General features: G+C 61.1%; 256 protein-coding genes, 7 tRNA genes and 3 pseudogenes (2 of these 266 cut by a window edge). 152 read left to right on the top strand and 114 right to left on the bottom strand.

Features of this window, described 5'->3' with window-relative positions; translation table 11 throughout:
* Window positions 1-1302 carry the 5' portion of a nucleobase:cation symporter-2 family protein gene (locus tag OZ911_RS19070; protein WP_023047266.1) on the bottom strand. 78 nt of this gene lie to the left of the window's left edge, so the window shows 1302 of its 1380 coding nt (coding positions 1-1302); it begins with the start codon at window positions 1300-1302; its stop codon lies off the left edge, out of view.
* 321 nt (window positions 1303-1623) lie between these two features.
* A complete protein-coding gene (locus OZ911_RS19065) occupies window positions 1624-2295 on the bottom strand; it encodes a Bax inhibitor-1/YccA family protein (RefSeq protein WP_003251184.1) in 672 nt (223 codons plus the stop codon).
* A gap of 134 nt (window positions 2296-2429) precedes the next feature.
* Here OZ911_RS19065 and OZ911_RS19060 point away from each other — a divergent pair.
* Window positions 2430-2517 (top strand) — tRNA-Ser (locus OZ911_RS19060).
* Between the two features lie 90 nt (window positions 2518-2607).
* Window positions 2608-2856, top strand: a complete 249-nt coding sequence (gene trbK / locus OZ911_RS19055) for an entry exclusion lipoprotein TrbK (RefSeq protein WP_023047267.1) — start codon at window positions 2608-2610, stop codon at window positions 2854-2856.
* A gap of 115 nt (window positions 2857-2971) precedes the next feature.
* Here trbK and OZ911_RS19050 read toward each other — a convergent pair whose 3' ends face one another.
* Both OZ911_RS19050 and OZ911_RS19045 read right to left on the bottom strand, forming a co-directional pair.
* On the bottom strand, window positions 2972-3241 hold the full coding sequence (locus OZ911_RS19050) for a DUF3077 domain-containing protein (RefSeq protein ID WP_016488006.1): 270 nt from the start codon (window positions 3239-3241) through the stop codon (window positions 2972-2974).
* Between the two features lie 21 nt (window positions 3242-3262).
* Entirely contained in the window at window positions 3263-3505 is a 243-nt protein-coding gene (locus OZ911_RS19045) for a hypothetical protein (RefSeq protein WP_023047268.1), read from the bottom strand.
* A gap of 405 nt (window positions 3506-3910) precedes the next feature.
* On the opposite strand from OZ911_RS19045, the gene arfB reads away from it, so the two are divergent.
* Window positions 3911-4324 (top strand): alternative ribosome rescue aminoacyl-tRNA hydrolase ArfB, encoded by a 414-nt coding sequence (arfB, locus tag OZ911_RS19040; protein WP_023047269.1) that lies wholly within the window; start codon window positions 3911-3913, stop codon window positions 4322-4324.
* Between the two features lie 188 nt (window positions 4325-4512).
* Here the strand turns inward: arfB and OZ911_RS19035 are convergent, their stop codons facing one another.
* From OZ911_RS19035 to OZ911_RS19025, 3 genes are all read right to left on the bottom strand, one after another.
* Window positions 4513-5154 carry a 3-oxoacid CoA-transferase subunit B gene (locus OZ911_RS19035; RefSeq protein ID WP_003251131.1) on the bottom strand — a complete coding sequence of 214 codons (642 nt, stop codon included), beginning with the start codon at window positions 5152-5154 and terminating at the stop codon, window positions 4513-4515.
* 8 nt (window positions 5155-5162) lie between these two features.
* The gene (locus tag OZ911_RS19030; protein ID WP_016488002.1) at window positions 5163-5858 is read right to left on the bottom strand and encodes a 3-oxoacid CoA-transferase subunit A; all 696 of its coding nucleotides are present in this window, start codon (window positions 5856-5858) and stop codon (window positions 5163-5165) included.
* 201 nt (window positions 5859-6059) lie between these two features.
* The gene (locus OZ911_RS19025; protein ID WP_023047270.1) at window positions 6060-6332 is read right to left on the bottom strand and encodes a hypothetical protein; all 273 of its coding nucleotides are present in this window, start codon (window positions 6330-6332) and stop codon (window positions 6060-6062) included.
* Between OZ911_RS19025 and OZ911_RS19020 the strand changes: the two genes are divergently transcribed.
* Both OZ911_RS19020 and OZ911_RS19015 read left to right on the top strand, forming a co-directional pair.
* Window positions 6226-8412, top strand: a complete 2187-nt coding sequence (locus OZ911_RS19020; protein WP_371855223.1) for a methyl-accepting chemotaxis protein — start codon at window positions 6226-6228, stop codon at window positions 8410-8412. The genes OZ911_RS19025 and OZ911_RS19020 overlap by 107 nt on opposite strands.
* Window positions 8413-8541: 129 nt before the next feature.
* Window positions 8542-9420, top strand: coding sequence for a LysR substrate-binding domain-containing protein (locus OZ911_RS19015; RefSeq protein ID WP_268968454.1), 879 nt, complete (start codon window positions 8542-8544; stop codon window positions 9418-9420).
* A 222-nt stretch (window positions 9421-9642) separates the two neighbouring features.
* Here the strand turns inward: OZ911_RS19015 and OZ911_RS19010 are convergent, their stop codons facing one another.
* Complete coding sequence (locus tag OZ911_RS19010) at window positions 9643-10860, bottom strand: amidohydrolase family protein (protein WP_023047272.1); 1218 nt, start codon at window positions 10858-10860, stop codon at window positions 9643-9645.
* 281 nt (window positions 10861-11141) lie between these two features.
* Here OZ911_RS19010 and OZ911_RS19005 point away from each other — a divergent pair, with 281 nt between their 5' ends.
* A complete protein-coding gene (locus OZ911_RS19005; protein ID WP_070086362.1) occupies window positions 11142-12296 on the top strand; it encodes an MFS transporter in 1155 nt (384 codons plus the stop codon).
* Window positions 12297-12332: 36 nt separating this feature from the next.
* Here the strand turns inward: OZ911_RS19005 and OZ911_RS19000 are convergent, their stop codons facing one another.
* From OZ911_RS19000 to OZ911_RS18990, 3 genes are all read right to left on the bottom strand, one after another.
* Window positions 12333-13226 carry an SMP-30/gluconolactonase/LRE family protein gene (locus OZ911_RS19000; protein WP_023047275.1) on the bottom strand — a complete coding sequence of 298 codons (894 nt, stop codon included), beginning with the start codon at window positions 13224-13226 and terminating at the stop codon, window positions 12333-12335.
* 26 nt (window positions 13227-13252) lie between these two features.
* Window positions 13253-14071, bottom strand: coding sequence for an NAD-dependent epimerase/dehydratase family protein (locus tag OZ911_RS18995; protein WP_023047276.1), 819 nt, complete (start codon window positions 14069-14071; stop codon window positions 13253-13255).
* Between the two features lie 74 nt (window positions 14072-14145).
* Complete coding sequence (locus OZ911_RS18990) at window positions 14146-14871, bottom strand: oligogalacturonate-specific porin KdgM family protein (protein ID WP_023047277.1); 726 nt, start codon at window positions 14869-14871, stop codon at window positions 14146-14148.
* 340 nt (window positions 14872-15211) lie between these two features.
* On the opposite strand from OZ911_RS18990, the gene OZ911_RS18985 reads away from it, so the two are divergent.
* From OZ911_RS18985 to OZ911_RS18945, 9 genes and pseudogenes are all read left to right on the top strand, one after another.
* Window positions 15212-16366, top strand: coding sequence for a mandelate racemase family protein (locus tag OZ911_RS18985; RefSeq protein ID WP_023047278.1), 1155 nt, complete (start codon window positions 15212-15214; stop codon window positions 16364-16366).
* A gap of 69 nt (window positions 16367-16435) precedes the next feature.
* Entirely contained in the window at window positions 16436-18046 is a 1611-nt protein-coding gene (locus tag OZ911_RS18980) for an ABC transporter substrate-binding protein (RefSeq protein ID WP_019472022.1), read from the top strand.
* Between the two features lie 66 nt (window positions 18047-18112).
* Window positions 18113-19150 (top strand): ABC transporter permease, encoded by a 1038-nt coding sequence (locus tag OZ911_RS18975; protein WP_023047279.1) that lies wholly within the window; start codon window positions 18113-18115, stop codon window positions 19148-19150.
* Window positions 19151-19205: 55 nt separating this feature from the next.
* A pseudogene (locus OZ911_RS18970) lies at window positions 19206-20815 on the top strand (ABC transporter substrate-binding protein).
* A 62-nt stretch (window positions 20816-20877) separates the two neighbouring features.
* Window positions 20878-21795, top strand: a complete 918-nt coding sequence (locus OZ911_RS18965; RefSeq protein ID WP_023047280.1) for an ABC transporter permease — start codon at window positions 20878-20880, stop codon at window positions 21793-21795.
* A gap of 11 nt (window positions 21796-21806) precedes the next feature.
* The gene (locus OZ911_RS18960) at window positions 21807-22646 is read left to right on the top strand and encodes an ABC transporter ATP-binding protein (RefSeq protein WP_031311759.1); all 840 of its coding nucleotides are present in this window, start codon (window positions 21807-21809) and stop codon (window positions 22644-22646) included.
* Window positions 22647-22656: 10 nt separating this feature from the next.
* On the top strand, window positions 22657-23433 hold the full coding sequence (locus tag OZ911_RS18955) for an ABC transporter ATP-binding protein (protein ID WP_028613317.1): 777 nt from the start codon (window positions 22657-22659) through the stop codon (window positions 23431-23433).
* Window positions 23434-23502: 69 nt separating this feature from the next.
* Window positions 23503-23871, top strand: a complete 369-nt coding sequence (locus OZ911_RS18950; protein WP_070086361.1) for a 5-carboxymethyl-2-hydroxymuconate Delta-isomerase — start codon at window positions 23503-23505, stop codon at window positions 23869-23871.
* Between the two features lie 63 nt (window positions 23872-23934).
* Window positions 23935-25749: a glycosyl hydrolase family 28 protein gene (locus OZ911_RS18945; protein WP_268968453.1), complete on the top strand. Its 1815-nt coding sequence runs from the start codon at window positions 23935-23937 to the stop codon at window positions 25747-25749.
* A 2-nt stretch (window positions 25750-25751) separates the two neighbouring features.
* Here OZ911_RS18945 and OZ911_RS18940 read toward each other — a convergent pair whose 3' ends face one another.
* Window positions 25752-26498, bottom strand: a complete 747-nt coding sequence (locus OZ911_RS18940; protein WP_016487986.1) for a FadR/GntR family transcriptional regulator — start codon at window positions 26496-26498, stop codon at window positions 25752-25754.
* Between the two features lie 96 nt (window positions 26499-26594).
* On the opposite strand from OZ911_RS18940, the gene OZ911_RS18935 reads away from it, so the two are divergent.
* Together OZ911_RS18935 and OZ911_RS18930 are read left to right on the top strand one after the other, a co-directional pair.
* A complete protein-coding gene (locus OZ911_RS18935) occupies window positions 26595-27314 on the top strand; it encodes a FadR/GntR family transcriptional regulator (RefSeq protein ID WP_060517146.1) in 720 nt (239 codons plus the stop codon).
* A 171-nt stretch (window positions 27315-27485) separates the two neighbouring features.
* Entirely contained in the window at window positions 27486-28124 is a 639-nt protein-coding gene (locus OZ911_RS18930) for a TetR/AcrR family transcriptional regulator (protein ID WP_016487984.1), read from the top strand.
* Window positions 28125-28127: 3 nt separating this feature from the next.
* Here the strand turns inward: OZ911_RS18930 and OZ911_RS18925 are convergent, their stop codons facing one another.
* From OZ911_RS18925 to OZ911_RS18910, 4 genes are all read right to left on the bottom strand, one after another.
* Window positions 28128-31685 (bottom strand): molybdopterin cofactor-binding domain-containing protein, encoded by a 3558-nt coding sequence (locus OZ911_RS18925; protein WP_268968452.1) that lies wholly within the window; start codon window positions 31683-31685, stop codon window positions 28128-28130.
* Complete coding sequence (locus OZ911_RS18920; RefSeq protein WP_023048615.1) at window positions 31682-32155, bottom strand: (2Fe-2S)-binding protein; 474 nt, start codon at window positions 32153-32155, stop codon at window positions 31682-31684. Before OZ911_RS18920 ends, OZ911_RS18925 begins: the two co-directional genes overlap by 4 nt.
* Before the next feature lie 243 nt (window positions 32156-32398).
* Window positions 32399-32875 carry a MarR family winged helix-turn-helix transcriptional regulator gene (locus OZ911_RS18915; protein ID WP_016487981.1) on the bottom strand — a complete coding sequence of 159 codons (477 nt, stop codon included), beginning with the start codon at window positions 32873-32875 and terminating at the stop codon, window positions 32399-32401.
* Between the two features lie 69 nt (window positions 32876-32944).
* Window positions 32945-33997, bottom strand: coding sequence for a 2,5-dihydroxypyridine 5,6-dioxygenase (locus OZ911_RS18910; RefSeq protein WP_016487980.1), 1053 nt, complete (start codon window positions 33995-33997; stop codon window positions 32945-32947).
* A 321-nt stretch (window positions 33998-34318) separates the two neighbouring features.
* Here OZ911_RS18910 and nicC point away from each other — a divergent pair, with 321 nt between their 5' ends.
* The 6 genes from nicC to OZ911_RS18880 all read left to right on the top strand — a co-directional run bounded on the left by nicC (window position 34319) and on the right by OZ911_RS18880 (window position 40645).
* Complete coding sequence (gene nicC / locus OZ911_RS18905) at window positions 34319-35467, top strand: 6-hydroxynicotinate 3-monooxygenase (RefSeq protein ID WP_016487979.1); 1149 nt, start codon at window positions 34319-34321, stop codon at window positions 35465-35467.
* On the top strand, window positions 35464-36270 hold the full coding sequence (gene nicD / locus OZ911_RS18900) for an N-formylmaleamate deformylase (RefSeq protein ID WP_070086359.1): 807 nt from the start codon (window positions 35464-35466) through the stop codon (window positions 36268-36270). Before nicC ends, nicD begins: the two co-directional genes overlap by 4 nt.
* A gap of 13 nt (window positions 36271-36283) precedes the next feature.
* Window positions 36284-37036 (top strand): maleate cis-trans isomerase family protein, encoded by a 753-nt coding sequence (locus OZ911_RS18895; RefSeq protein ID WP_016487977.1) that lies wholly within the window; start codon window positions 36284-36286, stop codon window positions 37034-37036.
* A gap of 14 nt (window positions 37037-37050) precedes the next feature.
* Window positions 37051-37692 (top strand): N-carbamoylsarcosine amidohydrolase, encoded by a 642-nt coding sequence (locus OZ911_RS18890; protein WP_016487976.1) that lies wholly within the window; start codon window positions 37051-37053, stop codon window positions 37690-37692.
* Between the two features lie 207 nt (window positions 37693-37899).
* On the top strand, window positions 37900-39213 hold the full coding sequence (locus tag OZ911_RS18885) for an MFS transporter (RefSeq protein WP_016487975.1): 1314 nt from the start codon (window positions 37900-37902) through the stop codon (window positions 39211-39213).
* Window positions 39214-39352: 139 nt separating this feature from the next.
* Window positions 39353-40645 (top strand): OprD family porin, encoded by a 1293-nt coding sequence (locus tag OZ911_RS18880; RefSeq protein WP_016487974.1) that lies wholly within the window; start codon window positions 39353-39355, stop codon window positions 40643-40645.
* A gap of 97 nt (window positions 40646-40742) precedes the next feature.
* On the opposite strand, the gene OZ911_RS18875 is transcribed toward OZ911_RS18880, so the two are convergent.
* A complete protein-coding gene (locus tag OZ911_RS18875; RefSeq protein ID WP_016487973.1) occupies window positions 40743-40928 on the bottom strand; it encodes a hypothetical protein in 186 nt (61 codons plus the stop codon).
* Window positions 40929-41705: 777 nt separating this feature from the next.
* On the opposite strand from OZ911_RS18875, the gene OZ911_RS18870 reads away from it, so the two are divergent.
* Entirely contained in the window at window positions 41706-41900 is a 195-nt protein-coding gene (locus OZ911_RS18870) for a hypothetical protein (protein WP_016487972.1), read from the top strand.
* Window positions 41901-42031: 131 nt separating this feature from the next.
* On the opposite strand, the gene OZ911_RS18865 is transcribed toward OZ911_RS18870, so the two are convergent.
* Complete coding sequence (locus tag OZ911_RS18865) at window positions 42032-42937, bottom strand: LysR family transcriptional regulator (RefSeq protein ID WP_268968451.1); 906 nt, start codon at window positions 42935-42937, stop codon at window positions 42032-42034.
* Window positions 42938-43035: 98 nt separating this feature from the next.
* On the opposite strand from OZ911_RS18865, the gene OZ911_RS18860 reads away from it, so the two are divergent.
* Entirely contained in the window at window positions 43036-43797 is a 762-nt protein-coding gene (locus OZ911_RS18860; RefSeq protein ID WP_060517156.1) for a sulfite exporter TauE/SafE family protein, read from the top strand.
* Here the strand turns inward: OZ911_RS18860 and OZ911_RS18855 are convergent.
* The 4 genes from OZ911_RS18855 to OZ911_RS18840 form a co-directional block, all read right to left on the bottom strand.
* Complete coding sequence (locus tag OZ911_RS18855) at window positions 43771-45222, bottom strand: GGDEF domain-containing protein (RefSeq protein WP_016487969.1); 1452 nt, start codon at window positions 45220-45222, stop codon at window positions 43771-43773. The two genes, OZ911_RS18860 and OZ911_RS18855, sit on opposite strands and share 27 nt — an antisense overlap.
* A 137-nt stretch (window positions 45223-45359) precedes the next feature.
* Window positions 45360-47189 carry an SLC13 family permease gene (locus OZ911_RS18850; protein WP_016487968.1) on the bottom strand — a complete coding sequence of 610 codons (1830 nt, stop codon included), beginning with the start codon at window positions 47187-47189 and terminating at the stop codon, window positions 45360-45362.
* A gap of 125 nt (window positions 47190-47314) precedes the next feature.
* A complete protein-coding gene (locus OZ911_RS18845; RefSeq protein WP_060517179.1) occupies window positions 47315-47707 on the bottom strand; it encodes a glycine zipper domain-containing protein in 393 nt (130 codons plus the stop codon).
* Between the two features lie 73 nt (window positions 47708-47780).
* Window positions 47781-47966, bottom strand: a complete 186-nt coding sequence (locus OZ911_RS18840; protein WP_016487966.1) for a hypothetical protein — start codon at window positions 47964-47966, stop codon at window positions 47781-47783.
* Between the two features lie 224 nt (window positions 47967-48190).
* Here OZ911_RS18840 and OZ911_RS18835 point away from each other — a divergent pair, with 224 nt between their 5' ends.
* On the top strand, window positions 48191-49351 hold the full coding sequence (locus tag OZ911_RS18835) for a GGDEF domain-containing protein (RefSeq protein ID WP_070086357.1): 1161 nt from the start codon (window positions 48191-48193) through the stop codon (window positions 49349-49351).
* 1 nt (window position 49352) lies between these two features.
* Here OZ911_RS18835 and OZ911_RS18830 read toward each other — a convergent pair whose 3' ends face one another.
* Entirely contained in the window at window positions 49353-49643 is a 291-nt protein-coding gene (locus tag OZ911_RS18830; RefSeq protein ID WP_016487964.1) for an RcnB family protein, read from the bottom strand.
* A gap of 116 nt (window positions 49644-49759) precedes the next feature.
* Here OZ911_RS18830 and OZ911_RS18825 point away from each other — a divergent pair, with 116 nt between their 5' ends.
* Entirely contained in the window at window positions 49760-50110 is a 351-nt protein-coding gene (locus OZ911_RS18825; protein ID WP_016487963.1) for a hypothetical protein, read from the top strand.
* A gap of 167 nt (window positions 50111-50277) precedes the next feature.
* Entirely contained in the window at window positions 50278-51099 is an 822-nt protein-coding gene (locus OZ911_RS18820; RefSeq protein WP_070086356.1) for a class I SAM-dependent methyltransferase, read from the top strand.
* Here OZ911_RS18820 and OZ911_RS18815 read toward each other — a convergent pair whose 3' ends face one another.
* From OZ911_RS18815 to OZ911_RS18800, 4 genes are all read right to left on the bottom strand, one after another.
* Window positions 51100-51867 carry an SDR family oxidoreductase gene (locus tag OZ911_RS18815; RefSeq protein WP_016487961.1) on the bottom strand — a complete coding sequence of 256 codons (768 nt, stop codon included), beginning with the start codon at window positions 51865-51867 and terminating at the stop codon, window positions 51100-51102.
* Window positions 51868-51903: 36 nt separating this feature from the next.
* On the bottom strand, window positions 51904-52971 hold the full coding sequence (locus OZ911_RS18810; RefSeq protein WP_023047940.1) for a phosphotransferase family protein: 1068 nt from the start codon (window positions 52969-52971) through the stop codon (window positions 51904-51906).
* A 217-nt stretch (window positions 52972-53188) separates the two neighbouring features.
* The gene (locus tag OZ911_RS18805; protein ID WP_016487959.1) at window positions 53189-53506 is read right to left on the bottom strand and encodes an SCP2 sterol-binding domain-containing protein; all 318 of its coding nucleotides are present in this window, start codon (window positions 53504-53506) and stop codon (window positions 53189-53191) included.
* 56 nt (window positions 53507-53562) lie between these two features.
* Window positions 53563-54273: a histidine phosphatase family protein gene (locus OZ911_RS18800; protein WP_070086355.1), complete on the bottom strand. Its 711-nt coding sequence runs from the start codon at window positions 54271-54273 to the stop codon at window positions 53563-53565.
* A 199-nt stretch (window positions 54274-54472) separates the two neighbouring features.
* On the opposite strand from OZ911_RS18800, the gene sohB reads away from it, so the two are divergent.
* The 5 genes from sohB to OZ911_RS18775 all read left to right on the top strand — a co-directional run bounded on the left by sohB (window position 54473) and on the right by OZ911_RS18775 (window position 57301).
* Window positions 54473-55492, top strand: a complete 1020-nt coding sequence (gene sohB, locus OZ911_RS18795) for a protease SohB (protein WP_016487957.1) — start codon at window positions 54473-54475, stop codon at window positions 55490-55492.
* Between the two features lie 154 nt (window positions 55493-55646).
* Window positions 55647-55720: transfer RNA gene (locus OZ911_RS18790), tRNA-Cys, on the top strand.
* Window positions 55721-56244: 524 nt separating this feature from the next.
* On the top strand, window positions 56245-56553 hold the full coding sequence (locus tag OZ911_RS18785; protein ID WP_023047941.1) for a hypothetical protein: 309 nt from the start codon (window positions 56245-56247) through the stop codon (window positions 56551-56553).
* 92 nt (window positions 56554-56645) lie between these two features.
* The gene (locus tag OZ911_RS18780) at window positions 56646-56975 is read left to right on the top strand and encodes a hypothetical protein (protein WP_082421997.1); all 330 of its coding nucleotides are present in this window, start codon (window positions 56646-56648) and stop codon (window positions 56973-56975) included.
* Between the two features lie 86 nt (window positions 56976-57061).
* On the top strand, window positions 57062-57301 hold the full coding sequence (locus OZ911_RS18775) for a hypothetical protein (RefSeq protein ID WP_016487953.1): 240 nt from the start codon (window positions 57062-57064) through the stop codon (window positions 57299-57301).
* Window positions 57302-57439: 138 nt separating this feature from the next.
* On the opposite strand, the gene OZ911_RS18770 is transcribed toward OZ911_RS18775, so the two are convergent.
* The 3 genes from OZ911_RS18770 to OZ911_RS18760 all read right to left on the bottom strand — a co-directional run bounded on the left by OZ911_RS18770 (window position 57440) and on the right by OZ911_RS18760 (window position 59035).
* Window positions 57440-57802 (bottom strand): YceK/YidQ family lipoprotein, encoded by a 363-nt coding sequence (locus OZ911_RS18770; RefSeq protein ID WP_016487952.1) that lies wholly within the window; start codon window positions 57800-57802, stop codon window positions 57440-57442.
* A 164-nt stretch (window positions 57803-57966) separates the two neighbouring features.
* Window positions 57967-58287 carry a hypothetical protein gene (locus OZ911_RS18765; protein ID WP_016487951.1) on the bottom strand — a complete coding sequence of 107 codons (321 nt, stop codon included), beginning with the start codon at window positions 58285-58287 and terminating at the stop codon, window positions 57967-57969.
* Window positions 58288-58315: 28 nt separating this feature from the next.
* Entirely contained in the window at window positions 58316-59035 is a 720-nt protein-coding gene (locus OZ911_RS18760) for an SOS response-associated peptidase (RefSeq protein WP_031311988.1), read from the bottom strand.
* A gap of 102 nt (window positions 59036-59137) precedes the next feature.
* Here OZ911_RS18760 and OZ911_RS18755 point away from each other — a divergent pair, with 102 nt between their 5' ends.
* Together OZ911_RS18755 and OZ911_RS18750 are read left to right on the top strand one after the other, a co-directional pair.
* Window positions 59138-59566 carry a LexA family protein gene (locus tag OZ911_RS18755; protein WP_016487949.1) on the top strand — a complete coding sequence of 143 codons (429 nt, stop codon included), beginning with the start codon at window positions 59138-59140 and terminating at the stop codon, window positions 59564-59566.
* Window positions 59556-60830, top strand: a complete 1275-nt coding sequence (locus OZ911_RS18750; protein ID WP_023047945.1) for a Y-family DNA polymerase — start codon at window positions 59556-59558, stop codon at window positions 60828-60830. Before OZ911_RS18755 ends, OZ911_RS18750 begins: the two co-directional genes overlap by 11 nt.
* 106 nt (window positions 60831-60936) lie before the next feature.
* Here OZ911_RS18750 and OZ911_RS18745 read toward each other — a convergent pair whose 3' ends face one another.
* The 3 genes from OZ911_RS18745 to adhP form a co-directional block, all read right to left on the bottom strand.
* Complete coding sequence (locus tag OZ911_RS18745; RefSeq protein ID WP_134792777.1) at window positions 60937-61191, bottom strand: hypothetical protein; 255 nt, start codon at window positions 61189-61191, stop codon at window positions 60937-60939.
* A 531-nt stretch (window positions 61192-61722) separates the two neighbouring features.
* Window positions 61723-61929 carry a DUF6434 domain-containing protein gene (locus OZ911_RS18740; protein ID WP_016487945.1) on the bottom strand — a complete coding sequence of 69 codons (207 nt, stop codon included), beginning with the start codon at window positions 61927-61929 and terminating at the stop codon, window positions 61723-61725.
* Window positions 61930-62006: 77 nt separating this feature from the next.
* Window positions 62007-63017 (bottom strand): alcohol dehydrogenase AdhP, encoded by a 1011-nt coding sequence (gene adhP, locus OZ911_RS18735; RefSeq protein ID WP_016487944.1) that lies wholly within the window; start codon window positions 63015-63017, stop codon window positions 62007-62009.
* A gap of 422 nt (window positions 63018-63439) precedes the next feature.
* Here adhP and OZ911_RS18730 point away from each other — a divergent pair, with 422 nt between their 5' ends.
* Entirely contained in the window at window positions 63440-63637 is a 198-nt protein-coding gene (locus tag OZ911_RS18730; protein ID WP_016487943.1) for a hypothetical protein, read from the top strand.
* A 1-nt stretch (window position 63638) separates the two neighbouring features.
* Here OZ911_RS18730 and OZ911_RS18725 read toward each other — a convergent pair whose 3' ends face one another.
* Both OZ911_RS18725 and OZ911_RS18720 read right to left on the bottom strand, forming a co-directional pair.
* Entirely contained in the window at window positions 63639-64052 is a 414-nt protein-coding gene (locus OZ911_RS18725) for a DoxX family protein (RefSeq protein ID WP_016487942.1), read from the bottom strand.
* A 104-nt stretch (window positions 64053-64156) separates the two neighbouring features.
* Window positions 64157-64241, bottom strand: a tRNA-Leu gene (locus OZ911_RS18720).
* 197 nt (window positions 64242-64438) lie between these two features.
* On the opposite strand from OZ911_RS18720, the gene OZ911_RS18715 reads away from it, so the two are divergent.
* The 4 genes from OZ911_RS18715 (at window position 64439) to OZ911_RS18700 (ending at window position 67762) form a co-directional block, all read left to right on the top strand.
* On the top strand, window positions 64439-64714 hold the full coding sequence (locus tag OZ911_RS18715) for a hypothetical protein (RefSeq protein ID WP_016487941.1): 276 nt from the start codon (window positions 64439-64441) through the stop codon (window positions 64712-64714).
* Between the two features lie 70 nt (window positions 64715-64784).
* A complete protein-coding gene (locus OZ911_RS18710; protein ID WP_070086354.1) occupies window positions 64785-65945 on the top strand; it encodes a two-component system sensor histidine kinase NtrB in 1161 nt (386 codons plus the stop codon).
* 5 nt (window positions 65946-65950) lie between these two features.
* Window positions 65951-67396 (top strand): ATPase domain-containing protein, encoded by a 1446-nt coding sequence (locus OZ911_RS18705; RefSeq protein ID WP_016487939.1) that lies wholly within the window; start codon window positions 65951-65953, stop codon window positions 67394-67396.
* A gap of 12 nt (window positions 67397-67408) precedes the next feature.
* Window positions 67409-67762 (top strand): response regulator, encoded by a 354-nt coding sequence (locus OZ911_RS18700; protein ID WP_016487938.1) that lies wholly within the window; start codon window positions 67409-67411, stop codon window positions 67760-67762.
* A 36-nt stretch (window positions 67763-67798) separates the two neighbouring features.
* Here the strand turns inward: OZ911_RS18700 and csrA are convergent, their stop codons facing one another.
* The 8 genes from csrA to OZ911_RS18660 form a co-directional block, all read right to left on the bottom strand.
* Complete coding sequence (gene csrA, locus OZ911_RS18695) at window positions 67799-67996, bottom strand: carbon storage regulator CsrA (protein ID WP_012051904.1); 198 nt, start codon at window positions 67994-67996, stop codon at window positions 67799-67801.
* Between the two features lie 253 nt (window positions 67997-68249).
* Window positions 68250-69272, bottom strand: a complete 1023-nt coding sequence (locus OZ911_RS18690; RefSeq protein ID WP_016487937.1) for a DNA topoisomerase IB — start codon at window positions 69270-69272, stop codon at window positions 68250-68252.
* Window positions 69273-69329: 57 nt separating this feature from the next.
* A complete protein-coding gene (gene modC, locus OZ911_RS18685) occupies window positions 69330-70421 on the bottom strand; it encodes a molybdenum ABC transporter ATP-binding protein (RefSeq protein WP_016487936.1) in 1092 nt (363 codons plus the stop codon).
* A gap of 1 nt (window position 70422) precedes the next feature.
* Entirely contained in the window at window positions 70423-71103 is a 681-nt protein-coding gene (gene modB / locus OZ911_RS18680; RefSeq protein ID WP_016487935.1) for a molybdate ABC transporter permease subunit, read from the bottom strand.
* Window positions 71103-71861 carry a molybdate ABC transporter substrate-binding protein gene (gene modA / locus OZ911_RS18675; protein WP_016487934.1) on the bottom strand — a complete coding sequence of 253 codons (759 nt, stop codon included), beginning with the start codon at window positions 71859-71861 and terminating at the stop codon, window positions 71103-71105. Before modA ends, modB begins: the two co-directional genes overlap by 1 nt.
* Before the next feature lie 187 nt (window positions 71862-72048).
* Window positions 72049-73125: an NAD(P)H-dependent flavin oxidoreductase gene (locus OZ911_RS18670; RefSeq protein WP_016487933.1), complete on the bottom strand. Its 1077-nt coding sequence runs from the start codon at window positions 73123-73125 to the stop codon at window positions 72049-72051.
* 23 nt (window positions 73126-73148) lie between these two features.
* Window positions 73149-73319, bottom strand: coding sequence for a hypothetical protein (locus tag OZ911_RS18665; RefSeq protein WP_016487932.1), 171 nt, complete (start codon window positions 73317-73319; stop codon window positions 73149-73151).
* 7 nt (window positions 73320-73326) lie between these two features.
* Window positions 73327-73629: a DUF1883 domain-containing protein gene (locus OZ911_RS18660; protein WP_016487931.1), complete on the bottom strand. Its 303-nt coding sequence runs from the start codon at window positions 73627-73629 to the stop codon at window positions 73327-73329.
* Between the two features lie 160 nt (window positions 73630-73789).
* Here OZ911_RS18660 and OZ911_RS18655 point away from each other — a divergent pair, with 160 nt between their 5' ends.
* The 8 genes from OZ911_RS18655 (at window position 73790) to OZ911_RS18620 (ending at window position 81250) form a co-directional block, all read left to right on the top strand.
* A complete protein-coding gene (locus OZ911_RS18655; protein ID WP_016487930.1) occupies window positions 73790-74149 on the top strand; it encodes a hypothetical protein in 360 nt (119 codons plus the stop codon).
* A gap of 77 nt (window positions 74150-74226) precedes the next feature.
* Complete coding sequence (locus OZ911_RS18650; protein WP_023047946.1) at window positions 74227-74877, top strand: c-type cytochrome; 651 nt, start codon at window positions 74227-74229, stop codon at window positions 74875-74877.
* Entirely contained in the window at window positions 74874-75791 is a 918-nt protein-coding gene (locus OZ911_RS18645) for a c-type cytochrome (protein ID WP_016487928.1), read from the top strand. The genes OZ911_RS18650 and OZ911_RS18645 overlap by 4 nt, the downstream gene beginning before the upstream one ends.
* A 299-nt stretch (window positions 75792-76090) precedes the next feature.
* Window positions 76091-76930 carry a UTP--glucose-1-phosphate uridylyltransferase GalU gene (gene galU, locus OZ911_RS18640; RefSeq protein WP_016487927.1) on the top strand — a complete coding sequence of 280 codons (840 nt, stop codon included), beginning with the start codon at window positions 76091-76093 and terminating at the stop codon, window positions 76928-76930.
* Window positions 76931-77029: 99 nt separating this feature from the next.
* Window positions 77030-78385 (top strand): glutathione-disulfide reductase, encoded by a 1356-nt coding sequence (gene gorA, locus OZ911_RS18635; protein ID WP_016487925.1) that lies wholly within the window; start codon window positions 77030-77032, stop codon window positions 78383-78385.
* Between the two features lie 268 nt (window positions 78386-78653).
* On the top strand, window positions 78654-79217 hold the full coding sequence (ahpC, locus tag OZ911_RS18630) for an alkyl hydroperoxide reductase subunit C (protein ID WP_004375926.1): 564 nt from the start codon (window positions 78654-78656) through the stop codon (window positions 79215-79217).
* A 126-nt stretch (window positions 79218-79343) separates the two neighbouring features.
* Window positions 79344-80906 carry an alkyl hydroperoxide reductase subunit F gene (ahpF, locus tag OZ911_RS18625; protein ID WP_060517207.1) on the top strand — a complete coding sequence of 521 codons (1563 nt, stop codon included), beginning with the start codon at window positions 79344-79346 and terminating at the stop codon, window positions 80904-80906.
* A gap of 155 nt (window positions 80907-81061) precedes the next feature.
* A complete protein-coding gene (locus tag OZ911_RS18620; RefSeq protein ID WP_016487923.1) occupies window positions 81062-81250 on the top strand; it encodes a hypothetical protein in 189 nt (62 codons plus the stop codon).
* A 4-nt stretch (window positions 81251-81254) separates the two neighbouring features.
* On the opposite strand, the gene OZ911_RS18615 is transcribed toward OZ911_RS18620, so the two are convergent.
* The 3 genes from OZ911_RS18615 to nhaR all read right to left on the bottom strand — a co-directional run bounded on the left by OZ911_RS18615 (window position 81255) and on the right by nhaR (window position 84276).
* On the bottom strand, window positions 81255-81902 hold the full coding sequence (locus OZ911_RS18615; protein WP_016487922.1) for a YceH family protein: 648 nt from the start codon (window positions 81900-81902) through the stop codon (window positions 81255-81257).
* Window positions 81903-82031: 129 nt separating this feature from the next.
* Window positions 82032-83243, bottom strand: a complete 1212-nt coding sequence (gene sstT / locus OZ911_RS18610; RefSeq protein ID WP_031312121.1) for a serine/threonine transporter SstT — start codon at window positions 83241-83243, stop codon at window positions 82032-82034.
* A 139-nt stretch (window positions 83244-83382) separates the two neighbouring features.
* Window positions 83383-84276, bottom strand: a complete 894-nt coding sequence (nhaR, locus tag OZ911_RS18605; protein WP_060517211.1) for a transcriptional activator NhaR — start codon at window positions 84274-84276, stop codon at window positions 83383-83385.
* A 131-nt stretch (window positions 84277-84407) separates the two neighbouring features.
* Between nhaR and OZ911_RS18600 the strand changes: the two genes are divergently transcribed.
* Both OZ911_RS18600 and OZ911_RS18595 read left to right on the top strand, forming a co-directional pair.
* A complete protein-coding gene (locus tag OZ911_RS18600) occupies window positions 84408-84647 on the top strand; it encodes a hypothetical protein (RefSeq protein WP_024717747.1) in 240 nt (79 codons plus the stop codon).
* 29 nt (window positions 84648-84676) lie between these two features.
* A complete protein-coding gene (locus tag OZ911_RS18595) occupies window positions 84677-85429 on the top strand; it encodes a TerC family protein (RefSeq protein WP_016487918.1) in 753 nt (250 codons plus the stop codon).
* Window positions 85430-85477: 48 nt separating this feature from the next.
* Here the strand turns inward: OZ911_RS18595 and OZ911_RS18590 are convergent, their stop codons facing one another.
* Entirely contained in the window at window positions 85478-85654 is a 177-nt protein-coding gene (locus OZ911_RS18590; RefSeq protein ID WP_016487917.1) for a hypothetical protein, read from the bottom strand.
* Window positions 85655-85876: 222 nt separating this feature from the next.
* Here OZ911_RS18590 and OZ911_RS18585 point away from each other — a divergent pair, with 222 nt between their 5' ends.
* Window positions 85877-86554: a peptidase C39 family protein gene (locus tag OZ911_RS18585; RefSeq protein ID WP_060517213.1), complete on the top strand. Its 678-nt coding sequence runs from the start codon at window positions 85877-85879 to the stop codon at window positions 86552-86554.
* 94 nt (window positions 86555-86648) lie between these two features.
* Here the strand turns inward: OZ911_RS18585 and OZ911_RS18580 are convergent, their stop codons facing one another.
* Window positions 86649-87932, bottom strand: coding sequence for an NAD(P)/FAD-dependent oxidoreductase (locus OZ911_RS18580; protein WP_003250557.1), 1284 nt, complete (start codon window positions 87930-87932; stop codon window positions 86649-86651).
* Between the two features lie 202 nt (window positions 87933-88134).
* Here OZ911_RS18580 and OZ911_RS18575 point away from each other — a divergent pair.
* Window positions 88135-88211: transfer RNA gene (locus OZ911_RS18575), tRNA-Val, on the top strand.
* A 106-nt stretch (window positions 88212-88317) separates the two neighbouring features.
* On the opposite strand, the gene OZ911_RS18570 is transcribed toward OZ911_RS18575, so the two are convergent.
* The gene (locus tag OZ911_RS18570; RefSeq protein ID WP_023048477.1) at window positions 88318-88704 is read right to left on the bottom strand and encodes a hypothetical protein; all 387 of its coding nucleotides are present in this window, start codon (window positions 88702-88704) and stop codon (window positions 88318-88320) included.
* A gap of 81 nt (window positions 88705-88785) precedes the next feature.
* Here OZ911_RS18570 and OZ911_RS29140 point away from each other — a divergent pair.
* The 5 genes and pseudogenes from OZ911_RS29140 to OZ911_RS29040 form a co-directional block, all read left to right on the top strand.
* A pseudogene (locus OZ911_RS29140) lies at window positions 88786-88899 on the top strand (hypothetical protein); the annotation flags it as partial.
* Window positions 88896-89042 carry a DUF2514 family protein gene (locus tag OZ911_RS18565; RefSeq protein ID WP_511057132.1) on the top strand — a complete coding sequence of 49 codons (147 nt, stop codon included), beginning with the start codon at window positions 88896-88898 and terminating at the stop codon, window positions 89040-89042. The pseudogene OZ911_RS29140 and the gene OZ911_RS18565, both read left to right, overlap by 4 nt.
* 139 nt (window positions 89043-89181) lie before the next feature.
* Window positions 89182-90615: a sialidase family protein gene (locus tag OZ911_RS18560; protein WP_080641068.1), complete on the top strand. Its 1434-nt coding sequence runs from the start codon at window positions 89182-89184 to the stop codon at window positions 90613-90615.
* 222 nt (window positions 90616-90837) lie between these two features.
* Entirely contained in the window at window positions 90838-91056 is a 219-nt protein-coding gene (locus OZ911_RS18555) for a hypothetical protein (RefSeq protein WP_031312117.1), read from the top strand.
* A gap of 421 nt (window positions 91057-91477) precedes the next feature.
* Window positions 91478-91722: pseudogene (locus OZ911_RS29040) on the top strand (pyocin activator PrtN family protein).
* 20 nt (window positions 91723-91742) lie between these two features.
* On the opposite strand, the gene OZ911_RS18550 reads toward OZ911_RS29040, so the two are convergent.
* Entirely contained in the window at window positions 91743-91946 is a 204-nt protein-coding gene (locus OZ911_RS18550) for an AlpA family phage regulatory protein (protein ID WP_320999748.1), read from the bottom strand.
* A 692-nt stretch (window positions 91947-92638) separates the two neighbouring features.
* Between OZ911_RS18550 and OZ911_RS18545 the strand changes: the two genes are divergently transcribed.
* A tRNA-Val gene (locus OZ911_RS18545) sits at window positions 92639-92715 on the top strand.
* Window positions 92716-92764: 49 nt separating this feature from the next.
* Here OZ911_RS18545 and OZ911_RS18540 read toward each other — a convergent pair.
* Genes OZ911_RS18540 through OZ911_RS18525 form a run of 4 tightly spaced genes read right to left on the bottom strand, consistent with a single transcriptional unit; the run spans window position 92765 to window position 96440 of the window.
* Window positions 92765-94045: a TRAP transporter large permease gene (locus OZ911_RS18540; protein WP_268968450.1), complete on the bottom strand. Its 1281-nt coding sequence runs from the start codon at window positions 94043-94045 to the stop codon at window positions 92765-92767.
* On the bottom strand, window positions 94039-94644 hold the full coding sequence (locus OZ911_RS18535) for a TRAP transporter small permease subunit (RefSeq protein ID WP_023048476.1): 606 nt from the start codon (window positions 94642-94644) through the stop codon (window positions 94039-94041). Before OZ911_RS18535 ends, OZ911_RS18540 begins: the two co-directional genes overlap by 7 nt.
* 25 nt (window positions 94645-94669) lie before the next feature.
* Window positions 94670-95719, bottom strand: a complete 1050-nt coding sequence (locus tag OZ911_RS18530; protein WP_016487909.1) for a TRAP transporter substrate-binding protein — start codon at window positions 95717-95719, stop codon at window positions 94670-94672.
* A 49-nt stretch (window positions 95720-95768) separates the two neighbouring features.
* Window positions 95769-96440: an RraA family protein gene (locus tag OZ911_RS18525; RefSeq protein WP_016487908.1), complete on the bottom strand. Its 672-nt coding sequence runs from the start codon at window positions 96438-96440 to the stop codon at window positions 95769-95771.
* A gap of 112 nt (window positions 96441-96552) precedes the next feature.
* On the opposite strand from OZ911_RS18525, the gene OZ911_RS18520 reads away from it, so the two are divergent.
* On the top strand, window positions 96553-97452 hold the full coding sequence (locus OZ911_RS18520; protein WP_016487907.1) for a LysR family transcriptional regulator: 900 nt from the start codon (window positions 96553-96555) through the stop codon (window positions 97450-97452).
* Between the two features lie 82 nt (window positions 97453-97534).
* On the opposite strand, the gene OZ911_RS18515 is transcribed toward OZ911_RS18520, so the two are convergent.
* The 5 genes from OZ911_RS18515 to OZ911_RS18495 are packed head-to-tail and all read right to left on the bottom strand — an operon-like array spanning window position 97535 to window position 102032.
* Complete coding sequence (locus tag OZ911_RS18515) at window positions 97535-98335, bottom strand: HpcH/HpaI aldolase family protein (protein ID WP_023048475.1); 801 nt, start codon at window positions 98333-98335, stop codon at window positions 97535-97537.
* 18 nt (window positions 98336-98353) lie between these two features.
* Window positions 98354-99157 (bottom strand): carbon-nitrogen hydrolase family protein, encoded by an 804-nt coding sequence (locus OZ911_RS18510; RefSeq protein WP_016487905.1) that lies wholly within the window; start codon window positions 99155-99157, stop codon window positions 98354-98356.
* 51 nt (window positions 99158-99208) lie between these two features.
* The gene (locus OZ911_RS18505) at window positions 99209-100204 is read right to left on the bottom strand and encodes a TRAP transporter substrate-binding protein (protein ID WP_016487904.1); all 996 of its coding nucleotides are present in this window, start codon (window positions 100202-100204) and stop codon (window positions 99209-99211) included.
* A gap of 29 nt (window positions 100205-100233) precedes the next feature.
* Entirely contained in the window at window positions 100234-101517 is a 1284-nt protein-coding gene (locus OZ911_RS18500) for a TRAP transporter large permease subunit (RefSeq protein WP_016487903.1), read from the bottom strand.
* Window positions 101517-102032 (bottom strand): TRAP transporter small permease, encoded by a 516-nt coding sequence (locus tag OZ911_RS18495; protein WP_023048474.1) that lies wholly within the window; start codon window positions 102030-102032, stop codon window positions 101517-101519. Before OZ911_RS18495 ends, OZ911_RS18500 begins: the two co-directional genes overlap by 1 nt.
* Window positions 102033-102362: 330 nt before the next feature.
* On the opposite strand from OZ911_RS18495, the gene OZ911_RS18490 reads away from it, so the two are divergent.
* Both OZ911_RS18490 and OZ911_RS18485 read left to right on the top strand, forming a co-directional pair.
* The gene (locus OZ911_RS18490; RefSeq protein WP_016487901.1) at window positions 102363-102932 is read left to right on the top strand and encodes an SPOR domain-containing protein; all 570 of its coding nucleotides are present in this window, start codon (window positions 102363-102365) and stop codon (window positions 102930-102932) included.
* Window positions 102933-103123: 191 nt separating this feature from the next.
* On the top strand, window positions 103124-103549 hold the full coding sequence (locus OZ911_RS18485) for a GTP diphosphokinase (RefSeq protein ID WP_016487900.1): 426 nt from the start codon (window positions 103124-103126) through the stop codon (window positions 103547-103549).
* Between the two features lie 3 nt (window positions 103550-103552).
* Here OZ911_RS18485 and OZ911_RS18480 read toward each other — a convergent pair whose 3' ends face one another.
* On the bottom strand, window positions 103553-104245 hold the full coding sequence (locus OZ911_RS18480; protein ID WP_016487899.1) for an endonuclease: 693 nt from the start codon (window positions 104243-104245) through the stop codon (window positions 103553-103555).
* Between the two features lie 6 nt (window positions 104246-104251).
* Window positions 104252-104494, bottom strand: coding sequence for a DUF1654 domain-containing protein (locus OZ911_RS18475; RefSeq protein WP_016487898.1), 243 nt, complete (start codon window positions 104492-104494; stop codon window positions 104252-104254).
* A 202-nt stretch (window positions 104495-104696) separates the two neighbouring features.
* On the opposite strand from OZ911_RS18475, the gene OZ911_RS18470 reads away from it, so the two are divergent.
* A complete protein-coding gene (locus OZ911_RS18470; RefSeq protein ID WP_023048702.1) occupies window positions 104697-106742 on the top strand; it encodes a TonB-dependent receptor family protein in 2046 nt (681 codons plus the stop codon).
* 150 nt (window positions 106743-106892) lie between these two features.
* Here OZ911_RS18470 and OZ911_RS18465 read toward each other — a convergent pair whose 3' ends face one another.
* Entirely contained in the window at window positions 106893-107981 is a 1089-nt protein-coding gene (locus OZ911_RS18465; protein ID WP_031312266.1) for an asparaginase, read from the bottom strand.
* Window positions 107982-108379: 398 nt separating this feature from the next.
* On the opposite strand from OZ911_RS18465, the gene OZ911_RS18460 reads away from it, so the two are divergent.
* The 7 genes from OZ911_RS18460 to OZ911_RS18430 all read left to right on the top strand — a co-directional run bounded on the left by OZ911_RS18460 (window position 108380) and on the right by OZ911_RS18430 (window position 115434).
* Window positions 108380-109339, top strand: coding sequence for a sugar ABC transporter substrate-binding protein (locus OZ911_RS18460; RefSeq protein WP_031312265.1), 960 nt, complete (start codon window positions 108380-108382; stop codon window positions 109337-109339).
* Between the two features lie 20 nt (window positions 109340-109359).
* On the top strand, window positions 109360-110913 hold the full coding sequence (locus OZ911_RS18455) for a sugar ABC transporter ATP-binding protein (protein ID WP_070086353.1): 1554 nt from the start codon (window positions 109360-109362) through the stop codon (window positions 110911-110913).
* Complete coding sequence (locus OZ911_RS18450) at window positions 110910-111905, top strand: ABC transporter permease (RefSeq protein ID WP_023049114.1); 996 nt, start codon at window positions 110910-110912, stop codon at window positions 111903-111905. Before OZ911_RS18455 ends, OZ911_RS18450 begins: the two co-directional genes overlap by 4 nt.
* Window positions 111906-111909: 4 nt before the next feature.
* Window positions 111910-112932 carry a LacI family DNA-binding transcriptional regulator gene (locus OZ911_RS18445; protein WP_016487892.1) on the top strand — a complete coding sequence of 341 codons (1023 nt, stop codon included), beginning with the start codon at window positions 111910-111912 and terminating at the stop codon, window positions 112930-112932.
* A 15-nt stretch (window positions 112933-112947) separates the two neighbouring features.
* The gene (gene rbsK, locus OZ911_RS18440; protein WP_070086352.1) at window positions 112948-113856 is read left to right on the top strand and encodes a ribokinase; all 909 of its coding nucleotides are present in this window, start codon (window positions 112948-112950) and stop codon (window positions 113854-113856) included.
* Window positions 113853-114251, top strand: a complete 399-nt coding sequence (gene rbsD / locus OZ911_RS18435; RefSeq protein ID WP_016487890.1) for a D-ribose pyranase — start codon at window positions 113853-113855, stop codon at window positions 114249-114251. Before rbsK ends, rbsD begins: the two co-directional genes overlap by 4 nt.
* Window positions 114252-114432: 181 nt before the next feature.
* A complete protein-coding gene (locus OZ911_RS18430) occupies window positions 114433-115434 on the top strand; it encodes a nucleoside hydrolase (RefSeq protein ID WP_023049113.1) in 1002 nt (333 codons plus the stop codon).
* Here the strand turns inward: OZ911_RS18430 and OZ911_RS18425 are convergent.
* Complete coding sequence (locus OZ911_RS18425; protein WP_016487888.1) at window positions 115406-115618, bottom strand: hypothetical protein; 213 nt, start codon at window positions 115616-115618, stop codon at window positions 115406-115408. The genes OZ911_RS18430 and OZ911_RS18425 overlap by 29 nt on opposite strands.
* A gap of 274 nt (window positions 115619-115892) precedes the next feature.
* On the opposite strand from OZ911_RS18425, the gene OZ911_RS18420 reads away from it, so the two are divergent.
* Window positions 115893-116213 (top strand): I78 family peptidase inhibitor, encoded by a 321-nt coding sequence (locus OZ911_RS18420; RefSeq protein WP_016487887.1) that lies wholly within the window; start codon window positions 115893-115895, stop codon window positions 116211-116213.
* A 188-nt stretch (window positions 116214-116401) separates the two neighbouring features.
* Here the strand turns inward: OZ911_RS18420 and OZ911_RS18415 are convergent, their stop codons facing one another.
* Together OZ911_RS18415 and OZ911_RS18410 are read right to left on the bottom strand one after the other, a co-directional pair.
* Window positions 116402-116614 carry a cold-shock protein gene (locus OZ911_RS18415; protein WP_012273095.1) on the bottom strand — a complete coding sequence of 71 codons (213 nt, stop codon included), beginning with the start codon at window positions 116612-116614 and terminating at the stop codon, window positions 116402-116404.
* Between the two features lie 163 nt (window positions 116615-116777).
* The gene (locus OZ911_RS18410; protein ID WP_023049112.1) at window positions 116778-117083 is read right to left on the bottom strand and encodes a hypothetical protein; all 306 of its coding nucleotides are present in this window, start codon (window positions 117081-117083) and stop codon (window positions 116778-116780) included.
* 337 nt (window positions 117084-117420) lie between these two features.
* Between OZ911_RS18410 and thrS the strand changes: the two genes are divergently transcribed.
* The 9 genes from thrS to OZ911_RS18365 all read left to right on the top strand — a co-directional run bounded on the left by thrS (window position 117421) and on the right by OZ911_RS18365 (window position 124915).
* Window positions 117421-119343: a threonine--tRNA ligase gene (gene thrS, locus OZ911_RS18405; protein WP_016487885.1), complete on the top strand. Its 1923-nt coding sequence runs from the start codon at window positions 117421-117423 to the stop codon at window positions 119341-119343.
* Window positions 119343-119894, top strand: a complete 552-nt coding sequence (infC, locus tag OZ911_RS18400) for a translation initiation factor IF-3 (protein WP_016487884.1) — start codon at window positions 119343-119345, stop codon at window positions 119892-119894. Before thrS ends, infC begins: the two co-directional genes overlap by 1 nt.
* A gap of 60 nt (window positions 119895-119954) precedes the next feature.
* Complete coding sequence (gene rpmI, locus OZ911_RS18395) at window positions 119955-120149, top strand: 50S ribosomal protein L35 (RefSeq protein WP_003250667.1); 195 nt, start codon at window positions 119955-119957, stop codon at window positions 120147-120149.
* A 27-nt stretch (window positions 120150-120176) separates the two neighbouring features.
* Window positions 120177-120533: a 50S ribosomal protein L20 gene (gene rplT / locus OZ911_RS18390; protein WP_009394046.1), complete on the top strand. Its 357-nt coding sequence runs from the start codon at window positions 120177-120179 to the stop codon at window positions 120531-120533.
* A gap of 109 nt (window positions 120534-120642) precedes the next feature.
* Window positions 120643-121659 (top strand): phenylalanine--tRNA ligase subunit alpha, encoded by a 1017-nt coding sequence (pheS, locus tag OZ911_RS18385; protein ID WP_016487883.1) that lies wholly within the window; start codon window positions 120643-120645, stop codon window positions 121657-121659.
* Between the two features lie 31 nt (window positions 121660-121690).
* Complete coding sequence (gene pheT, locus OZ911_RS18380) at window positions 121691-124084, top strand: phenylalanine--tRNA ligase subunit beta (protein ID WP_016487882.1); 2394 nt, start codon at window positions 121691-121693, stop codon at window positions 124082-124084.
* Between the two features lie 4 nt (window positions 124085-124088).
* Complete coding sequence (gene ihfA, locus OZ911_RS18375; protein WP_003250679.1) at window positions 124089-124391, top strand: integration host factor subunit alpha; 303 nt, start codon at window positions 124089-124091, stop codon at window positions 124389-124391.
* Entirely contained in the window at window positions 124372-124728 is a 357-nt protein-coding gene (locus tag OZ911_RS18370; RefSeq protein WP_003250681.1) for a MerR family transcriptional regulator, read from the top strand. Before ihfA ends, OZ911_RS18370 begins: the two co-directional genes overlap by 20 nt.
* 110 nt (window positions 124729-124838) lie before the next feature.
* Window positions 124839-124915 (top strand) — tRNA-Pro (locus OZ911_RS18365).
* A gap of 69 nt (window positions 124916-124984) precedes the next feature.
* Here the strand turns inward: OZ911_RS18365 and OZ911_RS18360 are convergent.
* The 7 genes from OZ911_RS18360 to OZ911_RS18330 are packed head-to-tail and all read right to left on the bottom strand — an operon-like array spanning window position 124985 to window position 128437.
* A complete protein-coding gene (locus OZ911_RS18360) occupies window positions 124985-126112 on the bottom strand; it encodes a tyrosine-type recombinase/integrase (RefSeq protein ID WP_237143262.1) in 1128 nt (375 codons plus the stop codon).
* Complete coding sequence (locus OZ911_RS18355) at window positions 126034-126435, bottom strand: hypothetical protein (protein WP_268968449.1); 402 nt, start codon at window positions 126433-126435, stop codon at window positions 126034-126036. Before OZ911_RS18355 ends, OZ911_RS18360 begins: the two co-directional genes overlap by 79 nt.
* 17 nt (window positions 126436-126452) lie before the next feature.
* The gene (locus tag OZ911_RS18350) at window positions 126453-126659 is read right to left on the bottom strand and encodes a hypothetical protein (protein ID WP_268968700.1); all 207 of its coding nucleotides are present in this window, start codon (window positions 126657-126659) and stop codon (window positions 126453-126455) included.
* 8 nt (window positions 126660-126667) lie between these two features.
* Window positions 126668-127045, bottom strand: coding sequence for an XkdD/Y8K6 family phage-associated protein (locus OZ911_RS18345; RefSeq protein ID WP_268968448.1), 378 nt, complete (start codon window positions 127043-127045; stop codon window positions 126668-126670).
* Window positions 127046-127101: 56 nt separating this feature from the next.
* Complete coding sequence (locus tag OZ911_RS18340; RefSeq protein WP_060507224.1) at window positions 127102-127584, bottom strand: class I SAM-dependent methyltransferase; 483 nt, start codon at window positions 127582-127584, stop codon at window positions 127102-127104.
* The gene (locus tag OZ911_RS18335; RefSeq protein ID WP_268968447.1) at window positions 127581-127946 is read right to left on the bottom strand and encodes a phage protein NinX family protein; all 366 of its coding nucleotides are present in this window, start codon (window positions 127944-127946) and stop codon (window positions 127581-127583) included. The genes OZ911_RS18340 and OZ911_RS18335 overlap by 4 nt, the downstream gene beginning before the upstream one ends.
* Complete coding sequence (locus OZ911_RS18330) at window positions 127943-128437, bottom strand: hypothetical protein (RefSeq protein ID WP_268968446.1); 495 nt, start codon at window positions 128435-128437, stop codon at window positions 127943-127945. Before OZ911_RS18330 ends, OZ911_RS18335 begins: the two co-directional genes overlap by 4 nt.
* 176 nt (window positions 128438-128613) lie before the next feature.
* On the opposite strand from OZ911_RS18330, the gene OZ911_RS18325 reads away from it, so the two are divergent.
* On the top strand, window positions 128614-128916 hold the full coding sequence (locus tag OZ911_RS18325) for a hypothetical protein (RefSeq protein ID WP_268968445.1): 303 nt from the start codon (window positions 128614-128616) through the stop codon (window positions 128914-128916).
* 55 nt (window positions 128917-128971) lie between these two features.
* On the opposite strand, the gene OZ911_RS18320 is transcribed toward OZ911_RS18325, so the two are convergent.
* Both OZ911_RS18320 and OZ911_RS18315 read right to left on the bottom strand, forming a co-directional pair.
* Complete coding sequence (locus OZ911_RS18320) at window positions 128972-129649, bottom strand: hypothetical protein (protein ID WP_268968444.1); 678 nt, start codon at window positions 129647-129649, stop codon at window positions 128972-128974.
* A gap of 84 nt (window positions 129650-129733) precedes the next feature.
* Window positions 129734-130027, bottom strand: coding sequence for a hypothetical protein (locus tag OZ911_RS18315; RefSeq protein ID WP_268968443.1), 294 nt, complete (start codon window positions 130025-130027; stop codon window positions 129734-129736).
* A 108-nt stretch (window positions 130028-130135) separates the two neighbouring features.
* Here OZ911_RS18315 and OZ911_RS18310 point away from each other — a divergent pair, with 108 nt between their 5' ends.
* Entirely contained in the window at window positions 130136-130357 is a 222-nt protein-coding gene (locus OZ911_RS18310) for a hypothetical protein (protein ID WP_020193307.1), read from the top strand.
* Window positions 130358-130380: 23 nt separating this feature from the next.
* Here the strand turns inward: OZ911_RS18310 and OZ911_RS18305 are convergent, their stop codons facing one another.
* The 15 genes from OZ911_RS18305 to OZ911_RS18235 form a co-directional block, all read right to left on the bottom strand.
* Window positions 130381-131142 carry a hypothetical protein gene (locus OZ911_RS18305; protein ID WP_061203112.1) on the bottom strand — a complete coding sequence of 254 codons (762 nt, stop codon included), beginning with the start codon at window positions 131140-131142 and terminating at the stop codon, window positions 130381-130383.
* Window positions 131143-131492: 350 nt separating this feature from the next.
* Window positions 131493-131801, bottom strand: coding sequence for a hypothetical protein (locus tag OZ911_RS18300; RefSeq protein WP_268968442.1), 309 nt, complete (start codon window positions 131799-131801; stop codon window positions 131493-131495).
* On the bottom strand, window positions 131776-132123 hold the full coding sequence (locus tag OZ911_RS18295; protein ID WP_268968441.1) for a DUF7740 domain-containing protein: 348 nt from the start codon (window positions 132121-132123) through the stop codon (window positions 131776-131778). The genes OZ911_RS18300 and OZ911_RS18295 overlap by 26 nt, the downstream gene beginning before the upstream one ends.
* Before the next feature lie 41 nt (window positions 132124-132164).
* Complete coding sequence (locus tag OZ911_RS18290) at window positions 132165-132359, bottom strand: hypothetical protein (RefSeq protein ID WP_191087565.1); 195 nt, start codon at window positions 132357-132359, stop codon at window positions 132165-132167.
* On the bottom strand, window positions 132356-132862 hold the full coding sequence (locus tag OZ911_RS18285) for a COG3415 family protein (RefSeq protein WP_268968440.1): 507 nt from the start codon (window positions 132860-132862) through the stop codon (window positions 132356-132358). The genes OZ911_RS18290 and OZ911_RS18285 overlap by 4 nt, the downstream gene beginning before the upstream one ends.
* The gene (locus OZ911_RS18280; protein ID WP_156858466.1) at window positions 132859-133488 is read right to left on the bottom strand and encodes a lambda exonuclease family protein; all 630 of its coding nucleotides are present in this window, start codon (window positions 133486-133488) and stop codon (window positions 132859-132861) included. Before OZ911_RS18280 ends, OZ911_RS18285 begins: the two co-directional genes overlap by 4 nt.
* Window positions 133475-134419 (bottom strand): recombinase RecT, encoded by a 945-nt coding sequence (locus OZ911_RS18275; RefSeq protein WP_156858467.1) that lies wholly within the window; start codon window positions 134417-134419, stop codon window positions 133475-133477. Before OZ911_RS18275 ends, OZ911_RS18280 begins: the two co-directional genes overlap by 14 nt.
* A gap of 7 nt (window positions 134420-134426) precedes the next feature.
* Window positions 134427-135548, bottom strand: coding sequence for a coiled-coil domain-containing protein (locus tag OZ911_RS18270; protein WP_268968439.1), 1122 nt, complete (start codon window positions 135546-135548; stop codon window positions 134427-134429).
* A gap of 283 nt (window positions 135549-135831) precedes the next feature.
* Window positions 135832-136011, bottom strand: a complete 180-nt coding sequence (locus OZ911_RS18265; protein WP_268968437.1) for a hypothetical protein — start codon at window positions 136009-136011, stop codon at window positions 135832-135834.
* Window positions 136008-136229 (bottom strand): hypothetical protein, encoded by a 222-nt coding sequence (locus tag OZ911_RS18260; protein ID WP_060516554.1) that lies wholly within the window; start codon window positions 136227-136229, stop codon window positions 136008-136010. The genes OZ911_RS18265 and OZ911_RS18260 overlap by 4 nt, the downstream gene beginning before the upstream one ends.
* Window positions 136226-136429, bottom strand: coding sequence for a hypothetical protein (locus tag OZ911_RS18255; RefSeq protein WP_060516552.1), 204 nt, complete (start codon window positions 136427-136429; stop codon window positions 136226-136228). Before OZ911_RS18255 ends, OZ911_RS18260 begins: the two co-directional genes overlap by 4 nt.
* Window positions 136426-136842 (bottom strand): hypothetical protein, encoded by a 417-nt coding sequence (locus tag OZ911_RS18250; protein ID WP_268968436.1) that lies wholly within the window; start codon window positions 136840-136842, stop codon window positions 136426-136428. The genes OZ911_RS18255 and OZ911_RS18250 overlap by 4 nt, the downstream gene beginning before the upstream one ends.
* 393 nt (window positions 136843-137235) lie before the next feature.
* Window positions 137236-137448 (bottom strand): hypothetical protein, encoded by a 213-nt coding sequence (locus OZ911_RS18245; RefSeq protein WP_196172370.1) that lies wholly within the window; start codon window positions 137446-137448, stop codon window positions 137236-137238.
* 66 nt (window positions 137449-137514) lie between these two features.
* Entirely contained in the window at window positions 137515-137700 is a 186-nt protein-coding gene (locus tag OZ911_RS18240) for a hypothetical protein (protein WP_268968435.1), read from the bottom strand.
* Window positions 137701-137709: 9 nt separating this feature from the next.
* A complete protein-coding gene (locus tag OZ911_RS18235; protein WP_268968434.1) occupies window positions 137710-137832 on the bottom strand; it encodes a hypothetical protein in 123 nt (40 codons plus the stop codon).
* Window positions 137833-138278: 446 nt separating this feature from the next.
* Between OZ911_RS18235 and OZ911_RS18230 the strand changes: the two genes are divergently transcribed.
* Complete coding sequence (locus tag OZ911_RS18230) at window positions 138279-138887, top strand: hypothetical protein (RefSeq protein ID WP_064590645.1); 609 nt, start codon at window positions 138279-138281, stop codon at window positions 138885-138887.
* 51 nt (window positions 138888-138938) lie between these two features.
* On the opposite strand, the gene OZ911_RS18225 is transcribed toward OZ911_RS18230, so the two are convergent.
* From OZ911_RS18225 to OZ911_RS18210, 5 genes are all read right to left on the bottom strand, one after another.
* Window positions 138939-139430 (bottom strand): hypothetical protein, encoded by a 492-nt coding sequence (locus OZ911_RS18225; protein WP_268968433.1) that lies wholly within the window; start codon window positions 139428-139430, stop codon window positions 138939-138941.
* Window positions 139431-139613: 183 nt separating this feature from the next.
* Window positions 139614-139850, bottom strand: a complete 237-nt coding sequence (locus tag OZ911_RS28895) for a type II toxin-antitoxin system HicA family toxin (protein WP_061302602.1) — start codon at window positions 139848-139850, stop codon at window positions 139614-139616.
* A gap of 9 nt (window positions 139851-139859) precedes the next feature.
* A complete protein-coding gene (locus tag OZ911_RS18220; RefSeq protein WP_061302600.1) occupies window positions 139860-140186 on the bottom strand; it encodes a type II toxin-antitoxin system HicB family antitoxin in 327 nt (108 codons plus the stop codon).
* 227 nt (window positions 140187-140413) lie between these two features.
* On the bottom strand, window positions 140414-140653 hold the full coding sequence (locus OZ911_RS18215) for a hypothetical protein (protein WP_268968432.1): 240 nt from the start codon (window positions 140651-140653) through the stop codon (window positions 140414-140416).
* 8 nt (window positions 140654-140661) lie between these two features.
* Window positions 140662-141330, bottom strand: a complete 669-nt coding sequence (locus tag OZ911_RS18210; RefSeq protein ID WP_059395558.1) for a LexA family protein — start codon at window positions 141328-141330, stop codon at window positions 140662-140664.
* Between the two features lie 108 nt (window positions 141331-141438).
* Here OZ911_RS18210 and OZ911_RS18205 point away from each other — a divergent pair, with 108 nt between their 5' ends.
* The 54 genes from OZ911_RS18205 to OZ911_RS17940 all read left to right on the top strand — a co-directional run bounded on the left by OZ911_RS18205 (window position 141439) and on the right by OZ911_RS17940 (window position 178196).
* On the top strand, window positions 141439-141615 hold the full coding sequence (locus OZ911_RS18205) for a Cro/CI family transcriptional regulator (RefSeq protein WP_019751331.1): 177 nt from the start codon (window positions 141439-141441) through the stop codon (window positions 141613-141615).
* Between the two features lie 30 nt (window positions 141616-141645).
* Complete coding sequence (locus OZ911_RS18200) at window positions 141646-141858, top strand: hypothetical protein (RefSeq protein ID WP_023379896.1); 213 nt, start codon at window positions 141646-141648, stop codon at window positions 141856-141858.
* Between the two features lie 18 nt (window positions 141859-141876).
* Window positions 141877-142089 carry a hypothetical protein gene (locus OZ911_RS18195; protein ID WP_054830709.1) on the top strand — a complete coding sequence of 71 codons (213 nt, stop codon included), beginning with the start codon at window positions 141877-141879 and terminating at the stop codon, window positions 142087-142089.
* A gap of 18 nt (window positions 142090-142107) precedes the next feature.
* Window positions 142108-142383 carry a hypothetical protein gene (locus tag OZ911_RS18190; RefSeq protein WP_268968431.1) on the top strand — a complete coding sequence of 92 codons (276 nt, stop codon included), beginning with the start codon at window positions 142108-142110 and terminating at the stop codon, window positions 142381-142383.
* A gap of 184 nt (window positions 142384-142567) precedes the next feature.
* Complete coding sequence (locus tag OZ911_RS18185) at window positions 142568-143425, top strand: BRO-N domain-containing protein (protein WP_268968430.1); 858 nt, start codon at window positions 142568-142570, stop codon at window positions 143423-143425.
* 226 nt (window positions 143426-143651) lie between these two features.
* Window positions 143652-144143, top strand: a complete 492-nt coding sequence (locus OZ911_RS18180; RefSeq protein WP_095114729.1) for an HNH endonuclease — start codon at window positions 143652-143654, stop codon at window positions 144141-144143.
* Window positions 144140-144895 (top strand): LvrA C-terminal domain-related protein, encoded by a 756-nt coding sequence (locus OZ911_RS18175; protein WP_268968429.1) that lies wholly within the window; start codon window positions 144140-144142, stop codon window positions 144893-144895. Before OZ911_RS18180 ends, OZ911_RS18175 begins: the two co-directional genes overlap by 4 nt.
* Window positions 144892-145653: a replication protein P gene (locus OZ911_RS18170; RefSeq protein WP_268968428.1), complete on the top strand. Its 762-nt coding sequence runs from the start codon at window positions 144892-144894 to the stop codon at window positions 145651-145653. The genes OZ911_RS18175 and OZ911_RS18170 overlap by 4 nt, the downstream gene beginning before the upstream one ends.
* Complete coding sequence (locus OZ911_RS18165; RefSeq protein ID WP_268968427.1) at window positions 145653-145862, top strand: hypothetical protein; 210 nt, start codon at window positions 145653-145655, stop codon at window positions 145860-145862. The genes OZ911_RS18170 and OZ911_RS18165 overlap by 1 nt, the downstream gene beginning before the upstream one ends.
* Entirely contained in the window at window positions 145862-146170 is a 309-nt protein-coding gene (locus OZ911_RS18160) for a phiTE_015 family protein (protein WP_268968426.1), read from the top strand. Before OZ911_RS18165 ends, OZ911_RS18160 begins: the two co-directional genes overlap by 1 nt.
* Window positions 146167-146400 (top strand): hypothetical protein, encoded by a 234-nt coding sequence (locus OZ911_RS18155; RefSeq protein ID WP_268968425.1) that lies wholly within the window; start codon window positions 146167-146169, stop codon window positions 146398-146400. The genes OZ911_RS18160 and OZ911_RS18155 overlap by 4 nt, the downstream gene beginning before the upstream one ends.
* On the top strand, window positions 146397-146867 hold the full coding sequence (locus OZ911_RS18150; RefSeq protein WP_268968424.1) for a hypothetical protein: 471 nt from the start codon (window positions 146397-146399) through the stop codon (window positions 146865-146867). The genes OZ911_RS18155 and OZ911_RS18150 overlap by 4 nt, the downstream gene beginning before the upstream one ends.
* Window positions 146864-147118, top strand: coding sequence for a hypothetical protein (locus OZ911_RS18145; protein WP_024718063.1), 255 nt, complete (start codon window positions 146864-146866; stop codon window positions 147116-147118). The genes OZ911_RS18150 and OZ911_RS18145 overlap by 4 nt, the downstream gene beginning before the upstream one ends.
* Complete coding sequence (locus OZ911_RS18140; protein WP_024718064.1) at window positions 147109-147411, top strand: nuclease domain-containing protein; 303 nt, start codon at window positions 147109-147111, stop codon at window positions 147409-147411. The genes OZ911_RS18145 and OZ911_RS18140 overlap by 10 nt, the downstream gene beginning before the upstream one ends.
* Window positions 147408-147776 carry a RusA family crossover junction endodeoxyribonuclease gene (locus OZ911_RS18135; protein ID WP_050592045.1) on the top strand — a complete coding sequence of 123 codons (369 nt, stop codon included), beginning with the start codon at window positions 147408-147410 and terminating at the stop codon, window positions 147774-147776. Before OZ911_RS18140 ends, OZ911_RS18135 begins: the two co-directional genes overlap by 4 nt.
* Window positions 147773-147919, top strand: a complete 147-nt coding sequence (locus OZ911_RS18130; RefSeq protein WP_197884300.1) for a hypothetical protein — start codon at window positions 147773-147775, stop codon at window positions 147917-147919. The genes OZ911_RS18135 and OZ911_RS18130 overlap by 4 nt, the downstream gene beginning before the upstream one ends.
* Window positions 147916-148605 (top strand): hypothetical protein, encoded by a 690-nt coding sequence (locus OZ911_RS18125; protein ID WP_268968423.1) that lies wholly within the window; start codon window positions 147916-147918, stop codon window positions 148603-148605. Before OZ911_RS18130 ends, OZ911_RS18125 begins: the two co-directional genes overlap by 4 nt.
* 469 nt (window positions 148606-149074) lie before the next feature.
* Window positions 149075-149144 (top strand) — tRNA-OTHER (locus OZ911_RS18120).
* Window positions 149145-149225: 81 nt separating this feature from the next.
* Window positions 149226-149549: a hypothetical protein gene (locus OZ911_RS18115; RefSeq protein WP_054882101.1), complete on the top strand. Its 324-nt coding sequence runs from the start codon at window positions 149226-149228 to the stop codon at window positions 149547-149549.
* A 1-nt stretch (window position 149550) separates the two neighbouring features.
* Window positions 149551-149814: a hypothetical protein gene (locus OZ911_RS18110; protein ID WP_186703250.1), complete on the top strand. Its 264-nt coding sequence runs from the start codon at window positions 149551-149553 to the stop codon at window positions 149812-149814.
* A gap of 49 nt (window positions 149815-149863) precedes the next feature.
* Complete coding sequence (locus tag OZ911_RS18105) at window positions 149864-150076, top strand: hypothetical protein (RefSeq protein ID WP_060498312.1); 213 nt, start codon at window positions 149864-149866, stop codon at window positions 150074-150076.
* Entirely contained in the window at window positions 150073-150681 is a 609-nt protein-coding gene (locus tag OZ911_RS18100) for a putative metallopeptidase (RefSeq protein ID WP_197884302.1), read from the top strand. Before OZ911_RS18105 ends, OZ911_RS18100 begins: the two co-directional genes overlap by 4 nt.
* A 31-nt stretch (window positions 150682-150712) precedes the next feature.
* Complete coding sequence (locus tag OZ911_RS18095) at window positions 150713-151174, top strand: DUF2280 domain-containing protein (RefSeq protein WP_197884303.1); 462 nt, start codon at window positions 150713-150715, stop codon at window positions 151172-151174.
* On the top strand, window positions 151161-152447 hold the full coding sequence (locus OZ911_RS18090; protein WP_197884304.1) for a terminase large subunit domain-containing protein: 1287 nt from the start codon (window positions 151161-151163) through the stop codon (window positions 152445-152447). The genes OZ911_RS18095 and OZ911_RS18090 overlap by 14 nt, the downstream gene beginning before the upstream one ends.
* Window positions 152447-153763 (top strand): DUF1073 domain-containing protein, encoded by a 1317-nt coding sequence (locus tag OZ911_RS18085; RefSeq protein WP_268968422.1) that lies wholly within the window; start codon window positions 152447-152449, stop codon window positions 153761-153763. The genes OZ911_RS18090 and OZ911_RS18085 overlap by 1 nt, the downstream gene beginning before the upstream one ends.
* Before the next feature lie 8 nt (window positions 153764-153771).
* Window positions 153772-154869 carry a DUF2213 domain-containing protein gene (locus OZ911_RS18080; RefSeq protein WP_268968421.1) on the top strand — a complete coding sequence of 366 codons (1098 nt, stop codon included), beginning with the start codon at window positions 153772-153774 and terminating at the stop codon, window positions 154867-154869.
* Window positions 154869-155321 (top strand): structural cement protein Gp24, encoded by a 453-nt coding sequence (locus OZ911_RS18075; RefSeq protein WP_172285802.1) that lies wholly within the window; start codon window positions 154869-154871, stop codon window positions 155319-155321. The genes OZ911_RS18080 and OZ911_RS18075 overlap by 1 nt, the downstream gene beginning before the upstream one ends.
* Before the next feature lie 9 nt (window positions 155322-155330).
* On the top strand, window positions 155331-156260 hold the full coding sequence (locus OZ911_RS18070; protein WP_268968419.1) for a DUF2184 domain-containing protein: 930 nt from the start codon (window positions 155331-155333) through the stop codon (window positions 156258-156260).
* Between the two features lie 9 nt (window positions 156261-156269).
* Window positions 156270-156656, top strand: coding sequence for a hypothetical protein (locus OZ911_RS18065; RefSeq protein ID WP_268968418.1), 387 nt, complete (start codon window positions 156270-156272; stop codon window positions 156654-156656).
* Window positions 156657-156698: 42 nt separating this feature from the next.
* Window positions 156699-157217, top strand: a complete 519-nt coding sequence (locus tag OZ911_RS18060; protein WP_268968417.1) for a DnaT-like ssDNA-binding protein — start codon at window positions 156699-156701, stop codon at window positions 157215-157217.
* 44 nt (window positions 157218-157261) lie between these two features.
* A complete protein-coding gene (locus OZ911_RS18055; protein ID WP_268968416.1) occupies window positions 157262-158245 on the top strand; it encodes a phage minor head protein in 984 nt (327 codons plus the stop codon).
* Complete coding sequence (locus OZ911_RS18050; RefSeq protein WP_268968415.1) at window positions 158202-158588, top strand: hypothetical protein; 387 nt, start codon at window positions 158202-158204, stop codon at window positions 158586-158588. The genes OZ911_RS18055 and OZ911_RS18050 overlap by 44 nt, the downstream gene beginning before the upstream one ends.
* Window positions 158588-158986, top strand: coding sequence for an HK97 gp10 family phage protein (locus OZ911_RS18045; RefSeq protein WP_268968414.1), 399 nt, complete (start codon window positions 158588-158590; stop codon window positions 158984-158986). The genes OZ911_RS18050 and OZ911_RS18045 overlap by 1 nt, the downstream gene beginning before the upstream one ends.
* Window positions 158983-159390, top strand: a complete 408-nt coding sequence (locus OZ911_RS18040) for a phage tail terminator-like protein (RefSeq protein WP_268968413.1) — start codon at window positions 158983-158985, stop codon at window positions 159388-159390. The genes OZ911_RS18045 and OZ911_RS18040 overlap by 4 nt, the downstream gene beginning before the upstream one ends.
* Window positions 159391-159516: 126 nt before the next feature.
* Window positions 159517-160020, top strand: coding sequence for a KilA-N domain-containing protein (locus OZ911_RS18035; protein ID WP_232555087.1), 504 nt, complete (start codon window positions 159517-159519; stop codon window positions 160018-160020).
* Between the two features lie 66 nt (window positions 160021-160086).
* Window positions 160087-161256 (top strand): phage tail tube protein, encoded by a 1170-nt coding sequence (locus OZ911_RS18030; protein WP_268968412.1) that lies wholly within the window; start codon window positions 160087-160089, stop codon window positions 161254-161256.
* 57 nt (window positions 161257-161313) lie between these two features.
* Window positions 161314-161799 (top strand): phage-derived protein YdaY family protein, encoded by a 486-nt coding sequence (locus OZ911_RS18025; protein ID WP_017147745.1) that lies wholly within the window; start codon window positions 161314-161316, stop codon window positions 161797-161799.
* A 107-nt stretch (window positions 161800-161906) separates the two neighbouring features.
* Window positions 161907-162146 (top strand): hypothetical protein, encoded by a 240-nt coding sequence (locus OZ911_RS18020; RefSeq protein ID WP_095114781.1) that lies wholly within the window; start codon window positions 161907-161909, stop codon window positions 162144-162146.
* 79 nt (window positions 162147-162225) lie between these two features.
* Window positions 162226-162645 (top strand): superinfection immunity protein, encoded by a 420-nt coding sequence (locus OZ911_RS18015; RefSeq protein ID WP_218192380.1) that lies wholly within the window; start codon window positions 162226-162228, stop codon window positions 162643-162645.
* 55 nt (window positions 162646-162700) lie between these two features.
* Window positions 162701-165631, top strand: a complete 2931-nt coding sequence (locus OZ911_RS18010) for a phage tail length tape measure family protein (RefSeq protein WP_268968411.1) — start codon at window positions 162701-162703, stop codon at window positions 165629-165631.
* A gap of 67 nt (window positions 165632-165698) precedes the next feature.
* Window positions 165699-166145: a GvpU-like protein gene (locus tag OZ911_RS18005; RefSeq protein ID WP_019751375.1), complete on the top strand. Its 447-nt coding sequence runs from the start codon at window positions 165699-165701 to the stop codon at window positions 166143-166145.
* An 86-nt stretch (window positions 166146-166231) separates the two neighbouring features.
* The gene (locus OZ911_RS18000; RefSeq protein ID WP_019751376.1) at window positions 166232-166378 is read left to right on the top strand and encodes a hypothetical protein; all 147 of its coding nucleotides are present in this window, start codon (window positions 166232-166234) and stop codon (window positions 166376-166378) included.
* Between the two features lie 26 nt (window positions 166379-166404).
* Window positions 166405-166857, top strand: a complete 453-nt coding sequence (locus OZ911_RS17995; protein WP_095114787.1) for a transposase — start codon at window positions 166405-166407, stop codon at window positions 166855-166857.
* Entirely contained in the window at window positions 166854-167333 is a 480-nt protein-coding gene (locus OZ911_RS17990) for a DUF1833 family protein (protein WP_197884321.1), read from the top strand. Before OZ911_RS17995 ends, OZ911_RS17990 begins: the two co-directional genes overlap by 4 nt.
* Before the next feature lie 2 nt (window positions 167334-167335).
* Window positions 167336-167740 carry a hypothetical protein gene (locus OZ911_RS17985; RefSeq protein WP_268968410.1) on the top strand — a complete coding sequence of 135 codons (405 nt, stop codon included), beginning with the start codon at window positions 167336-167338 and terminating at the stop codon, window positions 167738-167740.
* Window positions 167709-170762, top strand: coding sequence for a host specificity factor TipJ family phage tail protein (locus tag OZ911_RS17980; RefSeq protein ID WP_268968409.1), 3054 nt, complete (start codon window positions 167709-167711; stop codon window positions 170760-170762). Before OZ911_RS17985 ends, OZ911_RS17980 begins: the two co-directional genes overlap by 32 nt.
* Before the next feature lie 56 nt (window positions 170763-170818).
* Window positions 170819-173077 (top strand): hypothetical protein, encoded by a 2259-nt coding sequence (locus OZ911_RS17975; RefSeq protein ID WP_268968408.1) that lies wholly within the window; start codon window positions 170819-170821, stop codon window positions 173075-173077.
* A gap of 2 nt (window positions 173078-173079) precedes the next feature.
* A complete protein-coding gene (locus tag OZ911_RS17970) occupies window positions 173080-173850 on the top strand; it encodes a hypothetical protein (protein WP_191087609.1) in 771 nt (256 codons plus the stop codon).
* A gap of 59 nt (window positions 173851-173909) precedes the next feature.
* Window positions 173910-174347 (top strand): structural protein P5, encoded by a 438-nt coding sequence (locus OZ911_RS17965; RefSeq protein WP_191087610.1) that lies wholly within the window; start codon window positions 173910-173912, stop codon window positions 174345-174347.
* On the top strand, window positions 174344-174874 hold the full coding sequence (locus OZ911_RS17960; RefSeq protein ID WP_268968407.1) for a DUF2514 family protein: 531 nt from the start codon (window positions 174344-174346) through the stop codon (window positions 174872-174874). The genes OZ911_RS17965 and OZ911_RS17960 overlap by 4 nt, the downstream gene beginning before the upstream one ends.
* A gap of 13 nt (window positions 174875-174887) precedes the next feature.
* Entirely contained in the window at window positions 174888-175112 is a 225-nt protein-coding gene (locus OZ911_RS17955; protein WP_268968406.1) for a hypothetical protein, read from the top strand.
* 75 nt (window positions 175113-175187) lie between these two features.
* A complete protein-coding gene (locus OZ911_RS17950) occupies window positions 175188-175547 on the top strand; it encodes a LexA family protein (protein WP_268968405.1) in 360 nt (119 codons plus the stop codon).
* 672 nt (window positions 175548-176219) lie between these two features.
* Window positions 176220-177362, top strand: coding sequence for a protein NO VEIN domain-containing protein (locus tag OZ911_RS17945; protein ID WP_023048732.1), 1143 nt, complete (start codon window positions 176220-176222; stop codon window positions 177360-177362).
* A gap of 78 nt (window positions 177363-177440) precedes the next feature.
* Window positions 177441-178196 (top strand): YuaM family protein, encoded by a 756-nt coding sequence (locus OZ911_RS17940; protein ID WP_134792814.1) that lies wholly within the window; start codon window positions 177441-177443, stop codon window positions 178194-178196.
* Window positions 178197-178280: 84 nt separating this feature from the next.
* Here the strand turns inward: OZ911_RS17940 and OZ911_RS17935 are convergent, their stop codons facing one another.
* Entirely contained in the window at window positions 178281-178550 is a 270-nt protein-coding gene (locus OZ911_RS17935) for a DUF3077 domain-containing protein (RefSeq protein ID WP_023048730.1), read from the bottom strand.
* A gap of 108 nt (window positions 178551-178658) precedes the next feature.
* Between OZ911_RS17935 and tnpA the strand changes: the two genes are divergently transcribed.
* The 3 genes from tnpA (at window position 178659) to tnpC (ending at window position 180920) form a co-directional block, all read left to right on the top strand.
* Window positions 178659-178991: an IS66-like element accessory protein TnpA gene (tnpA, locus tag OZ911_RS17930; protein WP_009684096.1), complete on the top strand. Its 333-nt coding sequence runs from the start codon at window positions 178659-178661 to the stop codon at window positions 178989-178991.
* Window positions 178988-179323, top strand: a complete 336-nt coding sequence (tnpB, locus tag OZ911_RS17925; RefSeq protein ID WP_009684097.1) for an IS66 family insertion sequence element accessory protein TnpB — start codon at window positions 178988-178990, stop codon at window positions 179321-179323. Before tnpA ends, tnpB begins: the two co-directional genes overlap by 4 nt.
* A 61-nt stretch (window positions 179324-179384) precedes the next feature.
* Window positions 179385-180920: an IS66 family transposase gene (tnpC, locus tag OZ911_RS17920; protein WP_009684098.1), complete on the top strand. Its 1536-nt coding sequence runs from the start codon at window positions 179385-179387 to the stop codon at window positions 180918-180920.
* Window positions 180921-180953: 33 nt separating this feature from the next.
* Here tnpC and OZ911_RS17915 read toward each other — a convergent pair whose 3' ends face one another.
* The 5 genes from OZ911_RS17915 to OZ911_RS17895 all read right to left on the bottom strand — a co-directional run bounded on the left by OZ911_RS17915 (window position 180954) and on the right by OZ911_RS17895 (window position 185419).
* A complete protein-coding gene (locus OZ911_RS17915) occupies window positions 180954-181487 on the bottom strand; it encodes an NUDIX hydrolase (RefSeq protein ID WP_024947944.1) in 534 nt (177 codons plus the stop codon).
* Window positions 181488-181578: 91 nt separating this feature from the next.
* On the bottom strand, window positions 181579-182430 hold the full coding sequence (locus OZ911_RS17910; RefSeq protein WP_024947943.1) for a universal stress protein: 852 nt from the start codon (window positions 182428-182430) through the stop codon (window positions 181579-181581).
* Between the two features lie 11 nt (window positions 182431-182441).
* Window positions 182442-183929 (bottom strand): SulP family inorganic anion transporter, encoded by a 1488-nt coding sequence (locus OZ911_RS17905; RefSeq protein WP_053870531.1) that lies wholly within the window; start codon window positions 183927-183929, stop codon window positions 182442-182444.
* Between the two features lie 586 nt (window positions 183930-184515).
* Window positions 184516-184758 carry a hypothetical protein gene (locus OZ911_RS17900; protein WP_023048729.1) on the bottom strand — a complete coding sequence of 81 codons (243 nt, stop codon included), beginning with the start codon at window positions 184756-184758 and terminating at the stop codon, window positions 184516-184518.
* A 481-nt stretch (window positions 184759-185239) separates the two neighbouring features.
* The gene (locus OZ911_RS17895; protein WP_016487733.1) at window positions 185240-185419 is read right to left on the bottom strand and encodes a hypothetical protein; all 180 of its coding nucleotides are present in this window, start codon (window positions 185417-185419) and stop codon (window positions 185240-185242) included.
* Window positions 185420-185633: 214 nt separating this feature from the next.
* On the opposite strand from OZ911_RS17895, the gene OZ911_RS17890 reads away from it, so the two are divergent.
* A complete protein-coding gene (locus OZ911_RS17890) occupies window positions 185634-186350 on the top strand; it encodes a hypothetical protein (RefSeq protein WP_023048728.1) in 717 nt (238 codons plus the stop codon).
* Between the two features lie 151 nt (window positions 186351-186501).
* On the opposite strand, the gene OZ911_RS17885 is transcribed toward OZ911_RS17890, so the two are convergent.
* Entirely contained in the window at window positions 186502-187665 is a 1164-nt protein-coding gene (locus OZ911_RS17885) for an AAA family ATPase (RefSeq protein ID WP_268968401.1), read from the bottom strand.
* Between the two features lie 206 nt (window positions 187666-187871).
* Here OZ911_RS17885 and OZ911_RS17880 point away from each other — a divergent pair, with 206 nt between their 5' ends.
* From OZ911_RS17880 to OZ911_RS17870, 3 genes are read left to right on the top strand one after another with little or no spacing between them, the layout of a single operon-like run.
* Entirely contained in the window at window positions 187872-188285 is a 414-nt protein-coding gene (locus OZ911_RS17880; protein WP_083283733.1) for a thiol-disulfide oxidoreductase DCC family protein, read from the top strand.
* Window positions 188270-188830, top strand: a complete 561-nt coding sequence (gene folE, locus OZ911_RS17875; protein WP_016487730.1) for a GTP cyclohydrolase I FolE — start codon at window positions 188270-188272, stop codon at window positions 188828-188830. Before OZ911_RS17880 ends, folE begins: the two co-directional genes overlap by 16 nt.
* A gap of 35 nt (window positions 188831-188865) precedes the next feature.
* Complete coding sequence (locus OZ911_RS17870; protein ID WP_023048726.1) at window positions 188866-189324, top strand: DUF3429 domain-containing protein; 459 nt, start codon at window positions 188866-188868, stop codon at window positions 189322-189324.
* Between the two features lie 23 nt (window positions 189325-189347).
* On the opposite strand, the gene OZ911_RS17865 is transcribed toward OZ911_RS17870, so the two are convergent.
* Genes OZ911_RS17865 through galB form a run of 3 tightly spaced genes read right to left on the bottom strand, consistent with a single transcriptional unit; the run spans window position 189348 to window position 191925 of the window.
* Window positions 189348-190433, bottom strand: a complete 1086-nt coding sequence (locus OZ911_RS17865) for a 4-oxalomesaconate tautomerase (RefSeq protein ID WP_023048725.1) — start codon at window positions 190431-190433, stop codon at window positions 189348-189350.
* A 2-nt stretch (window positions 190434-190435) separates the two neighbouring features.
* The gene (locus OZ911_RS17860; protein WP_016487727.1) at window positions 190436-191152 is read right to left on the bottom strand and encodes a 4-carboxy-4-hydroxy-2-oxoadipate aldolase/oxaloacetate decarboxylase; all 717 of its coding nucleotides are present in this window, start codon (window positions 191150-191152) and stop codon (window positions 190436-190438) included.
* Window positions 191149-191925: a 4-oxalmesaconate hydratase gene (gene galB / locus OZ911_RS17855; RefSeq protein WP_134792813.1), complete on the bottom strand. Its 777-nt coding sequence runs from the start codon at window positions 191923-191925 to the stop codon at window positions 191149-191151. Before galB ends, OZ911_RS17860 begins: the two co-directional genes overlap by 4 nt.
* A gap of 118 nt (window positions 191926-192043) precedes the next feature.
* On the opposite strand from galB, the gene OZ911_RS17850 reads away from it, so the two are divergent.
* Window positions 192044-193237: a LysR family transcriptional regulator gene (locus tag OZ911_RS17850; protein ID WP_070086774.1), complete on the top strand. Its 1194-nt coding sequence runs from the start codon at window positions 192044-192046 to the stop codon at window positions 193235-193237.
* A 43-nt stretch (window positions 193238-193280) separates the two neighbouring features.
* Here OZ911_RS17850 and OZ911_RS17845 read toward each other — a convergent pair whose 3' ends face one another.
* Complete coding sequence (locus OZ911_RS17845) at window positions 193281-194543, bottom strand: gallate dioxygenase (protein WP_016487724.1); 1263 nt, start codon at window positions 194541-194543, stop codon at window positions 193281-193283.
* A 21-nt stretch (window positions 194544-194564) separates the two neighbouring features.
* The gene (locus OZ911_RS17840; protein ID WP_070086773.1) at window positions 194565-195914 is read right to left on the bottom strand and encodes an MFS transporter; all 1350 of its coding nucleotides are present in this window, start codon (window positions 195912-195914) and stop codon (window positions 194565-194567) included.
* Window positions 195915-196257: 343 nt separating this feature from the next.
* Between OZ911_RS17840 and OZ911_RS17835 the strand changes: the two genes are divergently transcribed.
* Complete coding sequence (locus tag OZ911_RS17835; protein WP_016487722.1) at window positions 196258-196458, top strand: DUF1737 domain-containing protein; 201 nt, start codon at window positions 196258-196260, stop codon at window positions 196456-196458.
* Here OZ911_RS17835 and OZ911_RS17830 read toward each other — a convergent pair.
* Window positions 196455-197837: an aminotransferase-like domain-containing protein gene (locus OZ911_RS17830; RefSeq protein ID WP_016487721.1), complete on the bottom strand. Its 1383-nt coding sequence runs from the start codon at window positions 197835-197837 to the stop codon at window positions 196455-196457. The genes OZ911_RS17835 and OZ911_RS17830 overlap by 4 nt on opposite strands.
* Window positions 197838-197958: 121 nt before the next feature.
* On the opposite strand from OZ911_RS17830, the gene OZ911_RS17825 reads away from it, so the two are divergent.
* Window positions 197959-198828 carry a DMT family transporter gene (locus OZ911_RS17825; protein ID WP_016487720.1) on the top strand — a complete coding sequence of 290 codons (870 nt, stop codon included), beginning with the start codon at window positions 197959-197961 and terminating at the stop codon, window positions 198826-198828.
* 267 nt (window positions 198829-199095) lie between these two features.
* A complete protein-coding gene (glsB, locus tag OZ911_RS17820) occupies window positions 199096-200004 on the top strand; it encodes a glutaminase B (protein ID WP_016487718.1) in 909 nt (302 codons plus the stop codon).
* Here glsB and OZ911_RS17815 read toward each other — a convergent pair whose 3' ends face one another.
* Window positions 200005-200928: a LysR substrate-binding domain-containing protein gene (locus OZ911_RS17815; RefSeq protein ID WP_023049307.1), complete on the bottom strand. Its 924-nt coding sequence runs from the start codon at window positions 200926-200928 to the stop codon at window positions 200005-200007.
* Between the two features lie 138 nt (window positions 200929-201066).
* Between OZ911_RS17815 and OZ911_RS17810 the strand changes: the two genes are divergently transcribed.
* Entirely contained in the window at window positions 201067-201891 is an 825-nt protein-coding gene (locus OZ911_RS17810; RefSeq protein ID WP_023049308.1) for a phytanoyl-CoA dioxygenase family protein, read from the top strand.
* A gap of 80 nt (window positions 201892-201971) precedes the next feature.
* Window positions 201972-203363: an L-histidine transporter HutT gene (gene hutT / locus OZ911_RS17805; protein WP_023049309.1), complete on the top strand. Its 1392-nt coding sequence runs from the start codon at window positions 201972-201974 to the stop codon at window positions 203361-203363.
* Between the two features lie 202 nt (window positions 203364-203565).
* Here hutT and OZ911_RS17800 read toward each other — a convergent pair whose 3' ends face one another.
* Together OZ911_RS17800 and OZ911_RS17795 are read right to left on the bottom strand one after the other, a co-directional pair.
* Complete coding sequence (locus tag OZ911_RS17800; RefSeq protein WP_023049310.1) at window positions 203566-204030, bottom strand: DUF6708 domain-containing protein; 465 nt, start codon at window positions 204028-204030, stop codon at window positions 203566-203568.
* 347 nt (window positions 204031-204377) lie between these two features.
* The gene (locus OZ911_RS17795) at window positions 204378-207590 is read right to left on the bottom strand and encodes a T6SS effector BTH_I2691 family protein (RefSeq protein ID WP_070086772.1); all 3213 of its coding nucleotides are present in this window, start codon (window positions 207588-207590) and stop codon (window positions 204378-204380) included.
* Between the two features lie 335 nt (window positions 207591-207925).
* Here OZ911_RS17795 and OZ911_RS17790 point away from each other — a divergent pair, with 335 nt between their 5' ends.
* The 3 genes from OZ911_RS17790 (at window position 207926) to OZ911_RS17780 (ending at window position 209855) form a co-directional block, all read left to right on the top strand.
* Window positions 207926-208999: an aldo/keto reductase gene (locus OZ911_RS17790; protein WP_023048180.1), complete on the top strand. Its 1074-nt coding sequence runs from the start codon at window positions 207926-207928 to the stop codon at window positions 208997-208999.
* 117 nt (window positions 209000-209116) lie between these two features.
* Window positions 209117-209341, top strand: coding sequence for a hypothetical protein (locus tag OZ911_RS17785; protein ID WP_016487712.1), 225 nt, complete (start codon window positions 209117-209119; stop codon window positions 209339-209341).
* A gap of 151 nt (window positions 209342-209492) precedes the next feature.
* Complete coding sequence (locus OZ911_RS17780) at window positions 209493-209855, top strand: hypothetical protein (RefSeq protein ID WP_023048181.1); 363 nt, start codon at window positions 209493-209495, stop codon at window positions 209853-209855.
* 220 nt (window positions 209856-210075) lie between these two features.
* On the opposite strand, the gene OZ911_RS17775 is transcribed toward OZ911_RS17780, so the two are convergent.
* From OZ911_RS17775 to OZ911_RS17760, 4 genes are all read right to left on the bottom strand, one after another.
* Window positions 210076-210840: a hypothetical protein gene (locus OZ911_RS17775; protein WP_016487710.1), complete on the bottom strand. Its 765-nt coding sequence runs from the start codon at window positions 210838-210840 to the stop codon at window positions 210076-210078.
* Window positions 210841-210904: 64 nt separating this feature from the next.
* Window positions 210905-212182 (bottom strand): bifunctional O-acetylhomoserine aminocarboxypropyltransferase/cysteine synthase, encoded by a 1278-nt coding sequence (locus OZ911_RS17770; RefSeq protein ID WP_023048182.1) that lies wholly within the window; start codon window positions 212180-212182, stop codon window positions 210905-210907.
* Window positions 212183-212617: 435 nt separating this feature from the next.
* The gene (locus OZ911_RS17765) at window positions 212618-213388 is read right to left on the bottom strand and encodes an SDR family NAD(P)-dependent oxidoreductase (RefSeq protein ID WP_024717913.1); all 771 of its coding nucleotides are present in this window, start codon (window positions 213386-213388) and stop codon (window positions 212618-212620) included.
* 119 nt (window positions 213389-213507) lie between these two features.
* Window positions 213508-213949: the end of a TonB-dependent receptor plug domain-containing protein gene (locus tag OZ911_RS17760; RefSeq protein ID WP_375341489.1), read on the bottom strand. The gene runs 2003 nt beyond the window's last position; 442 of the gene's 2445 nt are visible here — the last part of the coding sequence; the start codon falls outside the window, past its right edge — the gene reads right to left on this strand; the stop codon is at window positions 213508-213510.

The following is a 213949-nucleotide window of genomic DNA, read 5'->3' as shown; positions in this document are numbered from 1 at the left end:
CAGCACATTGCGAATCGCCGCCGGCATATGCGCCAGGAACTCCGGCACCTGCGCCACGCCCAGGCCCAGCGCCAACGACACGGCAATGATCAGCAGTGCACGACGGTCCAGCCGGGTGCTGGCCAGAATGTTGATACCCGAAGCCGCAACCGCCCCGAACATCACCATGGCCGCACCACCCAGCACCGGCTCCGGCACCGCCTGGATCACCCCGGCAACGCTTGGGAACAGCCCCAGCAGCACCAGCATCACGGCAATCCACATGCCGATGTGGCGGCTGGCAATACCGGTCAGCTGAATCACCCCGTTGTTCTGGGCAAAGATCGAGCTGGGGAAGGTGTTGAACACACCGGCCAGCAGCGAGTTGGCACCGTTGACCAGCACGCCACCTTTGATCCGCTGCATCCACACCGGCCCTTCGACCGGCTGGCGCGACACCTTGCTGGTGGCGGTAACGTCACCGATGGCTTCCAGCGAAGTCACCAGGTAAATCACCAGCATCGGAATGAACAGCGCCCACGAGAAGCCCAGGCCAAAGTGCAGCGGGGTCGGCACCTGGAACAGCGCGGCTTCATGCATGCCGGTGAAGTCCAGGCGGCCCATGTAGCCGGCCAGCGCGTAACCGACCGCCAGGGCGATGACGATGGCGCAACTGCGCATCCACACTACGGGTACGCGGTTGAGGATCACGATGATCGCCAGCACCACGCCCGACAGCAGCAGGTTATCGCCATTGGCAAAGGTGCCGTTGGCCATGGCGCCAAAGCCACCGCCCATGCTGATCAGGCCGACCTTGATCAAGGTCAGGCCGATCATCAGCACCACGATACCGGTCACCAGCGGGGTGATCAGGCGTTTGACGAACGGCAGGATGCGCGACACGCCCATTTCCACGAACGAGCCCGCAATCACCACGCCGAAGATGGCTGCCATCACACCTTCTACCGGCGTGCCTTGCTTGACCATCAGCGCGCCGCCCGCAATCAGTGGGCCAACGAAGTTGAAGCTGGTGCCCTGCACGATCAGCAGCCCGGCGCCGAACGGGCCAAAGCGCTTGCACTGGACGAAGGTGGCGATACCCGAGATAACCAGCGACATGGAAACGATCAGGTTGGTATCACGCGCAGAAACGCCCAGCGCCTGGCAGATCAGCAGGCCAGGGGTGACGATCGGCACGATGATCGCCAGCAGGTGCTGCAGGGCAGCCAGCAGGCCGATCAGCAGCCGTGGCTTGTCCTCCAGGCCAAGCACCAGTTCATTGGCAGGCGCCGCTGCGCCTGGGCTGTGTTCGTGTGAGCTCATTGCTGAAAGCCGCCCCGAAAGAAAAAAGGAGCGCATTCTACGGGGTGATAAGCGATTGCGGTAGAGAAAAGCACGATGTCTGCATGATCGGCGAGCATTTGCCTGATTATCTGACTTTTTAGTCAGCAATTGCGGTTGGCAGGGTTTTGAGGGGCAGGTGTCCTCCCTGAGTTATAGGGAGGGGCAGAAATCGAGCGCCGCCCGCGCGGCGCTCGATTTATCAGGCGCTGAACCTCTATCGACGTACACCCCGGACCCCAGTCCCCTTTCGAAAACCCACAAAAAAGCCCGCCGAAGCGGGCTTTCTCACACAGCAATCAATCAGTCATCACGACCCATGATGCCAAACAGCTGCAGCAGGCTGACAAACAGGTTGTAGATCGACACATACAGGCTGATGGTCGCCATGATGTAGTTACGCTCGCCGCCATGAATGATCGCGCTGGTCTGGAACAGGATGCAGACCGACGAGAACAGCACGAAGCCAGCGCTGATCGCCAGTTGCAGGCCGCTGATCTGGAAGAAGAAGCTGGCAACGACAGCACCCAGCAACACGAAGAAGCCTGCGGTGATGAAACCGCTGAGGAAGCTCATGTCCTTGCGGGTGATCAGCACATAGGCCGACAGACCACCAAACACCAGCGCAGTCATGGCAAACGCAGAGCTCACCACTTCAGCGCCACCGGCCATGCCCAGGTAACGGTTCAGGATAGGGCCGAGGATGAAGCCCATGAAACCGGTGAGGGCGAAGGTAGACACCAGGCCCCAGGCCGAATCACGCAGCTTGTTGGTCAGGAAGAACAGCCCGTAGAAGCCGATCAGCACCACGAACACGTTCGGGTAGCCGACGCGCATTTGCTGGGCAACGAATGCCATGACACCGCTGAAGGCGAGGGTAAGCGCCAGCAGGCTGTACGTGTTGCGCAGGACCTTGCTGATCTCCTGCTGCTCGACCTGCTGGCCGTGGTGGACGGCGTAATCCTGTTCGCGCATGGCGACACTCCTTGGTAAAACCTGTGGTTTCAGACGTTCAGATGCTAGGAGTCTAACAGAGCTCCTGCAACCCGCGACACAGAGAGTTTGACAGCGTGTTTCATTACGGTATTATGGCGGCCGCAAAACGAGCTGGAAGCGTGGCCGAGTGGTTTAAGGCAACGGTCTTGAAAACCGTCGATGGGCAACTATCCTAGAGTTCGAATCTCTACGCTTCCGCCATATTCAAAGCCCTGATTATTCAGGGCTTTTTGCGTTTTTGGGGCCTGTAAAACGGGCTTCTGGAGCGGGTCCATTCAAAGGAGTGAGTGAATGCCCAGTGTGCCTTTTGCACGTCTGGTTGCAGCGCTTGGCGTTGCCGTGAGCCTTACAGCCATTGCCGAAGACAGGGTGCCTGAACCCAACGAAGCGAATTGCTCGGGTGAAACCTATGAGCAAATCCTGGCGAGCCTCTCCAGGGAGTGGGACCGCAATGAGTTCATCGCCAACTGCAAGAGCTTCCACGCTGCCAAAAAGATGACCAAGTGGAAGTTCGAAAAGAGCCCACCTGACAGCTTCTGAGCCCAGCCAAAGCCCCGGCAGAGATGCTGGGGCTTTTTGGACTGGGTTGGAGCAGTAGGTGCTTAACGAGCCAACGTGAGAGGCTTTTTGTACCCCGCCTGGCTGGCCAGGCAAGTCAGCGCATCATGCCCAGCTCGGCATCATCCATCAGTGCCTTGGCCAGCGCACTCAGATAATGAGCAGCCCAGATCATCATCGGTTTCTCATCCATCAACCCGATAATCGTCAGCTCCCGCACGTACCCCATCAGCTCCGAGGATTGCTCCCGAGCGCTTTTGCAGGGAATCCCGGCTTCGATGCGAAACAGTGGGTGTGTCTGGTTTTCACCCTGGTAGAACGTGGTCTTGCCTACTGTGGTTTGTTCGGTCGATTCGTCAGTAGTCATGTGTCCATCTCCCGGATCGGCTCAGTGCTGCATTCGCAGCTCGTTCGGCACCTGTACCTGAATCAATGCGGACTCAAGTAACGAGCGCAGGGACTCAAGTTCATGGGTCGTCGCCAGCATCAGTACCGCTGCAGGTGACTTGGGCTGCATCAGCATCGCTTGTTGCGAAATGGCTAGCGCGCAGACGGCATATTCCGCAGCTTGGATGAGGGTGTCTTCGAGGGAGTGGAGGGGGTGGGGTGGGTCGGGGACCATCTTTAACATTCCTATATCTCCAGATAGGCTGCGCCGATCCCGCTGTCAAACAGGTTAGGTGGCAGCTGTGCGTGGGTTGACAGACCGGCGGATATAGGAAGTTCCGGCGCACGCAAGCGTGCCCCACGCGCAGCCGCCATTGAGGGCGCCGCAGAACCTATATACCGTTACGGCCTGTCAAAGCCGTGTCGCTGATGAGCGGCGACCGGCCCAGACTAGAGCCCCAACAGGGCACCCGCAACGGAAAATAGGCGGCAACAGTATCTTTGGGAAATGCCCTACAAGAAAGCGAAAAATTCTGATTTTTCGACACAGATAGACATCATCTTGGGTGGGGATAGCAAGGAATCGTGCATTGTTCTATGGGAGCGCTGCCAAGGCTGTGATAATGGCGGCAATGACAAGGGCCATACCATGCTGACCATCTCCAATAACGTGCATCTGCCGGATGCCGAAATCGAACTGACCTATATCCGCGCGCAAGGCGCGGGTGGGCAGAATGTCAACAAGGTGTCCAGCGCCGTGCACCTGCGCTTCGACATCCCGGCCTCTTCATTGCCCGAGTTCTACAAGGAGCGGCTGCTGGCGCTGCGTGACAGTCGCATCACCGGCGACGGTGTGTTGATCCTCAAGGCCCAGCAATACCGCACCCAGGAGCAGAACCGTGCTGACGCACTGGCGCGTCTTGCCGAGTTGATCATCGCTGCCGGCAAGACCGAAAAGAAACGCCGCCCCACCAAACCGACCCTCGGCTCGAAGACCCGCCGGCTTGAAGGGAAAGCCAGGCGGAGCACTGTCAAGGCGGGTCGGGGCAAGGTGGATTTCTAGGGCGGTGTCGGACCGTCGCTGGCAAGTCTGGGCTCTGGCGATGCCTGCGTGGCTAGTCCGGCTGCAAAGCGGCCCCCGGATTTTGGCGTTACATCAACTGGTGCTGGGGCTGCTTTGCAGCCCCTTCGCGGCACAAGGCCGCTCCTACAAAGGTCCGCGTAAGCCAACAGATCGTGTAAGCCGCAAGATCACTTGATCAGCGGCACACCGCTCAGCTTCTGCAGCTCGTCAAAGTCGATATCCGCACAAATCTCGACCACTTTCAGCCCTTCAGGCGTTACTTCCAGTACGGCCAGGTCGGTGTAGATGCGGCTGACGCACGCAATGCCGGTCAGCGGGTAGGTGCACTCGGGCACCAGCTTGCTTTCGCCGGTCTTGGTCAGGTGGTCCATCATCACGAACACCTGGCGGGCGCCGGTGGCCAGGTCCATCGCGCCGCCTACGGCCGGGATCGAGCCTTCGGCGCCGGTGTGCCAGTTGGCCAGGTCGCCCTTGACCGACACCTGGAAGGCGCCCAGTACGGCGATGTCCAGGTGGCCGCCACGCATCATCGAGAACGAGTCGGCATGGTGGAAGAAGGCGCCACCGGTCAGCAGAGTCACGTGCTGCTTGCCGGCGTTGATCAGGTCATCGTCTTCCTCGCCCGGCGCAGGGCTTGGGCCCATGCCCAGCAGGCCGTTCTCGCTGTGCAGGAAGACTTCCTTGTCGCCCAGGTAGTTCGCCACCAGGGTGGGGGCGCCGATGCCCAGGTTTACGTACGCGCCTTCCTGGATGTCTGCGGCCACGCGCTGGGCCATCTCGGTGCGGGAGAGCTTTTTGGTGATGGTCATGGCAGGCCTCAGACAGCGTTGGCAATCGAAGAAGCGGCAGCACCGGAAACGGCAACCACGCGCTGGACGAAGATACCCGGGGTGATGATGTGTTCCGGGTCCAGTTCACCGAGTTCGACAACCTGGTCGACCTGGGCGATGGCGGTCTTGGCAGCCATGGCCATGATCGGGCCGAAGTTACGGGCGGCCTTGCGGTAGGTCAGGTTGCCCCAACGGTCACCCTTGTGCGCCTTGATCAGCGCAAAGTCGGCGTGCAGCGGCATTTCCAGCACGTACATGCGGCCGTCGATTTCACGGGTTTCCTTGCCTTCGGCCAGCAGGGTGCCGTAGCCGGTCGGCGAGAAAAACGCACCAATGCCCGAACCTGCTGCGCGGATGCGCTCGGCCAGGTTACCTTGTGGTACGACTTCCAGTTCGATCTTGCCGGCCCGGTACAGTTCGTCGAACACGTAGGAGTCGGACTGGCGCGGGAACGAGCAGACCACCTTGCGCACGCTGCCCGCCATGAGCAGGGCGGCCAGGCCGATCTCGCCGTTACCGGCGTTGTTGCTGATAATGGTCAGGTCGCGGGCACCGGTTGCGATCAGGCCATCGATCAGCTCGGACGGCATGCCGGCTGTGCCGAAGCCACCGACCATGATGGTCGAACCGTCGGTGATCCCTTCCACCGCGCTGGCGATGGACTCGTACGTTTTGTTGATCAAGGCGAGCTCCTGGTTGTTCCTGGAGTAGGGTTGTCGGGCTGGCCGGCGCGTTGAAGCGATCAGGCCTGTCAGCGCTTGAAATGGGTTGCTGACTTTCGCTATAGCGTGCCGCAAGATAGGGCAACAGTAGAGGGGGTTTAGCGGAATTTGTGCGATTATCGAACTGTTGTGCGATGTGCGAGCAGTTCTGGTGGCTATTTGTCACATTTCGGACAAGGGCCCGATTTCATCGGGTTTGCGCCTCGTTGGTGCATGCAGGGCCTGGCATAACCTTTCTTGCACAAGTGCTGTGCATTCAATGACTTGAATTCCCCATTTATCACCGCTCCCGCCGTTGGCGTGCGATTTGCTATCAGATTGCCATCCGATGTCGCGTATGGTGAAGATAATGTCGCTTTCCAGTGGTTCGATGGCGTTGTCATCGAGTGAGAAGGGCTGGTTGCCCTGGTTCGGTAAAACCGGAAAGCTCAGCATGGGCTGGGCATGTCGCCTGAACCGGGCGAGCTATCCGCAGATCGAACAAACCTTCGAAGCCATTGCCCAGACCCGCATGCGTTTGTTGCATGACTGGGCGAACGAGCACTGGGAGCATTTGGCTGAACTTGCAGAACAACTCGCGCAAGGGTTCGCTCAACCCGATAGCACGCTGCTGCGGGACAAACTGGCGCAGGCCGAAGACTTTTCCGAGTTGTTTGTCGTCGATGCTGCGGGCAGCATCATCACCTCGACCTGGCCACAACGTGGTACGCCACGTATCGAGCAGACTGCAGCGCTGGCCCAAGGGCTGAAGGCGCCCTTTCTGCATGGCCCTTACAGCGACCCGCTGACCCTGCGCATCGGCCCGTCGTCGTCACGCTTCCACGACGAAGTGACGCTGATGTTCTACCAGCCGGTGAAGGCTGGCGGTAAAGTCCTTGGCTGCCTGTGCGGTCGGGTACCCAACGATGTTCTGGGTGACCTGATCCAGCGCGAGGCCGGGCATATTTTCGCCGAGTCGGGCGACAACTACCTGTTCATGGCGCAGTCGCGCTTCGACCCGGCGATCCAGCCCGGCACGGCCCTGTCGCGCTCGCGCTTCGAGGACGGCACCTTCACCCACGGCGAAAACCTCAAAAGTGGAGTGCACACGCCTTGGTCCACCGTACAGGTCCAGCGCCATACCGAACTGGAACTGCGCTTCACCGACCCCTCCACGCGCGAACTGCACCCTGGGGTAAGGGAAACCATCAGGCGTGGTGCCAACCTGTTCGTGACCTACCCGGGTTACTCGGATTACCGCCACGTACCAGTGGTCGGCAAGGGCGTAACGTTCCAGTTGCCGGGCTCGCCTGACCGCTGGGGCATGATGTGCGAAGCCGACCTGGAGGAGGTCTACCGCCGCCGCTCGCTGAGTCATGGGTTGATGAAACCCTATGTGGCGACCATGGCCGGGTTGTTCGGCTGCAACTACCTGGTGCAGCACTATGCCGGCCTGGCGCAAGGGCTGAACGATGTTGTTCTGGGCTTGAGCATGCTCGGCGCCACGCTATTGTTCGGCGTATTTGGGCCCAAGCGCCTGGCTGCCAGGCTTAATGGCATGAGCGGCGTGCTGCGTACCATCGCCGAGGGTGAAGGCAACCTGCGTCAGCGCCTGGACACCAGCACCCTGGGCAATGACGAGAGCGGCGATATGGCGCGCTGGATCAACAGTTTCATCGACCGCCTGGACGCGGTGGTGGGCCAGGTGGTCAAGGCCAGCCGCACGGTCGGCAGTACCAACCAGATGATGCTCGGGCGCAGCCAGGCGGCCAGCGTGAGCTCCGCCGATGTGGCTGATGCGGTGCATCAGATGATGATCATCATGGAGGAGCAGCTTGGCGAACTGCAGCAGGCGTCGGTCAGCGCCGAACAGATGAAGCAGGCCATGGACGAGGTGGTCAGCCGTGCCCGCGAGCAGTTTCTGGCGGTGCAGGCAGGCACCCAGTCCATTCGCGATGTGGTGGCGCGCTCGTCATCCAGCGTGCAGCGGCTTGACAGCCGCATGGTCGAGATCGACAACATCACCGGGCTGATCAGCGACATCACCAACCAGACCAACCTGCTGGCGCTCAATGCCGCCATCGAGGCGGCGCGCGCCGGCGAGCATGGTCGTGGTTTTGCGGTGGTGGCCGACGAGGTGCGCAGCCTGGCCGCGCGAACCGCGCGCGCGGCCGAAGACATTCGCCACATGGTCGAGAGCCTACAGGGCGAAACCCGCCAGGCCGTCAGTTTCATGGAGCAGGGCGTACAGGACGTGGACAACAGCCTGCGCCTTGCCGAAGACGCTTCGTCCGAGAACGTCCAACTGCACCAGGCCGTGGAAAGCATGTTCGCCATCATCCAGCAGCTCAACCGGCGAAGCGTGGAATATGGCAAGACCATCGAGCAGGTCAACCAGTCCTCCAGCGAGATGCAGCAGACCGCGGTGGTGCTGCAGAGCAGCGCGCAGAAGGTGCGGGTGGATGCTGGCAAGCTGCAGAAGCTGGTAGGGCAGTTCGAGGTCAGCGGTGAGGGTAAGGGGGCCGCTGCAGCTTGAGCACAAGATCGGGTGCGCGAAACGGTTCGTGCATGCGTACAAGGCATGCCGTGCCCTCGGGCAATGCATCATGCACTCCAGCTTCAGGCATCATGTACCCAGCCCCATCCAGAAAGCTGAACCCGTCAAATGCCAGACTCCATCAAACCCAACCGCGCCATCTATGACCTGGACATGCTCCGCACCGTGGTCATGGTGGCCGACTGCGGCAGTTTCACCACCGCTGCCGCGCGCCTGCACTCCACCCAGTCCACGGTCACCCAGAAGGTGCGCCGGCTGGAGGAAATGGTCGGCCAGCAGCTGCTCGACCGCAGCAACCGCGAGGTGCACCCGACCGATGCGGGGGAAACCCTGCTGGGGTATGCGCGGCACTTGCTGGCGGTGAGCAGCCAGTTGACCGAAGCCATGTCGGGCGGGGTGACGGTGACCGTGCGCATCGGCCTGCCGGACGATTTTGTCGCGGGCAAGACGATGCAGGCGCTGGCGGCGTTCAACCGCCGCAACCCGACGGTAAAACTGGAAATTACCGGAGGGCTTAGCCGGGACTTGATGAGCACCTATGACCGTGGCGAGCTGGACCTGGTGCTGATCAAGCAGCGGCGCCACAGCCGTGAGGCCAATGCGTGCCAGCCGGAGCGCATCGAATGGATCGACAGTGCGCAGTACCCGTGTTTTGCCCAGGACCCGATTCCGCTGGTGACCTTTCCGCCACGCGGGTTGTACCGGGATGACATGATCGGTGCCGTCGAGGCAATGGGGCGCAGTTGGCGGATCGCTTTTACCAGTTCGAGCCTGGCGGGGATTCAGGAGGCGGTGGCTAACGGGTTAGGGGTTAGCCTCTTGCCGTCGCGGGTAGTGACGGGTGGGCATCGAGTGCTCGGGGCGGAGCAGGGGTTCAAGCCTATCAAGGTGTTCGAGGCGGCGATTTTTCATCGGCCTACGGCGGACCCTATGGTCATGGCGCTGGCTGAAATTCTGATCGGGATCTTGCGGGCTGAGGCGGAGTAAGAATGCGCCTTCGCTCAGAGTGCAAAGTCTGAAACCGAGTCGCGTACTTTGTGGGAGCAACTGTCTTGCTCAAATCTGAAAGCTTTCGCGATCACTGTGGGAGCGGGCATGCCCGCGAACACGGGCGAAGCCCGTGCCATCCACCGCGCCGCCTGCTTCGCGGGCTTGCCCGCTCCCACAAGGGGGCGCGCAGGGCTTAAAATCTGTGCTCTGCCAGGGGTTTTAACGGTGGATTTCCGTGGCGAACTGCGCAGCCTTCAACTGCAACTGTGCAGGCCTGCCCCAGAACGCGCCGTGGCGCACGATCACCCGTTCATGAATGGCCGCTGCCACCGCCGCAGCAGCATTCGGTGCCCTGAACAGAACGAAGCTGGCCTCGTTACCAACCTTCAACCCATAGTCCTGCTTGCCCATCACCCCGGCACTGGCTTCGGTCGCCATTTCCAGCGCAACCCGCAGCTCCTCATCGGTATTGAAGCCCGAGCGGTAGCTGACCAGCATGGCCCTTTGCAGCATGTCGCCATTGCCGTAGGGCCACCAGGCGTCCTGGATGTTGTCGTTGCCGGTAAATACCCGCACGCCGCCGTCACGCAGGCGCAGTACGGGTGGAAACGCATGTTCGCCGGGGGCGTTGGTCATGATGGAGATGCCTGCGCCGGCCAGCACTTCGGCCGTGCGGTCGACAACAGCATCGGATACGTCGCCCAGGCCATAGGCGTGGCTGACCGCCACCAGGCCTTGCATGCCCAGTGCCTGGGTGCGCGCAGCGATGCGTTGGAGCTGAGCGATGCAGATGTCGCCGGGTTCGTGCAGGTGGATATCAACCTTCACGCCATGGCGCTCGGCGATACCGAACACGATGTCCAGTTGGGCGTCGGCGTCGCCATCCAGTGTGGTGGGGTCGATGCCGCCGACCACCTGCACGCCTTCGCGGATGGCCGCTTCCATCACTTCAGCCGTACCGGGGCAGGTCACCACACCGGCCTGAGGGAAGGCCACCAGCTCGATGTCGAGCAGGTCTTTCCACTTGTCCCGGGCTTGGAGCATGGCGTGCAGGTTGGTCAGGCCGGTGGTGGCGTCTACGTCCACGTGGCAGCGCATCGCCAGGGTGCCGAACGAGGCAGCTTGGCACATCAGCGCATCGGCGCGCTCGACGATGGGTGGGGCACTGGCCAGTTCGCGTTTTTCCACGGCCAGGCGCTCGCGCAGGCTGGCCACGGGTTGGTGCGGTCGCCAGCGGTCGCCGACAAAGCTCTTGTCCAGGTGAATGTGGCCATCGACAAAGCCTGGCAGCACCAGCAGGCCTTCGAGGTCGATGGTTTCACGGGCTGGGGTGCTGGCGCGTTGCGGGCCGATGTGGGTGATGCGGCCGTTGGTTACCGCAATGTGCAGGGGCTTGCCATCGGCATCGATAGCGTTGATGAACTCACGGTCGTTCATGATCGGGCCTTTTTTACGGAGGCTTGGGTGACGTACCACGGTAGGGGGGATGCGGGCCTGTCTCCAATTAATTATCAGGATCGGGTGCAGTGCATTTCTGGATGCAGGCAGGGGATGCTGACCTGTATTAAAAAGCCCACTGACGTGGATGCCGATAATTAACTTTCAAAGCCCGCAATGTCGGCCCACGATTGCCACCGAGACCCGCCTCGCCGCCAGCTACGGCGCCTTTCGGGCAGGTCGCCACACACAATAAAAACAAATGCCGTGTCGGGGTCCCCATGACGCAAGATGCCAAGCTGCTGCGTGCCGCGCTGATTTTCATCGCCTGTACTTCCTTCATCGTCTGTGGCGTACAACCCATCTTCATGGGTTTGGTCACAGAGCAGCTGAGCCTGTCACTCGATCAGCAGGGCTGGGTGGTGTCGGTCGAGATGATCGGCATGACCCTGGGCACCTTGCTTTGCCCGGTGCTGATGAAGCGCCATGGCGGGCGCAGCCTGTGCCTGTTCGTTGGCGCGCTGTGCGTGGCATTGAGCATCGCGACCGCCTTTGCCACCACCAACACCGTGCTGCTGATCGTGCGCCTGGCGGCCGGCACCTGTGCGGGGCTGGTGTATGCCTATGCGGTGTCCACGCTGGGCCGCTTGCCCAACCAGGACCGTTCGTTCGGGTTGATGCTGTTGCTGCAAACGCCCGAGTACTCGTTGTTTTCCGCAGGGTTGCCGCTGCTGGCCGCGCAGAGTGGCACGGTGACCGCCTTGTGCGCGTTCGGCCTGTGGTACTTGCTCATCTGCGGCGCCAGCCTGGTGCTACCGCGTCGCCCGGCGGCGTTGCTGGCCAGTGGCGAAGCCTCACCTGCCCAGAGTGGTTCGGCGCGCACGGGGCGCACTGCGCTGGTGGGCATGCTGTTCATGCAGATCGCCATCTACTGCGTATGGGGCTTCATCGACCAGTTGGCGCGAGACCAGGGCATCAGCGGCGTCGATATCGGCTGGGCATTCGGCCTGTCGGCCCTGGGTGGTTTGCCCGGGGCGGGGCTGCCTAGCCTGCTGGGGGCGCGGGTCAATCGCCAGTTGATGATCGCCGTAGGGCTGGTGGCGGTGTTCATTTCCATCGCCATGCTTACGGGGCATACCCGCACGCCAATGCAGCTGTTCGTTGCGTTGTTGCTGATCAACTTTGGTTGGGTGCTGTCGTTGTCGTACTACATGGCGCTGATTACCACCAACGACCCGACTGGCAAGCTCACACCGCTGGTCAGCATCACGTTGATGGGGGCGGCAGCGGTGACGCCGGCGCTGATCGCCATGCTGGTGGAGGGCTCCAACCAGCAGCTGATTTTCCTGTTGGGTACCGGGGCGTTGGTGATTGCCTTTGCAGTCACTTGCCTTGGGGCAGGTCGCAGGGGGATGCCCAGCAAGGCTGCTTATTGAGCATACCCCTGGTGGCAGCCAATACCGGCCCAGGCTTCAGCCCCCGGCAATCGGCTCCGGCAAGCCCTTTACGCCGGGGTTGAGCGCGAACACGCCGCCGGCCAGGGGCTGGTCGCTCAGGTCGATGCCTTGTGGGCGAATCGACGTCACGAACAGCGTATCCAGCTGCGGGCCGCCGAATGCGCACATGGTCGGTTTCTTTACCGGTAGCGGCAGGGCGCGATCCAGCTTCCCTTCGGGGGTAAAGCGCAGTACCTGACCGGCATCGATCGCGCAAATCCAGTAGCAACCCTCGGCATCTACCGCAGCCCCGTCCGGTCGGCCGGGGTGCTGGTTCATGTCGACGAATATTCGGCGGTTGTGCGGTGTGCCGCTGTCGATGTCGTAGTCGAAGGCCCAGATCAGCTGAACGCTGGGGTGCGAGTCGGAGACATACAGTGTTTTGCCGTCCGGGCTGAACGCCATGCCGTTGGGCACGATCAGCCTGTCCAGTCGTGCTTGCATTGGCTTTACCGTTGCGTCCGCCGTCGCGTCATATCGGTAAAGCGCACCCACCGGCTCGGCGCCCATGTTTGTTTGCATCGTACCGGCCCAAAAGCGCCCCTGGCGGTCACAACGTCCGTCATTGAAACGCATGCCGGGCCTCGCGTGTTCGACGCTGGTGCGCTTGTCGGCAACCAGGCGACCGTCAGCCTGGGCGGTGAGGTGAAAGATCCCGCTCTCCATGGCCCCAAGCCAGTGGCCTTGCTGGCGACGGACGATGCAGCCGAGCATTTCGTCTGCGGCCCAGTGATGTGTCTGGCCGTCTGGTTGCCAGCGGTGCAGGCGGCCTGCCGGTATATCTACCCAGTACAAGGCATTTTCCTGCGGGTGCCAGACCGGGCTTTCGCCTGTGGCATTGCGTGCATCGGTAATCAGTTCGGCTGTCATGGAAGAATTACGCGCTCCATCAGGGTTTAGTCGTCAAAAGGGCCGGCAGCGGTGAAGGCGCCACCTTGCAGGTGGGCCGTCGGGTCATCTGTAGCGGGCTTTGGCTGCTGCTCCAGGGCCGGGCGGAAGCGCTCGGCACTGTCCTTCGGATTGAAGTCCAGGTGTGCGGCGTGGCGGTTGCTCCACCAGAGGTCGCGGTTGGCTGAGACACCGTACACCACGGTATGGCCGACGTTTTCGGCGAGCAATGCGCGATCTACCAGATGCGCCAGGTCGCCGTAGCTCAGCCAGGTGGACAGCATGCGCACATTGCGTGGTTCGGGGAATGAAGAGCCGATGCGCAGGCTGACGGTTTCGATGCCGTAGCGGTGGAAGTAGAACGTGGCCAGGTCTTCGCCGTAGGCCTTCGACAACCCGTAGTAGCAGTCTGGTCGGCGCGGCGAATGCGCATCTACCTGTTCGCCTTGAGGGTAAAAGCCGGTGACATGGTTCGAGCTGGCGAACACCACGCGCTTGATGCCGTGCTTTCGGGCGGCCTCATAGATGTGGAAGGTGCCGACGATGTTGGCTTGCAGAATCTCTTCGAAGGCACGCTCGGTGGAGATGCCGCCCAGGTGCACGATGGCGTCCACATCCTCGGCCAGGGCCGATACGCCGGCCTTGTCGGCCAGGTCGCAGTTGATGACTTGCTCATGCTCGCCCGCAGCCGCTGCCATGGGGCTGATGTCTGATACGCGCACGATGTTGGCGTGTGCTTGCAGTGCTTGGCGAAGCACTTGCCCGAGCCCGCCGGCGGCGCCGGTGAGCAGCAGGCGGTTGAAGGGTTTGCGGTTGGTCGTGGTCATTGTCGGATGCCTTTTGCTGAAACTGCATGAGGGTGCCGTGGTGCAACGACACCGGCATGGTCGGGCGGTTGCCCTTACAGGAAGTTGTACTGGATACCCAGGCGCCAACGGGCCTGGCGATCGTCCGTGTAGCTGTTGACCTTGATGTCACCCACTTCCATGAATGGCGCCCACTGTTTGTTGAGCTTGTACTTGATGATCAGGTTCTGCTCGTAGTCCTGCTTCTTGTTGTCGTAACGGATGTAGTCGGTGGTGAAGTGGATGTACTGGTATTCGAATGCCCACGGGCCGCTGGGGGTGTAGCCGAGCCAGCCTTCAAGGCGGGCGGTGTTCTGGTTGTCCTTGGCGCGGTCCGCTTTGCTGTGGTCGACCTGATCCCGGTCGAGGCTGCGTGCGTCGTGGCGTACGCGGGTGGCGACGTACCAGGTGTCGCTGAGCTTGTAGTTGTACTTCAAGCCGAACTTGTAGGTGGTTGCGTCCTTGGAACTGTCCATCTGGAAGGCGGGGGTCCAGGTCGACCGGGGGCTCATCTTGTAGTTGTAGTCCACGGTGAACTCATGGCCGTTGTTGACCATGTTGTCGTAGGCGACGTCTTCGCGGTCGCCGGCAGTTTTGTATTTGATTTCTGCGGCAAACCCCAGGCCGCTGTCCTTGCGGTAGCTCAGCTTTATCCGGTCGGAGTGAATGCTGTCGTCTTCGGTGTACCCATGCCGGTAGTTGATGCTGGCGGAGTCCGCGCAGGCGTAGAACGACAAGCCGAGGGTACTGGCGGCGATAAGGCGGCGAAGTGTGTTGTTCATGCGATCTCTTTTTTTGTTTTTGTTGAGGACGTGATGAGGCGTGTGATCGGGATGAGGTGGGTGGGGCGCTCCGTGATTTTTCAAATAAGTTATCGTACGACCAGGGGGCTGTCTACGAAATATTGAAATGTTGTCTGATCACCTTGATCGAAGGCTCTAAATCAGTAGTTATGGCTTTTTTTGTGCTTTGTGATGGGAATCACATGATGGGGTTTAGCAGGCTATTCACGACTATTTCGTCAGTTTGAAGTGGTGCTTTTCAAATGTTGTATGATGACGTAGGATTGCCCCCAGAGCGTGACTCACCCGCCACAAATCCAATAAGAAGGCTCAGACGTCCATGATCATTACTGCTGTAAACGTCCAGGTGTTTTCCTACCCCACGCGCCGCGCTGTAGACAGCGCCGGCCATGCCCATCCGGGCGACGTGACCCAGGCCAAGATGGCCTTGCTGCGAATCAAGACTGAGTGCGGCAACGAAGGCTTCGCCTTCGGCGCTCCCGAGCTGATCCGCCCGTACGTGCTGGATGGCTTCGTGCGCAAGGTGCTGGTCGGCGCCAATGCCTTCGACCGCGAAAAAATCTGGCACGACCTGGCGCACTGGCAACGCGGCAGCGCAAGCCAGCTCACCGACCGCGCCCTGGCACTGGTCGAACAGGCCCTGTGGGACTGGGCCGGGCGCAAGCTCAAGGTGCCGGTGCACAAGCTCATCGGTGGCTACCGCGACAAGGTCCCGGCTTACGGTTCGACCATGTGCGGTGACGAGCTGCCGGGCGGCCTGTCGACCCCTGAAGAATACGGCCGCTTCGCCGAGACCCTGGTCAAGCGCGGCTACAAGGCGATCAAGCTGCACACCTGGATGCCGCCGGTGTCGTTCGCCCCGAGCGTGAGCATGGACATCAAGGCCTGCGCCGCCGTACGTGAAGCGGTCGGCCCCGACATCGCGCTGATGATCGACGGCTATCACTGGTACAGCCGCACCGAAGCGCTGACCGTCGGCCGTGCGCTGGAGAAGCTGAATTTCGCCTGGTTCGAAGAGCCGATGATGGAAGACTCGGCCGAGTCCTACGCGTGGCTGGCCGCCCAGTTGGACATCCCCGTGCTGGGCCCGGAAAGCCTCGGTGGCAAACACCTGAGCCGCGCCAGTTGGGTCAAGAACGATGTCTGTGACATCCTGCGCGCCGGCGTTGCCGGGGTCGGCGGTATCGCCCCGTGCCTGAAGGTCGCGCACATGGCCGAAGCGTTTGGCATGGATTGCGAGATCCACGGCAACGGCGCGGCCAACCTGGCGGTGGTCGGCGCGATCAAGAACTGCACCTGGTACGAGCGCGGCCTGCTGCACCCGTTCCTCAACTATGACGAAGTACCGGCCTACCTCAAGCGCCTGGTCGACCCGATGGATGAAGACGGCTTCGTGCACCTCTCCGACCTGCCTGGCCTGGGGGAGGAGATCGACTTCGACTACGTCGAGACCAACATGCTGCAGAGCTTCTGATTCGTGCATGGCGGCACGCCTTGGTGCGTGCCGCCCGAGAGTCCAATAACTATAAAAAGGCTATCTCACATGAGCGTTCTCCCCAAATTCTGGGCGGGGGTCCTGGCCGCATCGCTGGCGATGACGTCGGTACCTGCCGCTTTCGCCAAGACCCCCGCCGACCAGTTGATCGTCGGCATGAGCATGATCAACCTGCTGTCGCTCGACCCGGCCGCCGCCACCGGCCTGGATGTCTCAGAGGTCAATGCCAACCTCTACGACATGCTGCTGGTGCAGGACGTCAAGCAGCCGGACCAACTGGTACCGGCTCTGGCGCAAAGCTGGCAGGTTAGCGACGACCGCAAGACCCTGACTTTCACGCTGCGCCCCGGCGTGACCTTCCAGTCGGGCAACCCGCTGACTGCCGAAGACGTCGCCTGGTCGTTGCAGCGCGTGCTCAAGCTCAATCTGGCCCTGGCCTCGACATGGAAGGCTTACGGCTTCACCGCCGGCAACGCCGCCCAGTACCTGCGCGCCGCCGACGAGCACACCTTTGTCCTCGAGCTGCCGCGGCCAACCGACCCGATGTTGGTGCTCAACACCCTGGCGACCTCGCCCAGTGCCTTCATCCTCGACCGCAAAGTGGTTCAGCAACACCAGAAGGGCGACGACATGGGCGGCGCTTGGCTGACTACACACGCCGCCGGAAGCGGCCCGTTCATCCTCAATGACTGGCGCGCCAACGATGTGATCCTGATGAGCCGCTACGACGGTTACTGGGGTGGCCCGGCCAAGCTCAAGCGCATCGTCATGCGCAACATGACTGAGTCGCAGTCGCTGCGCCTGATGGTCGAGCGCGGTGACCTGGACCTGGCCAAGGGCATGTCCGCACCCGACATCGAAGCCCTGGAGAAGTCCGACAAGGTGCGCACCCAGACCGTGCAGCGCGGGACCCTCTACTACGTTGCCCTGAGCGTCAAGAACAAGCCCTACGATGACGCCCGTGTGCGCCGCGCGGTGCGTTCGCTGATCGACTATCAAGGCATCAACCAGACCGTCATGCCGCACTACGGCCAGCTCAACCAGCGCCCATTGCCGCTCGGCCTGCCGGCACGGCTGGACGATCCGGGCTACACCCTGAACGTCGCCGAGGCGAAAAAACTGCTGACCGAAGCCGGTTACCCGAATGGCTTCAAAACCACCATCCGCGTGCTCACTGAGCCGCCATTCATCAACATCGCCTCCAGCCTGCAGGCGACCCTGGCTCAGGCCGGCATCCAGGCGACCATCGTCACCGGCACCGGCAACCAGATCTACGGCGCCATGCGCGAACGCAGCTTCGACATCCTGGTCGGCCGCGGCGGTGGCGGGGCCGAGCGTCATCCGCATTCGAGCCTGCGGACCCTGGTGTACAACCCGGACAACCGCGACGAAGCCAAGCTGAGCAACTTCCAGGGCTGGCGCACGTCGTTTTACAGCCCCGAGTTGAACGCGCTGATCGAGCAGGCCGAAGTCGAGCCTGACAAGACCAGGCAACTGGCCCAGTACCAGCAGATCCAGAAGACCCTGGACGCGCAGGTCGGCGCGATCCTGCCGGTGTCGCAGATGACCGACACCGTGGTGGTCTACCACGATGTTCAGGATTACCAGACCCACAGTGCGGCCACCACCCGCTACAAAGACGTCTACAAGTCGCGATGAGCGGGAGCGGGGCGTGCGCGCCCCGAACGCCTCGGTGTTGGCTGAACGCATTTTCAGGAGCCTGTTATGTTAGTTTCGACTGCCTCTGTGCTGGGCACGCGCGTGTCTGGCACTGCCCGCCGGGCCAGCACGGTCCTGGTGACCCTGCTCGGTCTGTTGGCGCTGACCTTCTTCATTGGCCGGGTGATGCCGCTGGACCCGGTGCTGGCCGTGGTCGGTCCGGACGCCGACAGCTCTACCTACGACCAGGTGTACCGGGCGATGGGCCTGGACCAGCCGATCTGGGTGCAGTTCGGGCTGTACCTCAACGACCTGCTCCACGGTGATTTCGGCAACGCCCTGCTGACCGGCCACCCGGTGCTGGACGACATCAAGCGGGTGTTCCCGGCGACCATCGAGTTGGCCACCCTGGCGATCCTCTTCGGCATCGTCATCGGCTTGCCACTGGGCGTGGTCGCGGCCAGTAACCAGGGCCGCCTTGGCGACCATGTGGCACGGGTGATCACCCTGTTCGGTTACTCCACGCCGATCTTCTGGGTCGGCATGATGGGCCTGCTGGTGTTCTACGCCTGGCTCGGCTGGGCCGGCGGGGCAGGGCGCATCGACCTCGCCTACGACGGCATGGTGCCGGACATCACCGGCCTGCTGCTGATCGACACGGCCTTGGCCGGCGATTGGGAAGCCTTCACCAGCGCGCTGCGGCACATCGTCCTGCCGGGGCTTATCCTGGGCCTCAACTCGGTCGCCTACATCAGCCGCATGACCCGCAGCTTCATGCTCGAACAGCTGTCCCAGGAATACATCATCACCGCCCGGGTCAAGGGCCTGTCGCGCCGCCAGGTGGTCTGGGGCCATGCGTTTCGCAACATCCTCGTGCAGCTGCTGACGGTGGTCGCTTTGGCCTACGGCTCGCTGCTCGAAGGCGCGGTACTTATCGAAACGGTGTTTGCCTGGCCCGGTTTTGGTCAGTACCTGACCAGCAGCCTGATGCTCGGTGACATGAACGCGGTGATGGGCTGTGTGCTGGTGATCGGGCTGATCTTCGTCGCCCTGAACCTGATCAGCGACGCCCTGTACAAGGTGTTCGACCCAAGGACCCGTTAAGCCCCGCGCGGCCAGCGCGAACACAGTGCATGACTATAAAAACAAGGACAGCCACATGAAAACTGTACTTCCGATCCTGCGCCTGAGCCTGCTGGGTGCGATGCTGGCACTGGGGCCGATGGCCGCCGTGCAGGCCAAGACCCCCGCCGACCAGTTGATCGTCGGCATGAGCATGGTCAACCTGTTTTCCATCGACCCGGCCAACGCCCCGGGCCTGGATGCCTCCGGGGTCAACGCCAACCTGTATGACACGCTGGTCAAGCGCGACCAGGGCAACCCGGAAAAACACCTGCCACAGTTGGCCGAACGCTGGGAGATCAGCGAAGACGGCAAGCAAGTCACCTTCCACCTGCGCAGCGACGTCAAGTTCCATTCCGGCAACCCGCTCACCGCCGAAGACGTGGCCTGGTCGCTGTACCGCGTGATGAAACTCAACTTCGGCCTGGCCACCACCTGGAAGGCCTACGGCTACAGCGTCGACAACATTCAGGGGCTGATCCGCGCCACTGACCCGCACACCCTGGTGGTCGAGCTGCCACAGCCCGCCGACCCGCTGCTGCTGATCGACTCGCTGGCAATCTCGCCCAGCGCGGTCATCGTCGACCGCCAGGAAGCCTTGAAGCACGAGAAGGACGGCGACCTGGGCGCCGCCTGGCTAGTCACCAACGAGGCCGGCAGCGGCCCGTTCACCCTGACCAAGTGGAGCGCCAACGACGCCTTGGTGATGACCCGCTTCGACGGCTACTGGGCGGGCCCTGCAAAATGAAGCGGGTGCTGGTGCGGCACATGACCGAGTCGCAATCACTCAGGCTGATGCTCGAGCGCGGTGACCTCGACCTGGTCTACGGCATGGCCGCGCCAGACATCAAGGCCATCGAGCGCTCGCCCAAGCTGCAGGTGCAACCGCTGCAGCGCGGCACCATGTACTACGTGGCGATGAGCATGAAGCAGCCCGAATTCGCCAACCAGAAAGTCCGCGAAGCAGTGCGCAACCTGATCGACTACAAAGGCATCGACGAGCAAGTCATGCCGCACTACGGCATGCTCAACCAGCAGCCGATGCAGCTTGGCCTCGACGCCCGCCTGCCGGACCCAGGCTACAAGATGGATGTCGCCAAGGCCAAGGCGTTGCTGGCCGAAGCCGGCTACCCGCAAGGCTTCACCACCACCATCCGGACCTTGTCCGAGCCGCCGTTCATCGACATCGCCGCGCGCATGCAGTCGACGCTCGCCGAAGGCGGGATCAAGGCCAGCATCGTCACCGGCACCGGCAACCAGGTGTATGGCGCGATGCGCGCGCGCAACTTCGAGATGATCGTCGCGCGCGGTGCCGAGCGCTACCCGCACCCGTACTTCAGCCTGCGCACCTTTGTCTACAACCCGGACAACAGCGACAGTGCGGGCCTGCCCAACTTCCAGGGCTGGCGCGCGTCGTTCTTCGATCAACAGCTCAATGCGCTGATCGACCAGGCGGGCGTCGAGCGTGACGCCGCCAAGCGCGTGAGCCTGTACCACCAGGCCCAGCAGCGCTACGACCAGCAGGTCGGGCCGATCATGATGCTCTCGCAGATGACCGACACCGCGGTGAGCGCTGTGGACGTCAAGGGCTTTACCGGCGATGACGCCGAGGCGACCCGTTACCTGGGCGTCTACAAGCAACGCTGAACCTGTCCGGGGGCGCCAGCGGGCGCTCCGGGCGGCCATGATTTCACACCGAGAACATGCCGATGATTGCCAACATGTCTTCTACCCAAGCAAGCGCCAAGCCGCAGGCCGACACCACGCCGGCTTCCAGCCTCGACGCCTTTTACAAAAGCAGCCTGCGGGTGCTGCGCCACCTGTTGCGCAACCCCATGACCCTGGCCGGGCTGCTGGTGGCCGTGCTGCTGATCGTGGTCGCCACCTTTGCCCCGTGGATCGCCACCCATGACCCGGTGGTGCAGAACCTCGCCAATGCCCTGCAGGCCCCCGGTGCCGCGCACTGGTTCGGCACCGACGAATACGGCCGCGACATCTTCAGCCGGTTGGTCTACGGCTCACGCATCACCCTCTACATCATTACCCTGGTGACCGTTATCGTCGGACCGATCGGGCTGTTCATCGGCACTGTGTCGGGCTACTACGGCGGCATCGTCGACACGGTGTTCATGCGCATCACCGACATCTTCATCTCGTTCCCCAGCCTGGTCCTGGCACTGGCGTTCATCGCTGCCCTTGGCCCTGGCCTGGAGCATGCCGTGGTCGCTATCGCGCTGACCTCGTGGCCACCGATCGCACGGCTGGCAAGGGCTGAAACCCTGTCGCTGCGCAAGGCCGACTTCGTTGTCGCGGTCGAGCTGCAGGGCGCCTCGTCGACGCGCATCATCCTGCGTCACATTGTGCCGATGTGCCTGTCGTCGGTGATCATCCGCCTGACCATGAACATGGCCGGGATCATCCTCACCGCCGCGGCGCTGGGCTTCCTCGGCCTTGGCGCACAGGCGCCGCTGCCGGAGTGGGGCGCGATGATCTCCACCGGTCGACGCTACATGCTCGAATGTTGGTGGCTGGTGGCGGTACCGGGTGCGGCGATCATGCTGGTGAGCCTGGCGTTCAACCTGCTGGGCGATGGCCTGCGGGACATTCTCGACCCGCGTAGCGAGTAACTGGAGGCTTTATGTCGTCGCTCAAACTCAACGTCGAAGCGCTCAACGTACGCTTCGTCAACGGCAAGAAAGAAATGCACGCGGTGCGCGATGTGTCGTTCACCCTTGGCCGGGAAAAACTGGCCATCGTCGGCGAGTCCGGCTCGGGCAAGTCGACGGTCGGGCGCAGCTTGCTCAAGCTGCACCCCGGCAGCACGCAGATCACCGCCAAGGCCCTGCAGTTCGGCGATGTCGACCTGCTCAGCGCCAGCGAAAAGGCCATGCAGAAGATCCGTGGCCAGCGCATCTCGATGATCATGCAAGACCCCAAGTACTCGCTCAACCCGGTGGTCAAGGTTGGCGACCAGATCGCCGAGGCGTACCTGGCGCACCACAAGGCCAGCCGCAGCGAGGCACGCGAGCGGGTCATGCTGATGCTGGAAAAGGTCCATATCCGCGACCCGAAACGCGTCTACAACCTGTACCCGCATGAAGTCAGCGGCGGCATGGGCCAGCGCATCATGATCGCCATGATGGTCATCACCAACCCGGAGGTGATCATCGCCGACGAGCCGACCTCGGCACTCGACGTGTCGGTGCGCCAGCAGGTGCTCAACGTGCTCGAAGCGCTGGTGGTCGAGCAGCAGATGGGGCTGATCTTCGTCAGCCACGACCTCAACCTGGTGCGCAACTACTGTGACCGGGTGTTGGTGATGTACGCCGGGCGGGTGGTCGAGTCGCTCGCCGCGTGCGACCTGCAATATGCCGAACACCCGTATACCCGTGGCCTGCTGGCGGCCTTGCCGAGCATGGACAACCGCCGCCCGCGCTTGCCGGTGCTGCAACGCGACCCGCTCTGGCTCACCTGCTGAGGTAACTGTCATGTCCATGATCCAAGCACAATCACTGAACCTGAGCTTCGGCGTTGGCGCCACACTCAACCAGGTGCTGCACGACGTCGACCTGACCGTCGAGGACGGCGAGTCGTTCGGCCTGGTCGGCGAGTCGGGCTCCGGCAAGACCACCGTGCTGCGCTGCCTGGCCGGCCAGTACCGGCACTGGAGCGGGGCGCTGAGCATTGCCGGCGGTGCGTTGCAGCACAAGCTGCCCAAGGAGCATTTTCGCAAGGTGCAGATGGTCTTCCAGGACCCCTACGGCTCGTTGCACCCGCGGCACACCATCGACACAGCCTTGCGCGAGCCGCTGACCATTCACGGCATGGCTGATCGCGACGACCGGATCAACGACATCCTGGTCAAGGTCGGCCTCAATGACAGCTTCCGCTACCGCTATCCGCACCAGTTGTCGGGTGGGCAGCGCCAGCGTGTGGCGATTGCCCGTGCGCTGATCCTCGAGCCGCGTGTGTTACTGCTGGATGAGCCGACCTCGGCGCTGGATGTCTCGGTGCAGGCGGAAATCCTCAACCTGCTGGCAGACCTGCGCCAGCGCGAGAAGCTCACCTACCTGATGGTGACCCACGACCTGGGGGTGGTCAGCCACCTGTGCGACAAGGTCGCGGTGATGCAGCAAGGGCGCATCGTCGAGCGCCTCGACAGCCAAGCGTTGAGCCAGGACCTCGCCCGTCATGACTACACCCGCATGCTGGTCCAGGCCAGCCGCGACTTCAGCGCCGAATCGCCGCGCGCCGCCTCTGCCTGAACCCCTCCCAAGCCTTGCGCCTGAGCCAGCGGGGCAGGGCGCACAGGGCTGCCGATCAAGGAATCCACCATGCCTCATTGCATTATCGATTGCCCGGCCAGCTTGGCTGAGCGGGTTGGCGAGCAGACGCTGCTGGCCGCCGTGCACGACGCCATCGATGCCAGCGGGCTGTTCAAGCCCGGCGACATCAAGGCGCGGCTGAACACCTTCAGCCATTACCGCTGCGGCGCCGGGCAGGGTGATTTCGTGCATGTTGCACTGTACCTGTTCGCCGGGCGCAGCGCCGAGCAGCGGCGCAGCCTCGCCTCGGCGGGGGTGGCGGCGCTGGTCGGCCTGCTGCCCGAGGTCGAGGCGCTATCAATGGATGTGAGGGAAATGACCCGGGAGACCTTCGTCAACCGCAGCCAGTACCTCGAGCAAGCCGCGTTGACGGCCTGAGCCACGCGGTTCGGCCGCTCAAGCGTGGCGTTATCAATGGCAAAAACAAGGAAGATAAAAACCATGCCGTATGCACACCCTGCTGTCGCTGCACGCAAACACCCACTGGCGCGTGCACTGCTGAGTGCCCTGGCCATGGGCTGCAGCCTGCCGCTCTTGGCGCTGGACGCGCCCGCCAAACTCCTGGTGCCGACGCTGGCCTACGATGAGCAACAGATCATCCTGGTCTGGGAGAAGCCGGCCGACCACGCCGAGATCGTCGATTACCATGTCTATGCCAATGGCAAGCTGCTCGGTGGCAGCAACGCCAACAATGACCAGGTCTCACCGGCCAAGCCTTACATCGACCACTTCTACCAGCAGGACACGCAGAACTTCCATCACCGCATCGCCATTCACAGCTTCACCGCCCAGGGGCTTGCGCCCGATACCGAGTACCGCTTCACCGTGCGCTCGGTCGATAGCAAAGGCAAGGAGTCTGCTGATAGCCCCGTGGTTGTGCAGCGAACCACGGCCGTACCGGCACTGTTCAATGTGCAGCGCTACGGTGCCAAGGGCGATGGCAAGGCGCTCGACACGGCCGCCATCCAGCGTGCCATCGACGCTTGCAGCAAGGACTGCAAGGTGCTGCTGCCTGCCGGCACGTACAGGAGCGGGGCGCTCTACCTCAAGAGCAACATGACCCTGGAAATCGCCGAGGGCGCTACCCTGTTGGGCTCCGAGCGTGCCGAGGACTACCCGCGCGAAGGCTATATCCAGTACCCGTATTCCACCACCGTGCGCCCGGCCTCGCTGATCAACGCGTTGCCGCGCGACCCGCAGGCGCATCAGGCCTTCGAGAACATCCGCATCGTTGGCAAGGGCACCATCGACGGCAATGGCTGGAAGCGTAACCCGGATGTGCTCGACGAGCGCGGGCGAGCCTTGCCCTTCTACCTAGCCAGCGACAACACCCGCTACATGCACGATGGCGTGCTGGCCAAGGCCCAGGTGGAGCGGGCGGTGGCCGAGGGCATGAACGTCAAGGACGCTTACGGCCAGATGCGCTCCTCGCTGATCACCCTGCGCAATGTGACAAACGTGTTCTATGGCGGCTTCACGGTGGTCAACCCGGCCTATCACGGCATCATGAACCTGGAAACGCAGAATGTGGTGCTGACCAACACCACGCACCGTACCTACGACGCCAACAACGGCGACGGTATCGAGTTTGCCAACAGCCGCGGCGCGCTGGTGTTCAACAACTTCTTCGACACCGGTGACGACTGCGTCAACTTCGCCGCTGGCACTGGTGCGGGTGCGGTCCACCAAAAGCCGCAGGAAGATGCCTGGATCTTCAACAACTATTTCCGCAAAGGCCATGGAATGATCGTGGCGGGCAGCCACACCGGCGCCTGGATCCAGAACATCCTGGCCGAAGACAACGTTTCGGACGGCACAGATACCGGCTTGCGCATGAAAAGCACCAACTTCATGGGCGGTGGCGCACGCCACGTGACCTTCCGTGATTCAGCCATTCGCAATACCGCAAAACAGGCCTTCATCTTCACCCTGGATTACAACGACCCGAATGCCAAGCTCGACTACAAGCGCTCGACGGTGGCGGGGCAGTTTCGTGACATCACGGTCAGCGATGTGAGCGTGGAAAACGCCCGCACCGCTGCCATCGAGGTGAGGGGCGATAGCAGCCATGACGCCTGGCATCAGGGGCTGGTGTTCGAGCGTGTACGTTTCAGCGGGCCGGCCCCGGTCAAGATCGATGGCCTGAAAGATTCGCGCTTCGTCGGGCTTCGCTTCACCCACACCGGGGGCGCCAACCCTTGGCAGGTACAGGGCAGCCAAGGGCTGGCCTTCACGGATGTGGAGCCTGCGCCTTAGCTTCAGGCCTCGCTGTAAAAAGCCTGTAGCCGTTGCGCCTCACGCAGGCGCGTACGGCTGTTGCTCAGGTGCAGGTACATGGCAGCGCGCGCCGCATCAACCTGGCGGCTGGCGATGGCATCGTAGATCTGCTGATGTTCGGCGTTGATACCGGCCAGGTAGGTGCTGCGGTTGCTCTGGCCGGTGTAGGCAGAGTTCATGCGCGTGCGGGGGATCATCTTGGTGCCCAGATGCTTCATGATATCGATCAGGTACTGGTTGCCTGCGGCCTTGGCAATTTTCAGGTGGAACTGGAAATCAGCGTTGGTGGTGCTGCCGGATTTTTCCGGGCCCTGCATCAAGGCTTCAAGTGCTTGATGCAGTTCTTCCAGCGCTTGCGGCGTGGCCCGTTCGGCGGCCATGCCGGCGGCTTGCACTTCAAGGCTCAGGCGGTATTCCAGCAGGTCGAGCACATCGGACAGCAGGCTGATGGTTGCCGGCCCCACGTTGAAGCTCTCCGGTGCCGGCATGTCCAGCACGAAGGTGCCGACACCGTGGCGAGTCTCGACCAGGCCCGCGGCCTGCATGCGTGATAAAGCCTCGCGTATCACCGAGCGGCTGACACCTTCGGTTGCGATTAGCGTGGCTTCGGTGGGCAGCTTGTCGCCACGCTTGAGTGTGCCTTCGCGCATGCGCTCGGCGAAGCGTTCGACCAGCGCTTCGGCCAGGCGGCGGGGCGGTTGAGAGGGGCTGGCGGTGTGGTCTGGCATTGCTGTGCTCGCGTCTGAACAGCGGCCAGTATAGTGCGTTTTGGCACCAGGCTGCGGGTATACTCCGGGGTCTTCCGCTTATCAAGGGTTCACACAATGGCATCCGCCACCCCGGAAAAACGCCTGAATCTCGCCCAGCAACTGGTGCATGACCTGTCGCAGCAGATTCGCTCGGGTGAATTGCCAGCGGGTAGCAAATTGCCCACCGAAGAAGCTGTGACCAAAGCGCGAGGCGTAAGCCGTACCGTGGTGCGTGAAGCCATTTCTCGGTTGCAGGCCGAAGGCCTGGTCGAAACCCGTCGTGGTATCGGTACCTTCGTTGTAGACGCCATCCCGGCAGGTGACTTCCAGAGTACCAGCCCTGGAATGGGCGATGCTTACAACGAGGTGGCGATCATCGAGCTGCGGCTTTGCCTGGAGGTCGAGGCGGCTGCCATTGCTGCCCAGCGTGCTACCGCAGGGCAACTGGCTGCCATGCGGGCGGCGCTGGATGAGGCTGTTGATACGCAGTCAGCGCCCTGCATGCGAACCGACTTCGAGTTTCACCTGCGCATAGCCCAATGCACGGGCAACAGTTTTTTCATCGACACCATGACCCACCTTGGGCATACCTTGTTGGCGGTGGCGCAGCAGGCCATGCCCGCGTGCGATGCCCAGCAGCGGGCACTGGAGGCGCTGGAGCGCGAGCAAGTGCATGCCGCGGTCACCCGCAAGGATGCCGGTGCTGCCCGTGCTGCCATGCGGCTGCACCTGGTCAACTGCCTGACACGCGCCCAGCGAAGCATCACCCAAGACGAACGGGGTGCCGAGCCGTAGGTGGCAGCACGGTGCACAGCCACACCGTATCCCCGGCCCTGGCCCGTTGCCGTGCCCTGTCGCATGTTCAGCTCCCCCGCGTTTATCGTGTCAGCCCAGCCGAAAAAGCCGCGCAATGGCCCAACGTCTGTGGCAGTGTTGGGTATCTGGCCAGCCCCCTCAGGGATCGACATGCAAACTCGCAAAACCGGTGTTCGCGCCCAACAGGCCGACCGCACCCGGGACAACATTCTCAAGGCTGCGGTGAAGGTCTTCAGCAAGGAAGGCTTCACCGGTGGGCGCATCGAGCAGATCTCCACACTGGCCAAGTCCAACGACCGGATGATCTATTACTACTTCGGCAGCAAGGAAAAGCTGTTCATCAGCGTGCTGGAGCACATCTATGCCAGCTTCAACCAGGCCGAAGCCAAGCTGCGCATCGATCTCGGCGACCCGGAACAGGCCCTGCGTGAGCTGGTGGCGTTCATCTGGGACTACTACGTGCGGCACCCCGAATTCGTCACCATTCTCGCCACCGAAAACCTGCATCAGGGCCAGCACGCGCGCAAGTCGCAGAACCTCAAGGCGCTGTCCGGCGAAGCGGTGGGCGTGCTGCGGCCGATCATTGAAGCAGGCCAGGCCAAGGGCCTGTTCCGCGACGACATCGACATCACCCACGCCTACCTGATGATTGCCTCGCTCTGCTATTTCTATAATTCCAACCGCCATACCCTCAGCTCGTTTCTGGCCGTGGACCTGGCCGACAAACAGGCCAAGGCCGACTGGCTGGTGTTTATCAGCGACCTTGCCCTGCGCGGCCTGCGCCGCTGACGCTCAGTGGCTGCCGGGGTTGGCGCGCACCTGCGCGGCCTTGGCCGCCAGCCCTTGCCAGGCCGGCTTGTCGGCAGCGAAGCGCTGGCGCAGATAAGCTGCCAGGTCGGCGACCTGGCGGTCCGACAGGCTGTCCTTGAAGCCGGGCATGTAGCCCAGGTCACGGGTGGCCGGGGTGGCAATGCCGTGCAGCACCACGCGCAGCAGGTTGTCCGGCAGAGCGCTGTGGACGTTGCTGTTGACCGCCATCGACGGGCTGACGCCAAACAGCTTCGGCCCCAGCCCATCGCTGTGGCAGGCCATGCACGCGCCTTTGAATACCCGCTCGCCGTTGCTCAGCGACACCTGCGTGTCCACCTGGGGCGCGGCCTTGGTGGCCACTGCCTGCGGCTCGCCGTCGAGTGAGCCGAGGTAGTGGGCAATGGCACGCACGTCACGCTTTGGCAGGGTGGCCAGTTCGCTGACCACCGGGCCCATGGGGCCGGCCGCCACACCGTGCTTTTCGGAGAAGCCGGTGCTCAGGTAGCTGAACAGCTCGTCTTCGCTCCACGGCGTGGATGATTTGCCCAGCGCATTCAGGGCCGGGGCTTCCCAGCCATCGACCATGCCGCCGGCCAGGTAGCTGCTGCCGCCTTTTTCCGCGCCCATCAGGTTGCGCGGCGAGTGGCAGGCTGTGCAGTGGCCCAGGCCGTCGACCAGGTAGGCGCCGCGGTTCCACTGCGCACTGCGCTGCGGGTCGGGCTGGTATTCGCCGCGTTGCAGAAACAGCGCATTCCAGCCGGCCATGAGCGGCCGCTGGTTGAACGGGAAGCGCATCTGGTTGGCGGGTGCTTCCTGGCGTACCGGGGTCTGCGACATCAGGTAGGCATACAGCGCCTGCATGTCGGCATCGTTGATGTTGCGAAACGAGGTGTAGGGAAAGGCCGGGTACAGGTGCCGACCGTCGCGGCTGATACCTTCGCGCATGGCCCGCTCGAAGGCGCCGAACGACCAGCGGCCGATGCCGGTTTGCGGGTCGGGCGTGATGTTGGTGCTGTACAGGGTGCCGAACGGCGTTTCCATCGCCAGCCCACCTGCATTGACGTTGCCACCGTTGACCGTATGGCACACGGCGCAGTCACCGGCCGCGGCCACCTGGCGCCCGCGCTCGAGCATCGCGGCGCTCCAGCTGCCAGCGCCTGGCGGGGTTACCGGGGCGATTTCGGCGCGCCAGGGCAAGGCGGTGGCGAGCACACCCAATGCAGCGCCGAATACCCCGGCCAGCGAGCCGAACCACCACTTTGAACGTTTGGGCGTGGGCTGCGCTGGTGCATCAGGGCCCTGACGTTGGCCATCGAGGGCGGCACGCACCCGTTCTGCCGTGATCGGCAGCTCGCGAAAGCGAATGCCGGTGGCGTCAAAAATGGCGTTGGCGATGGCCGCCGCGCTGGGTACCGAGGCCGACTCGCCACTGCCCATTGGCGGCTCGTGCTGGCGGGGCAGCATCATCACGTCGATGGCCGGCAGTTCGGGGAAGGTCAGGATCGGGTAGCCGCCCCATTCCTTGCTGGCCACCGTCGACGCTTCGAAGCTGACCTGTTCCTTGAGCACCCGGCTGGTGGACTGGATGACGTTGCCGTGGATCTGATGCCGCACGCCTTCAGGGTTGACCATCATCCCGGCATCGTGGCCGATCACCACGCGGGTGACGGCCACTTCACCGGTGCGCCGGTCCACTGCGACATCGGCCACCCATGCCGCCCAGGCCGCGCCAAACCCTGGGAACTTGCTATGGATATAGCGCGCGTAGGCAAAGCCCCTGCCGCGCAGCACGTCACCTTCGGCCTGCGCCTGCATGGGGCGGGTATGCGGCTGCCATTCGGCGCGTTCGGCGGTGGCCTTGACCAGGTCGATGGCGCGCGGGTCGGACAGGTGCCTGAGGCGGTATTCGACCGGGTCGACGCCAGCGGCAAAGGCCAGCTCATCGATGTACGACTCGTGGGCGAAGCTGTTGGGCATGGCCGACACGCCACGCATCCACGAGGCACGTACCAGTGGCGTCATGTCGTTTATGGTGACGCGCATGTGTTCGTAGTCATAAGGCGGGATCGAGGTGCGGTCGCCCATTTCGAACAGGGCCGGCACCGGCTCCACGGCGCCGGTCAGCAGCAGGGCCAGGGTGGGGGCGCCATTGGACGGGTAGCTGGTCTGGAAGTCATAGGCGGCCACGCTGCCATCGGCGTTCAGGCCGCCGTCGATTTCCATCAACTGCGCAGTGCCCTTTGGCTCCCACACGTGCTCCTGCTCGCGGGTCAGCTGCACCCGCACCGGGCGCTGTACCGCCCGCGACAGCAGCACCGCATCGGCGCACACGTCATCGGCGCAGTTGCGACCATAGCAACCGGCGGCCTCCATGCGAATGATCTCGATGCGGGCTTCGTCGCACGCCAGCAGCCAGGCCAGGTCGGCGCGCAGCAGGTGCGGGTTCTGCGTGCCGGACCACACGCGGATCGGCCCGTCGGTGAAATCGGCCAGCGCGCACGACGGGCCGATCGATGCGTGCAACTGGTACGGCCATAGGTAGCTGCGGCTCAGGCGCTGGCTGGCATTGGCGAGGCCACCGTCAACATCGCCCTGGTCCAGCACGGTACGTTGTACGCGCGGGTTGTCGCGGATGGCCTGGGCGACATCGCTGAGGTCGGGCAGCTTGCCTGTGAATGGCTTCCAGCTGATTTTCAGCGCCTGGGCTGCGCGGATCGCTTGCTCTTCGCGCTCGGCCACCACGCCGACAAAGTCGCGGATGACGACCACGGCCACCACGCCGGGCAAATGGGCGATGGACGATTCATCCACCGCCAGCAGGCTGTTGCCGACAAAGTCGCCACTGTCGTGGCCGGCGTAGGGCGGGCGGATCACCCGGCCGTGAAGCATGCCGGGCAGGCGCATGTCATGCACATAGGTCAGCTCGCCGGTGGCCTTGCCGGGGATGTCTACCCGTGCGGTGCTACGCCCGACCAGGCGGTAGTCCTCGATGGCTTTTAGCGGGGCATCGTCGGCAATGGGCAACTGGTGGTTTTCGCCTTGCACCAGTTCGGCAAAGCTCAGGGTGCTGCCGTTGCTGGCAATGACTGCGCCGTTTTCAATGCGCAGCGCTTCGGCCGCGCAGCCAAGCCGTTGCGCGGCCTGTTGCAACAGAAAGCGCCGCGCCGTGGCGGCCGCCTTGCGCAGTGGCACGGCAGAAATCTGCAGGGTGGCGCTGGCAATGGTCGCGCCCTGGTTGGGGGCCCGCTCGGTGTCGCCCAGCACCATGTGCACCTGGTCCATGCGCAGGTCCAGCTCCTCGGCGACGATTTGCGCCAGCGAGGTACGGATGCCAGTGCCCAGGTCGACGTGGCCGTTGAAGGCGTAGACCATGCCGTCGTCGCTGACAGCGATAAACAACGCCAGCTCGCGCGCCTTGACCACAGGGGTAACACCCTTGGCCACGGGGCCCGAGGGAGGGGTGATCTGGTCGACGATCAGCAACACACCCGTCTTGGCCAGCAACTGGTCGCGGCTGGGCACCTGTTGTGAGTGGTTCATGCTTTCCTCCGGGGGTCGGCGGCGCGGCGCACGGCGCGCAGGATTTCGACGTGGGTGCCGCAGCGGCACAGGTTGCCGGACAGTTCGTTGCGAATCTGTTCGTCGCTGGGGGCGGGAATGCGGTCGAGCAGGGCCTTGGCGGTCATGATCATGCCGTTCATGCAGTAGCCACACTGGGCGGCCTGTTCGTCGATAAACGCCTGTTGCACCGGGTGTGGGGCGGCCTTGCTGCCCAGCCCTTCGAGGGTGGTGATATCGCGGCCCGCAGCACCGGCCAGGGGGATGACGCACGAGCGCGCGGCCACGCCGTCGATGATCACCGTGCACGCCCCGCATTCACCCAGGCCGCAGCCATATTTGGGCCCATTCAGGCACAGGTCGTTGCGCAGGATCAGCAGCAGCGGGGTGTCGGGCATGGCGCTGACTTCGACAGGCTGGCCGTTGATCCGCAGGGAGATGGTTGTTTGCATTGTTGGCTCATCTCTGGAGGTTGCTTGCGCTACCAAAGGACTCACATGGCGCGAGATTTTCGGTAAGTACTCACTACATGAAATGAGTGAGCAAGAAGCAGGCCAGAGAGGAATTTGCAGAGCGCTGTGATGGGGGGTATGGCGGAAGATCATCGGCGCCTGGGAAATCGAGCGCCGCGCGGGTGGCGCTCGATTTCGAAGGCTGCGTATCTGTGACGGCAAGCGCGGCAGTTACAACCAATTTCAGCCCAGGTTCTCGTCGCTGTCGATCATCTTGCGCAGCAGGTACAAAATGGCCACGCGTTCGCCGGCATTCAGGCTGCCCATGCTCAATTCGCTGATCTGCCGGGCGCAGGGGATCATTGCGTCGAGCAAGGCCGCGCCGCTGTCGGTGAGTTCGACAATGACCTTGCGCCGGTCGCCCGGGTCTGGCGACAGCTGCACCAGTTCGCGGGTTTTCAGGCGCTCGACGATGCCGCGGATGGTGGCCTGGTCCACTGCGGTGGCCTTGATCAGTTCGGCCTGGGAGCTGGGGCCGTGGTCACGCAGGGCGCACAGGGTGACGAACTGGATCGAGGTAAGCTGCGGGTCGCAGGCCTGCTGCTGGAAGATCGCCGTGTGCCGTTGGTAGGCCTTGCGGAGCAAATGGCCGACCTGTTCGGTGACGTCATAGGGGGTGGTGTCGAGCGGGGCGCTGCTGGGTGTGGTTTTCTTTGGCATAGGATGGCTTGGGCTGGTGGAAAGGTGCTGGCCGGCCGCCAATAGCGGAGCGCCCGGCCAGTATAACCACTATCGTGCCCGCGACTCCTCTGGTGCGACCACGTCGCCGGCCAGCACCACGGCCTTGTCATCCAGATAGATATCGCAGTTGCGCAGCGGGATATCCAGGTGGCATGGGGTCTTGCGCTTGCCGCCGACCTCGGTATTGGGGCCGGTGGAGAACAGGAAGTTGCCGTAGAACGCACGGGCGTCCATGCACATGCCGTCGTTGCGGTCGTGCAGGCCCATGGCCGTCCACTGCGCGCGCGGCTGCAGGCCCCAGCCGATGTGTGAGATGCCGTATACCTCGGGGTCGTTGAAGTACCTCATGTATTCGCGCAGGTATTCGGCCTCGAAGCCGCCGTGGATACCGGTGATAAAGCCTTTTTCGATCTCCAGGGTGATGCGCTCGCGGCAGTAGTTCTTGAATGGCAGGATGATGTCGCCCACGTCCAGCACCAGCGTGCCCTCGGCGCTGTCCTCGTTGGGCCAGGTGAACAGGAAGCCGCTGGGCCAGTGATCCCAGCGCCCCGGTTCGTCAGCATAGCCGTACTCGGTCACGGCCGGGTACTGGCCGAGCGGGGCGTGAAAGTCGCTGCCAGCCTTGGACCGCACATGCATGCTACGGGCCTGCTTTAGCAGGGTTTCGGCGGCCAGCACCCGGTGTTTGTCGGCTTCGGTTGGCAGCATGCGTGCCAGCACCTCGGGTGGCTCTACGGCCAGCAGGATGCGCGTGCCAGTCTTGAGGATCTGCTCCTGCTCGGGCGAGTGCAGGAGCATCATGGTGTCGACGACCAGGTCGGCCGCTTCCAGCGCCCGCTGCGCCGCCAGGTTGCCGGTCAGCGCGGTATCGCCACAGTAGGCCGTCATGTCGTTGCCCATGGCGGTGGGGTGGTTGAACGCTGGCAACTCTACGGCATACACCTTGGCCTTCAAGCGCTGGGCGGCTTCCATGGCGGCGTTGACCGTGCGCGGGTCTGAGTAGTGGCTCTTGAGCACGGCCACGCTCTGCGTTTCATCCACACGAGACAGCTTCAGTACGTGCTCGAACATCTGGGTCAGTTGTGCATTGCTCACCGGCATCGGGGTTCTCCTGGGTGACGTTGACAGGGGTGCACCATGGCAGTGCCAGGTGCGTCATCTCGGTGCAAAACAACAGTGTGTACACCCTACTTTTGCAGATGTAAGCGCATCCGGTCAGCAAGCGCAAGTTATCTGTCACAACGTTACCTATCCACACAGTGCTCAATATTTTCGGTAACAAGGCGCCGAATATACTTTCGCCTGGCTGCTTTAAAAATATTTTCACAGGCCTCTTTCCAAAAGTGATTTGTAGCGTATACGCTCTAAATCGTCAGGCGGTCGAACCGCTGGCCACACATCAGAACAAGAGGAGACATACCCATGCGGGGTAGGCAGAAAATCGCAATCGTCGGTGCAGGTCTGGGTGGGGCAGCCGCCGCCACGTTGCTGCAGCAGGCCGGGTTCGATGTCGAAGTGTTCGAGCAGGCGCCGGCGTTCACCCGCCTTGGGGCAGGCATTCATATCGGCCCTAATGTGATGAAGATCTTCCGCCGCATGGGGCTGGAGCAGAAGCTGGAGCTGATGGGCTCACACCCGGACTTCTGGTTCAGCCGCGATGGCAACAGCGGTGATTACCTGGCGCGTATCCCGCTGGGCGAGTTTGCCCGGCGCGAGTACGGCGCTGCCTATATCACCATCCACCGTGGCGACCTGCATGCCCTGCAGATCGAGGCAATCAAGCCGGGCACCGTGCACTTCGGCAAGCGCCTGGAAACGATTGTCGACGAAGGCGACCAGGTACGCCTGACCTTTGCTGACGGTACCCACACCGTGGCCGACATCGTCATTGGGGCCGACGGCATTCACTCGAAGATCCGTGAAGAGCTGCTGGGGGCTGAAGCGCCGATCTACAGCGGCTGGGTGGCGCACCGGGCGCTGATCCGTGGCGTGAACCTGGCGCAACATGCCGATGTGTTCGAGCCTTGCGTCAAATGGTGGTCCGAGGACCGCCACATGATGGTCTATTACACCACCGGCAAACGCGACGAGTACTACTTCGTCACCGGTGTGCCACATGAGGCGTGGGACTTCCAGGGTGCGTTCGTCGACAGCAGCCAGGAAGAAATGCGCGCGGCCTTCGAAGGCTACCACCCAACCGTGCAGAAGCTGATCGACGCTACCGAGTCGATTACCAAGTGGCCGCTGCGCAACCGCAACCCGTTGCCGTTGTGGAGCCGTGGCCGCCTGGTGTTGCTGGGCGATGCCTGCCACCCGATGAAGCCACACATGGCCCAGGGGGCGTGCATGGCCATCGAGGACGCGGCCATGCTGACCCGTTGCCTGCAAGAGACCGGGCTGTCCGACCACCGCACGGCGTTTGCGCTTTATGAGGCCAACCGCAAGGAGCGGGCATCGCAGGTGCAGGCGGTGTCGAACGCCAACACCTTCCTCTACAGCCAGGAAGACCCGGCCTGGGTCTACGGTTACGACCTGTACGGGCAGGCGCTGAAAAGCGGGGAGGCAGCATGAGCACCTTCGTCGCTGGCGGTAACGTCAGCGCCAATGGCATCCGCCAGCACTACCTGCGCTATGGCGGCAAGGGCCACGCGTTGATCCTGGTGCCGGGCATCACCAGCCCGGCGATTACCTGGGGCTTCGTCGCCCAGCGCCTTGGGTTGTACTTCGACACCTACGTGCTGGATGTGCGCGGGCGCGGCTTGTCTTCAAGCGGCCCCGAACTGGACTACGGCACCGACGCCTGTGCTGCGGACATTCCGGCTTTTGCCGCAGCGCTGGGCCTGGACAGTTACCACCTGGTCGGGCACTCGATGGGCGCGCGCTTTGCCATTCGCGCGGCGGCCCAGGGAGCACCGGGGCTGCAGCGGCTGGTGCTGGTAGACCCGCCAGTGTCCGGGCCGGGCCGGCGTGCCTACCCGAGCAAGCTGCCGTGGTATGTGGATTCGATCCGCCAGGCCACTGTGGGCATGAGCGGCGACGACATGCGCACCTTCTGCGCTACCTGGAGCGACGAGCAGCTGGCGCTGCGCGCCGAATGGCTGCACACCTGTTACGAGCCAGCGATCGTGCGGGCCTTCGATGATTTCCACGACGTGGATATCCACCAGTACTTGCCCGCAGTGCGCCAGCCGGCATTGCTGATGGTGGCCGGGCGGGGCGGGGTGATCGAGCCCCGTGACATCGCCGAAATTCGCGAGCTCAAGCCGGATATCCAGGTCGCGCACGTGGACAACGCCGGCCATATGATCCCCTGGGATGACCTGGACGGTTTCTTTGCCGCCTTTGGCGACTTCCTCGACCAACCCCTCGTCTGACGGAGCACGAGACATGACCAAGCTATACCGCATCGGCCAGATCGTGCCGAGCTCGAACACCACGATGGAAACCGAAATCCCGGCGATGCTCAATGCCCGCCAGGCGATCCGCCCCGAGCGCTTCACCTTCCATTCCAGCCGCATGCGCATGAAGCAGGTGAAGAAGGAAGAGCTGGCCGCCATGGACGCCGAGTCCGACCGCTGCGCCGTGGAGCTGTCCGACGCCAAGGTCGATGTGCTGGGCTACGCGTGCCTGGTGGCGATCATGGCCATGGGCCTGGGCTATCACCGCCAATCGGAAAAGCGCTTGCGGCAGGCTACCGCCGACAATGACGCACTGGCACCGGTGATCACCAGCGCCGGGGCGCTGGTGGAGGCCTTGCATGTGATGAAGGCCAAGCGCATTGCCATCGTCGCGCCGTACATGAAGCCGTTGACCGAGCTGGTGGTGAACTATATCCGCGAGGAAGGCTTCGAGGTGCAGGACTGGCGCGCGCTGGAAATCCCCGACAACCTCGCCGTGGCCCGCCACGACCCGGCCAACCTGCCAGGCATCGTCGCCGGCATGAACCTTGAGGGCGTCGATGTGGTGGTGCTCTCGGCCTGCGTGCAGATGCAATCGCTGCCGGCCGTGGCCAAGGTTGAGGCGCAAACCGGCAAGCCGGTGGTGACCGCTGCCATCGCCACCACCTACGCCATGCTCAAGGCGCTGGACCTGGAGCCGGTCGTGCCGGGCGCCGGTGCCCTGCTGTCGGGCGCCTACTGAAATTGGGGACGGACATGAGCGACGCACAAAGCGCACGTGACAACTACCAGGGCGTGTGGGGCCAGCGCATCGGCTTTGGCCGCAAGCCGGCCCTGCTGATGATCGACTTCATGCAGGGCTACACCACCCCCGGCGCACCGCTGTACGCCCCGGGCGTGGTCGCGGCGGTCGAGCAGGCCGCCGGCCTGCTGGCGCTGGCCCGCGACTGCGGTACCCTGGTGGTGCATACCAACATCCGCTACCAGCCGCCGCATTTTGCTGACGGCGGCGTGTGGGTGCGCAAGGCGCCGGTGATGAAGGACATGGTCGAAGGCAACCCGCTGGCGGCTTTCTGCGAGGCCGTTGCGCCACAGGCAGGGGAGGTGGTGCTGAGCAAGCAGTACGCCAGTGCCTTCTTCGCCACCAGCCTGGCCCCGCTGCTGCATGCTCAAGGCGTGGATACCGTGGTGCTGGCCGGCTGCTCGACCAGCGGCTGCATCCGCGCAAGTGCGGTGGATGCCATGCAGCACGGGTTTCGAACCATCGTGGTGCGCGAGTGCGTCGGTGATCGCCACAACGACCCGCATGAAGCCAACCTGTTCGACATCGACAGCAAGTACGGCGATGTCGTCACCCGGCAGGACGCCATGCAGCAACTCAGGCACCTGGCCGGCTGAGTGCCGGGCAGCCCTTACCCATAACAATCAAGGAACGGTGCGGGAAGCCCGTCCATGACCGCCTGCTGTCCGGGCGGTCGCCCCGCAGGAGCACTCGGGGTCTTCAGGCGCTGCCCAGGCACGCCGCGTATAGTGCGCGGGGTGCCCGGCGCGTCGAACACTGCTGGCCTTAAAACAACCACAAAGTCGCCCGCCAGGAGACAGGAAATGCCAATTGCGAATGCAACCACGGTCCACAGTGACATCGACCATGGCACGAAAGCGCTGTACAGCAAGATCACCTGGAGGCTCATCCCCTTCCTGTGCTTCTGCTACCTCGCAGCTTATCTGGACCGCATCAATGTCGGCTTCGCCAAGCTGCAGATGCTCGAAGACCTGCAGTTCAGCACAGCGGCCTATGGCCTGGGTGCCGGGCTGTTCTTCGTCGGCTATATCATTTTCGAAGTGCCGAGCAACCTGATCCTGCAGCGCGTTGGCGCCAAGCTGTGGATCGCCCGCATCATGATCACCTGGGGCCTGCTGTCGGCCTGCACCATGTTCGTCAGCACCACCACGCAGTTCTACATCCTGCGTTTCCTGCTCGGCGCGGCCGAGGCCGGCTTCCTGCCGGGCGTGCTGTTCTACCTGACCATGTGGTACCCCACCTACCGGCGCGGGCGCATCATTGCCCTGTTCATGATCGGGCTGCCATTGTCGAGCGTGATCGGCGGGCCGATTTCTGGCTGGATCATGGGCAATTTCGACCAGGTGCATGGCCTGCACGGCTGGCAGTGGCTGTTTTTGCTGGAGGCGATCCCCAGCGTGCTGCTGGGCATCCTCACATTCTGGGCATTGCCCAACCACTTCCAGCAGGCCAAGTGGCTGTCGGCTGAAGACAAGGCCCAACTGGCGGCAGACCTGGCCGCCGACGATGCCGAGGGCAAGGACAGCAAGCACAGCTTCCGTGACGGCTTTTTCAACCTGAAGGTATGGATGCTGGGGGGCATCGACTTTTCGATTTTGCTCAGTGCCTACGCCATGGGGTTCTGGATGCCGACCTTCATCCGCGATGCGGGCGTCAGCGACACCTTCCACATCGGCTTGCTCACGGCCATTCCGAGCCTGGCCGCCCTGGCCGGCATGCTGATGATCGGGGCCAGCTCCGACCGCCACCGTGAGCGCCGTTGGCACATCATCGTGCCGTTCATTATTGGTGCAATTGCCATGGCCAGCAGCACCTTGTTCAGCCAGAACCTGGTGATGACCGTGGTGCTGTTCGCCATTGCCTCGGCAGCGATCATCGGCGCGGTGCCGGTGTTCTTCAGCCTGCCGGCCACCTTCCTTAAAGGTACTGCAGCCGCCACCGGCTTTGCCCTGGCCTGTTCGGTCGCCAACATCGCGGGCCTGGTGAGCAACTCACTGATGGGCGTGGTCACCGACCTTACCGGGACCTCGCACGCTGCCCTGTGGGTATTTGCCGGGTGCCTGATCCTCAGCTGCTTCCTGGTCATCGCCTTGCCGGCGAAGCTGGTCAACCGCTAGCGGCCCAGCGTTTCAAGCAACGGCAGGGCAGGCGGGCCGGGTGCCCGCCTGCCGCCCCCCCTCTCGCTGCAACCCCACGTGGGTGGCCATACATGGCCGCCGCGCCGGGTTGCTGTTGCCCGAATCCAGGAGTAGCCCCATGCAAGGTTTCACTGCACCGCGTTTTTCTTCGTCTGCGCGTCTGGCCGGCGGTTGTATTGCCGCCGCATTGTGTGCAGAGGCCTCGGCAGAAGAGGCCGGTTTTATCGAAGGTGCTCGCGCCACGCTGCAGGCGCGCAATTATTTCTTCAGCCGCGACTATGCCGATATCAAGGGTGCCAGCACCCAGTCGCGTACTCAGGAATGGGCGCAGGGTTTCATCCTCAATGCCAGTTCCGGTTATACCCAGGGCACCGTTGGCATCGGTGTGGATGTTATCGGCCTGCTCGGTTTCAAGCTCGACAGCAGCCCGGCGCATGCCAGGTCCGGGTTGCTGCCCAGCCTGGACAGCGGCAAGTCGGCGGACGAATACAGCCGGCTTGGGGCGGCGATCAAGTTCAAGGTGTCGCAAACCGAGCTGAAGGTGGGCGAGTTGATGCCCAACCTGCCTGTGCTGCTGTTCAGCGACTTGCGTCTGCTGCCGCCCACCTACCAGGGCGCGATGCTGGAGTCGCGCGAGTTTGCCGGGTTGACACTGAGTGCCGGCCAGTTCCGCTCCACCAGCCTGCGCGACTCCTCCAACAGCCAGAAGATGTACGCGCTGGTCAACGACCCGATCAACCCGGCGCGGCTGGCGCGTTTTACCAGTGATCGCTTCAACTACGTTGGCGCCGACTATGCCTTCAACGATAACCGCACCAGCGTTGGCCTGTGGCAGGCGCAGTTGGAGGATGTCTACCAGCAGCGGTTTTATAGCTTCAAGCACGCCGAGCCGGTCGGGGACTGGACGCTGGGGGTGAACGCCGGCTACTTCGATGCCCGCGAGGACGGGCGCAAGATCGCCGGCGATTATGACAACCATGCGTTGTTCAGCCTGTTCTCGGCCAAGACCGGCGGGCATACCTTTTACGCGGGCTACCAGCAGATCGGCGGCGAGGACGGTTTTATCCAGGTGGGAGCCAACACCAACCCGATGGGTAATACGCTGCCGACTTATGAGTTTTCCGCGCCGGGCGAACGCTCGTGGCAGGTGCGGCATGATTACAACTTTGTCGCCTTGGGGCTTCCGGGCCTGACGTCGACCCTGCGTTATGTGAAGGGGCGGGATGTAGACACCGGGCTGGGCTATGAAGGGCGTGACCGCGAGCGCGATCTGGACTTGGCCTACGTGGTACAGAGTGGGCCGCTGGCCGGCCTTGGGGTACGGGTGCGCAACGTGATGGCGCGCTCCAATTACCGGACCGACATCGACGAGAACCGGTTGATCCTCAGTTACACAGTCAAACTGTTCTGAAGTGATTGCCCGAGCTGCGCGCTTTTGCAGGAGCCGCGTTGTATCGCGACAGGGCTGCTCCTGCAAGGCTGGGCATACTTTGTGGGAGCAGCAGCGGTCACTGCAAGGTCACGGGCCTCAGGCTATCCGGCAACTGCCTGATAGCCGCCTCAATCCGTGCAATAGGGCCAGCGAGGCGGTCCGCTTCCTGGTCTTTGCCCTCACTTCTCAGGCGGTCACACTCAAGACGCAGGTCGAGCAATTTTTTCTGTAGCTTCAGGGCCGAAGTGTTGAACGGGTCCATGCTTTTCTCACGCTGTAGGCTTCCGTGCCGTTGTAGGAAAAATGGACCGTAGCAGCTCGGATTTGCTGGAGAAACTGATGTTTCATACAGGTGATTCCCAGTGCCGCGATTCTTCCTACAGCGCAGAGTAAACAATCCTACAAACTACGTTTCAATTCATGTGCTCCCGATTGCGCTCAACTTCCCGCCCCAGCTGGGTGCATTCACCCTTCGAGGGGCAGGCCACCCGGCGTGGTTGCAATCGGAGCCTTTAGTCCTTTTTGAAATCTCATGTAGCAATTGTCGCCCTGCAGGTCAGTGACCATCGGCGCAAAAGCTGCAGCAACTGACCTCATAAGCGCTGCCCGCCCCGGTCGTTGAAAGTTTAAGCAATAAGCACCATGAAGAATCTGCACAGTGCATCTGATCCGCTTTTTTTCCACAAACCTGAATCTGTAACCGTATCAGCCCAAGCCTGACAATAAGCCCATTCCCGCATCAAAACTGTAGAGGTTCCAATGGGCAAGCTGGCGCTGTTCCTGGGTGGTTTTCTGCTGCTGACCATTCTGATTGGTATTCTTGGCACCATTCCGCCAAGCTGACTGCAACTGCGTTTTCCCTCCGCGGCCCGTCTATTTCAAGTGGCGGGCCCAATCCCTGACCAATTGGCCAGTATTCTCCCTTCCTGCACTGCTGGACCAGCGGTAGGTGCAAGTCATTCTCAAGTGCAAAAGCCTCGTGTAGTCTCCCGCCGCCGCTCATTCGGGCCGGTCATTTTGCCTTGGAGTCGATACATCAATGGAATACAAGAAAGGCACTTCAGCCGTGCTGGAGTGGCGTAGCCGTTTTCTTGCTGAAGGTACACTTGATGAGCAGGTTTATGACCAGGCACTGCGCGATGCCTTGCTGTTGGAGCAGGCTGGAGTGATCAGTACGTCGGAGTGGATCGAGCTGGTCAAGCTGGCAAACACCGCGTTGCTGGTTGTGCGATAAGTCGTTCTTTGCGTTGGGAAATCTGTCCACAAAAAACGTGGGTAGGTCTGTGGATAAAGTGCTGAAAGCCAAGCCCGCTGCGGTCTCTGTTAAATTGAGCAGAAATTGAACAGTCATTTCAGGGGGCTGTTTCAGCAGGCGAGGCCGGCGCGGCGCAACGCCGTCAGCAAGTCGCGCACCCGCGCTGGCAGCTCGCCGGCAGGGTACACGGCATGCATTTGCGGGTCCTGGCCGCTGCTGGAAGTCAGGCGGTAGTGCGGGCACACGCGCACCAGCCGTCCGGCCCTGACCTGCGCTTCGCCAACCCAGGCAGCCAGGCGGGCGATGCCTGCGCCGGCCAGGGTGCTGTGGTACACCGCGTCACCTGAGTCCAGGCGCAACCTGGGCCTTGGGCGCAGGCTGGTGATCTGGCCGTCGCGGTAAAAATGCCAGGCCTTGAGGATGCGCGGGGCGGTGTGCAGGATCAATGCATGCCCTTCGAGGTCTTCCGGTTGCTGTGGCGTGCCGGCCACGGCCAGGTACGCCGGGCTGGCATACAGGTGGCGCTGGTAGGCCCACAGCGGGTAGCCGATCAGCTCGCTTGATTGCGGGAAGGCCCCACGCACCACGAAATCGAACTTGCCTTGCAGCGGGTCGAGGGTTTCGTCGCAGTACTTTATGTCCAGGGTCACCCCGGGGTGGCAGCGGGAGAACTCGGCAAGCACCTGTGGCAATACATGTTCACCCAGCAGTTGCGGTACGGCAAAGCGTATCCAGCCTTGGGCGCTGCCGCTGAGCGCGGCCAACGCGTCGGCAACATCACGTTGCACATCCAGCAAACGTTCGGCATGGGGCAACAGGCGCTCGCCGGCTTCGGTGAGGGTTACGGCGTTGGCGTTGCGGTTGAGCAGCTTGCTGGCGGCGTTGTCTTCCAGGGTTTGTACCGCGCGGGTTACCGCACTGGGCGAGCGCCCCAGTGCACGTGCGGCGGCCACGAAGCTGCGCTTGTGGGCCACGCTGACGAACGCCTGGATTTCCCGCAACATGTCCAATGCCATTGCCTGCTCCTTGTTGCAGTTTTTGCAATATGGCATTTCAACACATGCGCGGCACTTTGATTAGCCTTGCAGGCGTCTTCACTGCCTGGAACCGCGTCATGATGGATATTGCTGTGCTTTCTGTGTTCGCCTTTGCCGCTGGGCTGATCGACGCCGCAGTGGGGGGCGGGGGGCTGATCCAGATCCCGGCCTTGTTCAACGTGCTGCCTACCGCGCAACCAGCGGCCTTGCTCGGCACCAACAAGCTGGCGTCGGTCTGTGGGACGGCCTTCGCGGCGCGCTCGTTCATTCGCAAGGTGACGCTGGACTGGGGGCTTATCGTGCCAGCGGCGCTCAGCGCCTTTGTCATGTCGTTCGCTGGGGCTGCCACGGTGTCACTGGTACCGCCCAGTGTGATGCGCCCGGCAGTGCTGGTGCTGATCGTGCTGATGGCCATCTATACCTTCTGCAAGAAGGATTTCGGCACCCTGCACAAGCCCGCGCAGATCGGCCGCAAGGAGCAATGCCTGGCGGTGCTGATCGGCGGTGCGATCGGCTTTTACGATGGCCTGTTCGGTCCAGGCACCGGCAGCTTCCTGATCTTTCTGTTCATCCGCTTCTTTGCGTTGGACTTCCTGCACGCTTCGGCCTCGGCCAAGGTGGTGAACATTGCCACCAACCTGGCGGCGCTGGTGTTCTTCGTGCCCTCGGGCAACGTGCTGTATGCCATTGCCCTGCCCATGGCTGCGTGCAATGTGCTGGGGGCCCTTACCGGCACCTGGCTGGCGGTACGCAAGGGCGCAGGCTTTGTGCGCGGGCTGTTCCTGATACTGCTGTGCGTGTTGATCGCCAAGCTATCGTGGGACTTGCTGGTTGCGTGACTCAGCCACCTGGCGCTGTGCTTCGGCCTGCTCGACGCGGTTGCGGCCATGGGCCTTGGCCCGGTACAGCGCCTGGTCGGCACTTGCCAGCAACGCGTCCAGGCTGGGGGCCGGGATATTGGCGTCGCAGCCGGCCAGGCCGATACTCACGGTGATCTGCAGGCGCTGGTCGGCCTGCACCACGTGCAGGTCCTGTATGGCACGGCGCAGGCGTTCGGCGGTGAACTTGGCACGTTCAGGCGCAAGCCCCGGGAGGATGACGACGAACTCCTCGCCGCCCAGCCGCGCGAGCAGTTCATCGTTGTGCAACTGGTCCTGCAGGGTGCTGGCAAACTGGCGCAGCACCTGGTCACCGACCCCGTGGCCATGGGCATCGTTGATCGACTTGAAGTGGTCGATATCCAGCATCATCAGGGTTAGCGGCAGCGCCTGGGCATGCTGCTGGCGGCTGTCCAGCAATGCGTTGGCGCGGCGGGTGAAGGCACTGCGGGTGAGCACGCCGGTAAGGTGGTCGATGGTGGCCTGATGCGCCAGGCGCGCCATCAGGCTGCGGTTGGCCTGGCTGACACAGGCCACCACCAGCGGGCCGAGCACCAGCATCGCAATGCCCAGGCGCGCCGACATCAGCGTGGTCACACCGGGCTCGCTTTGCGGCACGCTGAAGTGCATGAGGTTTTGCGCCACCGCCACAATCAAGGTACTGCCAGCGGTAAGTGTCAGCAGCGAAACCATGAACGGCGAGTAGGTCCACGCACACCACAGCAAGGCGGCAATCGGGAAGGCAATGGCACCGGGGCCGCCAAAGGCAATGCTGACCGCCAGCGAGGCCAGCAGCATCAGCAGTGGCGCCAGGCGGATGGCTTGGGCGCCACCCCGCACCAAAGCCCGCGCCGAGGGTGCTGTAAGCAGCACCGGCAGTACCAGCACGCTGGTCGAAAACTGTTCGCTGAACCAGGCGAGCCAGGTGGCACGCAGGGATTGCTCGAACCACGGTGCGGCCATGACCGCTGCCATGCTGGCCGCCACCATGGCGGCGGCGGCACAGGCGGCAAACACGCTGAGTACGCCGTGCGGGGTGCGCATGCGCCGGTGCAGCCGCGGCAAACGCGATAGCAACTGCCAGAGGGTAACGACCACGCCAAGATTGCACAGGTTGAACCACAGGGCCGGCACCCAGGCACTGCCACACAGCAGGTCGGCACCGACCATGGCCAGCCAGACCAGGCTGAAGCCGGTCAGCGTGGCCTGGCGCGGGTAGCGCAGCAGCACGCCGGCCAACACAGCATTCACTGGCCAGAACAGCGACAGCGATTCGATCGGGCGTGCCAGGATACCGCCCAGGGTGAGGGCAAAGGTCAGGCAAAACAGAACGACATAAGGCAACAAGCGCGATTGGGCTGGAAAAACCATGAACTCGACCGGCAAGCGGAAACGAAATCCAGGACAACGCCTTGAAGCACCTGGGGCAATAGCCCGCAGTGTGTTTCGTCAGGCCACTTGATGTCAATCTGCCGCGATCGGTCGAGATAATGTCAAATTGCCTTTAGTCTATAGCGCTTTTCTCATAGCCCGAAGAACCACGGCACCATCACGACGGTGACCAACATCACCAGCACGGTGAAGGGCACGCCAATTTTGACGAAATCAGCGAAGCGGTATTGCCCCGGGCCCAGCACCAGTGTGTTGACCGGGGATGACACCGGTGTCATGAACGCCGCCGATGCGGCCAGCGCCACGGTCATGGCAAACGGGTAGGGCGACATGCCCAGCTGCGCTGCGGTGCTGACAGCCACGGGTGCCATCAGTACCGCAGTGGCCGTGTTGGAAATGAACAGGCCGATCACCGCTGTAACGGCGAACAGGCAGGCAAGAATGGCACTGGGGCCGGCACCACCCAGTACGCTTACCAGCCCACCCACCGCCAAATCGATGCCACCGGTTTTCTGCAGTGCCTGGGCGAATGGCAGCATGCCGACGATCAGCACCAGGCTTTGCCAATGAATGGCCTTATAAGCGCTGTTCATGTCGATACAGCGGCCGGCCCCCATCAGCAGGCAACCGATCAGCGCCGCGATGACATTGGGCACGGCACCGCTGACCATCAGCCCGACCATTACCGCCAGGCTAAGCAATGCCTGCGGCGCGCGGGTGCGGGCTGGCGCGACCTGATCGATCTCGGCGGGCAGGCTCAATACCAGAAAGTCTTTGGGCTGGCTTTGCAACTGGCGTACCGCCTTCCACGGGCCGACCACCAGCAGGGTATCGCCAAGGCGCAGTTTTTCGTCTACCAGTTGCTCTTCGATTGCCGCCTGTTCGCGGCGCAGGCCGACCACGTTGAGGCCGAAGCGGGTGCGGAAGGCCAGTTCGAGAACGCTCTTGCCGATCAACTGCGAGCCCGGCGGCAGCGAGACCTCGGCCATGCCCAGCTCCTGGGACTGGTCGATGAAATAGGCCGCCTTGAAGTGCAGGGGCTCCAGTTGCATGGTCTGGCACAGGCTGCGCAGGTTGTCGCGGTTGGCGAACAGGTCGAGCAGCAGCACATCGCCCTGGTGCAGTACGGTGTTGGAGTCGGCGCCGATCACCCGTGTGGTGAACTTGTGCTGGCGCTCGATGCCGATCACGTTGGCGCCGTGCCGGGTGCGCAACTCCAGCTCGCCGAGGGTATGGCCGATCAGCGGTGAATCAGGGCGTATGCGCAGGCGCCGTTCACGGCCGTTGAGCTTGTAGTCCAGCACCAGGTCCAGCAGTGTCCGGCGGGTTTCCACGCGGCCGTCCTTGCGCACTTCGCCGTTCAGCCAGTGCCGGGTCAGCAGCATGTAGCCGATCCCCAGCACCAGCACCACCAGGCCGAAAGGGGTAAAGCTGAAGAAACTGAAGCCCGCTTCGCCATTGCGCACCAGCTCGCTGTGCACCACCACGTTGGGCGGTGTGGCCACCAGGCTGAGCATGCCACTGATCAGCCCGGCAAATGCCAGTGGCATCATCAGACGGCTGGGCGACAGCTGCAGGCGCGCGGCAATGCTCAGCACTACCGGGATGAAAATGGCCACCACACCGGTGGAGCTCATCATCGACCCCAGCCCGGCCACGGCCACCATCAGCAGCACCAGCAGACGTGTTTCGCTATTGCCGGCCCGCTCGCTCATCCATTCGCCGATGCGGTAGGCAATGCCGGTGCGCACCAGGCCTTCGCCGATCACGAACAGGGCGGCGATCAGTACCACGTTGGGGTCGCTGAAGCCGGCCAGGGCCTGCTCAACGGTGAGGATGCCGAGTAGGGGCAGGGCGAGGATCACCATCAGCGCGACCACGTCCATGCGTGGGCGATTGATGATGAACAGGGTAACGACGATGGCCAGCAGGCCGAGGACCCAGAGCAGATCTTGGTTCATGGGGAGGGGGTGTTCCTTCACACGGGGCACGATAGACAGTAGCAGCCAGTGTGCCAGTTCGTGATGAAGGGGGTGTTGATGTGCTGCAACAAAAAGGGCCGCTATACGGCCCTTGAGTCAGGTAATCAGTGACGGTGACGGCGGTGCTTTTTGCTGCCGCGGTTGTCGTCACCCAGGTGGTTGCCGAGGGCCCCACCGGCTGCGCCGCCCAGGCCAGCACCGACCGTGGAGCCGGTCTTGCCGCCCACCGCGCCGCCTAGCAGCGAGCCGCCAGCCGAGCCCAGGCCACCGCCGATGGCGGCTTCGGTACGATTGCCCTTGCGTGCACCTACCGCGCTGCCGGCTGCGCCGCCCACGCCAGCACCGATGGCCGCGCCGGCCTTGCCGCCGAGTTGTTGACCAACAACGTTACCCAGCACACCACCCAGGCCACCGCCAATGGCGGCAGTACCGTCGCCGGCGAAAGCGCCCTGGCACAGCAGCAGGCCGAGGGCAAGGGAAGGCAGAGTCAGACGCATGATACGAACCTCAAAGGAATCATCAGGTTAAGGTGCCGCGCAACGGGCGGCAGGTCAGGGGTGCAAAGACGCTTCAGCGGTAGTCGCGGTCACCGCGGTACTGACGATTGTCATCGTCATCGCGGTCATGCCGATGGTGGTGGCGATGGCCACGGTCGCGGTCACGCCAGCCATCGTCGTCATCATGGTAGCGATGGCTGTGACAGCCTGCGGTCAGCAGGACTGCAGCAATCAGCGAAAGGCTTGCAAGGCGGGTCATCACGATATAGGTCCTTGATCCGCAAAGGTTTACGGGGCACTTGCTGAGACTGGGAATGATCCATTTGGTTTCCCGGGCAGGCAAAAATTTGTCGCGCCAGTGATGGGCGGCGTGCTTGCAGGCTGTTGTTCTGTCCCATTCGGTCATGGTCGAGTGCGCCATGGCCCTCTAGACTGTGGGGTAAGCCGCAGCGAAGACGGCAATCTGCCACTCGGTGAATCACGATGATCGCCCACACCCCCACGTTGTTTGCCGCCGTTGCCTTGGTCGCAACTATTCTAGCTTTCTGCCTGTTGCTGGTGGGGCGTAGCAACCGCCGTGACAACCTGCTGCTAACGGGTTGCGGGCTGCTGGTGCATGCCCTGGCTTATGTCTGCTACACCGTCTATGCCCAGGCCCCGCTGTGGGTCAGCTATGGTCTGGGCAACAGCTTGCTGTCGCTGGCCCTGGCGTTCTACACCGCCAGCTTGTTCCGGGTGCGTGAGCAGGTGGTGCCCTGGCGTGTCATCTTCGTCATTCCTGCCTGCATGCTGGGGGGGCTGGTGCTGCTGCTCGATACGCTGGAGCCGCGCATGCTGCTGGCGACGCTGGTATTGATGCTGCAGTGCTCGATGATCCTTTACTGGGCGTGGCGCCATGCCGAACGGCCGGGCAGGGCCCACCTGCTGCTGCAGATCGGTGCGCTGATCAGCCTGGTCGGCCTGGGTATGCGTGTGGTGGCGGTGGCCAATGGCACGGCAGTGGAAATGCGTTATGACACCAGCAACCTCAAGCAGAGCATTTCCGTGGCAATCGGCACGGCGACGGTAATGATGTATTCGATCGGGCTGGTGCTGATGGCCAAGGAGCGTAGCGAGTCCCGCTTGCAGCACCTGGCCCTGCACGATGTGCTGACCGGCACATTCAACCGCAGGGCGATCCTGGACCGGTTTGCGGTGGAACTGGACCGTGCTCGCCAGCAACAGGCCAGCCTGGCCGTGGCAATGATCGACATCGACCATTTCAAACGCATCAACGACCTGTATGGGCACCTGGCTGGCGACGAAGTGCTGTGCCATTGCGTGCGCCAGTTGCAGCAGCGGCTGCGTCAGGGTGACAGCCTGGGCCGTTATGGTGGTGAGGAATTCCTGCTGTTGTTGCCGGGCACTGACCGCAGCGGGGCGATGGCTGCGCTGCAAGGCCTGCGCGAGGCTATTGCGCGCAGCCCGGCCCGTTTTGCCGATGACCAGATCGAACTGCGCTTCAGCGTGGGCCTGTGGTGTGGCGTACCAGCTCCCAAAGATAGCACCGCCAACCTGCTGGCCCAGGCGGATGCCGCGCTGTACCAGGCCAAGGCCGCCGGGCGCAACACGGTGCACATGGCGGCATTGATCCAGGCGGGTTGAATCAGGACGCCGGCTGGATCGCCAGTACTACACCGTTGGTGATCTGCACCAGCACGTAGTGCTCGCCCATGCGTACCCAATGGCTTTCTTTCTCGGGGGCGGGCAGGCCTTTGGCTTTCCAGTCCTTGATGGCCTGCTCGTCACGTTTGTACTGGTCCGGTGCCTTGTCGCCCACTTCAAGCGTGCGGTTGTGGGTTTCCGGGGCGGTGATGCTTTCTTCGCTGGAGGGCGCGGCGCTGACGGCCAGGGGCAGGCAGGGCAGGGCGGCAAGTAGCAGATAGTGAAGCTTCATGTGGTGCTCCTTATGGCGGCGTACCTTATCTGCGACAGCGGCATGTGCGTGACAATTCACTCGCAATGCCCGCGAGTGCTAGAGTCGCATCTTTTTCGATACCCTGAGGATGGAACATGCGTGCGATTTTGCCGATGGCCGCGGCGCTGATGCTGGTCGGTTGTGCTTCTGCGACCATGGAGACGGCCCGCGGCGGCAAGCCGACTGCGCAGCTCGATTCAAGCAAGGCGCCGGAGCTGGTGGCGCAGTGTATCCAGTTCAGCTGGCAGGAAGAGAAGGTGTTCGGCGATGACGCCAGTGGCTACCTGCAACCGCGCAAGCAGGGCGGGTTCACCGTGTATACCCGTGAGGCAGAGGCGTTTGTGGATGTCTATCCACAGGCAGGCGGGGCTCGGGTGGATTACTACGCGCAGAAAAACGACGGCGTGGCGCTGCAGCGCCGGGCAGCGGCGGCGACCTGTTTGTAAAGGCCGCAGCCTGTATTGGCTTCATCGCCGGCCTGTAGGGGCGGCCAGTGCAGTCCAGTTATTGCTCAGTGGGTGCTTTGCGGGCTTTACAATTTTTAGCAAGGCAGTGGTGTCTTAGAGGGGCAGGTGGCGGCTAGCATGAACCGTTACCACTCAAGGAAGACACCATGGACCGTTCACTGCAACTCAACCGCAGCAGTTGGGACGAACGCGCCCCGCTGCACGCTGCCTCGAAGGACTACGAAGTCGAGACTCTCGTCCAGCGCCCTGGGCACCTGTCCGAAACCGTGCGCTTCGATTTGCCTTTGCTCGGCGACATCAATGGGCTGAAGACCGTCCACCTGCAGTGCCACATTGGCACCGACACCCTATCGCTGGCGCGCCTTGGCGCCAAGGTCTGCGGCCTGGACTATTCCGCGGCTTCGCTGGCCGAGGCACGGGTACTGGCCGAGCGTTGTGCGGTGGCCATCGAGTATGTCGAGTCCGACGTCTATGCCGCCGACACGGTACTGCCGGCAGGCACGTTCGACCTGGTCTACACCGGTATCGGCGCGCTGTGCTGGTTACCCCGCATCGAGCCGTGGGCGCGTGCGGTCGCGGCGCTGCTGAAACCGGGCGGGCGGTTATTCCTGCGCGATGGGCACCCGATGCTGATGGCCGTCAATGAAGACCACCAGGACCGCCTGCAGCTCGAATACCCGTACTTCGAGCACGAAGCCCCGACGGTGTGGCACAACGACCAGACCTATGTCGAGACTGAACAGCGCCTTGCCCACACTGAAACCCACGAATGGAACCACGGCTTGGGTGAAGTGGTTACTGCCTTGCTGGCGCATGGGCTGCAACTGACGGTGCTGGTCGAGCACCAGAGCATCCCTTGGGAGGCCCTACCGGGGCAGATGGTCAAGGGCAGCGATGGCGAGTATCGCTTGCGCGAGCAGCCTGCACGCCTGCCCCTGAGCTACAGCTTGGTGGCGGTCAAGGCCTGATCAGGAAAGGAACCCGCCGTCGACGTTGAGTGCCGTGCCAGTGGTGTAGCTGGACGCATCGCTGGCCAGGTACAACACCGCGCCGGCCATTTCCTTGGGGTCGGCTACGCGCTTGAGTGGGATCTGCTGCAGTGCGGCGTTCAGGATGGCATCGTTTTTCACCAGTGCAGAGGCAAACTTGGTGTCGGTCAGGCCCGGCAGCAGGGCGTTGCAGCGAATGCCGAACTGGGCGCACTCCTTGGCGAAGACTTTGGTCATGTTGATGACTGCCGCCTTGGTCACCGAATAGATGCCCTGGAAGTGGCCGGGGGACACACCGTTGATGGATGCCACGTTGATGATGCTGCCACCGCCATGCTCGCGCATCAGCTTGCCGGCTTCTACCGACATGAAGAAGTAACCGCGGATGTTCACGTCCACGGTCTTCTGGAAGGCATGCGGATCGGTGTCCAGCACGTTGCAGAACTGCGGGTTGGTGGCGGCGTTGTTGACCAGGATGTCCAGGCGCCCGAATTGTTCGCGGATGCCGGCGAACACCTGCTGGATCTGTTCCAGCTCTCCAATGTGGCAGGCCACCGCCGTCGCCTTGCCACCCGCCGCGATGATCGCCTCGGCCACCTGCTGGCAACCGTCGAGCTTGCGGCTGGAAACGATCACATGTGCACCTTGCTGGGCCAACAGATGGGCGATGGCTTCGCCAATGCCGCGGCTGGCGCCGGAAACGAAGGCAATCTTGCCGTCGAGGTCGAACAGGTGGGTCTTGGACATGCTGTTTTCCTTGTTATCCGTCGTCGTGGGCGTTGCTCAGAGGCTGGACCTGGCAATGACCTGCAAGGTCATCTGCTCGAGCAAGCGGTTCATGTGGATGAACTGGGCGAAACGCTTGTCCTGGGTCTGGCCGTGGTAGTAGCGGTAGTAGATCTGCTGGACGATGCCGGCCAGGCGGAACAGGCCATAGCAATAGTAGTAATCGAAGTTGTCCAGCGTGATGTTTGCGCGTGCCGCGTAGTAATCCACGAACTGGCGGCGGGTGAGCATGCCCGGCGCGTTGCTCGGCTGGCGGCGCATCAGTTGCACCGGCGCCGGGTCGTCGGCTTCGATCCAGTAGGCCAGGCTGTTGCCCAGGTCCATCAGCGGGTCGCCCAGGGTGGCCATTTCCCAGTCCAGCACACCGATGATGCGCATAGGGTTGTCGGCGTCGAGGATGACGTTGTCGAAGCGGTAATCGTTGTGCACGATGGCGGGCTTCGGGTGGTCGGCAGGCATTTTTTCGTGCAACCAGGTGGTCACCTTTTCCCAGCGCGGGGCATCCGGGGTCAGGGCTTTTTGGTAGCGGCTGGTCCAGCCCTCGATCTGGCGCTGTACATAGCCTTCCGGCTTGCCCAGGTCGGCCAGGCCACAGGCGTTGTAGTCCACCTGGTGCAACTCGACCAGGCGGTCGATAAAGCTTTTGCACAGGGCCTCGGTGCGGCTGGCGTCAAGGTTCAGCCCGGCAGGGATGTCCGAGCGCAGGATGATGCCCTTGACCCGTTCCATGACGTAGAACTCACCGCCAATCAGGCTGCTGTCGGTGCAGTGCACATACGCCTTGGGGCAGAAGGGGAAGCCGCTGTTCAACTGGTTGAGTATGCGGAACTCGCGGCCCATGTCGTGGGCCGACTTGGCCTTTTGCCCGAATGGCGGGCGGCGCAGCACAAAGTCCCGGCCCGGGTAGCTGACCAGGTAGGTGAGGTTGGAGGCCCCTCCTGGAAACTGGCTGATGCGCGGCAGGCCGTCCAGGTCGGGGATGTTGGCCTTGAGGTAAGGGTCGATGACGGCCGCGTCGAGTTCTTCGCCGGGGCGTACCTGGGTGGACTGGTCGGTGAGCGTCATGCGTTTTCCTTATTTTCGATCCCAAGGACTATTGGCTAATCTAATGGCCTGCCGGCGCTGGAACAAGCGTGCCAGGTGCCATATAGGTGAGGGTGTTGCTGGTTGATCAACTGCCCTTATGTCAACGACCAACGTGCCAGCGCAGGCTTTGGGGCAGGCAAAAAAAAACCGAAGCCGCCAAGGCTTCGGTCTTTCGATCATCCGGTGTACCCAGCCCTCAGGACGGGAACAGCTCGCTGAGCTTCATCGACAGCATCATGTCGCCTTCAACGCGCAGCTTGCCGCCCATGAAGGCCTGCATGCCATCGGTTTCACCGCTGACGATGCCCTTCAGGGTTTCGCTGTCCATCACCAGGGTGCAGTTGGCGTCCGGGTTTTCGCCTTCCTGCAGGTCGCAGGTGCCGTCTTTGACGATCAGCGCGTATTGCTTGCCTTCGTCGGTGATGTTGAAGCCGAACACCAGGTCCAGGCCGGCGGCAGCGGATGGGTTGAACTTCTCTTGCATCTTTTTGACGGCATCAGCTACGGAGGTCATGGCGCATTCCTTATAGAGTTATTTACACGTCCCCGCAGGGACACAACAAGCCGGGCTCATCGATAGGTGACAAGCTCCGGTACCTTCAACAGCTGCACATGGGCCTGGCTGTTGAAGGAGGCCAGTGCCACGTCGCGGCCGCGGAACTTCAGCTGGCTGAGCGACGTGTTGATGATTTGCCAGTTCAGCGCGAACGCCTGGCTGGGGGTAATACGGGTAACCAGGTGCAGCAGGGCGGCAATGGTGCCGCCCGAAGTGAAGATGGCGACATTGTCACCGCTGCCGGCGGTATCGAGCACGCGCTCCAGGCCACCTTGTACACGACGAGTGAAAGCCTGCCAGCTTTCCAGGCCATCGTCCGCCTGTTCGCCCGCGTGCCAGCGCTGCACCATCAATGCGAACAGGCGCTGGAATTCGCTGCGATGCTGCGCAGCATTGCGCAGTATATGCAGGGCATCGGGCTCTTCTGGCAGCAGCCCAGGCAACAGGGCGCGGATGACGCCATCGGCATCGAACTCATTGAACGCCGCGTCGGTCTCAACAGCCGGCACCTGGCAGCCGCTGGCATGCAAGGCCTGCAGGGCCAGGCGCGCGGTATCCTGCTGGCGGCGCAGGTCGCCTGCCACGCAACGGTCCAGCCGTACACCCAACTGGGCCAGGTGCTCACCCAGCGCGTGGCTCTGGCGCACGCCCACGGGCGAGAGGACGTCGTAGTCATCAGCACCGAAAGAGGCTTGGCCATGTCGGATCAGGTAGAGGTTGCCCACGAAAGGTTCCGGCCTGTTTGGAGGTTGCTGCGAGGTTAGGATGCAGCACACGGGCTGTCAACGAAAAAACATACAAGCGTTTGAAAAGGTTGTTTGAAAGGTGTTGCCAGCGTTTACACCAGCTGGCAGCACCTTTGGCGCAGCGGTATGCTTGCAACAGTTAACGCGCCGCCTTGGCGCAGGTATTTAAGGAGTCAACGTGGAGTTTCTTGCCGAATACGCAAGCTTTCTCGCCAAAACCGCCACCCTGGTCATCGCCATCCTCGTGGTGCTGTCGGCTATCGCCGGGTTGCGCAGCAAGGGGCGGCGCAAACCGGGTGGGCAACTGCAGGTCACCCGCCTGAACGAATTCTACAAGGACCTGCGCGAGCGCCTGGAGTCCGGCCTGCTCGACAAGGCTCAGCTCAAGGCTTTGCGCAAGCAGCAGGCCAAGGCGGAAAAACAGCAGAAGAAAGGCAAGGCCGAGGAAAAGGGCCGGGTTTTCGTGCTGGACTTCGATGGCGATATCAAAGCCTCTGCCACCGAAAGCCTGCGCAACGAAATCACCGCGCTGCTAACCCTCGCCACCCCGCGTGACGAAGTGGTGCTACGCCTGGAAAGCGGTGGTGGCCTGGTACACAGCTACGGCTTGGCGGCGTCGCAACTGGCGCGCATTCGTCAAGCGGGCATACCGCTGACCGTATGCATCGACAAAGTGGCCGCCAGCGGTGGTTACATGATGGCCTGTATCGGGGAAAAAATCATCAGTGCGCCATTTGCCGTACTGGGTTCGATCGGGGTGGTGGCGCAGCTGCCCAACGTCAACCGCCTGCTGAAAAAACACGATATCGACTTCGAAGTGCTGACCGCCGGCGAGTACAAGCGCACCCTGACCGTGTTTGGCGAGAACACTGACAAGGGCCGGGAGAAGTTTCAGGAAGACCTGGACGTTACCCACCAGTTGTTCAAGGACTTTGTTGCCCGCTATCGCCCGCAACTGCACATTGACGAAGTGGCCACAGGCGAAGTCTGGCTGGGCGTGGCAGCACTCAACCGCCAGCTGGTGGACGAACTGCAGACCAGCGACGAGTACCTTAGCGCCCGCGCGCGCAACGCCAACCTGTTCCACCTGCACTATGCCGAACGCAAGAGCCTGCAAGAGCGAATCGGCATGGCGGCGAGTGGTGCGGTGGAGAACACAGTGGTGGGCTTGTGGAGTAAACTCGGCCGCCTGCGCTAACACCTTGAACCCGTTGAAATTTTTTTTCGTTCAGGGGGTTGCAAGGTTAAAAGAATGAAGACATAATGGCGCCCATCGAAACGCAGCAAACTTTGAAAAAGGTTCAGCGTTTCAAGGAGATAGCAAAGCGCAAGCAGCTAGATCCGACCTTTGAGGCCGAGTAGCAAAGTGGTTATGCTCCGGATTGCAAATCCGTCTACGCCGGTTCGATTCCGACCTCGGCCTCCACCATTCGAAAGCCCCGCAGATTAACGTCTGCGGGGTTTTTATTTGCGCCTAAAAAAGCCGCACCGTTTCCGGATCCTGTGCCCGCTGCGCTGCGCGGTGATTGATCCGGGACTGACCCCCCGCTGAACATCTCCATCAATCCCGCGAGCGCGTCGAAAGGCTCGACCTCTGAGATCCGCGCGACCTTGGCGCTGTTCATCCAGTGGCCGCGCTTAATCCAGATGCCGCAATTCTGGATCGTCCCGTAGCGTCGTCGATGACTTGGCCAGCCCCAGTGATCGCCTTATAAATCTGTAAACACGCCTGCGGCATCCGCAACCGGAACCCTGGCAATATCGATTTCAGATCGCGTTGGCATGAAATCCTGAACCATCAGAGCGGTGCTGCTGCTGGAGGGGGCAGCGGAAAAAATGAGCTTTTGTTCGCGGTCGGTGGTCAAGCTAGTTGGATAGGCCTAATTACAAATGAAGGGGTCTGCCAGTCCTGGTTACATCAACCACCCACCGGCGATGACGGAGAGCTATATGCGAATGAGGGGCCACGTGTACTGGGCTTGGGCTGAACCGGCGTTGCACCACCAAAGTCATGAAGAAACACTGAGTGACGGCACTCGCATTGACGTTCAGGTGAGGCGTTGCCGACCTGGCGGGACGCAGATTTTCTTGGGGGTTTATGCTTGGTCAGGGATGGCGTTGTACGAAGAGGCATTCAACTCTCGGCCTGGCGAGTCGATGACCAGGGCGCTGGCATGGGGCGTGGGCCTGGCTCGCCGCGTGGCGATTGAAGGGGTGGCAATGGGCGCCATCACCGGTTCAACCGAAAAGCAGTTGTAAAAAAATGTAACGCAGGGCTTCTGCAGTGGATTCGGTGGAACAGCTGTGTATGCTGTCCCACCAGTCAAGAATTTGAGCTCAAGGTCCTTTCCATGCGCAATCGCGGCAAAGTCTACTGGGAGTGGGCCAATCCTGAGATGTATTTTCGGAACTACGATGAGCGCCTGACCTGCGGCACTTTAATCAACATCCAGGCGCGGCTCTCGCCTGAAAACGCTACTCAACTTTTCTTGGGTATCTATGGAGAAAAAGGCGTGCTCTTGCTTGAAGAGCTTCACCCAAACTGCTGTGGCCAAAAACCGTCTGTAGCGATTGCTTGGGCGATCGAGCGTGCTCACGGCTGGGTCGCACAGGCGTTTCCGGCGCCAAAAGCACCAGGGCCTGAACCCCTTCCCCGCAGAGGTTCGCGTCTTCACAGATAACGATGCCGGGAAAACGGAACGCTCCTCAGATCGCATCAGTCGTATCTCTATCAGACGCGCATCAAGGCGCCCAGTTGGAGAAAGTGATGAGCCTTCAGTCCACCAGTCATGACCTTTACGTGCATTCCTATCTCGGTTACCAGGCATCGATTTACGTGCTGTGGGAGTCGAGCGTTGAATTTCCAACCGGGATGTTGGTTGAAGTAGGGAAGCCAGGTGCAACGGCGCGAACCCTGCGTGTGAGCCGCCCATTCTCCTCTTCGACAGAAGCCATTCTCGAAGGGAAGGTTATGGCGGAACAGTACGTGGAAAGTCAGAAAAGTTGAGTTTGGCCTGGCAGGCGCGTTCACCGAGGTCGGTGATCGGGTGGCGCAGCGCGGTACATGCTGCACAACCCGGCTGTCCCCCAGCTAGCCGCGCCTGCGTCGCGCAGGCCCTGAGCGATTACAGCCCCGAGATCACTATCAGTTCGACGGCCCAGGCTGATCCGATGGCTGACTCATCTGTGGGCTGAAGCTTGGTATCACCATATTGCCGAGCTTGTATTGCTGATAGCTGGTGTAGGGCAGAACCAGCGTATCAGCCACGCCCGACGCAGCCATATCTACCAGAATTTGATAGGGGTCTGAATGTACTCCCGTTCTTTCAGGTCCAGTCAAGTTGCAAAACTGGTAGGCGACCCCGCTATACATCCGGGGGATAGCGGGGCAATAAGAATTCCATTCAGCCAGGTCGCCCATGGCCTTTGATTCACTGGAAACGGTGCGTACCGTCCCACAACCGCCAAGCATCATGAGCAGCGCCAATCCCGTCCACAGCTGTTTCATCAGACCATCTCCTTGGTGATGGCCGGATAATAGCGCATTAATGAATGCCCCCGCGTCGTGCGGGTTTGGCCAAGACTCGCGGTAGCGATTGCCCCCTGCTTCACCGAATCGCACAGCTCACTCTGCAGGGGGCACAGGCTTGCGCCAGACAACCTTGGTGACGCCTAGAGCTTGTATTGAATGGTGTAGGACGCATCGGTTCTGGGCTCTATCAGAATAGGTATGCCGAAGAGCTTCCCTTGGCAATCACTGACAATACCGCGATACACCGCCCCCTGCCGGAGCTGGGCCCACAAGCCTTCGTCATGTATCGCGATACGCAATACATGATTGTTCGGGTCTTCTCTAACCTGAGCAACATGGTAATCCAGGTCGCATCCGAACTCAGCACTGGTAAATTCTGGATCGTAGCCGATCAGCACTCCGTGCCTTTTCAGATCGTCACGGATACGCTCAATCACGTCGTCTGCTTCTTGTTTTAGCATGATCGTTCTCTCGCGGTGTTTCACCTTGTCAAAACTCTAGCTGACCCTGATGGTTTTCGCTGTCTATTGCCGCAATCAACGATTCCCCCTCATTCCTGACATTGCCCACCGCCTTGCCTACCGGATACCAACGAAAATCCTCAGCCGGCCTGCAACCCGCTGTAACAATTGCTGCCGCGCGCGCCGGAGATGTTGCCGGGTCCAGCCATTCTTTGGCGGTCTCCGGTTTGAGTACCAAAGGCTTTCTGTCATGTATGTCGATGAGCCCCTGGTCCGCCGCTGCGGTTATGATGACAAAGCCATCGCTCTCATTGGGCTCCATGCCCTGGTGCACTTCAGCGAGCGCTGCGAAGTAGAGCGGCCCTCCATCAGCGCTTGTGATGTAGTAAGGCTGCTTGCGCTTCGGGTCCGCGGGGTCGGCTACCCACTCGAACCATCCGTTTGCCGGCGCCAGCGCTCTGCCACCTGGCCACAGGCCTTTGAAAAATTTCCCCGTTACCACCGTTTCCGCCCGAGCATTGATCGGGTCGGGCCTTTTTCCCTTTGCCCAGAATGGCGACCATCCCCACTTGACCCGATCCACGCTGAGCGCGCCTTCTATCTGACGTATCACCTCCACCCGGGTCGACGGCGCCACGTTGTAGCGACTGATGGACGCGTGGTCGTAGCCATTGATTACCACCAGATCCAGCGATAGCTGGCGCAGGTAGTGGTCCATCGACTCGTACATCGAATACCGTCCGCACATTTTCCACCTCTCGCCCGTCAGAAATTTCGCTGGCCAGGATTGACCGTGCACCTGATGCCAGATTTACTGTATATACATACAGTCTGCGCTGGGCCTTTCATCATGACCATCACGTTATTGGGTGCGCCAGCCGGCGGCACCGAACCACTACCGCTCTATTCATTCCACGTTCCGGCCGGCTTCCCGTCGCCTGCTGCAGACCATCTGGAAGGCCATATTTCCCTCGATGAGTTATTCGACCTCCGTGCACCCCATGTGTATCTGGTGAAAGTGGAGGGGGACAGCATGCAAGGGGCGGGGATCTATTCAGGTGACATCGTCATCGTAGACCGCGGCCGTGAAGCCGGGCACGGCGATGTGGTGATTGCCGCCGTCAATAGTGAACCGGTCTGCAAGCGCCTTTACCGTCGCGACGGCGTGGTGATCCTGAAGTCAGAAAACCCCGCCTATCCGCCACGCTATGTCATGGAAGGCGACGAGCTCGTCATCTGGGGCGTGGTTCGATACAGCGTTCGCGATCATGCGCAGTGACCCGGTATTTGCACTGATCGATTGCAACTCGTTTTACGCGAGCTGCGAGCGGGTATTTCGGCCGGATCTGACCAAGACCCCTATCGTGGTGCTGAGCAACAACGATGGCTGCGTGATCGCCAGGTCATACGACGCCAAGCCATACGTGAAGATGGGTGAACCGTACTTCCAGGCGAGGGGCAAGCTGCGTCGGCACGGCATCATGGCCTTCAGCAGTAATTACGCGCTGTACGGCGACATGAGCGAGCGTGTCATGTCCCTGATCGAATCGATGGTGCCTGACACTGAGGTCTACAGCATCGATGAATGCTTCGCCGATCTGTCGGGTATTCAGGAAAACCTGACCCAGTTCGGACGCAAGCTGCGGGCCAGGATCTTCCAGTGCACCGGTATCCCCGTGGGGGTCGGCATCGCTGGCACAAAGACGCTCGCCAAGCTGGCCAATCATACGGCGAAGCGCCTGCATGCGCAGACGGGCGGGGTGGTCGACATTACCGATCCGTTCAAGCGCGATTGGGTGCTGCGCAACACCGACGTGAAGGAGGTGTGGGGCATTGGCCGGCGAATGACCGCCCACCTCGAGGCAATGGGCATTCATACGGCGATGGACCTGGCCAAGGCTGACGCCCGCACGCTTCGACAGAAATTCAGTGTGATCGTGGAGAAGACTGCCCGCGAGCTGGCGGGCACGCCGTGCCTGGAGCTGGACGAGGCCGAACCCCCTAAACAGGAAATCTGCTGTAGCCGGATGTTCGGCAAGCGGCTGACAGAGCTTGCGCCCATCCAGCAGGCAGTGGCCACTTACGTTGGCCGAGCAGCGGAGAAGCTCCGGGTTCAGGGCTCAGTGTGCAAGCGCATGCGTGTGAGCATTCGCACCGGCATGTTCAACCCGGATGAGGCGCACCACGCACAAGGCGCGCTGGTGGAGCTGCCATACCCAACCTGCGACACGCTGCTGATGACCCGACTGGCTACCGACGCGGTCGGGCAGGTCTTCAGGCCAGGGTTTCGCTACAGCAAGGCAGAGGTGCTGCTGATGGACCTGCGGCAACCAGATGAATTTTCAGGGGACTTGTTTGCGCCCAGGCAATCGGTTGCATGTCACCGATTGATGCAGATGATGGATGACATCAACCAGCGCTGGGGGCGAGGGACAATGCGAGCCGCCAGCGTGCCGGCAACACCGGACTGGGGCATGAGGAGAGAGATGATGAGCCAATCCTATACCACGCGGATTGACCAGCTGTGGACGGTCAAATGTTGAACCTGTCATCGGCTTGGCCCCGTCTGCTTCCCCTTCCATAGGCGTGTGGTGTACAGAAGAGGGGGACCGGCGGAGGAGTCTCGCTCCAGGCCGCCGGCCATAAAGGTCATTGCTCTACGATGCAGATCCAGCGGTGGTTGTATCTGTAAGGCGCTCTGGTAAATGCAACCTCTGATACCAGGTTCATGCCGTGCTGCTTAAGCGCCTCGGTCAGTTGAGCGAGTGTCTCTGCTTGGATAGTCATTGCTGTCACCTCGTCAGATTTACTGCGTTCATTATTCTTGACCGAACAGGCAGCTACCGAATTCATTTTTTTGAGTGACGGTTTCGAGCCTTTACGCGCAGCCAGTGCCCATGTCATGCGCAAGCGCTATCGCTTTCTGTGTATTGGGTTACATCGGTGGGGTAAGGGCGACGAGCCGCGAAAAGCAGTGAACTTCTGAGAGGGGTAATCGCTCTGAGGTTGGCCGTTACGTTAGATGCGTGGCGCCCCCCTCTCTCAACGCTTATCTGCGGAATGACTGACATGTTTTCGGAAGACTTTTACGGCGTGTTTCTGGTAGCTGAGGCCGTGCTGGCATTCACTGTGCTGGCCGTTGCTTTTCACTGGAATCGAAGCGCATAACCCCTCAAGGATGGCGTCCTGCGTGCCCTCTCCCAGGCACTTATCTTGAACCTCTGCTCTGAAACGCTGGTCTTCAGCATGAGAGGCATCCTTCTTCGGCTTCCTCATCAAAGATTGAAATGTTCTGAAGCTAGGGTTGTACCGAAGCCAATTCCATTATTGACGGAGTCAGGAAATGGATTATTCCAGCATGGTTGAATCGTTGGACAAAATGCTGAAAGACGCGGCTGGCGCGCAGTCCGGGTTGCAGGGGGCAGGTGCCGGTTGTCATCGATGGAGTCGCTGCCATTCGTCCGCGACTTCGCCCATCGTCGACGGTGCCCCGGTTTTGATCCATGCCATAAAGGAGCGGTCGAACCGGAATGACGGGCCGCACTCACTGAGCAGAAACTGACGCACTTTGTGCGTGTTGCGGTAATGCTTGTCTAGCGCGGTGGTGCGGGTAATCGGCCCGGCGTGCCAGTCGACGCTCATGGTCTGCTCCTTGACTGCGAAAAGGCACAAAGCCCGTAGACCAAAAATCTACAGGCCTTGTCGGCGTGTGAAAATAGTCAGTCTTCGAACTGGATCACCATGCGGCCTTTGATCGTGCCCTCCAGCATCTCGTCAAAGATCTGGTTGATATCTTCGATCGGTCGCAGCGTCACCTTGGGCACGACTTTGCCTTCTGCGGCAAACTGGAAGGCTTCCTGCAGGTCCTGGCGTGTACCGACCAATGAGCCCACTACTTCAATCCCATCCAGCACCAGGCGGGGAATGTTCAGGTCCATGGACTCCGACGGAAGCCCGACAGCAACCAGTCGCCCGCCAGCGCGCAAGGCATCGACGGCCGAGTTGAATGCGCCTTTGGCGACGGCAGTCACTACGGCAGCGTGGGCGCCACCGGTCTTGGCCTGGATAACCTTCGCGGCGTCTTCGTTGAGCGGGTTGACCACCAAATCTGCGCCCATTTCGCTGGCGAAGCGCAGTTGCTGTTCATTGACGTCGATGGCGATCACTTTCGCGTTGAAGACGTTCTTGGCGTATTGCAGGGCCAGGTTGCCCAGCCCGCCGAGGCCGTAGATGGCGATCCACTGGCCGGGGCGGATGTTGGAGATTTTCACCGCCTTGTAGGTCGTGACGCCAGCGCAGGTAATGCTGCTGGCGGCAGCGGAATCGAGGCCGTCGGGTACTTTGACCGAGTAATCGGCGTTGACGATGCAGGCCTCTGCCATGCCGCCGTCCACGGTGTACCCGGAGTTCTTCACCTCGCGGCACAGGGTTTCGTTGCCGCTGTTGCAGTACTCGCAATGCCCGCAACCCTGATAGAACCAGGCAACACTGGCACGGTCGCCCGGTTTGAGCGAGGTAACCCCCGGCCCGACTGCCTGGACCACGCCGATACCTTCATGGCCCAGCACGACGCCGGTCTTGTCACCGAAGTCGCCATTCTTTACGTGCAGGTCGGTGTGGCACACACCGCAGCATTGCATCTTCAGCAGCGCTTCGCCGTGTTCGAGGGGGCGCAGGGCTTTCTCTACTATGTCCACGCGACGGCCTGGTGCAACGACAGCAGCTTTCATAAGAGCCTCCGTGTCTATCTGAGTGAGCTTGGGTTATCGCCGGGTTAGCATAGCCCTTGGCGGACCGGGCAAAACTGCTATAGGTCATGCGCGGCTGGATTAGCAGGTGTAGCAGCGGCCCTGCGTATGCTTCATGAACACGTCGCAAAAAGAAAAGCCCGCGGCAATGATGCGGCGGGCTTCAAGAACGTACGGAGCAGGGTCAGTGTGCCGGTCTGGTTGTGAGTATTTCGTGAAGCTCAGGTCATGAGGCTGTCATGTTCCCTGGGCCATAAAAAAGCCCGCCATGAAAGGCGGGCAAAAGACGTTTGAAGGGAGAGCCTGCAGGCTGCACCCGGCCGGTTAACCCAGGATTAAGCGGAACACATTGACCTTGGCACCTGATCAGCCTATACAGGCCTGCCATCACCCCAGGAGCCAGCATGCACGACCAAGACGACCTGCACGAACCCGAGCATGATCACTTGCTTGACCATGAATTTCTCTACGAAGACATGGAGCCCGAGGCGGATGCCCAAGGCGCCGAGGATGAAGTGGAAGAAGATGAGGAAACGCTGGATGACCTTGATGATGAAGAGCGTGATCACCCAGCCTGGTTCGATGACTGCGAAGACGACTGACTCAGCGCCCGTCCACCGAGAAACGCCCAGGGCCGCTCACTGCCAGCAACAGCAAGCCACCCATGATGGCAAGGTTTTTCAGGAACTGGGTCATGTTGGCGCTGCGTTCGGGGTCGACCATGTTCCAGAACGGGTGGCCCAGCAGTGCCGTACCCAGCACGAACAGTGCGAATAGAAATGCCAGCGGGCGGGTGTAAAAGCCCAGGATGAGCAGGATGCCGACGACGAACTCCATGAGCACGGCAATCGCTGCCGCCAGCATGGGGGCAGGGGCGCCGAGCGACGTCATGTAGCCAACCGTGCCATCAAAGCCGGTCAGCTTGGCCCAGCCAGACAAGACGAACAAAATCATCAGCAGTACGCGGGCAATCAGGATAATGATGTCGCGTTGGCCATCTAGCAGCGAGTAGCGCATGGCGGCGTTCCAGTGGAAGAGGACACGCTCCACTTTAGCAGCTGCGCCAAGGATTGCTGGCAGACAGCAAAAAGGCGCCGCAAGGGCGCCTTTTCGAGGAAGTTTGGTGCGAGTGGCGGGACTCGAACCCGCAAGGCTCACGCCGACAGATTTTAAGTCTGCTGTGTATACCAATTCCACCACACTCGCACGCTTGAAAGGGTCGTGACGACCAGCCCGCTTCTAGCAGAAGGGCTTTGCAATCAAGCGCGCTTTATAACCCATTGTTATATTTGAGTCAACTGCAGCACCTATGATCAACAGAAGGGTTGGACCACTGGGCAATTGACACCTTGGTGTCATTACGCCACTGTTGCCGCCTTTATTGGATCCAAGAGTATGCCGCGATGACTCGGTCTGACCCTTGCACGCAAGTGGCGCGCCCACGGCTGTTCTGGCGGCTGCTATTTGCCCAGGTGATGGTGTTGGGCGCGTTTCTGTTCCTCAGCCTGATAAGCCTGGGTGGCTACCTGTTGATGCTCGGTTTCGATGCTGAGCACCCACAGCCGCAGCGGTGGATGGCTTTGGTGGGCGGAGGGGTTATCATGCTGGTTGGCCTGTGGCTGTTGAGGGTGGCGATGCCACGGCGCATCAGCCCCGTGCTGGTCGAGCCTGAACGCTGACCATCGCTAGCCGCTGGCGGGCACCCTCGGCTAACGTTTATGTCCCTTGCGCTGTGCCAGTGGAGTCTTCATGGTTTCAGCTGACTGCCTCGACAACCCCGTCATGCCTGAACACCGCTATGAGCAGCTGGTTCAGTCTGTGGTGGATTACGCCATCTACATGCTGAATACGTCTGGCCATGTGGTGTCGTGGAATGCCGGGGCGCAACGGATCAAAGGCTACCGCGCCGATGAAGTGATCGGCCAGCATTTCTCGCTGTTTTTCACCCCCCAGGACTGCGCCGACGGCCGCCCTGAGCGCTTGCTGCGCCAGGCGCTGGAGGAAGGAGTGGCGCAGGATGAGGGCTGGCGCGTGCGCAAGGATGGCACACAGTTCTGGGCCCTGGCGGCGCTGGATGTGATCCGCGATGACCAAGGGCAGATCATCGGCCTGGCCAAGGTCACGCGGGACATCACCGACCGCCGCGAGTCGGCGATGCAACTGGATGCAGTGCGCGCCCAGTTGTTCCAGGCGCAGAAGCTGGAAGCCCTCGGCCAGTTGACCGGGGGGCTGGCGCATGATTTCAACAACATGCTCACCATCATCATCAGTTCCGCGCGACTGGCGCTCGCCAGCAAAGACCCGGCGCGCATCGAGCGCATGTTGCAGCACATTCTCGTCGCCGGGCAGCGGGGCACTGAACTGACCCAGCAGCTGCTCAGCTTTGCTCGCCACCGTCAGCTCGATGTAGCGCGTGTCGCACCGGCAGACCTGGTCGCTGCTACCCGCGGCCTGTTGGAGCACGCACTGCCCAGCTCGATAGAGCTACAGGTGCAGTTGGAAGCGGACTTGCCGTTTATTGAAGTGGATGCCGGGCAGTTGCAGATGGTGCTGCTGAACCTGCTGTTCAACGCCCGCGATGCTATCGCAGAGGAGGGCCGGATAGGTCTGACAGTCGATGTGGTTGAGCTGGCTGGCGAGGTGGGAGGGCTGCACGGCAGCTTTGTGCGCTTCGTGGTGGAAGACAGTGGTGGAGGGATTGCACCAGAAATTCTGCCGCGCATCTTCGAGCCATTCTTCACGACCAAGGCGTTCGGCAAGGGTACTGGCCTGGGCCTTAGCCAGGTATATGGCTTTGCCAGGCAGAGCGGTGGCGCTATCCACGTCGACAGTGAGCCCGGCCATGGAACTTTCATGCAGCTTTACTTGCCAACGTATCAGGACAAGACCAACAGCCCACTCGACAGGTAAGCATCATGGCGCAGGCACTCAGGCGGTTGGTGACAGGTATCGAAGGGCTCGATGCGCTGCTCAAGGGGGGGCTGGTAGCCGGAGCCTCCTACATCATTCAAGGCCCGCCGGGTGCCGGCAAGACTATCCTGGCCAATCAGCTGGCCTACGGGCACGTGCGCTCGGGTGGCCGCGTGCTGGTCGCCACCTTGTTGAGCGAGTCGCATGAGCGGCTGTTCCAGTACCTGTCCACCCTGGACTTTTTTGACCCGACGCTGGTTGGCGATCAGATACAGTTTGTCAGTGCCTTCGATACCCTTGAGCAGGAAGGTCTGGATGCTGTGGTGCGGCTGCTGCGCCAGGAAATCGCCCGGCAGCAGGCCAGCCTGCTGATTGTCGACGGTGTGCTCAATGCCCGGGTGCGTGCCGAAACCACGCTGGACACCAAGAAATTCGTCTCCGAGCTGCAGGGCCATGCGGCCTTTGCCGGCTGCACCGTCCTGCTGCTCACCAGTGCGCGGCTGGACGAGGGCAGCCCGGAGCACACCATGGTCGACGGGGTAATCGAGTTGGGTGAGCAACTGGTGGGCAGCCGCGCCGTGCGGCATATCCAGTTGCGCAAGACCCGCGGCAGTGCGGCGTTGTCGGGGCGCCATGAATGCCTTATCAATGAAAGCGGCATGCAGGTCTATCCGCGCCTGGAAGCGTTGTTCAGCCACCCGAGCCAGATGGGCAGCGCCACCCCGGCGCGCATCAGCAGTGGTGTGTCATCCCTGGATGAGATGCTCGAAGGCGGCCTGGCGATGGGTTCGGTCAGCCTGTTGATCGGGCCCTCTGGTATTGGCAAGACATCATTGGGGCTGGCCTTTCTTGGCGCCAGCACCGTGCAGGCGCCGGGGCTGCATTTCGGCTTTTATGAAACGCCCGAACGCCTGCGCAACAAGGCTGCGTCGCTGGGTTATGACTTTGCAGCGATGGAGCAGGACGGTAGCCTGCAGTTGTGTTGGCAGCCGACTACCGAGGGCCTGCTAGACCAGATCGGCGCGCGCCTGCTCGAACGTGTCGAGGCGCAGGGCAGCAAGCGCGTGCTGATTGACAGCCTTGGGGCATTCAGTCGCCTGGCCGTCGATCCGGCGCGGCTCAATGGGTTTTTCCGCGCCATCGCCGGCGAGCTGCGTGCGCGTGATGTGAGCGTGATGTTGACTTGGGAAATGCGCGACATCTTCGGCGCGGAAATCAGCGCGCCGGCCCCGGACCTGTCGAGCATTGTCGACAACCTGATGCTGATGCGCTTCGTCGAGCTGGATTCTCAACTACGGCGCATGCTGTCGATCCTCAAGGTGCGTGACAGTCACCATGACCCGGCCTTGCACGAACTGTTGATCGGGCCGCAGGGCATTAGCTTGCGCAAGGCGTTCGAAGGCGCCAGTGGTGTGCTCTCGGGAACGCCCGTGCCGCAGGGGAGCGGGTGACGGAGCAAGCCGATGAACACCATCCTGATCGTCGATGACGAATACCTGATTGCCGATATCCTTGGTTTTGCCCTGGAGGACGAAGGCTATCTGGTAGAAAAGGCGAGCAACGGCTGCAAGGCACTGGAGGCCTTGAAGGAAAAGCGTGTTGAGCTGGTGATCACCGACTACATGATGCCGCTGCTCAATGGTGAGGAGCTGGTTCGTGCCATGCGCCAAGACCCATTGCTGTGCGAATTGCCGGTCATTCTGATGAGCGGCGCACAGGCCAGCCAAGGATGCCCGGCCCTGTTCGCCGCCATATTCGACAAGCCTTTCGACATGGACGAGATGATCGCCAAGGTGCGCCAGTTGTTGGGCACCTGAGCCTGGCGATCAAGCGCAGCCATGTTCCCAGGGGGCTCAGTGTGAGTCTTCGTGTTTCTCCGGGGCCGGGCTGCCAGCCTGAATACGCTTGAAGATCTCTTCGCGATGGACCTGAACATCTTTCGGTGCATCGATACCGATCCTCACCTGCATCCCTTTGACGCCCAGAATGGTGACTTTGATGTCATCGTTGATGACGATGCTTTCGCCAACCTTACGGGTGAGTATCAGCATGTAGTTCTCCTTGGTAATGTAAGAGTCCGCCGGCCTATTTGCCGCAGCGGTGGGAGCTTGTCCCTCTTCCTTCTCATTAAAGACGCTTTCGGCGGATAAGAATTCCCAGACAGACAAATTCTGTTGCGTGTCTTCACTTGCAGGGGCCGGTGCAAACCGTCAACGGTTTGTCGGCCGAGGTGCTCGATGGCAAGGATAGGGGGCTTGGACGCTAATGGGAAATTTCTTCGCATCATGGGCTAGATAGACAGGCTTAATGGTCATCCTGTTCCTCAAGCGCCTGAAGAAACAGCAATAATGCCACTTCTTCGGGGTCCAGGCCTTTGCGTACACGGTTTTTTGGCAAACTGGCCAAACGCCCCAGTGCATAGTGCTCCAGTACTGCCGGGTGGATATAGCAGCGCCTGCAGACTGCCGGCGTATTACCCAAGCGCGTTGCGACCTGGCGGACTATCGCCGCGACCTGGCGTTTGGCTTCGCTTTCCGGCTCCCAGGCCAGCGGTTTAAGTAAGTCCAGCGCCAGGCTGCTGCCGGCCCAGGTGCGGTAATCCTTGGCGGTAAAGTCCGCGCCGGTCAGTTGCTGCAGAAACTGGTTCACCTCACCCGAGCCTACGCTGTGGCGTTGGCCGTCTTCATCCAGGTACTGGAACAGCGCTTGCCCAGGTAACTCCATGCAGCGTTTGAGCAGGCTGGCCAGGCGCCGGTCGTTGAGGGTGACATTGTGTTCGACGCCGCGCTTGCCGCGAAACTGGAAGCGGATGGTGCTGCCTTTGACTTGTACGTGGCGGTTGCGCAGGGTGGTCAGGCCGTACGACTGGTTATCGCGCAGGTAGCGCTGGTTGCCGATGCGGATCAGGGTGTGGTCCAGCAGGCTCACCACCAGCGCCATGACTTTTTCCCGGTCCAGCCCTGGGCGAGCCAAGTGGGTCTCCAGTTGCGCGCGCAGCTTGGGCAGCGCTTTGGCGAAGGCCAGCATGCGCCCGTACTTGTGCTGGTCGCGCAGTTCGCGCCACTGCGCGTGATAACGGTACTGCTTGCGGCCACGGGCATCACGGCCGGTTGCCTGCAGGTGGCCCTGCGGGTCGGTGCAGATCCACACATCGGTATAGGCCGGGGGGATTACCAGGGCGGCGATGCGCGCAAGGGTTTCGCTGTCGCGTACCCGTTGGCCATCGGGATCCAGGTAAATGAAACGGTCGCGCCAGCGTCGCCGGGTCAGGCCCGGCTGGCTGTCGTCAACGTAATGCAGCGTGCGCGGCAGGGGGCAGTCGAGCATAGGGTGCGGGCCTTGATCGGGTCACTGATCAATGGACAACACCTGAGCGCAGGATGCTCAGCCTAAAAGGGCCACCGACTTGATCTGGGCGAACAGTACCTGGCCCGGGTGCAAGCCGAGCTGGTCTGCCGAGAAGCGGGTGATGCGCGCAAGCAGGGCATTGCCACCGGCATCCAGGCTGACCAGCACATGCGCCGGGTTGTCCGCCGGGCGGCTATCACGCACACGCACTGGCAGGCGGTTGAGGATGCTTGACGTACTGTCTGCCGCCAGTGCCAGGCTTACGTCCCGGGCCTGCACCTTGACCCGCAGCGTACTGCCCATCGTATGCGCCGGGTGGGCGATGCGCAGCAGCGGCCCGCTACTGCCGGGCAGGCGCAAGTCGAGCAGGTCGTAGTGCGGATCGTGCCCCACCACCATGCCCTCGAACACCACGCCAGCATCGTCGCCCTGGGCCAGCGACAGGTCCAGGCGGGCCAGGGTTTCGCCGATCGGGCCGCTGGCGACCGCCCTGCCTTGTTCAAGCAAGACCAGATGGTCGGCCAGTCGCGCCACTTCATCCTGGGCATGGCTGACGTACACCAACGGGATGTCCAGTTCGTCGTGCAGGCGCTCCAGGTAGGGCAGGATCTCGCGCTTGCGAGGCCCGTCCAGCGCCGCCAGCGGTTCATCCATCAACAACAGCCGTGGGCTGCTGAGCAAGGCGCGGGCAATGCCCACCCGCTGCGCCTCGCCGCCAGACAAGGTTGCCGGGCGGCGCTCCAGCAAGTGGCCGATACCCAATAGCTGGCAAGCCTGGTCGAGGCTGACCTTGCGTTCAGCAGCCGCTACCCGGCGCCAGCCGAATTCCAGGTTACCGCGTACCGACAGGTGCGGGAACAGGCTGGCCTCCTGGAACACGTAGCCCACCGGGCGCAGGTGCGGCGCCTGGAAGTAGCCGCGGGCGCTGTCTTCCCAGACTTCGCCATTAACCTCGATGTAGGCACTGGCGGCCCGTTCCAGGCCGGCCAGGCAGCGAAGGCAGCTGGTCTTGCCGGAGCCCGAGTGGCCGAACAGCGCGCTGATGCCGCGCCCGGGCAGGTGCAGGTCAACGTCCAGGGTGAAGTCGTCGCGCGCCAGGTTCAGGCGCGCCACTATCGATGCGGTCATGTCAGCTCCAGCCAGCTTTGCCGCGGCGTCCGGCGTACAGCAAGAGCAGCACCAGGAAAGAGAACACCAGCATGGCACCGGCCAGCCAGTGGGCTTGCGAATACTCCATGGCCTCGACGTGATCGAAGATTTGCACCGACACCACTCGGGTCTTGTCGGGAATGTTGCCGCCGATCATCAGCACCACGCCAAATTCGCCCACGGTATGGGCGAAGCCGAGGATGCTGGCCGTGACGAAGCCGGGGCGGGCGAGCGGCAGCACCACATGAACGAAGGTGTCCCATGGGCTGGCGCGCAGGGTAGCGGCGACTTCCAGCGGTCGCTGGCCGATGGCGCCAAAGGCATTCTGCAGCGGTTGCACGACGAACGGCATGGAGTACACCGTCGAACCGATCACCAAGCCTGTGAAGCTGAACACCACGCTGCCCAGGCCCAGTGCCTGGGTAGCCTGGCCTAGCCAGCCGTGTGGCCCCAGGGCGATCAGCAGGTAAAAGCCGATCACCGTCGGAGGCAGTACCAGCGGCAGTGCCACTACCGCACCCACCGGGCCGCGTAGCCATGAGCGCGTGCGCGCCAGCCACCAGGCGATGGGGGTGCCGATGACCAGCAGGATCAGCGTGGTCAGGCTGGCCAGCTTGACGGTCAGCCAGATGGCACCCAGGTCACTGGCGTCCAGGGGCATCAGCGTTCATAGCCGTAGGACTTGATCACCGCTGCGGCTTTCGGACCTTTCAGGTAGTCGACCAGCGCCTTGGCGGCAGCATTGTCCTTGCCTTTGTTAAGGATCACGGCGTCCTGGCGGATCGGGTCGTGCAGGTTGGCCGGTACGATCCAGGCCGAGCCGTTGGTTACCTTGCCGTCCTTGTAGATCTGCGACAGCGCAACGAAGCCCAGCTCGGCATTGCCGGTGGAGACGAACTGGAAGGCCTGGGTGATGTTCTGGCCTTCGACAATCTTGCCCTTGGTGGCTTCGGTGAGCTCCAGCTTGTCCAGCACCTGGGTGGCGGCCAGGCCGTAAGGTGCCGCTTTCGGGTTGGCGATGGACAGGTGTTTGTAGTCGTTCTTCTTCAGCACGTCACCCTTGGCGTCTACGTAGCCTTCTTTCGCCGACCACAGGGCCAGGGTGCCGATGGCGTAGGTGAAGCGCGACCCGGGGACAATTTCCTTTTCTTCTTCAAGCTTCTTCGGGGTGCTGTCGTCAGCGGCGAGGAACACTTCGAACGGTGCGCCGTTCTTGATCTGTGCGTAGAACTGCCCAGTGGCGCCGTAGGCCGCGACCAGTTTGTGGCCAGTGTCTTTTTCGAAGTCCTTGGCGATGGCCTGGATGGGGGCAGTGAAGTTGGCTGCGACCGCGACCTGGACTTCGTCGGCCCAGGCAGTGTTGAAGGCGAACAGGGTGGCCAAGGCGGTGGCGGCCAGGTGGGAGGGGCGGATACGCATCAAGACAGCTCCTTGGGGTTATCGTTATGTCCTGAACTATATAGCGATAGGCCATTTGCCGGGAAGGGGCTGGGTGATGCATTTGCAGGCTCGGCCTCTTCGCAGCACAAGGCTGCTCCTACAGGCGCCGCACCTTTTTAGGAGCAGCCTTGTGCTGCGAAGAGGCCGAGCCTGTATATGAAGATGCCTAACGATTAACCAAGGCCAGTGCCTTTTCGGCAATCTCCCGGGTCAGCTCCCCCGCAGGCATGTGCCTACCCAACCTCAGAGCCTGCCCTGCCCAGAGGTTGCTGAAGTCACTGTTACCCTGCGGATCGGTGATCGCCCGCAAAGGCATCAGTGCCCCACCCGCCAGCGGGAAGCGCGGTGCCAGGTCGCTCATCGGCCCTAGCTCGCGCATGATGCGGTTGTTGATGCCACGCGCCGGTCGGCCGGTAAACAGGTTGGTCAACGCCGTGTCGCTGGCGGGCGCGCTGTCCAGCGCCTGGCGGTGCGCCGGCGAAACCTTGGCCTCGGGGCAGAACAGGTAAGCCGTGCCGATCTGCACTGCCGAAGCGCCCAAGGCCAGTGCCGCCACCAGGCCGCGGTGGTCACCGATACCGCCTGCGGCGATCACCGGCACGCTGACCGCGTCCACCACCTGCGGCACCAGGGCAAAGGTGCCGATCTGGCTGGTAATGTCGTTGCTGAGGAACATGCCCCGATGGCCACCGGCTTCATAACCCATGGCGATGATCGCGTCACAGCCATTGCGTTCCAGCCACACTGCTTCTTCCACCGTCGTCGCGCTGGACAGGACCTTGGCACCACTGGCCTTCACCCGATGCAGCAGGTCAGCCTGGGGCAGGCCGAAGTGGAAGCTCACCACCTCCGGGCGCAGTTGCTCGATCAGCTGGCAGCTTTGTTCGTCGAACGGCGCACGGTTGGACACTGGCGTGGGGGCCGTGAAATCGGCACCCGTTTCGCTGTAATAAGGCTCAAGCGCCTGCTTCCAGCGTGCATCACGCTCGGCATCGGGCGCTGGCGGCTGATGGCAGAAGAAGTTCAGGTTCAGCGGGCGGCCCGGGCAAGCCTTTCGAAAGGCTGCGATCTCGCCACGCACCTGTTCGCCTGTGAGCATGGCGCAGGGCAGGGCGCCAAGCCCCCCGGCGTCGGCCACGGCAATGGCCATGGCCGAACCGCTGGCACCGGCCATGGGCGCCTGCAGAATGGGCAACTCGATGCCCAGCAGATCGAGGATACGACGGTCGGGCCAGTTGCTCATGCAGTTCTCCTTGGCGCGCAGCCTTACAGTGCCTTGCTCACCTGAATGTCGCTGATCTTGTCGGCGTCGTCGCCGTGGATCTTGCGCAGGGCATCGAGGGCCTGCGCCTGCGAGGCGTCGGGCATGACGGCGAAATCCCAGCGGCGCTCGCCGTCGAGCTTGTATTTGATGACGTATTTGATGTTCTGGGTCATGGCAGTCTTATCTGAGTTTCGACGAAGAGCGACGGATGATCTTGATCTTGTGGCTCAAGGTTGGCTTGCGCGTCACCGAGATAGGGCGCGTGGTCACGGTGTCGATGGTGATGTTCCAGAAACCGGTGCTGGGTACCGTAATTTTGGCCGGGAAGTCGACAAACTGACCGCCGTGGTAGGTGTGACGGCCGCCGTTCTTGAAGCTGCGGAAGTTGGCGTCGTTCATCAGGCGGATATTGCAGCGCTGGGAGCATTCGATGACGACGATGTCGTCCTCGTTGAGGTGCTCGCGCTGGTGGACGAATTTCATGTGATGCTCCGCAAGGGTTGGATCTGTAAAGGCAAAAGATACCACGATGTGTCGCTACACTGGCGCGCTCGATGGTCAGGCCCCGCTAAATCTGCCAATGCAGGGAGCAAAACGGCCTGGTTGTGGTCGAACTGGATTCTTGAAGGCTGAGGTGCTCTAAATGAAGTGGATGGTGGCGGTGGTGTCTTTGGCTCTGGGCGGTTGTGTGAGTGTTTCGGAACTGGAGCAATCCCACGAGACGCTGGATGTGATTTCCGGCAAGACCCCGCGTGAATATGCCGACTGCATCAAGCTAAAGCTGGCTGATACGCGCGATCCGTTGGTAGAGGAGCCACGTGGCGACGGCCTGCGCCTGATCGTGCCGCAGAAAATCAGCTCCGGGGCAGGCCCTGCGGCGCTGGTGGACATCGACAAGCGTGGCGGCGGCAGCAGCATCAAGCTGCATGAGCGGCTGAACAACTTCCCCCTGCGCCTGGGCGATGTGCGCACGGCGGCCACCCAGTGCATCTCCGGACATTGATCTGAGGCAACGGACCTTCCTGTCTTTGCTTATATGTTTTAAGCCTAAACATATAACAAAAGAAAAGGAGATTCGTGATGACACCGTTCAGACGCGCCCTGGTCGGCGGCGTGCTGGTCCTGGCCGGGCCCATGGCACATGCCGTGGAGGGCCAGAAAATCTTCACCCAGGGTGGGGCCAACCCCGCCGCCATGGCGTGCCTCGGGTGCCATGGCCCGGACGGCAAAGGTATCGCCGCTGCCGGCTTTCCACGTCTGGCCGGGTTACCGGCCGGTTACCTCAGCAAGCAATTGCACGATTGGCGCAGCGGCAGCCGCAAGCAGCCGGTGATGGAGCCATTGGCCAAGGCCTTGACCGAGGATGAAATCGAGGCGGTGAGTGCCTATCTGGCCAGCCTGCCGGCCGACCCCGCCAGCAAGTTGTGGCGCCAGCAAATCGCCGTTGACCCTACCACCCGAATGGCCCTTTACGGCGACTGGAGTCGTCAGATCCCGGGGTGTGTGCAGTGCCATGGTCCTGGCGGCGGTGGCGTTGGCGAACACTTTCCGCCTTTGGCCGGCCAGCCTGCCAGTTACCTGGTGGCCCAGCTCAATGCCTGGCGTGACGGCAGCCGCAGCAATGACCCCAACCAGCTGATGGTTGGCGTGGCCAAGGCCATGACCGATGAGGAGATCAAGGCTGTTGCCGAGTTCTTCGCCCGCGCCGTCAGCCAGGAGGTCAAGCCGTGAAACCAATGATTCCAACGCTGTTGCTGTTGGCCATGGGCAGCGCCCAGGCGGCCGTGCCGATCGCCATGGAAGATCAGTCGCAGTTGAACGTGCCTGGCCTGCAGGCTGCGCCGCAGTTCGTGCCGCCCGCTGAAAACGCGTTGCCCGACAACGCCTTTGGCAAGATGGTGCGCGAGGGCCATGCCCTGTTCGTCGATACACGCCGGCTGATGCCCGAGGCCGTGGGCAACGGCATGAACTGCAGTAACTGCCACCTCGACCAGGGGCGGCTGGCGCATTCGGCGCCGATGTGGGGCGCTTATCCGATGTACCCCGCATACCGCAAGAAAAACGACAAGGTGAATACCTATGCCGAGCGGATCCAGGGGTGCTTCCAGTTCAGCATGAATGGCAAGCCACCTGCCGCTGACAGCCCGCAAATGACGGCATTGGCGACCTATGCCTACTGGCTTTCGACCAAGGCGCCAACGGGGGTGGAAATTGCCGGGCGGGGTTACCCGGAAGTGCCGCAGCCCCAGGGCGGCTATGACTTCAAACGTGGCCAGCAGGTGTACCGCGAGCAATGCGCGATCTGCCATGGCGACAACGGTGAAGGGCAGAAAGTGGCCGGTGAGTACGTGATGCCGCCGTTGTGGGGCAAGGAGTCCTACAACTGGGGCGCCGGTATGCACCGTATCAACACAGCGGCGTCGTTCATCAAGTCCAACATGCCGCTGGGCAAGCCGGGCAGCCTCAGCGATCAGCAGGCCTGGGACGTGGCGGCGTGGATCAACCGCCACGAACGGCCGCAGGACCCGCGGTTGGTCGAGGGCTCCATCGAGAAGACGCGGGTGAAGTTCCATGCCAATGACGGCGTGAACCTGTATGGTCAGAAGGTAGATGGGGTGCTGATCGGGCAGGGCACCGGTAGCTGATGCAGCACCTGTGCCGGCGTCTTCGCGGGTGAACCCGCTCCCACAAAATCTGTGCAGAGCTCAGGCCTGATGCGGTACCTGTGGGAGCGGGTTTACCCGCGAAAGGGCCGGTACAGGCACCCTTATTTTGCTGTCATCCGCCCGTCATGTATGACGTTATTATTTACGATCCCCCGGAACTATCTACACTGGGTTATCTCTATGATGGCATCGGTCGCTATCGGGGGGCATTGTAAGGTGAGTGCCGCCTGATTAGACTGCGGCGAATTCCACAGGCCTAGCCTTTGTTAAGGACGTATATGATCAAAAAATGCTTGTTCCCGGCGGCCGGCTACGGCACTCGCTTCCTGCCCGCAACCAAAGCCATGCCCAAGGAAATGTTGCCGGTGGTCAACAAGCCACTGATCCAGTATGGCGTTGAAGAAGCATTGGATGCTGGTCTGAACGAAATCTCCATCGTGACCGGCCGCGGCAAGCGCGCCCTGGAAGACCACTTCGACATCAGCTACGAGCTGGAAAACCAGATCAAGGGCACCGACAAGGAAAAATACCTGGTGGGCATCCGTCGCCTGCTCGACGAGTGCTCGTTCTCCTACACCCGTCAGACCGAAATGAAAGGCCTGGGCCACGCGATCCTCACCGGCCGCCCGCTGATTGGCGACGAGCCGTTTGCAGTGGTGCTGGCGGACGACCTGTGCGTCAACCTTGACGGTGACGGTGTGCTGGCGCAGATGGTCAAGCTGTTCAAGCAATACCGCTGCTCGATCGTCGCGATCCAGGAAGTCGATCCGCAGGAAACCAACAAGTATGGCGTCATTGCCGGCGAGGAAATCCGTGACGGTATCTTCCGTGTGGACTCGATGGTCGAGAAGCCCAAGCCTGAAGATGCGCCATCGAACCTGGCCATCATCGGCCGCTACATCCTGACCCCGGATATCTTCGAGAAGATCGAGCAGACCGAGCCGGGCAAGGGTGGCGAGATCCAGATCACCGACGCGCTGATGAAGCAAGCGGCCGAAGGTAACGTGATCGCCTACAAGTTCAAGGGCAAGCGTTTCGACTGCGGTGGTGCCGAAGGCTACATCGAGGCGACCAACTTCTGCTTCGAGAACTTCTACAAGGCTGGCAAGGCTTACTGATAAGCCCCGCAGGTCATAGAGAGCCACCCTTCAGGGTGGCTTTTTTGTTTGCAGTGGCCAACGGCGTTATGCTGTGCGCCTGCCTAGGAGAGTGAATACATGGCCTACGATTTTGATCTGTTCGTGATTGGTGCCGGGTCCGGCGGTGTGCGCGCAGCGCGCTTTGCGGCGAGCTTCGGCGCAAAAGTGGCAGTGGCCGAAAGCCGCTACCTGGGTGGCACCTGCGTCAACGTCGGCTGCGTGCCAAAAAAACTGCTGGTGTACGGCGCGCATGTCGCGGACGAACTGGAGCAGGCCGCGGGTTACGGCTGGACCCTGGAAGAAGGGCATTTCGACTGGGGCACCCTGATTGCCAACAAGAACCGCGAGATCGAGCGCCTCAACGGCATCTACCGCAACCTGCTGGTCAACAGCGGCGTCACCCTGCTGCAGGGCCATGCACGCCTGACCGGTGCCAATGAAGTGGAGGTGGAAGGCCAGCGCTACACCGCCGAGCACATCCTTATCGCTACCGGTGGCTGGCCGCAGATCCCGGACATCCCGGGCAAGGAACTGGCGATCACCTCCAACGAAGCGTTCTACCTCAAGGCGCTGCCAAGGCGGGTGCTGGTGGTCGGCGGTGGCTACATTGCCGTCGAGTTCGCCGGTATCTTCCAGGGCCTGGGGGCCGACACCACGCTGCTGTACCGTGGCGACCTGTTCCTGCGCGGCTTCGATGGCTCGGTGCGCACGCACCTGAAGGAAGAACTGGAAAAGCGTGGCCTCGATCTGCAATTCAATGCCGACATCCAGCGTATCGACAAGCTTGAAGATGGCAGCCTCAAGGCCACCCTGAAGGACGGCCGCGAGCTGGTTGCAGACTGTGTTTTCTACGCTACAGGCCGGCGCCCGATGCTGGACAACCTGGGCCTGGAAAACACCGGTGTCGAGCTGGATGCGCGTGGTTACATTCGTGTCGACGAGCAGTACCAGACGACTGCGCCTTCGATCCTGGCCATTGGCGATGTGATCGGCCGTGTGCAGCTTACCCCGGTGGCCTTGGCCGAAGGCATGGCCGTGGCGCGGCGCCTGTTCAAGCCGGAGCAGTACCGCCCGGTGGACTACCAGAACATCCCGACGGCGGTGTTCAGCCAGCCGCCTATCGGTACTGTTGGCCTGACCGAGGAGCAGGCGCTGGAGGCCGGGCACAAGGTGCAGGTGTTCGAAAGCCGTTTCCGCGCCATGAAGCTGACCCTGACCGACATTCAGGAAAAGACCCTGATGAAGTTGGTGGTGGATGCCGAGACTGACAAGGTGCTGGGTTGCCACATGGTTGGCCCTGACGCTGGCGAAATCATCCAGGGCCTGGGCATTGCCCTGAAGGCCGGTGCGACCAAGCAGCAATTCGACGAAACCATCGGCGTGCACCCGACGGCGGCCGAAGAGTTCGTGACCATGCGTACAGTCACTCGTTAATGGCACTGGCCTCATCGCCGGCAAGCCAGCTCCCACAGGTATTGCACAAGTCCATGGGCCTGCGCGGTACCTGTGGGAGCTGGCTTGCCGGCGATGGGGCCAATGAATGCAGCGCAATCCTTTGCTCAGCCCATTCCCTTCTATTGATTAACCCCGGTTATAGCCAAAACCAATCACAAGCATGAGCTTTGCCAATGAGCCTTCAGCGGGATGATTAGTTAGGATTCTATCCATCAACTGATTCCAACCCCATGAAGGAGCGTCTCTCATGCCAATCATCAACAGCCAAGTCAAACCGTTCAACGCCACCGCCTACCACAAGGGCGAGTTCGTCCAGGTCAGCGAAGCCGACCTGAAAGGCAAGTGGTCTGTCGTGTTCTTCTACCCGGCTGACTTCACCTTCGTCTGCCCGACCGAGCTGGGTGACCTTGCCGACAACTACGCCGAGTTCCAGAAACTGGGTGTGGAAATCTACGGCGTGTCCACCGACACCCACTTCACCCACAAAGCCTGGCACGACACCTCGGACACCATCGGCAAGATCCAATACCCGCTGATCGGTGACCCGACCCACGTCATTTCGCGCAACTTCGACGTGCTGATCGAAGAAGCCGGCCTGGCGGATCGCGGTACCTTCGTGATCAACCCGGAAGGCCAGATCAAGATCGTCGAACTGAACGACGGTGGTGTAGGCCGCGATGCTGCCGAACTGCTGCGTAAAGTGAAGGCTGCCCAGTACGTTGCCGCCCACCCAGGCGAAGTGTGCCCGGCCAAGTGGAAAGAAGGCGAAGCCACTCTGGCGCCATCGCTGGACCTGGTAGGCAAGATCTAAGGTCATGCCCATAACGCGGGCGGTAAGCAGCCGCCAAAGCTGAAATACCTACCGCCCCGTCAAACGCCCGGGCGACATCGCCTGGGCGTTTTTGTATCCGAGTTTTGAAAAAAAGGAATCGCCCGTATGTTGGACGCCACGCTTAAATCGCAACTGAAAACCTACCTGGAGCGGGTCACCCAGCCGATCGAGATCGTAGCCTCCCTCGACGACGGCGCGAAGTCCCGCGAATTGCACGACCTGCTGGTGGAAATTGCCGGTTTGTCGAACCTCATTACCTTCAGCGCGGACGGTACAGATGCCCGTCGCCCGTCGTTCTCACTGAACCGCCCGGGTAGCGATATCAGCCTGCGCTTCGCCGGTATACCCATGGGCCACGAATTCACCTCGCTGGTGCTGGCGCTGCTGCAAGTGGGCGGCCACCCGTCCAAGGCCAGTGCCGAGGTGATCGAGCAGATCCAGGCGCTGGAAGGCGAGTTCACCTTCGAAACCTACTTCTCGCTGTCGTGCCAGAACTGCCCGGACGTGGTTCAGGCACTTAACCTGATGGCGGTGCTCAACCCCAATGTGCGCCACGTGGCCATTGATGGTGCGCTGTTCCAGGATGAAGTGGAAGCGCGCAAGATCATGGCGGTGCCCAGCGTGTACCTGAACGGCGAAGTGTTCGGCCAGGGCCGCATGGGGCTGGAAGAAATCCTAGGCAAGATCGACACCAATGCCGGCGCTCGCCAGGCCGAAAAGATCAACGCCAAGGATGCCTTTGACGTGCTGGTGGTCGGGGGTGGCCCAGCCGGGGCTGCAGCGGCCATCTACGCCGCACGCAAAGGCATCCGCACCGGTATCGCCGCCGAGCGTTTCGGTGGCCAGGTGCTCGATACGCTGGCCATCGAGAACTTCATCTCGGTGCAGGAAACCGAAGGGCCGAAGCTTGCCACTGCACTGGAAGAACACGTCAAGCAATACGATGTGGACATCATGAACCTGCAGCGCGGCGAGGCGCTGATTCCGGCCACCGATGGCGGCCTGCATGAAGTACGCCTGGCCGGCGGCGCCTCGCTCAAGGCCAAGACCGTGATCCTGGCCACGGGCGCCCGCTGGCGCGAAATGAACGTGCCGGGCGAGCAGGAATACCGCGGTCGCGGCGTGGCCTACTGCCCGCACTGTGACGGCCCGCTGTTCAAAGGCAAGCGCGTGGCGGTGATTGGCGGCGGTAACTCAGGCGTGGAAGCGGCCATCGACCTGGCCGGTATCGTTGCCCAGGTGACGCTGATCGAGTTCGACAGCCAGCTGCGTGCCGATGCGGTGTTGCAACGCAAGCTGCACAGCCTGCCGAACGTGAAAGTGATCACCAGCGCGCTGACCACCGAAGTACTGGGCAATGGTGAGAAGGTGACCGGCCTGCGCTACAAGGACCGCACGACCGATCAGCAGCACGAGGTGGCGCTGGAAGGCATCTTCGTGCAGATCGGCCTGCTGCCGAATACCGATTGGCTTAAAGGCACCGTCGAGCTGTCGCCGCGCGGCGAGATCATCGTCGATGCCAAGGGCCAGACCAGCATCCCGGGTGTGTTTGCCGCAGGTGACGTGACCACCGTGCCGTACAAGCAGATCGTGATTGCAGTGGGTGAAGGGGCCAAGGCTTCGCTGGCAGCCTTCGACCACCTGATTCGTACTTCGGCACCGGCATAAGCCTGCGCTGGCCCTATCGCCGGCAAGCCAGCTCCCACAGGTGATCACAGCATTCGAAACTGTGGTGCACCTGGGGGAGCTGGTTTGCCGGCGGTAGGGCCTTCGAAGGCTGAGGGTGTCTATGATTAGTGCAGATCCCCTCAGGAATCACGCCTATGACCCTGATCAGCCGCGAACCCTGGTGGCTAGTACCCCCAAAGCCCGGCCAGCAAGAACAGGACCTGCACTGGGGCTACCTGGAAATCTACGCCGACGGCCGCGCCGTGTTTGTCGACCAGCGCCCCAGTGACCGGGAGCTGGCCGAACGCAAGAGCTGCCGCAACTTCCCCGAACGCGAGCCGTGACGGCTTAGCCTTCCAGCTCGGCCAGCCGCGCTTCCAGCGCCGCGATGCGGGCCTCGAGTGCTTCGATGCGGTCTTCCGAAACGCTGCCGCCACTGCTGCGCGCGCCACCTTCGTGTTGACGTGCAGCGAGGATGGTCTCGATCTCTGCCGGGTCGCCCAATGCATGGGTGTAGCGGTCTTCACGCTGGCCGGCCTGGCGTGGCAGGTGCAAGGCCAGGCCGCGCGAGATCAGGCGCTCCAGCTGGTGCTGGATCTGCTCGGTGTCGTCAAAGTCGTGCAGGCGGTTGCTGCGGGTGAGCAGTTCGTTGAGGGTTTGCGGGCCGCGCAGGAACATCAGGCCCATCAAAATCAGCTGTGCCGGCACCAGCTCCAGGGCCTTGTCCACCCGTTGTTCCCAGCGGTCGGCACGGCTGCCCATCTGCAGGCGGGTCATCCCTTGCCCTTCGAGTGTGCGAAGGGCCTGCCCAACCTGGCCTTGGGTAAGGTTCATCACCGGCTCGCGGCTGGTCTTCTGGTTGCAGGCCAGGACCAGGGCATTAAGGGTCAGCGGGTAGCTTTCCGGGCTGGTGGCCTGCTTCTCGATCAGCGAACCGAGAATACGGATCTCAACGCTGCTGAAGCGGCCTTCATCGGCGGTTTCTTGTTCTGACATGGCCCTGTCTCAATTGCTGGGGAAAGGCCACTAGCCTAGGTAATGCGCCTGGCTTAAGCAATCACTGGCATCATCGCTAGCAGGCGCAGGCTTGCCTTCGATGGGCCGCAAAGCGGCCCTTTGGTCTGCTCAGGCGCTACGCCCCTCTTCGGCTTGGCACGCCGCCGCTGTGAACAGCACATCGGTCGACGAATTCAGCGCTGTCTCGGCCGAATCCTGCAGCACGCCGATAATGAAGCCCACCGCCACTACCTGCATGGCAATTTCGCTGGGGATGCCAAACAGGCTGCACGCCAGTGGAATCAGCAGCAGCGAGCCCCCGGCCACACCCGAGGCGCCACAGGCGCACACCGCCGCCACCACGCTGAGCAGCACGGCCGTTGGCAGGTCCACCGGAATACCCAGGGTATGCACCGCGGCCAGGGTCAGTACGGTAATGGTGATTGCCGCACCGGCCATGTTGATGGTTGCGCCCAGCGGGATCGACACCGAGTAGGTGTCTTCATGCAGGCCAAGGCGCTCTGACAGTGCCAGGTTGACCGGGATGTTGGCCGCCGAGCTGCGAGTGAAGAACGCGGTAATGCCGCTTTCGCGCAGGCACAGCAGGGTCAACGGGTAGGGGTTGCGGCGGATTTTCCAGAACACGATCAGCGGGTTCATCACCAGCGCCACGAACAGCATGCAGCCGATCAGCACAGCCAGCAAGTGCAGGTAGCCGAGCAGGGCCTGCAGGCCCGACTGGGCGAGGGTGGAGCTGACCAGGCCAAAGATGCCCAGCGGGGCGAAGCGAATAACCACGCGCACGATAAGGGTCACGCCATTGGACAGGTCTTCGACCACGGTGCGGGTGGTTTCACCCGCATGGCGCAGGGCCACGCCCAGGCCGATAGCCCAGGTCAGCACGCCGATGAAGTTGGCGTTGAGCAGGGCATTGATCGGGTTGTCGACCGCGCTCAGCAGCAAGTTCTGCATCACCTCGGAGATGCCACCCGGGGCGCTCAACGTTGCCTCACCGCTGCTCAGCACCAGGTCGGAGGGGAACAGCATGCTGGCGACCACGGCTACGACCGCTGCGGCGAAGGTACCTAGCAGGTACAGCCAGAGGATCGGCCGGATATGGGTTTCCTGGCCGTGACGGTGGTTGGCGATCGAGGCCATGACCAGGATGAACACCAACACGGGCGCCACGGCCTTGAGGGCGCTGACGAACACCTTGCCCAGGAAGGCCAGGTCGCGGGCGATGGCAGGCGCGAGCAGGGCAACGGCGATGCCCGCGAGCAGGCCGATGACGATCTGTGTCACCAGGCTGGTGCGGTTGAGGAGGCGGAAGACAGGGGTCATGTGCAGCGGCATCTCGGAATCTGGAAAGGGCGAGACTTTACCATAGACCACGTGTACGGCTGTTCTGGCGTCTTCGCCGTGTACCGAGACGTGTGCAGTACCGGTGGAAGCGGTTTCACGGACAAAGACGCCACCACGATCACCAATGAAACAATTCCCGCCGCGCCCCCTCGGTAATCGCGACAATCCCCGGGTGCTTGACCTTGCGCTCTACCGAAATGGCATAGAACGATTCGTGCACGGCCTCGGTCTGGCCGATCAGCGCCACACCATATTGGCGGCACACCTCGTCGGCGATCACGCTGGGGGCGACGAAAATGCCGCTGCCCGACTGGCCGAACGCCTGCATCAGGGCACTGTCATCGAACTCGCCCACGATGCGGGGCTGCAGCTGTTGCTCGCCCAGCCACCGCAGCAAACGGCTGCGCACCACGGTTTCCTGCCCGGGCACCAGCAGCGGAGCATCCTGCAGGCAGGCGGGGAAGGGGCCGTTCAGGCGTTGTGCCAGTGCCGGCGTGGCGAAAAAGCTCAGCCCGCACTCGCCCAGCTTCTGGCTGTAGCCCTTGATGTCCAGATTGCTGGGCATGGGGCTGTCGGAAATCACCAGGTCCAGGCGCTGGATGGCCAGGTCTGCCAGCAGCCGCTCAAGTTTGTCTTCGCGGCAGTTGATGCGCAGCACCTCATCCAGCTCCATGGTCGGTGCCAGCAGGCGGTAGACGATGGATTTGGGCACCACATCGGCCACCCCCACACGGAACAGGATCTGCTCCTGCGGGCCGGCGCGCAGCATGGCCTCCAGTTCGCCGCCAATCTGGAACATCTGTTCTGCGTACACCAGCGCCTGGCGGCCGGTCTCGGTCAGCTCCAGTTGGCGGCCGACGCGCTGGAACAGTTCCAGGCCGTAGGTTTGCTCGAACAGGCTGATTTGCCCGCTGATGGTCTGTGGTGTGAGGTTCAGCTGTTCGCTGGCGCGGGTGATGCTGCCCGTCTTGGCCACGGCCCAGAAGTAATGCAGCTGGCGATAGTTGAGCACCGTCGGTCGTCCCGATTCGTAAAACCCGAAGTATACGCCATGAAAATACGAATTTTCCTGAACTGTCGGCATCTCTAGAATGCACCGCATCAGGCGCCATGCGCCGCCGGGATATTTCAAGCGAGGACACCATGCTGCAATTCAAATCCATCGGAACCCCATTGGTGCTGGCGTTGGCCCTGTTCACCCTGGCAGGCTGCGACCAAGCCGAGAAATCCGCCCAGCAGATGCTCGACCAGGCCGCGCAGTCGGCCAAGCAGGCCATTGACGATACCAACAAGGCCGCCCAGCAGGCGTTGAACGAGGCTATCGGCGGCGAAGCGCAACAGCCTGAAGATGCCGACAAGAAAAAAGACACCCAGGAAATCTGACCCTAAACCGCCGCTGCAGGATTTGAACAATGGAATACTTGCTGGAACTCGCCGCTAGCCCTACTGCCTGGGTTGCCCTGGCTACATTGGTGGCCATGGAAGTTGTGCTGGGCATCGACAACCTGATCTTCATCTCCATCCTGACCAATAAACTGCCGGTGGAGTACCGCTCCAAGGCACGGCGGATCGGGATCAGCATGGCCTTGGTCATGCGCCTGGCCTTGCTCAGCACGGTGGCCTGGATCGTACAGCTCACCGACCCTGTGGTCGAAGTGTTCGGTAACGCCTTCTCGTGGAAGGACATGATCCTGATTGCCGGTGGCCTGTTCCTGCTGTGGAAGGCGACCAAGGAAATTCACGAAAGCGTTGACCCGCACGGTGCCAAGGAAGAAGCCAAGGTCGGTTCGACTGTAACTCTGGGCTTTGCTGCGGCAATCTTCCAGATCCTGCTGCTGGACATCGTCTTCTCGGTCGACAGCATCATCACCGCTGTGGGCATGACCGAGCACTTGCCGATCATGATAATTGCCGTGATCACGGCAGTCATCGTGATGATGGTGGCCGCTGACCCGCTGGCCAACTTCATCAATGACAACCCGACCGTGGTCATGCTGGCCTTGGGCTTCCTGATCATGATCGGCATGACACTGATCGCCGAAGGCTTTGGCGCTCATGTGCCGAAGGGGTATGTGTATGCGGCCATGGCGTTCTCGACCGCGATCGAGATCCTCAACATTCTGGCTCGCCGGGCGCGCTTGAAGCGTGAGGCTGCTGAAGGTTGATGAAAAAAAGACGGGGCGCATTGCGCCCCGTTCGCGGGTTCTGAAATCTTAGTGCACCCCGGCTGGCCGTCGTGGCCGTCGCACAGGTTGCGGCTTGGCAGGTACCAGCGGTGGCCGGTGGTGGTGGGAATGGCGCCGCACGATACGCAGCACACCCCACAGCATGGCGGCTGCAACGCTCAGCCACATGCCCACCAGCATGAGGATTGCCATAGTCAGGCTCATCTGTGCCTCCCTCTCCAAGGGCAGCGCTCGGTCAGCCAGCGCTTGCCTTCCAGACACTGCTTTAGTCTAGCCCTTCGCCTGTGACGTTCCATCGAACAAAGGTCTATCCCTGAGTCCGATTCGCTCCAAGCCGCTGTCGGACTATACCCGCGCCGCTGTCGGACCTATGATCGGTGCCAGAGCCGGGCGCTGCCTGCCTGGCGTTGGAACAAGCGAGTGTCCATGCAGCAACATTCCGTCAAAACTGCCCCCCGGCGGCTGCTGGCCGTCTGTCTGATGGCAGCCACCCTGGCTGGCTGTGCCAGCGCACCGCCCGCCAATCTCAAAGGCCTGGCGCAGCGGGTCGAGATCAGCAGCGTGCCGTTCTACCGTGGCAACGCCAACCACAGCGGTGCCATGGCGCTGGCAGCGGTGCTGTCGCAACAGGGCGCGCCGATTACGCCTGGTTTGCTGGACAAGCCGCTGAACCTGCCCCAAGGCGCAGATGCGCTGGACACGGCTATCCCTCGCGTGGCACGGGACTACGGCATGGTGGTATACCCACTGGACAAGCAACTGGACGCGCTATTGACCCAGGTGGCGGCGGGCAACCCGGTGCTGCTGCGTTACGAAGAGGGTTCGGCCTGGTGGGGTGAGCCACGTTATGCGGTGCTGATCGGCTATGACCGCTACAAGCAGCGTGTGCTGCTGCGCTCGGGCATGCACCGGCGGCAGGTGATGGCGTTTGATGACTTTGCCTCGGCGTGGGCAAAGCAGGGGAGTTGGGCGGTGCTGGTGCAGCCACCGCGGCAACTGCCGGCCCAGGTGGATCGCCAGCGCTGGTTGCAGGCTGCGGATGAGCTGGCACGGGCGGGGCAGGAAATTGCGGCGAAGCAGGCCATCAGCAGCCTGAACAAATAGCGGTGCCAGCTCCCACAGGTAGCGCACTGGGTTCGACGCCTGTGCGGTACCTGTGGGAGCTGGCTTGCCGGCGATAGCGCCAGGCCGGCTTACATCAGAAGCCCAGGCGATCGCGCAGGCTGTAGTACCAGGCGCCAATGGCGCTGAACGGCACGCGCAGCATCTGGCCACCCGGGAACGGGTAGTGCGGCAGGCCGGCGAAGGCGTCGAAACGCTCAGCCTGGCCGCGCAAGGCCTCGGCCAGCACTTTGCCCGCCAGGTGGGTGTAGGTCACGCCGTGGCCCGAGCAACCCTGCGAGTAATAGATGTTGTCGCCGATCCGGCCAACCTGGGGCAGGCGCGACAGGGTCAGCAGGAAGTTGCCGGTCCAGGCGTAGTCGATCTTCACGTTTTTCAGCTGCGGGAAGGCCTTGAGCATTTTCGGACGGATGATCGCCTCGATGTTGGCCGGGTCACGTGCGCCGTACACCACGCCACCGCCGAAGATCAGGCGCTTGTCGCTGGTCAGGCGGTAGTAGTCGAGCAGGTAGTTGCAGTCCTCGACGCAGTAATCCTGCGGCAGCAGGGTGCGCGCCAGTTCTTCGCCCAGGGGTTCGGTGGTGATCACCTGGGTACCGCATGGCATGGACTTGGCGGCCAGTTCCGGCACCAGGTTGCCCAGGTAGGCGTTGCCGGCGACGATGATGAACTTGGCGCGCACTTTGCCTTGCGGGGTGTGCACCACTGGGTTGGCACCGCGCTCGATACGCACGGCCGGGGTTTGCTCATAGATGATGCCCCCCAGCGACTCGACCGCAGCTGCTTCGCCCAAGGCCAGGTTCAGCGGGTGGATATGGCCGCCGCTCATGTCGAGCATGCCACCGATATAGCTGTCGCACGCAACCACTTCACGGATGCGCTTCTGGTCCATCAGCTCGAGCTGGTTGTGGCCGAAGCGTTCCCACAGGCGCTTTTGCGACTCCAGGTGGCCCATCTGCTTGCTGGTGAGGGCGGCGAACACGCCACCGTCTTTCAGGTCGCACTGGATGTTGTATTTGGCCACGCGCTCACGAATGATGCGCCCGCCTTCGAAGGCCATGTGGCCCAGCAGTTGTGCCTGCTTGGGGCCGACGGTGCGTTCGATGACGTCAATGTCGCGGCTGTAGCTGTTGACGATCTGGCCGCCGTTGCGGCCCGATGCGCCGAAACCGACCTTGGCCGCTTCGACGATGCTCACCTTGAAGCCGTTCTCCAGCAGGAACAGGGCGCTGGACAGGCCGGTGTAGCCGGCACCGATGATGCACACATCGGTTTCCACCTCACCCTGCAGCGCCGGACGTGGCGGCACCGGGTTGGCCGAGGCGGCGTAGTAGGACTGGGGGTAGGGGGTGTTAGCCATGCTGCAGGAACCTCGTGTTTTATATTTTTAACGAATGTACCGATGCTATCAATAATAATAAACACCCGCTAGTCGTCTGGTGAAAATCCTTTACGGGGGACCCGCCAGCAGCCTTTATACAAAGGGGTTAAGATTCAGTAGGTTAGCGCAAAAAAAAGTGTTGACAGGGTTTTTGGAATGCGTAGAATGCGCACCACACGACAGGCACATAGCTCAGTTGGTTAGAGCACCACCTTGACATGGTGGGGGTCGTTGGTTCGAGTCCAATTGTGCCTACCAAACAAAAGCCCCGGTTTTCGGGCACTTGAAGGGCGATCCGAGAGGGTCGCCCTTTTTGTTTTTGCAAAACTTTTGCAAAACCACCCACCTCTATCCTCTCTAGGCCCTAGAAACCTACAACGCCTTTGAGCCAAGTGATTACTTGAGTCCCTTCTGGGCTCGTTGCAAGCAATGCGAGACCTTCTACCACTGTTGCAGCATTGGCTGAGTGTTGAAGATACGGCCCGATCTTCGAGGTTTTTAGGGCCTGTGTTTTCTCTTCAAGTGGCGCTTCTGGCCTGTCCCGCAGGGTCATCAGAGCTATCAGCAGGGCATCAAAAGGCGTATCCGCTGGAAGGCCAAGCATTTCAAGAAAAGAAGGCGGATCACGCTCAATAATGCCGTTCTCCGAACCAATAATCTTTCCTCTGGTGTACTCCACGTCCGTTCCATGCGAAACAGAAATGGCGGTCTTGAAACCTATTATGTCCACATCTGAAAGCTTCAGTATCATTCCACCAGGCCTCTTTCCTGTGACTGATGGTTTCTTGATATCACAGCCTGACTGGTTCCAGTAGGCGAATGATATCTCGCACTGGATTGGGATAGGACAAACCTCCGTGAAATTTTTGGCCGCAGACCGGCAGTTGCCCCGGCACGGACACCGCTGCTGTCGCCAGAGGCGAGACAGCCACCCGCGCCACCTTGGTGCTCTCCGACCTGCTCGCACGGGCTGATGCTCGAGCCGGACAGTTGGCGAAGGCGTATGACCGAGCCAAGATAGCGGGAGACCAGTGCGCCAAGGAGTACGACTATGTGAGCGGGCGACAGTCGCGGAACCAGTCTGATTAAGCGGTGCCATAGAAGTACTACAACCTGTGCTACGTCTTCATCAGCTTCCTAGCGCCAGTTTCCGCATGCGTATTAGGCAGCAGGGTGATGTTACGTACTATCTTGGAAATACTCGGATCCTAGGAAGAGGAAGAAACTGATGGACGGACTGCCTATCACTCAGGTGTCGAAAGCGGTATCGGAATCATCAGCTGTTATCGTGGGTGATAAGGAGCTTGCGCGATTCGATACCGAGCTCAGCCACTGGGTGTTGAATGTGGAGCCTCGAAAAAACGCAGATGTTTTCGAAGGGGCTATAGGTCGTCCAGACCATCGGAATACCCCCGATGTCCATAGCTCGCCTGCCAACGGGAGCGCTCCATTGTATTTAGCGAAAAATGACCCGCTTGCGCCGGGAGGGGATAGGGCCAAGCGTCAGGGCACGACAAAATCCGATATCGTTTCCAGCTTCGATCAGCGGCCGGCACGCGTCTTTGTGGATTCCCCGGCGCGTATCGAGCGAGACACCGACGACCCTTCCTACCGTCTGGCCAATCGTGCGTACCAGGCCACGGCCACAATCGCCAGAACCGGTCCAATCCGATACTGGACCGCATGGCGTGCTGACAATACCCATGCAGCCGAAGGACCAGGAAACTTCGCGGTGCTGGCCTACTCGGATAACGGCGGCGAGAGCGTTAAAGAGTACGGATACCTGACGTACTCACCTAGCCATCCAGGAAACCAGATTGTAGATCCAATGCTCTGGACAGATCCCAAGGGCCGTCTCTGGCTTTTCTATGGCGTCCTGGGAGACAACAAGCTCTACGATGGTATTGGTGGAGCATGGGCAGTTATTTGTGACGATCCCAATGCTGAGGACCCCAAATGGGGCGAGCCATTCCGTTTGTCTTACTACGGTGATCCGCGACGTCCAGTCAAGATCGAAGATAAGTGGTATCTAGCAGTAGATGGCTGGCGCTTCTCTGCTGAATATCCTCCAGCATACATGGATCATGTAGGGCCGCATATTTACGAGCTGGATTGGGAAAGCCAGAAAATTAAACATGTTTCTCAGCTTCCACCTAACAATAACGGCCAGTACAGTGGTTTCTTTGAAACTGAGTTCGTGCAGCGGTCCGATGGAAGTGTTTTAGCTCTGCTAAGATCGTTGGGTTCCAACTCACAAATGCAGTATTCCGTCAGTCGCGACCTAATGAGGACCTGGACGCCTTGGCAGGCTTACACGGTTACCGCTCCGAGCTCTTCGTCGCGTGCGTGGCTAGGCAGGACTCCTTCCGGACTCCTTCTACTTTGCTGGAACAATGATCTTGTGCGAGGAACACTGACAGTTGGTCTCTCCGATGACGACGGAGCTACATACCGGTATAAAAAAATTATCGAGCCAGATTCTTCTATTCAGGTTTCGTATCCGGTAGTCAGTTTCGGTGATGATGGTGAGATACTTATCATCTACGATAACGGTCGTGATTCTCACAAACAGATTCGCATCGCCAAGTTCAATGAGCATGAGATCATCTCTGGAAAAAGCACGCCTTCTGTCAGAGTTATCAGCGATCCAGCAAATCTCTAAGGATCAGCAGTAAATTTATGCGGCCTGGATGAACTGGGCAAACAAAAAACGAAGCCCTGGATGCTGGTGTCCAGGGCTTCTAGCTACCTTGGTCCCTATGAATGGCAAGCCAGCGTGGCCAAATGGTATCAGCGAGAGGCTTTAGAGTCATCAGCTGTTCCCGTTCTGGGTGCCACCAATCCGCCCTATACTCTGCTGGTCAATTGGGCAGGGCATCGCATTTTGGACAAGCGCACCTTTATCGGAATGGTCGAGGCCGGCGAGCCGCTGATTCAGCAGGCTGTCGACGCCGTCCGTGAGTATCACCAGGCGCAGGGTCGCGGCGCGCCGGCGGAGGAGGTCGAGCGCCTGCTGGCCGAGTCGTTATTTCAGGCGGTATCCGACTACCAATTGCGGGTCGTTGCGAGAGCCAGGGGCAAGAACCTGCCACCTACCCATTGAACATTTAGACGCTAACACCGACCGACAGAATGCTCTGGCCAGCTCCACACTCATGACTGATAGTCATCTACCAATCTGCAGCGAGCGCCTCTGTGATGAGCAAAGAGCATCAGGTTCTCCCTCGTATTTTGAGGTATCGATCTGCACCTGGTTACCTAGGGATGTGCAGGACAGAGTTCGATAAGGCAGTACGGCCATTCGTAAAGGAGTTCCCGATTGGCGCGCGAGGCGTAGGATTTGATCGGTATGAACTCGATGAGTGGGCAGACACTTACATAGCTGAGCACGCAGTAGACAAGACTCCCGGTCGGATGCTTTTGTCAGGTAGTTCTGTTATTCGAGCTGAAGGAAAACGATCTGAGCAGTCAGGGATGGATCTTGAGCCGGCACTGGAGTTGGTGCGGCGCAAGAGGTGAATGTCATGAGAACAGAATTTCTCCTGCTAGCTCAGTACGATGGACTGGCAGTAATTCCGCTGGACTAGGTGTGCGCCGACTACTTTTCTCACCGGAGCCCAGAAAAACAGAGGCTCAATATCGCCAAGGGCGAGATACGCCTTCCACTCATTGCGATGGAGCGCAGCTAAAGTGAGCTCGCGGTATTCATTTGGCTGATCTGGCCGCGTACATGGATGCTAGCCGTGCAGAGGCCACGTACACTATGTAGTGGAGGTCGCCGCGAGGCCGTTACGTTCGTGCAGCGAGCGCGTCCGGTTCGATTGAGTATTCTCGCGGCGACCAGATTAAGCATACCCTAGCTCTGCTGATCATTTTGTGGACCGACGAGGTGCTTTCTACGACGGATGTCATCCATTCCGAGATGGTCGACTGAAGCCATGCAACGGAATTGGGACCCAGTCGAACCTGCCGTGGAAATGTGCCTTCGCGCATCCGTCGATAGATAGTGTTCCTTCCCGGCCCGTCACGGATATCACCTCATCAATTCGTATGAACCGATCAGTCGCGGCTGAAATCATACTGACCTCCGGGCCCCAATTGGCTATCTCAACTTGGTAAGCGTTGGGGGTGGTTTCCGCTTGCGTCCAGGCTTCGATTACCGCCCGCCGCGTTGCTCCCAATCTTTGAGACACGCCCTAACAGATTCCAGCCGCCAACAGATCCGCTGTCCCTGCCTGAAGAACGGGGGTAGCCATGATGCACGGGTTTGCATGGCGCGTCGTATGGCGGATTAGGATCGGCCGAGTAGTTTTGCCAGCTCAGGGATGTGGATAATCTCAGGTTCCATAACAATCAATAAGTTAGCATGCGGTTTTGCAAATTGACCGGCGTAAAAAATATTCCACGCGGCACCCGCGCCACGAACGTCAGATTTGCCATTCTGTAGCGCGCGTCTTCACAAGACCACCTTGACATGGTGGGGGTCGTTGGTTCGAGTCCAATTGTGCCTACCAAATCGAAGAAGGGGTGATCCGAAAGGGTCACCCCTTTTTTCATTAGCCATTGCTGTGGGTACCGCAAACTGCGGTAAGGGCACCCAGTGCTCACATTCGAAAGTTTTTGATTTTTCTCAAAAAAAAGCTTTACAGGTACGCATCGGATCACTAATATGCGCACCACACGACAGGCACATAGCTCAGTTGGTTAGAGCACCACCTTGACATGGTGGGGGTCGTTGGTTCGAGTCCAATTGTGCCTACCAAATCCCAAAAAGGGCGATCAGAGATGATCGCCCTTTTTGCATTCTGCCGCTAGAACGCCTTTGGCAGCCACAGCGCCAGTTGTGGGAAGGCAATCAGCAAACCGATCAGCGCGAGCAAAGCCAGGCAGAACGGCAGGGCGCCGTACACCACGTCCATGAAGCTGCCGCGACCACGGATGCTCTGCACCACGAAAAGGTTCATGCCGAACGGCGGGGTGATCTGGCCCATCTCGCACAGCACGATCAGCACCACCCCGAACCACAGCGGGTCAAAGCCCAGGTTGACGACGATTGGCACGATCAGCGGCGCCGTGGTGATGAGCATCGCCAGGGTGTCCATGAAACAGCCGAGCACGATATAGAACACGATGATCGCCAGCAGCGCGGTCGTGGGTGGCAGGTTCAGGTCGGTGACGAAGCTGACCAGGGTGGCGGTCAGCCCGATGGACGCCAGCACGAAGTTGAGGAAGAACGCCGACAAGGTGATGAAGATGATCATGCCGGTGGTGCGCAACGTGGCTTCGAAGGCCTGGCCCAGGCTTTGCCAGGTGAAAGCCCGACGCCACAGGCCCAAGCCCAAGGCGCTGAGTACCCCAAGTGCCGCCGACTCGCTGGCCGTTGCAAAGCCGCTGTAGATCGAGCCGATCACCAGAACGAAGATGGCCAGTGGCGGCAGCAGGTCGGGGATGCAGGCCAGGCGTTCTGCCCAGCGGGTGTGTTCTATGCGCCCACCCAATGGTGGGCGCACCAGGCAGGCCAGCACGATCAGTGCGACGAACAACAGGCTGAGGATGATGCTGGGGATGGTCGCGGCCAGGTATAGCTTGGGCACCGACACGTTGGCAATCAGGGCGAACAGGATCATGTTGATCGATGGCGGAATCAGGATACCCAGCGTGCCGCCAGCGGCGATGGAGCCAAGGAACAGCGGTGCGTTGTAACCTTTGCGTTCCTGCTCTGCAATGGCCAGGGTGGAAATGGTAGCGGCGGTTGCCACGCTGGAGCCGCTGGTGGTGGCAAACAGCGCGCTGGCGCCGATGTTGGCGTTCATCAGCCCGCCCGGCAGCCAGGATAGCCATTTCTCGACCGCCTGGTACATGCGCCCGGCCACTCCCGAACACACCAGCAGTTCACCCATCAGTACGTAGAGGGGGATGGCCACCAGCAGGAACTCGGCGCTGATGTTCCAGGCGATTTCGCCCATGGCATTGCTCAGCGGCAGGGTCGAGAACAACTGCGACAGCGACATCCCCAGCAAGCCGACACTGACGGCCGCGGCCACGCTCAGCGCCAACAGGGTCAGCAGCAGCAACAAGGTGATGCTCAGCATGGCGGGTGCTCCTGGGGAGGGTTGGCGGCGGGGTGTAGCGCTTGCTCGATTTCCTGCTCGACCGTGTTGATACCGATCAGTGCACTGACTGCCCCCCAGCGCCCGCGCAATAAATGCCCCAGGCTCACCAGCGCCAGGTTGAGGAGGGTCAGGGCGAAGAACAGGTAGCCGGCAAACCAGAGGGATTGCGGTATCCATTGCGGTACTTGCAAGGGGGTGTTGGACACTGAACGGTATTCGATGGAGTCCCACAATACATGCCAGGCGTGAAAGACCAAGGTGCTGGCCAGCGCGGCCATGCAAGCCAGGGCGAACAGGTCGAGCGCCACCCGTGGTTTCAAGCCAAGGCGAGCGTAGAGGATGTCGACGCGGATGTGCGAACGCTTGAGCAAAGTGACCGGTAACGCCCAGGCGCTGGTGACTGCCAGAACATAGCCGGCAATTTCATCAGCGCCGCCCATGGAGATGCCCACGGTCTTGCGCAAGATCAGGTCGATGCCAATCAGCAGGGCGCAGCCGAGCAGGGCAAAGCCACCCACCCAGGTGCTGGCCTTGGCGATGGCGGTGATGGCCGCCAGGCTGGAACGGGCCGTCTTCATCACTGTATGCTCCGAGGGAAAGGGTTTATGGGGCCAGGCGCATGCCGATGGCGCGGCCTGCGCTGGCATTCCATTGTTCGACACAACTGGGGCCGCAACGCCTGCCCCAGTCGTTGGCGATTTCCAGCGCCATTTGGCGCACGCGCTGCTGTTCTTGCGCGTCGGGTGCCGACGCACTCATGTGCGCCAGTTGGTGGATCTGGCAGTCAGGGCTGCCGACATTGCATGCCTTGGCGTACCGGTTTTCCCTGGCCGTCTCCTGCCAAAGGGCATCTTCCAGCACCTTCGACTGCGCCTGCAGCAGTTGCTGCACCTCAGGCGGCAACTGTTGCCAGCGCTTGAGGCCGATACCATAGAAGCCGACCGACCAGTCCACCGGCAGGTCGTACAGGTACCCGGCCACGTCGTACCATTTGGCCGCGTTACCCGAGCCGATACCGGTAATGGCGCAGTCGATGACGCCGGTCTGCATGGCGGTCACCACTTCGGCAAAGGGCAGGGTGACCGGCGCAGCGCCAATCGCTTTGACCAGCTCGGCCATGTTGCGCCCGCGGGTGCGGATTTTTCGGCCTTTGAGGTCGGCCAGCGATTGCACGGGCGCGCGGCAGAAAAACACCTGCGCAGTGTACGGCACGGTGGCCAGCAGCTTTATGCCATGGCGCTCGGCCATACGCTGTTCCAGCACCGGCTTGTAGGCGTCGGCGATGCGGCGGGCCCTGCCGATGTCGGCGGCCATGCCCGGCAGGTCGATGCCTTCGAAGGTAGCATCGTCACCGGCGACGAATGCGAACACGCCCATGCCAATGTCAACCGCGCCAAAGCGCATCAGGCGAATGATTTCCGGGCCCTTGAGGCCGCTCTCCGACAGCCCCAGCAGCTGGGCGGTGACCTTGCCGTGGGAGGCGCTGGGCAAGGAGCCGTTCCAGAACGGCTGTTCAACGGCGCGGAACGTGTAGTTGTGGCTACCACCACCGATCACGTTGAAACGGATTTGCGGGTAGTCCTGCGCCTGGGCGGCCGGGCTGCCCATCAGCACGCCAAGCGCCAGCGGTATGAGCAGGGAGATGAGCTTCACGGTAGGCCTCTTGTTGTTGTTCGGGGGCTACTTCGGGTGCGGTGTGACGCTATCCGCGAGGGCGGGTCGCCGCCTCGATGGTCGACCGCGACCCGACGATGTCGGGAAACTTCTCGCCCTTGGCCAGCCGTGCGAGGGTGTGCTTTTCGTTGTGCTGGAAGTCGATTGCCCGTTGCGCCAGTTCTACCACCTTGCCTGGGCGCAGGAACACGATGCCGTTCTCGTCTGCCACCACGGCGTCGCCCGGGTACACGATGACCCCGCCGCACTGGATGGCAGTGCAGAACTCGCCTTCGTGGCCGATCACTCGCGTGGTGATGGCACTGGCACCGCGCGACCATACCGGCACGCCGTGCTCGCGCAATTCGCCAAGGTCGGTGACATAGCCGTCGACAATGATCCCGGCTACCCCGGCCTGCTTGGCGGCGTACGCCATGGCCCCACCCAGCGCGGCGGTGATGCGCTCGCCGCAGCGGTCCACGATCAGGAAATCGCCGGGGCGTGCGCAGCCCATGGCGTAGTGCAGGATGCCACCGTCATTGCCGGGCATGCGTACGGTTACGGCAGTGCCCACCGCGCGTACATTCTGCAAGTGTGCCTTGATGTCTGGGTGGGGTATGCCGTGGGTAATGAAATGACCGATAGTTGCCGGTTCGGCATTGATCAGTATTTCAAGTTCGTTGGCGTTAACCGGGGTAGGCAGAGCTTCGATGATATACATAGGGAGTTGTTGTTATGCCGGATGCTTTTTCGAAGGGTTTCGGTCATCCTAACAAGCGCCCTGAACGGTCGATAATAAAAATCCGTAAGCAGTAGCCGGAGCAGTTTTTATCATGCGTATCACGCTGATGCAGATCGAGGCATTCTACTGGACCGCTCGCCTGGGCGGTGTGCACGCGGCCTCACGGCATCTTCACCTGACGCAACCTGCGGTGTCGGCGCGCATCAAGGAAATGGAGTCGTTGCTCAGCGTCAAGCTGTTCGACCGCAGCAAGCAGCGCATGAGCCTCACCGCCGACGGCCACACGGCGCTGCGCCATGCCGAACTGGTACTGAACAACAGCACGCAGCTGGAGCAGTTTGCGGCCCAGCAGAAGCAACACCGGCGCCTGCGCCTGGGTGCAGACGAGTGCTCGGCCATGGTCGGGCTGACTGCGGTGATAAGCGAAATCAAGGCGCACTTCCCGGAAATCACCCTGGAAATCACCATCGATGTGGGCGCCGCGCTCAACCGCAAACTGAACGATCACGAACTGGACATCGCCCTGCTGACCAACCCGGCCACACGCGAGGATGTGACCGATGTGTTCCTTGGCTGGATGACGTTTCAGTGGGTGGCGGCGCGGCACCTGGAGATTGCCGACGGGCCGTTTCTGCCGCAGCAGGCGCGGCAGTATTCGATCGTTACCCACAGCGCGCCGTCGACACTGTATTCGGTGGTGGACCGCTGGTTGCAGGAAAGCGGCTCGGCGAGCCACGCTTTTCATTCCAGCAACTCGCTGGCGTTTATTGCCAAGATGGTATCGGCGGGGCATGCCATTGGCATATTGCCGGTGCCACTGATTCGCGACATGTTGGCGGTGGACATGCTGAAGACATTACCGTGCGACCCGGCGATTCCTGCGGCAAAGTTCTGCCTTTCCTATTTGACTGAACGGCCAGACATGCAACTGGGTGAACTGGTATCGATCATTCGGGCGACACTGGTAAAGCAGAACTTTCTGGTAGATTGATTAGTCCCGAGCCCGCAGGCACCGTAGCAGCCCGAAAACTGCGCGGTGCCTGCAGGCGCCGGTTGTGTGGCGTGTCAGCCGGTCAGGTGAGCGCCTGTTTTACTGCAGCGATATGTTGCCCGGCCTGGTTGAGCCATGACAGATCACTGCCCATCAGCAGCATGTCGCTGCCCATGTCCAGCAAACGCCCGGCGGTGACTCGGTCGGCCGGAAAGCACGGCACCATCACCTTGATCGAGCGGGCGTGGCATTTTTCGATCAGCACCTGCAGGCGTTGCCGCACCTCGGGGTTGCCCAGGCGGTAGTCGACCGGTAGCCCGCGTGAAAGTGAGTAGTCCGCCGGCCCGAAGTGCACTGCATCGATCCCTTCCACATCGAGAATCTCATCGATGTTGTCAAAAAACTCATAGCTTTCGGCCATGGGCACGATCACGCTGCGGTCGTTTTCTGCCTGCGTATAGCGCGCCCAGTCGAAACCTGGCCCGGCGAACCCGGCCGAGCGCACCGAGCTGTCGCCACCGCGGCGTCCCAAGGGCGGGAACTTGCTGTAATGGATGATCTGGCGCATCTGCGCGGCGTTGTGCACTTGCGGCACGATCACCCCGGCAGCGCCCATTTCCAGGGCCTTGCGTATATCCCACTCCAGCGTGCCCCGCACCCGTACCAGGCTGGGGATTGCAGCGCTGCTGGCGGCCAGCAGCAGTTTTTCCATGTCGCGGTCCACGCCCAGCGCGGTGTGCTCGGCGTCAATGAAGACGAAGTCCAGGCCCCAGTTGCCGGCCACTTCGATGGCCATGCAGGCGGTGCTGTAGATGTTCATGCCGAACGTGGCACCGCGCGCCATGCGGGCCTTCAGCAAGGTGTGTGTAGTGCTTTGGTTCATGTTCGAGGCCGCCTTGGGTCAGATGCGGTAGGTTTCAGGCAGCCGGTCGCGGAACGGGTGCACTTCGAATATGCCCGGGTCACGGATCAGCGATTTGTTGCGGGCCTTGGCCAGGTCGATCTCGGCGGTGTACACGCCGTCTTCCAGGCCGGCGCGCACCAGGGTCTTGCCGGACGGTTCGATGATATGGCTGGTGCCGATGAACTGCATGCCCTCGTCCATGTCGTTGCGGTTGGGAGCAACGAAGTACACCATGTTTTCAGCGGCGCGCACGGTGCTGAAAATGTCCGGCAGCATGCGTGCCTGTTCTGGCCAGGCAGCAGGCAGTACGACGATGTCGGCACCTTCCAGGGCCAGGGTGCGTACCACTTCGGGGAAGCGGATTTCGTAGCAGATGGCCAGGCCGATGCGGCCGATGTCGGTATCGAACACAGGTGTTGCCCAATCGCTGGGGCGGTCGGTGAAGCGGTCGCCGATCATGAATGGCAAGTGGCGCTTGCGGTGCAGGCCGATGATGCCTTGCGCGCCGATCAGCGCGGCGGTGTTGTACACCGAGCTGGCGTGCCGCTCGTAGAAGCCGACCACGATCAGGATGCCGGTCTGCGCCGATACCTCCAGCAGCGGCGCCAGGGCGTCGAGGCTGATGGCGCCGCGCTCGAGGTCTTCACGGCTGTCGAACGCGCCGCCGGTGAGCAGGCATTCGGCAAAGGCGATCAGCCGCGAGCCTTCTGCAGCGGTCTGGCGTGCCAGCGTGGCAACCTTGTCGACGGTCAGGGCCGGGTTGCCGGCCACCGGGTGAATCTGGGCTACGGAGATTTTCATGCTGTTCCTTGATGGCAGTTGAAAGGCGCCGCAATGCGCGGCGCGAGGGCGTCACTGTGGCTGGTAGCCCATGGCCTGGTAGACCTTGCTGACCAGTTGGGGATTGATCTGTGCGGCGTACTTGTCGACCACGGGGCGAATCTTGGCCTGGATGCGCGCCACCTCGTCGGGCGGCAGTTGGTTGACTTGCATGCCCGCGCCCTGCAGGTCGGCGATGGCCTTGCTGTCCGCCTCCCGGGAGATGCGCCGTTGTTCCAGCCGCACTTCCTGGGCAACCTCGGTCAGCAGTTGCTGCTCATCCTTGTTGAGGCTGTCCCAGAACGTCTTGCCGATCAGCACAATCTGTGGGTTGTAGTTGTGCCGGGTCAGGCTCAGGTACTTCTGCACCTCGTTGAAGCGTGAGGCGAGGATCAGCGCCGCCGGGTTTTCCTGGCCGTCCACGGTGCCGGTCTCCAGTGCCGTGTGCACCTCGGTGAAAGGCAGCGGCGTCGGGTTGGCACCGAGTGCCGCCCACACGTCCAGGAACAGCGGCGATTGCTGGGCGCGAATCTTCAGCCCGGCAATGTCTTCAAGCTTTTGCACCGGCCGCACATTGTTGGTCAGGTTGCGCTCGCCCAGCTCCCAGAACGCCAGGCCTACCAGATTTTTCGCTGGCAACTGGTCGGTGAGCATCTTGCCTACCTCGCCGTCGAGCATGGCATCGACCTTGGCGGTGTCGGTGTACAGGAACGGGAAGTCGAGGATGCCGAAGTCGGTGATGTGGTTAAGCATCAGCCCGGCGTTCCAGGTCATCATTTCCACCACGCCGCCCTGCAAGGAAGACAGCACCTGTACGTCGCCGCCCAGGACACCGTTGGGGAAGGTGCGCACCTTGATCTTGCCTTCGCTGCGCTCCTGAACCTTCTTGGCGAACAGTTCCATGCCGATGGCCGGTGGCGTGCCTTTGGGGCTGGTGGCGGCGAACTTGATGACGCGGGCGTTGTAGTCGGCGGCCATGCTCAAGCTGCTGGACAGCAACAGGGCGGCGATGAGGGCGAGTTTCTTCATGGACAGTACCTTTATTGTTATAGAGGGGATCAATGCCCGAACCACTGGGCGGGAACGGTGACCAGTTCGGGGAAGATGACCAGCAGGAACAGCACGATGATTTCCGCGATCAGGAAGGGGAACGTGCCTTTGAGCAGTGCCTCGTAACGCATGCGACCGATGCCGCAGACCACGTTGAGCACCGTGCCCACCGGCGGGGTGATCAGGCCGATCGAGCAATTGATCATGAACAGCACCCCGAAATAGATTGGGTCGATGTTCGCAGCGGTCACCACCGGTACCAGGATTGGTGCGAGCAGCAAAATGGTGGGGGTGAGGTCCATGACCATGGAAATCACCAGGATCAGCAGCATCAGCACTACGATCAGCAGCCGCGGGTTGTCCATCACTGGCTGGATCAGGTCGATGATTTGCCCGGGGATGTCGGCGATGGTAATCATCCAGGCCGGGATCGAAGCGGCAGCTACCAGGAACATCACGGCAGCGGTGGTCTTGCCGGCGCGCAGCAGCAGTTGGTTGAGCGATTTGAGGCTGAGCTCGCGGTAGATCAGCGACGACACCAGCAGGGCATAGACACTGGCCACCGCACCGGCCTCGGTCGGGGTGACCACGCCAAAACGCAGGCCGACGACGATGATCACCGGCAGCATCAGCGCCCAGAAGCTGTCCACCAGGGCCTTGAGGCGCTCCTTGCCGCTGGCCTTGGGGCTCAGTTGCACATCGTTGTTACGCCGCGACATCAGCCACCAGGCCACCACCAGTGCGGCGGCGATCATCAGCCCCGGGGCGATGCCGGCGAGGAACAGCTTGGTGATCGACAGCCCCGAAGCCACGCCAAGCACAACGAAACCGATGCTGGGTGGAATGATTGAACCCAGCACCGACACCGATGCGATCAGGCCCCCGGAGCGGTTACGGTTGTAGCCGGCGATGACCATCATCGGCAGCAACAGGGCGGTCAGCGAGGCGGCGTCGGCCAAGGCCGAACCGGACAGGCTCGACAGTAGCACGCCGGCAAAAATGGTGACGTAGCCAAGCCCGCCGCGCAGGTGGCCGACCAGGGTGATGGCCAGCTTGATGATGCGCTTGGACAAGCCGCCGCTGTTCATTACCTCGCCAGCGATGATGAAGAGCGGAATTGCCAGCAGCGGGAAGCTGCCGGCCGAGTTGATGATGTTCTGCGCGATGATCTGGCCATCGAACAGGCCCAGGAGCCACATCAACGCCACGCCGCAAAGGATCAGGGCATAGGCGATGGGGGCGCCGATCAGGATGGCGGCCATCAGCACGCCGACGAAAACAGACAGGGCCATTATTCGACTGCTCCATCTTTGAGCGAAGTTTCGGTCTGGGCGGGCGCCGGGAGGGTGCCCGTCAGGTTCCTGACCAGCTGGGTGCTGATCAGCAGCGCGCTGAGGATGCAGAAGACCAGGCCCGCGCCGTAGAACAGCGCCATGGAAATACCCGTGGAGGGAGCACCGACATGCAGGTTGATCAGGGTCTGCTTCCAGCTGCCGTCGAGAAACAGCCAGGTCACATACAGCATCAGCAGTTGTGTCAGTGCCAGCAGCCAGCGGGCCACGCCAGGCGAGACGCGGCGGGTGACGATGTCGACGCCGATGTGGCCGTGTTCGTGCAGCATCAGCTGCGCGCCAGCAAACACCAGCCATACAAACGCCAGGCGGGAAATCTCTTCGCTGAAGAACAACCCTGAGTTGAAGCCATAGCGCAGCACGACGTTGGTGAAGATCAGGCAGGTGATGCCGACCAGACAACCTACCACCAGCGTTTTGAGGATGATGAAGTAACCATCGACCAGGGTTTTCATGGCGCCTCCTGAGGCAGAGCTGCCCAGGAAGCGCCAAAAGCGCCCGGTGCGATCATGCGGACACGAGCATCCACCTGTATGTATGAGCGGGACATGGGTTCACCTTTATTATTATTCGACATACGTCGTCGTATGACTGCCCCGATTCTTCTACGAAACGCCCGGCTTGCGCTGCCTCAAGTTTTTTATCAGCGGGATAAGAAATGGCGATCAGCGCAGACGCCACGGGTAGTTGTCCTATGACTTGGTTGCAAGGTGTAACGTATGGTCGCGGTTCTTGCGCATGGCCCTCGTGCTAGAATCCGCCCCTTCGAATCTGGAGGTACACGCGTGCGCAAACTGGCTGTGGTAATGGCAGTGCTTGCCCTGGCGGGCTGTGAAAACGAGGTCGAAGGCGTGCACAAGCAGGTGGCCGAACACCTGCATAACCCCAAAACCGCCAAGTTCGGCAACGTGCGGATCGACACACAGGGCACCATCTGCGGCCAGGTTCGCGGCAAGGACGATGCCGGGCAGTACGAAGCCTACCGCAGCTATGTGGCGATCAAGCGTGACGGCCAGTACGACATCATCGTCGACGACACCGGCAACAACCTGCGCATCCGCGAGGTGTGCGGCGGCGCCGATCTGCAGCGCCGTGCCGATGCACTGGCTGGCCAGCCGGCACCCGAGGGCTGGGACGTGGAAGTGATCCAGGGTGCCAACATGGGCGCGCTGAGCGACATGACCGCGCGGCTCATCGAGAAGGGTATCCCGTCTTCGGTGGAATACCGCAACGGCAAGCCGGTGGTGCTGATGGGGCCGTTCCCAACCCGTGAAGAAGCTCAAGCGCGCAAGGACGAAGTGATGGCCAAGCTGGGCACCGATTCGGTGGTCATCCAGCATGGCGCAACCCGCTAGAACTGCAGCAGTGGGTGGGAGCCCGGAGCCTTCGCGGCAGTTGTGGGAGCGGGCATGCCCGCTCCCACAACTGTTGCCGTCATAAGGCCCCGCCAACCGGGTGTGTGCAGCTTTGTGAGGCGTGTGTTAGATATTGTTCACACAAGTTTGGCTATGCTTGGGTGGAAGATGCCGAACGGGGGAGGGGCCTCATGTCTACACTGGAGCGGGCCATTGCCGTGGCCGCCAGGGCGCATGAAGGGCAATACGACAAGGGCGGGGTGGCGTATATTCTCCACCCGCTACGCGTGATGATGCGGGTGTCCACACCCGAGCAACGTATTGTCGCAGTCCTTCACGATGTGATCGAGGACACCCCGCTGACCGTGTCCGACCTGGCCCGCGAGGGTTTTACCCTGAAAATCCTTGCCGCCTTGCTGGCACTCAGTCGCCGTGAGGGCGAGCCGTACCAGGATTTCGTGGTACGCCTGGGCGATGACCCGTTGGCGCGAACCGTCAAGCTGGCCGACCTGGCCGATAACAGTGACCTTTCACGCATTCCTTGCCCTGGCCCCGCCGACCTGGCGCGGCTGGCCCGTTACCGGGAAGCCAGCGCCTATCTCCAGGCACTGGCCTGAGGCTCAACCGCACGCCTTGAGGTTGACTGGCCCGACAAACTCGTTTCCCCGCCCCATCACGCAGGCGACCTGTTGGTTGCGTTGCTGCTCCCAAACCTGCGGCGGGTAGGTCTTGTTCCAGGCCTCGAACAACTGGCGGTCCTGTTTGGACAGGCGCAGGTTGTACTGCTTGCTCATGTAGAAGTAGGTGCGGGCGATCATGCCGCGAATCGACGGGCGCGGCATCACCTTCCTGGCCTTGAAGTCGACCTGGGTCAGGCAGCTACCGTACTGGCCGCGTTGTTCCGGCAACCAGCCGAAACTGAAGTTGCTGCGGTCGCCGTTGACCTCACCGATGCTGGGCACCAGGTTGTGCAGGTCGGCTTCGGCGCGTTTGTACACTTCGTCATGCTGCGCGCACTGCTTGCGACCGCCGCTCTGCCAGCATTGGCGCTGATGGCCAATTTGCCAGGCAGGCACGATGTGTTCCCACTCGATGCGCGACGCGCGCTGGGCATTCTTGCGTGGGGCATAGCCGCAGGACGCCAGGTCGACCTTGTTGCCCTTGTATTTGCACCCGCAATAAAACTCGGTCGATTGCGGGGCATAGAGCTTCCAGGCGACCTTCTTGGCCTCCTGGAAGGTGCGTGGGGCATCGGCTTGAACAAGCGGCGTGGTCAGTAACAGGCAGGCTGCCGCGAAAAGCGAAACTCTCATGCGCGGTCAGTCTTCCTTCGGCACAGTCCAGAAAATCTGCACACCGCCATCGTCGCGGTGGGCGAGGGTCACGTTGTCGTTTTCTGCGATCTCCTCCAGCAAGCTTTCCCAGTCTTCCGGGCTTTCCTGTTCCAGGCGGAAGATCAGCGCCGCACGGCTGCGCTGGGCGGTGGGGCTGTTGATGATCTTCTGGATGCGTACACCCAGCTGTTCATAGCTGCTCGGAGTGGCGGAGGCGGTGCTGGACACAGGAAATTCCTTATTTTTGCTGTATGTGCATACAGTATTTCAGCGTAAGTAAATTCGCAACAGCTTGTCAGGAAAAAAACCACCGTTCGCGCTGGCGCTGCCGGTCTGGTGTAATACCGGCAATTTCCGGAAGCTGCGCATGTATCGATTTCTTTCTCGTTTTCCTTCATCTACAAGTCTGGTCCTGCTGTTTGCAGGTGGGATGAGCGTTAATGGCAGTGCCAAGGCCAGTTCACCCGATGTCGTCGTCATGGCACCGCTGGTGGTGACCGGTGCCTATGCCCCCACCAGCACATTCGACCTGCCGTTTTCGGTGGATACCGTTGACCTGTCCCACGGCACCGATGGCCAACTTGGCGTCAACCTGTCAGAAGTGCTGAGCAAAGTCCCTGGGCTGGTGGTGCAGAACCGTCAGAACTATGCGCAAGACCTGCAGATTTCGTCGCGGGGCTACGGTGCACGCTCGGCCTTCGGCGTGCGTGGCATCAAGCTGCTAAGCGACGGCATACCGGCCAGCACGCCCGACGGGCAAGGGCAGGCCGCCACGCTGAACCTGGATGTGGCCGACCGTATTGAAGTGCTGCGCGGCCCGGCAGCGACACTGTATGGCAGCAACGCCGGTGGTGTGATCCAGATGTTTACCCGGGACGGGCAGGGGCCTGCGCGCGTGGGGGCCGAAACCACCTTCGGCAGCGACGGCTTCAACAAGAATCACCTGTCGGCAGAGGGCGGGAACGACACCGCAGGGTTCGTGCTGGATGCCTCGCGCCTGGATACCGATGGCTATCGCGACCACAGTGCCGCGCGCCGTGACCAGACCTTCGCCAAGGTCAACTTCAAGCCCGACGACGACTCGCGCATGGCGCTGATCTACAGCAGCCTGGAGCAGAACAACACGCAGGACCCGCTGGGGCAGACCTGGGATGCCTACAAGCATGACCCACGTTCCACGGCAGCAGTGGCCGAAACCTACAACACCCGCAAAAGCATCGACCACCAGCAACTGGGCATGAACTACGAACGCTACTTTGGCGATGCCACGCTGCAGTTCAACCTGTACGCGGGGCGACGCAGCGTGGTGCAGTATTTGTCCATCCCCAAATCGGTGGCCTCCAACAGCCAGCGTGGCGGCGGGGTCGTTGACTTCGACCGCGAGTTCCACGGCGGCACCCTGCGCTGGATACAGCCGGTTGCGAATGTGCCCGGCAACCTAACCTTCACGGTCGGCGCCGATTACGACCAGAGCAAGGACGACCGACGCGGTTATCAGAATTTCAGCGGTGACCAACTGGGCCTTAAAGGTGAGTTGCGCCGCGACGAGAAAGACACCGCTACCAGCCTGGACCCTTACCTTCAGGCGCATTGGGAAATCGGCAACTGGACCAGTGAGCTGGGGCTGCGCTACAGCACCATGGAAATGCGTGTCGACGACCACTACTTGGCCAACGGTGACTCCAGCGGCTCGAAGAAGTATCAGCAGGCCACGCCATCGCTGTCGGTGATGTACGCGTTCACGCCTGATCTGCGCGGTTACGTGAGCGTCGGCAAAGGCTTCGAAACCCCCACGCAGGCCGAAATGGCCTATGCGCCGGGTGTGCTCGAAAGCTTTAACTTCGGCCTCAAGCCCGCCACCAGCATGCAGTACGAATTGGGTGTGAAGTACCGGCTTGGCGAGCGCACGCGCCTGAATGCAGCGGTGTACGAGATTCATACCGATGACGAAATCGTCGTCGCCAGCGCTACGGATGGTCGAACCAGCTATCGCAATGCGGGGCGTACTGTACGACGCGGCTTTGAGGCGAGCCTGCAAAGTGACTTGAGCCAGCAGTGGCAGACCACCTTGGTGTATACCCGCACTGATGCCCGCTATGCCGATGACATCAGCCAGACCATCCAAAGTGGCAACCGCCTGCCAGGTGTGCCGCTGGACAACCTGTATGGCGAGCTGGTCTGGAAGCCAGTGTCGTCCATCAGCATGGGGGTTGAAGGGCAGTACCGCAGTAAGGTGTATGTGGACGACAGCAACAACGCCAAGGCCGCACCTGCGTATGCGGTATTCAACTGGCGGACCCGGTTCGAGCAACATGTGGGGCCTTGGACGTTCCACCAGCTGGTGCGGCTGGACAACCTGTTTGACCGGCAGTATGTAGGCTCGGTCATTGTCGGCGACGGCAACGGGCGTTACTACGAGGCAGCGCCCGGGCGGTCGTGGTATGCGGGGGCGGGGTTGGAGTACCGGTTCAGGTAGCTGGCAACATCCTGACGAAGCATGCAGTGCGGTGAATGGCGGGGTGAACCCGATCTCATGGAATAAACGCTAACTCGGTGCCTTAGCAGGGGGGGCTGTGGGAGCGGGCTTGCCCGACGCAAGGCCGCTCCCACAGTGGGCGCGAGGTACTCAGTATTCCCAGAAGATCCGCTGCAGCTCTTTGCTGTCCTGGGTCTTGGTCATGGCGACCATCGCCAGAATACGAGCCTTCTGCGGGTTCAGGTCGTGGGCTACTACCCAGTCGTTCTTGTCATCCGGCTGTTCGGCATTGCGCAGCACAAAGCCACCCTGGTTGACGTGCGACGAACGGATGATCTGCACGCCGTTCTTGCGCAGCTCCTGCAACGCCGGCACCACCCGCGACGACACCGAACCGTTGCCGGTACCGGCGTGGATCAGCGCCTTGGCACCGTTCTGCGCCAGTGCCTTGTAAGCGGTGTCGGTCACGTTGCCATAGCCATAGGCAATGTCCACCTGTGGCAGGCTGCTGATCTGCTTGATGTCGAACTCGGAATTGACCGTGTGGCGCTTGGCTGGCAGGCGGAACCAGTAGGACTTGCCTTCTACCACCATGCCCATTGGGCCCCAGGCGCTCTTGAAGGCTTCGGTCTTGATGTTGACCGACTTGCTCACGTCACGCCCAGACTGGATCTCGTCGTTCATGGTCACCAGCACGCCCTTGCCGCGCGACTGCTTGTCGCCGGCCACGGCCACGGCGTTGTACAGGTTGAGCATGCCGTCGGCAGACATGGCGGTGCCCGGGCGCATCGAGCCGACCACCACGATTGGCTTGTCGGTCTTTTCCACCAGGTTGAGGAAGTAGGCGGTTTCTTCGAGGGTGTCGGTGCCGTGGGTAATGACGATACCGTCGACGTCCTTGCTCTCGGCCAGTTCGGCAACCCGCTTGCCAAGCTTGAGCAAGTCCTCGTTGGTGATGCTTTCAGAGGCGATCTGCATCACCTGCTCGCCGCGTACGTTGGCGATGTCGGCCAGTTCCGGCACGCCGGCAATCAGCTTGTCGATGCCCAGCTTGGCAGCCTGGTAGGTGGCGCTGTTGGCCGCGCTGGCGCCAGCGCCGGCAATGGTGCCGCCAGTGGCGAGGATGACGACGTTGGCCAGTTTCTGCTGGGTTTCGGCTTCTTTGGCAGAGGCGGTGGCTGGCAGGATCAGCAGCAGGGCGAGTGCGCTGGGGGCGAAGGTTTTGAATGCGGCGTTCATCATTATTGTTCTCTCTTCCTAATGAGATTGTTGTTATTTCGCACAGAGCGGTAGGCATATTTCGTACCAAGCCATCGTGCGCCCCTTGTAGGGGCGGCTTTGCGTCGCGATGAGCTACGTAGCAGCCCCGACAATGTAGGGTGTTGCACCTAAAACGGAGCGGCTACGCGACCCTTTCGCGACACAAGGACGTTCCTGCAAGAGACAATGTTCCATTCGTAATTCCGAACAAGCATAGGAAAGGCTGTTCGGTTTTCCGGAAAAAACTGCATAATCGGCTCCAGCAGCATCTGCCTCCGACAGCCAAACGGATTTGACAAACGCCGGTCTTGTTTCCATAGTTAGCCAACGCAAACGTTTGCGATCCGATAAAAAAACAAGATTCGGAGTCATCGTCCATGAAACTGCCGTTCCCCGGTCGTCTGCTGGCCCTCGCTGTCGTTTCCTCCCTTTCACTCGCACTTCCCCTGGCTGCCGCTCACGCCGAAGACAAACCCAAAGTCGCTCTGGTGATGAAGTCACTGGCCAACGAATTTTTCCGCACCATGGAAGACGGCGCCAAGGACTACCAAAAAAGTCACGCCGACGAATTTGAGCTGATTGCCAACGGCATCAAGAACGAGACCGACACCGGCGAGCAGATTCGCATTGTCGAACAAATGGTCAATGCCGGCGCCAAGGCGCTGGTGATTGCCCCGGCTGATTCCAAGGCGCTGGTGTCGGCGGTGAAGAAGGCCATGGACCAGGGTGTGGTGGTGATCAACATCGACAACCGCCTGGACCCTGATCTGCTCAAGAGCAAAGGCATCAGCGTGCCGTTCGTGGGCCCCGACAACCGCAAAGGCGCGCGCCTGGTCGGCGACTACCTGGCCAGCCAGAAGCTCAAGGCAGGCGACCAGGTGGGCATCATCGAAGGGGTCCCGACCACCACCAACGCCCAGCAGCGCACCGCCGGTTTCAAGGACGCCATGGACGCCGCAAAGATGGAAATCGTCTCGGTACAAAGCGGCAATTGGGAAATCGACAAAGGCAATGCCGTCGCCGCCTCCATGCTTAACGAATACCCCGACCTGAAGGCCTTGCTGGCCGGCAACGACAGTATGGCCCTGGGCGCCGTATCGGCCGTGCGCGCCGCCGGCAAGGCCGGCCAGGTGCAAGTGGTGGGCTACGACAACATCAACGCCATCAAGCCGATGCTTGCCGATGGTCGCGTGCTGGCCACCCTCGACCAGGCCGCCAGCCAGCAGGCGGTGTACGGCATCCAGGCTGCGCTGAAAATGGTCAAGGGCGAGAAACCGGATGTGGATGCCGACAACGTCATCCAGACCCCGGTCCAACTCATCACCAAGAAGCCCTGATGCTGCCAGGAGATACGGCCATGCCTGCATCGGCCAATGAAGTGGTGCTCGCCGCCAACGGCCTGGGCAAGACGTACGCCCAGCCGGTGCTGGGCGAAGTCAGCCTGAACCTGCGGGCTGGCGAAGTACTGGCCCTGACTGGCGAGAACGGCGCGGGCAAGAGTACGCTTTCCAAGCTCATCAGCGGCCTGGAGGCGCCCACCACCGGGCACATGACCTACCGCGGCCAGGCATACGCGCCCGGCAGCCGCAGCGAGGCCGAGCGCCTTGGCGTGCGTATGGTCATGCAGGAGTTGAACCTGCTGCCCACGCTGACCGTGGCGGAAAACCTGTTTCTCGACAACCTGCCCAGCCGCTTTGGCTGGATCAGCCAAAAGCGCCTGCGCCAGCTGGCCACGGCCGCCATGGCCCAGGTCGGGCTTGACGCCATCAACCCGGACACCCCGGTCGGCGAACTGGGCATAGGCCATCAGCAGATGGTCGAAATTGCCCGCAACCTGATCGGTGACTGCCATGTGCTGATCTTCGATGAACCTACCGCCATGCTCACCGCGCGCGAGGTGGAGTTGCTGTTCACCCAGATCGAGCGCCTGCGCGCGCGGGGCGTGGCCATCGTGTATATCTCGCATCGCCTCGAAGAACTGCAGCGCGTGGCCCAACGCATCGTTGTGCTGCGCGATGGCAAGCTGGTGTGCGACGAGCCGATCCAACGCTACAGCAGCACCGAGCTGGTCAACCTGATGGTCGGTCGCGAGCTGGGCGAGCATATCGACCTGGGCCGCCGGCAGATCGGTGCACCGCTGCTCAAGGTCGACAAGCTCAGCCGTGCGGACAAGGTGCGCGAAGTGTCATTCGAGGTGAGGGCAGGGGAGATCTTCGGCATATCCGGCCTGATCGGCGCCGGCCGTACCGAGCTGTTGCGCCTGATTTACGGTGCCGATCGCGCCGACAGCGGCAGCGTCGCGCTGGGCCTGCCGCCGCAGCCGTTAAGTATCGACTCGCCCAAAGCCGCGGTACGGGCTGGTATTGCGCTGATCACCGAAGACCGCAAAGGCGAGGGCCTGCTGCTGACGCAGTCGATCAGCGCCAACATCGCCCTGGGCAACCTGGGTGCGGTATCGCGGGCCGGCGTGCTCGACGGCGAGGCGGAACAGGCTTTGGCCGAACGCCAGATCCAGGCCATGCGCATTCGCAGTGCCGGCGCGCAACAAGTGGTGGGCGAGCTGTCTGGCGGCAATCAGCAAAAAGTGGTGATTGGCCGCTGGCTGGAGCGCGACTGCCAGGTGCTGCTGTTCGACGAGCCCACCCGTGGCATCGATGTGGGTGCCAAATTCGATATCTATGGCCTGTTGGCCGAGCTGGCGCGCCAGGGTAAGGCCCTGGTGGTGGTGTCCAGCGACCTGCGCGAGCTGATGTTGATCTGCGACCGCATCGCGGTGCTGTCCGCCGGCCGCCTGATCGACACCTTCGAACGTGACCATTGGAGCCAGGATCAGCTGCTTGCGGCCGCCTTTGCCGGCTATCAGAAACGTGACGGAATGCTGCACGGTGCAGCCCCCAGGATGGACGCATGAAAACCACCCCGCTCGATAGCCAAGGCGCCGCCCCTGTGCGCCGCAGTGGCACGTACTTTGGCCTGGGCACCTACCTGGGCCTGGCCGCCGCCTTGCTGGCCATGATTGTGCTGTTCTCGTTTCTTAGCAGCCACTTCTGGTCGTACAACACCTTCAGTACCCTGGCCAACCAGATCCCCGACCTGATGGTGCTGGCCGTGGGCATGACCTTCGTGCTGATCATTGGTGGCATCGACCTGTCGGTGGGCTCGGTGCTGGCGTTGGCGGCTTCTGCAGTGAGTGTGGCGATCCTCGGCTGGGGCTGGGGCGTGCTGCCCTCGGCGCTGCTGGGCATGGCCGTGGCCGCGCTGGCCGGCAGCATCACCGGCGGCGTTACCGTGGCCTGGCGCATCCCGTCGTTCATCGTCTCGCTCGGGGTGCTGGAAATGGCCCGCGGCCTGGCCTACCAGTTCACCGACTCGCGCACCGCCTACATCGGCGATGCCTATGCCTGGTTCTCCAACCCGGTTGCCTTTGGTATTTCGCCAGCGTTCATCATCGCCTTGCTGGTGATTGTGCTGGCGCACCTGCTGCTGACCCGCACGGTGTTCGGCCGTTACCTGATCGGCATTGGGACCAACGAAGAAGCCGTACGCCTGGCAGGCATCGACCCACGCCCGTACAAAGTGCTGGTATTCGCCCTGATGGGGCTGCTGGCAGGCCTGGCCGCGCTGTTCCAGATATCGCGCCTGGAAGCAGCCGACCCCAACGCCGGCTCCGGCCTGGAGCTGCAGGTGATCGCCGCCGTGGTGATTGGCGGTACCAGCCTGATGGGTGGGCGCGGCTCGGTCATCAGCACCTTCTTTGGCGTACTGATCATTTCCGTGCTGGCCGCCGGGCTGGCGCAGATTGGCGCCAGCGAGCCGACCAAACGCATCATTACCGGGGCGGTCATCGTCATCGCCGTGGTACTCGACACTTACCGCAGCCGGCGTGCAGGCCGGCGGAACTGACTATATGGCAACCATCAAAGACGTCGCGGCATTGGCGGGCATTTCCTACACCACCGTGTCCCATGTATTGAACAAGACCCGGCCGGTCAGCGAACACGTGCGGCAGAAGGTTGAAGCCGCCATTATCGAGCTGGACTACGTGCCCAGCGCGGTGGCGCGTTCACTCAAGGCGCGCAGCACAGCCACCATCGGCCTGCTGGTGCCCAACAGCGTCAACCCGTACTTCGCCGAGCTGGCACGGGGCATTGAAGATGCCTGCGAACGCAACGGCTACTGTGTGATTTTGTGCAACTCCGACGATAACCCACAGAAGCAGCGCAGTTACCTGCGCGTGCTGCTGGAAAAGCGCATCGATGGCCTGGTGGTGGCCTCGGTGGGCCAGGACAGCGACCTGCTGCAAAGCCTGGCCTGCGTGCGCACGCCCATGGTGATCGTCGACCGTGAGCTGGAAGGCGTGGATGCCGACCTGGTGCGCATCGACCACGAGCACGGCGCCTACCTGGCTACCCAGCATCTGCTAGAGCTTGGCCACCGCGACGTCGCCTATATTGGCGGCCCCGCCGAAACCGGGGTTACCCAGCTGCGCCTGAACGGCTTCCGCCGTGCCATGGCCGAAGCCGGCGTGCCGGTACTGGGCAGCCGTGTGCTGCACTGCGACTTCACCAGCCCGGGTGGGCATGCGGCAGCGGCGCAGGTACTGGAGGGCAAACGGCCCACGGCGATTTTTGCCGGCAATGACATGATCGGGTTTGGCGTGCTGCGTGCGGCAGCCGAACGCAATATCAGCGTGCCGGGCGAGCTGTCGGTGATCGGTTTCGACGACATCGAGCTCAGCCGCTATGTGTACCCGCCGCTGACCACGGTAGGCCAGTCGATTCGCGAGCTGGGCGAGAGCGCCGCCTCTTTGCTGCTGTCGCGTATCGGCACACCGCGCCAAGGTGCGGCGGAGCAACGCATCGTTGCGCCGCGCATCGTACTGCGTGAGTCCACCGGGCCGCGCCCGGACCTGTTCAACGATTACCGCTAACGCTAAGGAAATGTCATGAATGCCAAGGTTGTGGTAGTCGGCAGCCTCAATATGGACCTGGTGGCTCGCGCCCAGCGCCTGCCCCGGGCCGGCGAAACACTCCCCGGCGATAGCTTTTTCACCGTGCCGGGCGGCAAGGGCGCCAACCAGGCCGTGGCGGTGGCACGGCTGGGCGGTAGCGTGGCAATGATCGGCAATGTGGGTGACGATGACTATGGCCGGCAACTGCATCGGGCCCTTTATGTCGAGGGCATCGATTGCCAGGGCGTCAGCACGTGCCCAGGGGTATCCAGCGGTGTGGCACTGATTACCGTGGATGCTGCCAGCCAGAACTGCATTGTCATCATTCCTGGCGGCAACGGCCTGCTGACGCCGCACTCGGTACAGCGCTTCGATGCGCTGCTGCAGGCAGCCGAGGTGGTCATCTGCCAACTGGAAGTGCCGGCCGACACCGTGGCCTGGACCCTGGCCAGGGCCCGTGAACTGGGCAAGCAGGTGATCCTGAACCCGGCGCCGGCCACCGGGCCCTTGCCGGCGGGCTGGTTTGCCTGCATCGATTACCTCACACCTAACGAAAGCGAGGCCGAAGCCCTGACCAGCGTGGCTGTTACGGACCAGGACAGTGCGCGGCGTGCTGGCGAGCGCTTGCTGCAACTGGGGGCGGGTAAAGTGATCATCACCCTGGGCGCGCAAGGGGCCTTGCTGGTGACTGCCCAAGGTCATCAGCACTACCCGGCGCCGGTGGTGCAGCCGCTGGACACCACCGCTGCTGGTGATACTTTCATCGGTGGCTTTGCTGCCGGGCTGGTGCGGGGGCTGGAGGAGGGCGAAGCCATTGCCTTTGGCCAGCGTGCCGCAGCCTTGTCGGTTACCCGTGCTGGCGCCCAGCCGTCGATCCCTTACCTGGCGGAGCTGACACCATGAAGAAAACCCCCTTGCTGAACGTTGCCCTGTCGCGGGTCATTGCCGGCATGGGGCATGGCGATATCCTGGTGATCGGCGATGCCGGGCTGCCGGTGCCACCAGGCGTGGAACTGATCGACCTGGCCATCACGCCCGGTCTGCCGGATTTCGCCAGCGTGTTGCGGGCGGTGCTGAGCGAGCTGCAGGTAGAGCGGCATGTGCTGGCTGAAGAAATGCAGAAAGTGGTGCCGCCAGCGCTGATCGAAATCGAGCGGCTGAAGGGCAAGCTGGGCAAGCGCGAATGGCTGAGCCATGAGGATTTCAAGGTGTTGTCGCGCAGTGCCCGTGCAGTGGTGCGTACCGGTGAGTGCCAGCCCTACAGCAACATCGCCCTCATCTCCGGCGTCACTTTCTGACAGCCACCGCGCTTTTTGTAGGAGCGGCCTTGTGCGGCGATGGGGCGCGAAGCGGCCCCAGATTTTCAGCTTCGCAGCAAAACTTTCCGGGGCCGCTTCGCGCCCCATCGCGGCACAAGGCCGCTCCTACAGGGGGCTGCGGTGTGTTTGTGTCCTGTGTTCTGGCAACAAGGAGTGCCCCATGCTCAAACCCCTGCTACAAGGACTCGCCTTCATGGCCACAGCCACCACCCTTCAGGCCGCCCCCATCGACCTGATCATCGACACCGACCCTGGCGCCGACGACGTGGTCGCGCTGTTTCTGGCCATGGCCTCGCCCGACGAGCTCAATATCCGCGCCATCACCACCGTGGCAGGCAACGTGCGCCTGGATAAAACCTCGCGAAACGCCCGTCTGGCCCGCGAATGGGCGGGTCGCGAAGACATCCCCGTGTACGCCGGCGCCGGCCGCCCACTGGTGCGCGCGCCGATATACGCCGTCGATGTTCATGGTGAAGAAGGCCTTACCGGGGTACAGGTGCACGAGCCCAAAGCGCCTCTGGCCCAAGGCAATGCCGTGCAATACCTGATCGACACCCTCGGCACAGCCAAACCGCACAGCATCACCGTGGCCATGCTCGGCCCGCAGACCAACCTGGCCTTGGCGCTGATCCAGCGCCCGGACATCGTCAAGGCCATCAAGGAGGTGGTGGTCATGGGCGGTGCCCATTTCAACGGAGGCAACATCACCCCTGTGGCGGAATTCAACCTCTATGCCGACCCGCATGCCGCCGAAGTGGTGCTGGCCAGCGGTGTGCAGCTCACCTACCTGCCGCTGGACGTCACTCACAAGCTGCTGACCAGCGACGCACGCCTGAAACAACTGGCAACCGTGAACAACCAGGCCAGCAAGCGCGTGGTGGATATCCTGAATGCCTACATCACCCACGACATGGACCTGTACGGCATGCCCGGCGGCCCGGTGCACGACGCCAGTGTCATTGCCTACCTGCTAAAGCCCGAGCTGTTCAGTGGCCGGCGTATCCACATGAGCATCGACAGCCGCGAAGGCCCGACTTTCGGCCAGACGGTTGCCGACTGGTACGGCGTGCTCAAGCAGCCGGCGAATGTGTTGTGGGTGGAGCAGGGCGATGCTCAGGGGCTGTTTGACCTGCTCAGCGCCCGTCTGGCGCGATTGGAATAGCCGCGTGCGGCGCGTAGCGCTCGAACACCTGGTCGATGAAGCTGCGGGCCGCCTCGGCACCGTTGTCGCGTACCAACAGGTCGATGGCGATCAACAGCAATTCTTCCGGTGTGCCAGGGCTGTACGCGCTCTGGCCCTCCGCCCATTTGACCTTGATGTCGGCATCGATGCTGTGGGTACTCATGAAAAGCTCTCGCTGGGGCCCGGGACGAAGGGGTGAACACCTGACCCTGGTGTTCGATGGAGGCGGGATGCGCTCCACTTCTTGCAGTAAATCATGGCTTTGCGCCAGTGACTGTGCGCGCTAAGCATATGGCAAACGCAGTGGGTTGTGCAAAATCCGGTCACGATTGCTTTTCGCCTCGCTGCCAGAGTTCAGGCAGACTTGACCGGTTTTGCAACGAATACCCAGCGGAGCTGTCGGAACAGACAGTTCCCGGACCTATTTAGGAGGCTTCATGTTCCGTACCCGTGCTTACCTGGCAACCCTGGCGGTGGCTGCTGTCCTGGCTGGTTGCAGCACTGGTGGCAACGCCGATGGTGGTGCTGTGCCAGCTTCGCCTGTAGCCAATGACGGCCGCTGCGATGCCAGTGGCGCCGATTTTGCCATTGGCAAGCCTGCCAGCGCCGAGCTGCTGGAGCAGGCACGCAAGGCCAGTGGCTCGCAGATGGCACGCATTCTCAAGCCGCACGACGTGGTAACCCTGGAGTACCGCTCCGAACGCCTGAACCTGAACGTGGACGAGCAGGGCAAGGTAACCCGCGTCAACTGCGGTTGATGCAGCTCCAAAGGCCCATGCGGTCCCTGTAGGAGCGGCCTTGCCGGGGCGCCGGACCGGCCGGAAAGGGCCGCAAAGCGGCCCCAGGTTTTTAGCTTCACCGCCTGAAGCAAAGAGCAGCGTGTGCCGCCTGGTCAGCGCCCATAAAAAAACCCGCCACAAGGGCGGGTTTTTTCACAGCTTCCGAATTACTCCGGACGAACCTGAGCAGCCTGCATGCCCTTCTGACCGCGCTCGGCGACGAAGGAAACAGTCTGACCTTCTTTCAGGCTCTTGAAGCCGTCGGATTCGATGGCTTTGAAGTGAACGAACAGGTCGTCGCCGCCGCCTTGTGGGGTGATGAAGCCGAAGCCTTTCTCATCATTGAACCATTTGACGGTGCCGGTTTGGCGATTGGACATGGGATGAATCTCCAGAAACTTGAAATTTTTCGAAGTGCCTAGACGCCTGAGCTGTCTGGCACAGAGGACATCATAGTCTAATTCTGCAGAACTAGCGCCTTTTACCTTCACCAGATGTTGATCTAACGCAAAATAGTTACCGGCGGTCACCGGCTTTAAGGGTTCAGCGCTTCGGTGCGCAGGCCTGTTGCACCACAGTCTGGGCCTTCTGCATCAGCTTGGCGTCAACGCCATCGTTGCTGTTAAGGTCGGCAATCTCGGCGTCGGTGAAATTCTTTTCGATGGCTCGTGCGCCGCAGTCGCAGTGTTTTTTCGCGGTGGCAGCGTCAACGCCCTGGCTGCCGGCCACTTGCGTGCACTGGGCGGTGTAGGCGGCCTCCTTCCCGGCGGGGAAGTTGCCAGCGTTCGCAGCCACGGGCAGCAGCAGGGCGCCAGCGGCCGCCAGGGCCAGAAGAGACGGAACTCGCATAACCAGTTACTCCTTGGGTCAAGGTCTCATCAAGAGTAGGTTGCTTCCTAAGGTCTGAGCCGTATTTTTCCGCGATAGTTCACCGCTGCGGTGCAATTTCCAAATATTTCTGCCTGGGGCGCAACCCGCGTGCTAGCATGCCCGGCTTGTAGTCGCGCTGTGCCGGCTGCAGCTATCTTTTTTCTTTCCAGTCACTCTGGTTCGTCCCTTGCAAGCCGAAAGGCTTCTGCCACTGTGAGGCAGGCTTCCTTATGAAGGAAGGCAGGCCGGATCTTGTACTGGCTCATCCCAACCCACGTGACCTTTGGTAGGGGTCACCACTAGGAGAGGAGGCGCCATGCCCATTATTACTCTTCCCGATGGCAGTCAACGTTCGTTTGACCACGCCGTATCCGTCGCCGACGTAGCCGCATCCATCGGTGCCGGCCTGGCCAAGGCTACGGTCGCCGGCAAGGTCGATGGCAAACTGGTCGACGCGTGCGACCTGATCAGCCACGACGCCACCCTGCAGATCATCACCCCTAAAGATGAAGAGGGACTGGAGATCATCCGTCACTCGTGCGCCCACTTGGTCGGCCACGCAGTGAAGCAGCTGTACCCGACCGCCAAGATGGTCATCGGCCCGGTTATCGATGAAGGCTTCTATTACGACATCGCCTACGAGCGCCCCTTCACCCCTGAAGACATGGCTGCCATCGAAAAGCGCATGATGGAGCTGATCGAGAAAGACTACGACGTGGTCAAGAAAGTGACCCCGCGCGCCGAAGTCATCGATGTGTTCAAGGCCCGTGGCGAAGACTACAAGCTGCGCCTGGTCGAGGACATGCCGGATGAGCAGGCCATGGGCCTGTATTATCACGAAGAATATGTCGACATGTGCCGTGGCCCGCACGTGCCGAACACCCGCTTCCTCAAGGCATTCAAGCTGACCAAGCTGTCCGGTGCCTACTGGCGCGGTGATGCCAAGAACGAGCAGCTGCAGCGCGTGTACGGCACCGCCTGGGCCGACAAAAAGCAGCTGGCTGCCTACGTTCAGCGCATCGAAGAAGCCGAAAAACGCGACCATCGCAAGATCGGCAAGCAGCTCGACTTGTTCCACCTGCAGGAAGAAGCCCCGGGCATGGTGTTCTGGCATGCCAACGGCTGGACTGTATACCAGGTGCTTGAGCAGTACATGCGCCAGGTTCAGCGCGCCAACGGCTACCTGGAAATCAAGACCCCGCAGGTTGTTGACCGTATTCTCTGGGAGCGTTCCGGGCATTGGTCCAACTACGCCGAGAACATGTTCACCACGTCGTCGGAAAGCCGTGACTACGCGGTAAAACCGATGAACTGCCCGTGCCACGTGCAGGTGTTCAACCAGGGCCTGAAAAGCTACCGCGACCTGCCGCTGCGCCTGGCCGAGTTTGGTGCCTGCCACCGTAACGAGCCGTCCGGCGCCCTGCACGGCATCATGCGCGTGCGTGGCTTCGTGCAGGACGACGCGCACATCTTCTGCACCGAAGACCAGGTGAAGAAAGAAGCCGCCGACTTCATCAAGCTGACCCTGGACGTGTACAAAGACTTCGGCTTCAGCGATATCGCCATGAAGTTGTCCACCCGTCCGGCCAAGCGTGTCGGTTCTGAAGAGCTGTGGGACCGTGCCGAATCGGCACTGGCCGACGCCCTGAACGAATCGGGCCTGGAGTGGGAATACCAGCCAGGCGAGGGCGCTTTCTATGGCCCGAAAATCGAGTTTACCTTGCGCGACTGCCTCGGCCGTAACTGGCAGTGTGGTACCCTGCAGTACGACCCGAACCTGCCAGAGCGTCTGGATGCCAGCTATATCGCCGAAGATAACAGCCGTGTTCGCCCGGTCATGCTGCACCGCGCCATCCTCGGTTCGTTCGAGCGCTTTATCGGCATGCTGATCGAGCACTACGCTGGCGTGTTCCCGGCGTGGCTGGCACCGACCCAGGCGGTGATCATGAATATCACCGACAAACAGGCCGATTTCGCCCTCGAGGTTGAGAAATCTCTGAACGGTAGCGGTTTCCGTGCCAAGTCGGACTTGAGAAATGAGAAGATCGGCTTTAAAATCCGCGAGCATACTTTGCTCAAGGTCCCGTACCTTTTGGTTATAGGGGATCGCGAAGTCGAAACGCAGACCGTTGCAGTGCGTACTCGCGAAGGCGCAGACCTGGGCTCCATGCCCGTCGCCCAATTCGCTGAGCTTCTGACACAAGCGGTTTCCCGGCGTGGTCGCCAAGAATCGGAGTAATGACTATTAAGCGTGAAATGAGAAACGATAAGCGTGCTGTACCGAAGGCCCCGATCAACGAGAATATCTCGGCCCGCGAGGTTCGGTTAATTGGCGCAGACGGCGAGCAGGTTGGCATCGTCTCGATTGATGAAGCGCTGCGTATCGCTGATGAAGCGAAGCTGGACCTGGTAGAAATCTCTGCAGACGCGGTACCGCCCGTCTGCAAGGTCATGGACTACGGCAAGCACCTCTTCGAGAAGAAGAAGCAGGCCAACGAAGCCAAGAAAAACCAGAAGCAGATCCAGATCAAAGAAATCAAGTTTCGTCCAGGGACGGAGGATGGGGATTACCAGGTAAAACTACGCAACCTGGTACGTTTCCTTACCGATGGGGACAAGGCCAAGATCTCTCTGAGATTCCGTGGTCGTGAGATGGCCCACCAGGAGCTGGGCATGGAGTTGTTGAAGCGGGTTGAAAATGACCTGCTTGAATACGGCACCGTTGAGCAGCATCCGAAGATGGAAGGACGCCAGCTTATGATGGTCATCGCCCCCAAGAAAAAGAAGTAATCTCCCGGGCACGGCAGGCCTGATGATTATGTGTAATTTTATCGAATGCGGAGTTCCAACATGCCAAAAATGAAAACCAAAAGCGGTGCTGCGAAGCGCTTCCTGAAGACAGCTTCGGGCTTCAAGCACAAGCACGCTTTCAAGAGCCACATCCTGACCAAAATGTCGACCAAGCGTAAGCGTCAACTGCGCGGTGCCAGCTTGCTGCACCCGTCTGACGTGGCAAAAGTCGAGCGCATGCTGCGCGTTCGTTAATTCTGGTTAAGATAGAGGAAGTTACTCATGGCTCGTGTTAAGCGTGGCGTCATCGCTCGTAAGCGTCACAAGAAAATTCTGAAACTGGCTAAAGGTTACTACGGTGCACGCTCGCGCGTATTCCGCGTAGCCAAGCAAGCGGTCATCAAGGCAGGCCAATACGCCTACCGCGACCGTCGCCAGAAGAAGCGTCAGTTCCGCGCACTGTGGATCGCTCGTATCAACGCCGGTGCCCGCAATAACGGTCTGTCCTACAGCCGTCTGATTGCTGGCCTGAAAAAGGCTTCGATCGAAATCGACCGTAAGGTTCTGGCCGATCTGGCAGTGAACGAAAAAGCGGCGTTTGCTGCGATTGTCGAGAAAGCTAAAGCCGTTCTGGCTTAAGTACCCGCGACAATCACCCGGCGGCGCTAGCGCCGTCGGGCATTGAACGTCATCGATAGGGGAAGAGCCTTCAAAGCTCTTCCCCTATTTTCGTATCTGGAGTCTGTACATGGAAAACCTGGATGCGCTGGTCTCCCAAGCCCTAGAGGCCGTGGAGCGCGCTGAAGACATCAATGCCCTGGAACAGATCCGGGTTAATTATCTCGGCAAGAAGGGCGAACTGACCCAGGTGATGAAGACCCTGGGCAACCTGCCAGCCGAAGAGCGGCCGAAAGTCGGCGCGCTGATCAACGACGCCAAAGAGCGCGTCACCGTTGTGCTCAATGCCCGCAAGGCTGCCTTTGAAGAAGCCGAGCTCAGCGCTCGCCTGGCTGCCGAATGCATTGACGTCACCCTGCCAGGCCGCGGCCAGGCCACCGGTGGCCTGCACCCGATCACCCGTACACTCGAGCGCATCGAGCAGTTCTTCACCCACATCGGCTACGGCATTGCCGAAGGCCCAGAGGTCGAAGACGACTACCACAACTTCGAAGCGCTCAACATCCCTGGCCACCACCCGGCGCGGGCGATGCACGATACCTTCTACTTCAATGCCAACATGCTGCTGCGCACCCACACCTCGCCGGTGCAGGTGCGGACCATGGAGTCCACCCAGCCGCCCATCCGCATTGTATGCCCGGGCCGCGTATACCGCTGTGACTCGGATATCACCCACTCGCCGATGTTCCACCAGGTCGAAGGCCTGCTGATCGATCGCGATATCAACTTCGCCGACCTCAAGGGCACTATCGAAGAATTCCTGCGGGTGTTCTTCGAAAAAGAACTGGCGGTGCGTTTCCGCCCGTCGTTCTTCCCCTTCACCGAGCCGTCCGCCGAAGTCGACATCCAGTGCGTGATGTGTTCCGGCAACGGCTGCCGCGTGTGCAAGCAAACCGGCTGGCTGGAAGTGATGGGCTGCGGCATGGTGCACCCGAGCGTGCTGCGCATGTCCGGCATCGACCCTGAAGAGTTCCAGGGCTTCGCCTTCGGCATGGGCGCCGAGCGCCTGGCCATGCTGCGCTATGGCGTCAACGATTTGCGTCTGTTCTTCGACAACGACCTGCGGTTCCTTGCCCAATTCCGCTAGGCCCAATCGACGCACATTCTAGGAGAACAGCATGAAATTCAGTGAACAGTGGCTGCGCGGTTGGGTAAACCCGCAAGTCTCCCGTGACGAACTGGTCGCCCGCCTGTCCATGGCCGGCCTCGAAGTCGACAGCGTTACCCCCGCTGCCGGCCAGTTCAGCGGCATTGTCGTGGGCGAAATCCTCGCCACCGAACAGCACCCGGACGCCGACAAGCTGCGCGTGTGCCAGGTGAGCAACGGCCAGGAAACTTTCCAGGTCGTGTGCGGCGCCCCTAACGCCCGCCCAGGCATCAAGGTGCCGTTCGCCATGATCGGCGCCGAGCTGTCTGGCGACTTCAAGATCAAGAAGGCCAAGCTGCGCGGCGTCGAGTCCTTCGGCATGCTGTGCTCGGCGGCCGAGCTGGAAATCAGCGAAGAGAACGACGGCCTGCTGGAGTTGGCGGCTGATGCCCCGGTTGGCGAAAACATTCGCACCTACCTGAGCTTGGACGACGCCAGCATCGAGATCGGCCTGACGCCCAACCGCGGTGACTGCCTGTCCATCGCCGGCCTGGCCCGCGACGTCAGCGCGTTGTACGACACCCCGGTCACCCGCCCGGTGGTGCCTGCCGTAGCGCCTGCCCACGACGAAGTGCGCCCGGTGGAGGTCAGCGCCCCGGCTGCCTGCCCACGCTACCTGGGCCGCGTTATCCGTAACGTCGACCTGAGCAAGCCGACCCCACTGTGGATGGTCGAACGCCTGCGCCGCAGCGACGTGCGCAGCATCGACGCTGCCGTCGACATCACCAACTACGTGATGCTCGAACTCGGCCAGCCGATGCACGCCTTCGACCTGGCAGAAATCAACGGCGGCATCCGCGTACGCATGGCCGAAGAGGGCGAAAAACTCGTCCTGCTCGACGGCCAGGAAGTTGCCCTGCGCGCAGACACCCTGGTAATCGCCGACCACACCCGCGCCCTGGCCATCGCCGGCGTCATGGGTGGCGAGCACAGCGGTGTGAACACCGAAAAAACCCGCGACCTGTTCCTGGAAAGCGCCTTCTTCGAGCCGATTTCCGTTGCCGGTAAAGCCCGTTCCTACGGCCTGCACACCGATGCCTCGCACCGCTACGAGCGCGGCGTCGACTCGCAGCTGGCCCGCGAAGCTATCGAGCGCGCCACCCAGCTGCTGCTGGACATCGTTGGCGGCGAAGCCGGCCCGGTCGTTGAAGCTGTCAGCGAGCAACACCTGCCAAAAGTGGCCCCCGTCACCCTGCGCGCCGAACGCATCACCCAGATGCTCGGCATGGAAATGGACCCAGCCCAGGTCGAGCAACTGCTCAACGCTCTGGAGCTGACCACCACCAAGAGTGGCGGCTCTGAAGGTGTAGCGCAGTGGACCGTCAACGTCCCGAGCCACCGCTTCGACATCAGCCTGGAAGTGGACCTGATCGAAGAGCTGGCCCGCCTGTACGGCTACAACAACCTGCCGGTTCGCTACCCGCAAGCCCGCCTGGCGCCAAAAGGCAAGCCGGAAACCCGCGGTGACCTGCCGACCCTGCGCCGCCTGCTGGTTGCCCGCGGCTACCAGGAAGCCATCACCTACAGTTTCATCGACCCGAAACTGTTCGAACTGTTCAGCCCGGGCGTAGAGCCGCTGTTGCTGGCCAACCCCATTTCCAGCGACATGGCCGCCATGCGCGCCTCGCTGTGGCCGGGCCTGGTCAAGGCACTGCAGCACAACCTGAACCGCCAGCAAGACCGCGTGCGCCTGTTCGAAAGCGGCCTGCGCTTCGTCGGCCAACTGGGTGACCTGCAACAGCAGCCAATGATTGCCGGCGTAATCACCGGCAGCCGCCTGCCAGAAGGCTGGGCCAACGGCCGCGACGGCGTCGACTTCTTCGACGTAAAAGCCGACGTCGAAGCCCTGCTGGGCTACTCCGGCGCCCTGAGCGACTTCACCTTCAGCGCCGGCAAACACCCAGCCCTGCACCCAGGCCAGACCGCCGCCATCGAGCGCGACGGCAAACTGGTCGGCTACCTTGGCGCCATCCACCCAGAGCTGGCCAAAGCCCTGGGCCTGGATCGCCCGGTGTTCCTGTTCGAGCTGGTGCTGGGCGATGTGGTCGAAGGCCGCCTGCCGAAATTCAGCGAGCTGTCCAAGTTCCCGGAAACCCGTCGCGACCTGGCTTTGATTGCAGGACGTGATGTAGCTTCTAGCGCGGTGCTTGAATTAATTCGTGACAATGCAGGCGAATGGCTCACAGACCTCAGGCTGTTTGATGTCTACCAAGGTAAAGGCATTGATCCTGATAGAAAAAGCCTTGCCGTTGGCTTGACCTGGCAGCATCCATCGCGCACTCTTAACGACGATGAGGTGAACACTACCCTGCAAAACATCCTCACCTCGCTCGAACAAAGGTTGAACACCACGTTAAGGAAATAACGGCATGGGTGCTCTGACGAAAGCTGAGATGGCCGAAAGGCTGTACGAGGAGCTGGGGCTTAACAAGCGTGAGGCCAAGGAGCTGGTCGAGCTGTTTTTCGAAGAAATTCGGCACGCACTTGAAGAGAACGAGCAGGTGAAGCTGTCCGGTTTCGGCAACTTCGACCTTCGCGACAAACGCCAGCGGCCGGGCCGCAACCCTAAAACAGGGGAAGAGATCCCGATCACTGCACGGCGCGTCGTCACCTTTCGTCCAGGGCAGAAGTTGAAGGCCCGGGTTGAGGCCTATGCTGGAACCAAGCCATAACGACGAACTGCCCCCCATACCGGGCAAACGCTACTTCACCATTGGTGAAGTCAGCGAGCTGTGTGCTGTAAAGCCACACGTGCTGCGGTACTGGGAGCAGGAGTTCGACCAGCTTAATCCTGTGAAGCGGCGGGGGAATCGGCGGTATTATCAGCGGCAGGATGTGCTGATGATCCGCCAGATTCGTGCGCTGCTTTATGACCAAGGGTTCACCATTGGCGGGGCGCGGTTACGGCTCTCCAGTGATGAGGCTAAGGATGAATCCAGCCAGTACAAGCAGCTGATTCGGCAGATGATTGTTGAGTTGGAGGATGTGTTGGTGGTTTTGAAGAAGTGAGATCTTTCGCATAGGTGGAATTTTTTTAAGAAAAAGCTTCCACTTATCAGATGGTTAGGGTACATTCTTCAACGTCCTCAGCAACATTGAGGACATGCTTCAAGCCCAGTCGGGGCGTAGCGCAGCCCGGTAGCGCACTTGCATGGGGTGCAAGGGGTCGAGTGTTCGAATCACTCCGTCCCGACCATATATTTCAACGACTTAGCCACCTTCGGGTGGCTTTGTCGTTTTTGCATGTGGGGAGTTTTTCGGGACTTCATCCGATTTTCCTCTTCAAGATCGTCAACACCGGCCCGCGGGAGTCAGTTGTTGATACCATGTTCGCAGCCTCAATCAGCTTGCCCAGCTCAGCGCCGGAGTAGTGGCTGGTGATGCTGCCGTTCTTGTGCCCGAGCAGTGACTTCCGATCCTCTTCAGTAACGCCTGCTGCCCGCAGTCGTCGACCGAAGGTGTGCTTCAAGTCGTGAATCCTGATCGAGGCATATCCAGGGTGAGCGGGGCGAAGGTTTTCCTCCTGCCAGAGTTTCGCCGCTCTCACCCGTGCCTTCTTCCATGCCGAGTCGTTCATCCGGTGCATCGCGGTGCCGTTGTATGGGAATACCCATTCCTTGCTGATCCCGCGCTGCCTTTCAATGATCGACTTCGCCACGTTATTCAGCACCACCAGGCGCTCGTCGCCATTCTTTACGCCCGAACGGGCGTGTCTCCCGCCGAAGTCAGCAGGGATCAGGAAAACACTGGTTCCCAGTTCCGGCACCGATATTTCCCAATCCCATCTCAGCTTGCACACCTCTTGCTCCCGGCAGCCCGTGTTTACCTTGAACAGGGCCATCGTTTGCAGATGGCCCGGCAACTCGTTGAAGAGGATTGACTGCTCTTCCCATGACATTGGGTAGGGCTTACGGCTCGACTTCTTCTCTTCGAGCTTTCTCAGCATGGGCACACTGTCCAGCCATGGCCTGCGATCATCGTCTCGCCACTTCCTGGCGCAGAGCGTCAAAACCCGGACCGCGCGCTCGATGGCGATGTTGATCGTCCGGTTGCTCACGGCCTTTTCAATGGTCCCATCCGGCAGAACTTTTTCTGTCTGCCGGTCCCTGATAAACGGCTCCAGCGCCTGGTCATCGATGTGCGTCAGCGGCAGGTGGCCCAGGTACGGGTGAAGCTGCTTCATGCACAAGGCAGTGAGGTGGATGGATGGCTGATCCTTGACCTCAAGGAGGTAGCGCATTGCCGCCTCCTCCCAGGTGTGCACCTGCCGAACGCCATAGACCTTCCTTTGACGCAGCTGCTCGAGCTTGTGGATCAGGTACTGCTCTGCCTCTTCCCGGTCACCAGTTCCAGTACTTTCTCGAATTCGCTCCCCTTTGTAGACTTTATCGATTTGCCAGACACCGCCCTTCTCGTAGAGGCCGGTGATCGTTTTTCGCGCCATGTATCATCTCCTCGGCGCTCGCTGCGGGGCCGATTGTTGTCCTGTCCGGTGGCTTTTTCAATCGCCTTGGCCTCGATGTAGGCGTCCGCCCACTCATCAAGCTCCTGGCGGTCAAAGGCCACGCCCTGTTTTCCGATGGGGAATTCCCGCACGTTCGGCCTGACCGTCTTGTTGAACTCATCCCGGCACATGCCGAGATACCCAGGCGCATCGCCGAACCGGATGAACCGCGGCTGAATGCTTGAGGGCTTTGCTGCTGTGGCATTCGCCATATTGGTCTCCATGCCATTCAGGCCGTGAAGTGGTGCCCGACCTTCGCCGCCCGGGCGGCTTCCTCGGTGCGGAACATGAGCCGTGTTTTGCTGGTGCTGCCCCAGCTGTTGTATTCGACGTCGACCCACCAGGCGCCGAACTTGCGGTACGGCTCGCCGAGGATCTTCGTGACGTAGCAGTCGATCAGGTTCGTGGATGGTCTCCACGCCGCCGGTGGCGGCAGGTTGGTGGTCAGATCGTGGCCTGGGCGATGGTCTGCTCGAAGCGCGAAGCCAGTTCGGCGTTGACCTCGGCCTTTGCCAAGCTGTCGGCGGTGCCCTTGGCGCGGTGCAGGGCTTCGTACTTGCGCAGCTGGGCAGCGGCTTCGATCAGATCCCTCAGCAGCAGGGGCGCCGCGGCGATCAGCTTGGCGTTGGCCCGGCGCAGATCCCGGCTGAGTTCAGCAGGTCCGATCTCGGTGAAGGTCACGCAGTCGCCGCAATCAGCGATCATCCAGCCGTCAGAGGGGAGCGCCTTCACACCATCACCACTATCGGCGCCGAGGCCGGTGAAGACTTCGGTTTCGTTCAGGACTTCCCATGGGCCGGGCGTGTTTTTGTGATTTGTCATGGCAATAGCTCTCCATGCCCGCGCATGTCGGCGGGCTTGAGTTGTAGGGGGAGGGGTTAGGCTGCTGGACGCTTCATGAAGGTGATCCAGTGCGTCTTTTCGCGCTTGCCGGACTTGTGGCCAAACAAGGGCTTCTCATCGGTAAGGGCCAACAGCTCGCTGACCAGCACCTGGGTTTCGTTCCACTTGAAGATCAGAATTCCCTCGGGCTCCAGCACGCGGAAGCACTCGGCGAAGCCCTGGCGGATATCCTCCCGCCAGTCGCTGGTCAGCAGTCCGTACTTGGCGCGCATCCAGCTATCGACGCCGGCCCGGGTGAGGTGCGGCGGATCGAACACGACCAGGCGGAAGGTTGAGGCCTCGAAGGGCAGGCTACGGAAGTCCATCAGCACATCGGGCTCAACCTTCAGCACACGGCCGTCGCAGAGCAGGTGCTCTTCGTCGCGGATGTCACCGAACAGGGCGCGCTGGTCCTCCTTGTCGAACCACATCATGCGACTGGCGCTGCAAGGGTCGAGAACTTTGGCTGCGGCGCTCACGGCATCAGCTCCTTCGGCACCTGGACGGTATCGCCGAGCTTGGTGATGACGAGGGTGCGGCAGAAGGCGATCAATGCGGTTGGCCCGTAGAGCCAGATGCCGGCACCTGCAGGACCGGCGCTGTACCGGCAACTGTCGTCCTCCAGATGCGAGTTGTGATGGGCGCTGCCCAGGTGCTTATCGAACAGGGGCCCGCCTTGGGCCCAGTTCCAGCTCGGGCGCCAGGCACTGGTGTCATCCGGCAGCTTTCGCACCCATCCTTGGTGATCTATGAAGACCGGTACCGCTTCGGCCTTCGCCACCGCCCAGTCCAGCGCCGCGCCGATCAGGTTGGATACCCTCACTACGATCAGGTCGGTCATGGCTCTACCTCAGCACTGTCTTTGATTTCCTCAAACCGGTACGTCTTGATGACCCGTTCCTCGACGCCGGTGACCTTGATGAACTTGGCCTCATTCACCCACGGGTAGGCATTTGGCTCGCCGTGCTTGCCGCCGCCGCTCATCTCGCAGAAGGCGAGGGCACGACCATCGGGCAGGATGAAGGCCTTTACGTCGACCTCGTAGTTTCTGCCCCAGCTGTAGTGGCACCACTCGGGGATACCACTTACTGTTTCAGCCTCGTAGCGGACCTCGTTGGTGGCATCGTCATGCTCGTTTTCTTCGAAAAGAACCTCGAGCAGCTCGCCAGGTGCCGCAGCCAGGAAGGCCAAATCGACGGAAGTAGATTGCCCATCGTCATCGGTAAACGTGTAGTCGTAGCCGAACTGGAGGCCCTTGCGCATGACAAGCAGCTTGGCCAGTTGGCTTGCGGTGAGATCGCTCAGGGAGGCGTGGATGTTTTCATTGAGCACGAGAAGTCCTTGGCCGCCAAAGCGGCAGTAGTTGTACAAGTTATTGGAGGTGTAGAAGTTTGGGGGCCGGTGGTCTGAATCAGTTCACAGTTCGGCCTTTTCCAGTTGTGCAGCGACACCGCTTCGCTATGGTGGTCTTTGGCCATACACAAAAAACTTCAGTCGTAGGAGGCGGCATGCGAATTCGCGGAGACGTTTATTGGCAGTGGGCGGATCCCACGCTCCACCACCGGGAGCACGACGAAACTCTGGCCGACGGCACGTTTATCGATGTTCAGGTGAGGCTCTCGCGCACGGGTGACACGCAAATGTTTATCGGCGTCTATGCGCCTGGCGGTGCTGCGCTTCACGAAGAGGCCTTCGACTCCCGCCCAGGCGAATCGATGACCAGGGCATTAGCGTGGGGCGTGGGGCGTGCTCGCCTCATCGCTATCGAGGGCCTGGCCGCAACGAATAAGCTTGCGGCGTGCTCGAAATAGAGGGGCGAGGGGTTACAGCTGGGTGGAGTACAAATGTGCTCCTGCCAGCTGTTCGCTACCTGGCGACCTCCGGCTCGAGAGCGAGCCCCTTCACGGCCTCGCTGTAAATGAATTTGATCTGGTCCCACGGGATCGTGTGGCGCTGAGCGAATTCACCCTCGCCATCGCAGATCTCGCAGCCCTCTGCTGGGTCATCCAGTTCAAGGCATTCGGGGCATTCGCGGGTTACCTCCAGCTTGAACTCACCAAGCAACAGGGCTTTCGCGCCATTCTCGGCGGTGAGCCGCCTGGGCATGAGGCAGTAGCCGTCGGGGATCGCCGGCGCGCTCGACTCCGTCATCGGCCCCAGACCAACAATCGGCAGCCCAGTCGCCGCCGCATCCCTCTCTGCCTCTTCTTTGGTCCACCAGATGGCAGTACCAACCATCCAGGCTATAGGCTCGGGCTGGGGCTGCGGGGCAGGCAGTAGATCGGATAGCGCGATATCCGGCGCGGTGCACTGGGCAGCATCAATCGCTGCCATGGCTAGGGCTCGGTCAGTCATGGTCGGAACGCCCTTCAGGCGAGTGATGCACGCTGTAGCAGCGTCGACCTGCTTTTCGGTCCAGATGCTGCGCTCTACCAGCATGTAGCCTTCGGGCACGCTGACCATACCGAGGATCCCCTCGATATGGTCATGCTGCTCGATGGTGCTGGATCGGTTTTCTGTGGGCATGGGGATATCTCGCTTCATGCTGCTTTCGGCTCCGGCTGCCATTCGGTCCAGCCGATTCGCGGCATCTTGGTCTTGGGGTTCAGGATGGGCTTGCCCTTCGCGTCAGTCATCGCGCAGCGGGCTCGTATGCGCAGATCCCGGCAATCGCCAGAGCGCTTGGCCAGATCCATGAACTGCTGGGCGTACTGGGGGGGCGTCGAACATGTTGCTGAGCTGCTTCACCTTCTCGCCGCTCATGAGCTTGTCGACGTACTTGGCGACCGCCTCCTCCCACTGCGCAGGCGTCAGCTGAATTGAGGGGCCGCCCGGCTTGCCAGGCTTGTTGGTTTTGACGCGCTTTTTGGCCTCGGCCAGCGCTACATCACGGGTCATGCCGAACACTGCGAATGTGCTCATGATGATCTCCAGGCAGGCGCCGCCCTCGCCGGGGAGGCGTTTATTAGTGGCAATTTGATGTCGTTTGGTCTATTGGTTGTGATTCCAGACCAGCGAGTTGAATCCCCGATGGACCGCGAGCCAACAAACCAGGAAGTCGCAGCAGTTCTCGGAATTGATGAGGATCAGGTTGATAAGTACCGTCAGGAGGCTGTGCTATTGGGCGACGGTTCCTGGCTGATCCACTTTTCCTACGACATGCCGCGAGAGCTGCGGCACAGCTTCACTGGTAGCTTCACGGCGATCGTCGAATGCGTTGCAACTTGTGTTGACGCCCGCTCAGTCGACTGAGGCTGGCGGGCAGCGAAGGACGGTCAGGCGGCTTTCGCTTCGGCCAGCTGAGCGACGATCGCCTTGGCGGCGTGGTTGATCAGGTACAGCCGATTGATCAAGCTGTCGCGCGGCTTGTCGATAGTGATCTCCCAGTAGTCGCAGCCCAAGCCAAGCACTTCGTGGTGCTCGCTCATGAGCATGCTGGCCTGTTCGACGCATTCGATGTGGTCGGCTTCGTACAGGCGATCATTCAGAGAATTCCAGAAGTCATGCCCGTCTTCGCCGTATTCGATTGCTGCGAGCCGATCCTTGACCAAGCTCCGCAACTCATCCCACCTGCCTGCTTCACCTACACCGCCGTCATTCCGCATCCACTCGGGCAGGGCGGCGTACAGCTCGTCGTCATCGGTGTTTTCACAGATCTGGCTGCAGACGCCGGTAACCAATGCTGCGCGGAAAGCATCCTCGTCGAACTCGCGCTCGCGGCAATGCTCTTCGAGCTTCGAGTGGATGTAGTAGCCGATGTCGTCACCAGCCAGGAACTCGATGCCGTAGGACAGGCCGACGTTGAAGGTCAGACCGTCGATATCACCGATCGTGGCGATGCCGAAGCGGGTGATGAGGATGTCGAAGGCGTAGCAGGTGGTGCGTGGCGCTTTGCACCGCCAGGCTTTCAACTGATCGGTGTCAGCCAGCACGGTGTATTCGTGGTCCTTCAGGCATTCGGCGGCGCGCTCCCGGCGCTTCGCTTCTTCGGCTTTGCGCTGGGCGATCCATTCCTGGTGGCGTTGTTCGTCGTTCATGACTTTTTCCTGGGCATGCGCCGCCCTCCGTGGCCGGATGCGGCATGGTGGCAATTTGGTTTGGGATGGGGTATTACGGGTGACCGGCATGGGGCCGGGTCGAGGAGAGGCAATTGAACTATTGGGATTCGTACGATTATCCAGAAGGAGATCCAAAGGTCAGGATCACTTTCGGCGCACAGCATGCCGGGACGCCGGTTGTCGCGTGGCTTGGCCTTTACGGGAAAACGGTTGTACCGCCAAAAGTTAATGTAGAGGCTGAGTACAGCATACATACCACTGACGAAGCAGAAGCCAGAAGGATCATGAATGCTCATGCCGACGACTTCATCAGAGAGCGCAATATAGGCTCAGTCGTGGGGAAGCCGTAATGCCTCTCGTGCCCTGAAATTCTCAAGCTTCCGCACCACAGACGGTGACACCGTGATTTCGTGGCGCGGAGGTGTTAGCAGCGGCAGCGCGCCGCCCGGCCCAAGCCCATGCAGGTGATGAATCATCAGCGTCATCGCCTCGCCCTGTTCCTCGATCCCGGCCCACTCCATCAGTTCCAGCAGGGCCTGTTTAGTCCCTGGTCGAACCTTCAAGCGCAGATCTTCTTCCTGCAGGCGCTCGGCCTTTTCGCGCCGGCGCTCGTCACGCTGCTGCTGCGTCAGAGCCATCATCGCCTCCATTGCGCACGAAGCGTCTGCCGGGCACGTATCCCTGCAGGTCGCAAACTCGGTTGATAATCCTGAGCGCTACTTCGAAAACCTTCTCGTCGTCTTGCTCGCGGTACAGCAGCTTCATACTTGGCTGGTGCTCCAGGCAGACTTTGTCGACCAGGCGCCTGGCCAGCCTGCGCAGGTGATCCGCGCTGTCGAAAATGCGCAGGCTGAGCGCAAAGGCCAGGGCCACGTCATCAGGCCGGTACCGGCCGCCGCTGCGAGTGATGTACAGCTTTCGCACCGGCTTGCGCTTCGATGCGTCGAAAAGGGATGCCATGCTCGACCTCCTGCAGGCCGCTTGGGGAGATGGTTAGGTGCTCACGCCGCCTTGTTCTTTGCAGCGCGCTTCGGATTTTTCTGTTCAATCTCAAGGTCCATGTCGTTCCAGCCAGCCAAGAACCAGGAGCCGTGGAACGTGTGTGAGGCAAAGGGGCTGGCCAGCTTGCTGCCACCGCTACGGCGGCATTCCCGGCCATCGTAGTAAACGCTTGGATGCTCGCCGTGGTCGCTCATGGCTGCTTCCTTTGCCGCTGAAGGGGGAATTCGATCCCGAATTTCTTGATGATCCGGCTCATGGTGCTGTGCCCGATGGCAAGGTGCTTGATCACCTGGTTCTTCGACACGCCGACGTCGCGCAGGGCCGTGATTCGCTCTGCGAGTTTGGCGTCGGCCTCGTCGTCGTACTTGGTCTCGGTAGGTCGAAACTTGGGGGCCATGACGAACGAGAAGCCGTAGCGCTTGGCCATGCTGTAGAGCGAGTCTGTTGTGACCTCCAGCTTCAGGGCGGCCTCGCTGCAGGTCATTGTCTTGGCCATCTCTGCAATCATGTCGGCCCGCGACTTGGCGGTTTCCTGATTCGCAAGACGCTTCGGAATCTCGCGCTTTTCCTTCGGCTTCGGCTCGGGATGCTTGCGCGGGCGGAATGGCACGTACTGGAATCCATCCAGCACGATGATCTGGCCGCCAGAGGCAAAGAAGGCCGCTTGTGCGGCCTCCAGGTCGATTGATGGGTTCATGCTGCCTCCTTCATCCGCTCGCGCATTTCCTTCTCCAGGTCGCCGAGCTCTTCCAGAAACGCCTTGATCTCGGCCTCCATTTCGCGGATGCGCTTGAAGTCCCGCTCGAAGCGATGGCACACGTACTGAAGGGGCTCAGGCAGGCGGTCGTCGTAGCTGACGAAGTCCGCCCAGTCCCTGCCGGTGCAGGCCATCTGGGCCAGCATCTGCCACTCGTACTGCGGGTCGTGCCGTTCGGACTGCATGGTGGCGATGTGTGTAGCCGTGTTTGGGCACTTGATCTCAAGCACGCCATCCTCACCGACCAGCCCGTCTGGCGAAGCGCCAAAGCCAGGAATGCTTGGGTGCATGACCAGCCCGGTTTCAATCACCATCAGGCCTTTGTCAGCCTCGTAGGCCATGCACGCAAACGGCTCAAGCTCGACGCCGCGCTGCACGGCGGGCTTGCTGGACAGGTCTGGACCGCTCTGCTGACCAGTGAGGCGCTCGCACAGCAGCTCCATCATGTAGTTCTTGCGGGTAGCAGACGGCGCGCCACCGCGGCCGCTCGCCATCACGTCTTTCACCCGGCTCGCCGTGACACAACCAAGGCGTGCCGCGAACCATTCAGCGCTACGCTGCTCCATCTAACACCTCCTCAGATTCGCCATCGATGGGCGTCGACTCTGCCTTGATGGCATCGGCGCGCTTAGTGACCTCGGCCTTGAATCGGGCATGGCCTGTCGCGTCCTTGGTCTGCCTCATTGCTGCGGTTCCCTGCTGGTACACGTCGGTCAGTGCCTCCAGGCTCCCGGCCTTCTGTGCCAGCGAGATCCAGCTGTTCACCATCTCTGGGTCGGTAGGCGCCGAGCCAGCCACGCTGGCCAGGCCCTCGCCGCCATCGGTGTTCAAGTGGTGAATGGCTTGCTCCAGGCGCTCGGTCTTTGGCCAGTATTTGTAACCGCGTTTCACCACGGTCTTCTTGGCCATCTCGCCCGGGTCGGTGACCCATGGGCAGGATTTGTTCTTGCTGACCCAGGCCTTCCAGGCGCTTGAGCGGTCCCGGATGGCGTTCACATCCTCGAGGCTCATGGTTTCGGTCAGGTAATCGCCGTCGGCGGTCTTGACCACCACGTACACGCCGATCACCTCGCCGCGATCCTTGGCGAACGGGTTGTAGGAATGGGTCGGCGGCTTGTCGAAGCCGTTCAGGCTGAAAGCGTCTGCGGCGTAGACCAGTTCGGCCTGCGCCCAGCGGATGGCGCCGGTCGACATGGCCAGGTCCATCAAGCCGATGTAGCTGATGTCCAAGCAGATGCGGCCGTCTCGCGGTACCAGGTACGCTTGCTTCTTGGCCGGGTTCAAGCTGATGCCGATGGCGGCGATGTTGGTGATCGCATTGGCCACCGACTGCCGGTTCTGCATCGCGACCTTGGTTGCGTACTCGCTCGAGGTGATCACCTGGATGGCGAATTCGGCCTCGCGCTCGAAGTTCAGCGAGCGATCCGTCAGTACGTTGGCGAACTGATTCCGCTGGGCATAGATGTCTTGCGAGATTATGGCTACTGCCTGGCTCATGGCGACCTCAGTAGGAAATGGCGATGTTCGGGATCTTGCGCTGGGCGATCAGGGTGACCGCTTGCTTGGCGCAGGCCTCGGGCATGCCGCATGCGATGAACGCTTCCAGCGCTGCGCGGTTGATTGCGCCCTTGTGCATATTGTCAGCAGCACGAGCCTGGGCTTGACGTTCAATCTCGGCAGCAGCTGCATCAGCCCTGCGCCGCTCTTCCTGGCGTGCCTGTTCTGCCGCCTCATCTTGCCGTCGGGCGGCGGCCTGGCGCTCCTGCTCCATCCGCTGTTCGGTTGCAACGCGGTCGGACTCGGCCTGAATTCGGGCCCGCTCGGCTTGCTCGGCCTGCAACTTGAGCTGTAGGCGTTGGTTCTCGGCTTCCCGCTCTTGCGCGGCGGCCTGATCTTTCAGGTCTTGCTCGCGCTTGGCGGCCGCGTCACGCTCGGCCTGCTGCTCCTGGGCCACTCGCTGGCGCTCCTGCTCGACCGCGGCTTCCTGTGCCAGCCTGATCCGGTCTTGCTCGGCGCGCTCATCTGCTTCGCGGCGCAGGCGGGCCAGCTCGGCTTGCTCGACGTCGTACTTCAGTCGCGCGGTCAGAGCTTCACGCAGCGAAACCAGCACCTGGTCTTTCACTTGGCCAGCCTCGGCGTCGAACTCTTCCCAGGTATCGCCAAGGGTCACGGCCTCGACCCGACCGATCCGCGTTAGCAAATCCTCTGCGTCCAGCAGGCCCAGCTCGATTCCCTCGGCCTTGATGGCCGCGACGCCTTGCTCATGCCGGGTCACGCGCGCCGCCTCTGCCTGCTCCCACTCCGTCAGCGGGCGGCGGACTTCTTCCTGCCACGCGGTGAGCGTGTCACGCATGCGCTTTCGCTCGGCGTCGATCTTCTTCGGGATTTCCTTCAGCTCCGAAACGAGATCTTTGCCCAGGTCGTCCAGCGCGGACTTCGATCGAGCGATGCTGTAGGCGATAGAGCCGATGGCCTTGCGGCCCTTGGCCGTCTTCACGTCCGGCACGAAGGTGTCGATCTGATCGCGGATGTGCTTGAGGTACGGGTCGAGGCCATTGGGAGTCTGATAGACCTGCAGGGCCGTTTCTTTCGGCGGCACGACGGCCAATTCGGTTTGTTCGGACATTGGTACACCTCGCGCCAGGCCGGCGCCGTCAGTTGAGTAAGGGAATGCCAGGTCACGCTCGTGAAGTAGGGCGAACGCCCTGGCTGCGGTGGATGGTTGCGCGCTCTCGCCGCTTACGCTCCCGAAGGGGTACGGTTATCCCGCAGGCCCGCCGTGCGCCGGGTGTGAATTCAGGAAGTGATGTTGCCGGCCAGGGCGCTCAGGAGGAGCCAGCCGGTGCAGAAGGTGAGGGCGATGAAGGAGCCGCGCCAGGTTGCGAAGCGGCTGGCTCGCTGGGGGCCGGTCAATTGGGAGACTCCCATGGATATTTCGACAGGTGCTGTTTGACCTCTTTCGAAATTATCTCGACCAGAGATTGGTCGGTCGGCATTTCACCCGTAGTCACGACGTTGATGGTGAGCGCCTCGCGCACCGAGCCCTGGCGGATGAAGTCGATGTCGATGAGCATGGTCACTTCGCTCATGCCCGCACCTCATACCCGACCGTCCACTCCCCGCAGATGCAGGCGCGGCACTTCCAGGCAGCGGGGTTCTCGATGCTGGCCAGCGCCGCCTCATTCACCGCGGCGGCGAAGGTCGGCCCCTTAAACAGCATCAGCACCCGGTCGGCCGGCATGGCCTGAGTCTCGGGCAGTTCCGCGATCTGCTCGTCGATGAGCGTGGTGATTAATGGCGTGGTCATGCTGCCTCCTTGCGCCGTTCGGCAATACGCCGGATGCGCTCGCAGTAGTGTTTGAACTCGTTGGAGTCGATGGCCAAGAGGGAGAAGTAGGCGACCACCAGGGTTTCTGCCTTGGCATCCTCCACCGGGCCAGAGCCCGGCAAAAGCATCGTTTCGATTGCGGCCTCGATGGCGCTGACTGCCAAGCTGTGAGGGCTCATTGCGCCTCCTCGGCCTGGGCCAGCACTCCTTCTTTGGCGAAGGGGGTGAGCAGCTGGCGGGCGATCTCCTCCAGCGCCGACTCAGGGTTGGCCACGCTCATGATCTCGTCAGCTGCCGCTGCTGCGTCGCTGGTCACTTTGCAGCGGGCAGCCAGAACCAGGCGGCCCAGCACCGAGTTGCTGATGCCGTTCAGGCCCAGCTGACCCATAACGAACTCATCCACCGCCTGGGCGAAGCGTTCATAGGTGACGCCCTGCTTCGGGCGCATCCGGCGCTGAAACACCACGTCGCGGCGCGCCATCAGTTCAGCGATGCCGTCGTCGATCCAAGTGGATTCCGCGTCGGCTACTTCGCTCACCGCCGGCGGCATCCGGTTGTCGTACTCAAACTGTGCTGCTCGAAGTGCGCCCATGGCGATCTCCAGGTGGGTGATGCGGCCGCATTGGTCAGGAGCCAGGCGCAGGGTGACCAAACCCACCGTGAAAGGTGGCCTGGCGCCTGCCAATGCGGTCGAAGTGAAGGGAAGGGGTGCAGGCGGTGAGCGCTACCTCACATGCATCTGGTCTGGCCGGGTAGGCCCCGGATTCGCCTGCGTGTACGTCGATTAATGTTTGCTGCGGTGAGCCTTAACTTGCGTAAGGCTCACGGTGATGCGCTTTAAATCGATGAAAACTGCATCGGGGTGTGATCTGCATGACGTTTGCCGCCCATTGCTCTCGCGCTGGGTGACGGTACTCAGATCACACTCCAATGCAGCCTGCGATGGGGAGCAGGGCATCGGGCCGTCTTTCCGGCTGTCAGGGAATCAGCTCTTGCCCAGGACCGCCTTCGTGACGACCTTGGGGAATTTCTTGGTGCGGATCTCGTTGGCCTGCTTGTCAGTCAGCAGGCCCGCCAGATACAGCGTGGTTATGGACGTGTTGATGTGGTCGAGGCGCTTGGCCTCGTCGGCGTTCATTTCCGGGAACTGCTGCGCGAAGGGCCGCGCTGCCCAGCCTTGCTCGAATGTCTGAGACATCGATTTGCCCTCCAGGGCGGTTGATTTCCCGTCTGGCCCTGTCGCCAAGGCCAGCCAGTGAAATCGTCATGCTGCGAACAGCTCTTGCTGCTCAGGCACCGGCATCAGGTAGGCCATCAGTTGCTCAGTCGGCCATTCCGTGACGTCGGTCCAGTCGGGATGGAGCACCTTGAACTCGGTAGGGTGCAGCCACCGACCTTGCTGCTTGTCCGGGCTGATGCAGAACTTGAAGCCTTGGTCTTTCAGGCTCATGGCTGTTCCTCAACGGCTCAGGCCGTGCTGCGCGATGACCTTGAAGATTTCGATGCAGCGAGCCATCGAAGTTTCGGGGCGCTGAGCCTCATCGCGGAGAGAGGTCAGCCAGGTGATGGTGTGTGCGTTCATGCTGCGTTTCTCCAGTTGATTTCCAATGCCGGCTCGGTGAACCGGCATCAGTAAATCGTTCTGTCCCATTACCGCCGGGGTGGCGGGGCGCATTGCATGCCCGGGTCGTTCTCTCGGTTTAGGCGTTTCACCTTCGTCAGCCGTACAGGGTTGTCCCTGTCGTGGGCAGCCTTTCGGGGCTGTCTGATCGCCGGTCGCCGGTAGAGGCAATGCGGTCTGTTGGTTGTTGCGCTGGTTGTTAAAGAGCGGTGAGGCTTGAGGGCCTCTGCAGTCCCTCGTGAGTGACTGCTTGAGGTGAAATTTAGCAAGCTGAATTGTTATGGTCAAGCATGCTCAATTAAAAAATTTAGAATGCTGAATTTTGTGTCCACAAAACCGCACCGTGCGACCGGTTGGCAGCAGTGGCGCTTTGCTACAATGCGCCGACCAAAAACGTGGAGATGGGAATGAAAGGGATCATCGCGGTACTGGCGGCAGCTGTTGCGCTGGGCGGATGCGCAGCGGGACCAACGTGGCAGGCAACTGGAACCACTGACGAGTTCACGGATAAAACCACGATGATGGTGACCACGAGCGAGTTCCCGGCCTCGGGTTCAATCGTGACCAGGTCGCTTCACTTCTATCCGGTGGTTCGGAAGGAGGGCGATGAGATCTATGTCGGCTTGATGTCTGGCGGTCGCTTCAAAATCCCGGTTGGCACCGTCCAACTGCGGATCGATCAGAACGAGGCATGGACCATTACGCCCCAAGAGACACCTGTCAGCATGATGCCTGCCGCGCCTCAATATGCTCTTAATCTACCTCCCGAGCAGGCGGCGCTAGTCAAGCAGACACAGGACCAGGCAATGCTCAACATCACCCAGATGATGAGCCCGTATACGGTTACCGGTGGTGAGAAGGCCAGGAAGATCCTGAAGCAAATGCTGTCTGGGCAAAACTTGAAGTACCGGACTGTAGGCATCAACCAGGCCGCATCAACCACCGGAGAGACAGTGATAGACCCATCGCTTGCCGAGTCTCTCCGGCTGATCGGTATAGATCCTGCCTCTCTATAAACCAGGCAGCAAAAAGCCCGCTTCGATGGCGGGCTTCTGCTTTTTGAGAGGCTACTTCGTAAGCATTTCTCGGGCTTGCGAGCCATTCGATATTGTAATGATCTTGGCAACCACGCCGCCTTGCGGAAGCAAACCATACTGGGATGGAGCTTGCCAGCTTACGGTCGAGCTAAGGAAGTATTTCCCAGGCGGCACGTTAGAGAAACTGAAGTTTCCGTTGCCATCAGCCTGCGTGGTTAGCAGCCCTTGAGATGCCCGCAGGTCGGCCGGCGCTAGAGGCTGGCCGCCTAGGTAATTTGTGTCATACCACTGCTGTGAGTAGGAGGTAACGGGCTGCAGATGGACATCACTGCCGGCGCCAAATTTAACGTCGCCGCCTACGGTGCGCATGAAGACTTGCCCGGTCAGCGATCCGGTCCCGGTTTTGGGAAGTGCATCGTACTCGGCTACTGGGAATGGGACTCGTGGTACGGCTTGCTGCTGAGGAATGGCGCATGCGGACAGGGCAAGAGACAGCGCCAAAGGCATCCATACTTTTTTCATCGTGAAACAGGCCTGTGTTGGTTAAGCTCGTATCCTACCACTATGGCCCTGAGCCATCACGCAGGCGTAAAAAAGCCCGCAGGGATGGGCGGGCTAAAGGGAAATCGGATGAGCCTTCACTGTGCAGAGTAGGGCGTGAAAAAAGCGTGAAGGCATGAAAAAGCCCGCCGAGGCGGGCTTCAACTAATCAACAAGCTTGTAGAACTCTTTTTTGCTCACGCCTGCCTGTAGGCTCATGTACTTAATGAGATCCCCATGGAATGGGGCCTTGGGCTTGTCCACGGTTACCTTTCGAAAAGGGTTTCCGTCCTTCACCCACTGCTCGTGGCTTCCTTCCTGGTTTCGGAAGCGGAATCCTAGTTTCTTAAGGACGCCGATGACTTCTCTATAGGTAAGGGGACGATGGCGCCCAAAGCCCATTCACAATCCTTAGCAAACGTACTGAAGCGTTGGCTCGTTGAAGAATCGAACCTTCTGCTTGGCGCTTCGGCGCTGAGCCAGAGACCAGAAGAAAGCCTTAATGCTATAACCCAACCGCATGGATAGTGGGGCGCGCCGACCAAGCAGCTCAGCTGCATGCTCCTTGTCGACAGTGAGAGCCTCCACCACGTAGGACTTGATCTGTCCTTCGAGTTTTTCCTTGGCCTCTTCAAAGGTTTCACCTTGAGCGGCCAGGGTAAATTGCGGGCAGGCAGCAATCCAATAACCATCCTTCTTCTCTGCGTAGCAACGGAGAACGAACGGGTTGTTAGACATGATGCAAAACCTCCGACAATACTGGTGCACAGGTTATCCACAGACAACACTGGATGGCGATTATGGATACGTCGCCGTATAAGTCAACTGAAATCCGCGCCACGAAACCGAAGCTAACGATTTTGTGGCGCGTATGGTGACTATAGGTTAGGCAGCCAAAGGCGCCACTGGTTCGACCGATCGGAGGCTATCGGGATAATGAGGGAAACTAACGGCCCCGAAGGCCTCTAGGGCAATTGCTTTCGCGCAATGCTACCAGCGTTCACCTCCTCCCCGTACCTTGATAGCTTGTCCTCCCCAGCCTGCATCACCTGGCAGATCCTGATCACTGCCTGGGCGTCGTGCTCGTTTCCGGCCTCGCTCAGGCGTACCGCAATGCGCATCAGCTCGACCGCCGACCACTTCAGGTCGGAGGCTAGCCCCTGGAGGTCGCGGTTGAGTTCTTGGTTGGGCTTGGTTAGGGGCATGACAAACCTCACAGAGCTGATCGCGGCCACTTGGCATCGACCACTCGCCCCACAAGCACCCATTCGCCATCCATCTCGACGGTCGGGAACGAAGGGTTGAGCGGCTTAAGGAAGGCCCGGCCAGAATCCCAGATGAACTGCTTGAAGGTGGCCTCATTGGTGTCGGTCATCTTGGCTACCACGAACTGGCTGCTCTCAACGTCGAAACCCGGGGCCACCAGGATCACCATACCCTCAGGGAACGACATGCCATTTGGCGAGGTCATCGATGGGCCTTTTACCTTGAGCCAGAACCCGTTTGGTCCAGCCCAGGCGTCTGATGGGTGAACCTCGCAAGAGGCCACGTTTGAAATTTCTACAGCCTCCACGGGCATCCCAGCCTGGACCCAGCTGATTTCTGGGTACTCGTAATATCTGAAAGGCCCCGATGCGGGCTCAACGTTGGCGTCAAAACCTGAAGTGGCTGCGATCATTTCGCCCGTGCCGTTTGCGAGCCACTCGGCGCTCACCCCGGTAGCTTGGGCAAGCGCAAACAGGTTTTCGGGCCTCATGCTCTTGCTGTCGCCCGTAATCCATTGAGTAACGGCGGAAGGAGTGACCCCGCATTCGCGGGCGATCTCCTTCTTCAGTTTTTTGCTGTGCTTGATCGCTTTAGCGATTCGTTCGGGTCTGTTCATCCTCAAATATTAAGCCAGCTTAACTTTAGCATGGCCTTTGCTAGTGGATGCTCTTGTCGTTCAAAAATTAGCATGCTTAAATAGCCTTATCGCCAAAGGAGCGAAGCAATGAAGACAACAGACGCCGCCGCCTTCTTCGGTTCCAAAAAGAAGCTCGCTGACGCTTTGCTGATCAACCCGAGCGCAGTCACTCAGTGGGGCGAATTCGTCCCGGAGTCTCGCCAGTACCAAATCCAGGTACTGACAAAAGGGAAGCTTAAGGCCTCTACGAAATCCGCCGCCTAACCAATTCCAACCGCAAGGAGCAGTACCCGTATGGCCTATGACAATCCCGCCCACAAGCGCAGCGAAGTAGTGAAGTCCCGCTACAAGCCGGAGGACGTTCGCATGCTTCGAATGGAAGCACGCGCAGCGGGCATGCAGTTGGCCACCTACGTCCATGAGCTTTCGATGATCGCCAGGCGCCTCGGCGCAGCTGAGCTGATCCGCGAAATCCATGGCCACGGCAAACAGGATAAGACGGCTTAAAGGCCTTATGGAGGGCCTATGCCTGAAAGCACCTTCGATTTGTTGGAGAAGGGGGCTCAGGAAGAGGTTCGGCAGTTAAGTGCCGAGCTTGGATGGAGCCTCGAATACGCCGCCAACCAGTACCTGGAAGCAGGTCGCTCACTGGCGGTACAGGCCCAGCTAAGGCAGATGCGGCATACAGCCCCGCTGCTCTCGCTGGTAGATCACAAAAAGGGCCTCGAAAGGGCCTAAGTAGAGCAGGAGAAGGGTATGAGCAAGCCGGAACTGAGCATCCAGGTGAATTCGCAGACCGGCTCGCAGGAGCTGGACGAGTTACTTGCCTCCCTTAAACAGGTTGCTGAAGTCAGTCTCGATGCTCGATTTGAGGTCCAGCAGCTTCTGTTCGGCGGCGGCGATGTCTTGATGCCAGGCCTCATCGATTTCCGAGCGGTCACCGCAACCGGGACAGGCAACGTAACCCTTCAGCTTCACGTCACCAACCGTTTCCGTGAACTCGCTGCCGCACTGGTCGCAGCTCACCTGTAGCACTTGATCATCAATCAAAGACATGTCCGGCCTCCGATGGCCTCTGGTGTGGAAATCGGAACCTACCACGGATGCGCCGGACACCCAATGCAGCACCGCAACACCAAACGGCAGGCACAAAAAAGCCGGTGGCTAGACCGGCTTCTTGTACTGCATTCGTAACACATGTGCGAGGCAATCATATATGCACCTTGGTAGCCAAATCAATACCGTGGCCATCGCGCCACAAAATGCGAACCACGATTTCGTGGCGCGCACAGTAAACCTGTTCAATTTCGAGGGGTTCGACGTTCGTGTCGTGCTCGTTGATGGTGAGCCTTGGTTCTCTGCCCGTGATGTGGCTGAAGGTCTCGGCTACTCCAATCCACAAAAAGCCGTGCGCGACCACTGCAAAAGCCCGCGCCCGGCGGGGGTGAACGATTCGTTCACCCTTGGTCCGTCGGCAAATATCATCCCCGAGCGTGACGTCTACCGGCTGGTAATGCGCTCGAAGATGCCTCAAGCCGAACGCTTTGAGGAATGGGTGGTGAGCGAAGTGCTGCCCAGCATTCGCAGAACCGGCGGATACACCGCCCCCGCCCAGCCCGCCGACCTCAGCAAGCTGGAAATCCTCCAGATGGCCCTGGAGTCGGAGAAGGCCCGCGTGCTGCTCACTGTCCAGGTCGAGGCCCAGGCCAAGAAGATCGACCACCTGGAAAACCTGTTCAAGGAAGGAATGAGCCACGTCCAGTTCTGCAAGGGCCTCAATGGGGTCAACGTGATGCAGGTTGGCCACTTCCTCGAGCGCCGCAACTGGCTCTACAACGAGAGCAAGTCCGGCACCCGGTACCGCGTCGCCGCCTACGCCCGCGACAAGTACATGACCGAGCACCAGCAGGAGATCACCCCGCACGGGAAAGAGGCGTTCATCAGCTACACGCCGATCCTCCTGCGCAAGGGCGCCGTGCGCCTGTACGAGCTGTACCTGGCCGGCGAGCTGCCCATGAAGAAGAACTGGGACGGCCTGCACACCCACGACAAGGCCGTGCGGGGTGCAGCATGAGCGGAAAAATTAACCGGGTCGATACCTATAAAGACCTCGAATCCATTCAAGGCCAAAGCTCCGAGGTGATCGTCGTTGGAGGAAGCGGAGCCTTGCCGCTCATGACCTACCAGATCTTAAATCACGCGTGGACATCTCTCGGCTGTCGCGGGGTGTTTCCAGCCTTGGTCAAGCCTATGCCTTCCCCTGAATCTAAAGGCCCCCGCGGCCGCTGGGGAGGCTTGAAATGAGCGTCCAATCCATGATGTGGGCATTGGGGCAGCAAGAAGTCGATCCGCTCGAAAAGTTCGTGCTGCTCTGCATCTGTGACAACGCGCAGGAGCCGTTTTCCAGCGTCAGTACCGCCTCTATCGCGCGCTACACCAACGTTCCGGAGGATCAGGTCAAGCGCCTCATTGAGGGCCTTGAAGATCGAGGTCTGATCGAGGTTGCGGGGCGCGATCGTTTCATCTTGGCCTTCGAAGGTGATGCTCCCGCCAAACCATCCTACCGGAAGAAGGTGATCGGCCCGAGGGTTCGGCTATCCGTGTTTGAGCGCGACGGGTACGCCTGCCTGCGCTGCGGTAGCCGGGCCGATCTGCGGGCCGATCACGTAGTCCCAGAGATCCAGGGTGGCGAAGCCACGGAAGACAACCTTCAAACCCTGTGTGCCCCTTGCAACAGCTGGAAGGGCACGAAGACCGTAGATTTTCGTGGTCAAGGGAGGCGCACAGCATGAGCATCATCCGCGCGCCTCGCCCTGAGGCCAATTTCTACATGCTCAACAAGTCGATCAGCGAGGACGGGCGCCTGAGCTGGGCTGCCCGTGGCCTCCTGGTGTTCCTGCTGGGCAAGCCAGACCACTGGGCCGTGTCCGTCACCCACCTGCGCAACGAGACCGCCAATTCGTCGAAGCCTACCGGTCGTGACGGCGTGTATGGCCTGCTGCAAGAGCTTATTGCAGCGGGCTATGTCGAGCGCCGCCAGGACCGTGGCGAGTCCGGTTTGCTGGGTGAAACCCACTACGTCGTCTCGGAAACACCGCTTCCGGCTTTGCCGTATCCGGTTGAACCGCTTCCGGCTCAGCCGTATCCGGCAAATCCGACACTAGTAAGTATTGAAGGTAAGCAAGGACTGAAGGGAGTAAGGACTGACTCTCGCGAAGGCGAGTTGGTCGACTTCGAACGGTTCTGGTCGCTGTACCCGCGCAAGGTGAGCAAGGCCGACGCCAAGAAAGCCTGGGCGAAGATCAAGGTCACCGCTGATCTGTTCGACCTGATGGCCAAAGCCCTGGCTGCCTGGACCGTGTCGACCGACTGGACCAAGGACGGCGGCCAGTTCATTCCGCACGCATCCACCTGGCTGAACGGCAAGCGCTGGGAAGACGAACTGCCTCAGCCAGCAGGTGCCGCCCCGTTCGCATCTCGCCGCCCGGCCAGCGGCCCCGACTTCAACGACACCAGCTGGGCTGATGACCTAGGGGGCTTATGAGCGCACAACCGAAATTGCGCAGCGTGACGCAGATCATGGCCAAGGCCGGCAACCTGCCTGCCGAGGTGCACGCCCCGGCCAAGCAGCTCGACCCGGGCACCGCCGAGGTGGTCAACGCCCTGTTCAAGGAGCTGCAGGCCATCTTCCCGGCGTGGAGGCAGGCCTGGCCGGACGATGACGCGCTGAAGGCTGCCAAGCGCAGCTGGATCAAGTCCTTCGTCGCCGCGGGCATCAACACGCTCGAGCAGATCCGCTTCGGCATCCAGAAGTGCCGGGTGCTGGGTACCGACTTCGCCCCGAGCAGCGGCAAGTTCATCAAGCTGTGCCAGCCCACGCCGGAAGAGATGGGCATTCCGCCGCTTGCGCGGGCCCTGGCAGAAGCGCTGGAGAACTTCCACCCCAGCAGGGCAGGTGCACGCCACTGGACGCACGCAGCGGTGCGCCATGCGGCCCTGCAGTGCGAGGCACAGAACCTGGGATCGATGGAGGTGGAGCGCGCCGAGAAAGTATTCGCCCGGGCCTACGACATCACCATCCGCATGCTGGTGGCCGGCGAGCCCCTGGGCGACATCGCCACCGGCATCGGCCACGACAGCCAGAAGAGCCTGATCGAGCTAGCCGACGAGTATGCAAGCCAACGCCAGGCCCGCCTGCTGGGTCTCCAGCAGATCCCATCGAGCGCCGCCGCGTGCCGTGCACACCTGCTGGCCAAGTTGAACATCAAGCGCGCCGGGCAGCCGGCCGGGGAGGGGGTGTGATGCGTACCTACCTCAAAGCCGTGCTGATGATCGTGCTGGCACCGACCGTGATCATCGCGGCATCTGCGGCATTCACCCTGTGGATCAAGTTCTCCGTGGAGCTGGATCTGTCGTGGCCCGCGAAGCTGGCCCTCATGGCGGGGCCATCGATCCTGGTAGCCGCCATCCCCACTGCCTGGCTGATGACCAAGATCGAGGAGAAGCACTGATGGACACCAACAAGATGCTCAAGGCCTTCATCCGCACATACCGCAGCCTTCTGATTGCTGAAGGGATGAATGTTCAGGAGAGCCGTTTCGAATTACGGGATGGCGTATTCGTTCACCGTGAAACCGCTGTCGCATGGTGGTCCTGGCAGGCCTCTCGTGCGGCCGTGGTGGTTCAGATGCCGAACCGAGCAGCTGAGGCCTACCGCGAAGAGTTCGATGACGTGGAGGGCGGCTGTTTCAATGAGGCGGCCTACATCAGCGACGTGCGCAAGGCGATCGAGGCCCAAGGCCTGAAGGTGGCTCCATGAGAAACATCAAGACCCGCCAGGGCTTCGAGTTCTGGGACAAATTGAATGCCATTCCGCGCTTCAGCTTCCTGCTTGCGCCTTCAGGCACCCGAATCCAGAAGTTCGAGGACATCAGCGGCAACTGGATCGACGTGCACGAGGCGCAGAAGGTAATGGACGCGGCTCAGGACGAGATCAACGATCTGCGCGAGCGCTTGGAGCGGCTGCAGCCGAAGGCGGTGGCGCCATGACCGAGAAGATCAGCGTCAACAGCCAGGCCAAGCTGTCCGAGGCCATCACCATGCTGACCCGGATATTCCGCGACAAGAAGTTCGTCGTGGTCAGCATGCGCCCGGGCAAGGACCGAACCCTGGACCAGAACGCCCTGTGGTTCGCGATGTACGAACGCATCGCAAAGAGCACTGAGATGGGCGACATCGAGGACGTGCGTCGTTACTGCAAGCTGCACCTGGGCGTGCCGATCATGCGCGCTGGCTGCGCCGAGTTCCGCACCGGCTGGGCTGAGTCGTTCATCCACCTGGATTACGACGTGAAGCTGCGCCTGATGGGACAGTGCGCGATGTTTGGGCCAGATGGGTTCCCCGTGACTCGGTTGTTCGACCGGGCCCAGGGCTGCCAGTACACCGACCGGATCGTCGAGGAGTTTGCCGCCCGCGGCGTGCACTTCGCTGACCTGCTGGGGGAGGAAGCGGCATGAGCCACCAATTCAAGCCGGGCGACCTGGCGCTGATCGTAGGCTGCCGCACCATGACGAACTTCAATGGGTGCTGCGCAGAGATCATCGAGCACAAAGGTGCCTGGGATTTTTTCGGGACTGGGTTGCAGGACTGGTATGCGATCCGGTGCGGTAGCTTCGAGGGTGATGCGCGCTCTGGTGTGCTGATGCCCCTGCGCGGCGACTTCGAGCCCGAGCAGCAGAAAGCCAAGGAGGCCGAGCCATGCGCGTAGTCAGCAAGAAGGTGCGCGAGAGCGCCCGGGGCCAGGATTGCACCGTGCGCATCCCTGGCGCCTGCAACTTCAACCCGGAAACCACCGTGCTGGCCCACCTGCCATGCGGGCAGAAGGGCATGGGCATGAAGGGCTTCGACACCGTGGCGGTCTACGCCTGCAGCGCCTGCCATGACGTGCTCGACGGCCGCGGGAAAGGCGAGGTGGACTGGTCCGATATGCCTCGGGCTATCGCTGAGACTCATGAGGCCCTGATTCGGGCCGGCATTCTGACCGTGAAGGGGGCCGCATGATTACTCTGCACCTGCCATACCCGCCCAGCGTGAACACCTACTGGCGCCACCCGACCACTGGAAAGCTAGCCGGCCGCCATCTAATCAGCGAGAAGGGCCGCAAGTACCGCGCCGACGTGTGCTGGTCGATACCGCATGCCATCGAGAAGCTCTTCTGCAGGCTCTCTGTGACGATTGAGTGCTTCCCTCCTGACAGGCGCAAGCGTGACCTCGACAACGTCGCCAAGGGCCTGCTGGATGCCTTGTCGCATGCCGGTGTCTGGGGTGACGACGAACAGATCGACGACCTACGCATCGTGCGCCGGGAGACCACCAAAGGCGGCGCCGTGCGCGTCCGTATCGAAGCGCTCAAGGAGGCAGCATGACACCAGCATGGGGACTCCTGATTTTGGCCGCCCTCATGGTGGTGGGTGGTGTGTCGCTGTCTTGGGCTGGGGCGGTGCGCCGCAAGCGGTACTACGAAGAATTCATTTTGAGCAAGGCCAAGCGGGCAGGGGGCAAGCAATGAAGTATCAGAGCGTTTTGGCGGCAGTAGTGCGTGCCCTCGCGGCAGAAACCATGAGCGGGGTGGGCGGCGGCGACTTCGAGCCGAAGGTCCAGGCCTCGAAGCTGAAGGGGGAGATCACCGGGAAGGATGCGGCGATGCTGGTGGACTGCTGGGTGCACGCCCGCCTGCACAGCAAGCTGATCCCGCGGCACTGGAATGCACTCACGGCCAGGTTCTCGACCCACAAGGCCAAGAAGGTGGATGCGATCGGCAAGCTGGTGCCGCTGATCGCGACTCAGGCGCCAAACCTGTTCCGGTACAAGGCAGTCACCGCCTGGGCCATCCCGCCGGTGAAGGGCGTGCAGGCGCAGTCGGGGCATGAGGCGGCCAGCCGGGCTGCCCGCGAGCGCGCAGAGTTCGATTCGCTGCACGCTGGCGTGGTCCAACACCTGGCTGGCGGCGAGATGCCGGAGGACGCCGGTCAGGCGCGCCGTGAGCAATACGTGAAGCGCTCCACCGACATGATCGTGCTCCCTGCCGAGTTCTACGACATCAACACATGGGATGGCCAGGGCCTGAACCGGACCACGTACTGGCGCTGGAAGAAGGCCATCGAGAAGGTGCTGGACGAGATGGTGGCAGAGGCGCTGGTCGCTTCTGGCAAGATACTTCAGGAAGAAGGTGTTTTGCTGGAAGATGCCGCTTGACATCCGTGCAACGGTGCAACAAAATTCTTGCATCCTGTCATTCCTGCGCGTGTTGAGGAGTGGCATACAAAGCAGAGCGGCGCGCTGGGCGTCAATACGGCTTGAGACAGCTTCGTGCTGAGCTCAACGGAGCAACCCAGCCAAGTCAGGGGTAGAGCCTGGCGTAACATCCAAGACCCGGCCACTGAGCCGGGTTTTTTATTGCCCGAAGAGGGCCTCAAGAGTCCCGGCCATTGAGCCGGGATTTTTGTTCCAGCAAGAAACGCAACTGCAGCCAGGGCAGGCCCTAACAGGACAGCCTGGACACTGCTAGCCGGTAGTGTGGTGTACGGAAAAACACCGGCAGCCCGCGCATCCACTCCCTCACTATGCAGGTGGATGGCGCGAGACTGGACCGGCGAGACTGGTGCATCAGGGTGCCAGCGCTGGAATGGTCTTCGGCGGACAGGTGGGGAAAGACCCACGCATAGCGGGTAGCGCAGGTCGCTAGACAGCCCTCCAAGCTGACGATCGGGGTTCGATTCCCCGTATCCGCTCCAATTTCGTTATGTGCTGCTCCGCACGTTTGCCCTGGCCCCCTATAGGGCCTCAACCGGGCCTTTTATTCCAAGGACACCCCTATGGCCGAACCAACAAGCGCCGCCGCGAGCGTAGTGCTGGGCAAGTACGGGGTGGTGATGGCTGCATTCATCGGCTCGATCCTCTCACTGGGCTTCCTGAAGGATCTGACCCGGTTCCAGGCCGCGACCGCGGTCGCCACCGGCTTCGGCTTCTCGGTCTACCTAACCCAGCCCGTTACCGCCTGGCTCGCCCCGAAGCTTGAACTCGCGGTCACCGATGACCTGCTGTGCGGGGTAGCTTTCGTGCTGGGCCTAACCGCCATGAACATCATCCCCGCGATCAAAGCTGCCATGGGGTCGTTCGTCACGGCGCGAGGTGCCTGATATGAACAACATCCTGGTTTCAGCGCTGACCGCTCTAGACGTGTTCCTGTGCGTTCTGGTGGTGGTCGCCGCATGCGACTACCTGCGCAAGGTCCGCCCAGCCGATCAGCCCCTGCTGAGTATCGCCTTCTACCTGGTGGCGATCGGCGGGTTCGGCGCATTCGTCACCGCCCTGCAAGGGCACTGGGTCAACCCATTCGGCGTGATGCTTCACGCTGGGGTAGTTGCCTATGCCTGGGCCCGTCGCGGCCACGTCTTCACATAAGCCGCGCCACAAATTCGATATGCGCCGTTTCGTGGCGCGAGGAGTCCTCATGCCTGCGCCGTCCACGTTCCACCACGCAGGAGACGGCCGTGGCCCGCGGCGGGTATTCGTCAATGGGATAGAGGTAGAGCGCGCTATCTGGTGCGACACCGCTGCCGGGGTGTGCGTCTATGCGCCTTTGCCGATCAAGCCGAAGCGGCCGGCATGCGAAGAGGTCTACACCCGCAGGCTGCGCGGGATCGTCACGGTGCGGCAGGCATGAGCCGGCCAATGCCGCCGGCCGACCTGCTCGAATTGCCATTCCTGATCCTCAGGCCTGCTCCAGAACTGTGGGAGTGGATACAGCGAGAGATCCTTGCCACTACTGGCAGCATCCACAACGAAGAACATGCCCACCTCATCGACGCCAACATCGGTGTGATGTGGGCCTCGTCTGCCTTCAACAAGAAGGGGCGCTCAGTGCTGGGCCAGGCCGAACAGCTGATGATCCGGGCTGGAGGTTGGCAGAAGGCGCGTCAAGAGCAGCAGATGCGGGACTGGTTCGGAGAGGAGCCAGAGTTCCTCATCACCCTGGCCGGCGACTACTGCGCCCAGTGTACCGAGGCAGAGTTCTGCGCCCTGGTAGAGCACGAGCTGTATCACATCGGTCACAAGCTCGATAAGTACGGAGCCCCGGCATTCGGTGATGACGGCATGCCCAAGCTTGAGATGCGTGGGCACGACGTCGAGGAGTTCGTCGGAGTGGTTCGCCGGTATGGCCCAAGCCACGACGTACAGCAGCTGATCGACGCTGCAAGCCGGCCGCCTGAGGTGGCCAAGATCAACATTGCGAGGGCCTGCGGAACCTGTCTACTGAGGTCGGCCTGATTCCAGACAGGCCCTAGACGGATGACACCATATGGCAGCCCTGACAAATGAGGTGAAGGGCTTCATCGTTCAGGCCCTGGCGTGCTTTGACACACCCACCCAAGTGGTGGAGGCCGTCAAGAATGAATTCGGGCAGGTCGTGACCCGCCAGCAGGTCGAAAGTCACGATCCAACCAAGGCGTGTAGCAAGGGCCTAGCCAAGCGCTGGGTGACCCTGTTCGAAGACACACGCAAGCGTTTCCGCGAGGAGACAGCAGAGATTCCGATCGCCAACCGGGCCTACCGACTGAGAGCGCTGGGCAGGATGGCCGAGAAGGCCGAGAACATGCGCAACCTGGCCCTCACCGCGCAGCTGCTGGAGCAGGCTGCCAAGGAAGTCGGTGACGTGTACGTGAACAGGCAGACCAAGGCGGATGTGCCGCAGGAGAACGCGGTACCTACTTCCGTGCAGGTAACCGTGATGGATGCGAGGAAGCGCGATGCCGACGCTTAATTGCCCGCAGGCCACCTTCATCAACATGCCGCACAAGTTTCGCGGGTTCGTGGCCGGGTTCGGCTCGGGCAAGACCTGGGTAGGCTGCGCGGGTATCTGCAAGCACGTGTGGGAGTGGCCCCGGATCAACTCCGGCTACTTCGCCCCGACCTACCCTCAGATTCGCGACATCTTCTTCCCGACCATTGAGGAGGTCGCCTTCGACTGGGGCCTGAAGGTCAAGACGAAGGAGAGCGACAAAGAGGTCGAGTTCTACAGCGGCGGCCAGTACCGCAGCACGACCATCTGCCGCTCGATGGAGAAGCCCCAGACCATCGTGGGCTTCAAGATCGGGCACGCCCTGGTCGATGAGCTCGACGTTCTGCCCAAGCTCAAGGCGGAGCACGCCTGGCGCAAGATCATTGCCCGTATGCGCTACAACGTTGACGGACTCAAGAACGGCGTGGACGTAACCACGACCCCCGAGGGGTTCAAGTTCGTCTACCAGCAGTTCGTGAAGCAGCTGCGCGAGAAGCCAGCGCTGAACGCGATGTACGGCCTGGTGCAGGCGAGCACGTTCGACAACGAGCTGAACCTGCCGCCGGACTACATCCCGTCGCTGATGGACTCGTACCCAGAGCAGCTGATCATGGCCTACCTGGATGGCCAGTTCGTCAACCTGACGTCCGGGACGATCTACACCGCCTACGACCGCAAGCTGAACGGCAGCCAGGAGACCATCCAGCCTGGTGAGGCGCTGTTCATTGGCATGGACTTCAACGTCGGCAAGATGTCAGCAGTGGTGCACGTGAAGCGCCTAGGCCTACCGCATGCGGTCGACGAGATCATCAACGGCTACGACACGCCGGACATGATCAAGAAGATCAAGGAGCGGTACTGGCTGTACGACGGCAGCGATTACCGAAACACCCGACAGATTCGGGTTTACCCCGATGCCTCGGGCGATTCGCGCAAGTCCGTTAGGGCCAGCGAAACCGACATCTCCCTGCTCAAGCAGGCCGGCTTCATCGTCTCAGCCCCCGGCGCAAACCCGCCGGTGAAGGACCGCATCAACTCCATGAACGCCATGTTCTGCAACGCCGCCGGCCAGCGCCGGTACCGCGTCAACGCCGACAAGTGCCCGACCTATGCCGATGACCTCGAGCAGCAGATCTGGGGCACTAACGGCGAGCCTGACAAGAAGCAGGGCAACGACCACCGGCCAGACGCCGGCGGCTACTTCATCCACAAAGAGTACCCAATCAACAAGTACTCCCTCGCAGGTGTTTCCTAATGGGCGTAGTCCGATACCTCAGCGACAAGCTGGTGAACCTGGTCGCGAACCTGGGCACCGAGCGCGACAAGGCATCGGGCTCGACGTATGCGCCGGTGATCCTGACAGATGAGCAGCTGGTCAATGCGTACCGGGGTGCATGGCTGCCCCGCAAGATCGTCGACATCCCTGCCTTAGACGGCACTCGCCGCTGGCGGGGATGGCAGGCTGACAAGAAGCAGATCGAGAAGATCGAGGCCGAGGAGGCTCGCCTTGACCTTCGCGCCAAGGTGAAGCAGGCCCTGACACGGGCAAGGCTGTTCGGCGGCTCGGCAATCTTCATTGGTACCGGCGAAATGAATACCGCGGTCCCGCTCAACCCTGACCGAATCCAAACAGGCGGCCTCAAGTACCTGGCAGTGATGAACCGGCGCCAATTGTCGCCGACTGAGATTGAGCAGGATCCGCAGTCGGAGCGCTTCGGCAAGCCCAAGGCCTACCGACTGGCGGATAGCCAGCTGGAGATCCACCCGTCTCGACTGGTGATCTTCTCCGGCGCCGAGCACCCAGACCCAGATCTGGCCCCGGCCAACATCTTCGGCTGGGGCGATTCGGTGCTGCAGGCGCTGTTCGAGGCCATCAAGCAGTCCGACGGAACGATGGCCAACGTAGCCAGCCTGGTGTTCGAGGCCAAGGTGGACGTTATCCGCATTCCTGACTTCATGCAGAGCCTGCAGGACGATGGATACCGGAAACAGGTGCTGGAGCGTATCACCTTGGCAGCCACCGCCAAGGGCATCAACGGGACCCTGCTGCTCGACAAGGAAGAGGACTACGAGACCAAGTCGGCAAGCTTCGGCACGCTGCCCGACATCATCGACCGCTTTCTACAGGCTGTATCCGGCGCCGCCGACATCCCAGCCACCCGCTTGCTGGGGCAGTCGCCGTCCGGCCTGAACTCGACCGGTGAAGCTGACCTGCGCAACTACTACGACCGCATTCAGGCGCTGCAGGAGCTGGACATCACGCCTGCACTGAAGCTGCTGGATGACTGCCTGATCCGCTCGGCGCTCGGCTCCAGGCCGGCCCAGATCCACTACGTGTGGAATCCCCTCTGGCAGCCGACGGCGAAGGAGCGGTCGGAGATCAGCAAGCAGACTGCCGAGACCATCAAGACCCTGGGCGAGACGAAGCTCTGGCCTGAAGACGCGCTGAGCAAGGCGGCCACCACGCTTCTGGTCGAGCAGAGCGTTCTTCCGGGTTTGGAGGCGGCCATCACTGAGTTCGGGGCTGAACTTCCTGAAGAAGAGCCAGACGACGTTCCGCCCACGCCCTGAGGTAAACCATGCACATCACTGACAAAGTCAGCCTGGGCGATACCAGGCTGAACGATTCCGGCTACCTGGAAGCTTTTGCGCTCACTGCCCGAACCGGCATTCAGCAGTACCTGGGCGCCGAGGTAGGCCGGCCAGACCTGAAGGTCGTGAACGTCTACCGCGACGAGAAGGAGGTTTTCTCCAAGCGCTCGCTGGATTCGTTCTCGAAGATCCCGATGACCAACGACCACCCGGGCCAGCCGGTTACCGCCGCCAACTGGAAGCAAGTGGCCGTGGGCACTACTGGCGACGAGGTGCTGCGCGACGGCGAGTACCTGAAGATCGGCCTGAAGATCACCGATGGTGACGCAGTAGCCGCGGTACAGGCCGGAAAGCGCGAACTGAGCGTGGGCTACAGCTGCGAACTGGTCTGGGAGGACGGGGAAGCCCCGGACGGCACCAAGTACCAGGCCAAGCAAACCAACATCATCGCCGACCACATCGCCATCGTTCAGCGCGGGCGGGCCGGCAGCCGGGCAAGCATTGGCGACTCCTGGCCACAACACACCCCAACCCCCGAGGAAAGACCCATGACCCTGAAGACGGTTACCGTCGACGGCATCCCGGTTGAAGTAACCGACCAGGGCGCCGTTGTCATCGCCACCCTGCAAGGCCGCCTGGCCGACGCTGCTACCAAACTGACCACCACCGAGGCTGCGCACGCCAATGCAATGGCTGCCAAGGACTCGGAACTGGCCCAGAAAGACGCCGAGATCGATGACCTGAAGTCCAAGCAGATCACCGACGCCCAGATTGACGCGCGCGTGAAGGTTCGCGGCGACCTCATCGCCAAGGCCAAGGCCATCCACGACGGCGACTACTCCGGCAAATCCGACGGCGAAATCCGCAAGGCCGTGGTCATCGCCAAGATCGGCGACGCCGCCATCGCTGGCAAGACCGATGCCTACATCGATGCGCGCTTCGACCTGTTGCTGGAGGATGCCGCCAAGGATCCGGTCCGCCAGCACCTGATCAATCAGGACGGCAAGCCGCAGAACAGCCATGACAACGGCCAGCAGGCCTATGAGCAGCGTCTGAACGACGCTTGGAAAGGGGGTGCCAAGTAATGGCCGTTCAAACCAGCTACACCGCGACCATTCGCGCCGGCCTGCCGGGCATGATCGTGGACATGATCCCGAAGACCCTAATCTCCCGCACCGTGCAGGCTGCTGGCGGCCTGGCCTTCGGTGTGCCGGTCATCCAGGGCACTGCCGACAAGGCAGGTCGCGCCTCTACCACCGGCGACACCGCAGCCAAGTTTGTCGGCATCAGCGTCCGCGATCGCTCGGTCAAGGCCGAGGCCAACCAGTACAGCCAGTACGAATCGGCCCGCGTGATGACCAAGGGCGCTATCTGGGTGACCGCATCCGTGCAGGTTGCCGCAGGCGACCCGGTCTACTTCGTGCCGGCAACCGGCGTGTGGACCAACGTGGCCACTGACAACGTCCTGGTGGCAAACGCCCGCTTCGACACCAGCACTACCGGTGCAAACCAAATCGCTCAAGTCCGCCTGGGCTAAGGAGAAACCATGCGACACATTCAGCTCCTCGATGCTCAGGCCGCCCTGGGCTTCGTGGTATCCCAGACCTCGTACATCGAGCGTCAGGTGAACGAGATCGTCTATGCGGACATCCAGTATCCGCAGCTGATCCCGGTCGACACCTCGGCCCCAGAGTGGATCAAGACTGTCACCTACTACTCGGCTGACAAGGTCGGTAAGGCCGACTGGATCAACGGCAACGCCGATGACATCCCGCTGGCCAGCACCGAACGCTCGAAGTTCGAGACCCAGATTCACATGGCTGGTATCGGCTACGGCTACGGCCTGGAAGAGATCAGCCAGGCGCAGATGCTGGGCATCAACCTGACCGCTGACGACGCCATGGCCGCCCGCCGGGCCTATGAGGAAATGGTCGACCGAGTTGCCCTTCTGGGTGACTCGTCGAAAGGCTTCTCGGGCCTGTTCAACTTCCCAGGCGTCACCGCCGGCACCGCTGTGACCGGCAACTGGGCTACCGCTACCGCCGACCAGATCCTGGCCGACGTCAACACGGCACTGACCGTGCAGGCCCAGGGCACGCTGTTCACCGCATTCTCCGACACCCTGCTACTGCCCTACAGCAAGTTCCTGCTGCTGGCCACCCGCAAGGTGAACGACCAAGGCCTGGAATCGATCCTGACCTACCTGCAGCGCAACAACGTGTACACCGCGCAGACCGGTCGTCCGCTGATGATCAAAGGCCTGAATGGTCTGGACACCGCCGGCGCTGGTAGCACCGCGCGCATGATCACCTACCGCCGCGACCCGTCGGTGCTGAAGATGCACATCCCGATGCCGCATCGCTTCCTGCCCGTGTACCAGGCCGGCCCGATCCGCTGGGAAGTCCCGGGCATCTTCCGCCTGGGCGGCGTGGACGTTCGCCGTCCTGCTGAAGTCCGCTACACCGACGGCATCTAAGGGGGTCACATGGCTAAGGTAACCAACACCCATACCAAGACCCCCATCGGCCTCCCTGACGGCTCCGTGGTGCCTCCTGGCGGCACTATCGATGTGCCGCAATGGGTCGACTACAGCAAGCGTCAGAATCTGGGGTTCTACGTCGAGTCCGGCGTGCTGGTGGTAGAGGCTGGAGAGACGACCGAGCTGAGCAAGGAAGAGTTGATGGCCAGGCTGAAAGCGCTGGGCATCGAGGTTGGCGCCAACGCCAAGCCTGAGACTCTGCAGAAGCGCCTGGCTGAAGTTGAGGCCAAGGCCAAGGTTGATGCCATCGCCAAGCTCAAGGAAAAGGGCATCGAGGTCGGCGACGACGTCACCCTGGAAGAGCTGCAGGCCGAGCTGGCCAAGCACCCGTAATACACCCCGGGCGGTTCTCCGCCCACTTATTCGAGAGCGATGATGGCTGACTACTACGGTACCGTGGCTGGCGCTGACGCCTACCACCAGGCCCGTGGCAATGCCGCCTGGGCGGCTGCTGCTGAGGCCGACAAGGAAGCGGCACTGGCGCGGGCATCAGCCTACATCGACGGCCTTGGCACCCAACTGCCCACCACAGGCTGCGTCCTGTCTTTCCCAGGGCGCAAGGTTGGCGGCAGGGCCCAGGCGCTGCAATGGCCGCGCGAAGGCGCTACAGACCGCAACGGCGACCCAATCGACGCTGGCTCAGTGCCGCGAGAGGTGGAGCAGGCAGTCTACGAAGGCGCGCTGCGTGAACTGGTGAAACCGGGCAGTCTGAACCCTGACTACGTCGCCTCCAAGGCCGTGAAACGGGCCAAGGTAGGGCCTCTGGAAACCGAGTTCTTCGGCCCTGAGGATGTCGACGGGCAGCCCAACAAGCCCGTCGTCGGCATCATCAACGACATCCTGGCGCCAATCATGGTGCTGCGGTGCCCGCTGCCGGCAGTGGTGGTCGTGTGAATCAGGCAGAACTCATCCGGCTGATTGAGGGCATGGAGCCGGCCATGGCCAAAGCCTACCTTGACCAGATTCGGGCAACGCTGGACGCGGCCACCATTGCCGAGATCGAGCGCCTCATCGCGACGCGAGACGATTCCGCCCTGGCGGATATGCTTGCGGTCGGGGTGTTCGCTGCACTGATGGAGTTGATCCGCTCGGGCTATATGGCCGGCGCCAAGGCAGAAGCGAGCAGCGTACCGCGCAGCCTGGGCAGGCAGGAGCTGGATGTGAATGCCGATGGCGCCCAGTCATGGCTGGCGCAGCACATTGCCAACCTGAAGGCACAAATGGCCCTGGATCAGGTCGATGGCATCAGCGTTACGGTTTCATCAGGTCTTCAGGCCGGTCGAAGCCCGCGACAGATCGCCCTGGACCTGGCTGGCCGCGTGAGCAAGCAAACCGGTCGGCGCACAGGCGGCACGGTCGGGCTGCCTGGCAACTTCTCACAATACGTGGCCGATGCCCGCACCCAGCTGCGCAGCGGTGATCCTGAGCAACTGCGTAAGTACCTGACCCGAACCCGCCGCGACAAGCGATTCGACGCCATGGTCATGCGGGCGCTGAAGAACGGCACGCCGGTGACCAGCGTTGATGTCGACCGCATCGCCGGGCGCTACGCCGACCGCCTGCTGCAGACCCATGCGCAGATGATCGCTCGCACCGAGGCGCTTGAGTCATTCAGCGCTGGCCGTGACCGGGTGTATGAGCAGCTGGTCGAGCGCGGGCTGCCACGGGAAGCCATCGTCAAGGACTGGGAGACCAGGCGAGACGAAAAGGTGCGCAACAGCCACGCTGGCATGCAGGGGCAGACCCGGACACTGGGCGAGCCGTTCAGCACCAACTCAGGCGCGCTGCTGCGCTACCCTGGCGACCGCGCTTTGGGCGCAGGATGGGACGAAACCGCGAACTGCCGGTGCCAGGCCCGGTACACCATAAGGGCGAACTATGCGCGACGAGATGCAGGAAATCTTCGGGGAGCTGTTCGATGACGTCTTCGCGGAGTCTGTGACCGCCTTCACCGGCGAGTACATGGGCCCCGGCGTCACCGATCCGGTGACAGAGGAAACTACGGCGCAACCGGTGATCTACGCCGGACGTGGAGTTTTCCATGAGTACGACGAGAAGCGCGTGGACGGGCTGAACATCAAGTTCGGCGACATCCAGCTGATCGCGCTGACCAACGAAGTGGCCGACCGCCCCGACATCGGCCACCTGGTGGAGACGACAGACGACGTCGGTATCCTCGGTATGCCCGCCAAGGGCTATCGAATCGTGCGTGTGGGCGGCGACCCTGCGGGCGTGCACCATGATCTGCAGTTGAGGAAGGCGTAATGGCCAGGCAGAGAGGAGGGCGCGCCTGGGGCGTGCCGCCGTCGGCGTTCATCGGATTGGTGGAAGATGCCCTGGCCGAGCGGCATCGCTCGATCACCCTGGCAATGCTTGGGGAGATCGTTCTACGGGCTCCTGTGGACACCGGGCGCTTCCTGGCGAACAACATCGTCAGCATCGGTTCGCCTGTCTACTACTCCCTCGACGCCTACGACAAGAGCGGGCGGGAGACGGTCGCAAAGGGCGAAAGCGTGCTGTCTGGGCTTGAGCCCTACACCGTCACGTACATCCAGAACAACCTGGTATACGCCGGCGCGCTCGAGGACGGCCACTCACGTCAGGCGCCGGCGGGCATCTACGGCATCGCCTTCTATGGCGCGACACAGGCCTTCGACAAATGACCTTCGAACAGATCCGGGCCATCGTCACTGGCCGCATGACGCAGTGGGCGGGCATTCCCGCAGACGCTATCGATTATCCGAACCCGCTACAGGGGCCTTTCAATCCTGCCGGTAAGCCAATCTGGGCCAGGCTCGCGGATGTGCCCGGGCTATCCAGCGCCACAGAGACCGGGATCGGCCCCTGCGTTCGCCGCACCGGCATCATCATGATTCAGCTGTTCGTGCCCAGCTACAAGGGCACGCTGGCCATTACCAAGGCCGCCGACACGCTGGTGCAGCACTTCGAGTTCTACAGCGACCCGACTGGGCCGTTTGAGTGCTACGCAGCCTCGGCCAGCACGATCGGCGATGACGGCCATGGCTGGTACCAGGTCAACGTCAGCTTCCCATACCGGGCCTACTGAGCCCGCCAATTTCTGCCGCAAGGCAACCAAACACGCAGCCTAGGCCCGTACAGCCGAACGGTGGATGTTCGTTCATCCGTCCGCCCCGGCTGCGTTTCTATTCGCCTGATGAACGAGGTGTCACAGATGATCGAGAGCAACGTCATTCCGTTTCACTACCAAGGCCAGGCTGTTCGCTTCAATAGCGATGGCTGGATCAATGCCACTGATGTAGCCAAGCGATTCGGTAAACGCCCGGTCGATTGGCTGAAGCAGGACGAAACCAAGCAGTACATGGGTGTTTTAGCCGAAGCGCTTAATTGTGATCCTGAGTCACTTTTAGAAACTCGCCGCGGGCGCTACCAGAGCGGCACCTGGCTGCATCCGAAGCTGGGGGTGGCCTTTGCTCGATGGCTGGATCTGAAGTTCGCCGTCTGGGCCGACCTACACATTGATGCCCTGCTGCGCGGCGAGTTGAACGAGAAGCAGCAATTTGACCGCGCCTGCCGTGCTCTGGACGACGCGAAGGCCGTTGCAAGCCTGAGCGGTCGTGAGCTGGCCCGCTGGCGCAACAAGAAGCCAGGCCTGGAACACCAGGTCGAATACTGGCGCGACCAGTTGCAAATGACACTCGGGCTCGACGCGGCCTGATCAGAGTCCGACCAATGCACCGCCACATGGCGGTTTTTTTACGCCTACTCATAGGAGAAACACCCCATGTCGAGCGGTGCAAAAGTACAGCTTGCCTCCATCAAAGAGGTGACGCCAGGCGTAACGCCGGCCGGTGACTGGAAGGTGCTGACCCGCATCAGCAATGGCCTGATGCCGACCTTCAACTCGGAAGAGAACAACGAAATCGGCTTCACCCGCATGTCTCAGGGTACTGCCCAAACCACCGTGGACGTGGGCGGCGATATCGAAACCAAATGGCGCTTTGGCGCACTGGACGATTTCATGGCCTCCTGCTTCGGCAAGGACTGGGCCGGCAACGTCCTGACCATGGGCGACGACCGCATCACCTTCTCGATCGCATCCTACGCGACCGATATCGGTGTCTCGGCCATTGCTCGTGGCGTGCAAGTCGCAAACATGAACTTCGATTTCCCAGGCGACAACGAAGTCACGGTCACCATGACCATGGCGGCGCGCTCCTGGGATGACAAGGGCGACAACACGTCGTTCATCGTCAACGCCCAGCCCGAGTCCAGCCAGCGGCGGTTCAGCTTCAAAGACATCAGCGGCCTGCGTATCAACGGGGTCCAGGTTGGCGAGGGCAACGCCTGCGTCGACAGCTTCAACCTGCAGTTCGACAACAACGTGCAGACCCAGCGCTGTATCGGCAACGGCAACCCGTACCCGGGCAACATCATTGCCACCACCTTCACCCCGTCCGGCGCGATCACCATCAGCTGGTCGAGGATGGCCTACGAGCTGTGGAAGGCCCAGAAGGGTAATGACGCGATCAGCCTGGAATTCACCATCGGCAACGCCGACGGCGGCTACAAGTTCCTGATCCCCGAGATGGAAGTCACCGCAGACTGGCCTGATGGCGGATCGACCGACATCATCCAGGTGGAGCTGAACTACACCGCCCGCCGCGTGGCCCCGACCATCACCCGTCTGCCGGCGCCGATCGTTGTGGCTGCTGTGGATGTCACTCCGGCCACCCTGAGCCTGGAAGTAGGTGATACCGGTGACCTTGAAGTCGTGGTCACCCCGGCCGGTGCCAGCCAGCAAGTCACCTGGACCACCTCCGCCCCGACCATTGCCAGCGTGAGCGAGACCGGCCTGGTCACCGCTCTGGCAGTCGGCGCCGCCACCATCACGGCCACCAGCGTCGCAGACGGCACCAAGACCGACACCAGCGCTGTCACCGTCACCGCTTAACCCTTTGCCCGGCGCACCCTGCGGTGTGCGTCGGGCCTTTTACCGCAGAGGAATACCATGGGCATCACCATTGCGAGAAAACCAGAGCTGGATATCAACGGCGAGCGCTGGGTGCACTTCAAGGTCGGCCCGGGTGGCCTGGCTGTGAAGTGCGATCAGGGCCCGGACACGGCGGCGATTCTGGTCGCATCCATTGCCAACCCAATCTACAAGTCGCACCAAGCCGTAATCCGCCGGCACCTCGCCGCGCTGAATCAGCAAGCTGGCGTGGGCACGGCAGGCTTCACCATCGACTCCATCCCCGATGTTGAGCTCGAAACCGACGACGATCTGTTCATCGACCTCGCCACCAAGCACCTGATCAAGGACTGGCAGGGTATCGACGTCGAAGAGCGCCCGGGCGAGCCGGCCAAGTACACCCCGCAGCTGTGCAAGGCGCTGATCGAGCAGATGCCAAGCATCTACTTCCTGGCCCTGCGCACCGGCCTGGACATTGCCAAGCGCATCGAGGAGCAGGCCAAGGCCACTGCGGAAAAGCAGTAGCGGCATATCGCTGGGGTAGGGACTGGGCCGGGCTGGAGAACGAGAAGAAGCGCTGGAAGCATGAGCGCCTTGGCCTCAAGGCCCAGGAGCCCCCAGAGATCGACGACGTGGTCGCCGAGATCCTTGAGGCCTACGGGCATATCGGAAGGTCCAGGCAGTACGTCGGAATGATGGGGGCTCCGGCCCCGATCGCACCGGCAGCCATTGCTGAATACCTCGACCGCTACCCCTCTGTGATATGCCGCGAAGAGTTCGACGCCGCCATCTTCGCCCTGGACGACGAGTTCCGCCGGCGGTGGGATGAGCAGAATCAAAAAGAGGGTGAAAAAGTCAGGTCCAAGAAGTAGCCGCTGCTCAGGCCATCCGTTGGTCCGTGCACCCATGAAGTGCTAGCATCCAGCCATACGTTCATACAGGGATGAGTTTATGTTTGCAGTGAGATTCGTGGTTTTGGCATTTCTGGCTGCTTACAGCTTGGGCATGGGGACCATACCAGCTAATGAGCTGAATGCTTTTGGCAAGCTCGTCGTGTTTTCTGGGCTGATCAGCGTGCCGCTGCTTTACATGCTTCCCACGATCGAAGCTAAGTTGCGCGGGCACACCAATATCGCCTCAATTGCGCTCGTTAACCTGTTCCTCGGCTGGTCGCTGATTGGCTGGGTAGTCGCACTGGTATGGGCCTTCAAAAAGCCAGAAACGGCACCTGCAGTGGCCGCTCCGAACAAAGAGGCGCCGGTAGTGGAACAGGCTGCCGCAGCCACAAAAACCTGCCCATTCTGCGCTGAAGATATCAAGGTGGAAGCCATCAAGTGCAAGCACTGTGGCAGCTCCCTAGTGGTGAGCTAACACCAAACACATACAAGACCCGCTTCGGCGGGTTTTTTTATGCCCGGAGAAAGGTATGACCCAGGAATCCCGCCTGGCGGTAACGATCGACTCGAGGGGCGCGAAGCGCAATGCGGACGACCTAACATCATCCCTTGAGCGCATGGAGAGGGCCGGCGATGCAGCGGCCTCATCTGCCGATGGTGTGAGCAGTAGCCTTGATGATCAGCGCAAAGAGCTCGCCCAGTTGCTGGGTCAGATCAACCCCACGGTTGCCGCCTTGGGCCGTCTTGATGACATGCAGGAAAAGCTGGCCAAGCTGAAGAAGGCTGGAGTCGTCGAGAGCGACACATTCGTCGAGTACACCCAGCGCATCAATACGATGCGAGAAGCTCTCGGCGAAACCACCACGACCATGAACAAGGCTGGAATGTCGGCCAAGGCTTACCAGGCAGCATTGCGTGGAGTGCCTGCTCAATTTACCGATATCGCGGTTAGCCTTCAGGGCGGGCAAGCGCCGCTCACGGTGTTCCTGCAGCAGGGCGGTCAGCTCAAGGATATGTTCGGCGGCGCTCTACCTGCGGCCAAGGCCCTTGGTGGTTACGTCCTTGGCCTGGTGAATCCGTTCACAGTGGCGGCCGCAGCAGCTGGCACACTGGCTCTGGCGTACTACAAGGGATCCGAAGAGTCGGATCGACTGACTGATGCGATTACCAGGAATGGGAACGCAGCAGGTACGAGCTACAGCGAACTTGCCAACCTTGCCGAGCAGGTGGCTAACACTGGCACGACTGTTGGCGCAGCGTCTAAGGTTCTCGAGCAGCTTGCCGGGGCCGGCAACGCTCTCACCCCCATGTATGCGCAGATCACAAAAGCGTCACTGGCCTGGACCAAGCAGACGGGGGAAGACGTTACCAAGGTAGTTCAGTCCTTCAACGAGATCGCTAAAGGTCCAGTTGAGGCAGTGAAGAAGCTCGACGCAGAGCTCAACTTCCTCACTGCCAGCCAGTACGCGAACATCATCTCTCTGGAAAAGCAGGGGAAAACCATCGATGCCGCAAGGGCGGCGACGGATCTGTATGCAACAGCATTGAGCTCCAGATCGGCAGAGATGGAAAGCAATCTCGGCTCCCTGGAGTCCGCCTGGCAATCCCTTGGCAGCTTCGCCAAGAAAGCCTGGGATGCGATGCTTGATGTTGGGAGAAAGACCACTCCTGAACAGGAACTGGCCGATGTCTATAACCAGATCGCCGAGGCACGCAAGTCCATAAGCAAGTACGGGTCTGCCGCGAGCAGCCTTATGGGCGTAAACCCCGACAGCCTCAAGGCGCTGGAAAAGCGAGCCACTGAACTGCAGGGCCGTATTGCCGACGAAGCCTGGAAGGCGTGGGAAGGCAATACCAACAGATTTGTTCAAGACGCCGGCAAGAAAGGCGTGGATCTGATCAACTCGACGTTCACTGCCGCGCAGACCCAGACCCAGAAGCTGCAGAAGCAGCTGGAGGACCTCGACAAGGCCCGCGCCGATGCGATGGCGGCCGGCGGCTTCAATTCCGAACAAGAGACAAAGTACGCCACTGCCCGCAAGAACATCGAGCAGGAAATAGCGGACATCAAAGCCCGCGAGGCAAAGAAAAACGCTCCGAAGAACGTCAACCGTGGCGTGGCCGAGGCCGAAAACACCTTCGCCCGCCTATACGGCCAGTACGACCCAGCAGCCCAGGCCGCCCGAGCCCTCACCAAGGAGCAGGGCCAGCTCGACCTGGCGCTCACCAAGGGCAAGATCACGCAGGAGGAGTACAGCAAGGCGCTGGCCCAGGCTTCGATCAATTATGCCGCGGCGTTAAAGGGTGCCCAAGGGCTCACGGCTGCGGAGCAGTATCGAGCGCAGGTGAACCGCCGGCTGGCCATTGAAGAGGAAGGCTACAGGGTTGAAGCCAACTCTGTTGGCATGGGAGATCTTCAGGCGGACCGGTACCGCCAGCGAGTTCAGCTCGAGCGGCAGATGAACGATGAGATCATCGCCTTGCAGGACAACCTCAGGTTGGCGGAGAACGCCTCACAGCGTGCAGCCATCCAAGAGCAGATAAAGATCCTCGAAGATACCAACCCGGCCAGGCTTCAAGCCTTGCAGAAGGGCTGGGCGATGATGGACCAGGCCATGCTCAACCCTATCAACGGGTGGACGGCGGCGGTTCAGAACTTCGGCAACCAGGCGCGCGACATCGCCGGGCAGACGGAGTACATCTTCTCCAGCGCGTTCAACAACATCTCGACCGACATCACCGACGCGATCATGGATGGGCAGTTGTCGTTCAGCAACCTGGGTGACATCGCCGGTAACGTCGTGCGCGACATCCTCGCGGGTTTCGTGAAGATGGGTGTGCAGATGGCGCTGAATGCGGCGCTAAACGCCACCTTGGGTACGGCGGCGGCTGGCCAGAGCATGATCCTGGCCGGGACAACGGCCACGGCTTGGGCGCCGGCGGCGGCGATGGCATCCCTTGCAACGCTGGGCGCCAACTCCGTGCCCGCGGCGGCGGCGCTGACTTCGACCACGGCCCTGGCATCCAGCCTGGCCGTGATTCCTGGCTTCGCCACCGGCGGCTACGTGTCCGGCGCCGGTACCGGCACCTCCGACAGCATCATGGCCAGGCTGAGCGACGGCGAGTTCGTGGTGAATGCGGCGGCGACCAAGCGCAACCGCGCTCTGCTCGAAGCGATCAACTCGAATGAGCGGGTATCGGTGGTTGGCGGCGGAGGTTCGGCTGTTACGACGCAGTCTTCGGCGCAGAGCGGCGGATCGCAGACCAACCAGGTAATCCATCAGGTCACCATTGAAAACTACAGCCAGAGTCAGGTGGAGACCAGGACCGATCCGGACGGGCGCCTGAGGGTGCTCGTGCAGGCCGTCAAGGAGCAGATCGCTGACGAGTTTGCCGCTGGGTACGGCCCCGTCGTTGATGCGGGCGAGGCAGCATATGGATGGAAGAGGAATCCATACTGATTATTTCTGAGTGGCATATGGCCATTTCAGATGGTTAGACTGGAAAATCCTTCATTGAGGTTTTCACATGGAACAGGAATCTTCAAAGCTTGCCCCTCTAGAGCCAATTTCGGACAACATTGACCGGGATTGGCTGCTGCAGCACCTGGTGACTCATGCCAACCGCACGCAGGATTTCACTATCCCTATAACCCTTTGGGTTGGTGGAGGCCTGATTTCCGGCATGCTTGTTTCCGGTAGTAAGTTCTTTGACGCCTACACAGAGGAAATTGTGAAAGGCGTCAAAGAAGAAGGCAAAGACGCCACGCGGAAATTCTTCCGTGAGATGGGAGGCTCTTACTACGAGCCCTCCGATAGCCCAGCGCATAACACGGCATTCATTCATCTGCTTGATGCGAAGTTCTGGAGCCCGTCCGGACAGATCCCATCGTCAAAGCATAATGGTCCTGCGTGGCGCGGGCGAATCAGCCAAATCACCGGATACAGCCTTGGACAGTTGATGGCCAAGGAGTAAGCAGAAGCCCCGTTAAAGCGGGGCTTTTTTATGGGCGCTGTTCAGCTCATACCACATTCTCTCCAAGCCCAATCTGAGAGCAGTTTATGACTACCGAAACCGAAGAGGCCGAGAACGGGCCGGGCGCCACTGTGCCCGACCCTGAGCCCTCTCAGCCCGACGAGAAAGAGCTTCTGCTGCAGCGGCGCCTTGCCCGCATTGAAGAAGCGCTGGGCCTCAGCCCTCTCACCTAAACGCAAACCTCAGCTGAGGAATGGCAATGATTCAATACCCGGCAGAATTGCCACTTCCGCTGCAAGATGGGTATGGCTACACGACAGTCGACCCTATACGAGCTACCCCAATGGTGACTGGCAGACGCCGCTACCGAAAGATAAGTAGTTACGTGCCTTCAGCGCTGACGCTGAACTTCAACTTCAGTGAAGCTGAGGCCGGCTTTTTCGAGGCATGGTATTCGAGAACCCTGAATGAGGGAATGGAGTGGCTGGAAATGCCGCTCCAGTTACCGGCTGGTTTCAAGAAGTATCCGATTCACTTCACTGGGATCTACGGCAGGGTAGAACTGACGCAGATAAAGCGGTGGCGTTACTCCATCGGAGCTGAGCTCAAGAAACGAGAACTTATTCCAGAGGGTTGGGAGCAGTTCCCGCAGTTCTGGCTGAACAAAGACATCATCGACTTGGCGATCAACAGGGAGTGGCCTGAAGCATGAGCCTGATCGAGGAGTGTTATGCCTCGGGCAGAGGCGAGCTGGTCGACACCATCGAGGCGCGGGAGGAGGGTGGCACTGTCTCCCACCTCTACTGCTCGGGCTGGGAAGACCGGGTGTGCACCACCGAGGACGGCCGCACGCTGACCTTCATAGCGATGGCCATGGACTTGGCCCTGCCCAGGAACGACAACAGCGCGTTCCAGAACCTGGTGCTTGGCTTGGACAACGTAACCGGCGAGGTGCAGGAGGTGGTGGAGGCGGCCAAGGCTGCCGACAAGCGCTTCATCATCACCTTCCGGCGCTACCTGGCGGAAGACCTGTCTTTTCCGCAGGAGCGGTACCGCATGACGCTGCTCAGCCGGGAGTATGAGGACGACGTGGCCAAGCTCACCGCCGGCTTCTTCGACCTGCTCAACACCAACGGTCTGCGCACCGTCCTGACCCCATCCTTGGCACCTGGCCTGACGTACCTCTAACCATGATCGACAAATTCATGCGCGCCCCTTATCGCGAGGGTGCACGGGGGCCTATTGCCTTCGATTGCTGGGGGCTGTGCATTGCAGTCCGCCACCAGGTGTTCGGTCTGCCGCTGCTGCCGAGCTTGGGAGCCGTGGGCAAGAACAAGCTCAGGGCCAACACCGAGGCCTATCACGACCTGCGCCAGGGCATGGAGGAATGCGCGCCCGAGCCTGGCGCGATCGCCGCCGTGTTCCGCGGCGCGCTGTGCCTGCACGTAGGCGTGGTGGTGGAAAGCGAGGGCCGGCTGAAGGTGCTGGACACAAACCCCGGTGGCGCATGCCTCCGGACAACCGGCGAGTTCGAAGCCGCTCATCCCAAGGTGGTCTATTACCGTGATCGAGTTCTACCCGAACAAGCTCAGTGACACCGCGCCGCTCGGCACCTGGAAGACCGACCGCCGCATGTCGATCGAGGAGTGGCTGAAGTCCCTGGCCCCTTCGTATGAGCGTCGCGAAAGCCCGCCGATCAGCGTTGTCCTAAACGATGAGGTGATCGAGCAGCGCCTGTGGCACAAGGTGAAGTTCAAGCCTGCCGACCTGCTGCAGATCTACCGCGAGCCAAAGGGCACCGACCCATTCTCCATCACCTTCGCCTTGTTCAAAGGCGCCAAGGCGGTGCTGAAGTCGATCATGCCCAAGATGCCTGGCATGCCTTCCAGTGCCGGCACTCAGCAGGGCGACCCCCTGACCGAAGCCAGCGCCAAGGGCAACAAGGTCAAGCTGGGCGAGCCGGTGCGCCAGATCGCAGGGCACCAGCGGGTCTATCCGTCCTACCTGGCCCAGCCCCGCCGGGCGCATGTCGCACCGCGTGACCAGCGGGTGGAAATGCTGCTGTACATCGGCGAGGGCGAGTACGATGTCCCGCTGGCCAAGGTCAAGGTGGGTGAGACCCCGCTGATCTCCCTGGGGTCAGACGCGACCTTCACCATCTACCCGCCAGGCGCTGATCTGTCGGCCGATCCCGCGCACATCAACTGGTTCAACGTGCCCGAGGTCGGGGCCAGCTCCAGTGGGTCGGCCGGCCTGGAACTGACCATGGCCACCGACCTCACCAGGTCGGCCACGGCATCGGCGTACCAGTTTGTTGGCGACACGATCAGCGTGCCGGCCGGTTCCGGCCAGTTCCCGGCCGACTGGTCGAATGGGATCATCATCCGCGTGCTCTCGCCATACACCTACACGGTGATCGATGGCGGCGCCGGGCGCGACATCATCCGTGGCCCGCTGGAAATGTTGAACCCCACGGCGGGCATGCTCATCGAGGTAGCCGGTGCGAACGCGGGCCTGTACGTGGTGCACAGCTACACTCCATACACACCGGCGGTACCGGCCAATCCTGGCACAGCATCGACACGCACCGGATCGGCGGCGCCAACCCGCTACGACTTCAATGTCACGCCACTCACGTTCAACCTGGTGCGCGGCAGCTCTACCTATCCCGTCACGCTTAACACGGCCACAACCGATCTGACCGGCCTGGTATCAGCGCTGAACACTCAGCTCAGCGGGTTGCCGTTCGAGGCGCAGCAGAGCAGTGGTCGGTTGCGTTTCGTGGAATTGACACCGTTTAGTGGCCAGGCCATCTCTGCCACCGGTGCTTCAACGATCCTCGGCTCCTCGCCGGTAGGGGTCACTGGCACCGCAACCACCAGCGGCACTCCGGAGCAGCCAGCGGAAATGACGCTGGATTATGATGGTGGTTCGCCGGTCGTTGGCTTGGCGCTGGGGCAGGGGCTGGCAACCATCGGCCCACGCGGGCTGCGTTACCGGATCACGGCCTTCAGCACGAGCCTGCTCGAGGTGGAGCGTCTGACCTCGTCCGGCTCGACCGATGCGGGATGGCCTGGATTCAACGCCATGCAGACGGTCAATGGCCTCATTACGCTGGACGCTTCAAACCTGCAGGGCGGATACCGGGGGCCATTTGCCTGCTGCCCGGAAAACGAGAAGGTCACCGAACTGGAGTGGACGGTCACCTACGCCAACGGCTTGGCTGGTATCGGCCGGGAAGGGCAGATATACGAGATTCCGACCTACTACGTGTTCGAGTACCGCGATTTGGACGTGGCCGGTGCCTGGACGCAGATCCAGTACGTGAACGTCGGCGGCTCGCTGGATGCCCAGGGCTTCACGCAGCGCATCACGCTGCCGTACGCAATGCGCGCTGAGGCCCGCGTCCGTAAGCAGTATGTGGACCGACCTGGACGTATCAACGATGAAGCGCGGGATGACGCCACCTGGACGGACCTGCGGGGACGGATGCAGAACTCGCCCACCAGCTATCCAGGCCTCACTGTGATGACCTGCAATATCCGGGGTGGTGACCGGCTATCAGCGCAGTCGGAAAGCCAGGTCAGCGTCGAGGCCACCCGAATCCTGCCACTGATGGAGGGTGGTACCGGGCCTAACCGCGACATCGTGCCATGGTGCATTTACCAGCTGAAGCAGCGCGGGTACACGGATGATGACCTGGACCTGCCCGAGTGGCAGGCCTTCCACAACATCTGCGTGGCCCGCGGCGACACCTACGACGAAACGCTGGATTCGACGATCACCGTCAAGGACATGATCAACAACGCGCTGGCGTGCGGATTCGCTGAGCTGGTCACATTCCGGGGCCTGCTGCGTCCGGTTCGGGATAGCGCCCGGGCCGCGTTCGACGTGACCTACGGCCCGAAAACCCAGACCTACTCACCCCAGAATATGACCAAGATGCTGAAGATCAGCGGCGCCATGCCGTCGATCAACGACTTCGACGGGGTGGATGTGGAGTTCTTCTCTCGCACCACCTGGGCGTGGGAGACGGTCGAGTGCCGCTGGCCAGGCGACCTCGGCACCAAGGTCGAGAAGATCAAGATGCCTGGAGTCAGCGACAGGGCCAGGGCATGGCGGGTCGGCATGCGCCGGCGTGGCCACCAGAAGTTTCGGACGGACATCTACACCTGGGAAACCGAAATGGACGGCAGCAACAGCGGCTACCTGAGCTTTGCAGCCGTTGCGGACGACGCCCCTAAGCGTTGCCAGAGCGCGATCCTGCTGGACTTCTCGGTAATCGGGTCGGGAACCTTGCTACACAGCTCCGAGCCGCTGGACTGGTCTTTCACCGAGGCCAACCTGATAGGCATACGGCGGCTGGATGGAACACTGTCTGGGCCGTGGGATGCAGTTCGAGTTGACGATTACACCGCATCGGTCGCAGCGCTGGACTTTGTGCCCGTGGTGGATGGCCCGCTTGAGCCGCCGCACATCCTGTTCGGCCCAGCCTCGCGCTGGGCCTACCCGACGCTGATCACGAGTTCAGACCCCGCCAACGGCAACGTGGCAATGAAGGGCATGCCCTACGACGCCCGCGTTTACACCTACGACGACCAATTCCCGCCGGCCTGACCGGACCCTGACGAGCATGCCCGCCAAGTGCGGGCTTTTTTGTGCCCGGAGAAAACATGGCTAACAACACCAACAACCCACTCGGTTCAAGCGACCCACGGGACCTGTTCGACAACTCGACAAACTTTGACGAGGGGATGAACAGCACGGCGGACTCGTTCCTTGACCGGTTCGGCAGGCCGCGGGTCACCTGGCAAAAATTTCACAACCTGACCACGGCAGCCGAGAGCGAGATCGGGGCGACGGTGACTGATGCCAAGGCCAGGGTCAACGCCGCGGCAGATGCCGGAATTGAGGATATAGACGAGTCCGTCGCTGCCGTGGACGCTGCCGAGGCTGCTGCCATCTCCCAGATGGAGGAGACCGCCGCTGACCTAGGCGAGGATATTGGGAACAAGGGTTTCGACGATTACGCCGAGATGCTTGCCTACACGCCGAAGTACGACGGCGTGCTGGCTTGGGTTCACTCCGATCCGGTTGCATCCCTGAATGGGTTCTATCAATGGGATGCCGAATCGGGAGCATGGGTGAAGCCATCGCCTCAGATGGCTTTGGATAGCGACATTAAGGCTCTCCTTAAGCTGGTTAGCGCCCAGGTCCGCCCTCGCGGGAAAAGAACCGGTAATGCGCCGCTGATCTTCGGGGTCGGCGGCGCCCAGGTCCTGCTTGGAGTCGACCAGAAAGTTCCAAGAGGCCCACAAGACCGCCGAGGCGCAAACGCAATGCTCGGAAGCACCCCGATTCTGCCCATGATTCCACTGCAGCGGCCTCGCAGCAAAAACTTCACCGCCGACACCTTGGTGATGTCTGGATCGTCGGTAATGATGCAATCTGGGGCGCAGTCCTCGGGCATCACGCCAAGCTCCAGCTATGACGCGAAGGTGATCGAAGAGCAGAACCAGAAGCCTGCGCCGAAAACCATGGCTGGACTGGTTGATGGCCAGGTGTGGGAGTACGGTCCGCTGGGATCTCGACAGCTTACCTCTGTCGGTACCTGGCTGGCGGCCCAGGCCGTGGCCTTTGACATGGTGAAGGCGCTCAAGTCCACCAGTGGTGCACCACAGCCACATTCTATCGTGAGGGATGGCCGCATCCTGCGCGATGGGCAGGTACTGCTGCATAAGCTGGTCACCGGGCAGTCTCTCGCCCTGGGCTCGCGCGGGATCATCCTGGACCCGAACGGCACGATCGTTATCGACGGGAAGACAGGGCGTCTGTTCACGCCATACACGCTGGCCGGGTATGCCGACAAGCTATTCACCCTGCCTGGTGGGCCACGGCCAACTTCATGGGTTGGCGCGACTGCGCTTGACCCGATCCGCGAGTACGCGGCAGGCGTTGCAGCGGAGACCCCGGCGTCTTCCTACATGCTGGCCTACCGGCGCTGGCATGAGCGCACATCATCCATCGACCCGCGGATGCTCTACAGCATCTCGGCTCTTGGTGGTACCGCGTATGCCGGCCTGAAGAAGGGGACTACCACCTACACCAACGCAATTGCCCACGTCACCGCAGCCAAGGCAATCGCGGACGCCAACGGGTGGGATTACCAGGTACCGAGCCTGTCGATCGTGCACGGCGAGAGCCAGATCAGCACCACCCAGGCCGAGTACGTGGCGATGCTGGCCGAGTGGATCAGCGACTATCGTACCGACATCGTCGCGATTACTGGTCAGGCTGTTCCACCGGTCGCGTTCATCTCCCAGATGCTGACCGGTGAAACCGGAACCATCCCGGCTATTCCGCTGGCTCAGCTGCAGGCCCATAACGATAACCCGAACATCGTTATGGTTGGGCCGAAGTATGCCTATGGCTACTTCGATACCTACCACATGCTTGCCGAAGGCTACGCCAAGATGGGCGAGCTGGAGGCCCGCGCGGAACGACTGACCCAGGTCAGCGGCAAGTGGCAGCCGCTGAAGGTGGCTTCGGCCTCGGTGTCGGGTTCAACGATCACCCTCAAGATGAACAACCTGCCCAACGGCAATGCCGGAACTCCCGGGCCGATTGGCAACCTGGTGCTCGACACCGAAACGGTAAAAGACCCCGGAAATGCCGGTTTCCTGCTCTCTGCGGGAACCATCACCTCGGTCGCAGTTGGCGCCGATGGCGCAACCTTGGTGATTGGCACCGCTGCCGCCGTCACTGCGGGAACCGTGTTGACCTACGCCCTACAGCCTTCCCTCAGCTCCCCACAAAACGGGTCTGGGCGTCGCGGCTGCATCCGAGACACCGACATGCGTGACTACTCGCGGTACGACAACAAACCCCTATTCAACTGGCTTTGCGCCTTCTCCCTTGCCCTGGAGCTCTAACGATGGCCCGCTCTATTCTGACTTTTCCTGGCTCTGCTTCCGTTGCCGGGTTCCCCAAGCTGGACGTCTCCCAGGCTGAAATCGATGTGGCCAACATTGAAGGGCGCCGGCACTGGCCGGGCCTATTCGACTGGGATGTATCCACCGGTGTAATTCTCGACCGCATTACTGATGCCGTTATCCCGACCTACGGTGCTTCGGTTCCAAGTGCCAACTTCGTGACGATGATCAACGGCAAGAAAGGCTACAAGGTGAATGCGCTGGCCCAAGCATTGACCATGGCCTCGTTCAACACTGCCGGCTCCTTCACCATCGGCCTGGTGTGCGACCTGCACATTGGGCTTGGGAGCATCACCCAGGGCCTGACCACTGACAACCCGGCACCGTGGGTTATCTACTCCAACGCCGGCGGATCAGGGGCAATCACGGTCAACATCGGGCCAATCACCGTGTCAGAGGTCACCTCTGCCGCTTGGCCGCAGAAGCTCAGCGCCGCGAAACTAACCGCATTCGTCCTCATCTACGACCGAACCGCAGGGAAGATCAGCATCCGTTACAACGGGGCTGAAATGTGGTCGATCACCAACGAAACGGTGAAAACCCTTGGCCTGATGCCTGAGGTGAACATGGGCGCTATCCGAGTAGCCGGTGCCTCGACATCTGTCGTATCGCGGGCCATGTCGTCCAACGCCTTTGTCGCCTTCGAATCCGCGCTTTCTGGCGACAACCTGATTGCACTCGAAAAAATGCTGATGGAAGCAGCTGCAGCCTGACAGGCCTGCTGATCGTTGAGCCCGCCGCGCGCGGGCTTTTTTTCGTCTGGAGAAAACCCATGACCACACCCCGCGGCGTCCGCAATCGGAACCCCGGCAACATCGATTTCAATCCACGCAACGACTGGCAGGGCCAGATCGGCAAGGAGCCTGGCGGCCGGTTCGCTATCTTCGACACGCCCGAGAACGGCATCCGCGCCCTGGGCAAGCTGCTGATCAATTACCGAGGCAAGGATGGGATGCCGGGCGTGGGCGGAAAGGGCATCGACACGGTGCTCGAGACCATCAGCCGCTGGGCGCCCAGCAACGAAAACGACACCCAGGCCTACGCCGGTGCCGTGGCCAAGCGCCTAGGCGTGCGCGCCACCGACCCGATAAACATCAAGGATGCTGCCACGCTCCGCGGGATGGTCGTCAGCATCATCATCCACGAGAACGGCGGAAACCCGTACACGCCCGCGATCATTGACGAGGGTATTCGGCGGGCGCTGGTATGACCTGGCTCGCCGCAGTGCCGGCCTGGTGTTGGTGGCTGATCGCCCTGGTACTGGTTGCCGGCGGCCAGCAGTACCGGGTTGTGATAGCTGATGGTACTGCAGCTGATGCGCGCGCCGAAGCCTCCCGATCCGACAAGGCCCTGGCCGACTACCGACTGGAGGTTTCCGAGCGCGACCGGCGCGCAGCGGCCCAGGCCAGAACCGAAGAACAGCGCCGCCAGGCTTTGGCGGACGAGGAGGGCGAGAGTGCACGAAAAGAATTGGAACTGGCCCGAGGCCGCACCGCTGCTGCTGAGTCTGCTGCTGGCGGGCTGCGGGGTGAAATCTCCCGACTGCGGGCCGGGCACGGAGCCACCTGCGACACCATCGCTGCCCAGCACCGCCAGGCAGGAGCCTCTGCCGTCGTGGTGCTCGGGGGATTGCTTGAAGAAGCTGACCAAATGGCGGGCAGCTGCGCAGCAGCGCTTGAGCGAAGCCGAATAGCTGGGCTAGCGTGCGAGTCGATCTATAATGGCCTGACCAAGTGAGCAGGGCATCGAAGTGGACAAGCGCACCTTCATAGGGATGATAGAGGCCGGCGAGCCGCTGATTCAGCAGGCCATCGACGCCATGCGCCGTTATCACGAGGCCCAGGACTATGGCGCGCCGGCGGAAGAGATCGAGCGCCTGCGACTGCTCGCCGAGTCGCTGTTCCAGGCGGTCTCCGACTACCAGCTTCGCGCTGTGGCCAAGGCTAGGGGCAAGGAATTGCCTCCGCTTCACTAGCCCGTCGATCGGCAGTTGCCCCGGCATGTGCTGCCATAAGATACTGTATCCATATACAGTTAATGGCCAGCCGATATGAGCGCAACCCTTCCACTTGAAGCCGAACACCCGCAGGTGTCGATAGACGAACTGCTCCACCTGCGTGCCCCCAGCGTTTACCTGGTCAAGGTGGACGGCGAAAGCATGCAGGGGGCCGGCATCTACACGGGTGATCTGCTGGTAGTGGATCGCTTAGTCGAGGCGCGATCCGGCCACATCATCATCGCCGCGGTCAACGGAGAGGCCACCTGCAAGCGCATGGTCATCCGTGACAGGCAGGTGGTCCTGATGTCGGAAAACCCGAAGTACCCGTCCAGGTACATTCTCGAAGGGGACCGGTTCGAGGTCTGGGGTGTGGTCACGCACAGCATTAGGGATCATGACCGTCGACTGTGAGCAGCTATATTAAGGAAGGGAATCGGTCGGCAGAACGCCGGATGCAGGCCGGAGCCCGTGGGGAGATTTTCGGGGGATGGTGAAATCGGGTATGGCACAGTGCGGCACCGTTTGCAGCGAGCGCCCGCTCAAGGCCTTGATCCGTAAGGCTTTAGGTGTGTCCTGCACGCATGGGGTGCAAGGGGTCGAGTGTTCGAATCACTCCGTCCCGACCATTATTGAAACGGAAAAGCCCAGTCGGTGACGACTGGGCTTTTTCGCGTTTCCGTGCTTAATGCGGAATGTGAAACATGGTATCTATGAACGCTGCAGAGGTGATCTTTTGAATGGATCGCCACAAATAATTAGCTTGCCCCGTTAGCAGGCGGGTGGCACTAGACGAGCTGGCTCGCAGCACCAGGGATTTTCCCGGGAGCATCCCGTGGTCGCGGAGGAGCCGTACTGCATTTGAGCTATCATTTCGGCCTTATTGCAGGCACCGGGCACCATACGTTCGCAAGGGAAGTTAGAAAGCGTGTAGGAACACGCTCAGGGCCCTTCTGATGGTGTGGGCTGAGCGTCCGCGATGGGTCCAAAAGCCTTAGTTCACAGGCCGTGATGCCTTGCTGGCTTGATTTCGCGTAGGAAAAAGCTGAGAGTGGCGGAGAAAATTGCCGCAAGGACGCACAGTTAGTGACTCAGCTTTCCCTACTGAAAAGCCCCGCCGCTGTACAGGCTGCAATGGATGAGTTTTCGCGTTTGGGGCGTGTGGCGTTTCTCAAGCGATACGGCTTTGATAAGTCTAGGGATTACATGGTCCGCAACCCTCGAACTGGCGAGCCATGTGATTCCAAGGCGATTGTGGGTGTTGCCTTTGGTAAGCAGTTTCCTACTCAAGGCGTGCTCGGGGCGGATGATTTCTTAGGCGGTGAAATGACCGTAGTTCCGCTGCTTCGGAGCTTGGGTTTTGAGGTTACACGAACCGGGCAGGATTGGACGGAGGATGAAGTCCACGCCACAGTCGTGGACTATTTTGAAATGCTGCGCTTGGAAGCTGATGGCGTGGGCTTCAACAAGTCCGGCCACAACGAGGTCTTGCGCAAGCAGCTCAGGGGGCGAAGCAAAGCTTCTGTAGAGCTCAAACATCAAAACATTAGCGCCATTCTCGCAGGCATGGGCCTGCCTTTCATTCAGGGCTACAAACCGCGTGGCAACAGCCAATTATTGTTGCGCAAGGCTGTCCAGGATTATGTGCTTCGACATTCCACAGATGTGGGCAAGATCGTTGACGCATTGGAGGAGGTAAAAACTCCGGCACAGAAAACTTACTCCGCTGTGCTAATCGAGTCTCCGGTCATGGAGGAGAGGCAAAAACTCGTTGTGCCGACCCATCCACGACAACGCCTACCGCGCAAGCTTGACCACGCCGCTCGGGACGAAGCGAATCGTAAATTGGGCCGATTGGGGGAGGATTGGGTAATTGGTTACGAGCAGCATCGCCTGACTGAAATTGGTCATCCAGAGTTGTTCCAGAGGCTGGAGTGGATCTCGGATACTCAAGGTGATGGCGCCGGCTACGACATTCTCTCGTTCGAAAGCCCTGCTCTCCATCGCTATATCGAGGTGAAGGCGACGAATGGAGGGATCGCATCCTCATTCATCGTTAGCCACAATGAGCTGGAGTTCTCTGTGGAAGCAGGGGGCCAGTTTTATCTTTATCGGGTTTTCCAGCTTAGCGGTGAGCCAAAGCTCTTCATTCTGCGAGGTGACTTGTCGAACCAGCTCTACCTAAAACCGTTGGACTTCAGGGCGAGCTTCCGCGAGCACTTCCGCTAGTAAAGCAAATTTTTTAATTTATGTGCTTAGCGTCAGTTGGCTTTAGAGCATGCCTGCGTTGGAAATCATGGAGGAGCAATGTCAGTGTCGATTGATCACACCCTCAAGGTTTTAGAAGTATTAAGCCGCTGTGAACCACGTAAAGTCCGCCGCACCGATGTAGAGGCTAGATCTCAGTTAATCGCAAATGGGTGCCTAGGTTTTTCGTTTATTTTTTTACTCGCAAACGGATTGTTCGTATTTTTTTACAATGTTAAGCCTCCATCCGTGGCAGCCAAAATATTTGTAGTTGTGATGTTTCTACTCACTACGATTCTGGCTCTGGCTGCTTTAATAATTCCAATGATCGCCTCATTAGTATTGCTGCGGAAATGGAAAGCGCTAGCCCTTAACAGCTTGTGTGAGGATGTGCGCCATGAGCATAAGCTGGCTGGTCAATTGGAGTTTTATGGACTTCCTGTATTGAAGGACGCACGATTTTGGTTGGAAAGGCGAGTCAGCCGAATAAATGCTACTTCAGGAAGATTTTTTGGTGAGAAAACAGCAGTCGTTGGTCTGCTGGCGACCTCATACTCGTTTGTCGGCGAATTTGGTGGTTTGAACTGGGTTGGGCAGACACTCGCAGCAGGCTTCACGCTGGATAATCTTGGTAATACCCTGCTGCTTTGGGTTGGGGCTTTTTTGTTTGGTTTTTCAATAGGGGCGATATTGTTGGGATGTCTTGCGGCCCGTTATCGCTACCAAATCGAAATTCTTGATGTGGCTTTGAAGGATGCTAGTAAAGAAAGCCCAGAACTGGATGTTAGTTTGGAACATTCGAAAGTGGGTGAGTAATGTTCCTGATAGATAACAGGGCCGCAGCGCGGCCCTCTTGCGACGCAAGACTGCTTCCACATAGAGAAAATCTACTGTGAATTGTCAGCGGTCCTTCATCATCCCCAGCTCCGCATCATCCATCAGCGCTTTGGCCAAAGCGCAAAGGTAGTGGGAGGCCCAAATCAGCTGTGGCTTGTCTTCCATCAAGCCATCCAAGGTCATATCCCTTGCGTAGCCCATCAGCTCTGATGCTTGTTCCCGCGCGCTCTGGCAAGGGATACCGGCTTCAATGCGAAACAGCGGATGGGTCTGGTTTTCACCCTGATAGAAGGTGGTTTTGCCGACGGTGAATGTGGTTTCTTCTGTGGACATTGTTCGTAACCGTCCGGCCAACTCACCTTCCTGACCCCGACGCCAAAGGCGATGGTGTCCACCTAATTTAAGTGGACACCATTTCTAGCCTTTTAAGCGGGTCTTTCCATGCAGTCACAACGCCGTTCCTATTCAAAATCCTTCAAGGCCCAAGTTGTCCAAGAGTGCGCCCAGCCCGGCGCATCGATTGCCAGCGTCGCGCAGAAGCACAGCCTTAACGCGAACCTCGTACATAAATGGATTAGGGTACTCACGAACAAAACCATGGCGCTGCAACCTGCTTTCATTCCAGTGCCCTTGCCGCTAGCCGGAGGACATTCGCAGGCAGCTTCATCAAGTATCTGCATTGAAATCCAGCACCCGCGTGGCACCGTCAAAGTGAACTGGCCGACCGAAAGCGCTGTCGCCTGTGCCACCTTTCTGCGAGACCTGTTGGAATGATTCGGATCGATGCCATCTGGCTTGCCACCGAGCCTATGGACATGCGCGCCGGTACCGAGACCGCGCTGGCCAGGGTGATCGCGGTGTTCGGTGTGGCGAAGCCGCACTGCGCATACCTCTTCGCTAATCGCCGTGCCAACCGAATGAAAGTCTTGGTGCATGACGGTGTGGGCATTTGGCTGGCAGCGCGACGATTGAACCAAGGCAAGTTTCATTGGCCCGGCATCCGTCACGGATCGGAAGTCGAACTCGATAACGAGCAACTTCAAGCCTTGGTACTGGGTTTGCCGTGGCAGCGGGTCGGCGCAGGCAGCGCGATCACAGTGCTTTAGCCCCTGCCATTAGCCCATCGGTTTATCGCTGTTGACGACCTACTCTGACACAATCAGCGGCATGACTTCCTCGCCCAATCTCGACCAGATGACACCGGAACAGCTGCGCGGCTTGGCCGAACAGGCTATGCAGTTGCTGTCCCAGGTCGACTCCATGAGCCAGAAAATCCAACGCCTCGAAACGGTCAACGAGCAACTGGCTCATGAAATCGCCATCCTCAAGCGACACAAGTTCGCCAAGCGCAGCGAGCAACTGAGCCCCGACCAAGGCAGTCTGCTTGATGATCTGCTCGATACCGATATCGCAGCTATCGAAGCCGAGCTGAAGGCAGCCAATCCGCCGGCCGCACCGGCCGAGCCACGTCATAAGCCCAAGCGTGCACCACTGCCGCCGCAGTTTCCGCGAACCGTGATCCGTCACGAACCAGAGAATACTCAGTGCGTGTGCGGCTGCCAGCTTCAGCGAATCGGCGAAGACGTCAGCGAGAAGCTCGATTACACTCCGGGCGTGTTCACAGTTGAGCGGCATGTGCGTGGAAAATGGACGTGTCGTCAGTGTGAAACACTGATCCAGGCGCCTGTACCGGCCCAAGTGATCGACAAGGGCATCCCGACCGCAGGCCTGTTGGCCCACGTGATGGTGGCGAAGTTCGCCGACCATTTACCGCTGTACCGGCAGGAGAAGATTTTTGGTCGGGCCGGACTGCCCATCGCCCGTTCGACACTGGCGCAATGGATCGGACAGACCGGTGTGCAGCTCCAGCCTCTGGTCGATGCGCTGCGTGAGCATGTGTTGGCCCAGGGCGTGATCCACGCCGATGAGACCCCGGTTCAGATGCTCGCACCAGGCGAAAAGAAAACCCACCGCGCTTACGTGTGGGCCTATAGCACCACGCCTTTCTCGGCCCTAAAGGCCGTGGTCTACGACTTCAGCCCCAGCCGTGCCGGCGAACATGCGCGTAACTTCCTGGGCACGTGGAACGGTAAGCTGGTCTGCGATGACTTCGCCGGCTACAAGGCCAGCTTCGAGCTGGGCATCACCGAAATCGGCTGCATGGCCCATGCACGCCGCAAATTCTTCGACCTGCATGCAGCCAATAAAAGCCAGTTGGCGGAGCAGGCGCTTCACTCGATTGGCGGGTTGTATGAAGTCGAGCGACACGCCAAGGAAATGAGCGACGAAGCCCGCTGGCGATTACGTCAGGAAACAGCGGTGCCCATCGCTGAAAAACTGCATGAGTGGATGTTGGCCCAACGCGAACTTGTGCCCGAGGGTTCGGCCACGGCCAAGGCCCTGGATTACAGCCTTAAACGCTGGGTAGCGCTGACGCGCTACCTGGAAGATGGTGCTGTGCCCATCGACAATAACCAGATCGAGAATTTGATCCGGCCGTGGGCGCTTGGGCGCTCGAACTGGTTATTTGCCGGGTCGCTGCGCAGTGGAAAAAGGGCGGCGGCAATCATGAGCCTGATCCAGTCGGCGCGTATGAATGGGCACGATCCGTATGCCTATCTCAAGGATGTACTGATGCGGCTTCCGACACAGCGGGCGAGCGAAATCACGCAATTACTCCCGCAGCATTGGATGCTTGCCTGAGGCAGGCTAAGTGGACTTCGCCAAATAGTCAGCTCAAAGGCTGATTGGCATCAACAATTCGGAAGCGACTTTTCTCAGCATGTAGGTTTCGCGCAGAATTGATTGCCCCATCGAAGACTCGTGCCGCTGCATAACGGCTTCATTGTGCGTGATTGCTTCATGCAGGTTGATCCAGACAGGCCGCATACCATTAGCGATTTCGTGGCTTTCCATTCTCACGGGCTCTAGCTGGGGCGCTACTTCGCATTGATAAAAATGCGAGGTCATGTGCATCAGATCGTACTGTGGCTTCCAGTAGGACCGGTACTCCTCGATGTAACCGTAGTGCTGGAGCACCTGTATTTCACGGGCACCAGTCTCTTCCTCCAGCTCACGCTTCAGGCCTGTGACAATGTCCTCGTCAACATCAAGGCCGCCTCCAGGAAAGCTGAAGTCGTTATAGCGCTCGGTGAACAGCAACAGGATCTGCTCACCCCGCATCACGATGCCGCGTGCTGCATGTCGACGGAATACTCTGCCCTGCTTGGATTTCAGCTCGGGGTGAACAATTTCAGTTATGAGTTGCATGGGGCTCGTTACGGCAAGATCAGTTAGTCATCGTCCAGGGTGGCCACGGCATTTCCGCAGTTCTGGAAATACTGTGGCCAGTGGAACTGGCTCAGCGAAGCAGCAATACGGGTAAAGTGGATGTTCGCAGCATCGTCGTGGTCGTGCTACCTATCAGAAACTGCCTGATGCGTGAGTGCCCGTACGCCCCCATGACCAAGAGGTCAATGCCGTGCTCTGCCTGATACGCATGCAGTGTGGACTCTACTTCGCCTGGGCGGATCTCGGTATGCACCAGCGAGCCGGAAGAGGCAAGCGTGGTTCGTGCCTTCTCCAGCGCGTTCTGGTTGTCTTCAGAATCCGCTCCAACCATGACGATATGAATTGGCAGGCCTTCACACAGCGGGCTTGAAGCAAGCATCTGTACGGTCTTGTGGCATGTAGCACTGCCGTCAAATGCCACCATGACCGTTTCAGGTTTCCTGAAATGGCTGGTTGTAATCAGGATGGGGCGGTGGATAGTTCGGACTACCGCTTCAATCTGGCTGCCAAGACTTTGGGCACTGCGCGTGCTGTCCTCACCGACTCTTCCAATCACCAGTAACCGAATATCGTCTTGGAGATCGCTCAGGCTCTCGACGAGATGGCCATGGCGCTGCTTCATATCGGGTGACATGGCGCCAGAGTGGACTGTTCGCTCGCGAGCTTTTTCAAGCATGTGCTGCCCATGCTCCAAGGCCAGTTTTGCCCGCTGCGCATCCAGCGTGGCCAACTCTTCCAGTAGATGTTCTCTGCTACCGAGACCGATATTGCCGCTAAGATCAGCGGATGCAGGATACTTCTCCTTATCCAGCACATGAAGCAAGGTCAGGGGAGCGCTGAGTCGTTGCGAGGCCCATGCTGCGTAATCGCAGACCGCCAATGAGGATTGTGAGTTATCAATGCATGCCATTACGTGGGTCATTGTCGTTCTCCTTAGTGGCTCATGAGCTTGTCGATGGCGCCGGGCTTGTCATGCACGCCGAAGCGGTCAACGATTGTTGCGCTGGCTTCATTGAGACCGAGCACTTCAACCTCAGCTCCTTCGCGTCGGAACTTGATTACGACCTTATCCAGCGCTGCGACGGCGGTGATATCCCAGAAATGCGCCTGTGTGAGATCGATGGTGACCTTGTTGAGCGCCTCCTTGAAGTCAAAAACCTCAGTGAACTTGTCCGCAGAGCTAAAGAACACCTGGCCCACGACGCGGTAAGTCCGATGCGATTTCGTCTCTTCAAGAGTGCTCTTGATATCCAGGTAGTGCCCGACCTTGTTTGCGAAGAACAGGGAGGCCAGCAGCACACCTACCAGTACGCCGTAAGCCAGATTGTGAGTGGCCACGACGACCACGACGGTCGCCACCATGACGAGGTTGGTCGACAGCGGATGCTCTTTCAGATTACGCAAGGAATCCCAGCTAAAGGTGCCGATGGACACCATGATCATTACAGCCACGAGTGCGGCCATAGGGATTTTGGAGAGCCATTCGCCAAGAAATACCACCATCAGCAGCAGGAAAACGCCGGCACACAATGTCGAGAGACGGGTGCGGCCGCCAGATTTCACGTTGATGATCGACTGGCCGATCATGGCGCAACCTGCCATACCGCCAAGCATGCCGGCAGCGATGTTGGCCACACCCTGGCCTTTGCACTCGCGGTTTTTGTTGCTGGTGGTATCCGTCAGGTCGTCGACGATGGTCGCGGTCATCATCGACTCCAGTAGGCCTACAACTGCCAGCGCTGCGGAGTAAGGAAAGATGATCCGCAGGGTTTCAAAGTTCAGCGGCACTTCAGGCCACAGAAAAATCGGCAGCGTGTCCGGCAGTTGGCCCATGTCACCGACGGTGCGGATATCCAAACCGAGGTAAATGGCGATGGCAGTCAGCGTCAGAATGCACACCAACGGAGAGGGAATCAGCTTGCCGATTTTCGGTACATACGGGAACAGGTAGATGATTCCCAGGCCCGCAGCGGTCATGGCATAGACATGCCAGGTGACATTGGTCAGCTCAGGCAATTGCGCCATAAAAATCAGAATCGCCAATGCGTTTACGAAGCCGGTGACTACCGAACGTGAAACAAAGCGCATCAACGAGCCAAGCTTCAGGTAGCCGGCAAGGATTTGAAGTACGCCACATAGTAGAGTCGCGGCCAGCAGGTACTGGAGTCCATGCTCTTTTACCAGCGTAACCATCAGCAGTGCCATGGCGCCTGTCGCCGCCGAGATCATTCCGGGGCGCCCGCCGACAAAGGCGATGACAGCACAGATACAGAAGGAGGCGTAGAGACCGACTTTGGGATCTACCCCGGCGATGATGGAAAAGGCGATGGCTTCCGGGATCAGCGCGAGTGCGACCACCAGCCCCGCGAGCACGTCGGCACGGACGTTGGAAAACCACGTTTGTCTAAGTTTTTGCAGCATATAAATATCCAAGGCAAAGCATCGCGCACGCCAAGGGAGTGGCGAGCGAATCGATACAAATTCAAATTTTGAGGATTTTTTGCTGTGTGCTTAAGGTGTAAAACCAGGCGTACAGCAGTGAGCACCCGCGAGCGAGGCTAGCGGAAGCAGGTTGTTGCGAGGGGGCGTAGCGCTAAGGCGGCGTAGGCTGCCAGTAGATCGTTTGGAGTACAGTCATGCTGATGTTCCTGTAGCTCAAGGGGTATGCGGAGCCGAAGTATACAATGAAGCCATCGTCGATTGCGACCCGCTGGCAGGCTCTGCATGACCTACGTCAGATACAGGCTTATTCAATGGGTATACCTGCGGGCAAGGCTTTGTTTTCCACCCGTTCTTGTCCGAGCTGGTCTGTGTGCTGAGGGGTGAGTTGGCCAGACGGTTACCATTGTTCAATCTCCCCGAAATCTCTAGTGCCTGGGCTGGCCTCTCGCCGGCAAGCCAGCTCCCACAAGTGCTGCATAGGCTTCACGGTCTGCGGCCTTGCACACATCAATGTCGGGGCTCGGCTTGCAGGCGTTTGGTTTCTGAGCGACACATCATTTAGGCTTCAGTGCAAAGTCCTAGGCTCGGTGGGCATCTGCACCTGGATCAGTGCGGACTCAAGCAAAGCTCGCAGCGTCTCCAGTTCATGCATCGAGGCCATCATCAGAATCGACGCTGGTGACTTGGGCTGTAGCAGCATTGCCTGATGCACAACGGTCGCCGCGCATAGCGCGTAGTCCGTGGCTTGGATGAGGGTGTCTTCAAGGCAGAGAGTATTTTGGGGTGGATCTGGGACTATCTTCAGCATGCTTACGCTCCAACAATGGTTGAGCTGCTATCCACTTCGCTGTCAAACGGGAGGGTGGCAGCTGTACGCGGGTTGACAGACCGAGATTGTTGGCACTCGGCGCACACGAGGGTGCCCGCACGTACAGCCGCCATAAGCGTTTGCACACGGACAACAATCGACGGTCTGTCAAAACCGGTCGCTGAATTGGCAGCGACAGGTCGAGACTAGGGCTGACTATTTCCATGTGCAACGAAAAACAGGCGCGAGGAGTATCTTTGGGAAATGGCCTACAAGGAAGGGGTTATTTCTGATTTTTCGACCCGCTGCCGTTCCTCAAGACGTCGACAGGAAACAGGCGGGCAAAAGAAAGCCCGCCGAGGCGGGCTAAGTACTATCACGTAGGGATAGCTTGATACTGCCCAAGCCACTGTGAAAATGGGGTGAAAGAAAAGTCCCCAGAATGTGATCAGCCAGCGACGTTAGCGGGGCCTTGCGCCCTTTACAGCTGGGCTTTGTGCCGCTGGTAGCGCTGAAAACGGGTAACAGCGATCTGGACGGCAGCTGCCACGAGGCACAGCAGGCCGATTTTCCAGCTGCCCTCCAGGCCGTAATGCTCGGCGATTTTTCCAGTGAGTAGGACGCTAACGAAGATGGCGAAAGGCAGGATCAATTTGTTCATCGGGTCTTCCAGCAGGCTGCAAATGGCTTGGGTGAGGATGCGGTCACCCAGCGGAAATGCCGCGATCTTAGCAAATCTGCTACCGGCTTTGTGGTCACATCCCCAGCGGCTGCAAGGTCTGCTGTCTGTAGCGCGATAATAGCAAAGGGGCAGCATGGACTTCCGCCGTTCGGCGCTCGAAACTGATCCACTCTCATCTCGACCAGGGCAGGTCATGAATAACCTGAAACGGACCACCTCTCTCATCCTACTGCTGGCAGTGGCTTCGTTAACCGCTTGCGTCCCTTGGAAACGCGAGCGTGCCGCCTACGCGGACCTCTGCGAATCCCAGTTCCAGTTCAAGGTGCCAGGGCCGCAGGGTGAGACCACGCTTTACCTGGAAACCTACCTCTACGACCACGCCGCCCTATGGGGCGAAAAGCCCTACAAGCAAGCCCTGTACGTGCAGTACCCGGGCGAGAAGTACTCGCGGCAGGAATTTTATGTGCAAATGGTCGCCTACAACAAAGACCGTCAGCGCCCGTCGACTGGTTCCAAGCGTGGCGAGCCGCCGATACCGGTGCTGTACGACAGCCGTCAGGCTTACATTACCTTTGAAGACGGTTCGCGGCTGAATGCACGGCCCGAGGTGTACGTGGGCGTTAACGAGACCTACGACTTTCCGTTGGTAAATGAGAAGACCGCCCGGCCATCGCCGTACGACATCAACAGCGATGAAGTGCATCGGATGATTCCCAGGATGACCAACAACAAGCGCTATGGCTCGGCGTATGTGATTTTCCAGACGGACAAGTTCGATGCGGACTCCAAATGGACGATCCATCTGGGGGCACTGGATGTGCAGGGCCGTAAGGTGCAGCTTCCGCCGCTGAAGCTCTGCTATCACCCGGTGAAGAAATGGATTGGGATTGAGCCGCTGATGAGGCCTTAAGGGTATTTCCGAAATGGGCCGGGGTGGGGCCGGGCCTGAGGTCGGCCAGCTATGGCCAATGGGGCCGCTTCGCGGCCCATCGCAGGCAAGCCAGCTCCTACAGGTGCGGTGCATGGCTTGCTTTTGGGGCTTGAGGCTTGGTCAGCCGTGGTCAGTCAACCCACCGCCACAGGGGCTCGTCCAGCAAACCGCCCCCTCGCAACTGCGTTTGCCCGTGGTGCTTCTCAAGCTCCAGCACATTGCACCCGTCGCACGCGGTCAATGCGTCGATCAGCGGCTTGCAGTGCGACACCACCCACACCTGGCTACGTTGCGAAGCGCGGATGATCAGGCGGGCCAGCGCAGGGAGCAGGTCGGCATGCAGGCTGGTTTCCGGTTCGTTCAGCACCATCAGTGACGGCGGGCGTGGTGTCAGCAGCGCCGCCATCAGCAACAGGTACCTCAAGGTGCCATCCGATAATTCAGCAGCCCCTAACGGGCGCAGCAGCCCATGCTGGTGTAGCCGCACGCTGAACAGCCCGCCCGGCGGTGCATCGATCGCCAGGCGGCTGCCGGGAAACGCGTCGTCCAGCGCCGCTACCAGGTCTTCGACATCACCTATCTCGATAATGGTCTGCAGCGCCGAAGCGAGGTTGCGGCCGTCGTGATGCAACACTGGCGACCGGGTACCCAGCTGTGGTTGTCGGCAAGGTGCGTCGCGGTCGATGCGAAAGTGGTCGTAGAACCGCCAGCTGTTGATGAACGCGCGCAGCTCACCAATCTCTGGCGCCTGGCGGGGCCGGCCGACGATGTTGAAAAAGCTTTCGCCGCTGTCGGCATGCTGATCGAGCACCGCCCAGCTGCGGCCCTCGCGGGCGCGCACCAGGGCGTTCTTGCGCTCGACCAGCAATGAAGCGGGCCGGTAGGCGCCAGCGCCCCAGATGGCCTCGCACTTTATCTCAGGGTCGAGCATGAACGCGGTTGGATACGGCAGGGGAATCGGCAGGCCGAGGGAGATGGCAAAACCGAAATGCTCGGTGGCAAAGCCCAGGCGCAGGCGCCTGGCTTCGCTCGGGTGCTGGCCTTGGATGGGCACTTCGCCGCGCCTCATCCGTGCGCTGGTTTCCGGGCCAGCCCACCAGGTCGAATCCAGCCCGCCTTCACGGGCCAGGGCTTCGATCACGCCGCCCTGGGCGGTTTCGGCCAGCAGGCGCAGGGCTTTGTACAGGTTGGATTTGCCGCTGCCGTTGGCACCGGTCACCAGGTTGAGCTGGCCTAACGGCAACACCAGGTGGTTGATCGAGCGGTAGTTGCCGATGGCGAGGGTGGTGAGCATGCGGAGCGTCCCAGCTTGACTGAGGAAGCGATTGTGGCCGAACTGCACCTGGCTTACTACCGCTCAACACGGCTGCGGGGGAGGGGCATGCACCCATCAAAAGCCGTTCCGCTTGGCTGCCGTCACCGAAAGTTGTCACGGCCATTGCGAAATTCCTGGTTTCGGCTAACTTGTACAAAAACCTGTACAAACATGAGAGGTTGTACATGTCTTGCAAGTGGCCTTTCACGCTGTACTTTGACGGCGCCTGCCCATTGTGCGCTCGGGAGATAGCCTTTCTGCGCAGGCAATCGAACGGGGTAAAGCTCATCCTGGTGGACATCAGTGATGACAATTTCGATCCGGCAGCATTGGGCTTGACGGTTGAGCAACTGCGGTCGTGCCTGCATGGAAGGTTCGCGAGCGGGCACTGGGTTACAGGCTTGGACGCCACCTTGTGGAGTTGGCGTGCTGCCGATGTGGGGATGTGGGTCGCGCCACTGGCCTGGCGTCCGCTACGTCCCCTGTTTTCGGTGCTTTACAGACTGTTCTGCCGTTTGAGGCCACACTTGGCCTGGCTACCACATCCCGCTGGCGGGCACCGCTGTAGCGGTGAGGAGTCCAAATGTCACATTCGTTAGCCGAGCACTATCATGAAATCCTGGTCGGTATTGGTGAAAACCCCCAGCGCGAAGGGCTCCTGGACACACCCCAGCGTGCGGCCAAAGCGATGCAGTACCTGTGCAACGGGTATGCGCAGAATCTTCACGAGGTCGTGAACGGTGCTTTGTTCGAGAGTGAAAACGATGAAATGATTGTGGTGCGCGACATCGAACTCTACTCCTTGTGCGAACACCACCTGTTGCCATTCATTGGCAAGGCGCATGTCGCGTACCTGCCAACAGGGCGCGTGTTAGGGCTTTCCAAGGTTGCACGCGTGGTGGACATGTTCGCCCGTCGTTTACAGATACAGGAAAACCTCACGCGGCAAATTGCGTATGCCGTGCAGGAGGTCACAGATGCCGCAGGGGTAGCGGTCGTGATCGAAGCCAAGCATATGTGCATGATGATGCGCGGTGTGGAGAAGCAGAACTCGGTGATGATGACATCCGTGATGTTAGGTGAATTTCGCGACGCCCCGTCGACGCGGCACGAATTCCTTAACCTCATTGGACGACACAATTGACACCCGGTCCTGAACCGCTGCGAAGGTGCGCCCAGATGAATACCGATGCTACTGCTTTATCTCCAAGCCGCTTCGCTGTCCTGGGGTACGGCGGTGTGCTGCCGTTTATTGGTTTGACGTTGCTCATCTTTTTTGGGGCTGAATATCGAGCGTTTTTCTCGATGATGCTGGTGGGCTATGGCGCGGTGATATTGAGCTTCGTCGGTGCCCTGCACTGGGGGTTCGCCATGACGTTGCAGGGGTTGCCCGCGAAGCAGCGTCAAGAGCGACTGGTGTGGAGTGTCATACCGGCCCTGATCGGTTGGGTTGGCACGTTGCTGCCTGTGCCATTGGGGTGTCTGGTGTTGACCTTTGGTTTTATCGGCCATCTTTGGCAGGACCGCAAACTGGCGCAAGCGGTGCCTGGGTGGTATCTGCCGATGCGCGTGCAGCTCACTGCTGTAGCGAGCCTCTGTTTGCTGATCAGTGGACTTGCGGTATCCCTTCATTTTTGAAACCCCAAGCCACCCTTGATGAGTCACTTCTCCGGCCCACCCCAAATATCTGTCCCGATGCACACAACCCCGTCAAATAACAAACGCGCCGTTCTCACCAACCCGCACCCCTTGATCACGCCATGTTCCAGGCTGATTTCCACCGTAAATTCCCCACTCGGATGCTCCACCGCCAAACGCTGACGATCACCGCCTGGCGTGCGGGCAAGGCCCTGTGCAACCGACCCTTCAATCAAGCAGGCCGTAGCGACACTCACCGCACCAAACACCCCGATGGACGCATGGCAACGGTGCGGGATGAACGAGCGCGTATTGACCGTGCCGCCGTTGCGCGGTGCCGACAGCAGGCACATTTTCGGCACATTACGCTGGCTCACATCACCCAGGCTCATGCGTGGGCCCAGTTGCAGGCGGATAGCCTCCAGGCGTGTTTTCAGGGCGCTGTCGGCCTCCAGCGTTTCGCAAGGCTCGTAGCCCGTCACGCCAAGGTCTTCGGCACGCAGCAGCACTACCGGCATGCCGTTGTCGATGCAGGTGACTTCCAGGCCATCGACACGGTCGCGGCTGTTGCCGGTGGGCAGCAGGGCTCCGCAGCTGGCGCCGGCCACGTCGGCAAACGTCACCACCAGCGCCGCCGCCCGGCCCGGCACCCCATCAATGTGGGTATCGCCGGCATACTCCACTTGGCCATCGGTGGTCGGCACCTGGGCGATGGCGATCTGCCCGGTGTTTTCCATGAAGATGCGCACCGGTGTGCTCGCGCCGCTGGCGGTCACCAGGCCGCGCTCGAGGGCGAACGGCCCTACGCCGGCCAGGATGTTGCCGCAGTTCTGCCCATAGTCCACCCGTGCCTCGTCCACCACCACCTGAGCGAACAGGTAGTCGACGTCGGCGTCATCGCGCTGCGAGGCGCGGATGATGGCGACTTTGCTGGTGAGCGAGTCGGCGCCGCCGATGCCGTCAATCTGCCGGGCATCGGGCGAGCCCATCACCGCCAGCAGCACCCGGTCACGCAGCGGGCCAGGGGCGGGTAGATCGTCATACAGAAAATAGGCGCCCTTGGAGGTGCCGCCGCGCATCAGCAGGCAGGGGATGCGGGTCTGGCCCATGTTCAGCCTTCCAGGTCTGTGAGGTGGTCGACATAATGCAAACCCTTCGCCGCCAGGCGCGGTCGCATCTCATAAATATCCAGGCCAAGCTCGCCGGCGGCCAGGCGCTGGCGTTTGCGTTCTTCAAGGTCGGCGCGCTGGGTGGCGGCATCGAGTACCGCCTGGGCTTCGCCATGGCGCACCACCACGACACCGTCGTCATCGGCCACCACGATGTCACCGGCCTTTACCAGCTGCCCGGCACACAGCAGTGGCAGGTTCACCGAGCCCAGCACTTCCTTCACGGTGCCCTGGGCGTTGATGGCGCGGGACCACACGGCAAAGCCCATGTCGCGCAGTGTCTGGCTGTCGCGCACGCCCGCATCGATCACCAGGCCGCGCACGCCGCGGGCCTGGAGCGAGGTCGCCAGCAGGTCGCCGAAATAGCCATCGCTGCACGGCGAACTGGGCGCCACCACCAGCACGTCGCCCGGGCGGCACTGCTCCACGGCAACATGGAACATCCAGTTGTCGCCAGGGGCCACCAGCACGGTTACCGCGCTGCCGGCCACGGTCACACCCTGCTGGATGGGGCGCACGGCAGTGTTGAGCAGCCCCTTGCGACCTTGGGCCTCATGCACCGTGGCGACACCCAGCCGGCCCAGGGCATCAATCATGTGTGGCTCAACGCGCGGGATATTACGCACCACGATGCCGGTCTTGCCGATCAGCCCGCTCATGCCAGGTTCTCCGTCACACGCGGGAACACGCTCTGCAGGCCTTCGGCGTAGACGATGTTGCGTGCACTGGCGATGCCCACGTTGCGCTTGGCCTGCACGCCGCGCTGCAGGGCCACGCGGGTGTAGTACTCCCAGAGGTGTTCCTGGCCGGCCATGCACTGGATGGCGGCATACTTTTTGTCCCACACCGAGGTGATGTCCAGGAAGGTGTCCGGGCGCCATTCACACTGTTCGGGCTGGTGCGGCTCAAAGGCGTACACCGGCGGTGCGCCCACGATCTTCTCGCCCGGCTTGTAGCCTTCAGCCTGCGCGATAATGCGGGCTTCCTGGGCCAGGTGCATGGCCAGCGGGTGGTCGTAGTTGTAGGGGTCTTTAAGGGAGTGGCTGAGCACGAACTCCGGTTGGACCCGGCGATACACATCGGCCAGGCGGAACAGGGTGTCCTTGTCGGCGCGCATCGGGTAGTCGCCGATGTCGAAGAACTCCACGCTGGCACCGAGGATTTCGGCCGCCGCCATGGCCTCTTCACGGCGGGCGTCCTTGACCTTGGCTTCGGTCATTTCACCCTTGCGCCACAGCTTGGCAGACTCACCACGCTCACCGAAAGACAGGCAAACCACGTGCATGGCATAGCCTTGCTCGGCGTGCAGCGCAATGGCGCCACCGGCACGCCAGACAAAGTCGGCCGAATGTGCGCTGACCACCAGGGCGGATTTTTGTGGGGTATTCATTGCTTGTTGGCTCCTGCAGTGGGGGTTGGCGCAGGATGTCATTGGCCTGTGCAGGGCACTAATGCATTCATTTGCAACGGCTATGCGTTTTATTTATTGCCGGGCAAGCGGGGTAGAGGCATAGTCGCCGCAGTCACGAGCCGAGCGCCGGGGAACCTTCATGATCGACGTCGAACTGCCCAACCTGATGCAAGTACGCGCGTTCATCCGGGTAGCCGAGCTGGGCAGCGTGTCGCGGGCGACGCAGGTGTTGTTCCGTGCTCAGTCCGTGGTCACCCGCGCCATTGCCGAGTTGGAGGCGCGCTTTGCCGTGCCCCTGTTCGAGCGCCATGCCAATGGCATGCGCCTGACCGACTACGGCGAGTGCCTGCTGCCGCGTGCACAGCGGGTGTTGGCTGAACTGGACGGCGTGCCGAGTTTGCTGGGCACCGCGCAGGGCGAGCCCCTCTACCTGTTTCAGGCGCGGCGCCTGCAGGTGTTCGTGAAACTGTGTGAAACACGGCACATGCAAACCGTGGCGCGGCACTTCGGCCTTAGCCAGCCGGCCGTCAGTGCTGCTTTGAAGGTGCTCGAAGGCGGGTGCGGGCAGCCCTTGTTCGTGCGTACGTCGCGCGGCCTGCAGCCCACTGTGGCCAGCCGGGACATTCTGTTCCCCATACGCCGGGCGCTGAACGAGTTGCGCCTGTTGGACAGTGACCTCAGCGCGATGCAAGGCACCCTGCGTGGGGTGGTGCACGTGGGCGCGTTACCATTGGGCCGCTCGCGCATTCTGCCGGATGCCATTTTACGCTTCACTGCCCAGCATCCCCAGGTTCGGGTGGTGACCAACGAAAGCCCGTTCGACCTGCTGGCAACCGAGCTGCGGGTAGGGGATGTGGATTTTGTGCTGGGCGCCTTGCGGCCTTACGACTATGCCAGCGACCTGGTAGGCGAGCCGCTCATCAACGAGGACATGGTCTTGCTCGCCCGTCGGGGGCACCCGCTGTTGCACACCCACCTGACGCTCCAGGGCGTGCACCAGGCGCGCTGGGTGTTGCCGCGGGCCGGCTCGCCTGCGCGCCAGCTGCTGGACAACTGCTTTGCCGCCGCCGGCCTGGCAGCGCCGTGGCCGGTGGTGGAAAGCGCTGATCTGGCGGTTATCCGTGGCCTGTTGGTGCGTTCGGACATGCTGGCGGCGGTGTCTGCGCACCAGCTGGCCTACGAGATTGCCAGCGGCGAACTGCAACGCCTGCCGCTGGCCCTGCCCGGTACCGCCCGCGCCATCGGCCTGATTCAGCGCAGCGGCTGCCTGCAATCGCCGGCGGCGGTTGCGCTAATGGCTTGTATCCGCCAGGTCATCACTGAGCAGGCGTAAGCCCAGGAGGGTGCCTTGTAGCAGGCTCAGCGGGCTGCATTAGTCAGTTGGGCGCTTTGCCGGCCACCGAGTAGCGAACCTGCTGGTTACGGGTTTTCATGAAGTCTTCGATGCTCTGCCCGCGCATGGCGGCGTAAATATCCAGGTTGGACACACCCAGCACGGCGCCCAGCTTCTCCAGCACGAAGAAGATCACCCCGTAGTGGATCAGCCCACGCCAGTCGCGGCGGCGCAGCAAGTCGCTTTCTTCTTCGCTCAGGCCTGCCTCGCTGTACAGCGCTTCGGGCTCGCTGAGGAAGCGCTGGCGCCAGTGCGGCTCGATCATGCGATGCAAGAACTTGTTCAGGCGGTAGCCTTTGGCACTGCGCTCCAGGGTGTAGGGATAGGTGCCTTCAAGCTGCTGCGCCCCAGCCAGCTGATGCTGCATGTGCTGGCGGTGGCGTTCGTTGACCGGCGCCGGCAGCGCCTGGTCGCGGTTTTCCAGCAGCAGGGTGGCGATGCCGGTCATCGACGGCAGGTAGTAGCTTTGGTGCTTGCGCTCAACATTGGCAGACAACGCGCCGCGCATGATCAGCCAGGTGATCACCTCGGCGCCTTCCATGCCCCCGAGCGTGGCGTACTCGGCCAGCGTCATCTCGGTAAGGCGCTGCGGGTCATTTACCAGCAGGTCAAGGAACTGCGCGTCCCACTCCGGGTTGTTGAAGCCGCAACGCTCGCCATGCACCTGGTGCGACACCCCGCCGGTGGCGACGATCGCCACCTTGAGGTCCTCGGGGTAGCTCTCGATGGCGCGGCGCAGCGCCTGGCCCAGTTTGTAGCAGCGCCGCGCCGTGGGGATCGGCAGTTGGAGTACGCCGACCTGCAGCGGCACGATCTGTACGGGCCAGCTTTCATCACAGGGCAGTAGCGCCGACATGGGCGAGAAGAAGCCGTGGTCCAGCGGCTTGTCGCGGAAAAAGCTCATGTCGAACTCATCGGCCATCAGGCTCTGGCCGATGTGCCGTGATAGCGCCGCATGGCCGCCTACTGGCGGCAGGTCCCGTGGGTTGCCCCCTTCATCGGCCACGCCGTATTGCTCGTCTACACCCAGGGTGAAGGCACTGTAATGATCAAAGAAGAACGAGGTGACGTGGTCGTTGAAGATGTAGAAGAGTACGTCCGGCTGGCGCTGCTGCAACCACGTGCGAATCGGCTCGAAGCTTTCGAAGATCGGCGCCCAGGCGGCTTCTTCCTGTTTGTCGTGGTCGACTGCGAAGCCGATGGTTGGGGTGTGGGAGACGGCCAGGCCACCAATGATACGAGCCATGTGAAGGTCCTCTTTTACAGGTTACGGCGCGGTTACTGCGGGTGTCGCGCGCAGCCGGGCGTGGCCGTTGGCCAGGATCGCCAGGGCGGCGGCGAATGCCGGCAGGCCGAGGAGGGTGAACAGCAGCGGCAGGCCCAGCCCCAGGCTGAGCACGGCACCACCGATGAGGGAGCCGAAAATGGCCCCGAAGCGCCCGATACCGAGCATCCAGCTTACACCTGTGGCGCGGAACTCGGTCGGGTAGTAGCCAGGGGCGAAGGCGTTAAGGCCGGTCTGCGCGCCGCTCATGCAGAACCCGGCAGCCGCCACGCCCACCACCAGCAGGCTCGACTCCAGGCTCAGGGCGCCCAGTGAGACGATGCAAAGGCCGCCCAAGGCGTAGGCGATGGCGATGACGCGGTTGGGGTTGTGTCGGTCCATGATCCAGCCGACCACGATTGCGCCCACTGCACCGCCGATCTGGAACAGGCCGGTGATGGTGGCGGCGCGCTCGATGGACAGCCCGCCATCACGCAGCAGGGTCGGCAACCAGCCCATGGTCAGGTAGATCACCAGCAGGCCCATGAAGTAGGTCAGCCACAGGGCCAGGGTGCCAAACCGGTAGCGCTCGCTGAACAGCTGCCGGGCCGGCGCCTTGTGCTGCGTGGTTGGCTCACTGACGATAAAGCGGGTGCCGGCAGCGAAGCGGCCGCCGAGTTTGGCCAAGGCTGCCGCAATCTGGCTGGCCGGTGCCTGGCGTGCAGCAAGGAAGCGGGCGGACTCTGGCAGCAGCCACCACAGCAAGGGCAGCAAGGCCAGTGGCAGCAGGCCGCCGGCCAGCAGTACCGATTTCCAGCCGTGATGAGGGATCAGCCAGGCGGACAAAAAACCGCCCAGGCCCGAGCCCATGTTGAAGCCGGTGAACATGATGGTGATCATCAGCGAGCGGTTGCGTGTGGGCAGGTATTCGGCGAGCAGGGTAGTGCAGTTGGGCATGGCCGCACCCAGGGCAATGCCGGTCAGCAGCCGCAGCACGGCCAGCTCATACGGGTTGCGGGCGAAGGCGCAGGCCAGGCTCAACAGGCTGAAACCGCTGACCGCAACCAGCAGCACTTTCTTGCGGCCCAACCGGTCGGCGTACGGGCCGGCGGTCAGTGCGCCGATGGCAAGGCCGACCATGCCGGCACTCATCACCGGGCCAAAGGCGGCGCGGGACAGGCCCCAGTCCTGCATCAGCGAAGGCGCGATAAACCCCATGACGGCGACATCGAAGCCATCGAACAGCACGATCAGGAAGCACAGCGACAGGATCAGCCACTGGTAGGCAGCAAGGGGGCGGTTATCGATCCAGTCTTTGACATCGATAGGGGCATCGACAGGCGGCTTGGGCATGCGTGGTCACCTTTGTTCTTGTATTGGTGTGAATTGCGCCGGGTTGCGGTAGGGCTTCCAGAGCGCTACGGCCCAGCAGCAATCACCCCGCCGGACTACGGCGTGAGGGCGACTCTAATCCCATGGCCCAGCCAGCGCCTGCGGGATTTCTTTAATGAGATATCTAATTTTTTTATCGCGGGCGTCGTAGCGTTAAGGCGTACGTTAGCTTTATTGTCTGCATCTTTAGCCGCGTCCTAGCCTGTGAAGGTCTGGACAGGTTGGAAGTGAACTGGCGCGTAGCGGTGGCCTGGCAGTTGGCAGTACTCTTGAAGAACACACCACTTCTGCATGGTCCGAACAGATGACTCAACCACCGGATGGGCTGCCGATTTACCGAGTGCTGACTGGCCCCGATGACGCTTCCTTTTGCCATAGGGTCAGTGATGCCTTGAAGCTGGGGTATCAACTTCATGGCTCGCCTGCACTCACGTTCAATGGCAAAAATGTGATCGTGGCGCAGGCTGTTATCTGGCCTGAGGCACGGAATGGGGCCGGCGACTAACCACTCAGGGCCCGTTTCAACACGTCGTAGATTCTGGCATCACCCGATTGAGCAACGTTAAAGCGGAGAAAGTCACCCGCAGTCATGGACTGGCTAAAAGCATTTCCGGGCGCCAGCACTACCCCGTCATTCAGACAGGTTCTGGCCAGGGTTGCTGCATCCTTGCCTTGAGGCAGTTGGCACCAGACGTACAGGCCTGCCTTGGGAATTATCCAGGGTTTGATCCCAATGGCCTGAAGCCTCGCTACTGTCTTGTCCATTGCCTCGGCCAACCGAAGGCGCACACTCTCCATGTGTTTTCGGTAGCCGCTATCGGTAATAGCGTGATGGATGATGTCCGCGGCCAACCGTCCTCCTCCGAATGTAGTCGCAATCTTGAGGTCGACCAGGCTCTCGATCCATTCACCACGCGCAGCAATGTAGCCGCATCGAACCGAAGCGGAGATGGTCTTGGAAAAGCTGCCTATCTGGATGACACGAGAGAGGCCATCGAAGGCAGACAGCCGTGGCGCGGGATTGGTCTCGAAATCCCCGAAGATGTCGTCCTCGACAATCACGAGGCTAGAGGTATCGGCCAGTTTTAGCAGCCTGTGCGCGGTGACCGGCGACAGGGTGGCTCCGCTGGGGTTGTGGATGCCGGAATTTGTTATGTACAGCCGGGGCGCGTGCGCGAGCAGGGCGGCGCCGAACGCATCGATGTCCGGGCCCGTGGCTGTGTAGGGGACGCCAACAATCTTCACCCTGTGCGCTTTCAATAATGCGTGAAAGTTGAAATAGCAGGGGTCGTCCACCAGCACAGTGTCGCCCGGTTCCAGCAGAAAACGGCACACCAGGTCAATGGCGTGAGTGCCCGACTCCGTGAGCATGATCTGTTCCAGAGGGGCTTCGATCCCGGCGGCTGCCAGTCGTCGCGACAAGAATTGCCTGAGGGGCGGATGCCCAAGGGGAGAAGCGTACTCAGTCAACTTTGCAGTATCAGAGCGGGCAACCGTTCGAAGGGCTTTTCGCATGCCAGCTTCGTACATCCAGGAGGGAGGTAGCCACCCGCACCCTGGCTTCAATGCATCGCTGGAGGTTTCAAGGGCCTGGCGCGAGATCCACAGCGGGTCTACCTCCCGATCAAGCTTGGGGCCAAGGTCGGTCAGTGCCAATGGCGCCACTGGCCCGGCTACGTAAAAGCCTGAACCAGGACGGGAGCTGAGTACACCCTGTGCCATCAATCGCTCATAGGCTTCAAGCACGGTGGATACCGATACCTGCATGGTCTGGGCCATGGCGCGGACCGAGGGGATTCTCGCACCTGGCGTGTAGGTGCGAGCGGCGATCCTGGACTGGATCTGACCCATGACAGTTTGAATACGCGTGCCGTTACGTTTCATCGCACCCTCAACTGTGCTGGATTAACATGCATAACAGTTCGGTTTAACTGTATTGGATTGTACGTGGCCCTGGTGAGCCTGTCAGTGATGTACTCAACCCTCGTTTATCGAGGGGTTACCGATGGAAAAATCAACAAGCGGGTGGATCAACGGCTTTATAGGCGTTGCAATCTTTGCGGGCTCGTTGCCGGCAACCCGTGTGGCAGTGGGGGCCTTCGAGCCCACGTTTCTGACCTGTGCCAGGGCAACCATTGCCGCCCTGTTGGGGGCGCTTTTTCTGCTCGTGCTTCGGCAGCCGAGACCTGAACGTGCAGATTTGTCGTCATTGGCTATAACAGCGCTCGGCGTTGTCATCGGTTTCCCGCTACTGACTGCACTGGCGCTGCAGCACGTCACCTCTGCTCATTCCATTGTTTTTGTCGGGCTCCTGCCGCTCTGCACGGCAGGGTTTGCCGTTTTACGGGGCGGTGAGCGACCTCGGCCAGGTTTCTGGTTGTTCTCGATCGCAGGTGCCGGGCTGGTCGTTGGCTACGCGTTGATGAATGGGGGAGAGGCGTCGGCGGTGGGCGATCTGCTGATGATGGCGGCGGTGGTTGTGTGTGGGTTGGGTTATGCGGAAGGGGCGCGGCTGTCGAGAACACTGGGGGGGTGGCAGGTGATCAGTTGGGCATTGATTGTGGCATTGCCATTCATGCTGCTGCTGACAATCGCCAATTTCCCAGCGCTAGATGCCTTCGCCAAGGTAAGCGCCCCAGCATGGTTCAGCTTCGGCTACGTTTCACTGTTCAGCATGCTGATCGGCTTTGTGTTCTGGTACCGAGGGCTCGTCCAGGGTGGCATTGCAGCAGTGGGCCAACTGCAACTCTTCCAGCCGTTCATGGGGCTTGGCCTGGCTGCATTGCTGCTGCATGAACACGTCAGCTGGATGATGCTTGTGGTGACGCTCGGCGCTGTCGTCTGTGTTGCCGGGGCCAAGAAATACGCCCGGTAGATGAAGCGTCTTCGTAATACCTCAGTACAAAGACCGCGACCATACCGTTTGATGCCCAGCTTGTGCCGGGTGTAGCCACAGTCTGCGCTCAGGCGCAGGGCATCGCGTTGGGCGCCGGTGCACAGGCCCAGGTGGTAGTAGTCGCTGTGGCCTTTGGCATCGCGGTCGTCGGCATGTGCTTGCCGAATGTGTGATCTAAGCCGCTCAGTCTTCGTCAAGCATGCGACCCCTTACCTACCTCTGAAGGGGATTGAGCCAGGGCCTTTCATGCAAACGCTGTTGAACGAGATTCTTGAAGAAGTACGCCACTTGATCGGCAAGGGCAAAGTGGCTGATTACATCCCTGCGCTGGCCGACGTACCGGCGCAGCAGTTGGGCATCGCGGTCTATAGCAACGATGGCAGCCATTACTGCGCAGGCGACGCAAGGGTGCCTTTTTCGGTCCAGAGTATTTCCAAGGTGTTCAGCCTGGTCCAGGCAATAGGCCACTCAGGTGAAGCCATTTGGGAGCGGCTTGGCCATGAGCCTTCAGGCCAGCCGTTCAACTCGCTGGTGCAGCTGGAGTTCGAGCGCGGGCGCCCGCGCAACCCGTTTATCAATGCGGGGGCGTTGGTGATCTGCGATATCAACCAGTCACGCTTCGCAGCACCCACGTTGTCGATGCGTGATTTTGTTCGACGGCTTTCGGGCAACCCTCACATTTCAATCGATGCCCGTGTCGCCGATTCGGAATATCAGTTCCGTGCCCGCAACGCTGCCATGGCTTACCTGATGCAGTCTTTTGGTAACTTCCATAACGAGGTCGAGCCGGTGCTGCGCAGTTACTTCAGTTACTGCGCGCTGCAAATGAACTGCCTGGACCTGGCCCGGGCATTCTGCTTCCTGGCCAACGACGGGTTCTGCAAGCACAGCGAAGAGCAAATCCTCACCCGGCGCCAGGCCCAGCAGGTGAACTCGATCATGGCCACCAGCGGGCTGTATGACGAAGCCGGTAATTTCGCCTATCGAGTGGGGTTGCCAGGCAAGAGTGGCGTGGGTGGCGGCATTGTGGCAATCGTGCCGGGGCAATTTACCGTATGCGTTTGGTCCCCCGGGTTGAATGCTGCGGGCAACTCCCTCGCGGGCATGGCGGCGCTGGAGTTGCTGAGTTCACGGATCGGGTGGTCGGTGTTTTGATCAGGGGGCGGGCTCGCCGGTAACGGAGCCTGCTATCTCCTGAGTCACCCAACCCTTGAACGCCTCCGCGACCGGCGACGGGTGCATGGCGCCTGACTGGGCCAGCACCACTTTTTGGGGTGACACCTCTTCCAGTAATGGCCGGCACAGCAGCGGTGTACCGTCATAACAGTGGTCCCCGGCGGGGCGGGTGCATGACAAGGCAACCCCGTAGCCATGCGCGACCAGGCCGCGTTGCATCTCGAAGGTCTGGGTGTATTGCTGAGTGCGCGGTTGCAGGTTGTGCGCCCAAAACAGTGAAAGGAAATACTCACGCGTTTGCGCGATGTCCTCAAGAATAAGGCATTCCTGGGCCAGTTCATGCAGCGGTATCGCTGCCAGGTGGGCCAGGCGATGGTCCGTAGCGATGAGCGCGTACGGTTTCAACTCAGCCAGTACCTGGCGCGGCAGCGAGTGATCAAGGCCTATGTCGTAAGTAAGCGCAAGCTCTGCTTTACCGGCGCTCAGGTGGCGGTGCACGCCTGCCAGGTCCGTTTCGAACAGCGTTACCTCGACACCGGGGTACTGCTTGCGAAAGCTCGATAGCAGCCGGGGTGCGAAGTAAGGGCCTAAGTCTTGAAAGCAGATAAGCGACAGATTGCCGCGCAGCAAGCCTTGCGCCGAATCGGCGTTCTGATTCATGGCGATGGCCATGCCAATGATATCGCGGGCCTGTGCGAGCAATCGCGTGCCCGCTGACGTCAGCTCCAGGCCACGGCTGACCTGGCGGCGGAAAAGCCGCTCATTCAGTGCCTCTTCAAGTTGGGCAATGGCAACTGACACCGAGGGCTGTGAAACGTGGCGGGCTCTCGCCGCAGCGCTGATGCTGCCGTGTTCGGCCACGGCGACGAAATATTCGAGTTGCCTGAATGAGAACCCTATCATCTTTTCCTATACTCAGGATTAGGAAATATATTCTTTTCCTATTGGTGCCGAAAAGCAATACTCGCCGTGCACCTTGCAGAGTCCGCTTAACATCTGGCAGTGGTGCTGTTGCCCAATAAAAAGACCAAAGGGTGCTTTATGAAACAGTCCGCCGAATTTCAACTCAGCGAAGAAACCATCGAAGCTTTCCAGCGTGAGGGTGCTGTCTGCGTACGTAATCTGTTCACGCCGGAAGAAGTTGCACTGCTCGAAACGGGTATCGAACAGAACCTGAAAACCCCAAGCGAGCGCGCCAAAGTGGCGAGCCGCCCCGACGACCCGGGTTGGTTCTTCGAGGACTTTTGCAACTGGGGCGATATCGCAGCCTATCGCCAGTTCATCTTCGAAAGCCGGGTGGGTAGCGTTGCTGCTCAACTCATGAACAGCGAGACTGCCCGGCTTTATCACGATCACCTGCTGGTCAAAGAGCCGAACACGCGCCAGCGCACGCCTTGGCACCAGGACCAGCCGTACTACAACATCGATGGGCGCCAGAACTGCAGCATGTGGATGCCTATCGATCCCGTCGCCAGGGAGTCCACCCTTGAATTTGTAGCGGGCTCGCACCTCGGACCGTGGCTGATGCCACGCAGCTTCCTCGACAGCCAGGCGCAATGGTTCCCGGAGGGGAGCCTTGCTGACTTGCCGGATATCGAGGCCGATCGCAGTGCCTGGCATATCCTTGGCTGGGAACTCTCCCCAGGCGACGCGGTGTTCTTCCACATGCTGACCTTGCACGCTTCTGGAGGTGTCGGGGGCAGCCGCCGGCGCCGTGCCTTCTCGGTGCGTTTCCTGGGCGACGACATCACTCACGCACCGCGCCAGTGGAAAACTTCACCCCAGTTTCCCGGGCTCGAAACACAATTGGCCAGCGGTGCCCAAATGAACCATGAGTTGTTCCCGGTGCTGTGGCCAAGAGCTTGATGATTGAATAAATGCGTGCCTGATTAAAACGCACAGCATCTGCGCTGTGCGGACCTGATAATAAGATCAAGAAGGTATCTATGAGCGCTCAATCTTCACAACAGCTGAAGCGGGGTCTCTCTACCCGGCATATTCGCTTCATGGCATTAGGTTCTGCTATCGGTACGGGGCTGTTCTATGGCTCGGCATCGGCAATAAAACTGGCAGGGCCATCAGTGTTGCTCGCCTATTTGATAGGGGGTGCAGCCATTTACATGATGATGCGCGCCCTTGGCGAAATGGCAGTTCATAACCCGGTGTCAGGCTCGTTCGGCCACTATGCCAGCCAATACCTGGGCCGCTATTTTGGCTTTCTGACTGGTTGGAGCTACGCGTTCTCCATGTTGGTGGTGTGCCTGGCAGACGTGACGGCGTTTGGCGTCTACATGGGGCTGTGGTTCCCCGAGGCACCCGCCTGGATCTGGGTGCTTGGAATAGTGCTCTTCATCGGGGCGCTGAACCTGTGTAGCGTGAAAGTGTTCGGCGAGATGGAGTTCTGGCTGTCGTTGCTCAAGGTGACCGCTATCGTTGCCATGATTGTGGCAGGCGGGGCCGTGCTGCTGTTGGGCATCCAGCTGAACGACGGGGCAGGCACCGTTGCCGGCATCTCGAACCTGTGGAGCCACGGCGGGTTCTTCCCTAATGGCATCGGTGGGATGATTGCTTCGTTCACCGTTGTGATGTTCGCTTTTGGCGGGGTGGAAATGATCGGCATCACTGCAGGCGAGGCAAAGGACCCGAAGCGCGTGCTGCCGAAGGCGATCAACTCGGTGCCTCTGCGTATTCTGCTGTTCTATATCCTGACCCTGTTCGTGCTCATGGCCATTTACCCCTGGACCGGCATTGGCAGCCACGGTAGCCCATTCGTTCAGATATTCAGTGGCCTTGGCATAAGCTCAGCGGCAACTGTGTTGAACATCGTTGTAATTTCCGCTGCGGTATCAGCCATCAATAGCGACATCTTCAGCGCCGGGCGAATGATGTACGGCATGGCTCAAAACGGCCAAGCCCCTGCCGGCTTCGCATCATTGTCGCGTTTCGGTGTGCCGTGGATGACGGTTGCGGTGATGGGCGTCGCTCTGCTGTTGGGCGTGGTATTGAATTACCTGGTACCAGAAGGCTTGTTTCTGGTGCTTGCCGCGGTTGTCACTTTCTCTATTGTCTGGGTCTGGTTGATGATCCTGCTGTCGCAAGTGGCCATGCGGCGGGGCATGAGCAAGGAGGAGGTTGCGGCACTGGATTATCGGGTGCCGCTGTGGCCGGTAGGGCCAGCGTGCGCGATTGCGTTCATGGTGTTCATCTTTGGCGTGCTCGGTTGGTTCCCGGCCAGCCGCACAGCCCTGTATGTCGGGGTTGGCTGGTTGGTCCTTCTGTCTTTGGGCTACTGGCTGTGGGGCGTGCGTACACCGCGACCAGTGTCAGCGAGTGCTTGAAGCATTGAAGCATTGAAGCGTTCGCGTCCGCATGGCGAGGTGTTGTCTGGGCAGCTGCTCTTGCAGAAATATCCACGTCATGTGCTGTACCTGTGGGAGCGGGTTCACCCGCGAACACCGGCAAATCCGGTGCCATCCAGCGCGCTGTCTCGTCCTGCAGGCATGATCTTGGCCGAATCGCCAGCACCGAGAGCGGTGGCTTTCAGGAGACCTCATCCGTTGCTGGCGCAGTGCGAGACTCAAGGTCGATTTCCGTTGGCCACTGGACTTTCGGGGCCAAGCAATGCATGTGGCTCAGGCCATCGTCATCGTTCCAGTCGCGGGGTGGGTGCACGAACTTGGGCAGGGCTTCAGGGCCTTGTTGCATGAAGAGCCGGGCGATGGCCCAGTACGCCTCGCCCTCATTCAGGGTATGAGTGAAGAAGACACGATCTATGACTTCGTCAGTCTCAGGATTACGGACTGACAGCATGACGTTTTCGATCAGGCCACCATGGCCAGGGGCGTAGATTCGGTAGACCTCGGCGGTGACGTCGTCCCAGTTGTAGGCGACGGGTTGGACACCCCAGCGCTTGCGGCTGAAGATGAAGACGCGGTCGAAGCGGTATTCGTAGATGTAGATTTTTCGACGCAGGCGATTGAAGCGAATGGGTTCATCTCTGGGCAAGACAAGATCCTCCTTTATGTAAGGGATAAGGGCCCAAAGAGCTGCTGGTGGACCGAGCACTATCAATACATTAGTTAACCAGTCGCGCGTCCAGCCGTAGACAAATAAATCCCAGTATAATAAAAGTATTATTCCGGCGCAAAAGCACAAGCCAGGAATGCCGACGAGCGCTGAAAACCCTCGCAAACTTACTGTTTTTCTCGGCAGTTCTAGATATACGTCATTAAAATAGTTGGGTGAGGGGTTTACAGTCTCTGCCCAATAGTGGCTGTCTGGTGCCTCTCCCGTTGGAGGCAGGTCATGGCTCCAACCTATCGCGCGCTCCCATAACACCTTGGGCTTAAATGTCATTCATTCATTCCTCGAGAACAAACTTCAATATAGGCGTCCGGCAAATTGCGGTCAGGCCAATACATAACCAGCAGGGTGGCGGCGCTTAAGCTGTGGCTCCCAATCGTAGGTGCTAGCGGCACAACTCCTGAAATCTCAAGCTGAAAAACACCGCCATCTTCACCGGGATAAGGTCTTTGATATTCATCAGTGGAAAAATCACTCACATAGTCTGGATGTCGCGGGGGTGTAAACTTAGAAAAAGAGGATGACGGGGAAAGTGGCCTTATTGGGTGCGAAAAGTAATCACCCGAAGCAATACTTTCTCCGCCAACATAATCTGGAAACGCTCCATCACCGACACGATGTGCTATCAATTTCCAGCGATATGCGGATTTCGCTTTATTGAACTTGGGTAATGCAACGAGAAACTTGAGCTGTTGCACCGTGTTCAAGCTGACCAACCCTCCTATTCTTGGGAGTGTAGGATCCGTAGCCATACTTGACTCAAAATTTAGCCTTGCCTGCACACCCAACGTCGCAGCATTGAGCTCAGCGAATGCTATGTCTGAAAATTCCGGAGCATTCCAGTGTATGGAAGGTGTTTCATTAGCAAGCCCAAAATAGCAACGACGCGCCCAGCGTTCGAGAGCAGTTGATTCGTTGTTTTCTGCTCGCTTGCTAAACTCGTAGGCGACTAGCGTTAATGTGACTGCTAGCCCCAACGGTCCAAATACTAAAGGCCTGAAAACTGCAAACGCAAACGCCACTGTGCCCAAGCCGTACGCTGAAACTGCAATTCTATATTGCCGTGCAGCTGTACTGTCGCCAGTGGCCAAAGTGCGTTGTCTTGCCAGAATCGCTTGTGCCGTGTCAAAGACCCCTGCGACTGTGCTCAGTACAGCACCGATTTTTATTATTGCCTGTCCAGTGACAGCAGCTCCCTTAGCCCATGGCCTATGTATGTTGCCGGCGCCGGACCGCGTTATGAGTCCGATCAACTCAATCTGCCCGCCCAATATCCCCAATAGCGAACCCTGCAACGCCAGTTTGGCCTCATGCGCCTTGGACCCAATCTCCACTTCCGCTTTTTCCTGATTTCTGGCGAGGCTGTCGGATTGCAAGTACAGCCCTCCAATCGCCAGCAGTACTTCCCAGCTTCCCGCCACACCCCGCAAGCCGCGAAACGCGGTTCGCACCAACTGCGCCGCCTGCTGCGAAGTAATACGCATGCCCTGCAACACCTTTCGCGCATTCGACTCGAGCGTCCCCGCCGCGACCGAGACCTCCACCAAGGTACGCTGCGCCAAGCTGCTTGCCTGAGTTACCTTCATGTTGGCTTCCTCAAACAACCGACCATGCACGTCCGCCGCGGTACCCTCGACCCACACCGAGACACGAATCATGGTGTTGGTAAACCGCGGGTCCAGCACGGCCAGGCTCATCAACCCGTGCTGGATGATCGGCCGCACCTTGTTCCAGGCCTTGGTCGAATGAATGTCGATGTCAGCGATGTTGCGATGCATCCGGTCCCTGGCCTCGGCAATCGAGGCATTGGCCTTGTGCTGCAATTCGCGTAAATGGGCACTCTGCAGGGCGTAGTACTCGCCCAGCTTCATCTTCACTTCCAGCTCGATGAGGTGCACGCCGTTGTACAGGAACTGGGTTGCACTGTTCAGGTGCCGCACGGCGGTCTGAATGCCAGGTGGCAAATTGGGCGACAAGCGTTGGCTGGCGGCGTTGAGCGCGCCTTGGGTTTCGGCAATGGCCTGCTTGAGGGTGTTGCGCATGCGCAAGCCGGCGTCGTCGCTCGCAATGATCTTGCTCAGCATGCCGTAGAGCTTGTCGCTGTCATTCCAGTTGGTGACGTCGGAAAAGCTGGGAAGCAGCCCGGCCAACAACGCACGGTCACGCATCAACAACGCGCGATAGGGAGGGCTATCAGGATCCTGTAGCCATTTCTGCCAGAGCGTTTCGCTGGTGCCGGCAGCGGGACTCACATCGGACGCCACCGCCTCGGTAATACCGCCACCTAGGCATAAGGCCATGGTCTTGGCATACGCCACGCCAGACTCACGATGATCACCGTCGTAATCGTACTGCTCGGCCACCTTGAACATGGGCGTGTCGAACAGCGCGGCGTAAGCACGGGCGTCCTTGTCGATGAAGCGCTGGAACTCGGCTTCCTGCTGGTCATACCCGGCCTGGAACGCCGCCCGTTGCGGTTCGTGGTAGCGCTGTTCGAGTTTATCGTCGCTGTCCTTCATCGCTTGCTCGACCATGCGCAGCCGCTCTACCGTCGGATCAACCGGTACAAACGGCCCTCTACCCGCCATCGGCTCCAGCGAAGGCACCTTCTGCGCCGCCCACTCTCGCTGCGTGGCACGAATGACTTGCAGGATCTGCGAGGTCTGCAGCTGGTAGGCACGCATGGGGTCCTCACGCCAGACCTGGCGCTTCACCACCCAGGTCAACCGCTGATGGTTGAATTCCTGAATCAGGCCAACGGTATCGTCGAGCACCACTGCCAGCACGCCGTTCTCCAGCGTGTGCCGGTTCATCGCGTTGACCAGGTATCCCTTCAAGGCAAACCTGCGCAGCTTGCGAGTGTGAAAGCCATGCGCACTGTCAAACGGCGAGCACCCATGCTGGGCGTACTCGAACACATCCTTGTCGACCTGCAGGTTATCCGGCGTCATTGCAATGCCCAGTAATTCTGGGTTGTTACGCGCCTGGGTCAGGTCAATCCCCTCGAAGCGATGTACAGGTGCCTGGCCCTTCTTGTAGGCATTCAGCACGCTGACCGGCCAGGCATCGCTGGAGAAGGCCAGCCAGGCTGTGCCATACCGGTCGGTATCAATATTCAGGAAAGCAGAAGGGATATCGTGGTTTTCATTCACGCACTTTTCGGGCAGCGATGCGGGCAGGCCCTCTGACGGTTCGTAGGGGTTGAAGCGGCGCAGATGGCCCTGTTCGCTGACTTCGTAGGCATGCCAGACCTGCTGGTCGAGCAGTACATACAGGTAACCCATGCGCAAAGTACGCAGGCCCATCTTCCCCGAGATATGTTGGCTACCTGCCACAGTCGTGATGCACTCCTGTCGGGTATCCGGTACCAGGGCGCGGCGCAGCGGCAGGATCGGCAGGCCCTGGCGTTCGCAAGACATGCACTGGTCATGCGGCAGCCCGGCTTCGGCTGCCGCAATGGCGATACGTTGGCTGATTGTCAAAAACGACCTCGCATTGAAAGGACCGTGATGGTCCCTGAACACTAACGAGGAATCGCTTGCCGGAGGTTTATGGGCGTCTTAAAACCGTGTAGGAAACGTCTCTAAATCAACCATTGGACATTTTTTCCACTGACGGGCTCTCGAGTCAGGCGCAGGCGTGTAGGGGGGCGCGCCCGCAAACACCGCAAAGCCGGTGCCTGCACGGCGTCACCTGCTTCGCGGGACAAGCCCGCTCCCACAACTCAGGTGCATGCAGCTTCGCCGGCTGATCAGATTGAACGTTTCAGCTCCCAGCACCGTCGGTACTTCCATGTCTTGCGCAAAAGAGGTTGTCCATGAAGTATCGTGCACTCGGTAACACCGGCCTGTTGGTCTCAGAATTGGTGGTTGGCACTGTCCCCTTCGGCGGGCGTGGCGCGTTCGAAAAAACGGGTAGCGTGGATGTCGACCAGGCGCGGCGTATGTTCGACATGGCCTTCGATGCCGGGGTTAACCTGGTGGATACCGCCGACCTGTACTCCCACGGCCTGGCAGAAGAAATCGTTGGCACTGCGCTGGGGCAGCGACGCCATTCCATCATCCTCGCCACCAAGGCCCGCAGCCCGATGGGCGACAACCCCAACGACAGCGGGGCGTCGCGTTATCACCTGATTCGCGCCTGCGAGGCCAGCCTCAAGCGGCTTGGTACCGACCATATCGACCTGTACCAGATCCACAACTGGGACGGTGTCACGCCGGTCGAGGAAACCTTGGCGGCCTTGGACCACCTGGTGCAAAGCGGCAAGATCCGTTACTTCGGCACCTCCAACTACACCGCCTGGCAAATGATGAAAACCCTCGGCTGCGCCCGCCTCAACGGCTGGCAGCAGCCGGTGTCCCAGCAGATCTATTACACCCCTGAGGCCCGCGAGGCAGAGTACGAGTTGCTGCCGATGGCCATCGACCAGGGTTTCGCGACGCTGGTGTGGGGGCCGCTGGGGGAGGGTTTGCTGACCGGCAAGGTGCGGCGCGGGCAGCCGACCCCAGAGGGTACCCGCCAGGGTAATGATTGGCCGGAGCCTTACGTGCACGACCGCGAGCGGGCCTACGACATCATCGAGGCACTGATTGAAATCGCCCAGCGCCACGCGTGCTCACCGGCACGGGTGTGCTTGGCCTGGCTCAAAGACCGGCCTGGGATAACCAGCGTCATCACCGCAGGGCGTACCTTCGAGCAGTTGCACGACAACCTGCAGGCGGTGGAGCTGGTGCTCACGGCAGACGACCTGGAGCAGCTCGAGCAAGTAACGCGCATTGCACCGCAGTATCCGTACTGGCACCGCATTGCGGCAGGCATGGACCGCATCGATCCGGCGGAGGCGCCGTTCATCGAACTGCACCGCAAGACGATGAAGCTGCAGCAGCCATGATCGGCGTATGACGCGGCGGTGCGCTGAAGCGCCTGCTGCGTCATCATCGAGGCATTATGAATTAATTCCTGCCCGGTTGGTCAGGTAATGAGCCCCTTATCTGCTTTTGAGGTTCTCATGCACGCGTACACAGTTCGCTATCTGATCAACGGCCAATCGGCCACTCATACCTTCGAACTTAAGCAGCCCAAGCTCGCCCTGCACGAAGCGGCGCTTCACCTGATGGTGCTGCACTTTGGTGATGGGGAGAACAGCTTGGTCATGCCGCCCGCCGACGCCACCCCTCAGCAGGTTCTCGCGCAGGCCCAGGTACTGGGTTTATCGCAAATCCACCTGGCTTGACGGATACCGGTGCAACACGCCTGCAACCTGGCCAGCAAAAGCCGCGAGCCCGGCCTTTTGCACCACCGGTCGAACACAAGGCACTCTCGCCAGCCGATTGCTCTCTGAACAACAGGCGCACCCTTGCTGCGCTGCAACCAGGAGAACGCCCATGGCAATCGACCACAATGGCCCCGACTCGCCGTACCCGGGACCAACCGAAAATACCACCGACGCAGGCGCGGGCCATGGCTCGGGCCTTGAACAGGCTGAGTCCGAGCCTAAGCAAGGCGTCGGTGAGGCTTGGTCCGAGAATCGCCCCGTAGACTGGGACCCACCTCCCGGCAATCCCGGTTCAGACCAGGACGGGCAGCTTGACCGGGACAACGGCACCGCAAGAACCAACGATGAGCAGGCTGGTGCAGGTGACGCAGAGGTGCCATTACCCGCAGATGATGACGGCCCGATTGAAGAGGAAATGAAAGACGTGGAGGCCAATAACTCGGTGTCTGCCGAGCATCCTCAACCGCGTTGAGGGCGTTTGCATTTCAGGGCCGATGCCAAATCAGTGCGGCGTCCTGGGTCTGCCAGCCTGGCTTCATCGGCCGCTTTTCCATCAGGTATGGCACCGGCTGCGCCGGTGTTCGCGAGGCAAGCCCGTTCCCACAGACAGGGTGCACAGCCCAGGATTTACGCGGTCCCTGTAGGGGCGGCCTTGTGCCGCGATGGGCTGCGCAGCAGCCCCAAATGGCGCATCAACGCCGCCGCAACACAGTGGCGAGCCCAACGGTCAGCAGCACAGCGCAAGCCATGGCCAGCCCGATGGTAACGCCAACGCCCCACGTTTCGAGCAGCCCCGCCAATACAAGATAAAATGCGATCACCCCAACCGCCCCGATCGCATTGCCCCGCACCATTGCTACCATCCCGGGGCGCCCCCCTTGCACATGGGCGAACACCACCAGCGGCCAGGCAATCACCGGTATCGGCGCGAGCATCCCGCTGGTCGCCGGGCCCAGCCAGCTGGCCAGGCTGGTGGTGATCATCAGCAGGGATGTGGCAGACACCATGCGTAGCGGGATTTCCCAGTACCGGTGCCTGGGGCGGGCCAAGGTATCTGGTTCTGGTTCACGGCCGCTGGCGCGTATCAGCACGCCGATCAGCACCAGTGCCACGGCAATCGACAGGTAAAGGTTGCCCCAGTGGGTAAACGCATAGGCGGCCATACCATAGAAAAGCAACGCCAGCAGGGCTGCCAAGGCAACGCCGAGCCTGCGCGTGGCCAACAGATAGAAGGTGTAGGTGGCCTGCACTGCCGCCAGGCCGCCCAGTGCACCGGTTATTGCACCCAAGGCGAAGGCATTGCCCTGTTCCAGGCACAGGAAAGTCATCACCAGTGCCGAGGTGATCGGCAGGCCGGACAGCAAGCCACCCAGCAAACCGCCCCAGCGCCGCGAGGCGAGGGAGATGGCCCACATCAGCAGGGGCGTGACGATAAGTTTCAGGTAGAGCAGGGTCATTGCGGGTGTATCCAGGCTAAATGAAGGTGCGCCCGCCGTCGGCATTGGGTGGGGCGCGGATGCATCACCCGCGGCTGGCCTCCAGGGCCTGGGCCAGGTCGGCGATGATGTCGTCGCTGTGCTCTATGCCAATCGACAGGCGCACCATGTCGCGCGGCACGCCGGCTTTTTCCAGCTCCTCGTCGTTGAGCTGGCGGTGAGTGGTGGAGGCGGGGTGGCAAGCCAGTGACTTGGCGTCGCCGATGTTCACCAGGCGCACTACCAACTGCAGCGCATCGATGAAGCGCGCCCCGGCAACCTGGCCGCCCTTGATGCCAAACGACAGGATCGACGCTGGCTTGCCGCCCGTGTAGCGCTGTGCCAGTTCATGCTCGGGATGGTCGGGCAGCCCGGCGTACTTCACCCAGGCCACCTGTTCGTGGGCTTGCAGGTAATGGGCAACTTTCAGCGCGTTTTCAGTGTGGCGCTCCATGCGCAGGGCCAGAGTTTCCAGGCCTTGCAGGATCAGGAAGGCGTTGAACGGTGACAGCGCGGCGCCCGTGTTGCGCAGCGGCACCACACGGCATCGGCCAATGAAGGCGGCGGGGCCGAAAGCTTCGGTGTAGGTAACACCGTGGTAGGACGGGTCGGGGGTGTTGAGCAGGGCGAAACGCTCCTTGTTGTCGGCCCAGGGGAACGTGCCGGCGTCGATGACGATACCGCCGATGCTGGTACCGTGGCCGCCGATGTACTTGGTCAGCGAGTGCACGACGATGTCCGCGCCATGCTCGAACGGTCGGCACAGCACCGGGGTGGCCACGGTGTTGTCGACGATCAGTGGTACACCGTGGCGGTGGGCGGCCTCGGCCAGTGCGGCGATGTCGACGATATTGCCGGCGGGGTTGCCGATAGACTCGCAGAACACCGCCTTGGTGCGCGCGTCGATCAACGCTTCGAGGGCGGCGACGTCGTCATGAGCGGCGAAGCGGGTCTGGATGCCCATGCGCGGCAGGGTGTGGGCCAGCAGGTTATAGGTGCCGCCGTACAGCTTGGCCACGGAGACAATGTTGTCGCCGGCTTCGGCGACGGTCTGGATGGCGTAGGTGATGGCCGCCATGCCCGAGGCCACCGCCAGCGCGCCCACCCCGCCTTCGAGGGCGGCCATGCGCTGCTCGAGCACATCGTTGGTAGGGTTCATGATGCGCGAGTAGATGTTGCCTGCCACTTTCAGGTCGAACAGGTCCGCGCCGTGCTGGGTGTCGTCGAAGGCGAAGGAGGTGGTCTGGTAGATCGGTACGGCCACGGCCTTGGTGGTCGGGTCGGGGCTGAAGCCCGCGTGGAGGGCGAGTGTTTCCAGCTTCATGCAATCGTTCCTTGAGCGTGGGGTGGAAGCGTTCGAGCATGCGGCGGTGGAAGGGCGTGGGTCAAGGACGCTTTAGAGCGTCAGTCACTCCACCCGACTGTAAAGATATGCAAAGTTTCCCTGTGCCATCACCCTGCAGTTCTAGAATCCGCTCGCTGCCAGACTGCTACTGGCAGGCAGCAGATCTAACCCTGTGGAGCGTTCCAATGAAGTCGAAACATCTTTTCCGTGCAGCCCTGGTTGCAGTCCTGGTATCCAGCCTGTCGGGTTGCTGGATGTTCATGCCGCCAGGTGGTGGCGGGGGGCACGGTGGTGGTCATGGTGGCGGTGGGGGTGGCTTCGGCGGTCATCAGGGGGGTGGCCCTCGCTGAGCTGATCTCGCGATGGAACGCATTGCCTCGGCCGGGCTGCAACCGCTACCCGGCGCGAGCGCACTCACCACGCTATCCGCTCGCCATCCCACCCCCAAAAACTGCCACTCTCCGATGGCCCAAGCCGCCCCACCTGCTCCATCACGCACTGTGCCGCAAACGCCGGTTCAAACAGCTTCCCCTCCGGCACATTCCCTTGAAACGGCCGCGACAGCCCGGTATCGGTAGTGCCCGGATGCAGCGCCAGCACCGTGGCGTTCGGGTTCAGGCGTTTCAGTTCGATGCTTGCCGTGTGCAGCAGCTGGTTCAGCGCCGCTTTGCTTGCGCGATAGCTGTACCAGCCGCCCAGTCGGTTGTCACCGATCGAGCCTACCCTGGCCGACAGCGCCGCAAAGGTGGCGGGCTGGTTGCGCAGCAGCGGCAACAGATGCTTGAGCAGCAGGATCGGTGCGAATGCGTTGGTGGCGAAGCTGGCCTGCAGGCTGGAGAGGTCCAGTTGGGCCAGCGATTTCTCGGCTTTGCTGCCCTCCTGGTGGAGGATACCGAGTGTGCTGATAACCAGGTGAAGGTGTGGGCAGGCATGGCCCACCTCGGATGCAAGCGCAGCCAGCGCCAGCTCGTCGCGAGCATCGCAATTGAGCAGTACCAAGCGTTCGCCATGTGCCTGGGCAAGTGCAAGCAGTCCCTCAGCGGTGCGGGCGTGCCGCGACACAGCGCAGACGCGGCTTACATCATCGCGGGCCAGCATCGCCTTACACAATGCCAGGCCGATACCTCGGCTTGCACCGCATATCAGCACGCGAGCATTGTCAGATAATCCGGGGATCAGGCTCATAGGGTGCGCCTCGTCTTTCGAATGAATCTAGCCCACCGGCATGGTCTTTTGTTTTAAATATGCGTTCTAGTTTGGGTTTTCGGGGCTGCGCAGCAGCCCCAGTCTGCCAACGGTGCATATCAGAAGTTGTAAGTCAGCCGGGTGAAGTAGTAACCCCCGGTAAAGCCATAAGGCGAATAGGCCCCATACCCCTTGGTCATGGTCTTGCTGCTGGGGTTCTGCCGCTCGGGGTAAACATCAAACAGGTTCTGTGCTCCCACCGCCAGGTTGAGGTCTTTGCTCAGCTGGTACCCCACGTCGATATCGGTGATCCAGCGCGCCTTGTATTCACGGTCGAGGCTGCGGTCAGTCGCCGAGTTCACTTCACGCCATGAACCATAGCGGGTCAGGGTCAGGTTGCTGGTCCAGCGGTCGCGCTGCCAATTGGCGCCCAGAATCAACTTGGTGTGCGGCTGCACCTCGGTCAGGAAGTTGCGCGCCTGGCGGTCCATCAGGCTGTAGTCCGTGCCCTGGATATTGACGTTCTCCTTGTAGCTCAGGATCTGCGTCTGGTTCCAGTTG

The organism is Pseudomonas fortuita (genome assembly GCF_026898135.2).
GTDB lineage: Bacteria > Pseudomonadota > Gammaproteobacteria > Pseudomonadales > Pseudomonadaceae > Aquipseudomonas > Aquipseudomonas fortuita.
The sequence above is the reverse complement of the archived record's forward strand: the minus strand, read 5'-3'. Positions and strand labels throughout refer to the sequence as shown.

What these genes read in the sequence shown, in the direction of transcription:
- OZ911_RS18105 (WP_060498312.1), top strand. Translation starts at nt 149,864, where the DNA reads ATGCCTGCGCCGTCCACGTTCCACCACGCAGGAGACGGCCGTGGCCCG.
- nicD (WP_070086359.1), top strand. Translation starts at nt 35,464, where the DNA reads ATGAGCACCTTCGTCGCTGGCGGTAACGTCAGCGCCAATGGCATCCGC.
- OZ911_RS18850 (WP_016487968.1), bottom strand. Translation starts at nt 47,189, where the DNA reads ATGAACCAAGATCTGCTCTGGGTCCTCGGCCTGCTGGCCATCGTCGTT.
- OZ911_RS17825 (WP_016487720.1), top strand. Translation starts at nt 197,959, where the DNA reads ATGGAAAAATCAACAAGCGGGTGGATCAACGGCTTTATAGGCGTTGCA.
- OZ911_RS18590 (WP_016487917.1), bottom strand. Translation starts at nt 85,654, where the DNA reads ATGAGCCTGACTATGGCAATCCTCATGCTGGTGGGCATGTGGCTGAGC.
- OZ911_RS17775 (WP_016487710.1), bottom strand. Translation starts at nt 210,840, where the DNA reads ATGACCCTGCTCTACCTGAAACTTATCGTCACGCCCCTGCTGATGTGG.
- OZ911_RS17845 (WP_016487724.1), bottom strand. Translation starts at nt 194,543, where the DNA reads ATGGCTCGTATCATTGGTGGCCTGGCCGTCTCCCACACCCCAACCATC.
- OZ911_RS18355 (WP_268968449.1), bottom strand. Translation starts at nt 126,435, where the DNA reads ATGGCGAATGCCACAGCAGCAAAGCCCTCAAGCATTCAGCCGCGGTTC.
- OZ911_RS17835 (WP_016487722.1), top strand. Translation starts at nt 196,258, where the DNA reads ATGACTCAACCACCGGATGGGCTGCCGATTTACCGAGTGCTGACTGGC.
- OZ911_RS18745 (WP_134792777.1), bottom strand. Translation starts at nt 61,191, where the DNA reads ATGACATGGGCACTGGCTGCGCGTAAAGGCTCGAAACCGTCACTCAAA.
- OZ911_RS18650 (WP_023047946.1), top strand. Translation starts at nt 74,227, where the DNA reads ATGACACCGTTCAGACGCGCCCTGGTCGGCGGCGTGCTGGTCCTGGCC.
- OZ911_RS19005 (WP_070086362.1), top strand. Translation starts at nt 11,142, where the DNA reads ATGACGCAAGATGCCAAGCTGCTGCGTGCCGCGCTGATTTTCATCGCC.
- OZ911_RS17830 (WP_016487721.1), bottom strand. Translation starts at nt 197,837, where the DNA reads ATGAAACGTAACGGCACGCGTATTCAAACTGTCATGGGTCAGATCCAG.
- OZ911_RS18200 (WP_023379896.1), top strand. Translation starts at nt 141,646, where the DNA reads ATGGCCTATGACAATCCCGCCCACAAGCGCAGCGAAGTAGTGAAGTCC.
- OZ911_RS18780 (WP_082421997.1), top strand. Translation starts at nt 56,646, where the DNA reads ATGCGCAATCGCGGCAAAGTCTACTGGGAGTGGGCCAATCCTGAGATG.
- OZ911_RS18110 (WP_186703250.1), top strand. Translation starts at nt 149,551, where the DNA reads ATGAACAACATCCTGGTTTCAGCGCTGACCGCTCTAGACGTGTTCCTG.
- OZ911_RS18165 (WP_268968427.1), top strand. Translation starts at nt 145,653, where the DNA reads ATGCGTACCTACCTCAAAGCCGTGCTGATGATCGTGCTGGCACCGACC.
- OZ911_RS18480 (WP_016487899.1), bottom strand. Translation starts at nt 104,245, where the DNA reads ATGAGAGTTTCGCTTTTCGCGGCAGCCTGCCTGTTACTGACCACGCCG.
- OZ911_RS18715 (WP_016487941.1), top strand. Translation starts at nt 64,439, where the DNA reads ATGACTCGGTCTGACCCTTGCACGCAAGTGGCGCGCCCACGGCTGTTC.
- OZ911_RS18775 (WP_016487953.1), top strand. Translation starts at nt 57,062, where the DNA reads ATGAGCCTTCAGTCCACCAGTCATGACCTTTACGTGCATTCCTATCTC.
- OZ911_RS18860 (WP_060517156.1), top strand. Translation starts at nt 43,036, where the DNA reads ATGATGGATATTGCTGTGCTTTCTGTGTTCGCCTTTGCCGCTGGGCTG.
- OZ911_RS18150 (WP_268968424.1), top strand. Translation starts at nt 146,397, where the DNA reads ATGACCGAGAAGATCAGCGTCAACAGCCAGGCCAAGCTGTCCGAGGCC.
- OZ911_RS17985 (WP_268968410.1), top strand. Translation starts at nt 167,336, where the DNA reads ATGATCGACAAATTCATGCGCGCCCCTTATCGCGAGGGTGCACGGGGG.
- OZ911_RS18025 (WP_017147745.1), top strand. Translation starts at nt 161,314, where the DNA reads ATGGGCATCACCATTGCGAGAAAACCAGAGCTGGATATCAACGGCGAG.
- OZ911_RS18030 (WP_268968412.1), top strand. Translation starts at nt 160,087, where the DNA reads ATGTCGAGCGGTGCAAAAGTACAGCTTGCCTCCATCAAAGAGGTGACG.
- thrS (WP_016487885.1), top strand. Translation starts at nt 117,421, where the DNA reads ATGCCCATTATTACTCTTCCCGATGGCAGTCAACGTTCGTTTGACCAC.
- OZ911_RS18560 (WP_080641068.1), top strand. Translation starts at nt 89,182, where the DNA reads ATGGACGGACTGCCTATCACTCAGGTGTCGAAAGCGGTATCGGAATCA.
- OZ911_RS17790 (WP_023048180.1), top strand. Translation starts at nt 207,926, where the DNA reads ATGAAGTATCGTGCACTCGGTAACACCGGCCTGTTGGTCTCAGAATTG.
- OZ911_RS18955 (WP_028613317.1), top strand. Translation starts at nt 22,657, where the DNA reads ATGTCCATGATCCAAGCACAATCACTGAACCTGAGCTTCGGCGTTGGC.
- gorA (WP_016487925.1), top strand. Translation starts at nt 77,030, where the DNA reads ATGGCCTACGATTTTGATCTGTTCGTGATTGGTGCCGGGTCCGGCGGT.
- arfB (WP_023047269.1), top strand. Translation starts at nt 3,911, where the DNA reads ATGCTGACCATCTCCAATAACGTGCATCTGCCGGATGCCGAAATCGAA.
- OZ911_RS18535 (WP_023048476.1), bottom strand. Translation starts at nt 94,644, where the DNA reads ATGAAGACGGCCCGTTCCAGCCTGGCGGCCATCACCGCCATCGCCAAG.
- OZ911_RS18130 (WP_197884300.1), top strand. Translation starts at nt 147,773, where the DNA reads ATGACACCAGCATGGGGACTCCTGATTTTGGCCGCCCTCATGGTGGTG.
- OZ911_RS18370 (WP_003250681.1), top strand. Translation starts at nt 124,372, where the DNA reads ATGCTGGAACCAAGCCATAACGACGAACTGCCCCCCATACCGGGCAAA.
- OZ911_RS18500 (WP_016487903.1), bottom strand. Translation starts at nt 101,517, where the DNA reads ATGGCCCTGTCTGTTTTCGTCGGCGTGCTGATGGCCGCCATCCTGATC.
- OZ911_RS18765 (WP_016487951.1), bottom strand. Translation starts at nt 58,287, where the DNA reads ATGCTAAAACAAGAAGCAGACGACGTGATTGAGCGTATCCGTGACGAT.
- OZ911_RS18420 (WP_016487887.1), top strand. Translation starts at nt 115,893, where the DNA reads ATGTTCCGTACCCGTGCTTACCTGGCAACCCTGGCGGTGGCTGCTGTC.
- OZ911_RS18820 (WP_070086356.1), top strand. Translation starts at nt 50,278, where the DNA reads ATGGACCGTTCACTGCAACTCAACCGCAGCAGTTGGGACGAACGCGCC.
- tnpC (WP_009684098.1), top strand. Translation starts at nt 179,385, where the DNA reads ATGACTTCCTCGCCCAATCTCGACCAGATGACACCGGAACAGCTGCGC.
- OZ911_RS18065 (WP_268968418.1), top strand. Translation starts at nt 156,270, where the DNA reads ATGGCTAAGGTAACCAACACCCATACCAAGACCCCCATCGGCCTCCCT.
- rpmI (WP_003250667.1), top strand. Translation starts at nt 119,955, where the DNA reads ATGCCAAAAATGAAAACCAAAAGCGGTGCTGCGAAGCGCTTCCTGAAG.
- OZ911_RS18010 (WP_268968411.1), top strand. Translation starts at nt 162,701, where the DNA reads ATGACCCAGGAATCCCGCCTGGCGGTAACGATCGACTCGAGGGGCGCG.
- OZ911_RS17965 (WP_191087610.1), top strand. Translation starts at nt 173,910, where the DNA reads ATGACCACACCCCGCGGCGTCCGCAATCGGAACCCCGGCAACATCGAT.
- OZ911_RS18920 (WP_023048615.1), bottom strand. Translation starts at nt 32,155, where the DNA reads ATGCAAACAACCATCTCCCTGCGGATCAACGGCCAGCCTGTCGAAGTC.
- OZ911_RS18140 (WP_024718064.1), top strand. Translation starts at nt 147,109, where the DNA reads ATGCGCGTAGTCAGCAAGAAGGTGCGCGAGAGCGCCCGGGGCCAGGAT.
- OZ911_RS18485 (WP_016487900.1), top strand. Translation starts at nt 103,124, where the DNA reads ATGTCTACACTGGAGCGGGCCATTGCCGTGGCCGCCAGGGCGCATGAA.
- OZ911_RS18290 (WP_191087565.1), bottom strand. Translation starts at nt 132,359, where the DNA reads ATGAGCGACCACGGCGAGCATCCAAGCGTTTACTACGATGGCCGGGAA.
- ihfA (WP_003250679.1), top strand. Translation starts at nt 124,089, where the DNA reads ATGGGTGCTCTGACGAAAGCTGAGATGGCCGAAAGGCTGTACGAGGAG.
- OZ911_RS18320 (WP_268968444.1), bottom strand. Translation starts at nt 129,649, where the DNA reads ATGAAGCGAGATATCCCCATGCCCACAGAAAACCGATCCAGCACCATC.
- OZ911_RS18750 (WP_023047945.1), top strand. Translation starts at nt 59,556, where the DNA reads ATGCGCAGTGACCCGGTATTTGCACTGATCGATTGCAACTCGTTTTAC.
- OZ911_RS18090 (WP_197884304.1), top strand. Translation starts at nt 151,161, where the DNA reads ATGCCGACGCTTAATTGCCCGCAGGCCACCTTCATCAACATGCCGCAC.
- OZ911_RS19065 (WP_003251184.1), bottom strand. Translation starts at nt 2,295, where the DNA reads ATGCGCGAACAGGATTACGCCGTCCACCACGGCCAGCAGGTCGAGCAG.
- OZ911_RS19035 (WP_003251131.1), bottom strand. Translation starts at nt 5,154, where the DNA reads ATGACCATCACCAAAAAGCTCTCCCGCACCGAGATGGCCCAGCGCGTG.
- OZ911_RS18785 (WP_023047941.1), top strand. Translation starts at nt 56,245, where the DNA reads ATGCGAATGAGGGGCCACGTGTACTGGGCTTGGGCTGAACCGGCGTTG.
- OZ911_RS18045 (WP_268968414.1), top strand. Translation starts at nt 158,588, where the DNA reads ATGGCCAGGCAGAGAGGAGGGCGCGCCTGGGGCGTGCCGCCGTCGGCG.
- OZ911_RS19015 (WP_268968454.1), top strand. Translation starts at nt 8,542, where the DNA reads ATGCCAGACTCCATCAAACCCAACCGCGCCATCTATGACCTGGACATG.
- OZ911_RS18570 (WP_023048477.1), bottom strand. Translation starts at nt 88,704, where the DNA reads ATGATACTGAAGCTTTCAGATGTGGACATAATAGGTTTCAAGACCGCC.
- OZ911_RS18135 (WP_050592045.1), top strand. Translation starts at nt 147,408, where the DNA reads ATGATTACTCTGCACCTGCCATACCCGCCCAGCGTGAACACCTACTGG.
- OZ911_RS18620 (WP_016487923.1), top strand. Translation starts at nt 81,062, where the DNA reads ATGACCCTGATCAGCCGCGAACCCTGGTGGCTAGTACCCCCAAAGCCC.
- OZ911_RS18840 (WP_016487966.1), bottom strand. Translation starts at nt 47,966, where the DNA reads ATGACCCGCCTTGCAAGCCTTTCGCTGATTGCTGCAGTCCTGCTGACC.
- modB (WP_016487935.1), bottom strand. Translation starts at nt 71,103, where the DNA reads ATGCCCCTGGACGCCAGTGACCTGGGTGCCATCTGGCTGACCGTCAAG.
- OZ911_RS18225 (WP_268968433.1), bottom strand. Translation starts at nt 139,430, where the DNA reads ATGAAAAAAGTATGGATGCCTTTGGCGCTGTCTCTTGCCCTGTCCGCA.
- OZ911_RS18260 (WP_060516554.1), bottom strand. Translation starts at nt 136,229, where the DNA reads ATGACCACGCCATTAATCACCACGCTCATCGACGAGCAGATCGCGGAA.
- OZ911_RS18965 (WP_023047280.1), top strand. Translation starts at nt 20,878, where the DNA reads ATGATTGCCAACATGTCTTCTACCCAAGCAAGCGCCAAGCCGCAGGCC.
- OZ911_RS17780 (WP_023048181.1), top strand. Translation starts at nt 209,493, where the DNA reads ATGGCAATCGACCACAATGGCCCCGACTCGCCGTACCCGGGACCAACC.
- OZ911_RS19000 (WP_023047275.1), bottom strand. Translation starts at nt 13,226, where the DNA reads ATGACAGCCGAACTGATTACCGATGCACGCAATGCCACAGGCGAAAGC.
- OZ911_RS18910 (WP_016487980.1), bottom strand. Translation starts at nt 33,997, where the DNA reads ATGCCGGTGAGCAATGCACAACTGACCCAGATGTTCGAGCACGTACTG.
- OZ911_RS18280 (WP_156858466.1), bottom strand. Translation starts at nt 133,488, where the DNA reads ATGGAGCAGCGTAGCGCTGAATGGTTCGCGGCACGCCTTGGTTGTGTC.
- OZ911_RS18950 (WP_070086361.1), top strand. Translation starts at nt 23,503, where the DNA reads ATGCCTCATTGCATTATCGATTGCCCGGCCAGCTTGGCTGAGCGGGTT.
- OZ911_RS18615 (WP_016487922.1), bottom strand. Translation starts at nt 81,902, where the DNA reads ATGTCAGAACAAGAAACCGCCGATGAAGGCCGCTTCAGCAGCGTTGAG.
- OZ911_RS18250 (WP_268968436.1), bottom strand. Translation starts at nt 136,842, where the DNA reads ATGGGCGCACTTCGAGCAGCACAGTTTGAGTACGACAACCGGATGCCG.
- OZ911_RS18915 (WP_016487981.1), bottom strand. Translation starts at nt 32,875, where the DNA reads ATGCCAAAGAAAACCACACCCAGCAGCGCCCCGCTCGACACCACCCCC.
- rplT (WP_009394046.1), top strand. Translation starts at nt 120,177, where the DNA reads ATGGCTCGTGTTAAGCGTGGCGTCATCGCTCGTAAGCGTCACAAGAAA.
- OZ911_RS17890 (WP_023048728.1), top strand. Translation starts at nt 185,634, where the DNA reads ATGAATAACCTGAAACGGACCACCTCTCTCATCCTACTGCTGGCAGTG.
- hutT (WP_023049309.1), top strand. Translation starts at nt 201,972, where the DNA reads ATGAGCGCTCAATCTTCACAACAGCTGAAGCGGGGTCTCTCTACCCGG.
- OZ911_RS18270 (WP_268968439.1), bottom strand. Translation starts at nt 135,548, where the DNA reads ATGTCCGAACAAACCGAATTGGCCGTCGTGCCGCCGAAAGAAACGGCC.
- OZ911_RS18180 (WP_095114729.1), top strand. Translation starts at nt 143,652, where the DNA reads ATGAGCGTCCAATCCATGATGTGGGCATTGGGGCAGCAAGAAGTCGAT.
- OZ911_RS18305 (WP_061203112.1), bottom strand. Translation starts at nt 131,142, where the DNA reads ATGAACGACGAACAACGCCACCAGGAATGGATCGCCCAGCGCAAAGCC.
- OZ911_RS18870 (WP_016487972.1), top strand. Translation starts at nt 41,706, where the DNA reads ATGGAATACAAGAAAGGCACTTCAGCCGTGCTGGAGTGGCGTAGCCGT.
- OZ911_RS18455 (WP_070086353.1), top strand. Translation starts at nt 109,360, where the DNA reads ATGCCTGCATCGGCCAATGAAGTGGTGCTCGCCGCCAACGGCCTGGGC.
- OZ911_RS18300 (WP_268968442.1), bottom strand. Translation starts at nt 131,801, where the DNA reads ATGGCTCTGACGCAGCAGCAGCGTGACGAGCGCCGGCGCGAAAAGGCC.
- OZ911_RS18925 (WP_268968452.1), bottom strand. Translation starts at nt 31,685, where the DNA reads ATGAACCACTCACAACAGGTGCCCAGCCGCGACCAGTTGCTGGCCAAG.
- OZ911_RS18595 (WP_016487918.1), top strand. Translation starts at nt 84,677, where the DNA reads ATGGAATACTTGCTGGAACTCGCCGCTAGCCCTACTGCCTGGGTTGCC.
- OZ911_RS18995 (WP_023047276.1), bottom strand. Translation starts at nt 14,071, where the DNA reads ATGACCACGACCAACCGCAAACCCTTCAACCGCCTGCTGCTCACCGGC.
- OZ911_RS18205 (WP_019751331.1), top strand. Translation starts at nt 141,439, where the DNA reads ATGAAGACAACAGACGCCGCCGCCTTCTTCGGTTCCAAAAAGAAGCTC.
- OZ911_RS17940 (WP_134792814.1), top strand. Translation starts at nt 177,441, where the DNA reads ATGTCAGTGTCGATTGATCACACCCTCAAGGTTTTAGAAGTATTAAGC.
- OZ911_RS18990 (WP_023047277.1), bottom strand. Translation starts at nt 14,871, where the DNA reads ATGAACAACACACTTCGCCGCCTTATCGCCGCCAGTACCCTCGGCTTG.
- OZ911_RS17850 (WP_070086774.1), top strand. Translation starts at nt 192,044, where the DNA reads ATGATCGACGTCGAACTGCCCAACCTGATGCAAGTACGCGCGTTCATC.
- OZ911_RS18770 (WP_016487952.1), bottom strand. Translation starts at nt 57,802, where the DNA reads ATGAAACAGCTGTGGACGGGATTGGCGCTGCTCATGATGCTTGGCGGT.
- OZ911_RS18460 (WP_031312265.1), top strand. Translation starts at nt 108,380, where the DNA reads ATGAAACTGCCGTTCCCCGGTCGTCTGCTGGCCCTCGCTGTCGTTTCC.
- OZ911_RS18245 (WP_196172370.1), bottom strand. Translation starts at nt 137,448, where the DNA reads ATGTCTCAGACATTCGAGCAAGGCTGGGCAGCGCGGCCCTTCGCGCAG.
- OZ911_RS17910 (WP_024947943.1), bottom strand. Translation starts at nt 182,430, where the DNA reads ATGACCCACGTAATGGCATGCATTGATAACTCACAATCCTCATTGGCG.
- OZ911_RS18865 (WP_268968451.1), bottom strand. Translation starts at nt 42,937, where the DNA reads ATGGCATTGGACATGTTGCGGGAAATCCAGGCGTTCGTCAGCGTGGCC.
- OZ911_RS18220 (WP_061302600.1), bottom strand. Translation starts at nt 140,186, where the DNA reads ATGTCTAACAACCCGTTCGTTCTCCGTTGCTACGCAGAGAAGAAGGAT.
- OZ911_RS18285 (WP_268968440.1), bottom strand. Translation starts at nt 132,862, where the DNA reads ATGAACCCATCAATCGACCTGGAGGCCGCACAAGCGGCCTTCTTTGCC.
- OZ911_RS18100 (WP_197884302.1), top strand. Translation starts at nt 150,073, where the DNA reads ATGAGCCGGCCAATGCCGCCGGCCGACCTGCTCGAATTGCCATTCCTG.
- OZ911_RS18215 (WP_268968432.1), bottom strand. Translation starts at nt 140,653, where the DNA reads ATGCCCCTAACCAAGCCCAACCAAGAACTCAACCGCGACCTCCAGGGG.
- OZ911_RS17935 (WP_023048730.1), bottom strand. Translation starts at nt 178,550, where the DNA reads ATGTCCACAGAAGAAACCACATTCACCGTCGGCAAAACCACCTTCTAT.
- OZ911_RS18275 (WP_156858467.1), bottom strand. Translation starts at nt 134,419, where the DNA reads ATGAGCCAGGCAGTAGCCATAATCTCGCAAGACATCTATGCCCAGCGG.
- OZ911_RS18655 (WP_016487930.1), top strand. Translation starts at nt 73,790, where the DNA reads ATGAAGTGGATGGTGGCGGTGGTGTCTTTGGCTCTGGGCGGTTGTGTG.
- OZ911_RS18125 (WP_268968423.1), top strand. Translation starts at nt 147,916, where the DNA reads ATGAAGTATCAGAGCGTTTTGGCGGCAGTAGTGCGTGCCCTCGCGGCA.
- OZ911_RS18115 (WP_054882101.1), top strand. Translation starts at nt 149,226, where the DNA reads ATGGCCGAACCAACAAGCGCCGCCGCGAGCGTAGTGCTGGGCAAGTAC.
- sstT (WP_031312121.1), bottom strand. Translation starts at nt 83,243, where the DNA reads ATGACCCCTGTCTTCCGCCTCCTCAACCGCACCAGCCTGGTGACACAG.
- OZ911_RS18895 (WP_016487977.1), top strand. Translation starts at nt 36,284, where the DNA reads ATGACCAAGCTATACCGCATCGGCCAGATCGTGCCGAGCTCGAACACC.
- OZ911_RS18410 (WP_023049112.1), bottom strand. Translation starts at nt 117,083, where the DNA reads ATGCGAGTTCCGTCTCTTCTGGCCCTGGCGGCCGCTGGCGCCCTGCTG.
- OZ911_RS18520 (WP_016487907.1), top strand. Translation starts at nt 96,553, where the DNA reads ATGCGTATCACGCTGATGCAGATCGAGGCATTCTACTGGACCGCTCGC.
- OZ911_RS18825 (WP_016487963.1), top strand. Translation starts at nt 49,760, where the DNA reads ATGCGTGCGATTTTGCCGATGGCCGCGGCGCTGATGCTGGTCGGTTGT.
- OZ911_RS18060 (WP_268968417.1), top strand. Translation starts at nt 156,699, where the DNA reads ATGGCTGACTACTACGGTACCGTGGCTGGCGCTGACGCCTACCACCAG.
- OZ911_RS18550 (WP_320999748.1), bottom strand. Translation starts at nt 91,946, where the DNA reads ATGCGCGAAGGCACATTTCCACGGCAGGTTCGACTGGGTCCCAATTCC.
- OZ911_RS18470 (WP_023048702.1), top strand. Translation starts at nt 104,697, where the DNA reads ATGAGCGTTAATGGCAGTGCCAAGGCCAGTTCACCCGATGTCGTCGTC.
- OZ911_RS18755 (WP_016487949.1), top strand. Translation starts at nt 59,138, where the DNA reads ATGACCATCACGTTATTGGGTGCGCCAGCCGGCGGCACCGAACCACTA.
- OZ911_RS18525 (WP_016487908.1), bottom strand. Translation starts at nt 96,440, where the DNA reads ATGTATATCATCGAAGCTCTGCCTACCCCGGTTAACGCCAACGAACTT.
- pheT (WP_016487882.1), top strand. Translation starts at nt 121,691, where the DNA reads ATGAAATTCAGTGAACAGTGGCTGCGCGGTTGGGTAAACCCGCAAGTC.
- OZ911_RS18830 (WP_016487964.1), bottom strand. Translation starts at nt 49,643, where the DNA reads ATGAAGCTTCACTATCTGCTACTTGCCGCCCTGCCCTGCCTGCCCCTG.
- OZ911_RS17975 (WP_268968408.1), top strand. Translation starts at nt 170,819, where the DNA reads ATGGCTAACAACACCAACAACCCACTCGGTTCAAGCGACCCACGGGAC.
- OZ911_RS19050 (WP_016488006.1), bottom strand. Translation starts at nt 3,241, where the DNA reads ATGACTACTGACGAATCGACCGAACAAACCACAGTAGGCAAGACCACG.
- modC (WP_016487936.1), bottom strand. Translation starts at nt 70,421, where the DNA reads ATGACCGCATCGATAGTGGCGCGCCTGAACCTGGCGCGCGACGACTTC.
- OZ911_RS18510 (WP_016487905.1), bottom strand. Translation starts at nt 99,157, where the DNA reads ATGAAAATCTCCGTAGCCCAGATTCACCCGGTGGCCGGCAACCCGGCC.
- OZ911_RS18430 (WP_023049113.1), top strand. Translation starts at nt 114,433, where the DNA reads ATGCTCAAACCCCTGCTACAAGGACTCGCCTTCATGGCCACAGCCACC.
- OZ911_RS19020 (WP_371855223.1), top strand. Translation starts at nt 6,226, where the DNA reads ATGTCGCGTATGGTGAAGATAATGTCGCTTTCCAGTGGTTCGATGGCG.
- OZ911_RS18580 (WP_003250557.1), bottom strand. Translation starts at nt 87,932, where the DNA reads ATGGCTAACACCCCCTACCCCCAGTCCTACTACGCCGCCTCGGCCAAC.
- OZ911_RS18265 (WP_268968437.1), bottom strand. Translation starts at nt 136,011, where the DNA reads ATGAGCGAAGTGACCATGCTCATCGACATCGACTTCATCCGCCAGGGC.
- OZ911_RS18145 (WP_024718063.1), top strand. Translation starts at nt 146,864, where the DNA reads ATGAGCCACCAATTCAAGCCGGGCGACCTGGCGCTGATCGTAGGCTGC.
- OZ911_RS17960 (WP_268968407.1), top strand. Translation starts at nt 174,344, where the DNA reads ATGACCTGGCTCGCCGCAGTGCCGGCCTGGTGTTGGTGGCTGATCGCC.
- OZ911_RS18425 (WP_016487888.1), bottom strand. Translation starts at nt 115,618, where the DNA reads ATGAGTACCCACAGCATCGATGCCGACATCAAGGTCAAATGGGCGGAG.
- nicC (WP_016487979.1), top strand. Translation starts at nt 34,319, where the DNA reads ATGCGGGGTAGGCAGAAAATCGCAATCGTCGGTGCAGGTCTGGGTGGG.
- OZ911_RS18835 (WP_070086357.1), top strand. Translation starts at nt 48,191, where the DNA reads ATGATCGCCCACACCCCCACGTTGTTTGCCGCCGTTGCCTTGGTCGCA.
- OZ911_RS18190 (WP_268968431.1), top strand. Translation starts at nt 142,108, where the DNA reads ATGAGCAAGCCGGAACTGAGCATCCAGGTGAATTCGCAGACCGGCTCG.
- OZ911_RS18155 (WP_268968425.1), top strand. Translation starts at nt 146,167, where the DNA reads ATGAGAAACATCAAGACCCGCCAGGGCTTCGAGTTCTGGGACAAATTG.
- OZ911_RS18760 (WP_031311988.1), bottom strand. Translation starts at nt 59,035, where the DNA reads ATGTGCGGACGGTATTCGATGTACGAGTCGATGGACCACTACCTGCGC.
- OZ911_RS18740 (WP_016487945.1), bottom strand. Translation starts at nt 61,929, where the DNA reads ATGAGCGTCGACTGGCACGCCGGGCCGATTACCCGCACCACCGCGCTA.
- galB (WP_134792813.1), bottom strand. Translation starts at nt 191,925, where the DNA reads ATGACATCCTGCGCCAACCCCCACTGCAGGAGCCAACAAGCAATGAAT.
- OZ911_RS17915 (WP_024947944.1), bottom strand. Translation starts at nt 181,487, where the DNA reads ATGCAACTCATAACTGAAATTGTTCACCCCGAGCTGAAATCCAAGCAG.
- OZ911_RS18845 (WP_060517179.1), bottom strand. Translation starts at nt 47,707, where the DNA reads ATGCGTCTGACTCTGCCTTCCCTTGCCCTCGGCCTGCTGCTGTGCCAG.
- rbsK (WP_070086352.1), top strand. Translation starts at nt 112,948, where the DNA reads ATGAATGCCAAGGTTGTGGTAGTCGGCAGCCTCAATATGGACCTGGTG.
- OZ911_RS18670 (WP_016487933.1), bottom strand. Translation starts at nt 73,125, where the DNA reads ATGAGCAACTGGCCCGACCGTCGTATCCTCGATCTGCTGGGCATCGAG.
- OZ911_RS18415 (WP_012273095.1), bottom strand. Translation starts at nt 116,614, where the DNA reads ATGTCCAATCGCCAAACCGGCACCGTCAAATGGTTCAATGATGAGAAA.
- OZ911_RS17810 (WP_023049308.1), top strand. Translation starts at nt 201,067, where the DNA reads ATGAAACAGTCCGCCGAATTTCAACTCAGCGAAGAAACCATCGAAGCT.
- OZ911_RS18945 (WP_268968453.1), top strand. Translation starts at nt 23,935, where the DNA reads ATGCCGTATGCACACCCTGCTGTCGCTGCACGCAAACACCCACTGGCG.
- OZ911_RS17895 (WP_016487733.1), bottom strand. Translation starts at nt 185,419, where the DNA reads ATGAACAAATTGATCCTGCCTTTCGCCATCTTCGTTAGCGTCCTACTC.
- OZ911_RS18930 (WP_016487984.1), top strand. Translation starts at nt 27,486, where the DNA reads ATGCAAACTCGCAAAACCGGTGTTCGCGCCCAACAGGCCGACCGCACC.
- OZ911_RS28895 (WP_061302602.1), bottom strand. Translation starts at nt 139,850, where the DNA reads ATGGGCTTTGGGCGCCATCGTCCCCTTACCTATAGAGAAGTCATCGGC.
- OZ911_RS18185 (WP_268968430.1), top strand. Translation starts at nt 142,568, where the DNA reads ATGCACCTTGGTAGCCAAATCAATACCGTGGCCATCGCGCCACAAAAT.
- folE (WP_016487730.1), top strand. Translation starts at nt 188,270, where the DNA reads ATGTCACATTCGTTAGCCGAGCACTATCATGAAATCCTGGTCGGTATT.
- OZ911_RS18725 (WP_016487942.1), bottom strand. Translation starts at nt 64,052, where the DNA reads ATGCGCTACTCGCTGCTAGATGGCCAACGCGACATCATTATCCTGATT.
- OZ911_RS18050 (WP_268968415.1), top strand. Translation starts at nt 158,202, where the DNA reads ATGCGCGACGAGATGCAGGAAATCTTCGGGGAGCTGTTCGATGACGTC.
- OZ911_RS18055 (WP_268968416.1), top strand. Translation starts at nt 157,262, where the DNA reads ATGGCCAAAGCCTACCTTGACCAGATTCGGGCAACGCTGGACGCGGCC.
- OZ911_RS18975 (WP_023047279.1), top strand. Translation starts at nt 18,113, where the DNA reads ATGTTAGTTTCGACTGCCTCTGTGCTGGGCACGCGCGTGTCTGGCACT.
- OZ911_RS19045 (WP_023047268.1), bottom strand. Translation starts at nt 3,505, where the DNA reads ATGTTAAAGATGGTCCCCGACCCACCCCACCCCCTCCACTCCCTCGAA.
- OZ911_RS18195 (WP_054830709.1), top strand. Translation starts at nt 141,877, where the DNA reads ATGCCTGAAAGCACCTTCGATTTGTTGGAGAAGGGGGCTCAGGAAGAG.
- OZ911_RS18660 (WP_016487931.1), bottom strand. Translation starts at nt 73,629, where the DNA reads ATGAAATTCGTCCACCAGCGCGAGCACCTCAACGAGGACGACATCGTC.
- OZ911_RS18080 (WP_268968421.1), top strand. Translation starts at nt 153,772, where the DNA reads ATGCACATCACTGACAAAGTCAGCCTGGGCGATACCAGGCTGAACGAT.
- OZ911_RS18935 (WP_060517146.1), top strand. Translation starts at nt 26,595, where the DNA reads ATGGCATCCGCCACCCCGGAAAAACGCCTGAATCTCGCCCAGCAACTG.
- OZ911_RS18315 (WP_268968443.1), bottom strand. Translation starts at nt 130,027, where the DNA reads ATGAGCACATTCGCAGTGTTCGGCATGACCCGTGATGTAGCGCTGGCC.
- OZ911_RS18255 (WP_060516552.1), bottom strand. Translation starts at nt 136,429, where the DNA reads ATGAGCCCTCACAGCTTGGCAGTCAGCGCCATCGAGGCCGCAATCGAA.
- OZ911_RS18095 (WP_197884303.1), top strand. Translation starts at nt 150,713, where the DNA reads ATGGCAGCCCTGACAAATGAGGTGAAGGGCTTCATCGTTCAGGCCCTG.
- OZ911_RS18600 (WP_024717747.1), top strand. Translation starts at nt 84,408, where the DNA reads ATGCTGCAATTCAAATCCATCGGAACCCCATTGGTGCTGGCGTTGGCC.
- OZ911_RS18075 (WP_172285802.1), top strand. Translation starts at nt 154,869, where the DNA reads ATGGCCGTTCAAACCAGCTACACCGCGACCATTCGCGCCGGCCTGCCG.
- OZ911_RS18170 (WP_268968428.1), top strand. Translation starts at nt 144,892, where the DNA reads ATGAGCGCACAACCGAAATTGCGCAGCGTGACGCAGATCATGGCCAAG.
- csrA (WP_012051904.1), bottom strand. Translation starts at nt 67,996, where the DNA reads ATGCTGATACTCACCCGTAAGGTTGGCGAAAGCATCGTCATCAACGAT.
- OZ911_RS17785 (WP_016487712.1), top strand. Translation starts at nt 209,117, where the DNA reads ATGCACGCGTACACAGTTCGCTATCTGATCAACGGCCAATCGGCCACT.
- OZ911_RS17990 (WP_197884321.1), top strand. Translation starts at nt 166,854, where the DNA reads ATGAGCCTGATCGAGGAGTGTTATGCCTCGGGCAGAGGCGAGCTGGTC.
- OZ911_RS18730 (WP_016487943.1), top strand. Translation starts at nt 63,440, where the DNA reads ATGCACGACCAAGACGACCTGCACGAACCCGAGCATGATCACTTGCTT.
- OZ911_RS17765 (WP_024717913.1), bottom strand. Translation starts at nt 213,388, where the DNA reads ATGAGCCTGATCCCCGGATTATCTGACAATGCTCGCGTGCTGATATGC.
- OZ911_RS18015 (WP_218192380.1), top strand. Translation starts at nt 162,226, where the DNA reads ATGTTTGCAGTGAGATTCGTGGTTTTGGCATTTCTGGCTGCTTACAGC.
- OZ911_RS18710 (WP_070086354.1), top strand. Translation starts at nt 64,785, where the DNA reads ATGGTTTCAGCTGACTGCCTCGACAACCCCGTCATGCCTGAACACCGC.
- OZ911_RS18230 (WP_064590645.1), top strand. Translation starts at nt 138,279, where the DNA reads ATGAAAGGGATCATCGCGGTACTGGCGGCAGCTGTTGCGCTGGGCGGA.
- ahpF (WP_060517207.1), top strand. Translation starts at nt 79,344, where the DNA reads ATGTTGGACGCCACGCTTAAATCGCAACTGAAAACCTACCTGGAGCGG.
- ahpC (WP_004375926.1), top strand. Translation starts at nt 78,654, where the DNA reads ATGCCAATCATCAACAGCCAAGTCAAACCGTTCAACGCCACCGCCTAC.
- OZ911_RS18515 (WP_023048475.1), bottom strand. Translation starts at nt 98,335, where the DNA reads ATGAACCAAAGCACTACACACACCTTGCTGAAGGCCCGCATGGCGCGC.
- OZ911_RS18690 (WP_016487937.1), bottom strand. Translation starts at nt 69,272, where the DNA reads ATGCTCGACTGCCCCCTGCCGCGCACGCTGCATTACGTTGACGACAGC.
- OZ911_RS18980 (WP_019472022.1), top strand. Translation starts at nt 16,436, where the DNA reads ATGAGCGTTCTCCCCAAATTCTGGGCGGGGGTCCTGGCCGCATCGCTG.
- galU (WP_016487927.1), top strand. Translation starts at nt 76,091, where the DNA reads ATGATCAAAAAATGCTTGTTCCCGGCGGCCGGCTACGGCACTCGCTTC.
- OZ911_RS18810 (WP_023047940.1), bottom strand. Translation starts at nt 52,971, where the DNA reads ATGACGCTCACCGACCAGTCCACCCAGGTACGCCCCGGCGAAGAACTC.
- OZ911_RS18875 (WP_016487973.1), bottom strand. Translation starts at nt 40,928, where the DNA reads ATGGACCCGTTCAACACTTCGGCCCTGAAGCTACAGAAAAAATTGCTC.
- OZ911_RS18465 (WP_031312266.1), bottom strand. Translation starts at nt 107,981, where the DNA reads ATGAACGCCGCATTCAAAACCTTCGCCCCCAGCGCACTCGCCCTGCTG.
- OZ911_RS18805 (WP_016487959.1), bottom strand. Translation starts at nt 53,506, where the DNA reads ATGACCTCCGTAGCTGATGCCGTCAAAAAGATGCAAGAGAAGTTCAAC.
- OZ911_RS18450 (WP_023049114.1), top strand. Translation starts at nt 110,910, where the DNA reads ATGAAAACCACCCCGCTCGATAGCCAAGGCGCCGCCCCTGTGCGCCGC.
- glsB (WP_016487718.1), top strand. Translation starts at nt 199,096, where the DNA reads ATGCAAACGCTGTTGAACGAGATTCTTGAAGAAGTACGCCACTTGATC.
- OZ911_RS18085 (WP_268968422.1), top strand. Translation starts at nt 152,447, where the DNA reads ATGGGCGTAGTCCGATACCTCAGCGACAAGCTGGTGAACCTGGTCGCG.
- tnpB (WP_009684097.1), top strand. Translation starts at nt 178,988, where the DNA reads ATGATTCGGATCGATGCCATCTGGCTTGCCACCGAGCCTATGGACATG.
- OZ911_RS18505 (WP_016487904.1), bottom strand. Translation starts at nt 100,204, where the DNA reads ATGAAGAAACTCGCCCTCATCGCCGCCCTGTTGCTGTCCAGCAGCTTG.
- OZ911_RS17900 (WP_023048729.1), bottom strand. Translation starts at nt 184,758, where the DNA reads ATGCTGAAGATAGTCCCAGATCCACCCCAAAATACTCTCTGCCTTGAA.
- OZ911_RS17770 (WP_023048182.1), bottom strand. Translation starts at nt 212,182, where the DNA reads ATGAAGCTGGAAACACTCGCCCTCCACGCGGGCTTCAGCCCCGACCCG.
- OZ911_RS18070 (WP_268968419.1), top strand. Translation starts at nt 155,331, where the DNA reads ATGCGACACATTCAGCTCCTCGATGCTCAGGCCGCCCTGGGCTTCGTG.
- OZ911_RS18495 (WP_023048474.1), bottom strand. Translation starts at nt 102,032, where the DNA reads ATGAAAACCCTGGTCGATGGTTACTTCATCATCCTCAAAACGCTGGTG.
- OZ911_RS18000 (WP_019751376.1), top strand. Translation starts at nt 166,232, where the DNA reads ATGACTACCGAAACCGAAGAGGCCGAGAACGGGCCGGGCGCCACTGTG.
- OZ911_RS18175 (WP_268968429.1), top strand. Translation starts at nt 144,140, where the DNA reads ATGAGCATCATCCGCGCGCCTCGCCCTGAGGCCAATTTCTACATGCTC.
- OZ911_RS18325 (WP_268968445.1), top strand. Translation starts at nt 128,614, where the DNA reads ATGCGAATTCGCGGAGACGTTTATTGGCAGTGGGCGGATCCCACGCTC.
- OZ911_RS17870 (WP_023048726.1), top strand. Translation starts at nt 188,866, where the DNA reads ATGAATACCGATGCTACTGCTTTATCTCCAAGCCGCTTCGCTGTCCTG.
- OZ911_RS18240 (WP_268968435.1), bottom strand. Translation starts at nt 137,700, where the DNA reads ATGAGCCTGAAAGACCAAGGCTTCAAGTTCTGCATCAGCCCGGACAAG.
- OZ911_RS18160 (WP_268968426.1), top strand. Translation starts at nt 145,862, where the DNA reads ATGGACACCAACAAGATGCTCAAGGCCTTCATCCGCACATACCGCAGC.
- OZ911_RS17950 (WP_268968405.1), top strand. Translation starts at nt 175,188, where the DNA reads ATGAGCGCAACCCTTCCACTTGAAGCCGAACACCCGCAGGTGTCGATA.
- OZ911_RS19010 (WP_023047272.1), bottom strand. Translation starts at nt 10,860, where the DNA reads ATGAACGACCGTGAGTTCATCAACGCTATCGATGCCGATGGCAAGCCC.
- OZ911_RS18040 (WP_268968413.1), top strand. Translation starts at nt 158,983, where the DNA reads ATGACCTTCGAACAGATCCGGGCCATCGTCACTGGCCGCATGACGCAG.
- OZ911_RS18295 (WP_268968441.1), bottom strand. Translation starts at nt 132,123, where the DNA reads ATGGCATCCCTTTTCGACGCATCGAAGCGCAAGCCGGTGCGAAAGCTG.
- OZ911_RS17885 (WP_268968401.1), bottom strand. Translation starts at nt 187,665, where the DNA reads ATGCTCACCACCCTCGCCATCGGCAACTACCGCTCGATCAACCACCTG.
- OZ911_RS18210 (WP_059395558.1), bottom strand. Translation starts at nt 141,330, where the DNA reads ATGAACAGACCCGAACGAATCGCTAAAGCGATCAAGCACAGCAAAAAA.
- OZ911_RS17815 (WP_023049307.1), bottom strand. Translation starts at nt 200,928, where the DNA reads ATGATAGGGTTCTCATTCAGGCAACTCGAATATTTCGTCGCCGTGGCC.
- OZ911_RS18885 (WP_016487975.1), top strand. Translation starts at nt 37,900, where the DNA reads ATGCCAATTGCGAATGCAACCACGGTCCACAGTGACATCGACCATGGC.
- OZ911_RS18880 (WP_016487974.1), top strand. Translation starts at nt 39,353, where the DNA reads ATGCAAGGTTTCACTGCACCGCGTTTTTCTTCGTCTGCGCGTCTGGCC.
- OZ911_RS18890 (WP_016487976.1), top strand. Translation starts at nt 37,051, where the DNA reads ATGAGCGACGCACAAAGCGCACGTGACAACTACCAGGGCGTGTGGGGC.
- OZ911_RS18585 (WP_060517213.1), top strand. Translation starts at nt 85,877, where the DNA reads ATGCAGCAACATTCCGTCAAAACTGCCCCCCGGCGGCTGCTGGCCGTC.
- trbK (WP_023047267.1), top strand. Translation starts at nt 2,608, where the DNA reads ATGCCCAGTGTGCCTTTTGCACGTCTGGTTGCAGCGCTTGGCGTTGCC.
- OZ911_RS18705 (WP_016487939.1), top strand. Translation starts at nt 65,951, where the DNA reads ATGGCGCAGGCACTCAGGCGGTTGGTGACAGGTATCGAAGGGCTCGAT.
- OZ911_RS17865 (WP_023048725.1), bottom strand. Translation starts at nt 190,433, where the DNA reads ATGGGCCAGACCCGCATCCCCTGCCTGCTGATGCGCGGCGGCACCTCC.
- OZ911_RS18335 (WP_268968447.1), bottom strand. Translation starts at nt 127,946, where the DNA reads ATGACCGACCTGATCGTAGTGAGGGTATCCAACCTGATCGGCGCGGCG.
- OZ911_RS17905 (WP_053870531.1), bottom strand. Translation starts at nt 183,929, where the DNA reads ATGCTGCAAAAACTTAGACAAACGTGGTTTTCCAACGTCCGTGCCGAC.
- OZ911_RS18445 (WP_016487892.1), top strand. Translation starts at nt 111,910, where the DNA reads ATGGCAACCATCAAAGACGTCGCGGCATTGGCGGGCATTTCCTACACC.
- OZ911_RS18815 (WP_016487961.1), bottom strand. Translation starts at nt 51,867, where the DNA reads ATGTCCAAGACCCACCTGTTCGACCTCGACGGCAAGATTGCCTTCGTT.
- OZ911_RS18940 (WP_016487986.1), bottom strand. Translation starts at nt 26,498, where the DNA reads ATGCCAGACCACACCGCCAGCCCCTCTCAACCGCCCCGCCGCCTGGCC.
- OZ911_RS18310 (WP_020193307.1), top strand. Translation starts at nt 130,136, where the DNA reads ATGGACCGCGAGCCAACAAACCAGGAAGTCGCAGCAGTTCTCGGAATT.
- OZ911_RS19025 (WP_023047270.1), bottom strand. Translation starts at nt 6,332, where the DNA reads ATGCTGAGCTTTCCGGTTTTACCGAACCAGGGCAACCAGCCCTTCTCA.
- rbsD (WP_016487890.1), top strand. Translation starts at nt 113,853, where the DNA reads ATGAAGAAAACCCCCTTGCTGAACGTTGCCCTGTCGCGGGTCATTGCC.
- OZ911_RS17970 (WP_191087609.1), top strand. Translation starts at nt 173,080, where the DNA reads ATGGCCCGCTCTATTCTGACTTTTCCTGGCTCTGCTTCCGTTGCCGGG.
- OZ911_RS18540 (WP_268968450.1), bottom strand. Translation starts at nt 94,045, where the DNA reads ATGCTGAGCATCACCTTGTTGCTGCTGCTGACCCTGTTGGCGCTGAGC.
- OZ911_RS17860 (WP_016487727.1), bottom strand. Translation starts at nt 191,152, where the DNA reads ATGAGCGGGCTGATCGGCAAGACCGGCATCGTGGTGCGTAATATCCCG.
- OZ911_RS17880 (WP_083283733.1), top strand. Translation starts at nt 187,872, where the DNA reads ATGTCTTGCAAGTGGCCTTTCACGCTGTACTTTGACGGCGCCTGCCCA.
- OZ911_RS18700 (WP_016487938.1), top strand. Translation starts at nt 67,409, where the DNA reads ATGAACACCATCCTGATCGTCGATGACGAATACCTGATTGCCGATATC.
- OZ911_RS18665 (WP_016487932.1), bottom strand. Translation starts at nt 73,319, where the DNA reads ATGACCCAGAACATCAAATACGTCATCAAATACAAGCTCGACGGCGAG.
- OZ911_RS17840 (WP_070086773.1), bottom strand. Translation starts at nt 195,914, where the DNA reads ATGCCCAAGCCGCCTGTCGATGCCCCTATCGATGTCAAAGACTGGATC.
- OZ911_RS18235 (WP_268968434.1), bottom strand. Translation starts at nt 137,832, where the DNA reads ATGAACGCACACACCATCACCTGGCTGACCTCTCTCCGCGATGAGGCT.
- adhP (WP_016487944.1), bottom strand. Translation starts at nt 63,017, where the DNA reads ATGAAAGCTGCTGTCGTTGCACCAGGCCGTCGCGTGGACATAGTAGAG.
- OZ911_RS17995 (WP_095114787.1), top strand. Translation starts at nt 166,405, where the DNA reads ATGATTCAATACCCGGCAGAATTGCCACTTCCGCTGCAAGATGGGTAT.
- modA (WP_016487934.1), bottom strand. Translation starts at nt 71,861, where the DNA reads ATGCGTATCCGCCCCTCCCACCTGGCCGCCACCGCCTTGGCCACCCTG.
- OZ911_RS18345 (WP_268968448.1), bottom strand. Translation starts at nt 127,045, where the DNA reads ATGACAAATCACAAAAACACGCCCGGCCCATGGGAAGTCCTGAACGAA.
- infC (WP_016487884.1), top strand. Translation starts at nt 119,343, where the DNA reads ATGACTATTAAGCGTGAAATGAGAAACGATAAGCGTGCTGTACCGAAG.
- OZ911_RS18005 (WP_019751375.1), top strand. Translation starts at nt 165,699, where the DNA reads ATGGAACAGGAATCTTCAAAGCTTGCCCCTCTAGAGCCAATTTCGGAC.
- pheS (WP_016487883.1), top strand. Translation starts at nt 120,643, where the DNA reads ATGGAAAACCTGGATGCGCTGGTCTCCCAAGCCCTAGAGGCCGTGGAG.
- OZ911_RS18985 (WP_023047278.1), top strand. Translation starts at nt 15,212, where the DNA reads ATGATCATTACTGCTGTAAACGTCCAGGTGTTTTCCTACCCCACGCGC.
- OZ911_RS18035 (WP_232555087.1), top strand. Translation starts at nt 159,517, where the DNA reads ATGATCGAGAGCAACGTCATTCCGTTTCACTACCAAGGCCAGGCTGTT.
- tnpA (WP_009684096.1), top strand. Translation starts at nt 178,659, where the DNA reads ATGCAGTCACAACGCCGTTCCTATTCAAAATCCTTCAAGGCCCAAGTT.
- OZ911_RS18960 (WP_031311759.1), top strand. Translation starts at nt 21,807, where the DNA reads ATGTCGTCGCTCAAACTCAACGTCGAAGCGCTCAACGTACGCTTCGTC.